Raw genomic sequence first — 230686 nt, forward strand, 5'->3', positions numbered from 1 at the left:
CATGAGCACACTTGCTGCATTCAGGGCCCAGTCATCAAACCAAGTCGTTCTAAGAAGCTTGATAACAAAGCCATGTAATAAATACACATATAACGTTCTTGTGCCCCATTTTGTAAAGAAGAAACGGCGTGTTGGCACTAAAGCAAAGAAGCTGAATGTAGCGCCGAATGCAAGCAGATACCATGCCATTCGTTTCATTGCCGCAATCACTCCCTCATCACCAAGAGAAGCATATGACTGTGATCCAAATAAGAAGGAATAATCAAATTCATAGAAATAGCAAAACAAGAATACAGCCATTAATACAAGGAGTGCTGCCAGCTTTCCTTTGCTTGTACGGATGAATTCAAAATGCTGCTTTTTTAAATAGAAGCCAGCTAAAAACATCGGCAAAAAGACAAACGTACGTGATAAGCTCAGCGTATTGCTAATAGTGTCCACGTAACCGACAAGTAACGCAATCGACAAACTGACGATCATCGCCCAGTGAAATGGCAGTTTAGAAAAAGGAATGAGCAGCAAATTCCAAAAGAATAAACTAATTAAAAACCATAAAGACCATTGCGGATCAATTGGATTTAAATTGGCCATGCTTTGATCCTGTAAGAGATAATAGTAAACGGAATAGATCACCTGAAAAATGAAATATGGGATGATCAGCTTAACAGCAACTTTTTTCATAAAACCTGGCTTTCTAAACCCTTTTGCAAAGAAGCCGGAAACCAAAATAAAGGCAGGCATGTGAAAAGTATAAATAAACTTGTATAAATAAAGCATCCAATCATTATCATGAATGAATGATCGTAACAAATGACCAAAAACAACTAGAAAAATCAGAAGAAATTTCGCATTATCAAAATAACTATCTCGTGAAGATGCCATAACATCACCTTTCCTGCTTGATTTTAAACATAAATGTTCTAAGTGCACTGTTCCCGTATTTGCCCCATTTTAAAATACATTTTGGCTCATTTCGCTATTTGATGTGAAATTGTAGAACGGTTGTAAAAGAAGCGTAAGAAAAGAGAATCGGGGTTCAATCCTGTCATCCAAATGAAACAAAAGAGACAGTCTTCGTGTAAAAAGTTATCTTTTTTTATGAGTCGAATGAAGGAACAATGAAAATATTGTAGAAATATTGTAGAGGAATGAGGCTGGAAAAGGAGTGTAAGAGAATGACTGAAACGCTCGATGGCGCAGAAGATATCAGAAAATTAGAAAAAGAGAACGAATATTTGCGAACAGAGTTGATGCAGCAAAAAATGCTGTTAAATAAGACGTTAGATGCCATTTTCATATTTGATCAACACCTCAATATTATCCAAGCCAATGAAGCGACATGCAGGCTTGTACAGACATCGAAAGAAGACCTCCTCAATAAATCCGTTCTAGATTTCCTATACGGCATCCCGAAAGACAAAATTGAATGCTCCCTTGATTTATTTTTTCGTAAAGGAACATTAAGAAGAGAAATTTCCATTCAGCTTGAAAACGGCGAAACAAAATACATTGAATTTGTCGCAGAGCATGATGTCTTGAATCAGCAATATATTGTGGTCATGCGAGATATTTCCTCAAAGAAAATATTAGAACGAGAACGATCCATGAATGAGCAGCTGTTCAAAGATTTGTTTGACCGAGCCATTGACGGCATGGTCATTTTTGATCAGGATGGCTGCATAATCGACGCCAATCACTCTTTTTGTCAGAGCTTTGAACTGCAAAAGACGGATTTAACCGATCGTTATTTAAATGAATTTGTCGAAGATGAAAATCTTCCAGCCTTGCAGCACCTTTTAACGTCACTGAAAGAAACAGGGAAAGCCAAGGGAGAACTTCCCGTTACCCTTCAATCTGGCCAGTACAAATTATTCGAGCTCACCATCACATCAAATGTGATGAGCGGTTTTTATATGTCCATCATGCGGGATATTACAGAAAAAAGGTTAATGGAAGAGAAGCTGTTAAAAAGTGAGGAACGCTTTAGAGAAATTTTTGAAAATGCAATGGATGCGATCATCATATGGGCGGATGATGGAGAGATTGTGAGAGCCAATGAATCAGCTTGCCGCATTTTTGAATTGCCTATGCATTCACTGATTGGCAAAAAACTCACAGACTTTCTTGTGAAATCTGATCGGAGATATAGACCGACTAGAAGACGATATATTCGGAATCATGAAATAAGGGAAGAACTTTTGTTCAGAATGGCAAATGGTCAGTTTAAAGAGCTCGAGTTTACATCAAAGCATGCGGTATTAGAAGGACAGCACTTAACCATTTTACGTAATGTGAGTGATCGAAAAAGGATGGAGGAGGAGCTGCGCGAAAGTGAGCTCAAATTCCGTAAAGTATTTAATGGATCAATGGACGGCATTGTTCTTTTTGATAACCAATACCGCATTATCGAAGTCAATCCATCCGCAAGCGAGCTGCTCGGGTTGAAAGATGATCATTTAACGGAAATGAATCTATTCCATATCCTTGCGCCTTATCAAATTGAACATTTGGCACAGCCTGCCCAGGCGATGTCATTAGATGAAATGGACAATGAAGTGCCGTTTGTGCTGAACCATCCAGATCAGCGGATATTGGAATTCTCTTTTAAACGTAACATTATTCATAATATGAATTTGGCGATCTTTAGAGATGTGACAGAGCGGAAGGAATTAGAAGAGCGGGTGAGAAAATCAGATACCCTTCATGTGGTCGGAGAGCTTGCCGCTGGAATTGCGCATGAAATTAGAAACCCGATGACAGCATTAAAAGGCTTTATTCAGCTGTTAAAAGGAAATATAGAAGGGGAGTATTCGCTCTATTTCAATGTCATCACATCAGAGCTGAAAAGAATTGAATCGATCATCACCGAATTTTTGATTTTAGCGAAGCCGCAAGCCATCGTATATGAAGAAAAAAATGTCGTGCAAATTGTGAAAGACACGATGGATCTGCTGCACGCACAGGCGAACCTTGGCAACGTTCAAATGCATCTCAATGTAATGGATGAGATTCCGCTCATTTATTGTGAACAAAACCAATTAAAACAAGTCTTTATTAACATTTTAAAAAATGCAATTGAAGTCATGCCGAGAAAAGGAAATGTCTATGTGAGTATTCAGCGGAAGGGCGAAGAGCATATTGTCATTTCATTGCGGGATGAAGGCTGCGGAATGGCAGAGGACAAGCTGAAGCGTTTAGGGGAACCATTTTATACGACAAAAGAAAGAGGAACTGGACTTGGCTTAATGGTTAGTTATAAAATTATTGAAGAGCATCAAGGAACCATTGAGGTAGAAAGTGAGGAAGGGGTAGGAACCGTCTTCCATCTCACGCTGCCACTGAGGCAGAAGAAACAAGAAGGAGAGCATTAACGTGTACTATACCGTCTATCACGCACCAATTGGGGCATTATACATACTAGAAAAAGACGATGCCATCATCGAGGTGATGTTTGATGATGAGCCGTTTTTAGAAAAAAAGCAGGAAGCCAATCTAAAAGAAGAAGAAACGTCTGTATTACAAGAAGCGAAAAAGCAGCTGGATGAATATTTCAAGGGGGAGCGCCAAGTATTCGATCTCCCGCTCAAGCAAAAGGGAACTTCGTTTCAAGAGCAAGTGTGGGAAGCACTTTCGACTATTCCGTATGGTGAATCAAAAAGCTATGCAGACATTGCAGAAGCGATTGGTAACCCAAAGGCAGTGAGAGCGATTGGACAAGCCAACAGACGCAATGCATTACCTATTTTTATTCCCTGTCACAGAGTGATTGGAAAAGACCGTTCTCTAACGGGCTATGCAGGAACGAAGACAGACATGAAAGCGGTTCTGCTTGAATTAGAAGGTATCCCATTTGTTCAAAAATAAATCGATTGACCTGTTCCAAATGTTTTCCAAGCGACATATCCTTTTATTAAGCTAAAAAAGTTGGTTGAGGGAAAAAGGAGGGCGCTACGGAATGTTTTGGGACAAAAAGAATAAAATGTATGCCATCACATCACTATGTGTCAAAATGAACGTTTTGACAGAAGAACAGAAAAAAGAAATCTTAGCAAAAACGAATGAAATAAAAAAGCGCGGTGCTCTTAAATAATAAGTACACGGCGCTTTTTTTATGATCAGAGTGAGATGCTTCCAGCAAACAGAGCATCAATCTCTTCTGTATAGTTCGACGTGATAATCCCTTTCTCTGTAATAATCCCTGAAATGAGATGGTGAGGAGTGACATCAAAGGCGGGATTGAATACCTGAACATCAGGCGGTGCAATTTGGACGCCGTTAAATTCCTTTACTTCCAGAGGATCGCGCTCTTCTATTGGAATATCTGCCCCGTCTTTGGTTGAGACATCAAAGGTAGAAAGCGGTGCAGCTATAAAAAACGGAATTTGAAAATGCTTGGCTAAAATAGCAAGACTTAACGTGCCAATCTTATTCGCCGCATCTCCATTACGGGCAATACGATCAGCTCCAACAATAACTGCAGAAATTTGCTTTTCTTTCATCGTATGGGCTGCCATGTTATCTGTGATGAGCGTCACATCTACGCCGCCTTGCATGAGCTCCCAAGTTGTCAGCCTAGCCCCTTGAAGAACAGGGCGTGTTTCACAGGCATAAATGTGAAGATCGAGATTTTTCTTTTTGGCTAAATAGAATGGAGCAAGGGCTGTTCCGTAACGGCTCGTGGCGATAGAGCCTGCATTGCATATTGTCATAATCCGATCACCCGATTTAAAGAGCTGAAGTGCATTTTGACCGATTTGTCTGCATGTTTCTTCATCTTCAATTTGAATTTGAATGGCTTCATGGACAAGGTCTGTTTTGGCTGCATTGACCGAGGCTGCACGCTCAATGCGCTGCAATAATCGCTCTAATGCCCAGGCTAGATTCACAGCGGTTGGACGAGCGCTGTTTAAATATTCTTTGATCTGAATGACTTCTTGTTTAAACACATCAATATCTTCTGTCTCAATGTCTTGGGCACTGAGCGCCAGTCCAAAAGCTGCTGTGATGCCAATGGCAGGTGCTCCCCGCACTTTTAACGTGACAATGGCATCATACACGTCTTCTTTTGTATAGAGATGTTCAAATACGGTTTCTGCCGGTAATTTTTGCTGATTCAAAATGTTAATATGGTTTTCTTCCCATTCGACAGAACGGGGGATTTCAAATTCTTTAGACAAAACCCGTCACTCCTTTACAGATTGATGGAATAATGCGACGAGGTCAGACGCTGTTTCCACTGCATGATATTGTTTGATGAATGTTTTTCCGAGCGTAAGTGCTGCTTTTTTCTGCTGAATCCGTCTAGATGGTGATGGAATTGCATCGAGATCAGCGGCATGGGCAAGACCGATCGTTCGGCGGACAAGCTCACAGCCCGCAAATCCTGTCGCTTCTTTTAAAATACGGTCAAAGGTTGTTTCTAAAAAGCTGTCAGATACACTAAATGCTTCAATGCTGTCTTCTTTCCAAGCTTTTGCGAACACTTCTTTGAAGGTCGCCCATATATTGACGACATGGTCAAAAAGGTGCTGCTGATCATGTTCATTCTCACGAGACAAAGCATTTAGGAACAGGTTAGCGATAAAGTGACCGATATCGAATCCGAAGGGACCATAAAAAGCGAATTCTGGATCAATGATTTTTGTTTCCGTCTCACTTGCAAAAATACTGCCTGTATGAAGATCTCCATGAACTAATGTTTCGGCAGATGTCAGGAAAATACGCTTCAATTCAGCTGCTTTTGCCTGCACTTCAAGATCTGCCCAAAGCGCTTCGGCAGCTTCTCTTAATTCTTCTTCGAAATCATTTGTGCCGCTATCAAAGAAAGGATCTGTGAAGACGAGCTTTTCGGTAATGTCACAAAGGTCCGGATTCGTAAATTGCTTTACAAATTGTTTTTTGATTTTAGGATTTGTGGCAAAGTCAGAAGTGTAAAATAACGTTTTTCCTAAAAATTCTCCGACATGGTCAGATAAATGCGGATATTGTTTTCCGGCAATTAGCCCTTTTCTGACGATTTCTAGGTGTGATAGATCCTCCATTGCCGTCACAGCAAGAGCTGTATCTGAATAATAGACTGCTGGTACGAGGTGCGGCGTATATTCTGACTGCTTGATCAGGGCAGCACTTTCGATTCTCGCACGGTCTAATGTAAGCGGCCAGCTCTCTCCGACCACCTTGGCGTAAGGCAGTGCCTGCTTGATGATCAAACCTTTTTCTTGTTTATGATCAAAAATATGAAAGACATAATTTAAATTCCCGTCACCGATTTCCGTACATGTCAAATGACTGCTTTCTTGGATCAAGCCAAGTCTAATTGCGAGTGCAACTGCCGAGCTTTCTGTTAATTCTTCATATGATGCCGTAAGTGTAACCAATTGCTTCCCCTCCAAATCATATAAAAAGCCTCTTTCTCCTGAGAGAAAGAGGCTTGATGTTGTGTATGCTCAAAGCCTCTCTTATCTCTCAGCACATACGTCTGATGGAATTAGCACCGTGCCCTATAAGACAATTGTCTTGGCGCTTACTTGCTGCGCCCCACTTCACAGTGGTATTAACGGTCGGTTGCTGTTGGGGTCAAAAGGCCAAATCCCTCGCCCAACTCTCGATAAGAGAAATCAATATGTAATTGTTTCGTGTTTGTTTGCATTTCTTAATTCAAGATATTATCAGAGCTGCGCTTCACATGTCAATCCTTTTTCGAAATTGCTTTACAATTCGTAAAACAATCCATTACAGTGTTTGTATTGCTATGTAACTTGAATAGAAGGTGAAGAAAAATGGAATTCCAGCATTCAGATGTATTGAAACAATTACCGACACAATTTTTTGCATCCCTTGTCCAAAAGGTGCAGAAAAAAGTGCAGGAGGGCGCAGATATGATTAATTTAGGGCAGGGAAATCCTGACCAGCCAACGCCCACGCACATTGTAAAAGCCATGCAGGAAGCGGTATTAAAACCTGAAAATCATCAATACTCGTCATTCCGCGGAACAGCGAAATTAAAAAAGGCTGCCGCTGCCTTTTATGAAAGAGAATATGGTGTCACGCTTGATCCGATGACGGAAATTGCGATTTTATTTGGCGGGAAAGCGGGACTTGTTGAGCTGCCGCAATGCCTGCTGAATCCGGGTGACACACTTCTTGTTCCAGACCCAGGTTATCCTGATTACTGGTCAGGTGCCGTGCTTGCTGGAGCTCAGATGGTGACGATGCCGCTTCTTGAACAAAATGATTTTTTACCTGACTATGACAGGTTGCCTGAGGATGTTAAGAAAAAGGCAAAGTTGATGTATTTAAATTATCCCAACAACCCGACAGGTGCCACGGCAAGCCTTTCATTTTTTGAAGAAACCGTTACATTCGCAAAAGATCACAAGCTCTGTGTTGTCCATGATTTTGCTTATGGCGGCATTGGGTTTGATGGGGAAAAGCCGATCAGCTTTTTGCAAACGAATGGAGCGAAAGAGACGGGGATTGAAATTTATACATTGTCTAAAACGTATAATATGGCCGGCTGGAGAGTAGGTTTTGCAGCAGGAAATCCGTCTGTTATTGAAGCGATTGAGCTTTATCAGGATCACCTGTTTGTTTCACTGTTCAAAGCCACTCAAGATGCAGCAGCGGAAGCTTTGTTAAGCGACCAAACGTGCGTACAGGTGCAAAATGAACGATATGAGAATCGACGAAATGTGTGGATTGCTGCCTGTAAGGAGATTGGCTGGGAGGTCACTGCACCAAAGGGGTCGTTTTTTGCTTGGCTAAAGGTGCCAGAAGGGTATACATCTGAATCTTTTGCTGGCGTATTATTAGAGAAAGCGCATGTGGTTGTGGCACCGGGAAATGGGTTTGGTACTCACGGTGAAGGATACGTGAGAGTAGGACTTTTAACAAATGAGGAGCGGTTAAAAGAAGCCGCCCGGCGAATCGATGCCTTGAATCTGTTTGAAAATAAGCCATTGACAACATGAATAAACGGTGCGATAATTCAGACAATATTTAAGAAAATTGAATATTCTTATCAAGAGTAGGCAGAGGGACTAGCCCAATGAAGCCCGGCAACCGACTTCCATGAAGCACGGTGCTAATTCTTGCAGCAAGCGCTGAGAGATAAGATTCGGATGAATGACACGAAACAACCTCTTTCAGGCGCTGATAAAGCACTTGAAGAGGTTTTTTTATTGACCATATGCATGACGCAATCGAAAGGGGATTCCTAGTGAGTGAATTACTGGCAACATACGTATTAACACATCGAGAGGATGAACAAGTGAACCGAAAAGCGGAGCAGATCGCGCTTGGTCTAACAGTTGGATCATGGACGGATTTGCCGCAGCTCAAAAAAGAGCAGCTTCAAAAGCATAAAGGCCGGGTAGAAAAGGTATCAGAAAAGTTTGCTCCAGCCGAAAATGGCCTATATCAATCTGAGGTGACCATTGCTTATCCTGAGGCTAACTTTTCAGCGGATATACCGGCCGTTTTGACGACGATCTTTGGAAAGCTTTCACTAGATGGAAAAGTGAAGCTAGTCGACATTCAATTTTCAGATAGATTGAAAAAAAATCTGCCAGGACCGGTATTTGGAATTGATGGCATACGAAAAAAAACAGGCGTGTTTGATCGACCTTTGTTGATGAGCATTTTTAAAGGTGTCATTGGCCGTGATATGGCAGATTTAAAAGAACAGCTCCGTTTACAAGCATTAGGCGGCGTTGACTTTATCAAAGACGATGAAATTTTATTTGAGAGCCCGCTAGCCCCTTTTGAAGAGCGAATCAAAGAAGGAAAAAAGATATTAAAAGAAACATATGAAGAGACAGGGCACCGAACGCTATATGCCGTTAATTTAACAGGCAGAACCTTTGAACTGAGGGATCGAGCAAGAAAGGCTGCTGAGCTTGGAGCGGATGCCCTCTTATTCAATGTCTTTGCCTACGGGCTAGATGTCATGCAAAGCTTAGCTGAGGATCCAGATATTCGATTGCCTATTATGGCCCATCCCGCAGTAAGCGGTGCTTTGACATCATCGCCTGAATATGGATTCTCCCATTCTCTTCTTTTAGGTAAATTAAATCGATATGCTGGCGCTGATTTAAGTCTTTTTCCCTCACCGTATGGGTCGGTCGCACTTCCGAAAAAAGATGCCTTTGGAATCTATGAAGCTTGTGTAAAAGAGGATTCGGTTCAAAAAACGTTCCCAGTCCCGTCAGCAGGGATTCATCCTGGAATGGTTCCAGTATTGATCAAAGATTTTGGACTTGATCATGTGATAAATGCTGGCGGAGGAATTCACGGCCATCCGCGTGGAGCCATTGGCGGAGGGAAAGCATTTCGATCGATCATTGATGCGGTGATACATGGAGAGTCGATCCAAGAGAAGGAAGCTTCTTGCCAAGACTTAAAAGCAGCACTTGAACTATGGGGAAGGGTAGCAGAATAAATGAAAAAACCAATTGTATGTTGTGATTTTGATGGAACCATTACGAAAAATGATAATATCATTCGCATCATGAAACACTTCGCACCAAGTGAATGGACGAAGCTGAAGGACGATGTTCTCACAAAGGAGATCACCATTCAAGAAGGCGTCGGGCAGATGTTTCAATTACTGACGAGTGATCAAAAAGAAGCCATTCAATCGTTTATTTTAGAAGATACAGAGATTCGAGAAGGATTCAAGCAATTTGTTGATCATGTAAAAAAGGCTGATATTCCCTTCTATGTGCTAAGCGGCGGGATGGATTTTTTTGTTTATCCCATACTCGAGGGCATTGTGGATAGAGACGATATTTATTGCAATCATGCCTCATTTGGGGAAAAGTATATTCAGATTGAATGGCCGCATGCCTGCGGTTCGCAGTGTCAAAATGGCTGCGGCTGCTGCAAGCCGTCAATCATTCGGGAGCTGACCAGTGAGAATGACTTCATTATCATGATTGGGGATTCAGTCACCGATGTGGAGGCGGCAAAGCATGCGGATCTCACATTTGCGCGTGACTACTTGCTAAACGAATGTAAAAAGCTCGGGCTTGTTCATGAAGAGTTTGAAACATTTATTGATCTTAAAGCACAATTTGATCAAATAAAGGAAGTGAAGAAATGGCAGACGCAATGAACAAGCGCTGGCAGGAGCTAGCTGACGTCAAACGTGAACTGGCACAAAGAGACTGGTTTTACGGAACAAGCGGCAATTTATCAATCAAGGTGTCGGATGATCCAATCACGTTTTTGGTGACGGCAAGCGGCAAAGATAAACGAAAAGAAACAGATGAAGACTTTGTTTTAGTAAATGCAGCAGGTAAGCCTGTTGATCCTGACGAACCGCTTAGACCATCAGCTGAAACACTGCTTCACACGTACGTGTATGAACGGACGAAAGCAGGCTGCTGTCTGCATGTCCATACAATCGATAATAATGTAATCTCTGAGCTGTATGGGGATAAGGGCGAGGTTCGTTTCAAAGGAAACGAAATCATCAAAGCGCTTGGTTTCTGGGAAGAGGATGCAGAAGTATCATTACCGATTATTGAAAATCCAGCCCATATTCCGCAACTTGCAGCACAATTTGCAAAGCATCTCACTGAAGAGTCGGAATCAGGTGCTGTGCTCATTCGAAATCACGGCATCACAGTCTGGGGAAAAACAGCCTCTGAAGCAAAACGAGTATTAGAGGCGTATGAATTTTTGTTTAGCTACTACTTAAAATTAACGCTTTATCAAAAGCAGCTTGTCACATAAAAAGGAGGAAAAGCACATGGCGACGATTTTGATTCATAATGAAGAGAACACATTACTTGAAAGCGAGCAAGAGGTAGCAGCCTATTTAGAAAATCAAGGGGTCATTTATGAACATTGGGATATTGCAAAGCTGCCAAACCGATTAGCAGAAAAGTATGATTTAACAGATGAGGAAAAGGAAGAGATTTTGACTGTTTTCCAAAAGGAAATCGAGAGTATATCTGAAAAACGAGGATACAAAGCGCAGGATGTGATTTCACTATCTGACGCCACACCAAACCTAGATGACCTGCTCCAAAATTTTCAGCGTGAGCATCACCATACAGATGACGAAGTACGCTTTATCGTAAGTGGTCATGGAATCTTTGCCATTCAGGGGAAGGATGGCGTCTTTTTTGATGTGAGACTGAATCCTGGTGATTTAATTTCTGTTCCGCCGCATATTCGTCACTACTTTACACTTCAAGAGGATCGAAAAGTGGTCGCAGTTCGCATATTTGTCACAACTGAGGGCTGGGTGCCAATTTACGAGGAAGAAACGGTTTAATGACAGGAGCTGATCATTCCGCATGAGGCGGAAGATCAGCTTTTTTTTAGGAAAATAGGTATAAAATGAGAAAGAAAATAGTTGATTTTGAGCTTCTGCATAGGATAAAATTCTGTTTAATCCATGTGTCAGTCCTGCCCAAATTTGAAGTTTACCCCCAAATAAGATTGGGTAAGAGGTCTTTAGGCTGTAAAAAATTAAATAAAATAAGCATATTTAATTTAATTTACAAATAAAGTATAATTTTGGTGTCGGATCATTTTGAGCACAGACAGTCGAATTTATTGCGGGAGCTGAGATCATGAATAGTTATGTAAGAAAAGAACAATTGCTAATGTCAATTGATGAGAAGAGAAAACAGATGGTAGAAGCTGCTCAAGCAGAAGGCTACACTGGTGAGACGACAATTAAATATAGTCAAGAACTGGACAACCTGATGAATGAGTATCAGTATCTTCTTTTTCATGAGAAACAATCTGTTGCAACCTTTCATGATCTTGTCTCTCAAATGAGCCTTCTATCTGTGAACCGTCCCTCTTATTGACATGAAAAAACCGGTCTTGCCTAAGCAAAACCGGCTGAATGTTTCAGCTATGCTGAGTGAGCAGAAGGAAGCATGATCATGACGGTTGTTCCTTTATTCACTTTGCTCTCGATATCAATTGTTCCGCCATACATCGAAATGATTCGTTTACACACGACTAGTCCAAGACCTGTCCCTTTTTCCTTCGACGTAATAAAAGGGAGGAAGATATGTTTTAACATTTCTTCTGGTATGCCCTCGCCTGTATCTTTCACTTTAATAATGACATGTTCTTTTTCAGCCTCAATCAAAATCTTCAAATGACCGCCATTTGGCATCGCTTCTAACGAGTTCTTCGCTACATTTAATACGACTTGTTTAATGTGATCCTTTGTGCAATATACCCCAACATCTTGAATCGTATTAATTTGCAAATCAACCTCAACATTATAAAGGTTCGCCTCAGAGAAAACGATCGGCATGATCTCACTTACAATTTCTTTTACAGAGTTATTCTGCCATTTTTCTGCCGTTGGTTTCCCTAATACAAGAAACTCACTGACGATTTGGTTGATTCGTTTAATTTCTTCTTCAATGACAGAAAAATAGAGCTGATCTTCTTCAGAGTGATACTTCTTTTGCAAAAGCTGTATAAATCCACTAATCCCTGTTAATGGGTTGCGAATTTCGTGTGCCGTACTTGCTGCGAGGGTCCCGATTAATTCAAGCTTTTGCGCTTCATTTTGGTGACGCTCCTGCTGGGTTTGACGCCTTAAAATGATATATTGAACAAGTGTGAATAAAATATTTAATAAAATAAAAGCACTGGATAAGGGGATCAGCATAACAGACAGCACTTCGCCTGTAGAAGCACGCTGCGGATAGACCTCCAGCTTCCAGCTGTTTTCATCTAAATATGTAGACACGGTACTGCCATTTTCTGATGCTGGCTGTGGACCACTTGTAAACACGACATGTCCATTTTGATTCAGCATCTTAAAATGAAGATCAGGGTTCAATACATTCATAATATTTCTTAAATAATCAATTTGAATGGCGGCGACTAGTACATTGGTGACTTCTTCGTTTTCATCCAGCACAGGCACACAAATGGAAAGAATCCGCTGTTTTGTAATTCGGCTCACATAATTATCTGTGATCACCGTCTGCTTGGTCACTTGAATGCGCTTAAAGTAATCTCTGAATGATAGGTTGATTTTTTCCTTTAACGGTGTGGTGCTTACTGTTACATTTCCTTTTTTGTCTAGGAGATACAGACCCGAAAAACGAGGTTCTTGTTTATAGATTTTCTCTAGGATGTTTTGTACTTTTTTCGTCTCGAGAGGCTGGTCAAATCCCATGGCAAGTGAAGTTAATCTCGCTTCTGTTTCACTAATTAAATAATTCATTTGGTTTTTGTGAATATTTAACATAAGTGTAGCAGTTTGTTTGTTTTTTAAGTCGATTTTTTCCGTTTCTTTTTCGTAGATAAAATAACTAATGATTAGGGTTGGAATCATGACCAAAATAAGGTACAGCCTGATCTTCTTCCAAAACCCTTTCAATATACTCATCATTCATCGCTCCAACGTATTACCTAATAGACTTATTATAGCATTGAACCTATCTTTATTACGATGACTTGTGTGATTTTTAAAAAATTAGGTGATTCGTTCTGGTCTCATTTTCATGCTAAAGATAGATCAAGATGTTGACATTTTACTTATTGTTTATTAATGTCACATTAGTGGGTTGCATTTCATAAAGGATGATAAAAAAATGGAAAATCATAATGTTGAAAAATCTTTGAAATTATTTATTGTATTATCACGTGCCTATCGCTCAATTAATCATCACATGAACAAACATATTGTGAAGCACGGGCTGAATCCGACTGAATTTGCAGTATTAGAATTACTGTATCATAAAGGGGATCAGCCGCTTCAGCAAATCGGTGATAAGATTTTACTTGCAAGCGGCAGCATCACGTATGTGGTCGATAAATTGGAGAAGAAAGAACTCCTCAGTCGTAAGGCCTGTGCAGAAGACCGGAGGGTCACATTTGCACATATTACCGAGCAGGGACGAGCTTTGCTTGATGATATCTTCCCAGATCATGCGAAAGAAATTCATGAGATGATCAGTGTCCTGAGCGAAGAAGAGAAGGATGCCTGCATTGACATGCTTAAACATGTGGGACTGCGTGCAAAACATTTATATGATCATAAAGAATAAATAAAAAAGGAAGCCGAGGGCTTCCTTTTTTATTTTGCTTTTTTCTCGATCGGTAAAATAAGTACTTCTACGCGCCGGTTTTTACTTCTGCCTTCTGCTGTATCATTTGAAGCGATGGGCTTAAATTCACCGAAACCTTTTGTACTAAAGTTCTCTTGGTTTAAATTGCTGTTCTCAAGAAGAATACTCAAAAAGTTCACAGCACGTATGGCACTTAAATACCAGTTGGATTCAAAATCTGAATTTCTGATCGGTACATTATCAGTATGTCCGCTAATGACGATGTCACGAGCGGGGTTAATGACGAGTAGTTTAGAGATTTCTTTTGCTAACGGGACATCTTGAGGACGAATAACCGCCCGGCCAGAATCAAAGAAGATACTGTCTTCTATCGTAATGAGCAAACCTTCGTCCGTGAGCTTTGTTTCGAGCTTAGCTCCAAGTTTCTTATTGGCAATGAAGGAATCCACTTGCTTTTTGACCTTTGTGAGAACGGCATGATCTCGAGCTTTCGCTTTCGCTTCTTCATCTTCTTCTTCAGCTGCTTTTTTGGTCTGGTTGCTATTTTCAGTTTCTTCAGTACTTTGCATGCTGGTTTGATCCATGACACCAGTACCGCCAGTAAAGACGACATTAAAAGACTTGGCCATCTGTTCATACTTTGCCGCATCAATCGAACTAGATGCAAAAAGCACAATGAAGAGAGCGAGCAGAAGCGTCAGAAGATCGGCATAAGGGATCAGCCAAGATTCATCTACATGGTCATCGTGATCATGTTTTTTACGTTTCCTAGCCATTTTGTTTTTCTCCTTCTTCAATGACAAGATTTGCACGTTCTTTCGCTGGTAAGTACATGAGAAGTTTTTGTTCAATCACTTTTGGAGATTGACCTTCAAGAACAGAAAGAATCCCTTCGATCATAATCAGACGAAGTTTTACTTCTTCCTTTGATTTACGCTTTAGCTTGTTGGCAAATGGATGCCATAACACATACCCAGTAAAAATCCCAAGAAGTGTGGCAACGAAGGCTGCACTGATTGCATGTCCAAGTGCTTCAATATCTCCCATGTTAGCAAGTGCAGCAATAAGTCCGACAACGGCGCCAAGTACACCAAGCGTCGGAGCGTATGTACCAGCTTGTGTAAAGATTAATGCACCTGACTGATGTCTTTCTGACATGGCGTCAACTTCTTCTGTTAAGACGTCGCGAATAAATTCTGCACTTTGACCGTCAACCGCCATGCTTAAGCCGTTCTTAAGAAAATCGTCATCTACTTCCTCAATGCTAGCTTCTAATGCCAAAAGACCTTCACGACGCGCAATTTGTGCCCAGTTTGAAAAAAGAGGGATCATTTCTTGAATCGTTGGAAGCTTGTTGTCTTTGAAAATTTTGCCGAACAATTTTGGTGTTTTCTTAATTTCACTAGATGGGAATGCGATGACAACAGCTGCAATCGTCCCAACCACAATGATCAATATAGCCGCTGGGTTGATAAGAGCGGTTAGACTTACACCTTTCAAAACCATACCGACACTCAGTGCAATAAATGCTAAAATAATACCAATTAACGATGTTTTATCCATTATCTCACCAAATCCTTTAACTATCTTTTTCTATAGTTAATATCGGTGTCTTCTAGAAGGGTTTTAGTCTGAATATCAAATTAAGGCAGTTTCTGTGAAGAAATTTTGACGAAAGCGCTTTCTATTACCTTAAAAAAGAAACTCCCTCTGATATAAAGGGAGTTTCTTTTTTAATTTCTTTGAGCAGTTTCAATTAAAAGCAGCTCTTTTAATTTTTCCTCATACATGATTTTGACAAGATCATAGCTACAATTCATCATGTGATCCACCTCTTTTTCTTTTATCTTAAAGGAAAAGAGGCGGGGGAGCGTCGGCGTGCGGATGGAACTTAGACACCGCAACATGATGGAGCTGTAGACCCTTCTTAAGATGTACTTATCCTTTTTTTACAACAATTTCGTTATCTTCAACTTCTACAGTAAATCCTGAAAGTTGTTCTTCTTCAAGCAATATTTCCGTCATTTGATCTTCAACGTGCTCTTGAATGGTTCTTCGCAGTGGACGAGCACCAAATGCAGGATGGTATCCAAGTTCTGCAATTTTTTCTTTCGCTTCATTTGTCACATGGACTGTTAAATTTTGTTCTTTTAATTGTTCTGACAGCTCATTGAGCAGAAGGTCCACAATCTTCACTAAATCATCTCGATCTAATGAGTCAAACTGAATGATGCTGTCAAAACGGTTCAAGAATTCTGGCTTGAAATAAGCGCTGAGTGAATCAATGAGTGATTGCTCCTCAATTGCTTCTTCCTGATCAGACTGGAAGCCGACTTTGACCGTTTTATCTGTGCTGCCTGCGTTACTTGTCATGATGATGACCGTATCTTTAAAGCTGACGGTTCTGCCTTGGCTGTCTGTTAACCGGCCATCTTCCATGATTTGCAGGAACATGTGCTGCACATCAGGGTGTGCTTTTTCGATTTCATCCAGCAAAATGATGCTGTATGGTTTTCTGCGCACTTTTTCCGTTAGTTGACCCGCTTCATCATGTCCAACATAACCAGGAGGAGAACCGATGAGCTTAGATACTGAGTGTTTCTCCATGTACTCACTCATATCTAAACGGATAATCGCATCTCTTGAACCAAATAATTCTTCAGCTAGCGTTTTTGACAATTCGGTTTTTCCGACACCTGTTGGCCCAACGAATAGGAAGGAGCCAGTTGGTCTATGTTTCGATTTTAAGCCGGCTCTGCTTCTTTTCACAGCTTTCGCTACTTTTTCAACCGCATGTTCCTGGCCGATCACTCGTGCTTTTAAGCGGACGCCAATTTCTTTCATTTTGGTTTGTTCGTCTGCTTGCAGTTTGCCAACAGGAATGCCTGTTTTTTGTTCGACTATGACCTGAATGTCTTCTGCTGTGACGACATGTTCTTTGTCATTTGTTTTATTTTGAAGTCTAGCTTCAATGGCCTCTTCTTCATCTCGAAGCTTCGCTGCTTTTTCGTACTGTTCTTCTTTTAAAGCGGCTTGTTTTTCAGCAGCAATTTCTCTCAGACGATTTGTTAGTTCATCTTCACTTGCGGCATCAATGGAGAGGTTCGCTTTTGAACCTGCTTCATCCATTAAATCAATCGCTTTATCCGGCAAATGACGGTCCTGGATATATCGTGAAGATAATTGAACACATGCTTGAATGGCTTCGTCTGAATAGGTGATGCCATGGTAGCTTTCGTACTTATCTTGAATGCCTTTTAAAATTTCAATCGCTTCAGCTTGTGTTGGCTCATCTACAATAACGGGCTGAAAGCGTCGTTCAAGTGCGGCATCTTTTTCAATTTGACGATATTCTTTTAATGTTGTCGCACCTACTAGCTGGAGCTCGCCTCGTGCAAGGGCTGGTTTTAAGATGTTTCCAGCATCCATTGACCCTTCGGCAGATCCTGCGCCAACAAGAAGATGGATTTCATCTACAAATAAGATAATATTTTTACGGCTTTGCAGTTCTTTGATTAACTGCTTCATTCTTTCCTCAAATTGACCACGTATCCCTGTATTCGCTACAAGGGAGGAGACATCTAATAAATAGATTTGTTTGTTCTTTAATTTATTTGGTACATCGCCACTTGCAATTTTCAGTGCAAGTCCTTCAGCGATCGCTGTTTTCCCAACACCTGGTTCACCAATGAGGACAGGATTATTTTTATTTCTTCTATTTAAAATCTCAATGACTCTTGCGACTTCTTCATCACGGCCGATGACTGGATCAATTAAACCAGCATTTGCGCCATCTGTTAAATTGCGGCCAAGTTCATCGAGTAAGCCTTTTTGTTTTGGCTGCTCTACGTTTTGCGTATGTCCTGCTTGCTCAGAGAAGAATGAGCTTCCTCCGAACAATTGAGGTCCCATTTTCATTTTTGATTGCTCCATCAAAGAGGTGTAGCAGTCTTCACATAAAACCATTTGGCTCCGGGATGAATTCACTTGCATATTCAGGCGAATAGTTGCTTCATTTACTTGACAATGTTGACAACGCATTTGCCATGACCTCCTTATGATAAAAGTTTGACTTTATTTGACCAATGAATGTTAAAGAAAATGGTCTGTTGTTTGACCATCTTTGACTATAGTATACTCTGACCTATTTTGACTTTCAACTGTTTTGCTCAAAGGCGGGTAAAATCCTTTTTTTGCATTTAATCATGGTTTGTCCTTCTTTTCAAGGAACTTGTCTCATAGGATAAAAAAAGACAATCGAAAGTGATGGGTGCGGAGGGGTCACATGAAACGTTCAAATGAATCCGCTTTTCAGCTTGCCTTTGTATATGTAGGAACAGTGGTTGGAGCTGGGTTTGCGACAGGGAAAGAAATCGTAGAATTTTTTGTTCGTTTTGGCTGGATTGGACTATTCGGAATCTTGATTAGCGGCGCTATTTTTACTGGACTTGGAGCAAAAATGATGCTCATTTCTAAACGAATTGAAGCAGAGTCATATCAAGATATGAACCGTTTTCTATTTGGCGCAGCTGCCAGTCGATATATTAATGTTGTCATGTTTTTTATTTTACTAGGCGTCACTTCAGTGATGATTTCTGGCGCAGGTGCTATATTTGAAGAGCAGCTTGGCATATCGAAGGAATATGGGATTTTTTTAACGATCATTCTGAGCGTTATTGTGCTTTTGAAAGGATCAAAAGGATTATTTGGTGTCAATGTTCTCGTCGTCCCAATGCTTATTTTCTTTTCATTGATTGTGTTTCTTGATTCATTCGTTTTTAGCAGTAGTGAAAGTTTTGTTCTTGCACTGCAAATGGGTGAGGGAGAGTGGATTTTATCAGCTATCTCATATGGTGCTTTTAATTTGGCACTTTCTCAAGCGGTATTAGTGCCTGTCGCAAATGAAATGACCTCTGAAGCGGTGATCAAAAAGGGAGCTGTGATTGGGGGCGTCATGCTGACAATTATTTTATTTGTATGCTTTTTATCTCTTTCTTCATTAGATATGCTGGAGGCGTTTGATATTCCAATGGCTCAGGTCGTGTATCAAGTAGCAAATTCCATTCATCTCATTTATTTATTTGTGATCTTCGGAGAAGTCTTTACATCCGTCATAGGCAATTTATATGGACTCGAGAGACAAGTGAGGGCGTATATTCGAATGAACAGTATCTTGACAATATCCCTTATTCTCTTATGCTGCTATGTGATTAGTAAAATTGGTTACGGCACATTGATATCAACGGTTTATCCTATTTTTGGCTATGTGAGCATCTTTTTTATCCTCTTTCTTTTTCTAAAAAAAGTGCCTGCATCACTTGATAAGTAAAGAAGGGATAGCCTGCATGAAAAATATATGGTACACTATCTTCTGTGAAAATTGAACAAAAATCCGTTTAAACGGGAGAGGTTCTAGCAAAACCCTCTATAAAAAACTAAGGACTTGCCGTATCCTTGGATGTGGCATTTTTTATTTTTTATGGCTGGGACACCTCATACACATGTAAAGGTGTCTTTTCTTTTGAGAAAAACAGGGGTTTTCAAGAACCTTTCAGATGCAGCTTTGTACGAGGGTATAGATCTGCAAAAGGAGGAGAACAGAAATTGAAAAATGAAAAAGCAGTCGTTGTCTTTAGCGGGGGGCAAGACAGTACGACATGTTTATTATGGGCACTTCAACAATTCGAAGAGGTAGAAACCGTGACCTTTCATTATAATCAGCGTCATCAAGAAGAAATTGATGTCGCCAAAAGAATTGCTGACAAGTTAGGTGTGAAGAACCATCTATTAGATATGTCTCTTTTGAATCAGCTGGCACCAAATGCTTTAACAAGAGATGACATTGATATTGAGGAAAAAGAAGGAGAGCTGCCTTCCACATTTGTACCAGGAAGAAACTTAGTGTTCTTATCCTTTGCTTCTATTCTTGCGTATCAAATCGGAGCAAGACATATTATCACAGGTGTATGTGAAACAGACTTTAGCGGCTATCCAGATTGCCGTGACGATTTTGTAAAGTCTTGTAATGTCACAGTGAATTTGGCGATGGAAAAACCATTTGTCATCCATACACCGCTCATGTGGCTCAATAAAGCAGAAACATGGAAGCTAGCAGACGAGCTGAATGCATTAGATTTTGTGAAAAATGAAACGCTCACTTGCTATAATGGCATCATTTCTGATGGCTGCGGGGAATGCCCTGCGTGTAAGCTTCGGAAAAATGGCTATGACACGTATATGGAAATGAAGGAGGCAAAATAAATGCTTTCTCAGATCTATCCACAAACGAATCATCCATACTCATTTGAATTGAACAAAGATATGCATATATCAGCTGCCCATTTTATCCCGAGAGAAGATGCAGGTGCTTGCAGCCGTGTACATGGTCACACGTACACCATCAATATAACCATTGCTGGAGATGACCTAGATGAATCGGGCTTCCTTGTCAATTTTAGTACATTGAAAAAACTTATTCATGGTAAATATGATCACACGCTGCTCAATGATCATGAGGAATTCTCATCAACCGATCCATACGCGATGCCTACTACAGAGGTTGTGGCAAAGACAGTCCATGACAAAGTCGCAGCATATTTATCGACTTTAGCAAATGAACCAGTATGTGTTCAGGTCTTTGTTAGGGAGACACCAACAAGCTACTGCATTTACCGGCCGAAACGAGTTGAACACAATGGCTAAGGCGATTCCTGTATTAGAAATCTTTGGTCCGACCATTCAAGGAGAAGGGATGGTGATTGGACAAAAAACCATGTTTGTCAGAACGGCTGGCTGTGACTACTCTTGTAGCTGGTGTGATTCCGCCTTTACTTGGGATGGCTCAGCAAAGCATGACATTCAGTGGCTTCACGCAGAGGACATTGTGAAAGAATTAAAAAGAATAGGTGGACAGGCTTTTTCTCATGTCACTATTTCAGGGGGAAACCCTGCGCTTTTAAAACAAATGGGATCACTTATTGATTTGCTACACGAAGAAGGAATTGATACAGCGCTTGAAACACAAGGGACGATGTATCAGGACTGGTTTTTGAAAATTGATGATTTAACCATTTCTCCGAAGCCGCCAAGCTCAAATATGAAAACAGATTTCGCGAAACTCACACGTATCATAGATGAGCTAAAAAACGGAAATAGATTAGAGCATGCAAGCCTGAAGGTCGTGATTTTTGACGATCATGATCTAGCCTATGCAAAGGATGTTCATGCAAAATATCCAGAGCTTCCTTTTTATTTACAGGTAGGAAATGATGACACGACAACAGGTGATGATGCGTACTTATTGACGCATTTATTAAAGAAATATGAAGCGCTTGTTGATCAAGTAGCGCAAGACCCAGACTTAAATCGTGTAAGAGTGCTGCCGCAGCTGCACACATTATTGTGGGGAAATAAACGAGGCGTATAGAAAGGAAGAGAAGACATGACGACAAGAAAACCAGAAGAATTAGAAGGTGTCACTTTACTAGGAAATCAAGGCACCAATTATTTGTTTGATTATGCACCACAAGTGCTTGAAACATTTCCGAATAAACATACAAATAGAGATTATTTTGTGAAATTCAACTGCCCAGAATTCACGTCACTTTGTCCGCAAACAGGTCAGCCGGATTTTGCGACAGTTTATATCAGCTATATCCCAAATGACATCATGGTCGAAAGTAAATCATTAAAATTGTATTTGTTCAGCTTCCGTAACCATGGTGATTTCCATGAGGATTGTATGAACATTATTATGAATGATCTTATTGAATTGATGGACCCAAGATACATTGAAGTATGGGGCAAATTTACACCAAGAGGCGGTATTTCAATTGACCCGTACACGAACTACGGAAAACCTGGTACCAAATATGAAGAAATGGCATCGTATCGTATGATGAACCATGATATGTATCCAGAAACGATTGATAATCGCTAATAAAGGAAAAGACATGCCTAATGACATGTCTTTTTTTATGGGTTTGAAAGAGATGATTCAGACTGAAGTGATAAAAAAAGAGAAGAGTCATGTCGCTCTCCTCATACAAATGGGAATAGAACTTGCTAGGACGGCTGGGGGCTACCAGCTCGTAAAATTATTATACATGACAGAACGTATGTTTGTAAAGAGGAATTGTGTTTTTTGCTTATCTTATTTGCTTTAAGATAAAATAGAGGCAATGAACGACTAATGGAGGCGTTTGAGTTGGTAAACAAAGAAGAAAAGACAGAGAAGCTGCTGAGGGAGCTAAAAGAAGAACTTCAAATGCTTGAACATCAAAACAAAGAACGATATAAATGGAGTGCCTCTACATTGCTTGGAGTGATTGCACTTTTGATTGATAAAGGCGTTATCACCCCCGAGGAAGTGGACATGTACAAAACGAAAGCAGAAATGCAAACCTTTCATACGCAAAAAGACTGACACTTCTTCATATGGTGTCAGTCCTTTTCATATGTGATTGTCAAAGAGAGCTAAACTGTCAGAAAGCAGCTTTGCTTCGTATTTACGTATGTATCGATAATCTGAATTGAGGATTGCAAATTAATGTACGGAGTCTTTGATGATTTTATAGTTTTTATGATTAACGACTGTTAGTGAATCCAGTTCTAAATCTCTATAGTTGTCCATAATGGTGACATCCACAATGACAGAGTTTTCATTCACTTTTTCAACTACACCTGTTAAACCATTTCTAAATTCGATCACATTTCCAATTTTTGCAATCTTCAACCGATCCCTCTCCTTTAAAAACAGATTTCATTCCCTATTAAAAAGTATTTTGCAATATTTTCATACCAATGTAAAGGATAAAGACGTTTTTGTTTTGTTTTCGTTGTATGCTTTCCTAACGGATGGTATATTTAATATTTGATAATGGCTGTAAAGGAGCGGTTTTTTTGACGGAAGAACAAATCCTCACAATACTTGAATCGTTACGAAATGGGACAGAAAAGCAAGTAACCATCAAGAAAGATGATTTCTTAACGTTTCGTTCGATCTTGGTAAATCAAGATGATTTTAAGCATTTTCGCGGGATTGCGAAACATGGTGGAGATGTTATTTTTGAATATCTTACAGAAGCAAGAAGCTAAAGCTTTTTCTCATGAATGAGAGAAAGCTTTTTTATTTTAGTTCTTTTGTCACACTTCAAACGAGCTTGATACATCTGAAAAGAAAATGTAATAACCCATAATCAGGAGCATAAGGATGATTATAGGCGGAAAAGGGACCTTTTTAAGCGCTAACAATTCCAGTTGATACTCAAATCAACTAGGACATGCCAATTAATGACGGAATTTGGACAGGCATGCAAATCTTTGTGCGTGAAAATAGAAGGAGCTCTTGTTAGAGTGGACAAGTATCTTACCGCCTACTTTAATTAAAGGAGGAATGAGGCGAATGATGAAAATTCATACCGCTCTTTTTGTCATCCTTATGCTGATTGCAGCCATGAAGATGGACAACATACAAGAGCAGCAAGGGACATTAAGTCACGAACTTTCACAAGCACCTGTTAAGCATGAGCTTTCATATATAGATCGAGATGATCACGATCAAGTCATCCCAGCATTTTCAGAGGAAAAGCGTCAGCCGAAAGTCAAAATGCTAAGTACGTCTACAGAAGAGAAGTCTTCAAAACCGAAGCAAAAGAAAAGAGTAAAATCAGAAACAACGAATGAGGAAAGCGCCAAACGCTATTCTAATGAAGAAATGGAACTGCTCTCACGATTGGTGCATGCTGAAGCAAAAGGAGAATCTTACGCAGGTAAAAAAGCTGTGGCAAGCGTCGTCTTAAACAGGGTGGAACATCGCTCTTTTCCTAACAGTGTCAAAGGTGTTATTTATCAGCGAAATGCTTTCCAGCCAGTATCAAATGGAAGTATTCATGATAAAGCAGATCAAGATTCTGTTAAAGCTGTGAAGCAAGTAGTGAAAGAACATGACAGAACAACAAAGGCCATTTATTTTTATAATCCCAAAACGGCAACAGATAACTGGATTCGTTCTCGCAAAATTGTAGAACGTATTGGTCGTCACGTATTTGCCGTATAAAGAATTGAAGCGATCAATCAGATCGCTTCAGCGTGTAGACAAACCCTCGCATTCTTTGTCAGGACTGTGCTCCGGTGCTCACGAATAATCAATTCGCTCCGCTCCTGTGCTCGCCCTTCCTAGACTGCAAAGGTTTTCTATCGCGCTGAAAGGAAGACAAAGAACTAAAATAAAAACATTTTTAGCCCTTTGTCAATGTTCTAAAGCGATCAATCAGATCGCTCTTTTTTTTGTCTTCATTTATCAAAATATTTTCAGGACTTGTCTCATAGAATGTGAAAAGAATTTGCTTTAGATAAAGGGGAGGCTACATGAATCGATTTGTAAAAGGGGTCATTCTGCTATCTGTCGCAGCTTTCATTGCGGAGTGTATAGAGTTTTTAGTCAATATGATTTTAGCGAGAGAGCTTGGAGAGCATGGAATGGGTCTATATATGAGTATCCTTCCAATCATCATGCTTGTCCTTGTGATTGCCAGCTTAGAGCTGCCAGTCTCCATTTCTAAATTCATTGCAGAATCGCATGAGCGGCTCCATAAAAGTATGCTCCGCCATGCGTTTAAAATGACGCTTGTGGTGACGAGTACAACAACGGGGATCGCTGCGATTGTTCTGCCGTTCATTCCTGTATTTCAGTCGTATCATCCGCTCATGAAAGGGCTTGTGCTGTCTCTTATTCCAATTATTGCGTTTACCTCGATTGCACGCGGCTATTTTATGGGAAAGCAGCAAATGGGAAGGATCGCTCTTGCCAATATGCTGAAGAAAACGATCCAGCTTATTTGCTTGTTTTTGTTCTTTCATTGGTATTCGTTTGATATTGAAACAGCAGTACTCATTGCCATCGGTGTCATTGTCGCGAGTGATCTTGTCGTCTTTATTTATTTATACTCCCAATACGTCATGGCAAAAAATGCTGTCCATGTCAGGTCTGTTGAATTAAGAGGGATTGACGTGAGAAAGCGACTATTAGCCGTCTCTATTCCAACAACGGGCATGCGGATTTTTCATGCAATCGCAAATGCCATAGAACCATTTTTAATCAAAGGGGCACTTATTGCTGCAGGCATCTCTGGCACACTTGCTGTTGATCATTACGGCATGCTGGCTGGTGTCGCGATGTCGATTGGTTTTTTCCCAGCGTTTATCGCTCATTCCATCATGATTGTGATGATTCCCAATGTATCTGAAGCCTATGCTTTAGGTCAGTATGATCTTGTGAAAAAACGTGTCAGGCAGGCGATTCTCATTACATTTGGGTACGGGGTACCGGCAGTGATGGTGATGTATTATTTTGCTTATCCGCTCACACAGCTCTTTTTTGATTCACCGCAAGCTGCTGTCTACTTACAGCTGCTTTGGCCGTACTTTTTATGCCACCTGTTTGTGATGCCGTTTCAAGCGTGCTTAATCGGTATGGGGCTCATTAAAGATGTGTTCCTACATAATATATGGGTGCATGTCGTCTCGTTTTCAATGGTGTATTTTCTCGGATCAATTGAAAGCTTAAATATGATGGGGGTTATATTAGGGATGAATACGGGCATGCTCCTCTTGACTGCACTGCATTATGCGACGATTTGTAAGGAGCTCGGTGTTTCCATGTTTCTTAGAATGAAAAAAGCATGAATGCCCTCTTCGGCGAGCGGGCAAGCTATAAGAAAACTGGGAAGGAAGATCCTGATGAAAATTAAATATCTACCCGCCAGTCTTCTTATGATGACCATGCTTCTATTACTCATAGGCAGCGAGGCTGAAGCGAAAGAGCCCGTTATGGCGCCAAAAATAGAGGCTCCTACATTAACTGGTGAGACGCAGATGATTCCGATGAAAGGAAAAAAGACCATTTTGCATTTTTGGACAACATGGTGCCCGTCCTGCAAAATGGAGCTGCCTGTATTTGACCAGATCGTGAAAGAAAATCAGAGTGATGTAGATATCTTAACGGTGAATTTACTAGGTGCTGAACAAAGTAAACATGCGGTTGCCCAATTTGTGAAAGATAGAAAGTTTACATTCCCGGTCATACTAGATGAGGGAGGGCACATGATGAAGAAATACCAAATCATCACCATTCCAACCAGCTTTTTGATAAATGAAAAAGGGGAAATAGTGAAAAATCATGTAGGTCCACTGACGAAAAAACAAATCAAAGAGTGGACGAATTTTTAGAACGAAACCTTATTTCAAGAACCAAGGGTCATTCCTTTGGTTCTTTTTTGTGTTCAATTTCTTTTCATCTGAATAAACTGTGCTCAGAAGATGGAATGGTTCCTATCATCAATAATGATAATTATTATCAAAAAGAAATTATAATAATTATTAATTGAAAATTGTTCAGAACCTGTTATAATGAGTTACAGACCAATAAAAAGCTTGAAATAGCAGAAAATATAGATGGAAAAAGGAAACGGGCAACAATTGATGATGTGAAAACCATTATCAATTAGAGAGGAGAAAACAATCATGAATGAGAATACAGCACTTTATCAAACAACAAATCAAAAGGAATCGAAATGGTCCCTTCATCAATGGGCACAGCACGGAGAATTAATAGCAGCAGGTATCTCGGGGATTCTCATTTTAATTGGATGGATTTTAAAGGATCAGAGCATGTGGAGCATTCCTCTTTTCATCCTAGCATTTGTCATTGGAGGTTTTGCAAAGGCGAAGGAAGGAATTGAAGAAACCATTTCGTCTAAAAGCTTGAATGTTGAACTTTTAATGATTTTCGCAGCCATTGGCTCAGCGATCATTGGATATTGGGCAGAGGGCGCGATCTTAATTTTTATTTTCTCGCTTAGTGGTGCGCTTGAAACGTATACATCAAATAAAAGCAAGAAGGATTTAACAGCTTTAATGAGCATCGCGCCAAATGAAGCGATTTTAATTGAAGAAGATGGCACGACCATTCAAGTCGCTGCTTCATCATTAATACCAGGTGACCGTATCATGATCAAAGCTGGGGAACGTATTGCAGCAGATGGTGTGATTTTAAGCGGAAGAACAAGTGTAGATGAATCTGCGCTCACGGGCGAGTCTGTGCCTCAGGAAAAAGGGCAAGGTGAAGACGTGTTTGCAGGCACAGTGAACTTAAATGGTTCCTTAACAGTAGAAGTGACCAAACATAATGAAGAAACGCTTTTCCATAAAATTATTAAACTTGTCGAATCGGCTCAAGAAAGTGTGTCGCCAAGCCAGGCATTTATTGAAAAATTCGAAGGTGCTTATGTAAAAGGTGTACTGATCACCGTCGCGATTTTAATGGTTCTGCCTCATTTTGTACTAGGCTGGAGTATGAGTGAAACCTTCTACCGGGCTATGGTGTTTATGGTTGTAGCATCACCTTGTGCGCTTGTTGCATCCATTATGCCAGCTGCTTTGTCACTGATCTCAAACGGCGCAAGAAACGGAATGCTTGTCAAAGGGAGCGTCTTTTTAGAAAAGCTAGGCACTAGCAGTATGATTGCTTTTGACAAAACGGGGACAATTACAAGCGGAAAGCCAGCTGTAGAGCAGGTGGTGATCGCTAAAGGACAAGAGGAAGCGGCCTTTTATCAGGCGCTTTATCAAATTGAAAGTCAATCAAACCATCCATTAGCGAAAGCGATCTCTGATATGGCACAAGAGCAACAAATAGAAAGATCAGCTCATGTCACCATTGAAGAAACCTCTGGTTTTGGTGTAAAGGCACAATTGAATGGAGAAACGTGGCGGATTGGGAAGAAAGACTTTGCTGGCAAGGCTTCAATGGACCGTGAGATTGAAGAGACAGGAGAGTATCTTTCTGAAAAAGGATATACAGTGGTGTATGTTCAAAAGGATCAAGTAGTCGTTGGGTGCCTTGGCCTTAAAGATCAAATGAGACCTGAAGCGAAGAAAATGATTCAAGAGCTGAATGATTTAGGCATCCAAACGGTCATGCTGACAGGAGATCAGCAAAAAACGGCTGAAGCCATTGCACAGGAAGCTGGCATCCAAACGGTTGTCGCTGAGTGTCTGCCAGATGAAAAGGTCCATGAGGTCAATCAACTAAAAAAACAAGGAAACTCAATCATCATGGTAGGTGACGGAATCAATGATGCACCTGCACTCGCCACAGCAGATGTGGGGGTTGCGATGGGCGGAGGAACAGACGTAGCCTTAGAAACAGCAGATTTGATCTTAATGAAAAACAATTTAAATAACTTAACAAAGATGATCCGTCTTTCAAGAAAGATGAATCGAATCATTAAGCAAAATATTATTTTCTCATTAACGGTGATTTGCTTGTTAATTTGTGCGAATTTCTTACAAGTGCTTGATTTGCCTTTTGGCGTAATCGGGCATGAAGGAAGTACGATTTTGGTCATTTTAAATGGACTGCGTCTGCTTCGTGCATCTTAAGCAAATCATCATAGCGCACTTGGCTTCTGCCAGTGCGTTTTTGTGCGAAATATAACAAAAACTGATACAATAGATCAGTAGTAAAACGTGTGAGGAGGATCACGATGAACCGAATGAAAAGCTTGTCTTCTTGGCTAAAGGAAAAAGACATTCAAGGTGCATTTATACATACAAAGGAAAATGTGTTTTATCTATCTGGATACTTCACAGAGCCGCATGAAAGAGTAATGGGGCTGTTTGTGTTTCAAGAGGCAGATCCATTTTTTATTTTGCCTAAAATGGAAGTCGAGCAGGCGAAAAATGCTGGGTGGTCAGGCGATATTATTGGTTATGAAGACCATGAGAATCCATTTGATTTCATTCAGTCAGCAGTAGAAAAACGCGGTGTAAGAGCAACTCGGCTTGCAATTGAAAAAGAGTCAATTCCGCTTCAAAGAGCAGAACAGCTTCAAGCTGCTACTGGGGCAGAAACTTTTGTCCGGGCAGAAGAAGAGCTCAATCAGCTAAGACTCATTAAAGATGAATCTGAAATTGCTACACTGAAAAAAGCCGCTCAATTGGCAGATGAAGGGGTAAAAATTGGGGTGAACGCCTTAGAAGAAGGAGTCACCGAAACAGAAGTGCTCGCTGTCATTGAATATGAGCTAAAGAAAAAAGGCATTCAAGGCATGTCCTTTTCGACGATGGTTCTCTTTGGCGAAAAATCAGGAGAGCCTCACGGAAATCCAGGACAGGCAGTCTTAAAAAAAGGCGACTTTGTGTTATTTGACCTTGGTGTCATTGTTGATGGATATTGCTCAGACATTACAAGAACATTTATTTATCAGGAAGCTTCTGATCAGCAAAAGGACATCTATCAAACCGTCCTAAACGCAGAAATGGCGGCACTTGAAATGAGTAAACCGGGCGTGAGAATTGGGGACCTGGACTTAAAAGCACGCGGGCTGATCGCTGATGCTGGATATGGAGACTATTTCCCTCACCGCCTTGGACACGGTCTAGGGGTGTCTGTTCATGAGTTTCCTTCGATGAGCCAGGCAAATGATGATCTTCTCCAAGAGGGCATGGTGTATACGATCGAACCGGGAATCTATGTTCCAGGAGTCGGCGGCGTCAGAATTGAAGATGATGTACTAATCACAGCGGATGGTCCAGTTACTTTAACCAATTATCCGAAAGAGCTGACGATCATCAAGTAATAAAAAAATCACGATGAACGCCCATGTCCTGGAAGTGTCATCGTGATTTTTTGTCACTCTTTTCGATCCTTATCAACAAAAAAATCATCAATTGATTGAAACGGTTTGATTTTATGTTCTTTTCCTAAAGGATGTAGTGCAAAACGAGCAGAAAACAAAACAGTCATACATAATATAATCCATATGATGAAACCCATCTTGAATTCCCCTTTCCACCCAGTGATTTGTTCAGCTCACATACATCTTAAAGTATGAAACGCTTACCATATCAAGAGAAAGTAGGAGAAAAATTGGCAAACATAAGGGAGATTGCAAAAAGAGCGGGCGTATCTGTGACAACTGTATCACGTGTGTTGAATCATCATCCTTATGTCAAAGAAGATAAACGAGATCGTGTTCTTGGTGCGATGAAAGAGCTCAAATATACGAGAAACATTCAGGCTGTCCATTTAGCCAAGGGTTATTCAAATATGCTTGGCATCGTTCTTCCAACAATTGATCATTCTTATTTCAGCAGACTTGTCACAGGGATTGCAGAAAAAGCACAGGCGCACGGCATGCATTTTGCTTTGTTTCAAACAGGATATGATCCTTTAAAAGAAAAAGAAGCCTTGATGAGCTTAAAAGAGCGCCGCGTGGATGGATTAATCTTTTGCTCAAATGCGTTAAGTGATCGAGACATTTTAAGGTGGCAGGAATCTGGGCCTATCATTTTTTGCCATCCGGCGCCAATTGAAGACTGTTCAACGGTGTCGATTGCTCATGATCAAGCTTTTAAAGAAGGGCTGCATCATTTAGCAGCATGCGGGCATCAGCGAATCGCAATTGTTCTAGCCAGAATAGAAGGCGCAAACAGCCAGTCACGCCTTCAAGCTTATCAAGATATGATGAAAGCGCTTGGGCAGGAGATTGATGAAGAATGGGTCATCGAAGGGAAGCTAACACTTTTTGATGGAAAACAATTATTTACAGAGTGGCAAGAAATGAAGAATCGCCCCACAGCATTATTCATCACAAATGATGACGTATCAGCAGGCTTTTTATTAGAGGCGCAGCGTCACGATATAAAAGTAGGAGAATCTCCAGCCATACTCGGCTTTCAAAATGATCAATTAAGTGAGGCCTTGGGGATTTCCAGCATTGATATTCCGCTGAAACGAATGGGGCAGGAAGCGTTTGACTTGTTCGACCGAGCTATAAAAGGAGAGGTGCCAGAGAAAAGAATGCTGCCATTTCGCCTGATCGAGCGATCGACCACCGTTTTCAAAAACAATCGTTGACGCACGTTTCATCTGTTTTGTACGATAAGAGGGATTGAATAAGAAGGAGGTGGGGATGTTCATGGAATCCTTCACCGTTGATAAAGCGTTAAATAATAATGTCATCATCGCAAGACACCCTTCTTTGGGCGAAGTAGTTCTGATTGGGAAAGGAATCGGCTTCGGGAAAAAATCGGGTGATGTTCTCGATCAAGATACATTTGAAAAAATGTTTGTTCTTAAAAATACAAAGGAACAAACAGAATATAAACAGCTGCTTCACCACATTGATGAGAACATGATCGAGCTTGCCAATGACGTCATTTATCATATACGAGAAAAAATGGGACACCGTTTGAATGAGCATATTCATATTGCCCTGACTGACCATATTGCGTTTAGTTTTAAGCGGGTGCAGCAAGGATACGATATCACCAATCCCTTTATGCTTGAGACAAAATCGCTGTATCCGAAAGAATACGAGGTCGCAAAGGAAGTCGTTGAGCTCATTAACGAGCGTCCTGATGTCGAAACAAAGCTGCCAGAAGGAGAGATTGGTTTTATTGCGCTCCATATTCACTCAGCTTTAACGAATCGGCCATTATCTGAGGTGAACCGTCATTCGCAGCTCATCACGCAAATGGTCCAAGTCATAGAAGATTCATTTCATATGAAAGTCGACAGAGAAAGTATTCATTATTTACGCTTATTACGCCATATTACGTTTTCGATTGAGCGTATTAAACGGGAAGAATCTTTAGAGGAGCCAGAAAAATTGCTTCATCTATTGAAAAATGAATATCCTTTATGCTACAATACTGCTTGGAAAATGATCAAAATATTACAACATGCATTGAAAAAGCCTGTACAGGATGCCGAGGCTGTCTACCTGACACTTCATCTGTACAGATTGACAAATAAAATTTCATAGTTTCCTAGAAACGTGTAACTGATTCGATCAGGCATGAGTGACTTAAGGTAAATACAGGATAAGATCCTGTTATTTGCGCAACCTTATATCACCATGCCTTTTTTTGTGTTTGAAAGTGAAATGTAAACGGTTAACTATGAAATGGATGTCAGGGAGCGTCCCGCATGTGCGTTGTAAGCGAAAATAAAAGGAGGTTCAACTAGTGTTTAAATCACTTTTTGGTGTGTTGCAAAAAATTGGACGAGCACTTATGCTTCCAGTTGCGATCCTTCCTGCTGCTGGTATTTTACTAGCACTTGGGAATGCGATGCAAAATCCGCAGCTGATTGATGTAGCTCAATTTTTAAGCAATGATACAATTCAGCTTGTTGCAAGCGTCATGGAAAATGCAGGGAACATTGTCTTCTCGAATCTTCCGCTCTTATTTGCTGTAGGGGTTGCCATCGGTCTAGCTAATGGAGACGGTGTGGCAGGGATTGCCGCAATTATCGGTTATCTTGTCATGAACGTGACAATGAGCGCCGTATTAATGGCCAATGGATCAATTCCATCTGATTCCATCAAATTGGCTAAGTTCTTTAAGGAAAGCCATCCAGCGTATATTAATATGCTTGGCATTCCGACCTTGTCTACCGGCGTCTTTGGCGGGATAATTGTCGGGGTATTAGCAGCTTATATGTATAATAAATTTTATAAAATTGAGCTTCCGCAATATCTCGGCTTCTTTGCTGGAAAACGCTTTGTTCCAATTGTTACATCTATTTCAGCACTTATTTTAGGGCTTTTGATGCTAGTCATTTGGCCGCCAATCCAAGGTGCACTGAACTCGTTCTCAACAGGACTGCTCGCAGCGAATGAGCCGCTTGCTGCCTTTGTATTCGGTGTTATTGAACGCTCATTAATTCCGTTTGGTCTGCACCACATTTTCTACTCGCCATTCTGGTATGAGTTCTTTAGTTATAAGAGCTTATCAGGTGAGCTTGTCCGTGGTGATCAGCGTATCTTCATGGCACAAATCAAAGATGGTGTTCAGCTGACAGCTGGTACATTCATGACAGGAAAATATCCGTTCATGATGTTTGGACTCCCAGCAGCAGCACTTGCGATTTACCATGAAGCAAAACCAAAGAATAAAAAGCTTGTCGCTGGAATTATGGGATCAGCAGCCCTGACTTCTTTCCTAACAGGGATTACTGAACCGCTTGAATTCTCATTCTTATTTGTTGCACCAGTGTTATTTGCAATCCACTGTGTATTTGCTGGATTATCCTTTATGATAATGGATATTCTAAACGTGAAAATCGGTATGACCTTCTCAGGAGGATTAATCGACTTCTTCTTATTCGGAATCTTGCCAAACAGAACTGCTTGGTGGCTTGTGATTCCAGTTGGTCTTGTACTTGCCGTTATTTATTACTTCGGATTTAGATTCGCTATTCGCAAATTTAATCTGAAAACGCCAGGCCGTGAGGATGAAGCAGCTGACGGTGCAAGTAGTGCTAAGTCTGAAAAGGGTAATGACTTGCCTTATGAAATTCTTGAAGCAATGGGTGACCAAGAAAACATTAAACACCTTGATGCTTGTATTACGCGTTTACGTGTTACTGTGAATGATCAGAAGAAAGTGGACAAAGACCGCTTGAAAAAGCTTGGTGCTTCAGGAGTTCTTGAAGTAGGAAACAACATTCAGGCTATCTTCGGACCACGCTCTGATAATTTAAAAACACAAATGCAGGACATCATTGCAGGCCGCACGCCTCGTCCAGCGAAAGACCCTTCTGCAAAAGAAGAAGTCAGCCAGCAGGTCGAAGAAGTCATTGCAAAACCACTTCAAAACGAGCAAGGTGAAGAAATCTTTGCTTCACCAATTACAGGGGAGCTTCATCCGATTACAGATGTACCAGATCAAGTATTCTCAGGGAAAATGATGGGTGACGGTTTCGCCATCTTGCCAACAGATGGAACGGTGGTTTCACCGGTGAAAGGGAAGATCTTAAATGTATTCCCAACGAAACACGCAATTGGCCTGCAATCTGATGGTGGACTTGAAATTTTAATCCACTTCGGTATTGATACGGTCAGCCTCAAAGGAGAAGGATTTGAAGCATTTGTACAAGAGGGAGATCAAGTAGAAATCGGTCAAAAACTCTTAGAGGTTGATATTGATAAAATTAAGTCTGAAGTACCATCTTTAATGACACCAATTGTATTTACCAACTTAAGTGAAGGACAATTTATTGACCTTCAAAAATCCGGTGAAATCAACGCTGGTCAAGAAAACATCATGAAAATTTCAAAATAATTTTCATAACTGCCGTTCTTGTTAGATGACAAGCTCGGCAGTATGATATAATATTGTGGATGTATTAATTGTATAAAAAGGAGATTGATAAAAATGGCTCAACAAACATTCAAAGTAACTGCAGATTCTGGAATTCACGCACGTCCTGCAACAGTTCTTGTACAAACTGCTAGTAAATATGATGCTGATATCAACTTAGAATATAATGGTAAAACAGTGAACCTGAAATCTATTATGGGTGTAATGTCTCTAGGAATTGCGAAAGGTGCTACAATCACTATCTCTGCTTCTGGTTCTGATGAAAATGATGCACTTGCTGCACTTAAAGACACAATGAAAAGTGAAGGCCTAGGCGAGTAATGCAACAACTGAAAGGAATCGGTGCTTCAGCAGGCGTTGCGATTGCAAAAGCATATCGTCTGGAAGAACCAGATTTAACAGTTCACCAAAAAGACATCAACGATCCAGAGACAGAAGTGAAGCGTTTTGAAGAAGCAATTCATGTTTCTAAACAAGAACTTGAAGCAATTAAAGAACATGCGCTAAAAGAGCTTGGCCAAGACAAAGCAGATATCTTTTCTGCACACCTTCTTGTGTTAAGTGATCCAGAGCTGCTAAACCCAGTAAAGGATAAAATCAACTCTGATAAAGTAAATGCTGAATTTGCTTTAAAAGAAACAGCGACAATGTTTGTCACAATGTTCGAAGCAATGGACAATGAATACATGAAGGAACGTGCAGCGGATATTCGCGACGTAACAAAACGTGTAACTGGACATTTGCTAGGCGTTGACATTCCGAATCCAAGCATGATTTCTGAAGAAGTCATCATCATTGCTGAAGATTTGACTCCTTCCGATACAGCTCAGCTGAACAGACAATTTGTCAAAGGTTTTGCGACAGATATCGGCGGTCGTACTTCTCACTCAGCGATTATGGCAAGATCAATGGAGATTCCAGCTGTTGTTGGAACAAAAGAAGCAACAAAAACGGTGAAAAATAATGATCTGATCATTGTTGATGGTATTAGCGGAGACGTCATCATTCAGCCTTCTGAAGATGAAGTGAAAGCGTATCAAAAAAAGCATGAAGACTACTTAGCTCAAAAAGCGGAATGGGCGAAACTTGTTGATCAGCCAACGGTCACAAAAGACGGCGTTCACGTAGAGCTAGCTGCAAATATCGGAACACCTGAAGATGTAAAAGGTGTACTTGAAAATGGCGGCGAAGCAGTCGGATTGTACCGTACTGAATTTTTATACATGGGCAGAGATCAGCTTCCTACAGAAGAAGAGCAGTTCGATGCATATAAAACTGTTTTAGAGAGAATGGAAGGCAAAGCAGTGGTTGTCCGCACACTAGATATTGGTGGCGATAAAGAACTTCCTTACTTGCAGCTTCCAAAAGAAATGAACCCGTTTCTTGGCTTTAGAGCGATCCGCCTTTGCCTCGAAGAACAGGAGATTTTCAGAACACAACTACGCGCCTTACTTCGTGCAAGTACATATGGAAACTTGAAAATCATGTTCCCTATGATCGCGACGTTATCAGAATTTAGAGAAGCAAAAGCCATTTTACTTGAAGAAAAAGAAGCATTGGTTGCCGCTGGTACAGACGTATCCGATTCCATTGAAATCGGTATAATGGTAGAAATTCCATCAACAGCTGTCATCGCAGACCAATTTGCAAAAGAGGTTGATTTCTTCAGTATTGGAACGAATGACTTGATTCAATACACAATGGCTGCTGATCGAATGAACGAACGAGTGTCTTATCTTTACCAGCCTTACAATCCAGCGATTTTACGTCTGATTACGCTTGTTATTGAAGCAGCGCATAAAGAAGGTAAATGGGTTGGCATGTGCGGTGAGATGGCAGGAGATGAAATCGCCATTCCTCTTCTACTTGGATTAGGATTAGATGAATTCTCAATGAGTGCAACATCTATTCTTCCAGCAAGAACTCAGCTAAGCAAGCTTTCTAAGGAAGAAGCTGCATCATTTAAAGAGCATATTTTATCACTTAGCACTACAGAAGAAGTAGTTGATTTCGTGAAGAAAACGTTTCAACATAACTAAGTGAATTCAAACCAGACAGTCACCCTGTCTGGTTTTTTTGTCGAATTTTATCATATTGGGTCATATCCGTCAGAGAGAAGGGCATTCTATAAGAAAAATGGAGGTGACCAGATTGCCTTTCTCAGACTATCAACCGGGTGATCAAGTCTATGTGATTTATCGAAATCCACATGCAGCAAACGTAGCACAAATCAAAGAAGCAGAAATTGTTTCACATCCATACAACGAAGAGGAGCTTGCCCTATTTTTACTTGAAACGTACCATCCTTTAGCTCCAGATGATGCGGTCTTTTCGACATATGAAGAAGCAGAAGCTCTTTATCAAGATTTGTTTGAATAAGGGAGATTTTAGAAAGGATAAAAGCCATCTTGCACGGTTAAAGTAACGGTAGAAAACCTATAAGGTAAGGATGTGCTAAATATGATCAAACCTTTTGTGCCCCAGCTTGTGTACATTGAACCACGGGCGTTAGAGTACCCGTTAGGACGAGAACTGAAGGAAAAGTTCGAGGGTATGGGGATTGAAATAAGGGAAACGACTTCACATAACCAAGTAAGAAATATTCCGGGTAAAAATGACTTGCAAAAGTATCGTAATGCGAAATCAACGCTTGTCATTGGTGTGAGGAAAACGTTGAAGTTCGATACGTCTAAACCATCTGCAGAGTATGCGATCCCATTTGCGACAGGCTGTATGGGGCATTGCCATTATTGCTATCTGCAAACGACGATGGGAAGTAAGCCATACATTCGAACATATGTGAATGTTGAAGAAATATTAGATCAGGCGGAGCAGTACATGAACGAACGTGCGCCAGAAATCACGAGATTTGAAGCTTCTTGTACGTCAGATATTGTAGGAATTGACCATCTGACACATACACTAAAGACAGCAATTGAATACTTCGGCCAGACTGATCTTGGCAAGCTTCGCTTTGTGACCAAATTTCATCATGTCGATCATTTACTTGATGCAAAGCATAATGGCCGGACAAGATTTCGCTTTAGTATCAATGCAGATTATGTCATTAAATATTTCGAACCCGGTACATCACCGTTAGATCAGCGGATTGAAGCGGCTGTCAAGGTTGCGAAAGCAGGTTATCCCCTTGGCTTTATTATTGCCCCAATCTACATTCACGAAGGCTGGCAGGAAGGATATAAAGTTCTTTTTGAAAAGCTCGATGCAGCTCTACCTGAAGATGTGAGGCACGATATCACCTTTGAAATGATCCAGCATCGTTTTACAAAACCAGCGAAGCGTGTGATCCAAAAAAACTATCCGAAATCAAAATTAGAATTAGATGAAGAAAAAAGACGTTACAAGTGGGGTAGATATGGAATTGGGAAATATATCTATCAAAAAGATGAGGAACAAGAACTAAGACAGACGTTAGAATCATATATCGATCAGTACTTTCCGAATGCAAAAATTGAATATTTTACTTAAAGCAAGCCTTTATGGCTTGTTTTTTCTATTTAAATTTTCTCGCAACTATTGAATGCGGTATCAATTTTGCCGATATATAAAACAAGGTATGAAAGTAGGATATAGGGGTGTGAGGAGATGTTTAAGAAACTTCAAGTGAGAATAGCTGTTTTCATCTCAGTTATTTTAATTTTAACCGTTGTGGCAGTTCAAGTGGGTTCCAACATGGTATTAACACCACTCATTGAACGGGATGCAAAAACGACCACAGTAGCAACAGCAGAAAGCATGAGAGATATTATTGCTCAAAAGCTTGATAATTACGGGGATACAATAAACAAACTGGCAACAAGTACACTGACAGAAGATTTTGCTCAAAAGCAAACAAAACAAATATTAGCCTTTGAAAATGATGAACTAAAAGGCTTGCAGGAGCAGGATGAACTGATTTCACTTGCCTATATAGGAACAAGTGACGCCAAAATGTTTGCCTTCCCTGAATCTGATTTTGGTGAAGGATATGATCCAACAAAGAGAGATTGGTTTATCAATTCTGCTGAAAAGCCTGATGAAGTCATCTGGACAGATCCGTACATTGATAAAGCAACGAATGAAATGGTTGTCTCAGCCACCAAGGCAATTGTGCGAAATGGAAAAGTTGTTGGAGTCGCAGGACTTGATTTGAAGCTATCTTCCATTCAATCGTATATTAAGGAACAAAAGATTCCTTATATGGGAACTGCTTTCTTAGTTGATGGCAAAGGAACGATTTTGGCACATCCAACTGAGCAAGGAAAAAACATATCAAAAGTCGCTTCTGTAAAAAAAGCGGTCGACAATTCCGGTATTGATGATAAAAAAGAACTGACGGTTATTTCTAAAATCAAAGAAGCAGACTGGACAATAGGTGTCAGCTTTGAGAAAAAGAAACTGCTTTGGATCACAGAACAAATGAATCAGACAAGCATCATTATTTCAGTGATTGCCATTATTATTGCGATCATTCTCAGTTTCTTATTAGCAAAAAGCATTACAACGCCAATCAAGCGTCTGATTGAGCATGTGCGTAAGGTATCTGAAGGTGATTTAACCAGCCCACTTGAAACGAAATCTCAAGATGAGATTGGTTTCCTCACAAAGAGCTTTAATCAAATGACCGAGGGGATCAGAGAGTTAATTGAAAAAGTAAAAGGGGCTTCAGATCAAGTAGTAAAATCAACGGATGAAGTCACACAAATTTCAAATGAAACCTTGCTGTCGAGCGAGCAGATTGCAACGGCCATTCAAGAGGTGGCAACAGGGGCGTCTAAGCAGGCTTCAGATGCAGAAACGATTAATGAGAAATCAGAGCATTTGTATGAGAAAGTGCGCCATATGGGTGAGCTTGCCTCACAAATGCAAACCAACTCAAAATCATCAGAAGACGCAAGCTATAAAGGGCTAGATGCACTTGGGGTGCTCGTTCAAAAATCAACAAAAGCGAGCGAAGAATCGAAAAAGGTAGAGCAAATGCTGCTAGACCTGGAGCATAAAACAAAAAATATTGAAAATGTAGTGACAGCCATTTCTCAAATCTCGGATCAAACGAATTTACTTGCACTGAATGCAAGCATTGAAGCAGCGAGAGCTGGAGAAAGCGGACGAGGCTTTGCTGTTGTTGCAGAAGAAGTCAGAAAGCTTGCTGAACAATCTGCGGAATCAACAAAACACATTAGTGAAACCGTTAAACTCATTCAAGATGAATCGAAGAAGGCGGCTGAAGCGATGACAGTAGCAAGTAAGATGAATGAGGAACAAGGTGACGCCATTAATGCAACAGGCGAGGCACTCAGCAGCATCACAATGGAAATGCAGGCACTTGTCGGATCAATCGACAGCATTCATACACAGATCAATGAAATGACAGAAGAACAGCAGAAGATGAGTGATTCCATTCAAAGCATTGCTGCAATTTCTGAAGAATCTGCGGCTTCAGCTGAGGAAGTACATGCGTCTACAGATGAACAAGTCCAAGCGTTAGAAAGAACGAAAACTTCGACTGAAATGCTGAACGAATCAAGCCAGGCGTTACGTCAGGCGGTTGACAGATTTAAGGTGTAATCAAGCAGAAAGGAACCTTGCGGCGTGAGCAAGGTTCTTTTTGTATGATAAAATAAAGCAGAGGAGGTGTTGACATGAATGTCAATTTATCTGGAAAAAAAGCATTGGTCGCTGCAAGCAGTCAAGGTATTGGAAAAGCCATTGCCTTTGCTCTAGCAAAAGAGGGAGCTGATGTCATGCTTTCAGGAAGGCATGAGCACACGCTGAAAGAAACGTTAAAAGAATTATCTCCGCTTGTAAAAGGAAAGCTGACTTATCAAGTATGTGATGTGTCTGACGCGCAGCAAATCAAGGCGCTAGTTCAAGCGGCAGCTGGTGATGAGAAGTATCTAGACATTCTTGTGAACAATACAGGCGGGCCTAAAACAGGGACGCTTGAAACCTTAACAGATGAAGACTGGATGGAATCATTTCAGCTTCATTTACTCAGCTATATTCGATTATTAAAAGAGGCCTTGCCTTACTTGAAAAAACGCGGTGCACGCGTGTTAAACATTGCGTCTATGTCAGTAAAAGAACCGATCCCAGGCTTGATGCTGTCAAATACTTTTAGACCGTCTATTGTGGGCTGGACAAAAACAGCCGCTCAGGAGCTTGCCAAGGATGGGATTTTGATTAATACGTTAGCCCCAGGAAAAATTGAAACAGACCGAGTCAAACAGCTGGACAAGCACCGCGCGCAGGCAGAGCACCAAACGGTTGAAGAAATCAAAGCACAGGCTGAACATGCGATTCCGCTTGGCCGTTATGGACAGCCAGAGGAATTTGCAGCATATGCAGCTTTTCTTTTATCTGAAGCAAGTACATATATGACAGGTCAAACACTTATCATTGATGGTGGATTGACAAAGTCTCTTTGAGGAGGAATAAGTGATGACAATCAAAACAGTTGGTTTTATTGGAATTGGTGTAATGGGACGCAGTATGGCAGAACATTTAATGGATGCAGGTTATGAAGTTCTCGTTTATACAAGAACAAAAGCAAAAGCAGATGCACTCATTCAAAAAGGCGCATCATGGAAGCCGGCAGTGAAGGAAATTGCAGAACATGCAGATGCTGTCATCACAATGGTAGGATATCCATCAGATGTAGAAGAAATCTATTTAGGTGAAGAGGGGCTTGTGGCATATGCTACGCCTGGTACTTATCTAATTGATATGACTACATCGAAGCCTCAGCTGGCAAAAGACATTGAAGTGAAAGCGAAAGAAAAAGGGCTGTTTGCCTTAGATGCACCAGTTTCTGGCGGAGACGTAGGCGCAAAAAATGGAACGCTTGCGATCATGATTGGCGGAGAAAAATCAGCCTATGAAGCGTGTCTGCCCTTATTTGAAAAAATGGGCGAAAACATTCAATATCAAGGACCTGCAGGAAGCGGCCAGCATACCAAAATGTGTAACCAAATTGCGATTGCAGCAGGCATGGTAGGTGTCGCAGAGGCTATGGCCTATGCCGAAAAATCAGGACTTGATCCAGAGCACGTGCTCAAAAGTATTACAACGGGCGCGGCAGGAAGCTGGTCCTTGTCAAACCTTGCACCAAGAATGCTGAAAGGTGATTTCGAGCCAGGGTTCTACGTGAAGCATTTTATTAAAGATATGGGCATAGCACTTGAAGAAGCAGAGCTGATGGGAGAAGAAATGCCAGGACTCTCACTTGCAAAGTCACTATATGAAAAGCTGAGTGAGCAGGGAGAAGAAAACAGCGGCACACAGAGTATATATAAATTATGGGTGAAATAAAAAAGCCTGTCCCATATAGGGGACAGGTTTTTTGCTCTTATTTTCCGATGAATTGCTGCGTCCAGTAGTTGCCAGATTTCACATAACCAACACCAATATGTGTATAGTTTTTGTTTAAGATATTGGCTCTGTGACCTTCACTGTTCATCCAAGCAGTCACCACTTCTTGAGGAGATCTTTGACCTTGGGCAATGTTTTCACCTGCTGATTTGTAAGTGATCCCGAATTGCTTCATTTGATCAAATGGAGATCCGTAAGTTGGGCTTGTATGAGAGAAGTAGTTTTTATCTTTCATATCTTGAGATTTTGCGCGAGCAGATTTGCTTAGCTTTGAATCAACAGAAAGTGCTTTTAATCCTTGCTTTGCACGCTCTTTGTTTGTAAGCTCAACGACTTCTTTTTCAAATGCATTCAAGCTGCTGTCTGCTTTTGCTGCTGTTGTGTCTTTTTGGTCAGCTTTTGTATTGTTATTGTTGTTTGTGTTTTGTTTTGCTGGCGTACTTGGTTTAGAAGCAGTAGGTTTTTTCACTGATTCTTGTTTTTGTTCATTTTTTGCTTTGTTTACTTCTTTCACCACTTTTGTGCCAGTAACAGGTTGACCGCTTTTGATTAGCTTGTTTAAAAGAGCTTCGATCTCTTTTTGATTCGACTTGCTTAGCTTGTTTACATCTGAAGAGATATGTAATTTTGCAGCTAATGTATGAAGATCAATAGTTTGATGCTGTACTTGTATCACTTGTTTCAGGTTAAGCTCCTTCGCATCAGCTGAATGTCCCCCAGTGAACGTGATGAGTGCAGCAGCCGTTAGCGCTGAAAAAAAGAATGATTTCTTCTTCATATTGTAACTCCTCCTAAAATCTTTGTTTTGTTTTCTCACAGAAAATCATAACATGGACTTTTTGTTATAAACGTACCAGCATCCTCCATTGACAAGGCCTTTTTGTCATTTTTGTTAAAGTCATAAAAAAATCCGCCTCATATCAATGGATAGGGGATTCTTCCATTTAATGAAAACGACATAAACATACCAATATTTTAAAGTGTTAGTATATTTTTTTTCATAATAGGGATTGACAGCTTTTTTTCACTTGTTTCGCTGTAACAACTATTACAAAAGTGTTACAATAATGAGTGGTAATTGTAAAAGATTGAAAGGATGAGAGGAGCTACATAAGTGGGAGAGAAACAGCATCAAGGTGGTGCCGAGCAGAAAAAATTCAAGCGCCGGAACGCCTGGAGGATTAATCTCTTTTTCTTCGCTGTCTTTAGTTTATTTGCTGTACTTGTGATCAAGCTTGGTGTGCTGCAGATCGTCAATGGTGAGGATTATAAAAAGCAAGCAAACCGAACAGAGGTCAAAACAGCATCATACCCGTCCCCAAGAGGAAAAATGTATGACGCGAGAGGAAGAGTCGTCGTTGATAACGAAAGTGTACCTGCCATCGTTTATACATCAGAAAGCGGTGTGAAAGCGAAGGATAAGATTAAAGTAGCAAGAAAACTTGCGACTTATATAAAAATGGATACTGATTTTTTGAGAGAGCGTGACATTCGAGATTTTTGGCTGGCAAGCCATCCGAAAGAAGCGGATAAGCTCATTTCAAAAGCAGAGCAAAAGAAACTTAAAGCAAAAGATGTCTATCCGCTTCAAGTAGAGCGTGTGCCTAAGGAAGAGGTCAAGGCGATCGAAAAAAATGCAGAGGAAAAAGCAGTTGCAGCGATCTATCGTAGATTTACAGGCGGATATGCCTTTGAGCCTCAAATCGTGAAAGCAATGGACCCAAATGAAGAGAAAAAAGGGGACGAAAAAGTTGCTTTACTCGATGAAACAAAAGAGTCAAAGCAGACATCATCTGTGAGTTTGACCTATGAAGAGATTTCACTTGTGTCAGAACATCTTGATGAACTGCCTGGCGTGAATGTCATCAACGATTGGACAAGAAAATATCCGTATGAGAAGACCCTTTATAATGTACTTGGCGGTGTGACTACACCAGAGCAGGGGATTATAAAAGAGCGTGAAGATTACTATATGGCAAGAGGCTACTCACGTAATGACCGAGTAGGGAAGAGCTATTTAGAGTATCAATACGAAGATTTTCTGAACCCGGAGAAAGCGACCGTTCAATATACTCAGGTTGGCGGGAAGCTGCTCGATGAAATCAAGCGGACAGAGGGACGAAGAGGACTTGACCTTGCACTGACATTTGATATGGAGCTGCAAAAGGAAGTCGACAAGATTGTCGAATCAGAGCTTAGATCCGCTAGTGCGAGAAACTATATGATGGACCGCGCATTTGTCGTGATGATGGACCCGAACACTGGGGATGTTCTTGCGATGTCTGGAAAGAAAATGGACGGCAGAGACGTCACTGATTATGCCATCGGAACATTTACGACCCAGTACGAAATGGGCTCTGTAGTCAAAGGAGCCACAGTACTTGGCGGTTATCAGGACGGAATGTCGCACAACCAATCCTATATGGATACACCGCTCTTTTTTGCAGGAAGTGGTGGAAAGCCGAAACAGTCATACAAAGTTCTTGGATGGGTCAATGACCTTCAGGCTCTCCAAAAAAGTTCCAACGTCTACATGTTCCAAGTAGCGATGAGAATGGCAGGCATTACTTATCAAAAGGATGGTCCGTTACCAGCAAGACCTGAGCACCTGCAAAAAATGAGAAACTACTATGCGCAATTCGGTCTTGGCGTGAAAACAGGGATCGATTTGCCGCAGGAATCAAGCGGGATGCAGACACATCCGAAGACGGTCGGCGGACTTTTGCTCGATGAAGCAATTGGCCAGTATGACACGTATACACCGCTTCAAGTTGCCCAGTATATGTCAACGATCGCTAATGGTGGAAATCGCGTTCAGCCAAGAGTGGTGAAAAGCGTTCATCTTCCAACGAAGAAGGATGAAGTAGGTCCAGTCGTGAAAAAATATGAGCCGAAGGTATTGAACACGATTAACAACTCGAAAGCAGATATTGATCGTGTCAAAATGGGACTGAAAATGGTCACATCGACCGGCGGTACTGCCGCAGGCCGCTTTGGTCAGCATGATGTCTCAGGAAAAACAGGGACTGCCCAAACCTTTTACTATGGTGCCAACCGCAGCTGGTGGGGCAATCCAACATACAATTTAACCTTTGGAGGATACTATCCATCGTCCAATCCAAAAGTGGCTTTTAGTGTCGTGACACCTTATGTCTCAGACAAAGATCCTGTCATTAAAACCATTCCAAGTAAAATTATTGATAAGTATGTTGAATTACAAAAGAAATACGAAAAGCAGTAAACAGCAGAGAGCACAGCAAGAGAATGTGCTCTTTTTTGCTGAAAATATGGACGTTTCCCTCGATGACGGAAGGAAAATACGGGTTTTCTAGCGAATCTTTTTTATACATCAATCTAAGGACAACCCTAAAAAATGAAAAGGAGGGTCGGACGACGATGGAACAAAAAATGAAAGATTCGAATCAGCTTTATTCGAATATCGATTTACATGCCGTTCTTTCTTCTAATGGCCGCTTTCTCTACATTTCTTCTAACTGTAAGCAGCTTTTGCTCTATGAACAAAAGGATTTACTAGGGTGTTTTTTGAAAGACTTTGTTCATACCGAAGATCAATTTCTCGTCGAGAGTTATTTCTACAATCAGCACATGCTGGAGATTTGCCACTTTAGGCTGCTGAGAAGTGACCTAACAGCTGTATGGATTGAAGCTAGTATTGATTTTGTTGATTGTGATGAGTTAGACAGTGAATTAAGTAGAGAAATGATCCTAAAAATGAGGGTGCTGGACGCTGAACCGCAAAAAGCAGCATTTCAAACAACATCAGAAGTGTCAGAACAGTCGTTAGGCAGTCTGCCGGCTTTCCAACATGTCAGTGAAGCTGAACAATTGATTGCCATGCTGCCAAATCCGTTATGTATTACGATTTTAGGGGAAATTGTTTATGCGAATGATGCGATGCTTCAATTAATGGGGGTCAGTACAAGAGATGACATGATCGGCAAAACTGCATTTGACTTTATTGCTGAGGAGTACCATGACATTGTGAGAAGCCGAATTACGAGGCTGCAGCAAGGTCTTCCAGTCGGAATGATTGAACAGATATGGAAGCGGAAAGATGGGAGCAGCATTCATATCGAAGTGAAGTCATCACCAACGATCTATCAAAATCAGCGAGCAGAGCTTTTGCTGTTAGTAGACATCTCATCCCGTAAGAAATTCCAAACCGTTCTGCAAAAAAGCCGGGAGCGGTATCAGCTTCTCATCCAAAACTCCATTGATACGATTGCGGTCATTCACGATCACAAATGGGTGTTTATGAATGAATCAGGCATTAAATTATTTGAAGCCGAGCATTACGATAAATTAATAGGAAAAGATATTTTCCATCAAATCCATTCCTGTGACCAGCCAAAAGTGAAAAAGAGCATATCACGTATTATTGAAAGAGCATCAGATTCTGAAATTGTCACGATGAGCTGTCATACATTTAAGCACAAGCTGATCTATACAGAAATGGTGTGTATCCCAACTACATTTTTTGGAGAAACAGCCGTTCAAATTATTTTAAGAGATATATCCGAACGTAAGCAGACAGAAGAGCTCATGCTCCGATCTGAAAAATTATCGATCGCAGGTCAATTGGCTGCTGGCATTGCACATGAAATCAGGAACCCATTGACTGCCATCAAAGGCTTTTTGCAGCTCATTAAACCGAAAACAAAAGATCGGGATCAATATTTCGAGATTGTTTTCTCTGAGCTGAGCCGGATAGAAATTATTTTAAGCGAGCTGCTCATGCTGGCAAAACCGCAGCAAACGGCATCAATGCAGACACTAGATTTGAAAAAAATCATCAGCGAAGTCACGGCTTTATTAGAAACACAAGCGAACTTAAATGGCATTTTAATGAACACAAGTGAGATAGAAGAGGGCCTCCTGATAAACGGGGATCAAAATCAGCTCAAGCAGGTGTTTATCAATTTAATCAAAAATGCCGTAGAATCCATGCCGGACGGAGGGAAGGTTGACATTACGGCCAAAGCAGAAAGAGATGGAATCCATGTCACCATTCGTGATGAAGGGGTCGGTATTCCTGAATCGGTCATGAAGCGAATAGGAGAGCCCTTTTTAACGACAAAGGAAAAAGGGACTGGACTTGGCCTTATGGTCACATTTAATATTTTAGAAAATCACAACGGGACGATCCGTGTAGATAGTCATCCCGAAAAGGGCACCGTATTTCACATCATGTTTCCTGCAAAATAAAAACAACGGCAGGAGAGCCGTTGTTTCAGTCTGTTAAATGAATGGAACGTTTTTCAAGAACGAAATGTTCTAGGCGGTCAAGTCCTTCTTTCAGTGTTTCAAGTGAATAAGCATAGGATAGACGCACATACCCCTCGCCGAGTGGAGAGAAAGCAGACCCTGGTACGACAGCAAGTCTTGTGCTTTCTAACAGCTCCATACAAAAATCAAAGGAACTCATCCCAAACGATTCAATGGATGGAAAAATATAAAAAGCGCCAGAAGGCTTAATGACCGGAAGCCCCATAGAAATGAGCCGATCGTATACATAATCGAGCCTTTTCTTATATTGCTCTCTCATGATAAGTGCATCATCCACACCATTTGTCACAGCTTCAAGTGCCGCCTTTTGTGAGACAGCCGAGGCACAAGACACGTTATATTGATGTACTTTTAATACATGTTTAGCAATTGGAGCTGAAGCAAATAAAAAGCCAATTCTCCAACCAGTCATGCTATGAGACTTAGACAGTCCGTTAATCACAATGGTCTGTTCCTTTAAGAAAGAAGCGATTGAATGATGCGGCCGGTCAAATGTCAGCTCGCTATAGATCTCATCGGATAAAATAAAGATGTCTTTTCCTTCAAGTAGCTGGGCAATCTCTTTCAATTCTTCTTCTGAAAGCGTGACACCAGTTGGGTTCGAAGGATACGGAAGCACAACACACTTTGTCTTTTCCGTTAATGCATCCTCAATCAGCTTGGCATTTAATTTAAAGCCAGCATTCGTTGTGTCGATATGTACGGGCTTCCCGCCACACATTCGAATGATCGGTTCATAGCCAGGGTAGACAGGTCCAGGTAAAATCACTTCGTCACCCTCTGACAAAATGGTTCGAAACGCAGCATCAATCGCTTGACTTGCACCTGTCGTCACAATGATCTCTGACTCAGCTTCATAATCAAGATTGACTTTCTTCTTGATGTAATGCTGGATCGCTTGTCTTAGCTCTAGAAAACCAGCATTATGTGTGTACGAGGTGAAATTCTCATCAATGGCTGCTTTGGCAGCTGTCTTGACATGATGCGGCGTATAAAAATCGGGCTGGCCTATCGTCAAAGAAACGACATTCTCATATGACGATACGAGATTTGAAAATGTTCGAATGCCTGAAATTTCAATATCCTTTACTCTTGGATTCAGCAAATGCTCCATTTCTCATCACCTTAAAAATTTATGTTTTTATCCTATTTTACCATTCACTGCATAAATGTCACCTGCGAAAGGCACTGGATATCATTATCTGTAGTCTATTCTCCTATTCATCACAGCATGAGTGATATATTGAAGAAAGAGCAACATTTATTATAGCGTAACCTCACGAGAAAATACAGGCTGCGATGAACATGATTAGAAAGCAGCAAAACTGTGTAAACTGAAAGAACGAGCGAATCAAGTCATGGGAAGTGCTTTCATAGACATACGATCTCCTAAAGGAGGACGATAAATGGAACAATCAGCGAAGACATCGAAAATAGCGTTTCTATCCGTGATGAGCAACACATTTGTTGTCATCTTAAAAATCATTGTAGGTCTGCTCACTGGATCTGTTGCGGTGTTATCAGAAGCCATTCATTCTTTTCTCGATTTAATGGCATCATTTATTGCATTTATCTCTGTTCGTATTTCAAGAAAGCCAGCAGATTCGAAACATCCTTATGGACATGGAAAAGTCGAAAATATTTCTGGAACGATTGAAACTCTGTTGATTTTTGTTGCAGGCATTTGGATCATCTACGAATGTGTTCACAAATTAATGCATCCAGAGCCAGTCAAGCTGCCTGTACTTGGCATTGTGGTCATGCTAATAGGTGCGATCATCAATTTTATCGTATCGAAGGTTGTGAACAAAGAGGCGGAAAGGGTCCATTCTGTCGCCATGAAATCGAATGCATTTCATCTGTTAACAGATGTGTATACGTCATTAGGGGTGGCAGTCAGTTTATTTCTTGTCGCATTAACTGACTGGTATTTCCTAGATCCGATCATTGGAATGATACTTGCTCTTTTTATTATGCGCGAAGCATTTAAACTCATGAAAGAAGCTTTCCCGCCGCTCGTAGATGCCCGGCTAACGCCTGAGGAAGAACAATCGATCGAAGCAATCATTCAAGGGTTCAGTCAGGAGTTCATCGAATATCATGACTTTCGAACAAGACGATCCGGTGCAGAGGAATATATTGATTTCCATTTGATTGTAGATGGCAAGACAACGATTGAAGATGTTCATCAATTGTGTGATCGAATTGAAGAGAAGATTCAGCAAAAATTTCCGCATGCACAAATCTTTATTCATGTAGAACCTGAAAGTGAAAGAAGCACACAAATGTAAAAAAGGCGATCAACCAACTTAGGTTGTATCGCCTTTTTTTACGCTTCATCTATGAAATGAAATCAATATCCATAAGCAGTATCGTAATCTTCATACCAAGAGATATAAGCTGCGTCATCATTTGACAAATCATGCTTCATGTCTAAAAAATCGGCCTCGCAAATATCTTCAATCACAGTCATTTCATTGTTCTTTAATAGTACGACAGTTCCCATCATGAACACCTTTCTTTAAAAAATCCTTGACTATTGTACCATGTGAAGAATGATTGTCAACAGCAGAATGGAAACAAGACGAAAATATCACAAAATGTTAAAAAATCAGGAGGTAAAAGAACTAGAAGTGCCATGATTTTCACAAATTTTCAGTATTTATTCACATAAATCATTGAGGATGAACTAATCTGAAATATATGTAAAAGTGTAAAGTTACATTGATCTTGCGATATTCATAAGATATAATAACGAATGATTATAAGAAATTTATAGAAAACATACATAATAAAGGAGAAATAGGATGGAAACAAACATAACAGAACCACACATTCTAGAAAAGAAGCATCCTGAACTAGCAGGCGTAGGCTATCGTTTTCTTGCACATCTTTTAGATGGTATTATCATCGGCGTACCATATTCTTTTGTCATGTTTATTTTGGCAACACTCTTTTTTGTCTCAAGTCCTGAGGCAGCAATGATGATGGATGACGACAGCTATTACTATTCAACAACTGTTATGACAGATGAGGACTGGGCAGTGATTATGGGACTTATCTTTTTCTACATAGGAGCGATCTTGGTCGGTATCGTGGTGACATGGCTTTATTACGCCATCATGGAATCATCAAAACTGCAAGGAACGCTTGGTAAAATGGCTCTTGGGATTAAAGTAACAAGAGTAACGGGTGAAAAAGTGACATTCGGCCGTGCAACAGGCCGCTTTTTTGCAAAAGGCTTTTTGTCTCCAATCTTATACATTGGCTACATCATTGCCTTTTTCACAGAGAAAAAACAAGCACTTCACGATTTAATTGCAAGTACCATTGTTGTGAAGAAATAATGAAAAAAAGCACCTCTGCTCAATCGTAAGAGGTGCTTTTTCTATAGATTGCTTGTATGGAAGAGGGACGTATGACATAAAATAGAATGATAGTGGAAAATTAGGCAGGGAAGGGAGACGAACGATTGAAAACAGGGAAAAAGACCATGCAGAAAAAAGGGGCAGGCTTCGGGCTGTTTTTGACAGCACCCATTTTGGCCTGGGCATTGTATGACTTTGCAAATACGATATTTTCATCGAATATGATCACCATTTTCTTCCCGTTCTACTTGCAGGAAACGATCGGAGACAGTGCAAGAATGGATCAGATCGCTAGTACTTTTATATCTTATGCAAATGCACTAGCTAGTTTTTTTCTCGTCATTTTCACACCATTATACGGAGTCCTGATCGATCGTACAGGAAAAAAGAAGCGCTACATCACAGTGTTTACTCTCATATGTATAGTTTGTACGTTTTTGATGGGGATCTTTGCTGGAATTGATATCTCAAGCGAATGGTTTGGGCTGCCTGTCTCTTTATTAGTCGTTGTCACCTTATTTGTGATCGCAAAATTCTTCTATCACTCGAGCCTAGTGTTTTATGACACCATCCTGCCCGATCTTGGGACAAAGGATGAAATACCGCTTATTTCTGGATTTGGCATTGCCGTTGGTTATTTAGGGACACTCGTCGGTCTCTCAGTTTATTTACTTGTTGGCAATGACCAATTTCATGAAGCATTTATTCCGACAGCACTTTTATTCTTTCTCTTTTTCCTGCCATTTCTCTTTTTTGTAAAAGACCCTCATCCACTGCCGCAACAAGAGAAAAAGGCGTCATTTTTCAGCGGGTATAAAGAAATTATTCGCACGTTTAAAGAGATGAAGCATTACAAGCCGGCTTTTATCTTTATGATCGCTTTCTTTTTTATGAATGATGCCCTGCAGACAGCGATTGCGATGATGGCTGTGTATGCCAAAATCATCATTGGCTTTACCGCTGGGCAATTTATACTCCTTTATCTTGTGTCGACTATTTCAAGTATCATTGGCTCCTTTTTATTTGGATATATCACAAAAGCGATTGGGGCAAAGCGCTCGATTACAGTCGTGTATGTGATTTTGATCGTTGCTCTGATTCTGGCTGTGACAGCCGCAACAGAATGGGTCTTCTGGGTGGCTGGCAGTTTATTTGGAATTTCACTCGGTGCAAGCTGGGGAGCATCACGAATATTGATTATTGAGCTGACACCAAAGGAAAAGAGAGGACAGTTTTTTGGTCTCTTCGCATTCTCAGGGAAGGTGTCGTCTATTATTGGACCCATCATTTATGGGTCAGTCACTCTGCTGTTTGCTGAGCACGGAAATCTCGCAAGCCGCCTTGCACTAGGGTCTTTACTCATTCTTGCAGCGATAGGACTCGTGATTCATCAATTCGTACGAGAGAAAGCGTAAAGAAACGTCAACTTTTTACCTATGCTGCCGATATAAAAAGTACAATCTTATATTGAAGAATAGAGGGATTTCCGTGGCTTTAAACAAACAAGAAATTTTACTTGACTCTGGTACCAATGAATTGGAAATTGTGAAGTTTGAAATTGGTTCAAATCAATTCGGCATTAACGTCATGAAAGTAAGAGAAATCATTCAGCCGGTTGAGGTGACGGTAGTACCGCACTCTCACCAAGATGTAGAAGGGATGATTAGTTTACGAGGCGAGATTTTACCAGTCATCAATCTATTTTCCTTTTTTAATGTCGAGTCAGATCAGTCAGAACAAGAGAAATATATTGTGACTGAATTCAACCAACGGAAATTTGTGTTCCATACAGGAACGGTATCACAAATTCACCGCGTCAGCTGGGAAGAGATTGAAAAGCCAACTGCACTCAATCAAGGGATGGACCGTCATTTAACCGGTATCATTAAGCTTGATGAGAAAATGATTTTCCTTCCAGATTACGAGAAAATCATTTATGATATTGAATCCGCTTCTGGCGTAGAAACGTATCATATGTTTGACGGTGAGAAAGACGAGAGAAGAACAGGGAAGAAGCTTTATGTCGTTGAAGACTCTCCGCTTCTCATGCGTTTATTAACAAATGAATTAACCGAAGCAGGCTATAAAAACATTGTGACCTTTGAAGACGGGAAACAGGCATATGACCACGTGATGGACCTTGTGAGCAAAGGAATTACTGTGACAGAAGAAATTGATATGATTATTACAGATATTGAAATGCCTAAAATGGATGGTCACCGATTAACGAAACTGTTGAAGGAAAATCCTTTAACGAGTTCTATACCGATTCTCATCTTCTCTTCGTTAATTACTGAAGATTTGCGCCATAAAGGGGAAACAATCGGTGCAGATGATCAAATTAGTAAACCAGAAATTCATCAGCTGATTGAAAAAGTCGATCACTTTATTATCTAAAGGAAAAACCACTCGTCATGAGTGGTTTTTTTGTTTAAAAATAACTTTCCCCGAGTCGTTTGAAGACGGGCTTTGTATAATGTGATTTTTGTTTTGTGGCGGTAGGTTTTTCTTTTAAACCGACATACGTTTGAAGCAGCTGCTTTGCTCGGTTTAATGACATATTCGCTTTCGGATTGCGATATGATTGATTTAAATTTCCTAAGTGTGGCAAAAATTCGAAGTCTTCTTTAGTTGGTGGCAGGTGAAAATAATAATCTCCAATTTCAATCAGCACGTCGGACTGTTGTTGACTATATTTGGGATTGTTAGAGAAATGTAGGCCCACTTTTCTTCCTTTACCTTCTTGCAATAGTTTTTGCAGCGCACGTTTTTTCAAAAGATAAAGAAACTTGGGATTTGGTGCGGTTTTAGCATGGCGGTTAACAGTATAAATGGCTTTTGCGATGTTTTCTGCTGTAGGTTCTATGTCTTTAGTATGAGCATAATCGTCCATTTTTTCTCTCCTTTGTCTTTCGTCTTTCTGTGCTTAGTATAAATTATACGTTTTTATTAGTAAATTGCAAATAGACTTATTGTAAAAAGCGATAGGATTCCTATCTCTCTTATGTACAATAGCCATTCAGGGAGGTTCTAAAACGTAGGTGAAGATAAAAATGGCAGAAAGGTCAGCAAAAACACTAGCATCTATCCAATATGATTTTTCTTCTATCTGCTTCAGGTGGAAAGAAAGCGGCATATTTAAATTTATATATGCTAAAGGTGTCGTATATTCATCACATACCTTGTGATGGTGCCATTGGTGTTAATGGACAAAGAAGAGGAGACGTTCATTGCAAGAAGCGCAGAATAATTGACTGAATCAAATATATATGAAGTGAACTATTAGTTCATGATAACTACCTATTTAAATAAATGGGTAGTTTCTCAATTGTATTCATTTTGTATCTGAAACTTTACCATATGCCAGACAACATGTCGAACATATGGTTTCATCACATAGTCTATTTCTTATGACTTGAATAAGCGCAATAGAAGCAACCATTAAAATCAGTTTCATTCGTCATTTTTTTAGCTTCATCAATGGCGCTCTCGCCACTCATGTGCAGACCAATCAATTTACGGCTTGCAGCATCACCTAAAAATGCACAATCTTCTGTATGTACAACATACTGACCTTGATCATCTTTTGTATGAATAAAATAATAACTTTTTAGCATACCTCTCACCTCCAACCTGACTATACTACTATAAAATTCCCAAAGATGTAAAGATTTTTAATTAAAAATACTGCGATTTTATACACGTTCCTTTTATGTCATAAAAAGAAAAATATGTTATAAAATAAGAAGATCAAATTCTATGAGAACAGAAAGGATTGTTAAGATTGAAAGCTATTTTAACTCCTTTATTGGTCGCATTTGTCGTTGGATGCATTGTGTACGTGATAGATGACCAGCCGATTCATCCTTTGCTTCTATTCCTCATCCTATTTATTAGCATTTATGCAGTTGAAAGAATTATTCATTTTGCTTCCAATCATTTCGATGAACAAAAAAAATAAGCGCCGTTGTGTTTCAGAGCCATACAAAAAGGACTTTCTATAGAAGAAAGTCCTTTTTGCTTCATTTATTGTGCTCCCTGACCTTTAAGTTCACGCTGCACGTCTAAGTCGTCAGCTTCTCTGCTGAACTTTGGCAGTGTAAAGAAGTAAAAAAGGAAAACGAGTAAAATAATAACGCCCATTCCGTAATAAATATAAGAAACGTTTGTAATGAGTTTTGGAAATAGTACCGCAATCAAACCTAATGTCATGGATTGAGCAAACATGGTAAGTGGATCAACCCAGCCTGACACACGTCCCATCAGACGAGGGTGGACGATTCTCGGCAGCCAGCCGCCAATGACAATGTTGACCGGTCCAATGCATGTACCAATGACAAATGATGTGACATAAAACAACCATAGTGTATGGGTGGAACCAAGTACAAAAATCAGAATGCCTGCAACCAAAATTGGAAGTGACATGAGATATTGCATCTTTACTTTCTTAGCGAGAACAGAGCCCATTAAGCTGCCAACAAGCAGGCCTGCACCGATCGCGATTGTAAAGAAGGATGTATGCAGTTCAAAATGATCCGGTGAAAGGCCATATTTCATTGTAAACATCGGAAGTACAGCAAATGCGCCATTGACTAGACCAAAAACAAAAAAGCCGAAAATTAAAGAAGCCAATAATTTATTTTTTATAATGTAAAGAATGCCTTCTTTAAAATCTTTTAGAGACGTTTTAATGGTCATACCTCTCCAGCCTGCTTGTCCATTTGGCTGACGTGCTTCAATTGGAATGTTACATGAACGAATCAAGATGCCTGACACAATAAAACTGATCAAATCAATGGTAATGGCTCCGTGAAGTCCAATTGTCTTATACATAATCGCACCGATTCCAACACCAAATACCATGAATAAACTAAACAGCATTTGATTTAAACCAGCGGCTTTTGCATATTGATCTTTATTTAAAATCGCCTGAACGAGAGAGGCTTCAGCTGGATAGAAGAACTTCGTAATGGCACTTCGTATAAATAAGATCAAGAAAATAAGTGGAAGTGAATTGAAATAAATAACGATGAATAAAACAATCGTCAGCCCAGCTCGTATCCAATCACAATTCTCTGCGACTTTTTTACGATCAAAACGATCTGCTACGACACCGACCATAAAAAAGACAAAGATCGTTGGAAGTGAATACATGAGCTCTGCTAATGTGGCATAGGCGGGCTGATGACTAAAATGATCGAGCAAATAAAAGGCAAACGCCATATTGCCGACTGTTGTCCCCATTTGCGAAGCAAGTGCTGCAAAAAAGAGACGAACAAAATTTCTGTTTTTAAAAATATCCATAAATACGCTCCTTAACCTGAAGATCCCACTTTATATCATATAAAATTTTAAGCATTCATACAATTGATTTCTCCTACTGGCTAATGGTCACAGGTGTTCCATTTGGAACGAGTGAAGCAAGTTCGATGACATTCTGATTATACATACGAATGCACCCTCTAGACACAGCTTTACCAATTGAAGAGGGGTTATTCGTACCGTGGATGCCGTAATGAACTTTCGAGAGGCTCAGCCAATAGGCGCCAAAGGGACCTCCTGGGTTTGGCTGTCTGTTCACAATATAATAAGAACCTGTCGGCGTCATATTTAAAATTCTTCCTGTTGCAATCGGATACGACCGAATCAGCTCTGATCCAGAAAACAAGACGAGACGTTTCCTAGAAATTGAAACAGAGATGCGGTAAGGGATCGTATTAGGATCGGGCAGACCAGGAATGATGATGACCTCATTTTGTACCGGTTCTTGACCTTGAAGTGAAGGGTTTGCAGCCTTTAAGGCATCTGTTGTTGTTCGAAAATCAAGCGCTATAGAAGCAAGCGTTTCTCCGCGTTTTACCGTATATCGCAGCACCAAAGGACACTCCTTTTGCTCAAATAAAAGCAGCCATGATGCCCGTCACTTGCTATATATATGGACGGAATCAGGCTAAGGAAGGTTTCTCCTAACATTTGTCATGAGAAAGATCTTTGATTATCTATATGCAAAAAGAAGCGTTTTGGCCTCTGTCTAAATGCGAGAAGAGAGGGTGAAAAAGGTTAATTCAGGTTTGGCTAAAAATCGAAGCGGCAGTCTTGTTGTCCCAAGGCCGCGGTTGACATAGATGCGGTGCTGATAACTTCCGTATAAACCTTCCACATATGTATGGCCGAAAGGTGCTGTGAGAATGGGTCCATAGAAAGGAAGCTGCACCTGTCCGCCATGGGTATGTCCAGAAAGCTGCAAGTTAATGGGGGTTGAATTCAGCTCCAATGCTGCATCAGGCTCATGTACGAGCAGCAAGGTAAATAAATCAGATGATACTTCCCGCTTCATTAGGTCATAATCCGGCACACTCATCATCAAGTCATCCATTGTCGCAATCTGAATATGTGCCCCTTCTTTTTCTAATGGAAACACATCATTTTTACATATTGTAAAGCCGCATTCTTTCATCGTTTTCTCATAAAGTTCAATGCCAAATGGTCCGTAGTCATGATTACCGCATATCGCGAGCTTACCAAACGGGGCATGGAGCTTAGTCAAATAGGCTTTCGCTTTTTCATGCTCTTCAATCGATGCTTGAAAATCAACGAGATCCCCTGTGAATACAATGAGGTCTGGAGACTCAGCGTTGATTTGCTGGACGACGGATTCTAATTCCTTCGCAGGAAATGTATCACTTAAATGAACATCACTAAATTGAGCGATTTTAAACTGGTCAAATGAAGCTGGAAGCTGAGCATCCCGAATGGTCATTGACACGGTATCGATCATGCGTGGTTCGATGTATCTGGCATATCCGTACCCACATGTTGTAGCTAAAAAACCGAGAATGCTCGCGCCGGCTGCTCCTTTTAAAAACTGTCTCCGAGAAAGTTGCTTCATATAAGACTCCTTTATAAATAAAATTAAGTATAGCATCATATTTAAAGAATCTCCCATATGGTGCATCTAGGGTCAATCATGATATGATAGAAAATAATGAATGAATAGTCATTCAAAACCACAGAGGGGGAGAACAAATGACGAAACAAACAGTGATTGTCACAGGAGGATCAAGCGGAATGGGGAAGGCGATGGCTGTCCATTTGGCACATGAAGGCTGGAATGTTGTGATTACTGGAAGAACAGAAGAAACGTTAGAAAAAGCGGCAAATGAAATAAAACAAAATGGCGGCTCGATCGCTTACTTCCAAATGGATGTGCGAAACCCAGAAGATGCTGATCAAATGGTCAAGTTTGCCGTAGATACATTTGGCGATGTGGATGCTCTCATTAACAATGCTGCAGGAAACTTTTTAGTTCCAGCAGAAAAACTATCTCCTAACGGCTGGAAGGCTGTCATTGATATTGTATTAAATGGAACATTTTTTTGCAGTCATGCAGTGGGCAATTACTGGATTCGTCAAAAGAAAAGCGGAAGTATGGTCAATATGGTGGCGACCTATGCATGGGGTGCTGGTGTAGGTGTGGCGCATTCAGCGGCAGCAAAGGCAGGTGTTTTATCTCTCACTCGAACGCTTGCAGTGGAATGGGGAAAGCAATATCGAATTCGCGTCAATGCCATCGCGCCAGGTCCAATTGAGAGAACAGGCGGTGCGGATAAACTATGGGAATCGGAAGAGGCAGCGCAAAGAACATTAGATAGTGTTCCTCTTGGCAGACTGGGCACACCAGAGGAAATTGCAGAGCTTGCAAGCTTTTTATTATCTGAACAAGCGTCTTATATAAATGGAGATTGTATCACAATGGATGGGGGACAATGGCTCAATCAATCCCCATTTTGAATGACGATGTAAGACCTGCTTTTGATGTGTTATAATCACACAAAGAGAGAAGCAGGTGATGAAAATGGTCGATCCATTGGATATTTTAACGAATATTGAAGATGTTTTCCCGCACTATCAAGCGATATTCAGTGCGGAAGAGCAAAAAGTGATAGGCTATGAGATTTTAGGAAGAATGAAGCTCGAGTCTGAAACAGTTAGCCTAGGCTCCTTCTTTACGGATTCATCTATTCCTGACGAATATAAAGTGGAAGTAGATCATAAAGTACTGACGCAAGCACTTGATCTTTTCACAACAGCAGATGATGATTTGCTCATTTTTATTAATCATGATGCCAATATCCTGATGCTTGATCATGGTGAAAGCTTTTTAGAACTCTTGAAGCAATATGAAGCAAGGGGCATTCAGCTTAATCGGTTTGTTATCGAATTTACAGAGCATACGTTTAGCGGCGATATTGAACAGCTTTACCATACGTTAACGTATTTTCGTACATATGGTATTAAAATCGCCATCTCGAATATTGGAAAAGAAAGCAGCAATCTTGACCGGATTGCCTTGCTCTCACCCGATCTATTAAAAATAGATTTACACGCATTAAGGGCATCGGCTCCTTCACCTTCCTATGAATATGTCTTGTACAGCATTTCATTGCTTGCGAGAAAAATAGGGGCGGCTTTAATTTATGAAGACATTGAAGCAAATTTTCAGTTGCAATATGCTTGGAGAAATGGCGGCAGATACTTTCAAGGATTCTATCTTCACGAGCCGGCGGCGGAATTAATCGACCGTAATAAACGAAAAGATCAGCTGAGAGAAGAATTCCAGCAATTTATTGCTCATGAGAAAAAGAAACTACAAACTGTCTACGAACATTCTGAAACATTTTATAAACGAATTCACCAAGCTGTCACGACCTTAAAAAAATCATGCAGTACAAATGATGAACTCATCCAAAAGCTGGCATTAGAATTAACGGATTGCAGCTTTCGGATATATATGTGTAATGAAGAGGGATTTCAAATCACTGGAAATGTGTTTAAAAAAGAAAAAGAATGGCTGTTTCAGCCTGAATATATTGAGAAAAACTGGAGCTGGCGTCCTTATTTCCTAGCGAATATTCTCCAAATGAGAATGAGCGGGAAAGGATTTTTCAGTGATATATATAGCGATTTAGAAACTGGTGAGAGGATACGTACGTTTTCTTACCCGTTAGAGGGAGATATGTATTTATTTATAGATCTTCCGTATGCCTATTTATATGAGCAAGATGGATTAATTTAAACGCACAGAGTGAAGATTATATTAGCCATTTATTAACAATCAAAGCAGCCTTTTAGGCTGCTTTTTTTGATTGAAAAAAAGAAATAAAAAATGGTTGACAATGAAACTGATAATCATTATCATTTAGTTATAGAGAGAAGCTACTCTCTGTTCCCCAACCCCTCTATCAGATCAAGATCCAAAAAACTTGGCGCTACCCCCGCCAAGTTTTTTTTGTGCTTTTCATCTTCGCCTCATGCATAGGACAGCCCAATCACTCCATACATCTTAAGTGATGACAGTTAGACGGTAGGAGGGAACGTCATGATCAAACGTGACAAGCGGCTGCTGATTGATTTGCCAAGGCCAGATCACCCAGATGCAAATGGTGCTGCTGCTGTGCAAGAATTACTCGGCGGAAAATTCGGTGAAATGTCCACATTAAATAATTACATGTTTCAATCCTTTAACTTTAGAGGAAAACGAAAACTCAAACCGTTTTATGACCTCGTATCCAGTATTACGGCTGAAGAATTCGGTCATGTAGAACTTGTGACAACAGCAGTGAATCTCATGATTACAGGGACCACCCATGGCGGAGATCCAGATACGACACCGATGAAAGCGGCTGTCGATAAACGAAATACACAGCATTTTATTCAAACGGCTCAAACAGGCTATCCGTTTGATTCCATGGCAAAACCTTGGACCGGAGAGAATGTGTTCTCAAGCGGAAACCTGATTCTTGACCTCCTTCATAATTTCTTCCTTGAATGCGGGGCTCGTACGCACAAAATGCGCGTATATGAAATGACAGATCATCCTACAGCAAGAGAGATGATCGGTTATTTACTTGTGCGAGGCGGTGTGCATGTTGTGGCATATGCAAAGGCGCTTGAGGTAGCTACAGGAGTAGATGTAGGGAAAATGCTCCCGATCCCAAACCTCGACAACAAATACTTTGATTCAGCAAGGAAATTTGAAGACCAAAATATTCATACAAAACTGTACACATTTAGTGATACGGATTACAAGGATATCAATAAGATTTGGAAAGGCAGCCATCCGATTGATGGAAAACCGCTCACAGTGATTGAGGGAACCCCGCAAGGAGCACCTGTGCCAGATTATAGAGAATTACCGGAAGAGTTTGCCCCAGGCATTTCCAAAGAGGATTTTGACGAAATTGCCAAACGGCTGATGAGATCTGCGGGTTTATAAAAACATGGTGCATGAGATCAGAAAAAAGACTCAAACTAAAAAAACAGATTCTTTTTCTTTTTTTGAATTCAAGAGGAAAAATATCATCTGAGAACACTTTATGGTATGATGCTTTGTAGGACTTGTGTATAATCAATACGGGTTCATCTTGAGTTGTTTTTTTGAAAGGAGTCTTTTTTTAGAATGTCACAATTAATGGGTATCATTACAAGGCTGCAAAGTCTTCAAGAGACAGCAGAAGCTGCAAACGAACCGGCACAGCGTTATTTCGAAGTGAACGGTGAGAAAATCTGTAGTGTTAAGTATTTCGAAAAGAATCAAACGTTTGAATTGACTGTTTTTCAACAAGGGGATAAGCCAAATACTTTCCCATTTGACAACATTGATATGATTTCGATTGAGATTTTTGAGCTTCTACAATCCTAAGCTGAATCGTATGAAATGTTTTTTCTAAGAATTCCTTCGTTGATTGCGGAAGCATACACTTCATAGGTGATAAGCAAAAGGAAGATGATCATTCAGCGCAATATTCGGATAAGAGACCATTAAAAAGGAGTTCCTTTCTGTGAGTGATTCTTTTTACTACAATCTTTCTGAAGATCATTTAGCGTTTTCTGATGTCGTCATGAGAATGAAAGACTTTATTCGAAAAGACCCTAGATCCGCCTATGTGTTATCAATTGGTACGGACTCGCAGGTCAATCAAAATGTCACAAAATTTATGACTGCAATTCATCTCCACCGGATTGGCAAAGGGGCTTGGGGCTGTCTTACGCAACAAGTGATCAGCAGGCCTGTGCAAAGCCTTAGAGAAAAAATTTCATTAGAGACAGCGTTTAGCCAAAAGGTATGTGCAGACATCCTTGAGGGGCCTTTAACAGAACTGATGGATTTGCTTCTTCCCTTTGCTGAGGAAGGGGCAGACCTCCGTTTTGAAGCTCATCTAGATATTGGCAAAAAAGGAAGTACAAAAGAGCTGATTCAGGAAATGACCGGAATGATCACAGCTATGGGAATTGAAGCTAAAATAAAACCCGACTCATACGCAGCATTTTGCTATGCCAATCGATACACAAAATAAATTCCGTCATTTTTCTCCAAACCTTGTCGAAACGTGCGGTTGACGATTCGATTCTAGTTCCTTATTCTAGCTGTATAGAGAGGAAGCAGACATTCAAAAGCCTGCTAATCAATATAAAAGCATATATGAAACAGGGGGCCTGATGTTGGATGAGCGTCATCGAAAATCGTTTTAATGAAGAAGAGAAAAAGCTATTATTAAACGTATTGCTGAATCAGGAATATGCTGTCGAATTACTAAGCAGTGAGATCAATGATATAGAATGTGGAACAAAAAATGTCGATGACAATACGTATAAGCAATTGATCACATTGTATGACAGAGTAAGGTTTGAGAATTAATATTGATTGAACATTCTATTAGATACTCGGGAGCTGAGTATCTTTTTTATGCAGAAAAAATCTTTCGACAAATTTCGTTTTAGTTTATGCTTAATGGTAAAGGGGAATGTATGATTGATGATTGAGAGAAAAGGGGTCGAAGAAACATGATAGAGATAGAACCAACTCAATTGCTTGAGTCCACAGTAGCTGAGCATATGATTGATGCAGATAAAGTGGCACATGTTCAAATTGGAAATAATCTTGAGCATGCCCTATTGGTCCTTACAAAAACAGGATATACAGCCATTCCAGTATTAGATCCTTCGTATCACCTGCATGGGTTAATTGGAACGAATATGATTATGGATAAGATCTTTGGTTTAGAACGAATTGAATTCGAAAAGCTGGACCAACTGAAGGTAGAAGAAGTTATGCTCACTGATATCCCAAGGCTTAAAACAACGGATCCTGTGCTAAAAGGCGTTCACGCTGTAACGAATAATGGATTTGTTTGTGTCGTAAATGAGGAGCAAGTCTTTGAAGGAATATTTACACGACGTGTTGTATTAAAGCGCTTAAATGAAGTGATTCATGCCGCGAAAAAAATGAGCTGAAGTCCAGCTTATTTTTTTTGCCTTCATAAGCTATAATTTATATAATGACCATATGGAATAAGAAAAACTTATAGAGAGAAAGGGGACGCCCATGCAGCTTCAAGAGTTACATATGCTTGTTGTGCTAAGTGAAGAATTGAATATGAGAAAGGCTTCGGAGCGGCTCTTTGTCTCTCAGCCTGCTTTATCCCAAAGATTGCAGACGATCGAAAAAGAGTGGGGTACCAAAATCTTTTTTCGTTCTCAGAAAGGGCTCACCGTAACTTCGGCAGGTGAACAGATCATTCAATTTGCAAAAGAGGTGACGGTTGAGCAAGATCGAGTGAGAGAGAGAATCGATGAACTTGAAGGGGAAATTCACGGTACACTAAAGCTTGCGGTGGCCTCCATTATTGGACAGCACTGGCTGCCGAAAGTGTTAAAGCGGTATGTCGAAAAGTACCCAAATGCGAAGGTATCACTTGTGACCGGCTGGAGTAGTGAAATGCTCAAAAGCTTATATGAGGACCATGTGCACATTGGGATCATTCGCGGAAACCCTGATTGGAAGGGAACAAAGGAATATTTGATGACAGATCATTTATATTTAGTCGATTCTGTTATCAAGGACGTGGACGAGTTAATCGAGACAGAACGCCCGTTTATTCAATTTAAAAGCGACAGCACGTATTATCAGGAAATCCAGCACTGGTGGCATCAAAAATTCAAAGTGTCTCCAAAGCAGACGATTCTAGTGGACCAGATTGAGACGTGTAAACAGATGGCCTACCACGGCATCGGCTACGCCATTTTGCCTTCGGTCACCTTATACGACCACGAAAAAAGTGTTCATAAAACACCGCTTGTTGACGTGAATGGAGAACAAATCGGACGTGACACATGGCTGCTAGGCTATGAAGCTTCTTTTCAATTAAAACAAGTGCAAGCATTTGTTGGTGTGGTCAAAGAAATGCTTGAAAGTGATGCGGTGTAAGCACCTTCTTGGAAGAGGAAGGTGCTTTTTTTAGGTAAATAATCAGCTTGATTCAATTTACTTATTGTACGCATATCAAAGCAATAGATAGATGGAGCGAATCATAGAGGAGACCTCGATTTTATGAAAAACAATCAATTAATCAAAATGAACAAACCTGAATGGGGAGATCATTTGCGCGCCAGGTGGCGTGAACGTTTTGCTAGTCATCTTTCAGTTAAAGAACAAAACGATATATCAGTAGATGATTTTTTATGGCATTTATGCAGTTTTGGAATGGTTACATGCCTTGAAAAGGCTGAGGCGATAGACGCATTTCTTCAACAATCAAAGGATAAGTGTACTGTTTTTTATCAATTTGTTGACGAGGCGTATCTTTTCGAAAATGCTAGCTCTCTTTTAATCAATGATTTACCATATCAGTCTAATAATATGGATTATAACGATATGTATGTGATGGATTGGAATGAAAAATGGACATTTGTGATGACGCACGAAACGGATTATGGTCCATATTTTATTCGAATAGATGAAACGAACGAATGAGGAACCGATGATCTCTTCGATACGAAAAACCCGCCTTCCAATTGGATTGAGCGGGTTTTTCATTGGGTTAGAGTATTGATTGGTCAAAGCTTTTTTATGAAATCATTTGACAATGAAAATCATTATCATTTAAAGTGTACATATAATAATTGAAAATGATTATCATTTAGATGAGGTGACCGATAGATGAAAGCACTAATTGCATTTGCGAGTATGTCTGGTAATACAGAAGATATGGCAGCGATTATAAAGCAAACACTAGAAGGAAAAGGGATCGATACTGAGATGATGGAATTTGATGATACAAGCGCAGAGGATCTTTCTTCATACGATTATGTGTTCATCGGTTCTTATACATGGGGTGATGGCGATTTACCTTATGAAGCAGAGGATTTTTATGAAGAGGTTTCTGCGCTTGAACTAAGTGACATCAAAGCAGCTGTGTTCGGATCAGGAGATTACAGTTACCCGAAGTTTTGTGAGGCTGTCCATACATTTCATGACATGCTCAAATCAACCGGTGCATCTGTGTTTCCTGAAACATTGAAAATGGAACTTGCGCCTGATACAGATGAGGATGTGGCGTGCTGTCAGGAATTTGCGACAAGCTTTTTAACATGGGCTGCGCTATCTGTGAAACGAGTTGAAAACCATGTTTCATAAAGGAGCGACGGCCGTTGCTGCCTCTAAAAACGGTGGATACTTTGTTGCTGTAAAACGTGAAGGTATTTTTCACTACAGTGTGGAGAGCGGATGGCAGCAACTGTTTAAGCTCAAGCATAAAATTCATGCCATCAGCTATATTGGACCTTATTTATTCGGTGTTGGTGAAAATGGCACAGTGATTAGATCAGGAGATGAAGGTCATACATGGGCGCTATCATCATTTCCAACAAATGCAGTCGTTTGGTCGATTACAGGACGCGAAGACGGGTTTGTGTGTGCACATGGAAAACATAGTATATATGTGTCAAATGATTTCGGGATTTCCTGGGAAATTATGAAGCCGTTTGCTCATGTGAACCATCCGCCTGTCATTCGTTCCTTATGTGCTGCAGGTGATCACCTTTATATTGGAACACAGATTCATGAGGTTCACGGAGGAGTATGGGTGTATGACTTGGAGAGTGAACAGGTTTTCCTTCTAAACAGAGAGGAGCACCGGATGACAGCTTCTATGCTGCTCTGTCAAGAGCATCTGCTTGTTTGCGCATTGGGATCAAAAAAAGGCAAAAAGGGATCTGTTCAAATTTTAGATTTACATACCAATATGCTGCATGATATTCAATCACAAGCCTTTGCTAGAGAAGAATCATTTTTGGATGTGTCAGAGGATAATGGCATTGTGTATGTGACTACTTCACAAGACGAATACGGGTTTTCTAAAGTGTATCAGCTTGATATAGAGCAAAAAGAGCTCAAATGGTTTGATACGATCAAAGGACACGGTTTTCGTGTAGCCAATCAAAATGAAAACTTTTTCTGTGCTGGTTTATATGAAAGCAAGTTTGTAAGGCCATATGAGGAGCCGGCATTGATTCATTGATAAGGAGGAAGAAAAAGTGACAGAAAAGGTTTTACTGGTGTATGCCACGATGTCTGGGAATACAGAAGCGATGGCGGATCTAATTGAAAAAGGAATAACAGAAGCAGGAGCTGGCGTGGACCGTCATGAAGCGATGGATATTGATGCAGAACTTCTCAATGATTACACGCACATTATGTTAGGTGCGTACACATGGGGAGATGGTGACCTTCCTGATGATTTTATTGATTTATATGAAGAAATGGAAGAGCTTGATTTAACGGGAAAAGCATTTGCTGTATTCGGTTCCGGGGATACATCTTATGAGCATTTTTGCGGAGCTGTTGATCTAATCGAAGAAAAAGTGAAGGAACTTGGCGGGGACATTGTCCTGCCATCAGTCAAGATCGAGCTAAATCCAGAAGGAGAAGAAGAAGAGAAATTGATTTCTTTTGGTAAACAATTTGTTCATCTTCACCAGCAGGAAGCGGGGTAATCAGTCCCGCTTGTTTTATTTTCCATTGAAGAGTCAACTCTTTCACTTGTCATTAAAACTCTCCTTTGGTACAGTAATGAAGTATAAATTAAGAGGAGGACATACATACATGAAACAAATGGACGCTAATGAAATTATTTCATTTATTCAAAATAGTACAAAATCAACACCTGTCAAAGTCTACATCAAAGGTGATCTAGAAGGCATTGAGTTTGGTGAACATGCAAAAACGTTCATCACAGGAAACACTGGAGTTGTTTTCGGTGAGTGGAGCGACATTCAAAAAGCGTTAGAAACGAACAAAGACAAAATTGAAGATGTTGTCGTGGAAAATGACCGCCGCAACTCTGCAATTCCAATGTTAGATTTAAAGAACATTAAAGCACGTATTGAGCCAGGTGCGATCATTCGTGACCAAGTTGAAATCGGTGATAATGCAGTCATCATGATGGGGGCTTCTATTAATATCGGTTCTGTGATCGGCGAAGGTACGATGATTGACATGAACGTGGTGCTTGGCGGCCGTGCGACAGTAGGTAAGAACTGTCATATCGGTGCTGGATCTGTTCTTGCAGGTGTCATTGAGCCGCCATCTGCTAAACCAGTTGTCGTAGAAGATGATGTTGTCATCGGTGCGAACGCTGTTGTTCTAGAAGGTGTGACAATTGGTAAAGGTGCAGTTGTAGCTGCAGGTGCGATCGTTGTGAACGATGTAGAGCCTTACACAGTTGTAGCAGGTACACCTGCAAAGAAAATTAAAGACATTGATGAAAAAACAAAAGGTAAAACAGAAATCAAACAAGAACTGCGTCAGCTTTAATTCATATAATTCGCAGCTGAAGACATAGACGTGGATATATATCCACGTCTTATTCGTATAGAGGAAAGGAAGCGAATTCACTTGTTAAATCGTGAGCAATTGATATCCATTCGAAGAGATTTACATCAAATCCCTGAGCTTGGTTTTAAGGAATTCAAAACACAAGCATACCTCATCCAGCATCTTGGTGCTTATTCAAAAGATCGAGTTGAGATAGAAACATGGCGAACTGGACTTTTTGTCAAAGTAAAGGGAACAAATCCTGAGCGCGTATTTGCGTATCGTGCAGATATGGACGGCCTGTCTATTCCTGAGGACACAGGGTATCCATTTCAATCAGTACATGAAGGGAAGATGCATGCGTGTGGACATGACCTTCATATGACCATCGCACTTGGGGTCATTGATCATTTCGTTCATGAGCCAATCAAAGAAGATCTATTATTTATGTTCCAGCCGGCAGAAGAAGGTCCAGGCGGAGCTGAACCGATGCTTACAAGTGATGTGCTGAAAAAGTGGACGCCAGATTTTATTACAGCACTGCATATTGCACCTGAATATCCTGTCGGAACGATAGCCACAAAGCCAGGGCTGCTTTTTGCCAATACGAGTGAGCTTGTGATAGATCTTGAAGGAAAAGGCGGACACGCTGCTTACCCTCATTTAGCGAATGATATGGTTGTGGCTGCGAGTGCACTTGTAGGTCAACTGCAATCGGTTATTTCTCGTAATGTCGATCCTCTTGATAGTGCGGTCATTACGATTGGCACGATTACCGGGGGAACGGCTCAAAATATCATTGCGCAGCATGCAAAGCTTGATGGCACCATTCGTACACTTTCACCAGAGTCTATGGAAAAAGTGAGAAAGCGAATTGAAGCACTAGCAAAAGGGATTGAAATTGGCTACGAATGCAAGGTAACCGTGCGATACCCTTCATCTTATTACGAAGTGGATAATTCAAAGGAACTGACAGAGGAATTTATGTCATATGTTTCTGGAGAAGGGCTTGCGAATGTGGTTGAATGCAGAGAGGCCATGACAGGAGAAGATTTTGGCTACATGCTGAAAAAGTACCCTGGATTTATGTTTTGGTTAGGGGTCGATTCAGAATATGGCCTGCATCATTCAAAACTCATGCCTGATGAAAAAGCGATAGAAACAGCTGTAAACGTTATGACGGCTTATTTCAAAAAGCAAGCAGGTGAATGAATAATCAAGCTGCCTCCTGTACACCTTATGAACAGGAGGTGTTCTTGATTATGACAAGAATTGGTGTAGAACCATCTTTATCCGATGTAGAAGAACTACTGAAGCAAAAAGGGTATGACGTCGTACGTATTCAAAATGAACAGCAAATGGATCAGTGTGACTGCTATGTTGTCACAGGACTAGATTCAAATGTTCTTGGCATTTCAGACACAACGACAAAGGCATCTGTGATTACCGCGTCTGGTATGACGGCTGATGAAATTTGTCAAGAAGTAGAACAGCGTGTTCAATAAAACAAACAAGAAAAAGAACCGGTAGCTTATCATCCCGGTTCTTTTTGCTCTTTTTCTATATCGAGTACTTCTTTCATTTTTTTGCGCAAAATACGTTCTACCCGCCATTGCTCCATTGTTTCAGTTTTTGCAATGATGCGCAGTACAAGGGAAGAGGATCCGAACGCCTCCACCCCGACAACTTGAGGTCCTTCGATAATTTGAGGAATGTCCTCTCGTACCTCATCACACGCCGCTTGAAGGGCTGTAATCATTTGATCCACATTCTCTTCTGGAGACAGCTCGATATCAACGAGTGCCTGCATAGTCCCTCTTGAATGGTTGCTCACGTTCAATATGCTTCGATTTGGAATAAAATGAAGGGTGCCGTCAAAACTTCGAAGCTGCGTGGTCCTAAGTCCAATTTGTTCTACGATCCCATCAAAACCAGCAACTGTTATATATTCTCCCACATCGAATTGTTTCTCTAATAGGATAAAGAATCCTGTCACAATATCACTCACTAGTCCTTGAGCGCCAAAGCCGATCGCAAGCCCCACGACGCCTGCACCAGCTAACAATGCGGTCGGGTTATAATGAAATAAGTCGAGGATCATGACGACTAGAATAAAAATCAATAAGTAGGCGAAAATATTTAACGTAAGACTTTGCAGCGTTTGAGCTCTTGATAAAGAGACATCATGCTTTTCAGAGAATGTAGAATAAGCACGCTTAATCATCTTATTTCCGATGGCTCTGATGATAAAATAAATCGCGAAAATAGCGATGAGCTTTAGCAAAATCATACTGCTATTCAGGATAATGGAAACCCAATCTACTTGTTCAAATGCTTTCATGATCTTCAAAACCTTTCTATGTATGCTCTAATAGAGAAGCTAATCATTTGTTCCCTTCTGCAAGACATGTTAAACTTTCGTTAAGTGGAGTAAGAGATTGTGACAAATCGTTAATTAAATTTATTATTAATTAATATTGACTAAAAACCGCTTAAGTATTATAATTGTAATTGTGAAGTTATTAACTAAATGAGAATTTCAACTTTTGATTCTCATTTTATATACAGCTTAGAAGTCTGTATAAAGATATTATTTTTGGAGGGATTTACATATGGCAGAGCGTTTTGTAGGAAAACAAGCTCCACGTTTTGAAATGGAAGCAGTACTTGCTAACAAGGAATTTGGTAAAGTGAGTCTAGAAGAAAACATGAAGAATGACAAATGGACAGTTCTTTTCTTCTACCCAATGGATTTCACATTTGTTTGCCCAACTGAAATTACAGCAATGAGCGATCGTTATGATGAGTTCGAAGATTTAGATGCTGAAATCATTGGTGTATCTACTGATACAATCCATACGCATCTTGCTTGGATCAACACAGACCGTAAAGACAATGGTCTAGGTGAATTGAAATATCCGCTAGCTGCTGACACAAACCACACAGTATCTAGAGAATACGGCGTTTTAATTGAAGAAGAAGGAATTGCACTTCGCGGTCTATTCATTATCAACCCAGAAGGCGAACTTCAATATCAAACAGTATTCCACAACAATATCGGTCGTGATGTAGATGAGACATTACGTGTTCTTCAAGCATTACAAACTGGTGGACTTTGCCCAGCGAACTGGAAGCCTGGTCAAAAAACACTTTAATTGATAACTGAAGAAACAGGAGGGTCTAACTGATGTTAGACCTTTTTGTTTCGACACATACAATGGATGGAGGCGCTTCATAATGAAATTACGTCAACCAATGCCAGAACTAACTGGTGCAAAAGAATGGTTAAATGGAGAAGTAACAAAAGAAGATCTAATTGGTGACAAACCAACATTGATTCATTTCTGGTCAGTCAGCTGTCATCTTTGTAAAGAGGCAATGCCTCAAGTCAATCAATTCCGTGATGAATACAAGGATCAACTAAACGTGATAGCCGTTCATATGCCGCGTTCAGAGGATGACCTAGATCTGGATAAGATCAAGGAAGTTGCGAAAGAGCATGAAATCACCCAGCCAATTTTTGTGGATAGCGATCATAAACTAACAGAAGCCTTTGAAAATGAATATGTACCAGCATATTATGTGTTTGATAAAACAGGTGCTCTACGCCACTTCCAAGCTGGCGGAAGCGGAATGAAAATGCTTGAGAAACGTGTCAATCGAGTGCTTTCTGAGTCTGAAAAGGCTGCAGAATAGGCTTTCCCCCATAATTGGGGGTTTTTTCATGGACAAAAATAGGCGACCTATTGCACGGAATGGACTTGTCCTTCTTAAGAAAAGAGAAATTGAGGGAGTTTATTAAAAAATATTCCTGAAACAAAAAGGTATAACGACCTATTTACATTTTTGTTTTGAAATGAAAATGTAAAGATTTTAACTTTTTACTATTCAGAACGTTTTTGCACAAAAGAAATTTCAGTTTGGTAAATAACGATGTAAATCAAGTAGTATAAGTGTTTATTCAAATTTTTTACAATATTTTAAGGTTTGTCAAAAGCCTTTAGTGGCAATGAAATGGATGCCGATTGTTCCTCTTTGGCAAAATTTTAGTTGAAAATACCTATCTGATAACAAACTGTAAAATGATAAAAAAATAGTTGATAAAATTAGTTTTCTAATCTAATATTTACTATAGAATATTTTTTATATGATGAGGGGGAAATCCATTGTTTAATGAGAGGGAAGCGTTACGATTACGATTGGAACAATTAAACGAAGCAGAAGTAAAGGTCATCCGTGAATATCAAATTGAGCGAGATGCGATTTATGCAAAATTAAGAGAATTAGACCGTCAAGGAACAGGTCTAGTGTCAGATACAAAAAAAGAAGTGCGTGCAGAAAGAAAAACGGATTCACTGCCTGTATTAGCTGAACTGGCTGCACAAGAAATGAGAAGCTACCAGCCGCCTGCACAATCACAATCAAATTCTGCATCAACTTTAGGAACAGGACAGCTAAACGGTGCACCTGTAGGTATTCCTGAAGGATCTACAAGACGCAGAAGAGGCACAGCTCGCCCTGGTTCAAAGGCAGCTAAGCTTCGTGAAGCTGCGATTAAAACGTTAAAGCGTCATAATGCAGCGATTAAAAGCTCTGAACTTCAAAAAGAAATTGAAAAAGAGAGCGGTCTTGAAATTCCAAATATGACAACGTTTATGCAAAGCTTAATTAAAATGTATCCTGAAGTGAAAAAGCCATATCGCGGACAGTATATTTTAGAAGGCGATATTCAAACAGAAGACGAATAAATAAAAAAGAAACTGCTGACGTCATGCCAGCAGTTTTTTTTATTGCGATAATTACTTTTTTTGATCAACTGTATAGACAATTTTTCGTTCCTTTGACAGGCGATCACGCTGTTTTTTGAAGCCATCAATCTTCACTGTCATGACATCTCCATTTTGGTGCACCGCATCGACTTGTGCTTGTAGCGTTTGAACTTGTTCGTTCAGCTTTTTCAAGATGGGTTCGATTTCTTCCGTTGTTTCCAGGATGCTGTCTCGTGAGAATGGCTGTGAATTTGTTTGGGCTGACTGGTCAATATCAGCAAAATGAGATGCGATCCATTCCTCGCTTTCGGCTAACTGCTTTTGATAGCTTATGAGCGTTTCATAAAAAATCGCTTCCTTTGCTTTTTCGATTTGCAGTAATTTCTCTTGTGTTTCATAAAACCGCTCTTGTAGGTGTCTAACGCCTTCCTGTAATAGATTGAGCTCTGCGTTTTTATGACTTAATGTTTGCTGCAGTTTCTCAATCACAGCGGATAAAGTATTTCCTTTTTTCTCCTCTTTTGCAAGCCGTTTATCTTGATCCTGCATCCGTTCATTTAATTGTTGAGAGATTTCTTTATATTTGATGACTTTTAAATGCAGCCGGTGTTTGTCTTCCGTTTCTTTCCTTCTATGAAAGGTTTCTTTTTGGAGCATTTCATGAAGAAGGACTATTTTATGTAATAATTCAGATTTGCTGTAGGAAAGATCCTGTATTTTTGAGGCTGCATGATCTTGATCAATGGTCAATTCATCCAATTGTTGCTTTAATTGCGTGTAATCCTTTTTCATCTCGTGATATTCTTGAGTTAACTTCTTGTTTTTAGAATACGTATATGAGGACTGTAACTCAGAGATCATTTGTTGATATTTGGCTGTTTCTGCTTTTAAGTATAAATTCTCTTGAGATAGATCATGGAATAGGGGAGAAGCATGGCGCCTGTTCATCGATAGACCCTCCTTATTCATGTTACCAATAAAGTATGCGAGATGAGAGTGATTAGAACAACCATATCAAAGGAGGGTGAGCGGATGGACGTAGTCAATGTCATTTTAGCTGGAGGAGCATCGAGACGTTTTGGAGAGCCAAAGGCAAGTTATATGTATCAAGGAAAACCACTATATGAGCATGTGAAAAAGCAGCTTTTGAAAGGACAGATGGTGATCATCAGCCATTCAACACTTCTGACCTTTTTTAAAGAAAGAGGTGAACGAGATGTATGGTTGGATGATGAACAGGTGCGCGGATGCGGGCCGCTTGCCGGCATCTATACGGCGATGCAAAAGAAAGAATCAGCATGGTATTTAGTGACGGCATGTGACATGCCTTTCATCCGGAGAGAGACCGCCGAAGCATTATCGTCCTATTGCAGCGAGCACGTAGATGCAATTATCCCACTTGTTCAGGGAAGGTTACAGCCTTTATTTGCACTTTATCACCGCCGCTGTCTGCCGTCCATTGATGCGTGTTTAAAAGAGAATCAATTAGCCATGAAAGAGTTACTTCAAAGGCTTAAGGTGCGTATCGTTCCAGAGGAGGAACTGAACGTAACACCAAACGAATTTCGAAATATCAATAAAAGAAGCGATTTACCTGAAAACGGTATGATATGATACATAAAAATGGTGAGGAGAGAGCAGCATTGAATGACCGATATTCAAGACAAATTTTGTTCCCTCCGGTTGGGGAAAAGGGTCAGCGTGCGCTTGCTGACAGTCATGTGTTAATTGTTGGAGCGGGTGCACTTGGAACGGCCTCTGCGGAAGGGCTTGTCCGGTCTGGGATCGGCACGTTGACGATTGTCGATCGTGATTATGTAGAATTTTCAAATTTACAGCGGCAGCAGCTGTACACAGAACATGATGCAAAGGCACATGTGCCAAAAGCAGCTGCGGCAAAAAAACGTCTCCAAGAGATCAATCATGAAGTGACCATACACGCCCTGATTGAAGATGCAGGGGTTGAGCTGTTAAGACCGTTATTTCACAGTGCAAATATTGTCATTGATGCGACGGATAATTTTGAGACGAGAATGGTTATGAATGATTTATCGCAGGAAACGAAGACGCCGTGGATATATGGTGCTTGTGTGAGCAGTCAGGGGATGTATATGACCATTTTGCCGGATAAAACGCCGTGTTTATCGTGTGTCTTTACAGAACTGCCTGTTGGCGGCTTGACGTGTGATACAGCGGGGATTATTTCTCCAGCAGTTCAGATGGTTTCTGCTTATCAGCAAACAGAGGCGCTAAAATATTTAACAGGACATGAAGATCAAATCGAACGGAAATTTGTCACATTTGATCTTTGGCAGGCGACATCGTTTAAAATGGATTTGTCTCTTACTAAGCAGAAGGACTGTCCATCTTGCGGCAAAGATAGAACCTATCCTTATTTACACGAGCAACGTAAAAAAACGACGATTCTTTGCGGGCGAGATACAGTTCAAGTCGTATCTAAGGATTTAGCTAATCTATCATTTCAGCATGTGAAAGAGCGGCTGTCATCTATTTGTGAGGTGGAAGTGAATGACTTCTTAATCCATGTCCGCTATGAATCTTATCGCATTGTCTTTTTCAAAGGTGGACGTGCATTAATTCATGGGACAAATGATGAAAAAGCAGCCAATTCATTACTAGCAAAACTGCTAGGGATATAGGAGTGAAGTGTGATGGAAAGACGTCAGCCAATTCCAGTACAAGAAGCCATTCAGAAAGTCCATCAATATGAAAAGCATGGAGAACAAGAATGGGTGCCCTTAAGAAATAGCCTTGAAAGGTTCATTGCAGAAGACATTTTGGCAGACCATGATGTGCCTGCATTTGATCGGTCCCCGTATGATGGTTTTGCACTTCGGGCAGAAGATACAATAGAAGCGTCAAGTGAGCATCCGATTGAATTTGAGGTCATTGATCACATTGGGGCAGGAGTGGTCTCAGCAAAAACCATCGGTCCCTTTCAAGCCATCCGTATCATGACAGGAGCAAAAATCCCGGATGGAGCAAATGTCGTCATCATGCTTGAGCTCACTAAGTCCTACGAAAAAGAGGGCAAATTATATATGTCACTTAAAAGATCGCTGAAAAAAGGGGACAATATTTCTCGTCAAGGAGAAGAGGTATTTGAAGGGAATGTGATGCTTAAAAAAGGAACCAAAGTAACTCCGGGCGTTACGGCCCTATTGGCGACATTTGGATATGCGGTAGTCCCAGTTGTCAAAAAGCCAGTGATCGGCATCATCTCAACAGGTACAGAGCTTCTTCAAGTGAGTGATGCGATGATGGACGGGAAGATTAGAAACAGTAACCTTAGTATGGTTTATGCCCAGATCCTTAAGGCTGGGGGAGAGCCGCTTGATTTAGGCGGTGTGTCCGATGATTTTGACAATAGCTTTCATGCAGTCAAAGCAGCTTTAAGCAAGGTAGACTACTTAATCACAACAGGCGGAGTTTCAGTAGGTGATTTTGACTTTCTCCCCGCGATTTATGAGAAGCTTGGAGCTCAGGTGCTATTTAATAAAGTGGCTATGAGACCTGGAAGTGTGACAACGGTTGCTGCAATGCCAAATGGTCAACTGCTCTTTGGTCTGTCAGGAAATCCTGCTGCCTGTTTTGTTGGCTTTGAATTATTTGTGAAACCGATGATCTATAAATGGTCTTTGAAGAAACAGCCGTTCCCCGATTTTGCTGAGGCGAAGCTGACACACGATTTTCCAAAAGCCAATCCGTTCACTCGATTTGTCAGAGCAGCACTTCAATTCACGGGGAGTCAGCTCAGTGTAACCCCAACAGGTCTTGATAAATCAAGTGCCGTAACCTCAATTGCAGAGGCTAACTGTTTCATCGTGCTGCCAGGTGGAACAAGAGGTTTTAAGGCCGGTGATCAGGTGCATGTTCTGCTGTTTCAGCCCGAAGGCGAGGGTTCCCCATGCTGGATGACACATTAAGTATATTACAGGTGGTCGGCTATCAAAACAGCGGCAAGACGTCGTTGATTGAAAAGCTCTGTCAGCTGGCTGTACTTGATGGGCTGAAGCTGGGCTGCTTTAAACACCATGGACATGGCGGTAAACCAGATCGTCTTTTGAAAGAAAAAGACACTGATCGATATGTAGGGGCGGGTGCATTTGCCGCTGGCGTAGAAGGAGAGGGTGAATTTCACTTTTCAATGCAGCACATTACGTTAGAGCAATTGCTCAATATGTGTGAGCATCTTCCATTAGACGCGGTCTTGATAGAAGGGTATAAACAGGCACCATACCGCAAAATCGTTTGTGCAAAGAATGAAGAGGAGCTCATTGATCTTTCAACACTTTCCAATATACAAGCAGCTATTTATTTTTCTCAAGAGTTTCAGTTAGCCGAAAATTATTCTTTTCCAGTGTTTTCAGCCTTTGAAAAGGATGCGAACTCATTTTGTTATAACTTATTGAAGGGAGGCGGCTCTATTTGAGTGAACTTTTTAAAATAACAAAAATGCCGATTGATGTGAATGAATTGATTCAGCATGTGACAAAGCGGAAGGCAGGGGCCATTACGACGTTTATCGGGACGGTCAGAGAGTGGACAAACGGTAAGAAAACGCTGCGCTTAACTTATGAAGCTTACATACCAATGGCAGAAAGCATGCTAAGTCAAATTGGACAAGAAATCAAAAAACGGTGGCCTGATACTGAAGCTGCCATTGTGCATAGGATCGGGACACTTGATATAACGGATATTGCTGTTGCGATAGCCGTTTCATCTCCTCATAGGAAGGCTGCATACGAAGCGAACGAATATGCCATTGAGCGAATTAAGGAAATTGTGCCGATTTGGAAAAAAGAATATTGGGAAGACGGGGAAGCCTGGATAGGTGATCAGCTTGAAACAGTTTCATATCCAGAGGGGAAACCTAGTGATCTTCAACTTGCAAAGAAAGAAGGTGATCAGGTTGATTAGTGTATTATTGTTCGCCGGCCTTGCTGAGAAGGCCGGTAAACAACAAATCATCATTCAAAAAGATCGAACAACGGTTGATGAGATTAAATTAGAATTACAGGAGGTATATGGTGTTGATGCTGCACAAAATGTGATGGTTGCAGTCAACGAACGATATACGAGGGGAAACGCTGAAGTGTGTAGCGGGGACACTGTTGCATTCATTCCTCCTGTAAGCGGTGGATAATAGATATTAGAGGATTTGGTTATGGCCAGCGGCTGTAACCAATTTTTTATGTGTGAAAAGATTGTAGAGGTATTTGGGTGTGATCTTCGTAAATAAAACATCCCCTTCGTGCTTTAGAAATGTGAGGATCGAGCTGCTGTATTAGATCATACAATTCGCTAATTCGTCTCACATTGAAATCTGTCTGGGCTTGAAGTTGTTCTTTTAATTCTTTTGTGCTCACAATGCTTCCCTTTTTCTCTTTAATAATATCTACACATCTAGCAGCGTAGTATATTTTGTCATTTGAGGGTCTGCTTTCTTTCATATCAAGTAATTTGAGCTCATGATAAATCAGTTCTCTTTCCTTTCGAAAGTATTGCCATGCTTCTTGTTCCTTTTCATAAAGTAAAATCAATTGCGTTTTCAATTTTTCTCTTAACATTCACTTGACTCCATTTCCACTATCATTTAACCTACCTCTATTTTACATTATATGAAAAAATAACTTTTGATCAAGTAAAATCATTATATTTTTAATTTTTTAATATGAAAGTATTGTTACTAAAGGCTCATTTGTTCTATAAAAGAAACCAATCGTAGTCCTATAAAGCCGGGATTTGTTGAAATTACTAGGATTATTTTAACAAAAAATTGTTGTGTCTCTCAAAGACCATCCGAATTCAAAGGAAAAGGATATTTATTCCGAAAGACATGTGTTTTTTTGATAAAATGTTTTTAGGTCAGAAAAACCTTTATTTATTGATATGAATATGGTCTAGTCATGGTGTCATTTGGAGGATTTCATCCATGATAATAGAATAATAGATAATTTTTCCCTCAATGAAAATAAGAAAATCAAATCATCCATCACTTATTGGCAATCTTTTGATAAAATAGAAAGAATAAGAGAGAGCATGTGCGTTTGCATACTTGCATGACATAGAGAGGATGACATTTGATGAAAGAAAATATGCAAAAGCCTACGATCATTGGAGTGAGCACAAGGCCTTCGGAGCACCTGAAAAGAGTATGGGAAAATCCGGTGGTTTGGTGGCCTTTATCCTGCGTACTTCTTTTAACAGTGATTGTGACTTATTTGTCAGAGCTGGTGAATGAAGGAATGTGGGCAGATTTAAGCTTGCCGGTATCGGTCGTTTATGTGGTGACGCTAATTGGTCTACTTCTCGGGCTTGTGGTTAATGCTGCAATCTATAAGTTCATCGTTTTTTTAGCAAAGGGTGATGCATCGTTTCAGCAGCTGTTTTCAGCGGTCCTGTTTATTACACCAGTTACGATCGTTGGTACGATTATTTCTCATCTGTCCATCATTCTGTTCCATGTACCAAAAAACATCACAATCACCTCATTAAATGCACTCATTCAAACGTCTGGTCCATGGCATGCTGTGCTTGCCAATATTGATCTATTTGTGATCTGGAACCTTGTTTTAACAGGCTTTTTATTGATGAAAGTTGGCCATATATCGCCAAGAATAGCTTGGACCATTATAGGAGTCTTTTATCTCTTATCTATCATTTTTCAATATGTAGGAACTGCAATCACCATATCAGTAAGCTGGGGGTAGAATGTCTTTATGAGAAAGAAAATCATCATCGGATCCATTTTTATTATTGTTATCGGTCTATTTATTGGCTTTAACATTGCGAAAAATCAAGCAAAGCCTGCTTCAACAGCAGCGATCAAAACAGTAAAACCCTCGCAAAAAGAAATCACCACTAAGGTGATGACGCCAGGGATACTTTCATTCTTTGAAGAACAGTTTATTTATGCAGAAGAGGAAAAGGGACACTTGAAGGGAATTTCTGTAAAAGAAGGAGAAAAGGTAAAGCCTGGAACGCCGCTTCTTACATATGAAAATAGAGAGCTGGAGCTTGAAGAAGAGCAGCAAGCTCTTGCGGCTGAATCCAGTACTTTAAAACGCGAACAATTACAAAATAGATTGAGCGAATTAGACAAAAAACAAGAAGGCGAATCCGCCACCAATTCTAGAAACGAGCGAGACCAGCTTGAATTAGAGCTGAAAGCGGCTGAATTAGAACAAAAACAAGCAGAGATCAGCCAAGAAAAAGTAAAAGCACAAATAGAAGATTTAATCGTACATAGTAAAATTGATGGTACAGTGATTTCCATTGAGCAAGAAGAAGGGGCAGGAAAGCCGGAAGAGAGGCAGCCGATCATTCATATTGGCAATGAGAAAAAAATGGTTGTGCGAGGATTGATTTCTGAGTATGACGCCATAAAAGTGAAAAAGAAACAAAAAGTAAAGATAACGTCTGATGTCATTCGCGGAGAGAGCTGGCAAGGAGTCGTGAAAAAAGTGGGGGTTGTACCTGCTCAGGCAGCATCCGAAACACCTGCAGGTGATCAAACGGTGCAATATCCAGTTGAAATCGAAATAAAGGGAAAAAAACCTGAAGCAAAACCTGGTTTTAAAATGATCATGGAAATTGAAACAGATAAGCGTCAAGCCCTAACGATTCCTGAATCAGCTGTAAAAAAAGAGGATGATGGACAATACGTTTATGTTGTCAAAAAGAATGTACTTAAAAAAGTAAAAGTGGTGCTAGGGGAAACGTCAGGTCATGATCTTGAGGTGACAAAAGGTGTCGTAGCAGAGGATCAAATCATTTCTCATCCATCAGATGACATGTATGACGGAATGGAAGTGAATGCTGAATGATTCAGCTTTCAAACGTGACAAAAAGCTATGAGGTTGCCGAGGAATCATTTGATGTATTAAGTGAGATCGATCTTGTCATTGAAAAAGGCGAGTATATGTCCATTATGGGCCCCTCCGGCTCTGGAAAATCGACGTTAATGAATATCATTGGCTGTTTAGACCGGCCAACTACAGGACAATATCATTTTCAAGAAAGAGAGTTGTCAGCAGCAAAGGATCAAGACCTCGCAGTGATTCGAAATCAATTCATTGGATTTGTCTTTCAGCAATTTCATCTGCTGCCGAGGTTAAATGCAAGGCGTAATGTTGAGCTTCCGATGATTTACGCTGGTATCAGTCAAAAGGAAAGAAAAGAACGTGCAGAGATGGCACTTGAAAAGGTTGGTTTGTCAGACCGAATGAAACACATGCCAAGCGAGTTGTCGGGAGGGCAAAAGCAAAGGGTGGCAATTGCCCGTGCAATTGTCAATAAGCCGCAGCTTATCTTAGCAGATGAACCGACAGGCGCTCTTGACTCAAAAACAAGCTTCTCAATCATGGAACAGTTTACGAAGCTGAATGAGGAAGGAACAACGATTGTGCTTGTTACCCATGAAGAAGAAATAGCTGCGTATACAAATCGGACGGTCGTTGTAAGAGATGGGCGACTCGTTGAAGATAGATTGACACAAGGGGACGCTATGAATGAAACTCTTTGAAAATATCAAAATAGCGATGAATTCTGTTTTAGCTCATAAATTACGTTCTATTTTAACGATGCTTGGGATTATTATTGGTGTTGGATCAGTCATTGCGGTCGTGGCTATCGGTCAAGGCGGCGAGCAAATGCTAAAAGGGTCGATTTCAGGTCCAAACAATACCGTTGATATGATGTATACGCCCTCTGACGAAGAGTTAAATGCAAATCCCAACGCTTTATTCGACGCCGCATTTACTGAGGAAGACATCAAAAGCATTAAGACAATCAATGGGGTGAATCAGGTTGCATCTTCGACTGCGCAAGGAATGCAGCTGAGATTTCAAGATACGACAGTGGATGCGACAGTTAACGGTATAAATGAAGGGTATACGAATGTACATTCATTACAAATAGCCGAAGGACAGAATTTAAGAGATATTGACTTTAGAAGCGGCAGAAGAGCCGCCCTTATCTCTGAAGGCTTACAAAAAGAATTATTTAATGGACAGAAGGCATTGGGCGAAATGATTTGGATGAACGGACAGCCGGTTGAAGTCATCGGTGTTTTAGCCAAACAAAAAGGGATGCTTTCATTCGATATGAATGAAATATATGTCCCATTCGCCATGCTCACCTCCACATTTGGGATCAGTGAATACGATAAGTTGTCAATTCAAGTCGCACATGCTGATCAAATGAAGGAAGTAGGAAAGAATGCGGCTGCATTATTAAATGAGAATCATCATACAGAAGATGCTTATGAAATGATCAACATGGAAGAAATCGCAGAAGGCATCGGTCAAATCACGTCTGTCATGACAACAATCATTGGCTCAATAGCTGGAATTTCCTTACTTGTCGGAGGTATCGGCGTGATGAATATTATGCTTGTTTCTGTGACAGAGAGGACAAGGGAAATCGGTATCCGAAAAGCGATTGGAGCAACGAGGGCTCAAATACTCGTTCAATTTTTAATTGAGTCTGTCGTCTTAACCTTGATCGGCGGGTTGATGGGGATTGCACTAGGTATAGGCGGTGCCTCGTTAGTATCACTCATTGCCGGCTGGCCGTCCTTAGTATCTTGGCAAATCATCTGTGTAGGTGTTCTGTTTAGTATGCTAATTGGGATTGTTTTTGGGTTAATTCCTGCGAATAAAGCAGCAAGACTAGATCCTATTGATTCTCTTAGATATGAATAATTTCGAGAAGAACCAAAAGCATACAAACAGTGTGAATTCCGCTGTAATCAAGGATTAAAAGCTTTTATGCACATTGCATAAAAGCTTTTTTTAGTTCTATTGAATGAAATGAAAAATGATAGAAATGCTAAGATCATGACTTTCATCTTAATGTCACATATTTTTCAGTTTACAAATGGTACATATAAAGGTAAGATGACCATGGTGAAAGATTTTGATAGTTATTGAATGTATTTGATTGTTTTATATTGATAATGTTGAAAAAAGCGATTACAATAAAGGTGCGCGCAAAATGAATACGTTTTCAAAAGGGGGTGTTTCCATGTTAACACCGGAAAGACATCAACTCATTATTGACTGTTTAGAAGAAAATGATGTCATCAAAATACAGGACTTAACGATTATGACGGATGCGTCTGAATCTACTATTAGAAGGGATTTATCAGCCCTTGAAGAAAAAGGATTTCTAAAAAGGGTCCATGGGGGAGCAGCCAAGATATCAAGTATCCGTCTTGAACCAGATGTATTTGAGAAATCTGCCAAAAACCTTCAAGAAAAGTCATTGATTGCGGAGGCAGCTGCTTCACTTTTAAAACAGGGAGATTGTATTTATTTAGACGCTGGTACGACCACACAGCAAATGATTGAATATATCGATCCAGATCAAGATATAGTTGTGGTGACAAACGGTGTTATGCACATTGAAGCACTCATGAGAAAAGGCATTTCTTTTTACCTGATAGGCGGATCAGTGAAACATCGAACAGGAGCCATGGTCGGTGCCGCAGCTTTGACGGCGATGGAAAATTACCGTTTTGACAAAAGCTTTGTTGGGACGAATGGCATTCATCCCGAGGCAGGATTTACAACACCTGATCCAGAGGAAGCGCTCATGAAAAAAAGAGCCATGAAGCAGGCAAAAAAAACCTATATCTTAACAGATGCCTCCAAGTTTGGCGAAATATCGTTTTCAACCTTTGCTAGTTTACAGGAAGCCACCATTATCACAAACGACGCAAAAGAAGATTCATTCGATAATTACCATGAAAAAACGGTTATAAAGGTAGTGAAAACATGATTTATACAGTTACTTTAAACCCATCAGTTGATTACATCGTACACGTGGAGGATTTCGCAGTCGGCGGTTTGAATCGTTCAACCTATGACAAAAAATATCCGGGCGGAAAAGGGATCAATGTCTCAAGGCTTTTAAAACGTCACGGTGTGGAATCAAAAGCGCTTGGATTTATAGGCGGATTTACAGGCAAATATATTCAAGACTTTTTACAAAACGAACAATTACAAACAGCCTTTCACGAGGTGTCAGAAGATACACGAATTAATGTGAAACTAAAAACAGGTGAAGAAACCGAAATCAACGGACTCGGCCCATCCATTACTGAAGCACAATTTGAGTCGTTTCTGTCTCAATTTACTTCATTGATTGAAGGAGATGTCGTTGTGTTAGCTGGCAGCATTCCTTCTTCATTGCCTCATAACACATATGAACGTATTGCTGAGGTATGTGAAAAGCAAGGCGTTAGAGTTGTCCTTGATATTTCTGGAGAAGCCCTAAAAAAAGCAGCAGGCTTGAAACCGTTCTTAATGAAGCCAAACCATCATGAACTAGGTGAAATGTTTGAGACGAGCATCTCTACTGCAGAAGAAGCTATTCCTTATGGAAAGAAGCTGTTAGAACAAGGTGCTGAACATGTTATTGTATCCATGGCTGGTAATGGCGCTCTCTTATTCAGTAAGGAAGGGATTTATCAGTCCAATGTTCCAAAGGGTACACTTGTTAATTCGGTTGGTGCAGGGGATTCAGTCGTTGCAGGATTTTTAGCCGGCGTTTCGAAAGGCCTTTCGATTGAAGAATCATTTAAGCTTGGCGTCACATCAGGCAGTGCTACAGCATTTTCTGAGGAGCTTGGGACAAAAGAGCTTGTTGACACACTATTACCACAAGTAAAAGTCACACGCATTTAAAGGAGGAGTCACCATGAAAATAACAGAACTACTCACAAAGCAGACCATTAAGCTTCAATTAGACAGCCAGCAGAAAGAAGCAGTCATTGAAGAACTAGTCACTGTTTTAGATACAGCTGGCAAGTTAAATGATAAAGAGGGCTACAAAGAAGCGGTGATCAACCGTGAAAAACAAAGCTCTACTGGTATTGGAGAAGGCATTGCGATTCCTCACGCTAAAACAGCAAGTGTCAAAGAGCCTGCTATTGCATTTGGCCGCTCGACAGCTGGTGTAGATTATGAATCACTGGATGCGCAGCCGAGTCATCTTGTCTTTATGATTGCAGCAACTGAAGGCGCAAACAACACGCATTTAGAAGCCCTTTCTCGTTTATCAACACTTCTGATGCGTGAAGAAATCAGAAAGCAGCTTCTTGAAGCGGCTACTGAAGATGAAATCATCGATATCATCAATACGCATGACAAGGACGATGAAGAAGAAGAGGAAGTTCAAGAGGAACCAGCTCCAGCAGGTAAACCTGCTAAGATTTTAGCAGTAACAGCTTGCCCAACGGGTATTGCACATACATTTATGGCAGCAGATGCTTTGAAAGAAAAAGCGAAAGAAATGGGCGTTGACATTAAAGTCGAAACAAACGGCTCTGGTGGTATTAAACACGCTCTTACCGCAAAAGAAATTGAAGAAGCACCAGCCATCATTGTGGCAGCGGACAAGCAAGTTGAAATGGAACGCTTTAAAGGCAAACATGTCATTGAAGTGCCTGTGACAGCAGGAATCCGTCGTCCGCAGGAATTGATTGAAAAAGCAGTCAATCAAGATGCACCGATCTATAAAGGCTCTGGCGGCAGTTCTTCAAAAGACGAACATGAGTCATCTGGCAAAGGTAGAAGTGGTTTCTACAAGCACTTAATGAGCGGTGTAAGCAACATGCTTCCATTTGTTGTCGGAGGCGGTATCCTTGTTGCAATTTCATTCTTCTGGGGAATTAACTCAGCAGATCCTAAAGACCCTTCATTTAATTCATTTGCAGCTGTATTAAAAGGAATTGGCGGAGATAATGCGCTTGCCTTAATCGTCGCTGTATTAGCCGGATTTATTGCGATGAGTATTGCAGATCGTCCAGGTTTTGCGCCAGGTATGGTCGGTGGATTTATGGCGTCAGCAGCAGGTGCAGGATTCCTAGGTGGACTCATTGCCGGTTTCCTTGCTGGTTATGTCGTTGTGTTACTTAAAAAAGTATTCACATTTGTACCGCAGTCACTCGACGGGATTAAGCCGGTTCTGCTGTATCCATTGTTCGGTATTTTCTTCACAGGTATCATCATGCATTACATTGTGAACACACCAGTAAAAATGGTGATGGACGGATTAACTCATTGGCTTGAAACTTTAGGTACTGGAAACCTTGTCTTAATGGGCATTATTTTGGCAGGTATGATGGCGATTGATATGGGTGGTCCAATTAACAAAGCGGCTTACACATTTGGTCTTGCGATGATTGCTGCTGGAAACTATGCACCGCACGCTGCCATTATGGCAGGCGGAATGGTACCACCACTAGGTATTGCACTTGCGACAACAATCTTTAGAAATAAGTTCTCAAAACGTGATCGAGAAGCAGGGATTACATGCTACTTCATGGGAGCTGCCTTCATTACTGAAGGGGCAATCCCGTTTGCAGCGGCTGACCCTCTACGCGTGATTCCTTCAGCTGTCATTGGAGCAGCTGTGGCTGGCGGATTAACGGAATTCTTTAGAGTCACGCTTCCTGCACCGCACGGCGGACTATTCGTTTTCTGGGTAACAAATCATCCAATTCTTTATATCATCAGCATCTTAATCGGTGCCGTTGTAACAGCGATTTTACTTGGTATTTTGAAAAAACCAGTGAAACTAGAAGCGTAATTCAGAGGAGAAGCATCGTGAAAAGCGGTGTTTCTTTTTGTTTAATTACGAACAAATTAGGAAAAAATATCTAATTGAATGGTTGTCTTGTGAATTTTTAAATGACATGTGATAAAGTAAAGTTATTCAATTCACGTTTCAAGTCTTTTAGCAGAAAGTCTTAGGAGGAAGCAGTATTTTGAACGAAGAAAACAAACAAAACGAAAATGATATTCAATCTGATGCAAAGCAAGCCAAAACAGAGAAGAAAAGTTCACTGTTTGAATGGATCAAAGCCATTTTAATTGCACTTGCGCTCGTCTTGCTCATCCGTACGTTTATATTTGAGCCGTATGTGGTGGAAGGAGAGTCGATGGAACCGACCCTTCATGATGGGGAAAAGCTGTTCGTCAACAAAACCATTAACTACCTAGGTGGTGTCAAACGAGGTGACATCGTGATTATTAATGGAAAAGACGGCCAGAAAATTCATTATGTAAAACGATTGATCGGTCTTCCGGGAGACACGATTGAAATGAAGGATGATACGCTTTACATTAATGGTAAAAAAGTAGATGAGCCTTATTTAAAAGAGAACAAGGCACATGCGAAAGAGTATGAAGTGCATTTGACAGGGGATTTTGGTCCAGTGAAAGTACCGAAAAACGATTACTTTGTGATGGGGGACAACAGGCTCAACTCCATGGACAGCAGAAATGGACTTGGACTCATTGAAAAGGATCGGGTTGTCGGGACATCAGAATTTGTTTTCTTCCCATTTGGCGACATTCGGCAAACAAAATAAAAGCACCCTTCTCAGATGCATGAGAAAAGTGCTTAAATGGGCGGCCCTTAAAAATAGGGTCGTTTTTAATTTGGCGTGAGCACTGTAACAATGAGCACAATGGCCAGCACAGAAGCGAAGACAGAGCCAGTTATAGCTAAAACGGACCGAAACAATCCGATCTTATGATTTTCTTTCCCTCGCTTTTGTAAAAAGCGTTTCGAAAAGATGTGTACCAGTGTGTAAATAAGCACAAGCCCAATATAAAGGCCGAAATCCCTCGCATTAAATCCTGTTGCAGATAAATAAATACCCATAAAGAAAATCAATAAACAGTATTCCATCAGTGTAAGTAATCTCAAATCGCACGAACTCCTTCAATAAATCATTCCCACTTATTATACCATATTGGACAATTTGCCTTCGTTCTTAGTGAGAGACGTTTCTATCAAACGTTATTCATGTTATACTTCATAATGATGAATGAGTGATGGAGGATTAATAAATGATTGCAGTAAATAATGTTAGTTTACGTTTTGCTGATCGTAAACTATTTGAAGAAGTAAACATTAAATTCACTCCTGGCAACTGCTACGGTTTAATTGGTGCCAATGGAGCTGGGAAATCAACGTTTCTAAAGATTCTTTCAGGTGAAATTGAGGCTCAGACGGGCGATGTTCATATGAGCCCTGGTGAGCGTTTAGCGATCTTAAAACAGAACCACTTTGAATACGAAGAATTTGAAGTATTAAAAGTCGTCATGATGGGTCATAAACGTTTATATGATGTGATGCAGGAGAAAGATGCGATCTATATGAAACCTGATTTCTCAGATGAAGACGGGATTCGTGCAGCAGAGCTTGAAGGTGAGTTCGCTGAGTTAAACGGCTGGGAAGCAGAAAGTGAAGCAGCGATCTTACTAAAAGGTCTTGGCATTCCAGAGAGCCTTCAATCGAAGAAAATGTCTGAGCTTGGTGGTTCTGAAAAGGTTAAAGTACTACTAGCCCAAGCTTTATTTGGTAAGCCTGACGTCCTTCTTCTGGATGAGCCAACAAACCACTTGGACTTACAAGCCATCCAGTGGCTGGAAGAGTTCCTTATTCATTTTGAAAATACCGTCATCGTCGTTTCGCATGACCGTCACTTCTTAAACAAAGTATGTACACATATTGCGGACCTAGACTTCGGAAAAATTCAAGTATATGTCGGAAACTATGATTTCTGGTATGAGTCCAGCCAGCTAGCGCTGAAACTCAGCCAAGATGCAAATAAGAAAAAAGAAGAGCAAATTAAGCAGCTTCAAGAGTTCGTTGCCCGGTTCAGTGCGAATGCTTCTAAATCGAAGCAAGCGACGTCAAGAAAGAAATTGCTTGATAAAATCTCTTTAGACGATATTAAGCCATCTTCACGTAAATATCCGTATGTCCATTTTGCGCCAGAGCGCGAAATCGGGAATGATGTCCTTCAAGTAGAAGGTCTATCGAAAACAATTGACGGTGTGAAAGTACTTGATAACGTCAGCTTTATTATGAATCGCGAGGATAAAATTGCGTTCCTAAGCCGTAATGAGCTTGCTGTGTCTACTTTATTTAAAATTCTTGCTGGTGAGATGGAGCCAGACAGCGGGACATATAAATGGGGCGTCACAACATCTCAAGCCTTTTTCCCGAAAGACAATAGTGAATACTTTGAAGGAAACGATGTCGATCTAGTGGATTGGCTTCGCCAGTATTCTCCTAATGATCAAAGCGAAAGCTTCTTACGCGGATTCTTAGGACGTATGCTTTTCTCTGGGGAAGAAGTAAAGAAAAAAGCAAGCGTCTTATCAGGAGGAGAAAAGGTTCGTTGTATGTTATCAAAAATGATGCTGTCAGGAGCGAATGTACTGCTTCTAGATGAGCCGACGAACCACTTAGACCTAGAATCCATTACGGCGCTGAATAACGGTTTAATGAGCTTTAAAGGAGCGATGCTCTTCTCATCTCATGACCATCAGTTTGTTGAAACAGTGGCAAACCGTATCATCGAAGTGACGCCAAATGGCATCGTCGATAAACAAACAACATATGATGAGTTCTTATCAGATCAAGAGATTCAAAAGAGACTCGTTGAGCTTTATGCGTAAATAAGAAAAGACATCCACTTGTGGATGTCTTTTTTTGGTTAAATCGCCCAGTTTCCATTACGGAAGATCGGTTCGCGTTTCCCGTCTTTAGTAATACCGTCAATATTCATTTCCTTTGAACCAATCATGAAATCGACGTGTGTAATACTGTTGTTTACACCAGCTGCATCCAATTCTTCACGATTCATCTCTTTTCCGCCTTCGATATTGAACGCATATCCGCTGCCGATGGCAAGGTGGTTCGATGCGTTTTCATCATAAAGGGTATTGTAATAGAGAATATTCGAGTTTGAGATTGGTGAATCATCTGGTACGAGAGCAACTTCACCTAGATAATGAGAGCCTTCATCTGTTTCAACGAGCGAAGTTAAAATGTCTTCGCCTTCCTTCGCTTTCACATCGACAATTCGGCCATTTTCAAATGTTAAAGTAAACTCATCAATGATATTTCCTGCATAGCTGAGCGGTTTTGTGCTTGAGACTGTCCCATTTACACCATCTTTTTTAGGTACGGTAAAGACTTCTTCTGTTGGCATGTTAGCCATGAAAGAGACGCCGCGCTCACTCACGCTGCCGGCACCTACCCAAATGTGCTTTTCAGGGAGCTCAATCGTTAAATCAGTGCCAGGAGCATCATAATGAAGCTTGTGGTAGTGGCGCTCATTTAGGATTTTGACCTTTTCATTTAGCGACTCATCGTGCTTTTTCCAAGCCTCCACAGGATCCGCTTGATCAGCGCGAGCGACTTTAAAGATTTGTTCCCATAATAAAGCGACAGCTTCTTCATCTGTATGGTCAGGGAAAATCTTTTTCGCCCAATCTTTTGATGCAGCGCCTACAACCGTCCAAGCCACTTTGTCTGATTGAACGTATTGGCGATATGTATGAAGGGCAGATCCAGCGGCTTTTTGCTGTGCAGCGATTTTTTTCGAATCAATGCCTCGCAGAAGGTCAGGGCTTTCTGACAAGATCGTGATAAAAGCGCCGCCGCGTTTTGCGATGGTTTCCATCATCTGTGCTTCCCATTCTGGGAATTGCTCAAACACATCCTGCGGTGCGTGCTCATATTTTAAACGAGCAAGAACACCGTCAGCCCAGCGGATATGTACGTTTTTCGCCCCGCGCTCATATGCATGTTTCGCGACAAGACGAACAAGGTCTGCAGAATCAGTAGATGCAGATACGACGACTTCTTGTTCTTTTTGAACATTCACACCTACTTCAACGATGGTCTTCGCATATTGATCTAGTTGTTTTTCAAATGAACTCATAAAAAAACCCTCCTTTAGTCATGTTCATCATATCAGATTTAAGACCGAAAAGGAAAATGGGGAGCACGCGAAAAGCCAAAATAAAAAAGCCGCTTTCATGCGGCTTTTTTAGCGGTTCAGTTGTTTCACAGGCTGTGCGTTAGAAGGGGGCATATGTGAAAATGACAGGCTCATTCCTCCTAAGATAATACCCGTTAAAATGACTGTGACAACAACCCGTTTACCTAAATCAAGCAACATGTTCTTCCTCCTTCACGTTTATCCATTCCTCACGATATGATCGAAATGATAAAAAAAGAAGTAGAACAAGAAGATTATTTTAATGTTTTTTGCAATTTATGAATGACTTCTAGTGAACGACCTGTTCCGATTGCGACAGATTCAAGTGGATTTGCTGCAATATGAACTGGAACGACAATTTCCTGTGAGAGCCATTCTTGAATCCCGTTTAACAAAGCGCCACCACCAGTTAAGATCACGCCGCGGTCTACGATGTCACCACTAAGCTCTGGAGGGCTGTCCTCTAATGTTGCACGAATCGCCTCTAAAATATGAAGAAGTGACTCTCGCATGGCTCCTTGAATTTCATGAGATTCAAGTGTGATTGTTTTTGGAAGACCTGTCACTAGATCACGTCCACGTACTTCTAATGACTCTGGCTCATGCTCAATGAGACCATAACCAATTTCCATTTTCACCTGCTCAGCTGTCCGTTCGCCGATTAATAGGTTATATTTCTTTCGCACAAACGTAATGATATCTTCATCCAGCTGATCTCCGCCAATTCGAATGGAATGACAAGAGACAACGCCGCCAAACGAAATGATAGCAACTTCCGTTGTTCCTCCGCCAATATCAACTACGACGTTTGCAACAGGCTCATCTACTGGAAGATCAGCGCCGATTGCGGCTGCAACAGGTTCTTCGATTAAATGCACGTGCTTTGCTCCGCAGTTTTTCACAGCATCACTGATGGCACGGCGCTCAACAGCTGTGGAACCAGAAGGTGTACATACGACGACCGTTGGTTTTCTGAAGGTAAATCCGATATTTTTTCCTGCTTTTTTCATGATTTGTTTGAGTAAATCTGTTGTCATATCATAATCAGCGATGACACCGTCTTTCATCGGACGGATCGCCACAATTTTCCCAGGTGTTTTCCCAATCATTTCTTTTGCTTCTGTTCCGACGGCAAGTACAGTTTTTGTTTCTGTATCGACTGCCACGACGGACGGTTCATTCAAAATAATCCCCTTATTTTTACTATAAACCAATATGTTAGCTGTTCCTAAATCAATTCCAATTTCGGCATTTTGAAACATGTTTTCACCCAATCTCTATTTTTGCTGTTTTAAACAATTTTACATTTAAAAGTTCAGGGGGGTGAGGTCATTTGTGGGGGTTTGTGATGACCTTGAAATGAACTTGTAAAATTCGAGTATCATTTTGACAATCACAATAAATTTTCCCTTTGTTTTTTCTTTTGTGAAAAAAATTTTTATAGAAGAGAAACCTTTTGAGAATCTCTTACGTCTACGATATATCAATTGGTGAAAAACAGATTGATCTTGAGCTAATGAAAGAAAGAGGGAACGAATTTGAAATCTATCGGAGTCGTAAGAAAAGTAGACGAACTAGGGCGTATTGTGATGCCAATCGAATTAAGAAGAGCACTTGATATTGCTATTAAGGACAGTATGGAATTTTTTATAGATGGGGATAAAATCGTCTTGAAAAAATATCAGCCAGAGGGAGTTTGCCTCATGACTGGTGAGATTACATCAGAGAACCATGATTATGGAAATGGTCAAATTACATTAAGCGCTGAAGGCGCAGAATTACTGTTAAAAGAACTTCAAGAAGCTCTTCAGCAGTAATGAAAAAAGCCTGTTCTCTTCCTTTGTGCTGAGAACAGGCTTTTTTTCTGAAAAAGTTCCTTAAAAATGCCCCATCTCCCTCAAAAAACAAGTGGAAAATGGTACAATTGACAAAGAATCTCAGGGCGGCAGGTGGAATCATTTGAACAAAACATATCAAGTGCGGATCGTGTTATCTGTTCTTGCATTTATTTTAATTTTAAGCTGGGATTTCTTTTATTATTTAGGTGGCTATCAAATTAATTGGCCACTCGATCTAGCCTTTACAGTCCTGGTTCTAACAGGAATCTGGGTTGTCTCAGGCTATGTAGACCGCCTAAATCTACTTGTGTCAGACTTAAATACGAGAGAGAAAGAAGCACACGAACTGACAGAGCGGCTGAATCGAATCACAGATAACTTGCAAGAAATCGTCTTTGAAACAAACGAAAAAGGTGAAATTATTTTCTTAAATCAAGCATGGACACAAATGACGGGCTATGACATCGATGAATGTCTAGGCACCATGTACAATCAGTACTTTGATCAAGAGGAACGCGTGGTCCAGCATTTATTGTCTGTGATCAAGGAGCATAAGGATGCGGGGCGTGTAGAACTGCAGCTTCTCCATAAAGAGGGAAAGAAGGTGTGGGGAGATGTTCATTACAAGCTTTATTTTGATGAGCACCACCAGTTTACCGGAGGAATTGGAACGGTAGCTGATATTACGAAACAAAAGCAGGCAAAGCTTGAGCTTGAAAGATCCAATCAGCAATTGCAAATGCAGGCGCAAAAGCTGGCCGTCGCTGGACAAATAGCCGCTGGAATCGCCCATGAAGTCAGAAATCCACTGACATCAGTTAATGGTTTTTTGCAGCTGATGAAGACTCAATATCCTGAAAGAACCGATTATTTTGACATTATCTTTTCTGAAATTAAACGGATTGATTTTGTTTTAAGTGAGCTGCTTGTATTGGCTAAGCCTCAATCGGTCCATTTTCAAGAGGTCCAGCTTCATGAGCTTCTAGAACAAGTGATTACTTTATTAAAAACAAATGCCGTTCTTTCAAATATTGATCTCAAGCAGCCATTTAAAAGGCAGGATGCCGGCGCAATCCTAGCAGACGCTAACCAAATGAAGCAGCTGTTCATTAATTTAATCAAAAATGCGATTGAGGCAATGCCTGAAGGTGGCAGCATATACATATCTACAGAAAAAGTATTGAATGAATGGAAGATTACCATTCAAGATGAAGGAAAAGGGATGTCTGAAGAAGATATTCAAAAAATATATGATCCTTTCTTTTCCACGAAAAAAGAAGGGACAGGGCTTGGTCTGACCATCTGTGCGACAATTTTAAAAGATCATCAAGGAAGAATGGACGTGTCAAGTGAGCTTGGAAAAGGCACAGCTTTTCATATTTATTTGCCTGTGTGTCAAAAAAGCAGACAGCAGCAAGTTGAGAGGACGTGAAGTCATGACGGTAAAAGCTTTATTTGTATATGGGACGCTATTGCAGCATGAAGAGCATCACGAAACGTACATGAAGGAAAACAAACTATTAGCTAAATCCGCTTGGATGAGTGGAAGGATCTACGATACAGGTCAAGGATATCCAGCGTGTGTTCCTGCAGAAAAAGGCACTGTATTCGGGGAATTGTACGAGGTAACCGCTGACACGTTGAATAAGATAGACGTACTAGAGGAAGGGTATGACAAGCAGGAAATCAATATCATGACGGATCAAGGTCAGGTAGCAGCCGTGACATACACTTTGCCAGAGCAGAAGGCATCAGCGCTGAAAGAAATAAAGAGAGGGTGCTGGAAAGCTTATCAACTTTGGCAGCAGAAGCCATCAACCTTCTATTATTTTGCCTATGGCTCCTGCATGGATAATGCTAGGTTTAAGCTCGCAGAAGTCGATCATCACTTTAAACAAATCATCGGCGGTGGTGTACTAAATGGTTTTACTACGAGATTTACATTGGTGAGGCCAGATGGATCAAGAGCTGATATGGTAGAAGATGGCGGCGAAACAGAGGGTGTTTTATATGAAGTTCCTTTTGATGCCATTCGTTATTTGTATAAACGAGAAGGAGTATATGAAGGTACATATCGTCCAGCATTTGTCGATGTCAAAATAGGTGATCAAATTTACGAGGACTGTTTAACCTTTCTTGTGCTTCAAAAAAGAGAAGAAATCGCTCCGCCAGCTCATTATCGCAGTGAAATCGAAAAAGGAGCAGATCTTTACTTAAGTGAAGCGTTCCGCAAAAAAATTCGTTCACATATGGATTCATTAATCAAACCGTAGTAAAATGCATGGTAAGTGAGATAAAAGGAGTCTGAACATGAAAAAGGAATATGCAGTCATTGGTCTTGGACGCTTTGGTGGAAGTATTTGCAAGGCGCTGAGTGAAGAAGGACTTGAAGTCATGGCAATGGATATGAATGAAGATCGAGTAAACGAGTATGCGAAAATCGCCTCACATGCGGTGATTGGTGATTCGACGGACGAAAACGTTTTAAAAAATCTTGGTATTCGCAATTTTGATCATGTCATCGTTGCAATTGGCGAAAACATTCAGGCAAGTATTTTAACAACGATTATGCTGAAAGAGCTTGGCGTCAAAATGGTCACTGTGAAAGCGCAAAATGATTATCATGAAAAGGTACTCAACAAAATTGGAGCGGATCGCGTCGTTCATCCAGAGCGAGATATGGGGAGACGGATTGCACATAAAATCATTTCAAATAACGTGCTTGATTACCTTGAGCTGTCAGATGAGTACAGCCTGATTGAGATTGTTGCAAACAACAGGCTTGCAGGGCATTCCCTTTTAGATCTTGATATTAGGGCAAGATACGGTATCAATATTGTTGCGATTAAGCGCGGTAAGGAAGTCATTGTTTCCCCGCTGGCTGATGAAATGATTCAAAAAGAAGATATCCTCATTGTCATTGGGGCAGTAGCCGATATAGGACGCTTTGAAAAACGAGAAATGCAGAACGATTATTAAACACTCCGATGACGGGGTGTTTTTTTACATGAATGTGTTCATGACAGGTGGACATTGAGATGAAAATAGACATTGAAAAGGGCTGCGTTGTTCTGTATAACCGCAAAAATAAGTCGTGATATTTTTCATGCAATTATCACTATTCAGAAATAAAAATCAGTGTTTTGATATGGTTGATTTTCTCTAAATGTCATTGACTGGGCAAACAGATTCGTTTACGATAAGAAACATTATATTGTTTACTTGGAGGAGGCAGTGTCGTTGGATAAGGAGCTTTTCAGACATCAAATTGAGGTAGCAGCAAAGAGAAAAAAAGCAGCCCTCGTGATTAAACATGCGAAAGTCATGGATGTGTTTAACCAGGAATGGATAGACGCAGATGTCGCTGTTGAAAATGGACAAATCGTTGGGATAGGAGAGTACGAGGGAGAACAGGAGCTAGATGCATCAGGTCAAATGCTTGTGCCTGGTTTTATTGATGGCCACGTTCATATCGAGTCTTCTATGGTGACCCCTGCTGAATTCTCCAAAGCTGTCGTTCCTCACGGCGTGACAACTGTTGTAACAGATCCGCATGAAATCGCCAATGTGTCAGGTATAACAGGCATCCGTTTTATGCTGGAAGAAGCGAGGAAAGCTGCCTTACATATTTATTTCATGCTGCCATCTTGTGTACCGGCAGTCAGTTTTGAACGATCAGGTGCTACGTTAAAAGCGCAAGATTTAAAACCTCTTTATCAAGAAAAGGAAGTGCTTGGTCTTGCTGAGGTGATGGACTATGTTGGTGTGGAGCAGGCAGAAGAAGATATGCTTCAAAAGCTGCTTGATGCTCAAAACGAGAATAAACTGATTGATGGCCATCTAGCAGGCTTAACAGATCGATTAATCAACGTCTACCGGACAGCGAGTGTCCAAACAGACCATGAGGTGACAACAGCACAGGAAGCCCTTGAGCGTGTGAAAAGAGGCATCTATGTGATGCTGAGAGAAGGATCTGTTGCCAAAAACGTGAAAAATGTTTTACCAGCAGTGAATGAGAAGAATGCGAGACGCTTTTTCTTTTGTACAGATGATAAACATTTGGATGATTTAATGGCACAGGGAAGTATTGACGAGCAAGTACGGATGTCCATAAAAGAAGGCTTAGATCCATTTTTAGCCTATCAAATGGGAAGCTTAAATGCCGCAGAGTGTTTTGGTCTTAAAACAAAGGGAGCCATTGCACCAGGCTATGATGCTGATTTTATGCTTGTCTCAGACTTTCATCATGTAGATATTACAAGTGTATTTATCGCAGGTCGATTGGTTGCACAGAACGGAGAGTATAAGCCGAGTGTCGAAAAGATTGCACCGAGCCCGGCATTATTACAATCTGTTCATGCCGTAGATGTTCAAAAGGAAGACATTGCACTACCTATCACAGGCGATCAACATATGAATGTCATCCGTATTATTCCGAATCAGCTTGAAACAAAGTTAGAACAAGTCTCTCCTTCAGAAATGAACGGACAATTTACAAGTGATACAGGCAGAGATGTATTGAAAATGGTGCTTGTTGAACGTCATCAAGGTTTATCTGAAATGGGCGTAGGGATTGTCAGCGGCTTCGGCATCAAACAGGGCGCGATTGCAACAACAGTTGCACATGATTCACATAACTTAATTGCAGTTGGTACAAATGATGCTGATATCATCAAAGCGATTGAGGCGTTAAAAGAAGCAGGCGGCGGTTTGACTGTTGTGAAAGAAGGGCAGTCACTTCATACGCTGCCATTACCAATCTCTGGTTTGTTGTCAGATCAGCCGGCACATCTCGTCAATGAAAGCCTTCATACACTTCATGAAGCGCTAAAAGAAACTGGTTTTTCCTTAGACTTTAATCCGTTTTTGACGCTGTCCTTCTTGGCACTTCCAGTCATTCCTGATGTGAAAATGACGACAAAGGGCTTGTTTGATGTCAGAAGCTTTCAGCACCTCCCAATTCAATCATAAAAAGTGAGAAACCGCATGTGTACGATGTATATATGCGGCTTTTTTTAATACTTGATGAAAAAAAGAGACACAGCCAGTCGGCCTTGTGTCTCTTTTTTGATTACACTTCCATAATAATCGGTAAGATCATTGGGCGGCGTCTTGTTTTTTCGTAAAGGAAAGGAGCAAGTGTGTCCGTAATTTCGTTCTTAATTTCAGACCACTGAGTTGTCTTACGTTCCATTACTTTTTCAAGATGCTTTGAAATGAGATCTTGTGCGTCGTTAATGAGGTCGCCAGATTCTCTCATGTAGACAAAGCCTCTTGAGATGAGATCAGGACCAGCAGAGATTTTGAATTCTTTCATGTCCATGCTGACGACTACAATGACAAGACCTTCTTCTGAAAGAATGCGGCGGTCTCTTAAGACGATATTCCCGATATCGCCAATTCCGCTTCCGTCGATATACACGTTACCTGATGGAATTTTGCCAGCGACACTTGCTTCGTCACCTTTTAGTGCAAGAACTTCACCATTATCCATGATAAAGCAGTTTTCCTCAGGAATTCCGCAATCATTCGCCAGTTTAATATGCGTTTTTTGCATGCGGTATTCACCGTGAATCGGCATAAAGAATTTTGGTTTAATTAAACGGAGCATCAGCTTTTGTTCTTCTTGTCCGCCGTGACCAGATGTATGAATATTATTAAGTGAGCCATGAATGACCTCAGCGCCAGCACGGTACAGCTGGTTAATGGTGCGGCTTACACTAATATTGTTACCCGGAATCGGTGAAGATGAGAAGACAACAGTGTCTCCAGGATTAATCGAAATCTGGCGGTGAGTGCCGTTTGCAATACGAGAAAGAGCAGCCATCGGCTCACCTTGGCTCCCAGTACAAAGAATCGTCACTTTGTTTGCTGGTAGACGGTTGATTTCATTGTGTTCAATGAACGTGTTTTTTGGACATTTAATGTAGCCAAGATCTTGTCCAATATCAATAGCAGACTCCATACTTCGTCCAAACACCGCAACTTTTCGGCCATTGGCAACAGCGGACTCGATCACTTGCTGAAGTCTGTGAATGTTTGAAGCAAACGTAGCAAAGATGATACGGCCGTCGACTTTTCTAAAAATGTCATCAATGCTTTCACCTACGCGTCTTTCAGACATCGTAAATTCTGGAATTTCACTGTTTGTACTATCGGATAAAAGACATAGAACGCCTTCTTTCCCGATTTCAGCCATTTTTGTTAAGTTGGCAGGCTCGCCAACAGGCGTAAAGTCAAACTTGAAATCACCTGTATGTACGATGTTACCAGGAGGTGTCTTCACGACAATTCCATAAGAATCTGGAATACTGTGTGTTGTTCTAAAGAAAGACACAGCTGTTTTTCTAAATTTAATGGTATCTTCTTCTTCAAAAATGTGAAGTTTTGTCTGTCTCAAGAGACCGTGCTCTTCCAATTTATTACGAAGTAGGCCGATTGCGAGTTTGCCGCCGTAAACTGGAATATTCACTTGCTTGAGAAGGTAAGGGATACCGCCGATGTGGTCTTCATGTCCGTGAGTGATGAAAAGACCTTTGATTTTATCTTCGTTTTTAACTAAGTACGTATAGTCAGGGATGACGTAGTCAATTCCAAGAAGCTCATCTTCAGGGAACTTAATACCAGCATCAATTAAAATGATTTCATCTTGAAATTGAACGCCATACGTGTTTTTACCGATCTCGCCTAAACCGCCGAGCGCAAAAACTGCCGCCTGATCGTTTTTTACAAATTTCATTCCTCTCATAGCTCCAATACTTTAAAATTTTCACTTTCTCGTTCATAGTCTAAAAAAGCACCGTCTACAGGCTGAATGAATTCAATGTTGTAGCTATGTTTTTTCAACTTATCGCGTACGTCTCTTTCAGAAACCGCTTCAACGTATAGTGAATCTGTGTGTTCTCTTACAGGTACCTCAGTAGTAGTTGCCTGAAAAAATACCTTATATATCATCCAAATCTCTCCTTAAATACCGTATGTTACACTCGCTATTTCTATTATATTAAAAAAACGCGCATAAGAAAAGTCTCTGAGAAAAAAGGACCCTCAGCAAATGTGCGGAAGATCCTTTTAAGCGATCGATTTTTTACGAAGCATGTCCTTCCATTGTCTTCTAATTTTCTTGCGCAGACGACGAAGCATCGCAGGTCGCCTCCTTTCGAATTGAAGTGAGATTAGACCTTGTATTCCGTTCTCTCTTTATACTTGTATTATATGACGTTTCCATTGAATGTTACATGGTTATATGTGGGAAATGGGCGTTTTCATAGGAATTGGTTTCGAAAGCAGAAATCTTTCTGTATGATGAAAGGGAGTGAGTATACATAACAAGAGACAGGAGACGGGATATGAATAAAAAAGTCATCTTCTTTGATATCGACGGTACTTTATATGATCATGATAAAAAAATACCTGAATCAACGAAGAGAGCAGTTCGTTTATTAAAAGAAAAAGGCCATCATCTCTTCATTGCATCTGGGCGTTCGCCTTTTTTAATTAAGCCTATCTTAGAGGAATTAGGGCTTGACTCCTTTATTGCTTATAACGGTCAGTATGTCATGTATGAGGGAGAAGTCATTTACGGCAATCCGCTTAAACTGGAGCTGATGGAGAAAATTTATGAAACGGCAGATCGTCATGATCATCCGCTTGTTTTCATGGGGGAAAAAGCGATGAAGGCTTCTGTGCCAAATCATCCGTTTATCCATGAGGGGATTGGGACTTTAAAAACAGCGCATCCTGAACATGATTTGTCTTACTTTAAAGAAAACGAGATTTTTCAAATGCTGTTATTCTGTAAGGCAGAAGAGGAAGTCCAATACGAGGCGTTTCGCGAAGAAATTGATCTTGTCAGGTGGCACGAGCTGTCAACAGATGTCTTGCCAAAGGGCGGTTCGAAAGCTGAAGGCATTAAACGAGTTATCGAAAGACTGCCTTACGAGCAAAAGGATACCGTTGCCTTTGGAGACGGTCTGAACGATCGAGAGATGATTTCGTTTGCTGGTACAGGTGTCGCCATGGGAAATGCTGTGAATGAACTAAAAGATTTGGCTGATTTTGTGACAAAGCCGGTAGATGAAGACGGCATATTCTATGCAGTAACCCATCTAGGCTTGATTGATGAATAAAAAAAGAAGACCCTGAGGTTATTGGGTCTTCTTTTTAATTTATGATCTGCCGATCGCAACAGAGTTGTCTGGCTCAGCGAATGGCTGATCCTTTTGAATATGATCATAAAACATAATGCCGTTTAAATGGTCGATTTCATGCTGAAATACAATGGCTGGAAACCCTTTTAGGCGAATATCAATGTCTTCTCCTTCAAGCGTTGTGGCCTTCACCCTGATCTTTTGATATCGCGGGACAAATCCAGGAATGGCTTCATCAACAGATAAGCAGCCTTCACCTGTCGTTAAATAAGCTCTTTTGACGGAATGACTGACAATGCGCGGGTTGAAAAGGGCATAGCTGTATTCCTCTCCATCTTCATCCTCACAGTGAACAGCGATCATTCGCTTACTGACATTAATTTGCGGAGCCGCGAGTCCAACGCCAGGTCTGAGTCCATACTTTTCAGCCAAGTCAGCATCTTGACTATTTTTGACGAACTCAATCATGTCAGCTAATTGCTGTTTTTCCTCTTCTGTCGGCGGGAGCTCGACCGCTTCAGCTGTTTGTCTTAAGACGGGATGTCCGTCCCGTACGATATCTTCCATGGTAATCACAAATCTTCACTCCTATTTCCTTTGTATGTAAAGTATATAAAATGTTACACAACATATGCAATGAAATAAAGAAGACCGGTCTATGAGACCGGTCAGAGGCTTAAACAGCCATTAGCAGCAGCCACCGCCGCCTAAGAATGCTGCGCCAACGATGATTAATAGGATGAAAAGGACAACGATTAAAGCGAATGTGCGTCCTCCGCCGTATCCGTAACCACCGCCATAACTTGGGTAACAACAGCCACCACCATATCCGCCACCGTATCCATACCCGTAACCGCCGTATCCACCATACATACTTCCATGACTATAATTAGACATACTTTTGACCTCCTTTGGAAATACACTCGGCCTCTCATAAGTGAAGGCGAAGCGTGTAATATAAACTATGTATGAATGCACTATTTGTATAGTCATGCGCCTATCACTTGAAAAAAATCTTCTTCGGCTCATCAGAATGACCTCTTTCCTTGTCACAAACGCCTATAAAAATTATAGTTGTATGTGGAGATATAAAGGGGGAACCTTGTGATGAAACAAATAAGAAGAAGCATGAAAGCAGGTGCTGCTTTAGCGGGGATATGTACCCTTTTGCTGACGGGATGCGGAGGTCAAAGTTCATTTCATGACATGCAAGATGCGATGACGAAAATGAGCGAAAAAGAGGCGTCTTTTGAAAAAGAGCAAGGCACACTGCAAAGCTATGAGAAAAAAGAACAGCAGCTCTATAAAAAAATGATACAAACCACAAAGGATCACACAAAAACAGTGTCAAGCCTTTCTGATCAGGCGTTAGCATCTGCAGCGAAACGAGAAGAACATTTGAAAACAGAAAAAGACAGTATGGATGAATCGAAAAAAGAATTGAAAACGGTCAAAGAATCTGCGGGACGTATACAAGATACGGTTTTAAAAGAAAAAGCAGATGAAACGGTCAAATCGCTCGAGAAAAGATATGCGTCGTATGACCAGCTTTACAAGGAATATCAAAAGGCGCTGAAACAAGATCAGCATTTGTATCAATCTTTAAAAAAGAAGGACTTAGGATATAAAGAGCTGAAATCCAAGTTGAAGACAGTGAACCGTTCTTATAGCAAAGTCAGAAAAGAAGGTAAAAAGTTCAATCAATATACAAAGCAATTGAATGAGCATAAACAGGCTTTGTCTGAAGCGGCAGATCAAGAGTTGAAAAGGAGGTGAAAAAACAGCTCTTTTTTTATTTTTCGACAAAAACAAACATTTTCTATTGTAGTACAGTAGTACACTCTATACTAGTACAGTTAGAGTTGTTTGTTAAACAGATTGATACAGCTCACCATAAAAAGTAAAGCGAATACATTTATTTAAATAAAGCCGTTAAATCAATTGACGGACTATTTTTCTTGTTGTAAACTAGTCCTTGTTAACAGAAGTTGTATTAGTTATTTGTGAACTATCGTTAATACAGTTAGAAGAACTCAAAAACGAGTGATCATTCAATGTTTCGACAACGATCCCAGTGGCTATTATATACAGGAGTCATATGCGTATTTTGGGTTATCCTATATCTGTATGTATAAATGGATTCACGACAAATTGACTGTTAAAAGAAAGGAAGAGGTGACTTTAGAATGGCTGCAAAAACAAAAAAAGCAATTGTTGATAGCAAAAAGCAATTTGATGCCATCAAAAAGCAGTTTGAAACGTTTCAAATTTTAAACGAAAAAGGCGAAGTCGTAAACGAAGCGGCAATGCCGGATCTCTCAGATGACCAATTAAAAGAATTAATGCGCCGTATGGTGTTTACACGAGTATTAGATCAACGTTCAATTTCATTGAACCGTCAAGGACGTCTTGGCTTCTATGCGCCAACAGCTGGACAAGAGGCTTCTCAGCTTGCAACTCACTTTGCACTTGAGAAAGAAGATTTCATTCTTCCAGGATATCGTGATGTACCACAATTAATCTGGCATGGCCTTCCATTAACAAAAGCGTTCTTGTTCTCTCGTGGACACTTTGTTGGTAACCAAATGCCTGAAGATGTGAATGCACTTTCACCACAAATCATTATCGGTGCACAAATCATTCAAGCTGCTGGTGTAGCTCTTGGTTTGAAAAAGCGCGGTAAAAATGCTGTTGCAATCACTTACACTGGTGATGGCGGAGCTTCACAAGGTGATTTCTACGAAGGTATTAACTTTGCAGGGGCTTACAAAGCGCCAGCGATTTTTGTTGTCCAAAACAACAGATATGCGATCTCTACTCCTGTTGAGAAGCAATCTGCTGCGCAAACAATTGCACAAAAAGCGGCTGCAGCTGGTATCGTAGGCGTACAAGTTGACGGTATGGATGCATTAGCTGTATATGCAGCAACTGCTGAAGCTCGTGAGCGTGCTGTTAATGGCGAAGGTCCAACATTAATCGAAACTCTTACATTCCGTTACGGCCCACATACAATGGCTGGTGACGATCCAACAAGATATCGTACAAAAGAAGATGAAAACGAGTGGGAGCAAAAAGATCCATTGGTACGCTACCGCAAATTCTTGGAAAACAAAGGCCTATGGTCTGAAGAAGAAGAGAATAAAGTCATTGAAGATGCAAAAGAACAAATCAAACAAGCGATCAAAGAAGCTGACGAACAGCCTAAGCAAAAAGTCACTGACTTGATTGAAAACATGTACGATGTAAAACCATTCAACTTAGTTGAACAGCTTGAAATTTACAAACAGAAGGAGTCGAAGTAAGCCATGGCGCAAATGACAATGATTCAAGCGATCACTGATGCGTTACGCACAGAACTGAAAAATGACGAAAACGTTCTCGTTTTCGGAGAAGACGTTGGTAAAAACGGCGGCGTATTCCGTGCGACTGAAGGATTGCAAAAAGAGTTTGGTGAGGATCGTGTATTCGATACACCACTTGCTGAATCTGGTATTGGCGGTCTTGCAATTGGCCTTGGACTACAAGAATTCCGCCCAGTAATGGAAATTCAATTCTTCGGATTCGTTTACGAAGTATTAGATTCTGTTTCTGGACAAATGGCTCGTATGCGTTACCGTTCTGGCGGACGCTGGCATTCTCCAGTGACAATCCGTTCTCCATTCGGTGGGGGAGTTCACACACCTGAGCTTCACGCTGACAGCTTAGAAGGTCTTATCGCACAACAGCCTGGTATCAAGGTGGTTATTCCTTCAACACCTTACGATGCAAAAGGACTATTAATTTCTGCAATCCGCGACAATGATCCGGTTGTATTCCTTGAGCATATGAAACTTTATCGCTCTTTCCGTCAGGAAGTTCCTGAAGAAGAGTACACAATTGAAATCGGTAAAGCTGACGTGAAACGTGAAGGTTCTGACCTTTCAATCATCACTTACGGTGCAATGGTTCACGAATCACTTAAAGCTGCTGAAGAGCTTGAAAAAGAAGGCGTTTCTGCTGAAGTAATCGACCTTCGTACAGTAAGCCCGCTTGATATTGAAACAATCATCGCTTCTGTTGAAAAAACAGGTCGTGCGATCGTTGTTCAAGAAGCACAAAAACAAGCTGGTATTGCTGCAAACGTAGTAGCTGAAATCAATGACAGAGCAATCCTTAGCCTAGAAGCACCAGTACTTCGTGTAGCTGCACCTGATACTGTATTTGCTTTCTCTCAAGCTGAGAGCGTATGGCTTCCAAACCATAAAGACGTGCTTGAAACAGCTAAGAAAGTTCTTGAATTTTAATTAAATGACTGAGGGGAAAAGAATTTATTTCTCTTCCCCTTTATCAATTACAAGACCGTGTAAACATACACAACAAGGATTCAACAAAATCTAGGAGGCGAAAAACAGTGGCATTTGAATTTAAACTTCCGGACATCGGAGAAGGTATCCACGAAGGTGAGATCGTTAAGTGGTTTGTAAAACCAAACGACGAAATTAATGAAGATGACGTTTTAGCAGAGGTACAAAACGATAAAGCAGTTGTAGAAATTCCTTCACCTGTTAAAGGAAAAGTATTAGAATTAAAAGTTGAAGAGGGAACAGTTGCAACTGTAGGACAAACAATCATTACGTTTGATGCACCTGGTTACGAAAATCTTCAATTTAAAGGCAGCGAAGAAGAAGGCGAAGCAAAAACTGAAGCTCAAGTACAAGGTACTGCTGAGGCTGGTAACGAGCCAGAGAAGAAAGAAGTGGCACAAGAAGAAGCGGCAGCAGCAACTGGTGCAGGCGCACAAGAGCAAGTAGATGCTGATCCAAACAAACGCGTTATCGCTATGCCATCTGTACGTAAATATGCTCGCGAAAAAGGCATTGAAATTTACAAAGTTGCAGGTTCTGGTAAAAACGGACGTGTGTTAAAAGAAGATATCGACAGCTTCGTTAATGGTGGTTCTGCAGCTCAAGAAGCAGCGCCTCAAGCAGCTGAAAGTGCGAAAGAAGAAGCAGCTCCTAAAGCGGCAGCAGCAGCTACAGTTCTTGAAGGAGAATTCCCAGAAACTCGCGAGAAAATGAGCGGAATCCGCAAAGCGATCGCGAAAGCAATGGTGAACTCTAAGCATACAGCTCCTCACGTAACATTAATGGATGAAGTTGATGTAACGAACCTTGTTGCTCATCGTAAACAATTCAAACAAGTTGCAGCTGATCAAGGAATCAAGTTAACTTACTTGCCTTACGTTGTAAAAGCTCTTACTTCTGCTTTGAAAAAGTACCCAGTACTTAACACTTCTATCGATGATAAAACAGATGAAGTTGTTCAAAAGCATTACTACAACATCGGAATTGCAGCTGATACTGAAAAAGGCTTGCTCGTTCCAGTTGTGAAAAATGCAGATCGCAAAGCAATTTTCGAAGTGTCTAACGAAATCAACGAGCTTGCAACAAAAGCACGTGATGGTAAATTGGCTCCAGCTGAAATGAAAGGTGCATCTTGCACAATCACAAACATCGGTTCTGCTGGTGGACAATGGTTTACTCCAGTCATCAACCACCCAGAAGTAGCGATCCTTGGTATTGGCCGTATCGCTGAAAAAGCGGTTGTTCGTGATGGCGAAATCGTTGCAGCTCCAGTCTTAGCTCTTTCCCTAAGCTTTGACCACCGTATGATTGACGGAGCTACTGCGCAAAATGCCCTTAACCACATCAAGCGTTTATTGAATGATCCACAATTAATTTTAATGGAGGCGTAATGTCATGGTAGTAGGAGATTTCCCAATCGAAACAGATACTCTTGTCATCGGTGCAGGTCCTGGTGGATATGTAGCTGCTATTCGTGCTGCACAGCTTGGACAAAAAGTAACAATCGTTGAAAAAGGAACACTTGGCGGTGTATGTCTAAACGTTGGTTGTATTCCTTCAAAAGCATTAATCAATGCTGGCCATCGTTTTGAAAATGCTAAGCATTCTGAAGACATGGGTATCAAAGCTGAAAACGTAACAGTTGATTTCACAAAAGTTCAAGAGTGGAAAGCTTCTGTTGTAAACAAATTAACAGGTGGAGTTCAAGGTCTTCTTAAAGGAAATAAAGTAGACATCGTTAAAGGTGAAGCTTATTTCGTAGACAGCAACTCTGTACGTGTAATGGATGAAAATTCAGCACAGACTTACACTTTCAAAAATGCAATTCTTGCAACTGGATCTCGTCCAATTGAATTGCCTACTTTTAAATACACAGACCGCGTGATCAACTCAACTGGTGCTTTAGCGCTTAAAGAAGTACCTAAGAAGTTAGTTGTTATCGGTGGTGGATATATCGGTACTGAGCTTGGTACTGCTTATGCAAACTTTGGAACAGAAGTTGTCATCCTTGAAGGTGGAGACGAAATCCTTCCAGGTTTCGAAAAGCAAATGAGCTCATTGGTTAAACGTAACCTGAAGAAAAAAGGAAACGTTGAAATTCATACAAACGCTCTTGCAAAAGGCGTTGAAGAAAAATCTGATGGTGTCACTGTTACGTTCGAAGTAAAAGGTGAAGAAAAAACAGTTGATGCTGATTACGTACTTGTTACTGTTGGTCGTCGTCCAAACACAGATGAGCTTGGTCTTGAGCAAGTTGGTGTTGAATTGACTGACCGCGGAGTTGTCAAAACAGACAAACAATGCCGTACAAGCGTTTCAAACATCTATGCAATTGGTGACATCGTTGATGGACCACCACTAGCACACAAAGCTTCTTACGAAGGTAAAATTGCAGCTGAAGCAATCGCTGGAGAGCCAGCTGAAATTGATTACCTTGGTATTCCTGCTGTTGTATTCTCTGAGCCAGAACTTGCAACAGTTGGATACACTGAAGCAGAAGCAAAAGAAGAAGGAATCGACATCGTTGCAGCGAAATTCCCATTCGCAGCAAACGGACGTGCACTTTCTCTTGACGCAACTGATGGCTTCATGAAGATGATCACTCGTAAAGAGGATGGTCTTGTGATTGGCGCACAAATCGCAGGTGTTGGCGCTTCTGATATGATTTCAGAGCTAAGCCTTGCAATCGAAGCTGGAGTGACTGCTGAAGATATCGCAATGACAATTCATGCTCACCCAACTTTAGGTGAAATTACAATGGAAACGGCTGAAGTAGCAATTGGAAGCCCAATCCATATCGTAAAATAATGAACTTATTAAAACCCTTTCCATCAAGGAGAGGGTTTTTTTGAGCGCTGCATGAGAAAAACCCCTCATTTCATGAGGGGCTTTTTCATATGGATTATATAAGTGCAAGGTGAGACCATTAATTTGTATTCACGCGGTCTAAAGCGTGGCATAAGGGCGATAAAATATCCTCTTTGCTGCTGACATTTCCTTCAACCTTCACTATGACTTTTTCATTATTTACAAGTAAAATAGCCGGCAATTCGTCTACTTCATTTTTCCAGCCTTTACGATCTTCTTTCACAATCATCTTTGACATTTCCTTCGGGTATTCATTCTTTAAATCGAGGACTGCATCATAATAAGGACTTTCTTTATCAAGATTTTCTGCGTCTGTAAAAAAGAGAATTCTTGGTTTTTGAATATGACTGACTTGGTCTGTCTGATTCGGTATGATATACGCAAATGAGCATGAACTAAGTACAAAGAGCATGGGGAATATAATGAGAAGTGTCCTCATAAAATTCAATCTATTCACCTCAAAATCTTTTGGGGTTGTCCCAACATTTTTAGGAGCTGGTTACCTGTTAGTCACTCTAGTGTATCATGTCCTTTTTGACAATTTTCGATTGTTACTCAATTGTTACAGAATTGATATGAAGCAAAATACAATTGAAACGTTGCCTCAATATGATAAGAAAAGAGCACATATTCATAAAAAATAATTAAATGTGCCATACAATTAACCGTTGACAACTTAAATGTGACATCATATTATAGAAGTATGAAATAGATTAAACGCTTTAAAATCATGAATGAAGAAAAGGGGAATGTACGTGGGTACAATTATTTGTCAAGATTGCAATGAGACCATTGATCAATTTGAAAATGAAAAAGTGACAACACTATACGGAACGTGTGGTCACTGTCATTGCTGTGATGAAGCCTCTGAATAAATAAAAAAAGCATGCAGCTCCATTTGGGGCTGCATGCTTTTTTTTATAAAATTGGTTTCTGTTCTTTAATGACACGGATCATTTCCAGCGTTGAATCTTCTGGTCCTTGGACAGGGAGCCCAATTTCAATGTTTTTAAAGATATAGGAGATATTTTCTTCTGTGATAATCTCTCCTGGTATAAAAATAGGTATGCCTGGCGGGTACACCATGACAAACTCTGCGATGATGCGGCCCGCTGCTTCTTTAAACGGAACCACTTCAGTTGTGGCATAAAAGGCATCACGCGGCGTCATGGCAAGCGATGGAATCTCAGGTAGCATGACTTCAGTTACCGCTTGTGTGCCGCTCTCACTTTTAGAGGCTGCAGCAATGTCTTTCATAGCCATTATAAGCGTATCGATTGTTTCATCAGAATCACCAGGGGTCACAATACATAAAATGTTGTAAAGGTCAGAAAGCTCCACTTCAATCCGGTAGCTTTCTCTCAGCCATTTTTCCACATCATGGCCATTGAGACCAAGGTCTTTAATTGAAATAATTAATTTCGTTGGATCATAATCGTACGTAGAAGCTGAACCGAGTATTTCCTTACCAATACACGTAATGCCATCAATTTGATTCAAACGGTTTCTCGCTGATTCAGCTAATCGGATGGCTTCATCTGCAAGTGCCTTTCCTTCAGTGGCTAATCGCTTTCGAGCGACATCAAGTGACGCCAAGAGCAAATAAGAAGTAGAGGTTGTTGTCAGCATGCTCAAAATCGATTGCACGCGATCTTTTGAGATAAGCCCTTCCTTCATATTTAAAATAGAGCTCTGGGTCAGGGAACCGCCGAGTTTATGAACACTTGTTGCTGCCATGTCGGCACCTGCCTGCATGGCTGATAGCGGGAGCTTATCATGAAAATGAATATGCACGCCGTGTGCTTCATCAACAAGGACAGGCACATGAAATGAATGGGCAATGTCTACAATCGATTTTAAGTCTGCTGAAACGCCAAAATACGTCGGATTAATCACAAGCAGACCTTTTGCATCTGGATGCTCTGTGAGTGCTTTTTTCGCTGATTCTGGTGTAATGCCGTGAGAGATGCCAAGCTCTTTGTCTATTTCTGGATGAATAAAAACAGGAACTGCGCCAGAAAATACAATCGCGGACATAATCGATTTATGGACGTTACGCGGAACGATGATTTTATCTCCAGGTCCGCATACGGTCATCACCATTGTCATGATGGCGCCGCTTGTTCCTTGAATACAGAAAAATGTATGGTCAGCACCGAAGGCTTCAGCAGCTAAATCTTGTGCTTCTTTTATCATTCCTCGAGGTGAGTGTAAATCATCAAGAGGTTCTATATTAATGAGATCAATGCTTAATGCATTGTCGCCAATGAATGCTCTAAATTCAGGGTCCATTCCAGCTCCTTTTTTATGGCCAGGAATGTGAAATTGAACTGGATTGGTTGCTGCGTGTTTTTTTAGTCCAGTATATAAGGGTGTATCATGTTGTGACAATTGCTTTCCCACCTTCGTCGAAATACCTGCTATTATTGTGCCAATAACGACAGATTTCATTGCATAAAACAAAAGAATTATATTATGAACTGATCGGAATGTAAAGCATAAAATCAATCGGTTTCTGATCGAACAGATGCTATAATAAAAGTTCAAATAAGAAATGAGTGTTAAAGTGAGGGACAAGTAAATGGAATATCAATATCCAATGGACGTCGACTGGACGACAGAGGAAAAGATTGCGGTTATTTCGTTTTTTCAAGCTGTTGAAAAAGCCTATGAAAAAGGAATAGCGAAGCAGGAGTTATTAAATACTTATAAACGCTTTAAAGAGATTGTGCCATCAAAAGCAGAAGAAAAGACGCATTGTGCAGCGTTTGAAAAGGAAAGCGGGTATTCTCCTTATCGTGCAGTGAAAACGGCAAGAGAGGCAGAAGAGTCCGCCATGATACGTATGTAAGAAAAAACGAGCCTAGATGGGCTCGTTTTTTTTATACAGATTGTTTTTGTGTAAAGCGGTATAGATAAGTCACCGTGCGGAAGGCATCTTCGATTTTTGATAAGAATTCTTCATTATTCATTTGAACGACTTCTTCTCTAGGCAGCTGAATACCGCAAAGGAGCTCGGCTTTTTTCACCGTTTGGACACGTTCAAACAGCGTTTTCAGCTGTTCTGCATCGAGTTCGCTGTGACGCATGACATCTGGTTTCATATGATCTTTAGACCAAACAAAATCTTGCGGTATTTTCTTTTGAATGGTATCTAGTTCTTTTTCGAATAACTGACCATATTCGCCTTTCACAGGAGATTCATAAATAAGAGCAAACCATACAAAGACATGTGTTTTCCAAAGCCCAATTTGAAAATGAGGGAGTTTTTTATACCCACGCTTGCTGTTTGCAAAAGCAACCCACGTATCATTTGGCGGATTGACTGATCTTCTAGCATGCTTTGCGACGTGTACAAACATTTCGTCACCTGTAATAGAAGAAAGAAGTGGTGCAAAGTGTTCTCCAAGTGCTTCAAGCTTTGGACGGACTCTTTCTTTTAATACGGTCATTCGTTCATCTAAACCGTCAACTGTAAATGTCTCAAAATCTTCATCTCTAAAACGCATTTCACTCATAGTATGCCTCCTGTATTCTTTCGCTGATCATATTTTATCATAGCTTGGGTTAAGCTCAAAAAAAGATGCACCGTCAGATCAAAGATTGTAGAGGAAGTAGGGCAGCGTTTAAAAACAACGATTTTGTGGTACATAACAAATAGGTAAAGACACAATTTTCAGAATGTCGTTGCGGTTATGCGATCGCTTCATACGATATAAGCAAGAACCAATTCTCTTATCAATTGAATTTTTTATCAATGAAAACTGACAAGGAATGAATCATTCTCTGGAAGGGGCGTTGACCAAATGAAGCAAATCGTGAAGCAGGGGTATAGACAGGAGAAGAAGAATCGCATCGCTGTGTGGAGATTAGAGGTGGACTATGAGCTTTCTACGCTTCATGAAGCCATCGAGCAAAAAGATGACATCCAAATCGAACGCAGCAAACGAAAGCTTGAGCGCCTAAGAAAAGAATGGGAGCAGCTTAAAGGGTAAAACAAGGTGAGGTAAAAACGAACCAATTCATCGGTTCGTTTTTGTATGAAGCTGCTTTTTTCTTGCTTTTACGTACATAATATCAGTATGCTATTACAAATAGGTATTACATAGAAAAGAGGTTTACAGTCTGATGACAAACTGGGTGGAAATTGACCGTCTTGCAAAGCTTTGGGTAAAAGAAGCAGGAAGCCGTATTAAAGCGTCCATGCAGGAAGGTCTATCAATTGAAACAAAATCAAATCCAAATGATCTTGTCACAAATATCGATAAAGAAACAGAACGTTTTTTCATTGAAAAGATACAAACGACATTTTCAGATCATCATATTTTAGGTGAAGAGGGACAAGGGGAAGAAGTGACCTCACTGGATGGAGTCGTGTGGATCATTGATCCAATCGATGGCACAATGAACTTTGTCCATCAAAAACGCAACTTTGCCATTTCAATCGGGATATTTGAAAATGGCATTGGGAAAATCGGTCTCATTTATGACGTCATTCATGACGAGCTTTACCATGCGATCAAAGGAGAAGGGGCTTATATGAATGATACCCTGCTTCCTCCATTAAAAGATGTAGCGATTGAAAAAGCCATTGTTGGCATTAACCCGACCTGGGCGATCGAAAGCCCTTATTTTGATGCTAAACCGTTCGCCCGCCTTGTGCGAGATGTGAGAGGGACGAGAACGATTGGATCAGCTGCACTTGAGCTCGCTTATATCGCAAGCGGCAGAAGTGACGCATATGTCACGTTAAGGCTTGCGCCGTGGGATTATGCAGCAGGCTGTGTGCTTTTGGATGAAGTAGGGGCAGTCTACTCAAATATACACGGAGAACGCCTAACGTTTCTAGACAAAAACAGTATCGTCGCCGGAAATCGATCCGTTTGTGAAAAAATCTTGCATGATTACATAAAAGGCAGTGAAAATAAAAAATAAACCAAATCACTTCATGAGAATGAAGTGATTTTTTGTGTTTAATGAAACTTTTTGGAAAGAGAAATGTCTATACGAACGAGGCCTTAATTTGATGTAAAGGATTGTGTTTTAATGTTAGATTTGTTTAGTGATTTATCCCTCCATTTTGAAAGGTATTTTATTTTAAACGAGTACAGTATCCGTATTATTCAATGGTGTGTACTTGGACTATTTGTCCTTTTTATGACACTTCCTATATGGAAAGAAAAGAAAAGTGGTTATGTATTTTATGCTGGGCTTGTATTAAGAGTAGTCCTGCTAGGCGGAATGACACTTGAAATGAGCCACCAAGTGCTAGCTAGACAGTATACGATCCAAACATTTGAAGTGCTGACAGATTTCATGCAATTTCTGATCTATGGGTATGTCTTGCTTGCATCACTGTACTATGTTATTACTCTTCCTTATTTAAAAAATAAAGGTATGTTTTTTGCTTTTGATTTATCTGTATTACTTCTGCCTTTATGTCAAACAGTGTTTATTGTGTTTGCTGAAAACAAAAAGTTCTTTCTTAGCGGTGATACGGGGCTAGTATGGAGAGATATGATACCCATTTTGGCTATGGCTTGCTTTGCCGCTTTGTTGCTACACCTTTTCTTTCGCTTGTTTTGGCACTGGAAGTGGAAGGAATTGATTTTATTCTATGGTTTGATTTTTGCAGCCTTGCTTTATATATTTTATCCTTCTATCACGAAGTATGAGCTTCAATCTTCATTTAAATCAATTGTGATTTTAGCTGCGGCAGCAGGAAGCTTTATGACGATTTATTTGTTATGTGCTTTACTACGGGACAAGGTGAGGTTAAGGAAGTGGGGCGCTGGTTGTATAGCTGGCTTTTTTCTACTATTACTCAACCCAATCGTTAATATCCCTCATACTATGTTCCAATTCACCAAAACGGAATTGGTCGATACTTTCTCAGAAGAATATCGCCCTTTATCTGCAATAAGTGCAAAAGAATTCGCTTCAAAATTTGTACCAGCGGATCAGACGTTATATTTAAATGCTAGTCATCAGCCTATCCCTTATTATTACGTGTTTGCAGATGATCAGTATGAAGTGAATATTTCTGCGTTTACAGGTGAATTAAGCGGATATTCTTATCAAGGTCGTGTAGAGGGAAAGGAACTGACCGATAAAGAATATAGGGAAAAAACCATTGAATTTTTCGAAAGAAGCGGACGGTCAATAGATCTACATCGCATTCAATTGGCTGTACAAAAAGAGGACGGAGAGACGAACGTTCTTCTTCTGCCAAAAATGTCTCAGAATGAAGAGGACAGTTTAGCGTTTGCCACCTGGGAAAAAGGGACGCTTCGACAAGCGCAATACGGAAACGCCATCTTTCAATTAAAGGATATAGACGGAATCCGATTAACAGAAACGGAGATAAAAAACAGGATAAACAGCATGTATAAAAATTTAAATCTAAAGCGTCCAGCTTATCAATTCACAGGCATCGATGATTTTTATTTTGATTGGCAGCATGAAGTGACGGTGACAACAAAAGATCAATCGGAGTTTGTGTTTAATGGCTCAACAAAAGATATCATCAGCTTCAAGTTGTCAAAAACGCTTCTGCAACAGAAAAAAGGGAAAGTCAGCGATGAGGATTTGTTAAAGATCATAGGGAAAAAGCCAGAAGACGTGAGGAAAGAAACGGGCACTAATGAAAGCAAGCAGTATACATTTAACCGAACCTCTCAATTACTGAATGTGTTTAGAGATCATGATGGTATTAAGCTGAGGCTGCAATCAGTGTCGTCTATATCAAATTCAATATCGAATAAAGATCGTGATGAAGTCTATCAGCAAGTATTAAAAAGTGAAAAAGCCTCTAAGATTTATAAAAAACAAATAAAACCAGTAAGAATGATTAACAAAGAAGGGGACATGGACATTTCATGGCTTGTCATCATTCAAACCTTCGGATCAAATGAGCGTAAAATTTATGAAGTAAATGGACGAACAAAAGAGGTGCACCGTTTTGACAGATAAAGAAAAACAAGCCATCTTTCAAGACTTATATGAACTGTATCAAGAAGGGGAGCTGGGTGACGAAGCATATAGCTGGATGAAGTCACATGAGCAGCAATTTCAGCATGTTGTTATAGAGAATGAACAGGGTTCAGCGCTGATTGAAGATCAGAATGACTATAATGAGTTAAAGCGCATGAAGGGGTTTATTTACTCGTTATACTTCTTTTTCATTGTCTTATCGATTTGGATGACTGTGTGGTTTTATTTCTAATGTCCAGACCAGCTGATCAAATTGAAAAAATCTATGAAGAATATTTTCAGGAAATCACCAAATATTTATATCGGCGGACAGGAAATATGGAAACAGCCAAGGATCTTGCGCAAGATGTATTTATGAAGGCTCTACATGGATTATCCTCTTTTAAAGGACATTCTAGTATGAAAACATGGCTTTATACCATTGCTTATCATACATTTGTGAATGACTATCGCCGCAAAATCAAATGGACATTTACGAATGTAGAAGAGGTTGATTACTTAGAGCAGCAGTCCTTTTTGACACCAGAGGACCACGTCGAAACACAAGCTGACATTCAAAGGCTGTGGCATCATATCAATCAGCTGAAGGATTCATATAGAGAGGTCCTTATTTTAAGAGATATTCAGGAATTATCATATGACGAAGTAGCTGAAATTTTGAATTGGACTTTATCCAAAGTCAAAACAACCCTTCATCGAGCGAGATTAGAGCTGAAGCGAATGCTACATTGTGAGGAGTTCAATACATGAGCTGTTATTTGATCGAAGAATTGTTACCCCTTTATATAGAGGGAGACACAAGTACGGGTACCAATAATATAATAGCCGAGCATCTACAAACCTGCGAGAGCTGCCGGCAACTTTATCAAGAAATGAAAGAACCAATCACTCTTATACAGACACCTGATCTCATGCCATATATAGATGAAATGGAAGAAAAAAGAAAGTTCGAGAAGCGCTATTATGGCAAGTTAATATACCGAGCAAGCATCGTGTTTGGTTTAGGATATGTCATGATGATCATTCTTTATTGGCTGAAATAAAAGACCCCCATCTGGTCGATCCAGATGGGGGTTTTCATGCTTAGCTTAATTTTTCTTTAGCAATTTGGATTGCATCATAGACTGATTTTAATTGCTCTTGAGGAATTTTCTTCAGCATTTGGTTGAAAACAAGTAATTCAGTAGAGCTGAATCCAATACCTTTTGCGATTTTTGAATCAATGACAACATTACCTTTTTTGTCTAAAACAAGTGCATCACCAGCAAGATCAGCAATTCTGATCACTGATTTAAACAGCTTTTCAAATTTAGCTGCTTCTTCTTTTGTAAGACCAAGTTCAACAGCTTTCGCTGCATCAAAAACCAATTTTCCTTTTTCGTTTTTAGTGACGCTCTCACTGAAAACGATTGTCAGAACAGCTGCGCGATCTAAGAATTTCTCAGCAGTCGCCGCTTCTTCTTCAGTTAGTCCGAGCTCAACAGCTTTTTTCACATCAAATGTGTAGTTGTTGTCTTCCTCAACAAATGAGTTGATGAGAATGTTGATGACACGCTCGTTTTTCTCCAATAATTCTTTAATGACTTGCTGCTGCTCAAAAGGAATCCCTTTGAAAGTTGCAGCACTTGCTTGCCCAGGAGCTACTGTTGTGAAAGTAAGAATAATAGCTAAAGCGAAAAATACAACAGAGCTGAGCGATTTGCTCAAAATCTTCTTCATGCTTCTTTTCTCTCCCTTTTCTGTTAAATTTTGTTGCAAGAACAGCATACCACGAGAAACTTTGTGTAAGAATAGGAAAATTGTAACTTTATGTTTGAATTTGGAGAACTATAAACGTTATTGTCGAAAAATGGAGAGGTTCAGATGGCTTACTTTTGCCAAGTCTAAATGATATGTTCTGTCTTATACACGACCTTTCATAGGTGGTTGGTCTTGTTTTTACCTAAAATAAAAGCCTTCTACATATAGAATGTAAAAGGCTTTTGAGAAATTTTATGATTGCACGTTTAATTTTCTTTTTAATGTAAATCCTGTACCCATGAAAATCATGGCAAACACAATACTTAGACAAATACCCAGCACGTTTTTTTCTGCAAGAGTTACCCCAATAAACGCCATACTGACAACCGCAAGTAATGCACATAATAATAGAAGCCATTTGATTTGTTTCATTTGTCTCCATCCCTTTTTTTTAGAGTTAATATAAGTTTACAGAAAAACGATCGGCATTTAAAGGGGATTGTGATATAATATGAAAGTTATCTAATTATTTTAGGAGATGAAAATGTGAAACTTCGAAAAGATCTTCGCAACATCGCAATTATTGCCCACGTTGACCATGGTAAAACGACGCTTGTTGACCAATTGCTCCATCAAGCTGGTACTTTCCGTGCGAATGAAAATATCGCTGAGAGAGCCATGGATTCAAATGATTTAGAGCGAGAGCGCGGTATTACGATTTTAGCTAAAAATACTGCGATCCATTATAAAGATACACGCATTAATATTTTAGATACACCAGGACACGCCGATTTCGGTGGTGAGGTTGAGCGTATCATGAAAATGGTAGATGGTGTACTTCTCGTTGTGGATGCTTATGAAGGCTGTATGCCTCAAACACGCTTTGTGCTGAAAAAAGCACTTGAGCAAAACTTAACACCAATCGTAGTTGTCAACAAAATTGACCGCGACTTTGCTCGTCCGGCTGAAGTAGTCGATGAAGTAATTGACTTGTTCATTGAATTGGATGCAACAGAAGAACAACTTGAATTCCCAGTTGTCTATGCATCAGCAATCAATGGTACAGCAAGTAACGATGCGAGCAAGCAAGATGAAAACATGGAATCTTTGTTTGAAGCCATTGTTAACCATATCCCTTGCCCAGTTGATAACCATGAAGAGCCGCTTCAATTCCAAGTGGCACTACTTGATTACAATGATTATGTTGGAAGAATTGGGATCGGTCGTGTATTTAGAGGAACAATGCAAGTAGGACAGCAAGTAGCCTTAATGAAAGTTGACGGCAGTGTGAAACAATTCCGTGTGACAAAGATCTTTGGTTTCCAAGGGTTAAAACGAGTGGAAATCAACGAAGCAAAAGCAGGAGATCTTGTCGCTGTATCTGGAATGGAAGACATTAACGTAGGTGAAACGGTTTGTCCGGTTGAACACCAAGAGGCTTTGCCAATCCTTCGTATTGATGAGCCGACACTTCAAATGACGTTTGTTGTGAACAACAGCCCATTTGCAGGCCGTGAAGGAAAATACGTAACATCACGTAAAATTGAAGAGCGCTTAGAGCAGCAGCTTCAAACAGACGTTAGTCTTCGTGTTGATCCAACTGATTCACCTGATGCTTGGGTTGTATCTGGACGCGGAGAGCTTCACTTATCCATTCTTATTGAGAATATGAGACGTGAAGGATTTGAATTACAAGTATCGAAGCCAGAAGTTATTGTAAAAGAAGTTGACGGTGTTCGATGTGAGCCTGTTGAACGCGTTCAAATTGATGTACCAGAAGAGCACACTGGCTCTATCATGGAATCAATGGGCGCACGAAAAGGTGAAATGATTGACATGATCAATAACGGTAATGGTCAAGTTCGCCTGATCTTTACAGTGCCATCACGTGGTTTAATCGGATATACAACTGAATTTCTTTCATTAACTCGTGGTTTTGGTATTTTAAACCATACATTTGACAGCTACCAGCCAATGCAGTCTGGTCAAGTCGGCGGACGCCGTCAAGGAGTACTTGTTTCAATGGAAACAGGTAAAGCAACTGCTTACGGAATCCAAGGCGTTGAAGAGCGCGGTGTGATCTTCGTTGAGCCGGGTGTTGAAGTATACCAAGGAATGATTGTTGGTGAGCATAACCGTGAGAACGATCTTGTTGTCAACGTAAGCCGTATGAAACAACAAACAAACGTGCGTTCAGCGACGAAAGATCAAACGGTGAGCATGAAAAAACCACGTATTATGTCACTTGAGGAATCTCTTGAGTACTTGAATGAGGACGAATACTGTGAGGTTACGCCTGAATCAATTCGTTTAAGAAAGAAAATTCTAGATAAAAACGAACGTGAGAAAGCAGCGAAGAAGAAAAAGCTAGCAGGATTATCGTAATTCCATGAAGAATTAAAAAGATAGAACCCTGAAAGGTAAGGGGAGGGAATCTTTTTGAATGATCAGGAAGTAAGTGAAAATCTATCCTTTTTCGCGATGCTGTTTCGTGTCGATGAAAATCCGCAAACAGGGATGTGGCTCCTATATGGCACCATCCTTGTTTTAGCAATTATTGTTTTTAAGCTCGGCTTTGCTAGACGTTTACCGATTTTAAAAGCACTCGTGATTTACTTGTTTTTGATTTTTGGCTGCACGTTTCTCACATTTCTAGGTATCTTCCTGCCAGTAGCGGAAGGTCTAGTCGTGGCAGCTGCCATTTTGATTATTTATAAAATCAGGTTGCATCGTGCGAAAAAAGAAGGAACAGTGAATACGTAAAAAAAGACCTGAACTTGTGTCAGGTCTTTTTTTATGTCTTTTGTTCTTTTTTTCCTTTTTTCTTCTTTTTCTCTTTCGTCGCAGGATCTTGATAAAGAGAGAATCTGCCAGTCTTGATGCGTGCTTCTGTCTTTACTTTAATACGTTCCTGACAGTCATCGCACATATATGTATGAATCGGTCGATTTCTTAACCGCTTAGCAACGAGTGTATCATCATCAATGGTTTCAAGCTTCTCACATAATGAGCACTTCACTCTCATCCTTTTCACCTCACTTATTGCATTTATTATAGCATGTTTTCCAGCTACTTAAAATCAGCGTAGAAAACGGCTTATATCACAGGAGATATAAGCCGTTCTCTTTATTTCTTCTGATTCATATGATGGTTTGATTGATCGTTTTGCTGTTCGTCTAACTGCTTTTGATCGTTTTGTTTGAGCTGATCATTCGGCTCATTTGTTGGATCTGTTTCGTGGCGATCAATTTCATTTCTCGGCATCTCTGGCATCACGCGGCCGACAATGGCGGCTAGTTCATCCATAATCCCACTGACAGGACGGCCTGCTTGTATTTCTTTACCCATCTCTTTTAATCGGCTGACTGTATCTGGATCAGCGACCACAACAGCATTCGCACCTTCTGGATCATTTTTCAGTGCTTTTGCAACTGAATATTTAATGTTTTCTACCTTGCTTCTATCTAAATCATCTTTTACATCAATACCAACAACAGCATAACGGCCGATAACGATCGCCGTTGCATCATTGACATCTGCTACGTGCTCTGTCACTTTGACAAGATGCTGCGCAACATCTGTAGATGACCGGGCTTGATTGGTCTTTTTCTTAGTCGAGTCTGACACCCGTACTACGTGCTGGCGTCCATCTTGCTGCTTGTCAAGTGCCTCTGGCTTTTCCTGCTGCTGGCAAGCGCCCAACAGAATGATGGCTTGAATCATGAATAATGTCAAAAATAGTCGCACCTGTATACCCTCCTTCACAAACTGCATGATTTATTTTATTGTTGAATTAACCTTCTAACTTTATTCATGAAAACATATATTTTAACAATCGTTTTGGGAAAGACAGGATGAATGAAACCCCGATCAGGAGGCGAAGGACCTGAGTAAAATTTATGTATTAGACACAAACGTGTTATTACAGGATCCGAATTCAATCTTTTCATTTGAAGACAACGAGGTCGTCATACCCGCCGTTGTGTTAGAAGAAGTAGACTCAAAAAAGAGATATATGGACGAGGTTGGGCAAAATGCCCGGCGCGTCTCACGCCTAATTGACGGTTTAAGATCGAAAGGGAAACTGCATGAAAAAATTACACTAGAGTCAAAAGGGACGCTGCGCATTGAACTGAATCACCGCTCTTTTCATGAGCTTCAAGAAATTTTTATTGAAAAAACAAACGATAATCGAATTTTGGCAGTCGCGAAAAATTTAAGCTTAGAGGAAGAAACAAAACCTCATGGCAGGCCTGTTATCTTGGTCAGCAAGGATGTGTTAGTGCGGGTAAAGGCGGATGCTATAGGGCTTCAAGCAGAAGACTTCTTAAGTGACCGTGTTTTGCAAAATGAAGACATCGATAATGGCTATCATGAGCTCTACATTCCAACTGAGCAATTGAATACATTTTATAAGCAAAATCAATTACCAATAAAAGAGGTCACAAGTGCACCATTCAACCCTCATCAATTTGTCATCATGAAGGGAAATGAAGGTGGTTCTGCTTTAGGAATGCTTGATCAAAAGGCAGAGCATGTAAAGCGTCTCGTTTATGATCAAGAGCATATTTGGGGAATTCGTCCAAAAAACGTCCAACAGACGATGGCGCTCGAGCTGCTTTTGCGACGTGACATTCCGCTCGTGACACTGATTGGAAAAGCGGGGACTGGTAAAACATTGCTTGCACTTGCTGCCGGATTAATGCAGACAGAGGACCTCGGTATGTTTAAAAAGTTGATCGTGGCGCGCTCCATCGTGCCTGTTGGGAAAGATATCGGATATTTGCCAGGAGAAAAGGAAGAAAAGCTAAGACCATGGATGCAGCCGATCTATGACAACCTAGAGTTTTTATTTAATACAAAAAAGCCAGGTGAGCTTGATGCGATTTTGGCGGGAATTGGATCTATTCAAGTCGAAGCATTGACGTACATTCGGGGGAGAAGTATACCTGATCAATTTATTATCATTGATGAGGCGCAGAATTTAACAAAGCACGAGGTGAAAACATTATTAACGCGAGTCGGAGAGGGAAGTAAAATTGTGCTGATGGGAGATCCAGAGCAGATTGATCATCCTTATTTAGACAGCTTAAATAATGGGCTTACGTATGTGATCGAACGGTTCAAAGGGCAGCAAATATCTGGACATGTCAAGCTTGTCAAAGGAGAAAGGTCTGGACTTGCACAGCTTGCCGCTGATTTGCTATAGTCCAGACCCCTTGTCTTATGTAATGTTTAGCTCTTTGACACCTTTTATCGGCTGAGTGAGGTTGGACTGATCCGCGAAATAGACATGGATCGGTCCTTCTTCTGTGATTGGCTTACCATGCTGGCTGAAATGAGCAATGCTTTCCATTGCCTGAGAAAGTGGTACAGCAATAGTACCTGTTTCTGTGACAAATTCGCATGTATCCGCATGTTCAAGCGGCTCAGCATTTTTTAGCATATCGCCAAGCTTCATCCCGAAGCTGCCTGTGACGAGTCTTTCCTTTTCGTACTTCTTCTCTGTTTTTAACGTGGGTGGAAGAGTTTGACCTTCTCTTATCACCCGCTCTTGGTCAAGCTCCTGATCTAGCTGATTCTCTTCACTTGCTGCATTTTTTTTAAAAAATGAATCCATTAAAAATTTGCGGTCATCAAAAATCCATACACTTGGATCAATGGTGATCTTGTACTGTACGTTCCCCTTGATTTGAATGATGCTCATGTTCAAGACAACCCCTTTCCAACATAAATTATAGAAGTTTTCGTCCGCTTTGTCACTTTCATAAACATGCTGCACCTTGTACACACTAATCATACATGAAAGATAGGGAGTGTATGAGGCATGGCATGTCGCGACAATGAAGAGCTTCAACGATTTGTAGAAGAAGCAAAAAAAGTGGCCAAAGATGGTCAAGTAGCATCCTATATTCCCGCTCTCGGCAAAGCGGATCAGACGGATTTATCTGTGGCAGTGTATCATGTGAGTAATACGTGCCACTCAGCGGGAGATGTAGATAAACGATTTACCCTTCAAAGTATTTCAAAAGTATTAGCACTGGCGCTTGTGCTCTCAGAAGAAGGGCCAAAAAAAGTCTTTCAATTTGTTGGACAAGAACCAACAGGTGACCCGTTTAATTCAATGATTAAACTGGAAACAGCGAGTCCGAATAAACCGCTGAATCCAATGATTAATGCAGGGGCGCTCGCAGTCACGAGTTTAATCAGAGGAGCGACTCCGCAAGATCAGCTGAGCCGGTTGCTCAGCTTCATTAGAGAGCTTGCAAATGACAAAAGCATTACATACTGCAAGGAAACAGCTGCCTCCGAATTTGAGACATCCATGATTAACCGGGCGATGTGCTATTATATGAAGCAATATCATATTATTAGAGGGAACGTAGAGGAAGTCATGGACGTCTATACGAAACAATGTGCCATCATGATGAATAGTTTGGATTTGGCAAAAATTGCTTGTGTTTTTTCATTAGACGGCAGACATCCAGAAACGGGGAAGCAGATTCTTTCAAAAGATGTCGCTAGAATTTGTAAAACTTTTATGGTGACGTGCGGCATGTACAATGCGAGCGGAGAATTTGCCATTAACATCGGAATTCCTGCAAAAAGCGGTGTCTCAGGCGGAATTATGGGAGCTGCACCATATGATTTTGGGATCGGTATCTTCGGTCCTGCTCTGGATGAAAAAGGGAATAGTATTGCTGGAATTAAGCTGCTTGAGCTGATGAGTGAAAAATACGAGATGAGTATCTTTTAATGGAGGAAGGCTTCTTTTTATTTTTACAAGCGAACTGTACAAATCTGCTTGCAATTTTGGGCGTTTCGCTTTATGATAAATAGAAGAATTAGGTACTCGCCTGGGGAACGGAGGGATACTTTTGGCGTCAGAAATTTTAGTCGATCATCGGCAAAAAGCACTGGCTTTATTAAAATTGGATGCAGATAAAATTTTAAAATTGATCCAAGTGCAAATGGACAACTTAACGATGCCGCAATGTCCTCTTTATGAAGAGGTTTTAGATACTCAAATGTTCGGATTATCGAGAGAAATTGATTTTGCTGTCCGGCTTGGATTAGTTGATCAACATGAAGGTAAGAAACTACTCGATAAACTTGAGAGAGAGCTTTCCGCACTTCATGATGCGTTCACAAAAAAATAGTGATTGAAAACTCAAACTTCCTTAACATAAGTTTGAGTTTTTTTGTCCTCTATTTTTTTCATTGATTCATGTCAAACGGACTTGATTCTTTCATGAATGACGAACAATATAAAAGAGGTAAAACGAGATCAAACGGAGAAAATGTAGTAGAATAAAAACAGCTAAGAGGATATCAAGCAGTAGAAACAGACGTTAGGAAGAGGATTATATGTTAAAGAGAATGCTAAAATCGTATGACTACTCATTATTGTTCGCCATTATTTTAATTAGCGCATTCGGTTTGGTCATGGTGTATAGCTCAAGTATGATTACATCTGTGATTAGATACGATGCCGCGCCAGATAATTTTTTTAAGAAACAGCTTTTATTTATGATCGTTGGAGCGGTCATCTTGCTCTTTACGGCACTCGTTCCATATCAGCTGTTTTCAAATAAGAAATTTCAGATCGGTATGCTGCTGCTATCCGTATTCTCCCTCATCTATGTGTACTTTGGCGGTCATATTGCAGGGAACGCTAGAAGCTGGATTAAAGTAGGCCCATTCAGCCTTCAGCCAGCTGAATTTGTAAAGATTGTCGTCATTATTTATCTTGCTGCTGTGTATGCGAAAAAGCAGCATTATATTGATCATATTTTACGAGGAGTCACACCTCCAATTGTGGTTGTTTCGATCTTATGCGGATTTATCATTTTGCAGCCAGACTATGGGACAGCCTTTATCATTGGGATGATTGCTCTTGCGATGATTTTATGCTCAGGGTTTAGCGGGAAAACACTTGCGAAGCTGCTGGCCTTATTTAGTGCCGTGATGGTCGTCGTGACCCCATTTATTATTCTGTTCTGGGATAAAATTTTCACGCAAAATCGTCTCGGGCGTTTTGAGAGTTTCCAAGATCCCTTTAAAGATGCAGGAGCTACTGGACATCAATTGATTAATTCTTATTATGCCATTGGATCAGGCGGCTTTTTTGGACTGGGTCTAGGAGAAAGCGTTCAAAAGTACGGGTATCTTCCAGAGCCGCACACCGATTTTATCATGGCAATCATTTCAGAAGAGCTTGGCTTTTTCGGAGTATTTTTTGTACTCGCTCTTCTTGGCTTCATCGTCGTGAAAGGATTTTATATTGCAAGAAAGTGTGAAGATCCATTTGGAAGTTTGCTTGCAATAGGAATTTCCTCCATGATTGCGATCCAAACATGCATTAATTTAGGCGGTGTTTCAGGTTTGATTCCGATTACTGGGGTCACACTTCCGTTTATTAGCTACGGGGGATCATCTATCATTTTACTAAGCGGTTGTATGGGAATATTGCTGAATATCAGCATGTTTACTGAATATAAAGAGCGTTACAAAAAGAAAAAATCAATGAGCAAACCACCAGTTCAAAAAAATGGATTGCAGAAAACTTTGAATCTTTAGAAAACAAAAGTGTACAGTTTTCATTTCTTCCTTTATTATAGAGTACATATAAAATTTTAAGGGATATGGAGGAGTGAGAAATGTCACAGAGAACAATTCAAAAGGTTCTAGTTGCAAACAGAGGGGAAATTGCTATCAGAGTCTTCAGGGCCTGTACGGAGCTCAATTTACGTACAGTAGCCATTTATTCCAAAGAAGACTCAGGCTCTTATCATCGCTATAAAGCAGATGAAGCATATCTAGTTGGAGAAGGAAAAAAACCGATTGATGCCTACCTTGATATCGAGGGGATCATCGAAATTGCAAAACGAAATGACGTGGATGCAATCCATCCAGGTTACGGATTTTTATCTGAAAATATTCATTTTGCAAGACGATGCGAAGAGGAAGGCATTCAATTTATCGGTCCAACTTCTCAGCATTTAGATATGTTTGGAGATAAAGTAAAGGCAAGAGAAGAAGCGAAAAAAGCCGGAATACCAGTCATTCCAGGAAGTGACGGACCAGTTGATTCGGTCAAAGAAGTCGAAAAATTCGGTGAAGAATACGGTTACCCGTTTATTATTAAAGCTTCACTAGGCGGCGGCGGCCGGGGTATGCGGATTGTCAGAACGAAAGAGGAGCTGAAGGAAGCCTATGACCGTGCGAAGTCAGAGGCAAAAGCGGCTTTTGGAAATGACGAAGTATACGTTGAAAAACTGATTGAAAATCCGAAACACATTGAGGTGCAGGTGATTGGTGACAATCACGGCAATATCATTCATTTATATGAGCGTGACTGCTCTGTTCAAAGGCGGCATCAAAAGGTCATTGAAGTGGCGCCAAGTGTGTCTCTTACAGATCAACTGCGTGAAGACATTTGCGAAGCGGCTGTTCAGCTGGCTCGGAATGTATCATATATCAATGCAGGCACTGTAGAATTCCTTGTTGCAAATGGAGAGTTTTATTTTATTGAAGTCAATCCAAGGGTACAGGTAGAACACACGATCACTGAAATGATCACAGGTGTCGATATCGTCCAAACCCAAATTCTTGTCGCGAAAGGTCATGACCTTCACAGCAAGGAAGTCGGTATACCAAAGCAAGAAGATATTTTCACACATGGTTTTGCCATTCAATCAAGGGTTACAACAGAAGATCCTTTAAATGATTTTATGCCAGACACAGGGAAAATTATGGCCTACCGTTCAGGCGGAGGATTTGGTGTACGACTTGATACAGGGAACAGCTTTCAAGGTGCAGTCATTACACCTTATTACGATTCTCTATTGGTCAAGCTGTCCACATGGGCGCTCACATTTGACCAAGCTGCTGCTAAAATGGTTCGAAATTTACAGGAATTCAGAATCCGCGGGATTAAAACAAACATTCCGTTTCTTGAAAACGTGGCAAAGCATGAGAAGTTTCTAAAAGGGGAATACGATACGTCATTTATCGATTCAACGCCAGAGCTATTTAATTTCCCTAAACAAAAAGACCGTGGAACGAAGATGCTGACTTATATTGGTAACGTGACCATTAATGGATTCCCTGGTATTGCGGAGAAAAAGAAGCCTCATTTTGACAAGCCTGTTGTACCGAAGCTTCCTCTCAAGCAAGAGATTCCATCTGGGACTAAACAATTATTAGATGCGCATGGACCTGAGGGTCTTGCCAATTGGGTGAAAGAACAAAAGAGCGTCCTTTTAACAGATACAACCTTTAGGGACGCGCATCAGTCTCTGCTTGCGACCCGCTTCAGAACTCATGATTTAAAGAAAGTAGCCCAGCCAACAGCAGGTTTATGGCCAGAGCTGTTTAGTATGGAAATGTGGGGCGGTGCTACATTTGATGTTGCGTACCGATTCTTAAAAGAAGATCCTTGGCAGCGATTAAAAGAGCTTCGCCAAGAAGTGCCAAACACGTTGTTCCAAATGCTTTTAAGATCATCAAACGCTGTCGGATATACAAACTATGCGGATAATGTGATTAAAGCATTTGTAAAGGAATCGGCCGAAGCAGGCATTGACGTGTTCCGTATTTTCGATAGCTTAAACTGGGTGAAAGGCATGACACTTGCCATTGATTCTGTTCGTGAATCAGGCAAAGTGGCAGAGGCAGCGATTTGTTATACGGGGGACATTCTCGATCCATCGCGTCCGAAATATGATCTTAAGTACTATGTATCTCTTGCGAAAGAGCTTGAATCTGCCGGTGCGCATATTTTAGGTATTAAAGATATGGCGGGATTATTAAAGCCGCAGGCAGCTTATGAGTTAGTCACTGCTTTAAAAAATGAGCTCACAATCCCTATTCATCTTCATACGCATGATACGAGTGGAAATGGACTGTTCACCTATGCAAGGGCAATTGATGCAGGTGTTGACATTGTCGATGTGGCCGTCAGCTCTATGGCGGGACTCACATCGCAGCCAAGCGCAAGCTCACTGTACTATGCTTTAGATGGGCATGAAAGAAAGCCAGACATGAACGTCCAATCGGTCGAACACCTTTCTCAATACTGGGATTCTGTTAGAAAATACTACAGTGAATTCGAAAGCGGCATGAATTCACCTCATACAGAAATTTATGAGCATGAAATGCCTGGCGGACAGTATAGTAACTTGCAGCAGCAGGCGAAAGGTGTCGGGCTTGGCGACCGCTGGAACGAAGTAAAAGAAATGTACAGACGTGTGAATGACATGTTTGGTGATATTGTGAAGGTGACTCCTTCCTCTAAAGTAGTCGGAGACATGGCACTTTATATGGTGCAAAATGATTTAACAGAGGAAGATGTCTATGAAAAAGGAGCAACTTTAGACTTCCCTGATTCTGTTGTGGAACTATTTAAAGGCTATTTAGGCCAGCCGCATGGTGGATTCCCTGAAAAATTGCAAAAGCTGATTTTAAAAGGAGAAGAGCCGCTCACTGTTAGACCTGGTGAAAAGCTGAAGCCAGTTGACTTTGAAGCTATTCAGCAGCAGTTTAAAGAATCTCATGATCTGACGCTGACAGAGAAAGACGCAATTGCGTATGCCTTATATCCGAAAGTCTTTTCTGAATTTGTCCAAACAGCAGAAAGTTACGGAGACATCTCTGTTCTTGACACACCAACGTTTTTCTACGGGATGAGGCTTGGTGAAGAGATTGAGGTAGAAATCGAAAAAGGAAAAACCCTCATTGTTAAACTCGTGTCAATTGGAGAACCGAATCCAAATGCCACAAGAGTTCTTTACTTTGAGCTAAATGGACAGCCTCGTGAAGTCGTCATTAAGGATGAAAGCATCAAATCATCCGTTCAAGAAAAAATGAAGGCGGACCGTTCAAATCCAAATCACATTGCCGCATCAATGCCAGGCACTGTCATCAAAGTGCTCGTGGAAAAAGGACAGAAAATCTCGCAAGGTGAGCATTTGATGATCAATGAAGCCATGAAAATGGAGACGACTGTGCAAGCTCCATTCACTGCGGTCGTAGATGAAATACATGTGACAAATGGAGAACCGATTCAAACGGGAGATCTGCTCATTGTTTTAAAGCCTGAATAATAATTGAGACACATCCATCGTGATGTGTCTTTTTTTGAGCGCATTAAAATGTGCAGCAGCCTGCGAGAGTGATTACACTATAGAGTGAGGTGAAGAAAGTTGGAAATTGTCGTGATTTGGTTTCGCCGAGATCTGCGATTGGATGATCATATCGCCTTGTCAAAAGCGATCACATATGCAAAAAAACATGAGTACAAATTATTGGCTCTTTATCATCTAGATCCATTTTTTACTGAAATGGAAATGGATATAAATAACGAACATTTCTTTCAAAGCTTGGCGCATTTCGTCAAGGAAGCGAGAGAATCTCAAGTGTATGTCCACCTTCTCCATGATGATGTCCTGCGCGCCTTTCAGCAGGTCATGGATGTGTATGACATCAAAGCCGTCTTTTTTAATGAAGATGAAGTGGGTATCGGCCAAAGGCGTGACAAGCAAGTAACCGATTTTTTAGGTAAGAAGGGCATTCATGTGTCAATGTGGCAAGATACACATCTTCACGGGGCGCTAGATATTTTAAAAGCAGATGGGTCACATTATCAAGTGTTTACCCCATACTATCAATCATGGCGTAAGCAAGAGAAGCAGCCTGTGATAAAAGTTGACAAATCATTTTTTAGCAGTGGGCATACGATTTGTGATGAGTCACTTTCACAAAAAGGAAATGATAAACTGCGAGAATTGATAAAGGGCTGCTCAAGGAAGTTTGATCAAATTGGCTCAGACAAAGCGATGAGCACGCTGCATCACTTTATCCAAAAAAGATTAACACGTTACCATGAGAAACGTGATATTCCGTCTGTTTTTGGAACGAGCAAGCTGTCGCGGTTCTTAAAAACAGGTACTATTTCAATTCGAACGATCTTTCATTCGATATATGAAGAAGCACTCTATGAAGATGAGGGCAGAGAGACCTTTATTAAAGAGCTGGCTTGGCGTGATTTTTATCATATGATTTATGCGCATTATCCCGAGATGAAAGAAAAAGAAATCAATTTGAAGTTCCAAGGGATGAAATGGAATGAAGATGAGACGCTGTTTGAAGCTTGGTGTAAAGGAGAAACAGGCTTTCCACTCGTTGATGCAGGGATGAGACAGTTAAATGAGGAAGGCTGGATGCATAACCGTTTGCGAATGGTCACAGCCTCATTTTTAACAAAGGATTATTTGATTGATTGGAGAAAGGGCGAATCGTATTTTGCAAAAAAACTTGTAGATTATGATGAGGCGTCAAATATCGGAGGATTTCAGTGGGCAGCCTCAGTCGGAACTGATGCGGTGCCGTACTTCCGTATTTTCAACCCGACCACTCAGTCAAAGCGATTTGATCCGAGCGGAGAATATATTAGAAAATATGTACCAGAGCTAGAGTATGTCGATGAAAAATGGATTCATGAACCAAGTAAAATGCCGATTGATGAGCAATTGAAATCGGGATGTGTGCTAGGTGATACATATCCGCTGCCGACGGTAGACCACCAGGAAAGACGCAAAAAAGCCATTTCGCTATTTGAAGAAGCAAAACAACAATAAAACAAATCCCCATTCCATATGGAAGGGGGATACAAATTCTTATTTGAATGGTTCTTTGCTTTCATATTTAAACCGGGCAATAAGTAAGCAGAAGTAACAGAGTACGCCAAACAAACCGGAAATAAATAATGAATGAGCTAGCGCGTAACCAAGTGCGAGATGAGAATACACAGACATCACACCTGAAATCGCTTGAAGTGTAATAAGAATGGCTGAAATAATCCATCCATAATACAGCTGCTTCTGTTCTTTATAATGTTTCATGGCATGAAACATCGCAACAAATATCCAGACGAATAAAAGAAGTGCTGCTGCTCTGTGAGACATTTGCACCCACTGATTAAAGTACGCTGGAAGTGCACCGTCTTTTGAACAAAACGGGAAGACAGAGCAAGCAAGACTTGACTTTGTATGCCTCACATAAGCACCCGTGTACACCACGATATACGTATAGGTGATCAAACCATAAATATGAAACTGCATTTTTTTGCCGATATGAAGCGGCTTCACAAGCTTTGTTTCAGATCGGGTTGCCTCGAATACAAGTAGCGCAAGCAATAACACTGAAGCAAAAGAAATGAGTGAAATACCGAAGTGCAGAGCCATGACAAGTGCGTTGGAACCAAACACGACGGCAAGAGCCCCTAACAGCGCTTGTAGCAGTAAGAATATAATCGACATGATGACCAAAAATTTGGTTTCACGGAATACTGGACTAATCTTTTTCCAGCATAAGACCGCCAGTGCCAAGACAAGAATGGTTGAAACCCCTGTTGACATGCGGTGACTCCATTCGATGATGGAAGCAGGGTTCATTTCAGGGAAGAAACGACCGTGGCAAAGGGGCCACTGCCTGCCGCAGCCAAGACCCGAGCCGGTTTTCGTCACAAGCGCACCGCCAATCAAAACGATCAGCATCACAAACGTTGTGATCACGCTCAATAACCTTAAAGCAAATTTCATCAAATTATTTCACCTTCTCTAAAAAACTTCTGATTTAAATGAAAAACCTCACATGCTCTCAAGTTTAAGCCAAATGCGTGTTCTGTTGCAATTCATAATGACCAAAGTTCACAAAAAAATGATATGTTAGTTCACAAAGTTTACAGATTTAGAGTGCTTGATCTTTCTTTCACAGTCTGATAGAAATAGAGGAGAGAATATTTCATTTTGCACCGCCTTCTGAAACACAGATAAATCCTAATAAATTCACGAAAAGTTCACAAATAACTTCGAGATTGTCGTTTATTATTTAATAGGATGTTTTTTTACAGCTGTTTATCTTGTATGATAGAGTTGTAACGAATTTACGTTTCATAGTTCGTTTGAAGGTTTGGGTAAGGGAGGTTATACACATTGGCAAATTCCAAAACAGCCGCGGAAGCAGCTATTCATGGACAAATAGAAGAAACAACAGCTTGGAAAGATTTTCTTGCTCTGATTAAAATGGGCATCGTCAATTCCAATTTCATTACGACATTTACTGGAATGTGGCTTGCTTTTTATTTTACAGGGATGAGTTTCCTTGGGAATCTAGATATTGTGCTGTTAACAATGATTGGTTCTTCTCTTATTATTGCCGGTTCATGCGCCATTAATAATGCGTTTGACCGTGATATTGATATATTAATGGAAAGAACAAAAACAAGACCGACGGTTACAGGTAAGATTCAGCCGGGGCAAGCGTATGCATTTGGTATTTTGCTTGTTGTACTTGGACTCATCATGCTTCTGATGACAACCATAACATCAGCAGTGATTGGATTTATTGGAGTCTTTACTTATGCGGTTCTTTACACCATGTGGTCTAAACGTCATTACACCATCAATACCGTTATTGGAAGTGTGTCTGGTGCAGTGCCGCCATTAATCGGCTGGACAGCTGTCACAGGTACAATCGACACAACGGCTTGGGTTTTGTTTATGATTATGTTCATTTGGCAGATCCCGCACTTCCTGTCACTTGCGATTAAGAAAACGGAAGATTACCGTAAGGCAGGTATTCCAATGCTGCCAGTCGTTTATGGCTTTGAAGTCACGAAACGCCAAATCATCATTTGGACAGCATGTCTTCTCCCGCTTCCATTTTTCTTAGGTGGATTAGGATGGCCGATTGTCGCACTTGGCACATTGCTGAATATTGGATGGCTTGTCATTGGCCTTATGGGCTTTAAAATGAAAGACGTCATGAAGTGGTCAACGCTCATGTTCGTTTATTCATTAAATTACTTAACCATCTTTTTCGTTGCGATGATTATTATTACACTATTCTAGAGTAAAATACACTTTGATCACATCAAAACAAGGCTATATCTTATAACACAACATTTTCTAACAACTATGAAAGCCGCCTGATATTCAGTTCTATTTAGGCGGCTTTCTGTTTATACATAGATGGTATTTTGAGTAAAAACATCATTTTTTTATGAAAAGAGGAAATGTAAGTGCTTTTATAAGAGGCGGGGGTTATGGATGGGTGAAAAGTGATTTTATAAATAAGAGGTAAAAAGCGAAAGGCAAAGGAGATCAAGCAAAAGGGGTTGGGACAAATTATGATAAGAAAATGGCGTGTTTATTCACTGTTTCTCTTATTGACGCTCGTTTTGGCGGGCTGTGGTGAACCATACTTATCAACACTCAAACCAGTTGGGGAAGTAGCAGATAAACAATTCTTCCTAACGGTACTGAGTACACTCATTATGGTTCTTGTCGTCATTGTTGTATCGATCATTTTCTTTTACGTCATCATTAAATTCAAACGTTCTAAAGTGGGAGAAGATACGATTCCAAAGCAGGTGGAAGGAAACCGTAATCTAGAAATTACGTGGACAGCGATTCCGATTCTTCTCCTCATTATTCTCGTTGTGCCTGTTGTGGCATACACGCTTGAGCTTGGGGATACAAGCGCTATGGATAAGAAAAAACGAGATCCTGAAAAGACACTTGTTGTCAATGTAAGAGCCAGTTTATATTGGTGGGAATTCGAATACCCTGATTATGGGATTGTCACAAGTCAGGAATTGATTGTACCAACAGATCAAAAGGTCTACTTTAAATTGAAAGCATCTGATGTGAAACACTCTTTCTGGGTTCCATCGGCTGGCGGTAAAATTGATACAAACACAGACAACGAAAACAAGTTTTATTTAACCTTTGATTCAAAACGAACGAAAGATGCAGGGGAATATTTCTACGGGAAATGTGCGGAGCTTTGCGGTCCTTCACATGCTTTAATGGACTTTAAAGTTAAAACGCTTTCTCAAGATGAGTTTTTAGGATGGACGAAAAAAATGGCTGATTACAAGAAGCCTACATCCACAAAAGATCTCGCCCTTGAAGGTGAAAAATTATTTAAAGAGAAAAACTGCTTGAGCTGTCACGCAGTAGAGCCTGGGGACGAACGGCCGGAAGCGGCAAGGACAGCACCAAACCTTGCAACCTTCGGAGAGCGAACAAAAGTAGCTGGAATTAAAGACATGAACAAAGAAAACGTGAAAGCATGGCTGAAAGATCCAGAGAGCTTTAAACCAGGAAATAAAATGACAGGGACGTACCCTAAATTAAATGACTCAGAAGCAGATGCACTTTATGAGTATTTAAAAGAACTTAAAATCCAGTAAATTCGAATGCAAATGGGCAAGAGGGTATGTAATCGATGTGAAGTTTTTGTTAAGAGCTCCCGAATATGTCTCTACAACCAAGAAGTAGCCATCTGTCAGACACAGTCTGTGTAAAGTTAAAATAGACATCTATATGAAAAGGGGCAAATGGGAGATAAGAGGGGGATTTCATGGTGAGTACAATAGCTAAAAAGCGGGGGTTTGGCGCTGTCTTATGGGATTACTTGACGACGGTTGACCACAAAAAAATTGCCGTACTATATTTAGTGGCAGGGGGATTTTTCTTTTTAATTGGCGGCCTGGAAGCGATGATAATCCGTATTCAGCTAGCCATCCCTGAAAATGATTTTGTAAGTGCAGGGTTTTACAATGAAGTCATGACGATGCACGGAACAACGATGATTTTCCTTGCAGCGATGCCGCTTTTATTTGCATTAATGAATGCGGTTGTACCTATTCAAATTGGTGCACGTGACGTAGCATTTCCGTTTGTGAATTCACTTGGTTTTTGGCTGTTCTTTTTCGGAGGAATTTTCTTAAACCTTGGATGGTTTATGGGCGGGGCACCTGATGCAGGTTGGACTGCATACGCTTCACTCACGCTGAATTCAGAAGGACACGGCATGGATTTCTATATTTTAGGGTTGCAGATAGCGGGTATTGGTACGCTAATTGCCGGAATCAACTTTCTTGCAACGATTATTAATATGAGAACGCCTGGTATGACGTATATGAGAATGCCGCTCTTTACTTGGACGACATTTGTCGCTTCAGCACTGATTTTATTCGCATTCCCGCCGCTTACAGCAGGGCTTGCAATGCTGATGCTTGATAGAATGTTTGATACGAGCTTTTTCAATCCAGAGCTCGGCGGTAATACAATCATCTGGGAGCATTTGTTCTGGATTTTCGGACACCCAGAAGTTTATATCTTAATCCTGCCAGCATTCGGAATATTTTCTGAAATCATTCCAGTGTTTGCAAGAAAAAGGCTGTTTGGCTATTCGTCGATGGTGTTTGCGACTGTATTGATTGGTTTCCTTGGATTCATGGTGTGGGCGCATCACATGTTCACAACAGGACTTGGTCCGATTGCCAATGCAATCTTTGCTGTAGCCACAATGGCGATTGCGGTGCCGACAGGAATTAAAGTATTTAACTGGCTGCTCACCATATGGGGCGGTAATGTGAAGTTTACAACGCCGATGTTGTATTCCGTTGCCTTTATACCGTCATTTTTACTTGGCGGGGTAACCGGCGTCATGCTTGCAGCAGCTGCAGCAGATTATCAGTTCCATGATACGTACTTTGTTGTGGCGCATTTCCACTACGTCATTATCGGCGGGGTGGTATTCGGTATTTTAGCTGGTGTGCATTACTGGTGGCCGAAGATGTTTGGAAAAATACTAAATGAGAAGCTTGGGAAAATTAGCTTTGTGCTATTTTTCATCGGTTTCCATTTAACCTTCTTTATTCAGCATTTCCTCGGTCTTTGGGGCATGCCGCGCCGAGTCTTTACATTCCTGCCAGGTCAGGGGTTAGACCTTGGGAACTTGGTCAGTACGATTGGGGCGCTGTTTATGTTTGTAGCTGTTGTCATCCTGCTGATTAACGTCATCTGGACGACAGCGAAAGGGGAGCGTGTATCGGGCGATCCTTGGGGAGACGGAAGAACGCTTGAATGGGCAGTGTCTTCACCTCCGCCAGAATATAACTTTAAACAGTTGCCACTTGTCAGAGGACTAGATCCATTATGGATTGAAAAAATGGATGGTAAAAAAGGAATGACAGCATCTGAACCGCTCGATGATATTCACATGCCGAATAATTCCATCTTACCTGTCATTATCTCATTCGGTCTATTTGTGTCAGCGTTTGGCTTCATGTATCGTCAAGAGCACAGCTGGGGACTTCCAGTGATTCTCATTGGTCTGGGCATTACATTTGCAACCATGCTGGTTCGCTCTCTTAAAGACGATCATGGGTACCATATTCACAAAGAAGATCTGACCGATGACGATGATAAAGGGGTGAAAGCATAATGGAACCACAAAAAATGACAGCAGAAACTTTTCCGGCTTCTCCTGAGAAAGCCACTTTAGAAGGAAAGAATAAGTTCGTCGGGTTCTGGTTGTTTCTTGGGGGAGAAACTGTTCTGTTTGCATCGCTCTTTGCCACATATTTGGCGCTGAAAAACTCTAATGCAGGCGGAGCAAAAACAACTGATATGTTTGATCTCACACTTGTCTTTATTGCCACGATGCTTCTACTGACGAGCAGTTTAACGAGTGTGTATGCAATGTATCATATGAAAAACTTTGCCTTTAAAAAGATGCAGCTTTGGCTTGGTGTGACTGTGCTATTAGGTGCTTCATTTCTAGGGGTTGAGATTTATGAGTTCTATCATTATGTGCATGCGTATGATTTTACCATTACCAGCTCAGCTCTTGGTTCCTCCTTCTATACTCTTGTAGGAACTCACGGGGCTCACGTCGCCTTCGGACTTTGCTGGATTACCGCTCTTATGATTCGAAATATGAGACGCGGACTCGATTTATACAATGCGCCAAAATATTATGTGGCAAGTCTGTATTGGCACTTCATTGATGTTGTGTGGGTCTTCATCTTTACCGTTGTATATTTAATGGGAATGGTGGGATAAGAATGGGAAATAAAAACACAAATCAGTCTAAAGTCGATCTTGTATACCGTAAAAAGAAAAATGCCGAAGAAATGAAGCATCAGCTCATTTCTTTCGGCTTGATGATTGGATTAACCTTTGTTGCCTTTTTAACAATCGCTTCCGAAGATGTTGGAAACTGGTTCGCAGTACCATTTATTTTACTGCTTGCCGTTATTCAGGTGGCTTTTCAGCTTTATTATTTTATGCACATGAACCAAAAAGGGCATGAAACACCCGCATTGTTTCTTTACTCAGGTGTGTTTGTCGCGTTTATTACCGTATTAGCCTTTTTGACCATTATATGGTGGTAGGCCCGCTTTGCCCTTGAAGGAGGCGCAGCAATGGAGAACTTAGAGATATTCGGATTTCGGGCATTATGGAGCCCTTACTATTTGACTAGTATTGTCATAGCAGCTGCTCTTTATCTGCTTCTTGTGACAAAGGGGAAGCATCGTGCGACGGTAAAAGAGAAAACGTTGTTTCTGACGGGGCTTGTTCTGTTATACGCCGTAAAAGGAAGCCCAATTGATTTAATGGGGCATATTATGTTTAGTGCACATATGGCGCAAATGGCGGTGCTCTATTTAGTCATTCCGCCTCTCCTTATTACAGGATTACCTGCGGCCATTTGGGAGCGGATCATCCAAACACCAGGCATTCAGCAGATGTTTCGTTTGTTTACCAAGCCTTTAATTGCATTGCTCGGGTTTAACGGTTTGTTTTCGATGTACCATATCCCGCTTGTGTTTGATTTTGTGAAAACAGATCCGTTTTATCATGCGCTGATGACAGTGGTCATTTTTATTGCTGCCTTTTTCATGTGGTGGCCGCTCGTTCATAAAGTCCAAAGTCAGCCTCAGATTACAGGCATTTTAAAGCTTGGTTATATTATGGCAGACGGGATATTAATGACTCCTGCATGTGCACTCATTATGTTTAGTGAGACACCGATCTATGCAACCTATTCTGATGCTGGTGCTTGGATACAGGCGCTGCATCTCTGCGTACCAAGTGATACGCTGGCAGGTCTTGCGCTCACAGGTCCTGAAATGTTCCATACCTTGCCGCTGCTAGAAGACCAGCAGCTAGGCGCGATTTTGATGAAAATTATTCAGGAGATTGTGTACGGCTCAATCCTTGCTGTTGTCTTCTTTGACTGGGCAAGAAAAGAAAGAGCGAAAGATGCCGTACCAGATGCGCTGATTCCGAAATATGAATGAAAAAAGCACAGCCATATGGCTGTGCTTTCGTTTATGCTTCTGCTGTCATTGCTTCTAGTTTTTCTTTCAGCTGTTCAAGCGTTTTTTTGCTTGATTGAATGAGAGACTTAGGGAAATCTTCGCCTTCGCCATATTCAACACCGTGCGGATAATAATGTTTTCCGAGTAAAGGTGTGAGAAGCTGTATGTGTGCTCTTTTTGAACCAACATCTCCTTCGGTGGCGTAGCCGGAAATCCGTAAATAAAAGGTTCCCTCTACCATGTTATACTTTCTGTCGTACGTCACACGCTCATAATCCCATTGATCGGCTCGTACAAATCCTTCACTTTCCATGATGAAATCTAATTTATTTAAGTCAGCTGCTACCTTTTCAATCCCCGTACCTTCAAACTTCACCCAAAACCCCTCCTTATAAAAATTCCCTTTACTGACAATCATAGTATGAAAGCGTTAAACTTTCAACTGTGAAAGGTATGTTCTTTTATAACCTGGTTACAGTAATAAAGAAAATAACAGATGGAGGAATCAACGTGAAAACGAAAAAAATAAAAGATATTATGACAAAAAAAGTAGTGACATGTCAGCAAGATGACAATACGTATGAAGCGGCAGTCAAAATGAGAGACGCAGACATTGGGGCCATTCCGGTGGTGAACGGAGATCAGCTCGTTGGTATCGTGACAGACCGTGACCTTGTACTCAGAGGTATTGCAGAAAAAAAGCCAAACTCACAGGAAGTAGGCTCGCTGATGACGAAGGAAGTACTGACAGCAGAAGAAGATGCAACGCTTGAAGAAATTGTCCGGCTGATGTCAGAGCACCAGCTCCGCCGCATTCCTGTTGTGAAAAACGGTGCATTAACTGGGATTGTCGCTCTTGGAGATTTATCCGTCGAAGATTTATCGAATGATCGCGCAGGAGATGCACTGACAGAAATCTCTCAACAGGATCAAGATCATGGGCAAGGATTTCTTCATTAAGAGGGGCATATTTTAAATTCGTGTTAAATAGGCTGTATTGTCGTTGATAAATGAAGCGAGTTTTGTTTAAATGACAGTAGAAGGTACTTTTTTTGTACCTTGCCAATTTAACGGAGGTGTTTATTTGAAAACTGTGCTCAAAACACTCCTCATCCTCCTGATTATATCTGGAACGTACGTTCTGTTTATTCAATATGGATCTTCACCAGAAAAAGAAAACAGCAATGAACCGAAGGTGTCTAATGAAGAAACATCTAGCGATAAGCCGATCAACATCCCGAAAAAGGGGCTCATGTCCTTTATGGGAAAATCTTCAAACGAAGTGCTTAAACAGCTGGGAGAACCAGATCGCATTGATCCTTCCGCATATGATTATGACTGGTGGATATACAATCAATCGAAGAAGCACTATATTCAAGTAGGGGTAAAGGATAGTAAAGTGGTGACATTATTTGCAACAGGAGACGGACTCAATGTTGAACCATTTAAAATCGGTCAAGCCACCAGTGAGGTATTTAAAAAAACACAAATTGCACCTTACATTCATGTAGAGGATGAACAAAATTCATACCGCTTTGAATTCTCAGAAGATGATATGAATACAAGGCCCACCGTGAAAGTGGACGATGATGTATATGTTCAGCTTTACATGGATAAGTTTGAAAGCACCCTTTCAAGTATCAGGGCGTTTAACGCAGATACATTTGTGAAACAAAAGCCATACGAAGTCGTCTATCGTGGTCAATTGATAGAACCAGAGGCAATATCGGGTGAAAAATGGAAAGAGATCGAAGCTTCCAGTCAAAAACAAATTTTTGATATGACCAATATTATTCGTCATAAGTACAAACTGCCGACCTTAAAGTGGGATGATGAAACCTCTGAAGTGGCATTCATGCATAGTGAGGACATGAAAGAGAATCATTATTTCTCCCATGAATCTAAAAAGTACGGTACGCTGAAAGACCGATTAGAAAGAGGCGAGGTGGCATTTCAACTCGCAGGTGAAAACATTGCCTATAATTATGTAGATGGACCTGCAGCTGTAGAAGGCTGGCTCAATAGTGAAGGTCATAGAAAGGCGTTGTTAAATAAAGATTACTCACACCTTGGCGTCGGTGTGAAAGAAAAATACTACACCCAAAACTTCATCAAAAAAACATCTTAAACGAAAACAGCTGCATCATCGCAGCTGTTTTTTTGTTTCAAAAAAGAGGCTCACCAAAATAACTGCTGGTGTATATAGTATAGTAGGCATTTGTATGGGGGGTGAGGATATGACAAACAAGCAAAAACAAACATCCATTGATGAATTTAAACAATTCGTCAGACGCCATCCGAAGTTAATTCAAGAAGTGCAAACGCAAGAAAAAAGCTGGCAAAGTGTATACGAAAATTGGGTCATGTTTGGTGAGGAAGATGAGATGTGGTCTCCTTACCGGCAAACGCAATCTGAGGACGTGAAAGAAGAAAAAGCTTCAAAGCCAAGTGAATCTGGAAAAGCAGATTTTATGTCTAAAATGGTTTCTGCTGTGAAAAAAATGGACGCTGAACAAATGAATGAACAAATCAACAAAATGAGCCAGTCTATTTCCTCTTTACAAAGCTTACTCGGACAATTTTCATCAAATGGCTCGAAGAAAGGTTCATCTGGAGGCAGTCAGCACCCATTCTCCTTCAGGAAAGATTAATTGAAAGGGGATGCTTTTGGTGAGGAAAGAAGTACAGGAGTTTGTCATGGCCGAAGAGGAACGAATCAAATTCATCAGACAGCGTCCTCTCTGGTACAGACAGCTGACTCGACATCCTGATAAGCTATCGTCCTTTGAATTAGATAAAATGAATTTTTACGAAAAAACCATTCCTCATCGTGTGAGTCAGTTGAGTAACAGTGTCCAAATGGCTGAAATGATGATTCAAATGTTCCAAGCAATGCGCAATCAAAATGGAGCCGGGTGAGGCTTTTTTGAGTTGATTAAGATGTCTATTTCCTGAGCATCCTATAAAAGTAGATGAAAGGAGAATCAGATGATGAAATGGATGCTGTCAATGTGCGCATTGCTTTTTCTTGTCACCGGGTGTCAAAGTCAACATGAAGAGAAGCAAATCACGAAGCAAGATCCAGCTGTACCAGTGATGCAGCAAGCCGAAAGTGAAATGAAGCAGCAAGGCTTTTTTAAATACAAAGTGCAGGGGTCTTCAGTCTATATAGAAAGTACACTTCAAGATTTTCATCTTGAGTCTACGCGACTAAAAAAAGATGAGAAGGCGGGATATTTTACAGTGTATGTAGACGGAAAACGTGCAGGCAATGAGTATACTGCTGCATTTGTGGTCAAGCATCTTTCAAAAGGAAAACATAAAATCACCGTTGTGCTCAATTCTCGTCATCCAGAATATAGGCAGAAAAGAGAGACATGGGATGTATTTGTGACGTAAAAGCATTTTCTGATCCATAGGTTTCGTGGTAAACTATGAATTGGAGGTGCAACATTTATGTATGCGACAATCGAATCTGTGGAGCTCCAAGAGGAAGCAAATCAATTGGCTGCCATGATTCTTCAGTCGGAGGAGGCTGAACATTACCGCAACTGCTTTAAGCGTCTCCAGCAAGACGAAGAAGCCCAACAAATTATTGCCCATTTTACAAAAGTAAAAGAGCAATATGAGGATGTGCAGCGGTTCGGCAAATACCATCCGGACTATAGAACGATCTCAAAGGAAATGCGTGAGGTCAAAAGAAAGTTAGATCTTCACGATACAGTGGTTGATTTCAAAAAAGCAGAAACAGCGATTCAATCCATCTTAGATGAGATTAGTATTGAAATCGGTCAAGCTGTATCAGCATATATCAAAGTTCCAACAGGGAACCCATATTTTGATGGTCTATCATCATGCGGCGGTGGCTGTGGATCTGGTGGCAGCTGTGGCTGTAAAGTATCTTGACGAGACTTGAATGTCTCGTCTTTTACATAATAACTGAAAAGAATTGAAAAAGCGGCAGGTGAAAAGATGGAAACCAAACGTCAAGGGATGGTCGTTTGGCTGCATTCGTTAAAGCAGTCAAAGGCGCTAAGAAAATTTGGAAATGTTCACTATATTTCAAGGAAAATGAAATATGCAGTGATCTATTGTGATATGAATGATCTCGAGCGCCATATGGCTAAGCTCAGCTCATTGCCATTTGTGAAGCGTGTTGAACCTTCATATAAACCTTTTATTAAACTAGAGTACGAATCCAAATTGGACAAAGCAAAAGAGTATGATTATAAAGTGGGCTTTTAAAGACACAAAAAAACCCCCGCGGCATCACCCGCGGGGTCCTTCTATTCTTAATGATTCATTAAGGAGAAGGCAAAGGGAGAGGAGAAACCGGAGGAAGAACTTATGGGGAAACGTAAGTCTTCTCCGCGGTTGGCAACAGCACCACATCAGATGCTGTTATAAGTAGTATGACCCCGCTTTCCTTGATCTATACATAGAAAATGAATGAAAGTCCGCGCATTGTCCCTTGCGGAGTGTTGTGGTAAGATAATGTTGGATTTTTTGTCTTACACAATAACCAATAGAAGCAAGCAGAAAAAGTGGTGGAAAAATGAGAGTCATCTCTGGAACGAGAAAAGGCCGCACACTTAAAGCGGTACCAGGTCAATCAACAAGACCGACGACAGATAAAGTGAAAGAATCGATATTTAATATGATCGGCCCGTATTTTGATGGCGGATGGGCGCTTGATTTATTTGCGGGAAGCGGTGGTTTAGGGATTGAAGGGCTTTCTAGAGGATTCGATCACTGCATATTCGTTGATCGAGATATGAAGGCGATTCAAACGATAAAAGGAAACCTCAATCAATTGGAGCTGATTGATCAAAGTGAAGTGTTTCGAAATGAGGCAAAGCGTGCACTCGCTGCCGTTGTGAAACGAGAGGAATCCTTTCAAGCGATCTTTCTTGATCCGCCTTATAAAGATCAACAGCTGAAAGCACTTCTTGACATGATTGACGAGCATGCCTTATTAACAGATGACGGAGTGATCGTGTGTGAGCATGATAAGGATGTCACACTGCCAGAGGAAGCTGGACAGCTTTACATATCAAGACAGGAACTGTACGGGTTGACTGGTATTACGATCTATAGAAAGCGGGGAAATTAAAGCATGGGGAACATAGCCGTTTGTCCGGGTAGCTTCGATCCAGTCACATTGGGCCATTTGGATATCATCAAAAGAGGTGCAAAGATCTTTGATGAAGTGTATGTATGTGTACTAAATAACTCATCCAAGAAACCGTTATTTACCGTTGAAGAACGGTGTGAGCTTATTCGCCAAGCGACGAAGGATCTGCCAAATATCAAAGTTGAATCCTTTCACGGTCTGCTTGTTGATTATGCGAAACAAAAAGAAGCCAAAGTCATTTTACGCGGATTAAGAGCTGTGACAGACTTTGAATATGAAATGCAAGGCACATCAATGAATAAAGTGTTAAACGATGACATTGAAACATTTTTCATGATGACCAACAATCAATATTCCTTCTTAAGCTCAAGCATTGTCAAAGAAGTAGCGAAATATGATGGTTCAGTCAAAGACCTTGTGCCAAAAGAGGTAGAAGAAGCGCTGATAGAAAAATTTAAAGGATGAGTGCACCGTGCACTCATCCTTTTTTTAATTTCTGATAGTATAGCGCCGTGTACAAGATCAAGCTGCATAGCGTGATCAAAGGGCCAGCTGTCACAAGCTGATTCCAAAGCACACTGCTGTACATGACGACCTGCTGGCTTGCTTCAAAGGCACCTGCTGGAAGAGCTATGTCAGATCGAGAGATATAAAGAGGCTTGAACAATAAAAAGGCAAAAATAGCTGCATAAATCCCGTGGAGCAAACGAGCGAAGAAGAATGGTTTAAAGCGTATATCTGTTGCCGCCAGAATGCCGGCGACCTGAGCTTGAACAGAAAACCCGCTGAATCCTAATATAAAGCTGACGACAATCGTTTTAGCAAGAAGGGTGACTTCCTGTGACCCTGTCAGCTGACTTCCTAACGTGATTTCAAATAAACCGGCAATCATCGCAAGATCTAATTCTGGCGGAAGATGCATCGTTTGCAGCATATATCCGATCCCTATGGATAAGAGATCCGTCACATGAACAACTGATAACATTTTGCTAAAAACAGAAAATAAGATAATAAAGCCGCCAATCATAAAGAGTGTTTGGACTGATGACATGACCGCATCACTTAAAATTTGGCCGAGCGGCCTTTTCTCTGCGAGTCTTGCTGTATGAAGAGCACTGAATGCCTCTTGAAACGGTGGGAATAAAAATCGCTTACCGCTTCTCAGATGTGCATCTTGCCGCGCTTTATATCCCCGCATCGTCACACCAACAGCGAGATTCCCTAAATAATGTGCGCAGGCCAAAACAATTCCTAATGCTGGATGATGAAAAAAACCAACAGCCACCGCACCGAAAATAAACAATGGGTTCGATGAATTTGTAAAAGAAACGAGGCGCTCTGCTTCGATTTGTGTCAGTTGTCCTTCCTGTCTGAGCCTTGTGGTCAATTTCGCACCAGAAGGAAAGCCTGATGCCATTCCCATCGCTAGGACAAACCCGCCTACACCAGGCACTCGAAAGATGGGACGCATAAATGGCTCTAATAATACCCCGACAAATCTGACAATCCCGAAACTAATTAATAGCTCGGACAAAATAAAAAAAGGAAGCAATGATGGAAATACAACCTCCCACCACATTGCAAGTCCATTTTTAGATGCTTGCAAAGAGGCTTGTGGATGTGTAATCACAGTGGCTGTTAAAAAGATAAAAAAAGCAGCGATGAACAGAGTGTTCCATTTTTTCATGGAGATTTCGCCCCTTGCCGTTATGATCTATTGGCGAGCTCGTGATCAAAAAAGAAAGAAACTAGCCGAGCCTGTCTTCTATTACTATACGAGCATAAGGGGCATGTTTAGACCAATAGATTCGTATATATGCATAGAAAAGAGGAGGGTGGATTTTCATGAAGCGACCAGTCATCGGGCTTGCGTTAGGCTCTGGGGGTGCGAGGGGAATGGCACATATCGGAGTTTTATCTAGTCTTGAGAAACAAGGTATTCAGGTAGATATGATCGCTGGCAGCAGTATTGGCGCACTTGTTGGGAGCTTTTATGCGGCAGGACAAGACGTAGAAAAAATGAAAAAACTTGCACTTGTCTTCAGAAGAAAGTATTATGCTGACTATACACTGCCAAAAATCGGTCTTTTAAAAGGAAATCGAATTTTGCAGCTGATTCACACGTTTACATATGGGAAAAAATTCGAAGAATTAAGAATGCCCCTTTCGGTGGTTGCTTGTGACCTCGAGACAGGGGAGAAGGTCGTGTTTAAAAAAGGGTCTGTCTCACAAGCAGTCAGAGCAAGCATCAGCATTCCGGGCGTGTTTGTTCCTCATGAAATGGGCGGCAGACAGCTAGTGGATGGAGCGGTTGTGGACCGCATTCCTGTGTCTGTTTTAAAAGATATGGGTGCAGACCTCATTATCGCCTCTGATGTATCAAGGGTGAAAAAAACAGAAAAGGCGACGAGATTATCGGATGTCATTATGCAAAGTTTGGACATCCTTCAAAATGAATTGGTCCGTCATCAAACCATTCACGCTGATGTCATGATTCGGCCGAGGCTTGAAACATTTAGCTCGAGTGCGTTCACGCAGGTGCAGGAGATGATTGAAGCAGGTGAGCTCGCCGCAGATCAACTAACAGGTAAACTGAAAGATGTCATTGATAAATGGGAGTGTTAATCGAATGAAAAAATTGAATATTCGCTGGCTCAGCTTTTTTGTCGTTATCCTTGTATTATGTGGTTTAACCTTTGTCAAACTGCCATATTACGTGACAAAGCCGGGTGATGCAACCGAGATTGCTCCCCACATTCAAGTAGACGGCGGATATGACGAGAAGGGCAGCTTCTCTCTTATGACAATTAAAGTAGGTCCAGCCAATCCGTATACGTATTTGCTTGCGAAAATGAATAAATATGACGAAATCGTCCCAGAAGAAAATATGAAAGCGGACGGGGAGTCGGATCAAGATTATATGAAAAGGCAGCTTCAGCTGATGAAAAGCTCTCAAGAAAATGCCATGATTGCAGCATATACAAAAGCAGGAAAAAAAGTAGATTATACGTTTAACGGCGTATATGCAAGCTACGTGATGAAAGGAATGCCTGCTTACGGCAAAATTGAGGTAGGCGACCGAATCAAAAGCGTTGATGGCAAGACCTATGATTCTGCTGATAAAATGGTTTCGTATATCAGCAGCAAAAAAGCAGGTACACCTGTCCGTTTTATCCTTGAACGAAATGGCAAAGACATTACGGAGAAAGTGACGTTAAAACCATTTAAAGAAGAGCCGAATCGAGTTGGAATTGGCGTATCATTATTTACAGACCGAAATGTGAAAGTCTCACCGTCCATTAAGGTGGATATTGAAAATATCGGCGGACCGTCAGCGGGTCTTATGATGTCACTTGAAATTTATAACCAGCTGACAAAAGAAGACGAAACACATGGCTACGCGATTGCAGGAACGGGAACGATTGATGCCGATGGAACGGTCGGTCCAATTGGCGGAATCGATCAAAAGGTCGTGGCGGCAGATAAAGCCGGAAAAGATATATTCTTTGCACCGAACGATAAAGGTGATCCAAACTCAGACTACCGAAATGCTGTCAAAACAGCAAAAGATATTAAAAGTGATATGAAAATTGTGCCTGTAGATACAATGCAAGATGCGCTGAACTATTTAAATAAATTAAAAGAGAAAGCATCTTAATCAAAAAAGAGCAGCCTTCATAAAGGCTGCTCTCAGCATGTAGACAAACCCTTGCATTCTTTGTCAGGACTGCGTGCCGGTGCTCGCGAATGTCAAATTCGCTCCGCTCCGGTACTCGTCCTTCCTAGACTTCAAAGGTTTTCTATCATGCTGAAAAGAAGACAAAGGACTAAAATAAAGATCATTTTAGCCCTTTGTCAACGATATGGAGCAGCCTTCGTAAAGGCTGCTCTTTTTGTTAAGACTGGAAGAGACCAGTCTCTTCATCATATCGGATCGGTGAGGTTTTAAATTCCGCTTCCGTTAAGTTCGTTTGCATTGGTTCACTAACGGGCAGGCTGAAAACGCGGGATGCGCGTATATCAAGATCAAGAGCGGGATGTGAAAAGGCAGACAGTTTACTGACGAGCGGCACGTCCAATTCTTTTTTCACAAGAGATAAGTATTGCTGCCCTTTCTTTGACATACCAAGTAACCGAATATAAGGTGCTTTTTTCTCTTTCAGCAGCTCATGCATGGCATTCTTTTTCACCCTCATTAAGAGATGTGTATTCATCCGCTGCAGCCTTGTCCACGTATAGCGTTTTGTTTTCACAAGTGATAGATATTCCTCGTAGGAGGACGCATGTGTAATCGCTTTTTGCATGCGGTGTTCGATGCCTTCTTCAATTTCATAGATGCCTTCTAGTTCTGCCGTATCCATTGTGTGAAAGACGTGTTTTAAGAAGCTAAAGTAGGCTTCTTGAGTATGTAGAAGACCATATGAAGAATGATAGTCATGTAATTGCTTGAGCGTAGCATTTGGGAGATAAGGGGCGACTGTTTCAAATGCACCATGATCTTTTAAGGCTTTTCGTATACTTGTTGCGCTTGCGATTTTCTGATTTTCAGGTAGTTCTTCATCATGATAACCAGATGAAATCCTTTGAGAGGTAAAGGGCTGCATGTGAGGGGATCGCTCCATGATGGCTTTGACATAATGGAAACCTAAAATGTTATTGGGCCGAGACAGATCCAGTAAGTGCTTAGGATCAATCACCTCTTGAAACGCAGCAGCAGCAGCTGCTGGATAACTAAGGCCTTCTTTCACCTTTTCTTTTGTGAAAAAGTCAATTTCTTCTTTTTTCTCATGCCAAGCACGAGCTGTTCGCTCAAATGCTTTGATGTCACCATCCTCGCTGCCGAAAAAAAGGGAGCGGCATTTTAAAGCATCTAGAATCGCCACAGCACCGTTTGCAAAGGTTTCTGCCTTTTGCACTGCGTATATGTATGGAAGCTCACACACAATGTCTACACCGTTTTGCAGTGCCATTTTTGTCCGCGCCCATTTTGAGACGATGGCAGGCTCACCGCGCTGGAGGAAGGGACCGCTCATAACGGCAATGGCAACATCTGAGGAGGTATGTGTTTTCGCCTGACGAACATGATAGGCATGTCCATAATGAAATGGATTATACTCGACAACGACTCCTGTTGCTTTCAATAGATGTTCCGCCTTTCTTGCTATGGTTAAATGGTCTATGCTACAGTAGCATAAGGGAAAAATGAAGCCCATTTTTTTCAGTGTAGGCATTCCGAGAACTGATGTCAAACAACGCTCTGACATCACAAAGGACTGTAAAGAAAAAATATTGACAAATAACATGATGAAAGCTATAATCATGTTTGTTGCTCTTAGAGGTGATACAATTGAAATGGACAGTTTATCAGTTACATCAAAAAGCTAAAAACAGCTTCGATTTTCATGAGACGGTTGACTTAAATGAACTTACTAGCCTTCATTCAGATATACGTCGCATTTCACCGGTAGAGGTGAAAGGGACTGGAGTGATCGAATCAAAGCAAGTCGCATTTGATTTAACCATCACAGGTGAAATGACATTGCCTTGTTCAAGAACGCTTGTTGATGTAAATTATCCATTTGCGATTTCAACGAAAGAACTATTTGTACTTCATAAGACAGACGACATAGAAGATGAAGACGTTTCTATTGTAGAAGACGACATCATCGACTTAACGCCTTTAGTCAAGGAAGAAATTCTTCTTGAAGTGCCGATGCAAATCTTTTGCGACCAAACTGACGTAAAAGGTGCTGCACCACAAGAAGGGAATGACTGGGCAGTCATTTCGGAAGATGCACATCAAAACCGAATTGATCCGCGTCTGGAAGGCTTGAAGAAGCTCTTAGAAGAAAATAATGAATCTTAACTCTTTAAGGAGGTGGGAATAATGGCTGTACCTTTTAGAAGAACTTCTAAAATGAAAAAAAGATTGCGTCGTACGCATTTCAAACTACAAGTACCTGGTATGGTAGCTTGCCCAGAATGCGGTGAAATGAAAATTTCTCATCGTGTCTGCAAATCTTGCGGAACATACAAAGGCAAAGACGTAAAAAGCAACTAATGCTTAATAAAAAAACGTGAGGGAACCTTCCCTTACGTTTTTTTATTTGTCTATTTTTTAGGTTTCTCCCCTGCAAATAGTCTATCTACTCTAGTAGGCGCATATGATGTGGTATTCAGATTCAGGGGGGATGATCAATTGACGATTACAAGGCAGGACGCATGGACACAGGATGAAGATTTACTTTTAGCAGAAGTCGTTTTAAGGCACATTCGAGATGGAGGAACGCAGCTTTCCGCATTTGAGGAAGTCGGGAAAGCATTGTCAAGAACAGCGGCAGCATGTGGTTTCAGGTGGAACTCATACGTTAGAAAACAATATCAGGCAGGCATAGAGCTGGCAAAAAAACAGCGGAAAGAATTGCGTAAAAAAATAGGTATTCATTCCTCTGGTTTACCACAGCAAGCGTTAATCATAGAAGAAAAGACTTCTTCAAACCAGGCTGAATTGACCCTTCGAGAAGTGATTCAGTTTTTAGAGCAGCTTGAAAAAGAACCTGATGGACCCGCTCATTTACGCGAAGAACTGGCAGATGCACAGTATCAATTGAAGTCACTTACAGAAGAAAATGAACACTTAAAGCGGCAATTAAAAATGACAGAAGAAGATTACCGGGCACTCATAAGTATTGTTGAAAGAGTCAAACAGAATATTAGCTTAAAAGAATATGCTAAATAAAGAGACGCCCCTCACAGAGAAAGGAGGGGCGTTTTGTGATCAGCCTTTAAGCGGATTCACCTGTATTTTTTTGAATATGTGCGGGCTCCCAGATAAGTGGATTTTCACCCTTATCGCGCTCCATATCATATTTGACTGCTTCAAAGCCCATTTTATCCCAAAAACCGGCAGATTTGACACGCGGATTGGTCCGAATTGGCAATCCGAATGATTTAGCGAATTCAACAAGTGCTTCGCCGTACCCTTTGCGCTGATATCCAGGAAGCACTTCCAGCTTCCACAGCTCTAAATAATCATGGTTGTGGTTAAAATACGTAGTTGTTGAGCCGTCCACTTGATAAAGACTCATACGTGCCACTAGCTTATCTCCAAAATAAATCCCGTAAAATGGAGAGTTGCTGTCATTTTCAATCATATTGCTTTCAAGGTCTTCAAGCATGGATAGTTCTTGTATGCCATATTCCTTAAATTGTTTAAATTCCTCTAAAGTTTTGTAATTAATTAGAAGTCGTTTTACTTGTGCCATATGATCTTCCCCCTTACACACATAATGTCGACAGTGATGTCATTGAAGGCGTTTTCATCCCATCCGCCTCAAAAAGTTTTTACACTTATTATTATAGTTTTTAAATTAAAAAAATTCAATCATAGCGCGCCATCTGCTTTTTGCATCACGACATGAACCTGTTAAAATAGTTGATATCATGAAGTAAACGAAAAAGGGATGTGCGGAAGTTGAACATTGGAATCATTGGTGGCGGTGCGATTGGTCTGCTTTGTGCTAGTTATTTAACGCAGCATCATGACGTCACAGTCTTTACAAGAAGAAACGAACAGGCAGAAGAGATTCGAGCATTCGGCATTGAGCGAACAGGAAAAGGAGATACATGTCAGGCGACTGTTCATGCACAGACAGGAATAACAGGAGAATTTGATTTGCTCATCGTGACAGTGAAATATCATCATTTGCAAGATGTGCTGCGTGAACTATCGACATTACCTCCTCATCGTATCTTATTTTTACAGAACGGAATGGCTCACTTATTAGATTTGGAGAATTGGAAAACAGGACACTCATTATACATAGGTGTGGTAGAGCACGGAGCTATGAAGATGTCAGATCATGAAGTGAACCATACAGGTATCGGTGTCATCAAGTGGGGGGCATATCAGCATGAAGAAGCAGCAGATATAAAAAATGCATTGAATGAGACATCATCTCATTTTCAGATGATCTATACGGATGAATGGATAAAGGTGCTGGAGGAAAAACTGCTTGTCAATGTCTGTATCAATCCGCTCACGGCTTTGCTGCATGTGAGGAACGGGGAATTAATCGCAAACTCCTCATATGAACACATGATGAAATGTGCATTTGAAGAAGCAGTTTCCATCTTGAGCTTGTCTGAAAAAGAGCGGCTCTGGCCATATGTAGTTTCTATTTGTGAGAAAACCGCTGAGAATCAGTCCTCGATGCTTCAAGATATAGTGAAAGGCCGCCAAACCGAAAGAAAAGCCATCCTTGGTTATCTTTTAAAAAAGGCTCAAGCTCACGGCGTTGCGGCGCCACATCTCACTTTCTTTGATCGAAGCTTGGAAGTATTGGAAAAAAAGCAAACAAAATCTTTTGAGTGAGCTCGTTTACATGCTATACTTTTTTCGGGAAACTAACTATTTATTGAAGAAAGGAAGTTCTAAACATGCAATTGACTGAACTTTCCATCCGAAGTCAGAATTTATTCATACGTGATTATATAGAAGAAAAAAAAGAGATGACGACTTTTTTTGATTATGATATACATTCTGAGCACACATGGAAAAAGAGATACGACGATCTCATGGAAATGAGCTTCCCGCGCGAGGCTTTAGCGGATTATATGAGCGCATACCACGCAAAGTTTGAATCGGCAGCGATGCGCCAGAACATTGAAAAGATCCGTGATGAACGGAGTGTCATGGTGGTCGGAGGACAGCAGGCTGGTCTATTAACAGGACCGCTTTATACCATACATAAAATCATATCCATCATTCAGTTTGCAAAAGAAAAAGAAACAGAGCTTGGCGTCCCAGTGATTCCGGTCTTTTGGGTAGCCGGTGAGGATCATGACGTAGATGAAATTAATTTTGTGTACACATCTGGCGAAAAAGGGCCAGTGAAACAAAAGCTGTCATTACATAACGTCAAAAAAGCGGCTGCGAAAAGAATCCCGCTTGATCAAGAAAAAACCGAGACATGGCTCCGTGATGTGTTTTCAACGTATGAAGAATCTGCATACACCAATGACTTGCTTGATCAGCTTCTTCGATGTTTACGCAAATCACAAACGTTTACTGATTTCTTTGAATGGATTGTATGTGACCTCTTTGAAGAGGATGGACTGCTTTTACTTAATTCAGGTGACTTAGGTGTTAAACCACTCGAACGTGCGTTATTCAAGCACATTGTCGAGACAAATGATGCGGTTACTACTCGCTTAAATGAATCACAGGCTGCTATGAAACGAGCAGGATATCAGCCGATTATTGAAGCTGGTGACAATCAGGCGAATCTGTTTTACGAATATGATGAGGAACGTTTCCTGATTGAAAAAGAGAACGGCCGGTTTTCTATATCAGAAGTGGGGCTTACATGGACGAAGGAAGAGCTTTTGCAGGAAGTGGAGGAGCACCCAGAACGGTTTAGCAACAATGTGGTGACGCGTCCCTTGATGCAGGAAACCCTTCTCCCGACACTTGCCTTTATGGCAGGACACGGTGAGGTTAACTATTGGGGAGAGCTGAAAGGAATCTTTGAGCATTTTAAATTAAAGATGGCGCCTGTTCTTCCGAGGTTGCATGTGACCATTCTTGAAAGGCATATCGACAAGAAACTGCCAGTTAGAGAACTGTCGGTAGAAGAAGTGCTGACAAATGGAGTAAAAGAAAAGAAAGAAGCGCACTTTCAGCAAAGTCTTCCAGACAGCTTTGTTCAAGCGGTTCAACACGCCAAACGTGAATTAGCAAATGCTCATGGCGTGATGAGACAAGAAGCACTGGAGATTGAACCAAACTTCGAGCAGCTGCTAGATAAAAATGCCAAATTTATTGAAGACCAGCTTCAATTTGTTTATCAAAAGGTGGCGCAGCGTGTGGAAGAGAAGGAAGGGTATATCCTTCGGGACTTTGAACGAATTGAAAATAGTTTAAAACCACTAGATGCCCCGCAGGAAAGAATTTGGAATATCATGTACTTTTTAAACAAATATGGTCCAGAATTCTTCAAAACGTTCAAAAATCTGCCATTTTCATTTCAAAACAAGCAACAAATTGTCAAACTTTGAAATAAAGTTTTAATGAACCCTGACTAGTTCAGGGTTTTTTTTTATGTAGAAACAGTGTAGAATAAGTTTTGTGGAGAGAAGTGGTGGATAGTGGAGAGTATGGGTGAGAAAGTGGGGCTCTGATTATCATGTTCATGGGTGAATACCAACATACGATTGATACAAAAGGGCGCATGATCATCCCTGCTAAATTTAGAGACGGTCTCGGAGAACAATTTGTGCTGACGAGAGGGCTTGATCAATGTTTATTTGGCTACCCTATGAGTGAGTGGAAATTAATCGAAGAGAAACTCAAAGCACTACCGCTAACGAAAAAAGATGCACGTGCGTTTACACGGTTCTTCTTCTCTGGCGCAGTAGAATGCGATCTGGACAAGCAGGGGCGTATTAACATCGCATCAAACCTACTCCAATATGCAAAACTCGAAAAAGAATGTGTGGTCATCGGCGTTTCAAATCGAATTGAGTTGTGGAGTAAGTCGATCTGGGAACAATATACAGAAGAGCAAGAAGATTCTTTTGCTGAAATTGCTGAAAACATGATTGGATTTGATATATAATAATCCCTTGTGCAGCAAGCTTTCTACACATTCATTTCTATTTGAAAAAGGTGGGACCATAACATCATGTTTCAACATGAGACAGTATTATTAAAAGAAACAGTTGACGGTTTAAACGTAAAAGAAGACGGTACATATGTGGACTGCACGCTAGGCGGAGCAGGTCATAGCTCATATTTACTATCTCATTTATCAGAAAAAGGAACATTGATTGGATTTGACCAAGACGATGCTGCACTGGATCATGCACGAGAGAAGCTCGCAGATTTTAAAGCGAACATTCTTTTCATAAAAAGCAACTTCCGATATTTAAAAGAACGTCTGAATGAACAAGGTATTACGAGCGTAGACGGTGTGATTTTTGACCTTGGGGTATCATCTCCTCAGCTCGACACACCAGAGAGAGGCTTTAGTTATCACCATGATGCACCTCTTGACATGCGAATGGATCAATCAGCCGCATTGTCGGCAAAAAAAGTGGTGAATGAATGGCCATTTGAAGATCTAGTTCGGATTTTCTACAAATATGGGGAAGAAAAGTTCAGCAAGCAAATCGCACGCAAAATTGAAGAAGCAAGAAAAAAAGCGCCAATTGAAACAACGGGTGAGCTTGTCGACATTATCAAAGAAGGAATTCCGGCACCTGCAAGACGAACTGGCGGACATCCAGCGAAAAGAGTGTTTCAAGCGATCCGAATTGCCGTAAATGATGAATTGAAAGTATTTGAAGAAGCGCTAGAACAAGCAATAGAGTTACTCAATCCGAAGGGGAGAATTTCTGTCATTACATTCCATTCACTTGAAGACCGGATTTGTAAAAGTACATTTAGAGAAATGTCTTCTCTTCCAGAACTTCCGCACGGACTACCAGTGATTCCAGAAGGACTTGAACCAAAACTCAAGCTGATCACGAGAAAACCGATCGTTGCATCAGAACAAGAGCTGGAACATAACAACCGTGCCCGTTCAGCGAAGCTCCGAATTGCAGAAAAAAAGTAAAACGACACCATAGATGATGATAAAAAGGAGGTTTCTTATGAGTAATTTGGCTTATCAAAGAGAAGTGAAGCAACATCAAACAGAGCAGCAAGGCCAATCGGTTGTCATTAAAAGAAGAGGGTCTATCACGCTTGGTGAAAAAATCTTACTTGTCATGTTTGTTATGGCTCTTATGTGCAGCTCGATTCTCATCATTTCTAAAGCTTTTGCTGTCTATCATGCCAATATCGAAGTGCAGAAGCTAGAACAGCAAGTATCTTTAGAATCGAAGAAGATCACTGAGCTACAAAAGGAAAAAGACTTGCTGAGTGAACCAGAAAGAATCATTGAAGCTGCGAAAAAAGCAGGCTTAAGCATATCGAAAGATGTTAAGAAGGTCGATTAACATGGCGATGCCTAAAAAGAATAAAATGATGAACAGAGGCGCGGCAATTGCAAGTATTTGCTTCGCCCTGTTTTTCTTTATCATCCTAGCACGTTTTATTTATATTCAAATTACTGGAACAGTTGATGGACAAGTATTAGCTGCCAAGGCAAATGAACAATATCAATCGAAGAAAACACTTGAAGCCAAAAGAGGATCTATTTTAGACCGGAATGGAAATGTGATCGCTGAGGATACATCTGTGTATAAGCTCATTGCGGTCATGAGCAAGAAAATGACAGTGGACCCTAAGCATCCAATGCATGTCGTCGATAAAGAAAAGACGGCAAAAGAGCTCTCAAAAGTCATCGATATGAGTGAAAGCGAAATTTTAAAGCGTCTCAATACAAAAGATGCATTCCAAGTGGAGTTTGGGAAAGCGGGGAAGGATATCAGTTTTTCAACGAAGGAAAAAATTGAAAAGCTAAAGCTTCCAGGGATTGCATTTGAAAAAGACACGAAGCGATATTATCCAAACGGCATGTTTGCTTCTAACCTCATCGGTTATGCCAGGTTAAATGAAGCGACAAAGGACATGTCGGGTGCAATGGGACTTGAGAAGGCACTGAACAAATTTTTAAAAGAAAAAGACGGCTATGTGACATATAACAGTGACAGAAGCGGATGGGCTTTGCCGAATAGCAAAGAAGACATCGTCGCCCCGAAAGACGGGAAAAATGTCACGCTGACCATCGATCAGAAAATTCAAGCGTTTCTTGAAGAAAGTATGACGCAGGTTGCCAAAAAGTATAAGCCGAAGAAAATCATTGCCACAGTCGTTGATCCGAAGACTGGAAAGGTTCTCGCGATGGGGCAGCGGCCAAGCTTTAATTTAAATGAACTAGACATTACGAATTATAACAATGATGTGATTTCATATGCGTTTGAACCAGGTTCAACGATGAAGATTTTCACCCTTGCTGCGGCGATCCAAGAAGGAGTCTACCAAGGCAGTGAAAAATATCAATCTGGTACTTATAAAGTAGGCGGCGGCCTTGTGCGAGACCACAACAACGGAAACGGCTGGGGGAAAATTGACTTTCACCAAGGGGTTCTTCGCTCGTCAAATGTGGCCTTTGCAAAGCTGGCAAAAGAAAAGCTAGGCTTCACACGCTACGAACAATATTTGCAGAAGTTCCATTTCTATGACAAAACGGGGATTGACTTGCCGAACGAAGCGTCTAGCAAAATCAATTATAGATATGAATATGACAAAGCATCGACAGCTTATGGTCAAGCATCGGCCATCACACCGATTCAACAAATCGAAGCAGCCACAGCGATAGCAAACGGCGGAACGATGATGAAACCATATGTCATTGATCATATTACAGACCCGAACACAAACAAAACGATTTTGCAGCATGAACCAACAGCAGCAGGCAAACCGATTTCATCTGATACAGCGAAGCAAGTCCGCGACATTTTAGGTGAGGTTGTTTCCTCGAAAATTGGAACAGGCCAGCCTTATCAAATCAAAGGCTTTGACGTTGCTGGGAAAACAGGAACGGGACAAATTGGCGGTGCCGGCGGTTACCTCCAGGGAAGAAACGATTATGTCTTTTCATTTATGGGAATGGCGCCAAAAGATGATCCGAAGCTGCTTGTGTATGTGGCTGTTCAGCAGCCGCAGCTGTCTGAAACAGAAACGGGGTCAGCCCCGGTTTCTCAAATCTTTAACCCTGTCATGAAAAATAGTTTGCTATATTTAAATATTGCACCAACAAAAACAGACGATAAAAAATCAGGCGAACAAAAAGTGAAACAAGAAACGATGCCTTCATTCTTGGATTTAGAAGTGAAGCAGGCAGAAACAGAAGCCAAAAATAAACACTTAACGCCTGTTGTCATCGGCGACGGCCTCTCCATTAAACGCCAGTGGCCGAGTGCGGGCTCTGAATTCTCTGAAAGCCAGAAAGTCTTCTTAAAAACAGCAGGAAAAACCATTAAGATGCCTGATATGACAGGCTGGTCCAGAAGGGAAGTTCTTCAATATGCTTCGATTGCCGGTGTGCATATAGAAACAAATGGACAAGGATATGCTGTGAAACAAAGTGTCAAAAGTGGAGCGGAGATTTCAGACAAAGTCGTTACCGTGACATTTAAAAGCCCAAATTAACTTTAAACCTAGCAAATCACTTGCTAGGTTTTTTCTTTTGCTCCAGCAGAATATCACGGTGCGTTCTACAAAAGGACGGGCCTGCATATGATGAAAATAAGCCATATGTAAGGAGTGAACCGGGCGTGCGAGTGTCGAGTGTAACAGTGAGAAAACGATTGCTTTTCGTGCTGCTGTTTGGGGTGATCATTTTTTTCATCATAGATACTAGATTAGGATATGTGCAGTTTATTATGGGCGAGAAGCTAACAAGCTTAGCTAAAGATTCATGGAGCCGAAACCTTCCATTCGAACCGGAACGAGGAGATATTTTGGACCGGAATGGAGTAGAGCTTGCGACGAACAAAAGTGCTCCATCTATTTTGGTTGTACCTCGGCAAATTAAAGACCCTGCAGAAACAAGTAAGAAGTTGGCAGCAGTGTTGAATATGTCTGAAGAGAAAGCGTACAAGCACGTCACGAAGAAAACATCAATTGAACGAATTTCTCCTGAGGGCAGAAAGGTATCACATGAAAAAGCAAAAGAAGTAAGAGAGCTTGATTTAGAAGGTGTGTATGTAGCAGAAGACAGCATCAGACATTATCCGTTTGGCAGCTTTCTTTCACATGTACTGGGCTTCGCTGGAATCGATAATCAAGGCTTACTTGGACTTGAAGCCTACTATGACGATGACCTAAAAGGCGAAAAAGGCTCTGTGAAATTTTATTCTGATGCCAAGGGACAGAAAATGCCAGATGAAGCAGATGATTATACACCGCCTAAAGATGGTCTTGATATGAAGTTAACAGTTGATGCAAAAGTACAAACTATTATAGAGCGGGAATTAGACAACGCGCAGGCAAAGTATCATCCAGATGGTATGATTGCGATTGCGATGAATCCGAAAAATGGTGAAGTGCTGGGAATGTCAAGCAGACCAGATTTTGATCCAGCTGACTATCAATCAGTTGATCCAAAAGTGTTCAACCGAAATCTACCGGTGTGGAGCACATATGAGCCAGGTTCGACATTTAAAATTATTACACTTGCAGCAGCATTAGAAGAGAAGAAAGTTAATTTAAAACGCGATTCATTTTTTGACAGCGGATCTGTGACAGTTGATGGTGCAAGACTCAGGTGCTGGAAAAAAGGCGGACACGGATCACAGTCATTCTTGGAAGTAGTTCAAAATTCCTGTAACCCCGGCTTTGTAGAGCTAGGAGACCGTCTTGGTAAAGAAAAATTATTTTCCTATATCAAAAATTTCGGATTTGGCCAAAAAACTGGGATTGACCTTCAGGGGGAGGGGCGGGGAATTTTGTTCCCGCTTGATCGTGTAGGCCCTGTAGAGCAGGCGACCACCGCCTTTGGTCAAGGTGTTTCTGTTACACCGATTCAGCAAGTAGCTGCAGTAGCAGCTGCAGTAAATGGCGGGACACTTTACACGCCTTATATTGCAAAAGAATGGATAGATCCAATCACAAAAGAGGTCGTGAAAAAGCAATCGCCGATTGCCAAAAAGAAAGTGATATCAGCAGAAACATCTAAAGAAATCAGGTATGCACTTGAAAGTGTAGTCGCCCAAGGAACTGGCCGAAATGCATTTGTTGAAGGGTATCGGGTTGGCGGAAAAACAGGAACAGCACAGAAGGTAAAGGACGGAAAGTATATGGAGAATAACCACATTGTGTCGTTTATCGGATTTGCGCCTGCAGATGACCCGAGCATTGTAGTCTATGTAGCTGTGGATAACCCAAAAGGCACCATTCAATTTGGTGGTACCGTTGCCGCACCAATTGTTGGTCATATTATGCGGGATAGCCTGCCTGAGATGGGTGTGAAAAAAAGAAAAGGCCAAATTGAAAAGAAGTATCAGTGGCTGGACACAAAAACCATTGAAGTACCGAATCTTGTAGGAGGATCTGTTTCAGATCTTGAATCCCTCTTGATCAACCTAAAGATCGATGCCTCAGGAACTGGCAGTAAAGTAGTGAAGCAATCACCTGCTGCTGGGACAAAAGTCAAAGAAGGTTCCACGATCAGATTATACTTAAACGATGAATAATAAAGAATGAACAGAGGGTAGCCGCACTCATTTGGCTGCCTCTTTTTGTTGAAAGAGAAGGACAGTTTGAAAAAAAGAGTCCAAAGTGTGTTTTTTCCAACAGAAACTTAAGGAATACGCTGGATGTATCCTTTTTTTTACGATAAAATATAGACTGTGTGTTTTTTTCACAAGACATGCACGTGAACGAATTTGAGAGGTTTGATATGAAAATGAAATTACAAGAACTGCTTACATACTTTAAAAGTGAAAACAACGAATTGATAAACGAAAATCCTGATATCACTTCCATTGAAATGGATTCAAGAGAGGTGAAAGAGGGAAGCCTTTTTGTCTGTATAAAAGGCTATACAGTAGATGGACACGATTACGCAGAAAAAGCGGTGAAAAGCGGGGCTGCAGCCATTGTAGCAGAACACCCTCTTAACATAACAAATGTACCAGTCATTATTGTGAAACACTCTCAAAGAGCACTAGCAAGAATAGCTGATGCGTTTTATGAACAGCCCACTCATAAGCTGAATCTCATAGGGATCACAGGCACAAATGGAAAAACCTCAACAACACACATGATCGAACAAATGATGAGAAAAGCCGAGAAGAAAACAGGCTTAATCGGTACGATGTATATGAAGGTGAATGATGACATTCTCGACGTGAAAAACACCACACCTGAAAGTGTCACACTTCAGAAAACGTTTAAACAGATGCTTGATCAAGATGTAGACACAGCCATCATGGAAGTATCATCACATGCACTCCATCTTGGCAGAGTACATGGATGTGATTATGATATTGCGGTTTTCACAAACCTTACGCAGGACCATCTTGACTACCACAACACAATGGAAGAATATAAACATGCGAAAAGCTTGCTGTTTTCTCAGCTTGGAAGTGCCTTTCATCACAATAAACCGAAGCATGCGATTTTAAATGCAGATGATGAGGCTTCGAGTTATTTTGAAAAAGTCACAGCTGCTGAAGTCATGACGTATGCCTTAGAGCAAAAAGCGGATGTCATGGCAAAAAATATTCAAATCATGCCGAAGGGAACTCAGTTTGATCTGGTCACTCCAATCGGCACCAAAAAAGTGACGGTTGCCCTCGTCGGAAAGTTCAATGTGTATAATATCCTTGCAGCTGTATCAGTTGGCATCGTATCTGGCTTAACATTTGAGACGATCGTGAGTGCGATTGAAGAGCTGGAAGGAGTCAAAGGCAGATTTGAACTTGTAAACTGCGATCAAGACTTCCCTGTCATCGTCGATTACGCGCATACACCTGACAGCTTAGAAAATGTCCTCACAACATGTAGAGAATTAACAGAGGGGAAAATTTTCTGTGTAATTGGCTGCGGCGGCGACCGTGATAAAACAAAGCGTCCTCAGATGGCTCAAATCGCTGTGAAATATGCAGATGAACCTGTATTTACATCAGACAACCCAAGAAGCGAAGATCCTTCAGCCATTTTAAAAGATATGGAAAACGGGGTACCAGACGCATATTATCATAGCTTTGTGAATCGGAAACAAGCGATCTTCTTTGCCATTGCCAATGCGAAAAAAGGCGATACAGTCTTAATAGCGGGTAAAGGTCATGAGACCTATCAAATTATTGGCGATCAAGTCTATGACTTTGATGATGCAAAGGTTGCTGTTGACGCTATTTTAGATCTAAACAAATCTTAAAATGATGAAAAGAGTGTAATGAAATGAAGCATTTTGTACAAAAACAACATATGAAGAACGAGAATGAATACCATAATAATGAATGCAATTTTTTGATGGAAAACGGCTTTGGAAATTCGGAAGGAGTAAAGAACGATGCTTGAACAGGTGATATTGTTTACAATCATAATGGGATTTTTAATCAGTGTTCTTTTATCCCCGATTTTTATACCGTTTTTAAGAAGACTTAAATTTGGTCAAAGTATTAGAGAAGAAGGTCCGCAGTCTCACCAAAAGAAATCTGGGACGCCGACAATGGGCGGCATCATGATTATCTTTTCTATTACTATTACAACGATTGTGATGATCAACAAATTTTCTGAGATTAGTCCAGAAATGTTTTTACTGTTATTTGTCACACTTGGTTACGGCCTATTAGGATTTTTAGATGATTATATTAAAGTAGCGATGAAACGAAATCTTGGTTTAACATCGAAACAGAAATTAATCGGTCAAATTGTGATCGCTGTGATCTTTTATGCAGTTTTTCATTATTATCAGTTTGCAACGACGATTCGCATTCCAGGAACAGACGTCAGTTTTGATTTAGGATGGGCTTACTTTATCCTTGTTGTTTTCATGCTTGTCGGAGGTTCTAATGCTGTGAATTTAACGGATGGACTGGATGGTCTCTTATCTGGAACCGCTGCTATTGCTTTCGGAGCATTTGCTATACTGGCTTGGAATCAATCTCAGTATGATGTAGCGATCTTTTCAGTAGCTGTTGCAGGAGCCGTCCTTGGCTTCCTTGTGTTTAACGCACATCCTGCAAAAGTATTTATGGGGGATACAGGTTCTCTAGCATTAGGCGGAGCCATTGTAGCAATTGCGATTTTAACGAAGCTTGAAATTTTACTTGTCATTATTGGTGGAGTATTTGTTGTTGAGACGTTATCCGTTATTCTTCAAGTCATCTCCTTTAAAACAACCGGCAAAAGAATCTTTAAGATGAGTCCGCTTCACCACCACTATGAGTTAGTTGGCTGGTCAGAGTGGAGAGTAGTTGTCACCTTCTGGACAGCTGGTTTATTACTTGCTGTTTTAGGAATTTACATCGAGGTGTGGTTATAATTGAATAAGATGCAAATGTTAAAAAACGAACATGTACTAGTATTAGGTCTTGCTAAAAGCGGATATGCGGCGGCTTCAATTCTTCATGAACATGGAGTAAATGTGACGGTAAATGATCAAAAACCGTTTGAAGAAAATGAACCTGCTCAGCTACTTTCTGAAAAGGGGATTGATGTCATTTGTGGCAGTCATCCTCTTCGTATATTCGAAGATAAAGACATTACAATTTTAATTAAAAATCCAGGCATTCCATATGAAAATGTGATGGTTCAAGAAGCGCTTCGCCGCCAAATTCCAGTTTGGACGGAAATAGAATTAGCGTATCATTTAACCTTCTCTCCTTTTATTGGGATTACTGGATCGAATGGAAAAACCACTACCACGACATTGATTTATGAAATGCTGAAACAAGACAGCCAAAAAACATTAGTGGCGGGTAATATTGGAACAGTTGCCTGTGAAGTCGCTGCAAATGCAGCTGGCGATGAGTGGATCGTAACAGAACTCTCTTCTTTTCAGTTAATGGGAACAGTTGAATTTAGACCTAAAATCAGCTTAATATTAAATATTTTTGATGCGCATTTAGATTATCACCACACTCGTGATGAATATGAAAAAGCAAAGCAGAAAGTATTCGCACATCAACAGGAAGATGACATCGCTGTAATTAACCTAGATGATCCTTCCGTTGTAAAATTAGCAGAAGGTTCAAAAGCAAAAAAAGTGTTTTTCTCAGTGAAAGAACGAGTAAAACATGGTGCGTTTATTCAACATGGTGCAATTTACTACATGAATGAACATATCATTGATGTAAAGGATGTTGTCCTTCCTGGTGAGCATAATCAAGAAAACATCCTGGCAGCTATTTGTGTTGTAAAAAATGCAGGCTGCTCAAATGAAGCAATCGTTCACGTTCTCACGACATTTGGTGGAGTGAAGCATCGTCTTCAATTTGTAGATACAATTCAGAGTCGTAAATTTTATAACGATAGTAAAGCAACTAATATTTTGGCAACAAGTAAAGCATTGTCAGCCTTCGAACAACCGACTATTTTATTAGCAGGTGGACTTGATCGAGGTAATGAATTTGATGAGTTGAAACCTTTTATGAAACATGTAAAAGGAATTATCACATTTGGTGAGACTGCACCTAAGTTTGTGAAGCTTGGTGAAGAGCTTGGAATACATCACGTAAAACATGTCGATAATGTTGAACAAGCAGTACCTGCGGCGTTTAACATATCTGAAGAAGAAGACGTGATTTTATTATCTCCAGCTTGTGCAAGCTGGGATCAACATAAAACATTTGAAGAACGTGGAGACATGTTTGTAAACGCCGTGCATATGCTTAAATAAGGGCTTGTCTCTCGTATGACTGACAGCCCAAATGAAATTATGCTTGGGGTGTCGGTCTCTTGACGAATAAGAAAACTTCTCCGGATTTTTTGCTTGTTGTCATTACGTTACTTTTATTGACGATTGGTTTAATTATGGTGTACAGCGCTAGTGCTGTGTGGGCATCGTATAAATTTGATGATTCGTTTTATTTTGCAAAAAGACAGCTTTTGTTTGCCGGAATCGGAGTTATCGCAATGTTTTTCATTATGCGAGTCGATTATTGGACGTGGCGGACTTGGTCAAAGATATTGATTGCTGTTTGTTTTCTCCTTTTGCTGCTTGTACTTATTCCTGGCATCGGGATGGAGAGAAATGGATCAAGAAGCTGGATCGGTGTCGGTGCGTTTAGTATTCAGCCCTCTGAATTTATGAAGCTTGCGATGATTGCGTTTCTTGCAAAATTCTTATCTGAAAAACAAAAAAATATCACATCCTTTCGCAAAGGTTTTGCCCCAGCTTTAGGCATTGTATTTTCTGCATTTGCCATCATTATGCTTCAACCGGATCTGGGAACAGGAACGGTGATGGTTGGAACCTGTATTATTATGATATTTGTTTCAGGTGCGAGAATTGCACACTTTATGTTTCTCGGTCTTATAGGGCTCAGCGGGTTTGCTGCACTTGTCTTATCAGCACCCTACCGAATAAAACGAATTACATCTTATTTAAATCCTTGGGAAGATCCACTAGGCAGTGGGTTTCAAATTATTCAATCCTTATACGCTGTTGGTCCAGGTGGTCTGTTCGGAATGGGACTTGGTCAAAGTAGACAAAAATTCTTCTATTTACCTGAGCCCCAAACGGACTTTATCTTTGCGATATTGTCTGAAGAGCTTGGCTTTATAGGGGGGTCACTCATTTTGCTCCTCTTTAGTGTTCTATTATGGAGAGGCATACGAATAGCACTTGGAGCTCCAGACTTATATGGGAGTTTCCTAGCAGTTGGTATTATTTCAATGGTTGCCATTCAAGTAATGATTAACATCGCAGTTGTCACTGGACTTATTCCTGTGACAGGTATCACGCTCCCATTCCTTAGTTATGGCGGCTCATCATTGACATTAATGCTGATGGCGATTGGTGTACTTCTGAATGTAAGCAGGTACGCAAGATATTAGCGTGCTGAAGCTAATGAAACCATGTTGACGTTTATTTTGCAAAAGTATAAAAAAATGATTTGAAGAGTGAAAATGACAGTTTTTGTTTAGAAAACGTGTATTTTGACTCTTCTTTACAGGTTTTAATGGAGCCCTGTTGTTTAAAACAGGGTTTATACTTTGTTCAGAGCAGAAAAAAATTGAGGGGAAATGGTATAATGCGTATAGTAATCAGTGGAGGCGGAACAGGCGGTCATATTTATCCGGCCTTAGCCTTTATTAAAGAAGTGAAAAGACTACATCCTGATGTGGAATTTTTATATATCGGTACTGAAAATGGACTTGAAAAGAAAATTGTAGAAAGAGAAAATATCCCTTTCAAGGCGATAGAAATTTCAGGTTTTAAACGAAAGCTTTCCTTTGATAACGTCAAAACGGTGATGAGATTTTTAAAAGGCGTTCAAAAAAGCAAATCTTACTTAAAAGAATTCAAGCCTGATGCGGTTATTGGAACAGGCGGTTATGTGTGTGGGCCTGTGGTTTATGCGGCTTCTAAGCTGAAGATCCCAACTATTATACACGAACAAAACAGCCTGCCTGGTATTACAAATAAGTTCCTAGCGAGATATGTTAATAGGGTAGCCATATGCTTTGATGAAGCAAAGGCACATTTTCCTTCTGAAAAGGTTGTATTTACGGGAAACCCTAGAGCCTCTGAAGTCGTCTCTATAAAAGAGGGGAAATCTCTTAAAGAATTCGGGCTGGATGAAAAGAAAAAAACGGTTCTTATTTTCGGGGGGAGTCGAGGTGCTGCTCCTATCAATAGAGCAGTGATCGAAATGCAAGATGATTTAAAGGCTAAAAACTACCAGCTTTTATATATCACAGGTGAGGTTCATTATGAAAAAGTGTTGAATGAACTAATGGAAAAAGGTGCAGCACCTAACATGATCACAAAACCTTTCTTGCATCAAATGCCAGAGTACCTGAAATCGATCGATGTGATTGTTGCAAGAGCAGGAGCTACAACAATTGCTGAAGTAACGGCTCTTGGAATCCCAACCATTTTTATTCCGAGCCCATACGTGACGGCAAATCATCAGGAAATCAATGCAAGATCACTTGAAAAACATGAGGCTGCGATTGTTTTAAGAGAATCAGAGCTTTCAGGGGATCGTCTGCTTCATGCCATTGATAAAATTGCTGGTAATGAAGAAAAACTCAATCAAATGAGCCGTTTAACGAAAGAACTAGGAGTACCAGATGCGGCTACACGTTTATATAATGTGTTAAAAGAAATTACGACTACATGATGGAATGATATTAGGTAAGGCGGAGGGTAATATGGAGAACTTGAAGAATGAATTATTAGAAGCGCAAGTTGGTAAAGTACTTGAAAATGAGCCGCTTGCGAATCATACAACAATGAAAATAGGCGGACCAGCAGATCTTTTGATCATCCCAAAAGATATCGGTGCAGTGAAAACGATCATGGATCATGTGAAAAAACACCATACGAATTGGACGGTTATTGGAAGAGGGTCGAATTTACTTGTACTCGATAAAGGAATTCGAGGAGTTGTCCTAAAGCTGGGTGCTGGACTGGATCACCTAACTGTAAATGATGAAGAAATTACAGTCGGCGGCGGCTACTCTGTCGTAAGGCTCGCAACATCACTTAGTAAACAAGGTCTTTCAGGACTGGAATTCGCAGCTGGTATTCCGGGATCTATTGGCGGAGCTGTTTATATGAACGCAGGTGCACATGGATCTGATATCAGTAAGATTCTTGTGAAAGCTAGAATCTTATTTGAAGATGGAAGCATCGAGTGGCTTACAAATGAACAAATGAATTTTAGCTATCGGACGTCAGTCCTACAAAAGGAACGACCTGGCATTGTTCTAGAAGCTGTGTTTAAGCTCAAGCAGGATGACCGCGAGAAAATCACAAAGAAGATGCAGCAAAATAAAGATTATCGCAAAGAAACCCAGCCTTATAATCGGCCATGTGCTGGCAGTATTTTTCGAAATCCGCTGCCTGAATATGCAGGACAGCTTGTAGAAAAAGCGAATTTAAAAGGATACCAAATCGGCGGAGCTAGAATTTCTGATATGCACGGCAACTTTATTGTCAATGCTGGTGGAGCCACTGCTCAAGACGTGCTGGACTTAATTCAGTTCATCCAAAAGAAAATTAAAGAAGACTACAACGTAGAGATGCATACAGAAGTAGAAATTATCGGTGAAGAAAATTAACAGGTAGTTTTTATGAATGATGACATCAGAGGAAAACAAACGGCATTCTTTCATGCCGTTTGTTTTCTCATCAAAATGATGACCCAAAGGTGTCGACAAGCAGCTTTGAATGAGGTGAAGAGTATATATGCGGCCTGATCATGAAAATGAAAAGATCGTCAATATAGAAGAGCGAATTCCTAAAATTAAAGAACAAAGGAAGCAAAAAGCGAATCGGAGACTGATCTCTTTTATACTACTGTTTTTTATCATGGTTTTAATTATTGTTTATTTACAGACACCTATCAGCAAGATATCTTCTTTAACCATCACAGGTAACGAACATGTCTCAACAAAACAGCTTGTTAAACTTTCACAAATTAAAGAAGGCGAAACAGAGTTTTGGAATTTAAATAAAGATTTAACAGCAGATCATATGAAGCAAAATAAATTGATTAAAAGTGTCAGTATCAAAAAGCATTTCCCGAATAAAGTGAGTATTGCTGTCAAAGAATATGCAAATATTGCGTATCTTCAAAAGGGAAATCTATATTATGAGCTTCTTGAAAATGGGACCGCTTTACCAGAAGAAGTGACACCGAGTCATGCAGGACCTATTTTTGTTGATTGGGACAATAAGGAGAAGCTGAAGCAAACCGTTAAATCTTTAAATCAGCTGCCAGCCTCTATTCAGGAACTCATCTCAGAAGTATATTATGTGCCGACCAATTCAAACAAGTGGCTAGTTAAATTTTATATGAATGACGGAAACACTGTGATTGCTTCAATTAAAACATTCGGTGATAAAATGAAAACCTATCCAGCCATTGTAAAAGAGCTTTCGTCAACTGAAAAAGGCACAATTCATATGGAAGTCGCTACGTATTTCGAAGCGTTTAAATCTAAGAAAAAGGAAGATGAGCGTTGAGGGGCAAAACAGTTATATTCTCACTTGTCATGCTTGTTCTTGGTTTTCTGATATCTTTTTCATACCAATATACAAAGCAGCATCAGGCAGATGTCATTCGGACAGAGCAATGGAAAAAAGAATACTCCCTGAAAAGTCAGCTCACAACGCAAGAAAAGGCGAATCAGAAACTCGAAAAAGAATTATATAGTCTTCAATCAAAGGTACAAGCAACAGAGTCCAATTTGAAAAATGAAAAAGAGCAGTATTTTAATGTACTGGAAGATGTTGAGAAATACAGAATGTTTACAGGAGAGATCGGGGTAAAAGGAAAAGGGGTAAAAGTGTCTCTTGAAGATGCATCTTATATCCCGAGTGGACAAAATGTCAATAATTACATTGTGCATGAGAGCCATATTTTTCATGTGATAAACGAACTATTTATATCAGGTGCTTCTGCTGTATCTATTAATGGACAAAGAATCACACACCAATCATACATACATTGTAACGGTCCAGTTGTCACAGTAGATGGTGTTCAGCATCCAGCACCATTTGTCATATCTGCTATTGGTGATCCAGCTGTGTTAATACCTGCTTTAAATATTGCAGGGGGAGTGGTCGATCAGCTGACAAGTGATCACATTTCAATGACGATTGAGAAAACGGATATTCGTATGAACCCTCTTTTAAGAAACAAAGATTAAAAGTGAAAAGGTGAGTGGTGTTGAGGAAAAAGAAGCCTTTACTTAGTTTAACAGCTTTAATGATCATATTTGGCATCATGGTCTCCATCCAATTTAATTCCTTACAAAAGCCCAAAGTTCGAGATACTCGTGATGTGTGGGAACTGAGAGAGGATTTATCCGCATCTAAAAGTAAGGAATTAGATTTGCTGAAAGAAATTGATAAATATGACGAGATGCTAAAAAAATATGGTCATCAAGGAGATCGATCAAAAGAAGCACAATTAACAAAAACGTTAAAGGATTTAAAAGAAAAGGCTGGTTTTACAGAAGTGGAAGGGGAGGGGATTGAAATTGAAATATCTCAGCTTTTTTCCAAGGACCTTACCGGAGAAGAAGTGAAAAATATCCCACCTGATCTTCTGAAAAAATTAATTAATGAAGCCAATATGTTTGGGGCAAAACATATTTCCATCAATGATCGCCGAGTCATTAATACAAGTGTCATTCGAGATATTAATGGCACGACAAAAATGGATGGCTACAGCTTAGATAGTGATGAAGTCATCATTAAAATGATTAGTGAGCAGGCCGACAAATTATACAGCCGTTTAAATGTATCGGATATTGGTGATTTGTTTGCTCAGGAAAACTTCAGCTTGAGAATGAGCCAGCCGAAGAAAAAAATCCACTTAAAAGCATATGACGGTGCAATTCAAGTAAACGAATTGAAGCCTCTTGACGATGTAAAGGAGGGAAAATCTTAATGTGGCTACCTGTACTTGGCTTAATCATAGGAGTTGCGATCGGTTTCTTAACTAATTTTACGATACCGAATGAGTATTCTAATTATCTTTCCCTCGCTGTACTTGCTGCGCTTGATACATTGATTGGTGGAATCCGGGCACATCTGCAAGGGGCATACGATGAACTAGTGTTTGTATCAGGCTTCTTCTTTAATATTATACTGGCAATAAGTTTAGCTTTTCTGGGCGTCCATCTTGGTGTAGACTTGTACTTAGTCGGAATGTTTGCATTCGGCGTTAGATTGTTTCAAAATATAGCAGTTATCAGAAGAATTCTACTAACAAAATGGACAATCTCTAGAGAAAAAAAGAAAAAAAGTGAGTCATAAAAAAGGATATACATATGATGTAACGAATATTTTCAGTAATCCTAATAAAAAATGTTGATTTTTTAAGTTTTGTTACACACTTGTAAAAACACATTCATTGTATTGTTGTTCAGCAAATAATAGAATAGAAAGTATTGATATGTGAGGAGGTGCCATAGAATGAACAACAATGAAATTTACGTCAGCCTTGACATCGGTACATCCAATATAAAAGTCATCGTCGGAGAAATGGCGGATGATTCGCTTAACATTATAGGTGTTGGAAATGTCCCTTCAGAGGGGTTAAAAAAAGGATCGATTGTTGATATAGATGAGACAGTTCATTCTATTAGACAAGCATTTGAACAGGCTGAGAGAATGGTAGGTTTTCCTTTACAAAAGGCGATTGTCGGAATTAACGGAAACCACATTCATATTCAGAATACGAGCGGCGTAGTCGCAGTATCTAGTGAAAACAAAGAAATACATGCTGAAGATGTGAGACGTGTCTTAGATGCTGCACAAGTAGTATCTATTCCTCAAGAACATCTCGTCGTAGACGTGATTCCGAGACAATTTATCGTCGACGGAAGAGATGAGATCACAGATCCGAAAAAAATGCTTGGTGTTCGGCTAGAAGTGGAAGGATCGTTAATTACAGGTTCTAAAACGATTCTACATAACTGGCTCCGATGTGTAGAAAGAGCTGGAATTGAAATAATGGATATATGCTTGCAGCCACTCGCATCGGGCTCAGCAGCATTATCGAAAGATGAAAAAAATCTCGGAGTAGCTCTTGTCGATATTGGCGGCGGTTCTACAACGATTTCCGTATTTGAAAACGGGCATCTCTATTCTACTCACAGTATCCCTTTGGGCGGAGAGAACATAACAAAAGATTTGTCTATAGGACTTAGAACTTCCACTGAAGAAGCTGAACGAATCAAAAAACAATTTGGGCATGCGTTTTATGATGAGGCATCGACTGAGGAGACATTTGAAGTTTCTGTGATCGGTACCGATCAAAAACAAACGTATACACAGCTTGATGCGGCTAACATAATTGAAGCGCGGCTGGAGGAAATCTTGCTCTTTGTGGCAGAGGAATTAAGAAATATGGGTGTCCATGATTTGCCTGGTGGATTCGTTCTAACAGGTGGACAAGCAGCCATTCCAGGTATTCTTTCTCTTGCACAGACGGTTTTGCAAAACAATGTTAGGATTGCAAGTCCGAATTATATCGGGGTGAGAGAGCCTCAATATATGACAGGAGTAGGTCTGATCCACTTTGCTTATCGCAATGCAAAGATTCAGGGCAGACAGGTTGGATTCCAAATGCCAGATGAGGCGTTTCATGAAGTAGGCGCATCCATGGAGCCGGTTTCTTCTGCACCACAAGTGAAAGAAGCGCAGCCAAGACCGAAAGTAAAACAAAAAGCACAACAAGAGACAAATAAAAAACCGGGCAAAATGAAAAAACTATTTAATATGTTCTGGGAATAGAATTAGATTTTCGACGGATTAGGAGGATTCAGCATGTTGGAGTTTGAAACAAATATAGACGGCCTAGCATCAATTAAAGTAATCGGAGTAGGTGGCGGCGGGAATAACGCTGTCAACCGAATGATTGAAAATGACGTACAAGGTGTCGATTTTATTGCAGTCAATACTGATGCACAGGCATTAAATCTATCAAAAGCAGAAACTAAAATGCAAATCGGTGCTAAGCTGACAAGAGGGCTTGGAGCAGGTGCGAATCCTGAAGTCGGTAAAAAAGCTGCTGAGGAAAGCAAAGAGCAGATTGAAGAAGTATTAAAAGGCGCAGACATGGTCTTCGTTACAGCTGGTATGGGTGGTGGAACTGGTACGGGTGCTGCACCTGTCATTGCAAAAATCGCAAAAGATTCTGGTGCATTGACAGTTGGAGTTGTGACTCGTCCTTTCACATTTGAAGGAAGAAAACGTCAGCTTCAAGCAGTTGAAGGAATTGCTTCTATGAAAGAAGCAGTTGACACATTAATTGTGATTCCTAACGATCGCTTGCTTGAAATTGTTGATAAAAACACGCCAATGCTGGAAGCATTCCGCGCGGCAGATAACGTTCTTAGACAAGGTGTTCAAGGGATTTCCGATTTAATTGCAACACCAGGTCTGATTAACCTTGACTTTGCTGACGTGAAAACCATCATGTCCAATAAAGGTTCGGCTCTAATGGGCATTGGCGTCGCAACAGGCGAAAATCGTGCTGCGGAAGCCGCGAAGAAAGCCATTTCTTCACCACTTCTAGAAACAGCGATCGATGGTGCTCAAGGTGTCATCATGAACATTACGGGTGGTACAAACCTAAGTCTTTATGAAGTGCAAGAAGCAGCGGATATTGTGGCTTCTGCATCTGACGAAGATGTAAACATGATTTTCGGGTCTGTCATCAATGATAACTTGAAGGATGAAATTGTGGTGACTGTGATCGCTACTGGATTCATTGAGCAAGAACCAGAAGTGACAAAATCACAAAGAAACCCACTAGGCCAAGGATTAAAGCAAAATCAATCCATTCCTCAAAAACGTGAAGTGAAACGTGAGGAACATCAACAGCCATCATCTCAGCCAAGACAAAATACTCAATCAAGTGACGATACGCTAGACATTCCAACGTTCTTACGCAACCGTAATAAACGCTAATCGAGTATCGCAAAACCCCTTCCAATGGAAGGGGTTTTTTCATGTTTCAACGTATAAGAGGATATAATCAAAAAGTCTTAAATGAGTGAAAGTCACTTCAATTCCCATGTGTAATTTGACTTATGGCATTTAAGAAAAAAGAATCATTTTTACTCGCTCTTACAAAAAACGACAAAATGATGAACTTTATTTGACTACATTAAATAGAACACCATGAATCTTGTCATGAACAACAGAAGGAAAGGAGTGAGACCTATACTCTGTTTGGCCATTTGAGGAGGAGGGATTTGATTGAAATTGAAGTTTCGCAAGACCGCCGGCTATCGTTTGATGAGTCTTTTGGTGATTGGTACTTTAACGATGACAAGCTTTGGGATGGTTCAAGCAAAATCGACTTCTACCTCATATCAGGAGGAAGCTGTCTCCTCTAAGACAACAAAAGCAAAGATCTCATCTAGATTAATGAAACAGTTTCAGCAGGATGATCAGGTGACATTTTTAATCAAAATGAAAGAGCAAACAAATACGCAAAAAGTGGCGAAGGAAGCGGTATCCAAAGCCAAAAAACAGAAATTAACAGCGGCTAAAACGCAATACGCAAAAAGATCAGCTGTCGTATCCGAATTAAGAGCAACGTCTGAGGAGACGCAGCAAGCGCTTCTTACGTATTTACAAAAAGGACAAAAGAAAAAGCAAGTGAAGGAGATTCATTCGTACTATATTGTGAATGGTTTAGCGGTGACGGGAACGAAAGAAGTCATGGAACAGGTGGCTGCCTTCCCAGAAGTAGATCAAGTACTGCCAAACGAAACCCGTCAAATTCACCGGCCGGTTGATTTGAAGACGAAGCAGAAAAAACAAAAGAAAGCAGTAGATGGGGTCGAGTGGAACATTTCTCAAGTTCATGCTCCAGAAGCGTGGGCTTTAGGTTATGACGGTACTGGTACAGTTGTGGCAAGTATTGATACAGGAGTGGAATGGGATCATCCTGCTTTAAAGGAAAAATACCGCGGATTTGATCCAGCACATCCGAATGAACCAACTCATGAATTCAATTGGTACGATGCTACGACAGGATCTGAAGCGCCATATGATGATTTAGAGCATGGTACACATGTAACGGGAACGATGGTTGGCTCTGAGCCAGATGGAAAGAATCAAATCGGAGTCGCACCGGGAGCAAAATGGATTGCGGTGAAAGCTTTCTCAGAAGATGGTGGTACAGATGCTGATCTGCTTGATGCAGGTGAGTGGATTTTAGCACCAAAAGATGACGCGGGAAACCCGCATCCAGAAAAGGCACCTGATGTCGTCAATAACTCTTGGGGCGGTGGGCCTGGTATTGATGATTGGTATAAAGATGTCGTCAATGCTTGGAGAGCGGCGGACATCTTCCCAGAGTTTTCAGCTGGCAATACCGATTTATTCAACCCTGGCGGTGAAGGCTCCATTGCGAATCCTGCGAACTATCAAGAGGCCTTTTCAACGGGTGCTACGGATCAAAATAACAAATTGGGGTCTTTCTCACTGCAAGGTCCGTCTCCATATGGCGTCATGAAACCAGACATTGCGGCCCCAGGGGTAAACATTCGTTCATCCGTTCCTGGGAAAGGGTATGAGGATGGCTGGAATGGGACGTCGATGGCTGGTCCGCATGTTTCAGCTGTTGTGGCTCTTCTTCGCCAAGTACAGTCAGATCTTTCTGTTGAACAGATTGAACAAATACTGATTGATACTGCGAAGCCGTTAACTGATCAGCAATTCCCGGAGTCTCCAAACAATGGCTATGGGGCAGGTTTAGTTGATGCAAGAGCAGCAATTACGGCATTAACAGATGGAATTGGCATGATTGAAGGACAGGTGACAAACGAAGATGTTCATTTAGATGAGATGAAAATACCAGATCAAGCCATGCCTAAAAAAGATAAGGCTGTACATCCACATAAGAAGCCTGCGAACATAAAAGAAAAGAAAAAGGAAAAAAATTTAGCTTCTCCGTCCATCAAAGCTCTTCCTATGAAAGCGGAAATCAGTGTTCTTGAAAGCGGCAAGTCAACGTACACAGATGAAGCAACAGGGAGATATCAGCTTCCTCACAGTGCAGGTGAATTCACAGTGAAAGCCGAAGCTTACGGATTTGAATCACGCACACAAACCGTCCATATTTCTTCAAAAGAAACAGTAGAGGCGAATTTCGCCTTACAGCCACTAAAGAAACGAACGATATCTGGCACAATTGCCAATGAAACAACGGGTGAAAAAGTAAAGGATGCCACGGTTTACCTTGTAGAGGATGCGAAAATTAAGCCGGTGAAAACAAATGAATCTGGTGAATTTTCTCTAGAGGCATTAAGCGGTGTCTATACCGTCAAAGTATTTGCCAAAGGGTTTAAAGGATATTCTTTTACAGCAGATGTGACAGAAAAGCCGGTGGAAAAAGCCATTCAGCTAGAACCATTCATCGGCTTTGCTGGGGAAATTGGCTACGATGACGGGACAGCTGAAAATGCGAGGGCTTTCTATGATCCTGGCAATGGCTGGGCTGTGAAGTTTTCATTAGAAAAGGGGAAGAAACAAGCGCAACTCACAGGAGGGCTTTTCCGTTTCTGGTCATCAGAGTGGCCAGCTCCTGGAGGGAATGACTTTGCGGTTGAAGTGTATGACGCTTCTGGGAAGAACGGAGCTCCAGGGGAGAAAATTGCAGGACCGCTCAAAGCGAATGCGCTGCGTAATGGGGAATGGACAAAAGTAGATTTAGAAGATCAAGCCATTACAGTGGATGGAGATTTCTATCTTGTCTATATTCAAACGAAAAAGAATACGGAATCTCCAGGCCTTGCAACTGATGAGGATGGACCAAATGCTGAAAGAAGCTGGCAGCTGACAAGCGGTGCTTTTTCTCCTTCTCCAAAAGAAGAGGGGAATTATATGATTCGTGCGCTTGTTGACTATGAAGCAGATGTGCCAGAGATTACATCTCCAAAGGCAGGAATCATTACGAACAAAGATGAACTAGAAATTGAAGGCAAATCCTCTCCTGGGCTTGATGTAGCGATCTATCAAAACGATGAAGAGATTGCCAAAGTGAAAGCAGATCAGTCTGGGGCTTTCAAAGAAAAGGTCACAGTATCAAGTGGAGAGCATGTATTCACCGCTGCAACTGTTACGGATAAAGGCGCAACAAAACGATCCAAACCAGTAAAGGTGATCATTGATCAAACAGCTCCACTGCTCACTATCGATACACCGAAAAAAGGGGAAAAGACAAATAAAGAATCGTTCACTGTAGAAGGAAAGGTCATAGATGATCATCTTGATCAAGTCACTGTAAATGGAAAAAAGGCAACCATAAAAGAAGGGAAGTATTCCGCAAGAATACTGCTTGAGAACGGGGAAAATGCGATCAAAGTCACAGCGAAAGATGCAGCAGGAAACAAAACGACTAAAAAAATCAATATCGATGTTCAATACGATGCACCTGAGATTTCTAAGCTGACTCCAGCAGATAATGTCCATCTGGCATCAGGGGAGTCTGTTAAGATTTCATTTCATAGTAGAGAAAAGCTAGACGCAACGTTTGTCATTCACATGCCGCTGACAAACGCGAGATCAAAGCTTCAAAATACTACAGAGCTGCCGCTTCGCGAAGTATCGAGCGGAACGTATGAAGGTTATTGGACTGCTACTTCTACCGCTAAAGCAAAAGGTGCGGTCGTAGAAGTCATTGTGCGAGATGATTATGGAAATGTCACAAGACAAAAAGCTTCAGGTACGTTAAACATCAATGAAAAGTAATATAAACAAAAGACACGATTTCTAGGAGCGTGTCTTTTTTCTTTTAAACAATTGTTGATGGCTTGTCCAGAAGAATACTCACTCTCATTCCTCGACAAAAACAATAACAATCCACCAAAAGTTCTCTATCATCACCAACAAGAATTGACAGACTTCCAACTCATGACTGTTTTATACTGGTACAAACAAGTGCAAGTACTGCTTTTGATTCTTTGTTTCAGATGAAAGGAGCAGAAGGTGGTCATTTATTTAGATGTGATTTGGCTGTTAAACTTTTGTTTTGATCTATTGCTTCTCTTACTCACTGCATTTATTCTCAAACGACAAGTAAAAAAAAGGCGATATATGTTAGGAGCGCTCATTGGATCGAGCATTGTTCTCTTGCTCTTTACACCATTTGCAATGGTTGTGTCACACCCTTTAGGCAAACTACTATTTTCTATCTTCATCGTTCTTGCAACCTTTGGTTTTCAAAGATTTCGTTCCTTTTTTCAAAATCTGTTTGCTTTTTACTTTGTAACTTTTTTGATGGGAGGAGGCATGATCGGGGTTCATTCATTTTTGCAAACCAATACAGTGATTCAAAATGGTCTGCTGATTTCACAAAATGATGGCTTTGGTGATCCGATTAGCTGGCTTTTTGTTTTAACTGGATTTCCTGCGATTTGGCTGTTTTCAAAGAAAAGATTAGGAGAGGTTGGTACGAAAAAAAGACAGTATGATGAACAAGTGCTTGTGGAACTACACATTCATGGAGAAACCATTCGTTTAAAGGGACTCGTCGATTCTGGCAACCAGCTGTATGATCCTATGACAAAAACACCGGTCATGATTGTTCAGGCTGACCAGCTAACAGCCATTTGCGGAGAGCCATTTATAGAGCTCATGAAACAGTCTCATCCTGTTGAAGTCATGCAAAAGATCGATGATCAATTTCCTCTTCTTGATCGATTAAGACTTGTTCCATATCGAGCAGTCGGTCATGATCACGGCTTTCTGCTATGCCTAAAACCAGATACAGTCTTCATTTATTCAAAGACGCATATGATTCAGCCTGCTAAGTGTTTTGTAGGGTTGAGTCTGAGCGGTTTATCGGCAGATCAGGAATTTCAATCCATCATTCATCCAGATATGTTAGACGGGAAAATCATCCAAGGGGTGTCGTAGTTTTTGGTGATGTCTTTTATCTTACGAGGTCAACTTGACATTTAGAAGGGAGAAGAAGATGAAAAAATTAAAATTTAAACTCACTTACTACTGGTATAAACTCCTCATGAAGCTAGGTCTAAAGAGTGATGAAATTTATTATATTGGTGGAAGTGAAGCGCTGCCGCCTCCATTATCAAAGGATGAAGAGCAGGAGCTGCTTGTCAAATTACCAAAGGGAGATCAAACCGCAAGAGCGATTCTGATTGAAAGAAATTTGCGTTTAGTCGTTTACATCGCAAGAAAATTTGAAAACACTGGTATTAATATTGAGGATTTAATTAGTATCGGAACCATTGGTCTGATCAAAGCAGTCAATACATTTAACCCAGAAAAAAAGATCAAGCTGGCAACATATGCTTCGAGATGTATTGAAAATGAGATTTTGATGTACTTGCGCCGAAATAATAAAATCCGGTCAGAAGTTTCGTTTGATGAGCCGCTCAACATTGATTGGGACGGAAATGAACTGCTTTTATCAGACGTACTTGGAACAGATGATGATATTATCACGCGGGATATCGAAGCAAATGTAGATAAAAAATTGCTGAAAAAAGCGCTAGAGCAATTAAATGACCGCGAAAAGCAGATCATGGAACTAAGATTTGGCTTAGTTGGCGGCGAGGAAAAAACCCAAAAAGATGTCGCTGACATGCTTGGGATTTCCCAGTCTTATATTTCGAGACTTGAAAAACGAATCATTAAACGATTACAAAAAGAATTTAATAAAATGGTCTAAAAATTTTTTTTAAAAAAGCTCTGTGCCTGCACTGTCAAAGGAAATAACCTTTTTTCTCATGATTCTCGTCATCGCTCGTGCATATTTTTCCATCCCAAGGAGATACTGAACTTTGTACAACAGCTCCTGTAGGGAGGGAAAAAAGTGTCCAGAAATAAAGTGGAAATCTGCGGAGTCGACACCTCCAAGCTGCCTGTTCTGAAAAACGACGAGATGAGAAAATTGTTCAGACAGCTGCAAGATGAGGGTGACGATACAGCAAGAGAAAAGCTAGTCAATGGCAATTTACGGTTGGTTTTAAGTGTGATTCAGCGTTTTAACAACAGAGGCGAATATGTCGACGATCTCTTCCAAGTAGGCTGTATCGGATTAATGAAATCAATTGATAATTTTGATTTAAGCCACAATGTCAGATTTTCAACTTATGCGGTTCCTATGATCATAGGAGAAATCCGTCGATACTTGCGTGATAACAACCCGATTCGGGTGTCTCGCTCACTAAGAGATATTGCCTATAAGGCACTTCAGGTCCGTGAGAGGCTGATTAGTGAGACAAGCAAGGAGCCAACAGCAGAAGACATTGCCAAAGTGCTGGAAGTGCCTCATGAGGAAATTGTTTTTGCCCTAGATGCGATTCAAGATCCTGTCTCTTTGTTTGAACCGATCTATAATGACGGAGGAGATCCGATTTATGTGATGGATCAAATTAGTGATGAACGGAACAAAGACACACAATGGGTGGAAGAATTGGCCTTAAAAGAGGGCATGCGCAGATTGAACGACAGAGAAAAAATGATTCTTCGCAAACGCTTCTTCCAGGGCAAAACGCAAATGGAGGTTGCTGAGGAGATCGGGATTTCTCAAGCACAAGTCTCAAGGCTTGAAAAAGCAGCCATTAAACAAATGAATAAAAACATCTTTTAAAGCCGCCGCTTCATGAGCGGCTTTTTTCATTCTTATGAGAGAACACGCCTCTAGTATTGACTCTGTTATTTTTTTCATTTAATCTGTTTTTAACAAATGTTATTTTAGATATCATTTGTTAGGGAACACTTAAGCGGAAAGAAGGGTTATTATGACATTCCATGATGAAAGAAGGCTGCTCATTAAGGTTGCGCATATGTATTATGAAGAAGGCGCCACTCAATTTAACATCGCAGAAGCGGTTGGGGTTAGTCGTTCGCTCATATCGAAATATTTGGCAAAAGCACGTGAAGCAGGAATCGTGGAAATCATTATTCATGATGAAGTCAACCAACAGTATGGATCGTTAGAAAGAAAAATAGAACGCAAATATGGGCTGCGAGAAGTCGTCTGTGTGGAAACACTCAGCAAAGACACAACGAAAAGCCGAATCGGAGCCGCGGCGGCAAGCTTTTTATTAAAAGTGATGAAAGATGGACAAGTCATCGGGTTTTCCTCAGGGACAACGCTGCATGAAATGGCGAAAGCGCTTACGTCTGTTCAGCACTATCCATCCGTGACATTTGTTCCGCTTGTCGGAGGTGTGGGAAATGAAGATGTCGATATCCACGCCAACTATATTATTGCGAGATGCACAGAGGCACTCAAATCTAAATGTGAGTTTTTACATGTACCCGTCATGCTTGATACAAAAGAAGCGAAAGATGTCCTGATCCGGCAGCCGTCGATCAAAAAAGTGATTGAACTAGGAGAATCATCAAATATCGCGGTTGTCGGAATTGGTGGTGTTCCGCAGCATTCAACGATGGTGAAATCTTATATGACAAGCGGCGAAGAGGACATCCTTCAAGCAAAGGATGTAGCAGGTGACATTTGCTATAACTTTATTGATCATCAAGGGGAAGTATATCCCCACCCATGGAACGACCGGGTGATGGGGATAAGCCCGCAAAAGCTGAAAGAAATTCCGCTTGTCATAGGTGTCGCTGGCGGCGAAGAGAAAATTGAAGCAATTCGGGCGGCATTAGCAGGTGGATTAATTCATGTATTAATTACCGATGAACGAACTGGAGATGCCTTATTAAAGTAACTACCTAATGATATTAGGTAGTTTTTTTTGAGTCTTTAGACTCAAAAAGATTGAAAATTTTATCGATTTTAGCTTGACACAAAGTTGACACATCATATAAACTAAGTTCATAACAAATGATAAATAAAATAACAAATGTTACAAGAAACAGATTTTTGTTAATTTTTATAACATTTGTTAAAAGTTTCAGATTATATTTCTAGCAATCTACCCGAGAAGCAAGAAAACCTGAAAGGATGATTTAGATGTCAATCTATCAACAATTGTTAGCGCGAGAACGTAGTGGAGATCCAATCAAAGTAGGGATTATTGGGGCAGGTCAAATGGGCTTTGGACTCATTTCACAAATTTCTAAAATTCCAGGCATGATTGTTGCTGGTGTTTGTGATATCCACCTTAGTGCAGCAGAGAAGGCAGCGAATTTTTATAAGCAGCATGCAAAGCCGCATCACATGGTTGTCACAAATGATTACAGAGAAGTGATTCAATCAGATTCCGTGGAAGTTGTCGTAGACGCAACAGGTGTCCCAGAGGTCGGAGCAAACATTTCTTTGGAAGCGCTTAATTCAAAAAAACATCTTGTTCTTTTAAATGTAGAAGTTGATATTACCATCGGTTTGGTCATGCATAAGTTGTTCACAAATGCAGGACTTGTTTACTCAGGATCAGCTGGAGATGAACCAGCAGCAACACTAGAATTATATGAATTTGCGAAAACAATGGGGCTTGAAGTACTCGTTGCTGGGAAAGGAAAGAACAACCCATTCTTCCCAGAAGCAAATCCAGATACGTGTAAAGCAGAAGCAGATAGTAAACATATGAGTGCACATATGCTGGCTGCATTCCAAGACGGAACAAAAACAATGGCGGAAATGAACTTATTAAGTAACGCGACAGGGCTTCTGCCAGATAAAGTCGGTATGCATGGAGTCGAAGCGAATTTAGAAAATGTTGCAGATAAATTGAATCAAAAACAGCAAGGCGGCGTGCTCGATAACTTCGGAGTCGTTGAATATGTAAATGGACTTGCACCAGGTGTATTTGTCATCGTGAAGAGTGACCTTGAGCCAGTAGATGAAGAGCTGCGCTACTTAAAAGTTGGAAAAGGCCCACACTACACACTTTACCGTCCTTTCCACTTAGCGAGTCTTGAAACACCTGTTACCATCGCTAAAGCGGTCTTACAGCATGATTCATCTATTCACCCAATTGGAGTACCAGTGTCAGAAACAGTCGCTGTGGCGAAAAGAGATATTAAAGCTGGAGAATCACTTGACGGAATTGGTGGATACTCCGTAAGAGGTGTTCTTGAAACACATCAAGACATGAAAACGAACGGCCACATTCCAATTGGCTTAATTAGCGGAAAAGTCGTAGCGAAAAAAGACATCAAATTAGGACAATTCCTCACTCACGATGATGTAGAGCTTGATTCAAACACAACGGTCTGGAAGCTGCGTTCATTACAAGATCATTTATTTCAATCATAAGGGCGTGAAGCTGTGGAAAAATTAGCGATCGTACTTTGTATCATTCTCATTGTGCAGTATGGGTTATCTTTTATTCAAATCAAGTACTACCGCAAGAGCATGGATTCACTTATTGATGATTACAGAGGAAAGCAGGGCTACCACTTATTTTCAGGGATGGAGCGGCGCAAAGTTGGCCCTGGTGCCATTGCGCTCATCATTGTAGATGAATCGTATATCATTCAAAAATGCCATGTGCTTGGCGGTGTGTCGATCTTATCTAAGTTTAAAGAAGTCCCTTCATATGAAGGAAAGCATGTAGGGGCAGTGTTAGACGAGCACCATATGATGAAGCAGACGTTGAAAAAACGCAAAAAGGGGCCAGCTGTCATGCACGCACTTTCCATGGCGGCTGAACAGGCACTTGTCTCGATTTCGAAAAAAAATATAACAAATGTGAACTAAAGAAAGGGGAGATGAAACATGGAATGGATTCAATGGTTTGGAGAGCACTTTATCGGCATGTTTGAAGCCGGCGGAAAGCAATTCATGGGTCTTGTTACAGGTATCGTTCCAACGCTTGTTGTGTTACTTACTTTCACTTATGCTGTCATGAAGTTTATTGGAGAAGAGCGAGTGAATAGAGCAATTCAGTTTGCTGCGAAATATACCATTTTGCGCTACACGTTAATGCCGATCTTATCCGTTCTTATTTTGACAAACCCAATGGCTTATACGTTTGGCCGATTCTTACCCGAAAAACAAAAACCAGCATTCTATGATTCAGCTGTTTCATTTGTTCATCCGGTGACATCACTGTTCCCATATGCCAATGCAGGAGAACTGTTTGTCTACTTAGGAATTGCGAACGGGATTAAAGAAGCAGGGTACTCAATGTCAGAGCTTGCTGTTCGGTACTTCTTAGTCGGGATCGTCGTCATTTTACTTCGCGGTATTATTACTGAATGGATTACAAAGTACTTAGCAGGAAAAATGAAAGCGAATTCACAATAGGGGAGGGTTAGACATGACAAACCACAAAGTATTTGTAGCAAAAGGTGCTGGCGGATGGGGACAAGGCTTGGAGCTTGAACCAACCGGTAAAAAAAGAAAGGTTGTTTCCATTACAGGGGGAGGCATTCACCCAGTTGCACGTAAAATTGCAGAAATGACAGGGACAGAAGCATGTGATGGCTTTAAAAACTCGATACCAGAAGATGAAATGATGTGTGTTGTCATTGACTGCGGAGGAACCGCGCGAATCGGACTTTATCCAATGAAGCGCATTCCAACTGTAGACGTTTTGGCATCCTCTCCTTCTGGACCGCTTGCAAAACATATTACAGAGGATATCTTCGTATCAGGCGTCACAGAAAAAGATATTTCCTTTGCGGATGCATCAAGTGGTGAGGCAACAGTAGAAGGTCAGGATAACAGTAAGCCGATTGACAAAGAGAATTTCAAAGAAACCTATTCAAAACTGAAAGAGGAAAATCTCGAGCGTCAGGAAAAAGGTAATTTCCTGATGAGGTTCTCAAGAGGAATTGGGAAAGTCACCGGTACGTTCTATCAGGCTGGTCGTGATTCCGTTGATATGCTTTTGAAAAACATTATTCCATTCATGGCATTTGTCAGTATGTTAATTGGAATTATCAATTATACAAAAATTGGTGACTTGATTGCCCATTTTCTATCACCACTGGCAGGATCTATATGGGGACTCTTACTCCTCGTTGTGGTTTGTACATTGCCATTCCTATCACCTGTCTTAGGACCTGGTGCAGTCATTGCACAAGTAATTGGTGTTCTCATTGGTAGTCAAATTGCACTAGGGAATATCCCGCCTCAATTTGCACTTCCTGCACTATTTGCCATCAACGGTCAAGTAGGGTGTGATTTCATTCCAGTTGGGCTATCACTTGGTGAAGCGAAGCCGGAAACGGTACAATATGGAGTACCAGCTGTTTTGTATAGCCGTCTCATTACAGGGGTTCTATCTGTTGTGATCGCATACGCTGCCAGCTTTGGTATGTATTAAACGTATTAAAGGAGGAATCGAGATACATGGTCACACAATCTGTCGTAAAAGAAATCGGGATTTTAGTCCCGCAATTTAAAGAAGATAAGCTGATTGTTTTATTTGGACCCGCAGCGCCGCAGGAATTAAGAGATATGTCCGTCATTCATGAGTTCGAACATTTAGAAGAAGAGCCGTTGAAACTGGGCGGTACCATTCAAGTGGGTGATCAAACGTACACGATTACAGCCCTCGGCAATAAAGCAAATGACAACTTTAAAGAGCTCGGCCATATTTCGATTTACTTCCAAGAGCCGTTTGATGATGTATTACCGGGAGCTGTCTTTGCATCTCCGCACACGTTTCCTGATATAAAAGAAGGCGTAAGAATTGAAATTTCGTAACGTTAAAGAAAAGCTGTTCCTCAAAAGGAGCAGCTTTTTTATATGAGGTTTACCAGAAAGAGCAATTGCGATATGCTATAAACATTCATTATTTGTTTATTCAGAATTTTTACTCAGGAGGAAACGATGGTGTCACTTGAATTAAAGAATGTTTCTTTAAAACGAAATGGAAAATGGTTGCTTCAGTCTGTTGACTGGCAGGTGACCAAAGAGGAGCACTGGGTGCTTTATGGTTTAAATGGTGCGGGGAAAACCGCTTTATTAAATATGCTCTGCTCATATTATTTCCCTACATCAGGTGAGATGACGGTGCTGGGACATGTCTTTGGCAAGGAGGCTCTTGGCGAAAAGCTCAGGAAGAAAATTGGCCTCATTTCTGCGGGACTTGAAAAGAAACTGCACAGAGACGACAATGCATTTGAAATTGTTCTCAGCGGGGCATTTGCCTCCATCGGGCTTTATGAAACCCCGACAGATGAGATAAGAGAGAAAGCCATTGATCTATTAAAAGCATTTGGTTCGTTCAAATATGCGAACCGGACATATGAAACACTCTCACAAGGAGAAAAGCAGAAAGTCCTGATTGCGAGGGCTTTAATGAATGATCCTAAGCTCCTGATTTTAGATGAGCCTGTGACGGGTCTTGATTTTTTAGCAAGAGAACAGGTGCTAGAGACCATCTCATTCATTGCTTCAAAGCCTGATGCGCCTACTTTGCTTTACACGACCCATCATGCAGAAGAGATTTTGCCTGTTTTTCAGCACACCCTATTATTAAAAGAGGGGTCTGTTTTTGATCAAGGGAAAACAAAAGAGATGATGACAAGCAACTTGCTTTCTTCCTTCTTTGAATGCCCGGTAGATGTGATGTGGAGAAATGGGCGTCCTCACTTAAGTAAATTGTAGATAAAAGAAACTATTGGTATGCGTCCCTGCTTTTCCATCATACATATTATAGTAGAAAACGAAAGGCGGGGAAGGACAGATGATCAGTATTTCTGAATTCCAAATCAAGGATGTTGTCGATGTGTCAAGCGGAAAAAAACTAGGCACCATTGGGGACATTGATATCAATGTTACGAGCGGTAAAATACAAGCAATCATTATCGGCGGCACAGGTAAAATGATGGGATTTTTCGGAAAAGAAGAGGAAATGATTGTGCCGTGGCGAAATATAGTAAAAATTGGCGAAGATGTGATACTTGTCCGATTGTCTTCTTAAAATTCGTATAACTCCTCAATGAATCATTCAATGATCCTTAACATAAGCTCTCCATTCTCAGCAAACAATGTCTTTTTCGGGTAAAAAGATTACGTTTTCATATCAATTTGCAAAAAAACCTGTAGAAAGGGCACATTTGAGTGTAATATTTAATGAATCCCACTAACTGTCTACGCATGTCTTGTGGTAAAATAGGAGCGATATAAAGAGAGATGAATGAAAGGTGGTAGGCAGCTTTGACACACAATTATGACCCCTTTCAGCAGAAATCACCTGATGCAATGATGATTCATGATTGGACGAACATGACATGTTCTGGTAAAGAGGTATTGGCCGGATTTACGACAAAAAATGGCGGCTTCAGCCTTTCTCCATATCAATCATTGAACACTGGACTCCATGTAGGAGATGATGCTTCTAGTGTCCAAATGAATCGTCAAGTCATAGCAGATGCTACTGCTGTGCCGCTCTCTGATTGGGTGTTTGCAGATCAAACACACGAGGACCGCATCAAGAAAGTCACCAAGGAGCAAAGAGGAAGAGGAAGTCTTCATTATCATGAGGCACTGCCTGGAACAGACGGCTTATATACGTCTGAAGCGAACATCATGCTCGCTCTTTGTTTCGCCGATTGTGTTCCGCTTTATTTTCTAGCTCCGCAACATGGACTCATCGGAACAGCCCATGCCGGATGGAAAGGAACCGTTAAGCAAATTGGTGCAAAGATGGTAGATCTATGGGTCAATCAAGAAGGTGCTAAGACCGATCAAATACAAGTCGTCATTGGACCATCCATTGGCAGCTGCTGCTACATAGTTGATGATGTGGTCTTGAATCAAGTGAAACAGCTTCCCTTTTCTACAGTGGATGTGTATTCCGAGATATCACAAGGACAATATAAATTAGACTTAAAAACATTAAACAAAAACGTATTGCTTCATGCAGGGATGATAGAAGAAAACATACATGTCAGTTCGATGTGCACAAGCTGCAATGATCAGCTATTCTTCTCACACCGGCGTGATCAAGGGAAAACAGGACGTATGATGTCTTTTGTCGGGTTTAAGGAGGCATAAGAGCAATTGAATGTAAGAGAGAATCTCAGACAATTAAATGAACAAATAAACGAAGCATGTAAAAGAGCCGGTCGAAACCCAGACGATGTATCAGTCGTCGCTGTCACAAAATATGTCTCAATTGAACGAGCACAAGAAGCCAAGGAAGCAGGAATTTTGCATTTTGGTGAAAATCGTGACCAAGGGTTACTTGAAAAACAAGCGGCTATAACCGATGAAAGCATTAGCTGGCACTTCATCGGCAGTTTACAAACACGAAAAGTAAAATCTGTCATTCAGACCATTGACTACTTACATTCGCTCGACAGGATTTCTCTTGCGAATGAAATTGAAAAAAGAGCGGATCACACGGTTCGCTGTTTTGTACAAGTGAATACATCACTGGAGGAGTCAAAGCGCGGCCTGCAAAGTGAAGACGTGATTCCATTTGTCAAGCAGCTCGCTGATTTCAAAAAGATTGAAATTGCTGGACTGATGACGATGGCTCCATTTACAGACGATCACACTGTGATACGAAACTGCTTTAAAACATTAAAAAACCTTCAAGAAGAAGTAAAACATCTTAACCAAGTAAATGCACCTTGTCAGCATTTATCGATGGGCATGTCAAATGATTTTGAAATCGCAATTGAAGAAGGTGCGACATTCGTTCGGATTGGCTCTTCACTTGTTGGAAATGAAACAGGAGGTGCGTGACATGAGCATAAAAAATAAGTTTAAAAGCTTTTTCACTCTCGACGATGAAGAGTATGAGTACGAATATATTGATGAAGAAAGAGAACCAGTCCAAGAAGAAAAAGGAACGAAGGACAAAGCGGCATTTCAAGAGCGTCCGCAGACTGGGAAACAAAATGTCGTCAGCTTGCAAAGCGTGCAGAAATCCTCTAAAGTGGTGTTAAGTGAGCCGCGTGTTTATGCAGAAGCGCAGGAGATTGCAGACCATATTAAAAACAGACGTGCAGTCGTCGTCAATTTGCAGCGCATTCAGCACGATCAAGCAAAGCGAATCATCGACTTCTTAAGCGGAACTGTATATGCAATCGGTGGAGACATCCAGCGTATTGGCTCGAATATATTCCTCTGCACACCTGATAATGTAGATGTATCTGGCACAATATCAGAACTTTTGACAGAGGAAGAACCTCAGAGGTGGTAAATCATAGTGATTCTAAATTTGATTTTTAATTTTTTAGGAACGGTATTAACGATTTACTCATTCGCGATTATTATTTACATCTTTATGTCATGGGTGCCATCTGCAAGAGAAACTGCAATTGGGCGTTTTCTGACAAATATTTGCGAACCGTATTTAGAACCATTTCGTAAAATTATTCCGCCAATTGGCATGATTGACATTTCGCCAATTGTGGCATTGCTTGTGATTCGTTTTGCATCATCATATGGACTAACTGGTCTTTACAATATGATTGTACGCTTCATGTAGACAGGCTGCCGGGCTTGGCGCTGCCAGGCTCTTTTACATAAGAGGGGAACAAAATGAGCGATATTTATCAACATTTTAGAAAAGACGAACAGCCATTTGTCGACCAAGTGTTAGGCTGGAAAAAAATCGCACTCGACCAGTATCGAATGAAATTAACAGACTTTCTTGATCCGCGTGAGCAGTTTATTACCCAGTCCGTCATCCAGCATGCGGATGAGCTTGGGATCATGTTTTTTGGCGGGTATGAAGGAGCGGAGCGCAAAAGAGCGCTCATTTATCCTGAATATTTAGAACCGGCTACTCAGGATGCTGAACTGTCTTATTTTCAGGTGAACTATGCGAAAAAGTTTATTTCGCTAGAACACCCGAAGCTCCTTGGTTCACTGATTGGGACAGGCTTGAAGCGTCAAAAATTTGGAGATCTGTTATTTTCAGAGGAAGATGTGCAGTTTATTTGTACGAGTGATGTCGCCGATTTTGTTCGTGCGCAGCTGACGCATGTCGGCAGAGCCTCCGTTTCATTAGAGGAAATCACGCAGGCAGATTTAAAGCCGGTTAAGAGCAAGACTGACATCAAAGAAGATACGATTTCTTCACTGCGGCTTGATGCGGTATGTGCTGCAATCAGCCGTCAGTCTCGGCAAAAGGCACAGCTGTTGGTCAAAAATGGGCTTGTTAAAGTTAACTGGAAAGTCACTGAGGACCCTTCTTTTACAATCGGTGAAGGCGATCAGCTCTCTGTCAGGGGATTTGGCCGCTTTAGCCTCAAAACGATTGATGGGAAGACCAAAAAAGATAAATTTAAAGTAACATTTGAGCTTCTGACATAACGAACTTGAATCTGGAGGTGGCGAGGTTGCCATTAACACCTAATGATATTCATAATAAAACGTTCACAAAAAGCTTTCGCGGCTATGACGAAGATGAAGTAAACGAGTTTTTAAGCCAAGTACGTAAAGATTACGAAATCGTGCTTCGCAAAAAGAATGAACTCGAAGAAAAAGTAAACGAGCTTGATGAAAGATTAGGCCATTTTGCGACAATTGAAGAAACGTTAAACAAATCAATTCTTGTGGCGCAGGAAGCAGCAGAAGACGTCAAACGTCATTCTGATAAAGAAGCGAAATTGATTATTCGTGAAGCGGAGAAAAATGCCGATCGTATTATCAACGAAGCGCTATCTAAATCAAGAAAGATTGCGATGGAAATCGAAGAGCTCAAGAAGCAGTCGAAAGTCTTTAGAACTCGCTTCCAAATGCTCATCGAAGCTCAGCTTGATCTTCTAAAAAATGACGATTGGGATCATTTACTGGAATATGAAGTTGACGCTGTCTTTGACGAAAAAGAATAAGCGCATCACCTTGACATGACGTGTACAAGTTGCATATAATACCATCATAAATTAACAAGAGATAAACGTTTGAAAGGGACACTCGCAGTTGTCATATGCGTAATAAAGCGAATCGGGGATGGTGGAAGCCTGACATTACGAGACGCTGCAATGAGATCACCCCTTTAGTTCCTTTTCTGAAAAGAAATGAGTAAGAAAAGGCGTCTGATCACGTTACGATTTTAGAGTGGATAAGCGTCTGATTAAATAGCGCTTGTCTAAAAGGGTGGTACCGCGAGACAAGCCTTCTCGTCCCTTATGGGATGAGAGGGCTTTTTTTATTGTTTTTTAATCAGAATTTGCATATGGAGGAATGGGTATATGAACTACAAAGACACCTTATTAATGCCGAAAACAGAATTCCCAATGAGAGGGAACTTGCCGAACAAAGAGCCTGAAATCCAAGAGGAGTGGGCAGAAAAAGACATCTATCAAATGGTTTTAGAGCGGACAAAAGGACGTCCGACCTTTATTTTGCATGATGGACCTCCATATGCGAATGGTGACATTCATATGGGGCACGCCCTCAATAAAATCCTTAAAGATTTTATTGTCCGTTTTAAATCAATGAATGGATTCCATGCACCGTACGTACCGGGCTGGGATACACACGGGCTGCCAATTGAAACAGCACTCACTAAAAATAAAAAAGTCAAACGTAAAGAAATGTCGACAGCTGAATTCCGCAAACTATGCGAGGAGTATGCTTGGAAACAAATCGAAGGTCAGCGCAATCAGTTTAAGCGATTAGGCGTCAGAGCAGATTGGGACAATCCTTATGTCACGTTAAAGCCTGAGTACGAAGCGCAGCAAATTCTTGTCTTCGGAGAAATGGCGAAGAGAGGCTACATTTACAAAGGACTAAAGCCTGTTAACTGGTCTCCTTCAAGTGAGTCAGCTCTTGCAGAAGCGGAAATTGAATATAAAGACAAACGTTCACCATCCATTTACGTTTCATTTAAAGTGAAAGATGGAAAAGGCGTACTTGAAAATGGCGAACAATTCATCATCTGGACAACAACACCTTGGACACTTCCTGCAAACCTTGGGATTTGTGTTCATCCAAACCTAGAGTACAGTGTTCTTCAAGTGGGTGCTGAGCGATATGTTGTCGCATCTGAGCTTGTTGAACAAGTGGCAAAAACGCTTGGTTTTGAAGAGTATGAAGTCGTGAAAACATTAAAAGGAAAAGAATTAGATAACGTCGTTGCAGAGCATCCGATCTATGGCAGAGATTCACTTGTGATGCTTGGTGACCACGTGACAACGGATGCAGGAACAGGCTGTGTTCATACAGCACCAGGTCACGGGGAAGATGACTTTATTGTCAGCATGAAGTACGGTCTTGACGTACTATGTCCAGTAGACGAAAAAGGTGTCATGACAGAAGAAGCGCCTGGTTTTGAAGGTCTATTTTACGAGGATGCCAATAAAGCCATCACAGAACAGCTTGAAGCAAAAGGCGCGCTGAAAAAGCTCGACTTTATCACGCACTCCTACCCGCATGACTGGAGAACGAAAAAGCCAACGATTTATCGTGCAACCGCTCAGTGGTTTGCTTCGATTAAAGACTTCAGAGAAGCGCTATTAGACAATATTAAAGAAACGAAATGGGTGCCAGCATGGGGCGAAACGCGCCTATTCAATATGGTGCGTGACAGAGGCGACTGGTGCATTTCAAGACAGCGTGTATGGGGCGTTCCAATTCCGGTCTTTTATGCAGAAAATGGTGAGCCGATCATCACAGATGAAACCATTCAGCACGTCTCTCAATTATTTAGAGAACATGGCTCTAATATTTGGTTTGAAAAAGAAGCGAAAGAACTATTGCCAGAAGGCTTTACACATCCAGGCAGTCCAAACGGTGAATTCACAAAAGAGCAGGACATCATGGATGTATGGTTTGATTCTGGTTCTTCTCACCAAGCTGTTTTAGAAGAAAGAGATGATCTTGTTCGTCCGGCAGACCTTTACCTTGAAGGCTCTGACCAATATCGCGGCTGGTTTAACTCTTCCTTATCAACAGCAGTTGCGGTCACTGGAAAAGCACCGTATAAAGGTGTTCTCAGCCACGGCTTTACGCTTGATAAAGAAGGACGCAAGATGAGTAAATCATTAGGCAATACAATTGACCCAACAAAGGTAGCGAAGCAGCTTGGGGCGGAGATTCTAAGACTTTGGGTATCTTCTGTCAACTATCAAGCCGATCACCCGGTGTCTGATGATATCTTAAAACAAGTGGCAGAGGTCTACCGTAAAATTCGTAACACGTTCCGCTTCCTGCATGGTAACCTATTTGACTTTGATCCAGCAGTCAATGCAGTACCTGTAGAAGAGCTTCGCGAAGTGGATCAATATATCTTGATCAAATTAAACAAATTGATTGATAAAGTGAAAAAGGCTTATGATGATTACGAATTTGCGGTCGTGTATCATGCGATTCACAATTTCTGTACAATTGAGCTCAGCTCTTTCTATCTCGACTTTGCAAAGGATGTCGTGTATATCGAGCATGCGGATCATCCTGACCGCCGCAGCATGCAGACGGTCTTCTACGAAACATTAATGGCGTTAGTGAAGCTGACTGCACCAATTCTTCCGCATACAGCAGATGAATTATGGAGCCATTTAAGCTTTGTTGAAGAGCCAAGTGTTCAGTTAACAGATATGCCAGAAGGTGTGGCTGTTTCTCAAGCGGAAGCGACAGAAGCGAAGTTTGACCGCTTTATGGAAGTGCGTGACGATGTGCTAAAAGCGCTCGAAATTGCACGTAATGAGAAAGTTATCGGACGTTCTCTTGAAGCAAGTGTGACCCTTTATGCGACAGAAGAAGTGAAAAACCTTCTTGCATCCATTAAAGAAGATGTGAAGCAGCTCTTTATCATCTCTGAATTAACGGTAGAAGATGCGCAAAATGCTGACACATCAGCACCTGAATACACTTCAGGGCGAATTGTGGTTCAAAAAGCAGAAGGAGAACTGTGCGAACGTTCTCGTATTATTTCAAAAGATGTTGGTGCAAATCCGAAATACCCAACATTGTCACTGAAAAATGCTGAAATCGTGGAAAAATATTACCAGAATTAACAGTGTGATATGACCAACTAGCGCCCCGCCATATGCGGGGCGTTTTCTTGTTTGCAGAAATGACAGCGTTTAGAACGAAAGGAAAAATCTTATGGCTTTAAAGTGGACAGCCGGGGCAACAATATGATTATCACGACAGGGCAGGAGTTGAAATAGCGACATGAATGGCGATCTAGAGACGATTTACACGGAACTCCTTCAAATGAAAGAAGAGCTTCAAGCTAAACTGTTTGAATACGCATCATTTCGTTCATCCGCTGAGCATGTCTCAATGAACGAGGTCCAAACGGCCACGCTTCTTTATCACATCAAAGAAGAACTTCAAGATGTGTCTCTCGCTATTGCAAAAATAGAGCAAGGAACCTATGGTATATGTGAGGCAACAGGTGATATCATTCCGCTTGAACAAATGAGTATTCTTCCTACCGCCCGCACGGCTGACGACTTTTTATATCATAAGCAATACGAGAAAAAAGCATTCACTCCTTATCCTCATGAATCAGATGATTCTCATTTTGAAGCCTTCCATATGTAGGGAGGTTTTTGTCTGTCAACTAAAGTTTCTTTACTCCTCCCTGTTTTCTTGATAAAATGCTTAAAGATCAAAGTATGAAAGTGGAGGAACGTGTGTGTTCTATTACATAATCGCATTCGTGATGATTTGTTTAGATCAATTAACAAAATGGCTCATTGTCAAAAATATGATGCTCGGAGATTCTTATCCAGTGATTGATGGCTTCTTTTATATCACGTCACACCGAAATTCAGGCGCGGCATGGGGAATTCTTCAAGGACAAATGTGGTTTTTCTATGTGATCACACTCGTTGTTATTGCGGGAATTGTTTATTATTTGCAAAAGCATGGACAAAAGGACAAGCTGCTTGGAGTTGCGCTGGCCTTAATGCTTGGCGGAGCGATTGGAAACTTTATCGACCGCATTTTCCGTCAGGAAGTGGTAGATTTTGCTCATTTCGTCTTTGGGAATTATCACTACCCAATTTTTAATATTGCAGATTCTTCTCTATGTGTAGGGGTTATTCTGCTCTTCATTCAAATGCTGTTAGATGGAAAGAAAACGAAGGAGTCAACTACATGAATCAAGTAAATATTGCCGTTTCAGAAGAACAAACAAGTGAACGGCTTGATAAATTTCTAAGCACGACAGAACCAGAATGGTCAAGAACCCAGGTCCAGCAGTGGGTAAAAGATGGGCTGATCGAAGTAAATGGGAAGCAAGTGAAAGCCAATTACAAAGTACAAGCTGGTGATCAGATTAAAGTCGAGATTCCAGAACCAGAAGCACTAGATGTAGAAGCAGAAGCAATGGATCTTGATATTTATTATGAAGATGCAGATGTGCTAGTTGTGAATAAACCACGAGGAATGGTCGTTCATCCAGCGCCAGGTCATGTGTCAGGAACACTAGTAAATGGTCTAATGGCCCATTGCACAGATTTATCAGGGATTAATGGAGTGATGCGTCCTGGTATTGTCCACCGAATTGATAAAGATACATCTGGGCTGTTAATGGTCGCAAAAAACGATATGGCGCATGAATCACTCGTCAATCAGCTTGTGGCTAAGACGGTCACAAGGAAATATACAGCCGTTGTTCATGGCATTATCCAGCATGATACAGGTACAATTGATGCCCCAATTGGCAGAGACAAAAAAGACCGCCAAAGCATGACAGTAACAAAAGAAAGTTCAAAACAAGCCGTCACTCACTTTGATGTGATTGAACGCTTTGAGGATTTCACGGTGGTGGAGTGCCGACTTGAAACAGGAAGGACACACCAGATTCGTGTTCATATGAAATATATCGGTTATCCGCTTGCAGGAGATCCGAAATATGGTCCGAGAAAAACAGTCGATTTCAATGGTCAGCTGCTGCATGCAGGTGTTTTAGGATTTGATCATCCAAGAACTGGCGAATATATCGAGTTCACAGCACCAGTTCCTGCCGATATGCAAGCTTTTATCGATTCATTAAGAAATAACGATTGACAGGCCGTTCTTTTTTTGAAATAATGAACGAAGAAATGAAGATTCTTTAAAACAGTCCAGAGAGGCTGAGAAGGATAACGGATCAATTTGTGCACGAATATGCACAAATGAACGCCCCTCTCTGCCCTTTGCAGAAGGGGCTTTTTATTTGTCAAAAAGAGGTGTAAAAGATGGAACAAAAAGCAGTCATTCTTGATGAACAAGCGATTAGACGAGCGCTGACCCGAATTGCACATGAAATGATTGAGCGCAACAAAGGGATGAAAGATGTCATCCTTGCGGGGATCAAGACAAGAGGCATTCATCTTGCAAAGCGCCTTGCAGAGCGCATTGAGCAAATTGAAGGAAATCCAGTCATAGTGGGTGAACTTGATATTACGCTATACCGTGATGACCTGACAAAAAAGACAGACAATCAAGACCCGCTTGTAAAGGGTGCAGACATTCCAGCTGACATTAATGACAAAACACTAATCGTCGTTGATGATGTCCTGTTTACAGGCAGAACTGTCAGAGCAGCCATGGATGCCCTAGTGGATGTAGGAAGACCATCTTCCATTCAGCTTGCTGTTCTCGTCGACCGGGGACACCGAGAGCTGCCGATTCGAGCGGATTATATCGGGAAGAACATTCCGACATCAAAAGCAGAGACAGTGATGGTTCAACTGAATGAAGTAGATCAAAACGACCTTGTCGCTATATATGAAAAATAACCTTTTTAAATGCATTCCAGAGAGTTTGCAAAGAGGGCAATAACAGAGACACTGAGCACGGCTAACATGACGTGTACGGTTTTTCTAAGCCTCTTTGCGCATACTCGCAAAGAGGCTTTTTTAATGAAGAAGGACACATCTAGGAGGAAAAATCATGAGTCAGCAAAAAGCCAATTTAGGCATTCGAGATATCCCAAAACCATTTACATGGCTGTCACTTAGCCTTCAGCATTTGTTTGCCATGTTTGGTGCGACCATTCTAGTACCAAAAATCATCGATATGAGTCCAGCCGTCGCGCTCATCTCAAGTGGTGTTGGAACCATTGTTTACTTAATTATCACAAGAGGCCAAATTCCGGCGTATCTTGGATCGTCCTTTGCCTTTATCGCCCCCATACTGAATGTCAAAGCAACAGGCGGCCCTGGAGCCGCAATGGTTGGTGCCTTCATGGCGGGTGTCGCTTATGCACTCATTGCACTATTTATTAAATGGCTCGGAACAGGCTGGCTGATGAAGCTTCTGCCGCCAGTCGTCGTAGGACCGGTCATTATGGTCATTGGGCTCGGACTCGCTGGAACAGCTGTTAACATGGCGATGTATGTTGATCCGAATGCAACCGAGCTTGTATACAGCCTTAAGCACTTAACGGTCGCGGGTTTCACACTGGCAGTCACGATTATCAGCATGATTTTCCTAAGAGGTTTCCTAAGCTTAATTCCAGTATTAATCGGCATTATAAGCGGCTATCTCTTTGCCTTAACACAAGGTATTGTGAACTTTCAGCCGGTCATTGATGCAAAATGGTTTGCTGTACCAGACTTCGTCGTACCATTTGTCAATTACACACCTGTTGTGACATTAAGCATTCTCACGGTGATGGTGCCGGTTGCCTTTGTGACAATGTCTGAGCATATCGGCCACCAAGTGGTGTTAAGTAAAGTTGTAGGGCAAGATTTCATTAAAAAACCTGGTCTTCACCGCTCCATTTTAGGAGACAGTGCGGCGACAATCTTCGCTTCACTCATTGGCGGACCACCAACAACAACGTATGGAGAGAACATCGGCGTCCTCGCCATCACAAGAGTGTTCAGTATCTTCGTCATCGGCGGAGCAGCAGTATTTGCAATCTGCTTCGGCTTTGTCGGAAAAATCTCAGCATTAATCAGTACAGTACCGTCTGCGGTCATGGGAGGCGTTTCGTTCCTGCTCTTTGGGATCATTGCCTCAAGCGGTCTGAGAATCCTGATTGATCATAAAGTGAATTTTGAAGAAAAGCGTAATCTCATTATCGCATCAGTCATCTTAGTCATCGGAATTGGCGGGGCATTCATTGAGGTGAAACAAATCAACCTCACACTATCTGGAATGGCACTTGCTGCCATCACGGGTGTCCTGTTGAATCTGATCCTGCCGCAGCAAAAAGCGGCCGATGACGAGTCAAATGAATCGAATACAGAAAACCTTTTAAAAGAAGTCCAGTGAGGCTGACAAGGGTTCTAAAATGAGCAGAATGCACGAATGTGCCGCTGCTTCTTTTGGAGAACCCTAAGCTGCCGAGGCTTAGGGTTTTTTTGAACCTGAAAGTGATGAAAAACTAGAGGGGGCAGAAAAAATGAATAATCTATCGACAATGAGCAGCTTATCTAAAGAAGAGATTTTACAGCTGATTGAAGAAGCAACGGCTCTCAAAAAAGGGAAGCAAGAGCTTGGCTTAGCGGGAGAATTTGTAGCAAACCTCTTCTTTGAACCAAGCACAAGAACACGATTTAGCTTCGAAGTCGCTGAAAAGAAACTGGGGATGAATGTACTGAACTTAGATGCGGCAAGCACCTCCGTCCAAAAAGGCGAAACACTATACGATACGGTAAAAACGCTCGAATCCATTGGCGTGAAAGCATGTGTGATCAGAGACAGCACTGATGAATACTACAACGAGCTAATCGGGAAGGTTGGGATTCCCATCATCAATGCTGGAGATGGCTGCGGGCAGCACCCGACCCAATCACTGCTTGATTTAATGACCATCTATGAAGAGTTTGGCTGCTTTGAGGGCTTAACGATTTCGATTCATGGAGACATCAAGCACAGCAGAGTGGCAAGGTCGAATGCTGAAGTACTCTCAAGGCTCGGAGCGACAGTCCTTTTCTCAGGGCCTGCTTCCTTCCAAGATGAGCAAAATCCTCACGGAACGTATGTCCAAGTAGACGAAGCCATTAGACAATCTGATGTGGTGATGCTGCTTAGAATCCAGCATGAACGGCACGCTGAAAAAACGGGCAATGAAGATTACTTATCGACTTATGGATTAACGGTAAACAGGGCAAACAACATGAAAGAACGAGCCATTATCATGCATCCAGCGCCAGTAAATAGAGGTGTGGAGATAGATGATTCTTTAGTGGAATCAAAGCAGTCACGAATTTTCAAGCAAATGGAAAATGGCGTTTATGTCCGAATGGCGGTATTAAAAAGAGCTTTTCAAAATAGCAGACTACATCAAAAAGGGAGAGATTCTGTCTATGTCGTATCTCATTAAAAACGGTTTTATCTTAACAAGCACAGGTGAAAAAGTGCAGCAGGATATTAGGGTAGAAGGAGAAGTGATTCAAGCGATTGGTCACTTAGAAAGAGAAGACGGAGAAGAGGTCATTGATGCTAATGGGCTATTTGTTTCACCAGGCTTAATTGATCTGCATGTACATTTAAGAGAGCCAGGCGGAGAGAAAAAGGAAACGATTGAAACAGGCTCTAAAGCAGCAGCAAGAGGCGGCTATACAACGATCGCAGCGATGCCGAATACACGTCCAGTTCCAGATACAAAAGAGCAAATGGAATGGCTCATGAATCGAATCGAAGAGACTTCTTCTGTCAGAGTACTGCCATATGCCTCCATCACAACTAGACAAATTGGGGAAGAGATGACAGACTTTGCAGCACTAAAAGAAGCAGGCGCCTTCGCTTTCACAGATGACGGGGTAGGCATCCAAACAGCAGGCATGATGTACGAAGCGATGAAAAAGGCGGCAAGCCTTGATCAAGCAATTGTGGCACACTGTGAAGATAACTCGCTTATTTACGGCGGATGCGTTCATGAAGGAGAATTTTCAAAAGCAAATGAATTAAACGGAATACCGTCCATTTGTGAATCGGTGCATATTGCAAGAGATGTTCTTTTAGCAGAAGCAGCGAACTGTCATTATCATGTATGTCATATCAGTACAAAAGAATCTGTGCGAGTCGTTCGCGATGCAAAAAAAGCAGGCATCCGTGTGACGGCAGAGGTGTCACCGCATCACTTGCTCTTATGTGATGCAGACATCCCAGGGCTTGATACGAACTATAAAATGAACCCGCCGCTCAGAGGAAAAGAGGATCGCGAGGCACTAATCGAGGGACTGTTAGATGGAACGATTGATTTCATCGCAACAGACCATGCGCCGCATACAGAAGAAGAAAAGAACGAAACGATGCAGCGCGCACCTTTTGGAATAGTCGGGCTTGAAACAGCGTTCCCGCTTCTGTATACACGATTTGTCAAAACGGGCGAATGGACATTAAAAGAACTCGTTGATTATATGACGATCAAGCCAGCAGAAGCTTTCTCCCTTCCTTATGGAAAGCTGGAAGAAGGACAAACAGCTGATATGACACTCATTGATTTAAACAAAGAAATGGCAATCGATAAAAAGAGCTTCTTATCTAAAGGACAAAATACACCGTTTGACAAATTGACTGTATCAGGATGGCCGGTCATGACGCTTGCATCTGGGAAAGTCGTGTATGAAGAGGGGAGACTAGTAAAATGAAGAGACGCTTAGTGCTAGAAAACGGAACAGTATTCGAAGGAACAGGCTTTGGCAGCTTAGAATCATCAGTCGGAGAAGTTGTCTTTAATACAGGGATGACAGGCTATCAAGAAATTTTGTCTGATCCATCATACTGCGGACAAATTGTCACACTCACTTATCCGCTTATCGGCAACTACGGCATTAACCGTGATGATTTTGAATCGATCACACCGTTTGTAAAAGGGCTGATTGTGAAGGAGCTTTGCGAAAAGCCCTCAAACTGGCGCTCTTCATACTCGCTCGATGAGTATTTGAAAATGAAAAACATTCCAGGGCTTAGCGGAATCGATACACGAAAGCTGACGAGAATGATTCGAAGTGCAGGAACTTTAAAAGGAGCATTTGCGGGACCTGATGAACAAGTGGAAGACGTGATTAGCCGCCTTCAAACAATGCAGCTTCCGACTGATCAAGTAAGTCAAGTTTCTGTGAAAAATGCGTACCCAAGCCCAGGAAGAGGAAAAAGAATTGTCCTTGTCGATTTCGGCATGAAGCACGGCATTTTGCGTGAGCTCAATAAAAGGGACTGTGATGTCATCGTGGTGCCGTACAATATCACGGCAGATGAAGTACTGCAGTTAAAGCCTGATGGAATCATGCTTTCAAACGGTCCTGGGGATCCTGTTGATGTACCAGAAGCAGTCGAGATGATTCAGCAATTGATTGGAAAGGTCCCGCTCTTTGGCATTTGCCTTGGACATCAATTATTCGCGCTTGCATGCGGCGCAAGTACTGAAAAAATGAAATTCGGTCACAGAGGATCGAATCACCCAGTGAAAGAACTAGCAACTGGCAAGGTGACACTGACATCTCAAAACCACGGCTACACAGTTAGTGCCATTAACGAGGATGTGCTCGAAGTCACACATATCGCCCTAAACGACAATACAATTGAAGGATTAAAACATAAAGAAGCACCAGCATTCACTGTCCAGTACCACCCAGAAGCATCACCAGGTCCAGAAGATGCCAACTACTTATTCGACCAGTTCATGGACATGATTCATACAACTGAGAAAGAAGGGGAAGAAGTATGCCAAAACGCGTAGACATCAAAAAGATTTTAGTCATCGGATCAGGTCCAATCATCATCGGTCAGGCAGCAGAGTTTGACTATGCAGGCACACAGGCTTGCTTAGCACTAAAAGAAGAAGGCTATGAAGTCGTACTTGTGAATTCCAATCCAGCGACCATCATGACAGATACAGAAATGGCCGATAAGGTATACATCGAACCACTGACACCAGAATTCTTAACACGAATCATTCGAAAAGAACGTCCTGATGCGATTTTGCCAACACTTGGCGGACAAACTGGATTGAACCTTGCTGTTGAATTATCAGACCTTGGCGTATTAGCTGAATGCGGCGTTGAAGTACTCGGTACAAAGCTGTCAGCTATTCAAAAAGCAGAAGACAGAGATCTATTCCGTAATTTGATGAATGAACTAAATGAGCCTGTACCAGAAAGTGAAATCATCCATAACCTCGAAGAAGCGATGGCGTTTACGAACCAAATCGGTTTCCCTGTCATTGTGAGACCAGCTTATACATTAGGCGGAACAGGCGGCGGAATTTGTACAAACGAGCAAGAGCTGAAGGAAATCGTCGAAAATGGTTTGAAGCTAAGCCCAGTCACACAATGCTTACTTGAAAAAAGTATTGCAGGCTTTAAAGAAATTGAATATGAAGTCATGCGTGATAGCGGTGATCATGCGATCGTTGTTTGTAACATGGAAAACTTTGATCCAGTCGGTATCCACACAGGTGACAGTATCGTTGTGGCGCCAAGCCAAACGTTAAGTGACCGTGAATATCAGCTGCTTCGCAATGTGTCGCTCAAGCTGATCCGGGCACTTGGTATTGAAGGGGGATGTAACGTACAGCTGGCAATTGATCCAGACAGCTTTCAATACTATATCATCGAAGTAAACCCGCGCGTGAGTCGTTCTTCTGCACTTGCGTCGAAAGCAACTGGTTATCCAATTGCCAAACTTGCAGCGAAAATTGCTGTCGGCTTAACGCTCGATGAAATGATGAACCCTGTCACAGGTAAAACCTATGCCGCCTTCGAACCGGCACTTGACTATATTGTGTCTAAAATTCCGCGCTGGCCGTTTGATAAATTCGAATCTGCCAACAGACGTCTTGGCACGCAAATGAAAGCAACGGGTGAAGTAATGGCGATCGGCCGTACATTAGAAGAGTCTCTTCTAAAGGCTGTCCGTTCACTTGAAGCTGATGTGCATCACATTGAATTAAAAGATGAAGCAGATATCACAAACGAAGTGCTTGAAAAGCGGATTATCAAGGCGGGAGACGAACGATTATTCTATATCGCCGAGGCGCTTAGAAGAGGCTATACGGTTGAACAGATACATGAATTCTCAAAAATTGATTACTTCTTCCTTCATAAGCTGGAAGGCATCATCGCTTTTGAAAAGACATTAAAAGAAAACAAAGGCAATACAGACGTATTAAAAGAAGCGAAAGAAAAAGGCTTCTCAGACATCTATATTAGCCGCGAGTGGAATATGGATGAAGCGGATGTCTACACGCTAAGACAAGAAGCAGGCATCGTACCTGTTTACAAAATGGTAGATACTTGTGCAGCTGAATTTGAATCAGAGACGCCATATTTCTACAGCACATATGAAGATGAAAATGAATCAGAACGTACAGACAAGAAAAGCGTCATCGTATTAGGCTCAGGTCCTATCAGAATCGGTCAAGGAGTAGAATTTGATTATGCGACCGTTCATTCTGTGTGGGCAATTAAACAAGCAGGGTATGAAGCAATTATTATTAACAACAACCCTGAAACGGTCTCAACAGACTTTAGTATTTCAGACAAGCTCTACTTTGAACCACTTACTGTAGAAGATGTGATGCACATCATCGACCTTGAAAAACCAGAAGGTGTTGTCGTTCAGTTTGGCGGACAAACAGCAATTAACTTAGCCGACGAATTATCAAATAGAGGGGTTAAGATTCTTGGAACTTCCCTTGAAGATCTTGATCGCGCGGAAAACCGAGACAAGTTTGAACAAACATTAGAAGCACTTGGCGTGCCGCAGCCTAAAGGGAAAACAGCTACATCTGTGCCAGAAGCTGTAGCGATTGCCAATCAGATCGGCTACCCAGTCCTTGTCCGCCCTTCCTATGTATTAGGCGGTCGCGCAATGGAAATCGTTTATCAAGAAGCCGAGCTTCTTCACTACATGGAGAATGCAGTGAAAGTCAATCCGCAGCACCCAGTGCTCATTGACAAATATTTGACAGGAAAAGAAATCGAAGTAGATGCTGTGTCTGATGGCGAAACTGTCGTGATCCCAGGCATTATGGAACACATTGAAAGAGCTGGGGTTCACTCTGGTGACTCGATTGCGGTTTACCCGCCGCAAACATTGTCTGAAGAGATCAAAGCGAAGATCGCAGAATACACGATCAAGCTTGCAAAAGGACTCAACATTATTGGGCTGCTCAACATTCAATTTGTTCTCTCAAAAGGTGAAGTGTTCGTACTTGAAGTGAACCCGCGTTCAAGCCGGACAGTTCCTTTCTTAAGCAAAATCACAGGCATCCCGATGGCAAACCTGGCGACAAAGGTCATTTTAGGAGAAAAACTGAAAAACTATGGCTACGAAGAAGGACTTCACACAGAGCAAGAAGGGGTGTACGTCAAAGTGCCAGTCTTCTCTTTTGCGAAACTAAGAAGAGTCGATATTACACTCGGACCTGAAATGAAATCAACAGGTGAAGTCATGGGGAAAGATGTCACAATCGAAAAAGCTCTTTACAAAGGATTAATTGCATCAGGCATTCAAATTCCTAAAGATGGGACAGTTCTTCTGACAGTTGCTGATAAGGATAAAGAAGAAGGACTTGAGATTGCGAGAAGATTCCATTCAATCGGCTACCATATATTAGCGACAGAAGGAACGGCGAATTACTTAAAACAAGCCTCCATCCCATCAAGTGTTGTCGGCAAAATAGGAGAAGAAGGCAAAAATCTTCTCGATGTCATTCGAAACGGGGAAGCCCAATTTGTCATCAACACTCTGACAAAAGGAAAACAGCCGGCAAGAGACGGCTTTAGAATCAGACGTGAAGCTGTTGAAAATGGCGTAGCTTGCTTAACGTCGCTAGATACAGCAGAAGCGATTTTAAGAGTACTAGAAAGCATGACATTTAGAGCGGACGAAATGCCAGAAGTGAAAACGAATGCTGAGGTGACAGTAACGATATGAAAAAAGCATACTTGACGGTCGTCTCAAATCGAGAGATCGCTGATCATATTTACGAAATGACATTAAAAGGTGACCTTGTGGACTCCTTTCAAACGGCTGGACAATTTCTTCATATCAAGGTCAGCGAGTCCATGACACCGCTGCTGAGAAGACCGATCAGTATTGCCAATATTCATGCCGAGAAACAAGAAGCAACCATCATCTATCGCGCAGAGGGAGAGGGCACAAAGCTCCTTTCCCAAAAGCGGGATGGGGAATCCATCGATGTATTAGGGCCGCTTGGCAACGGCTATGATCCTTCAGTTGTTCAGCCAGGTCAGACAGCGTTACTAGTCGGCGGCGGGATTGGAGTACCGCCTTTATATGAGCTGTCCAAGCGTTTAACGAAAAAAGGCGTCATCGTCAAGCATGTCCTTGGCTTTCAATCGAAAAAGGATATATTTTACGAGGAGAAATTCCAAGCACTCGGAGATACATTTATTGCAACAGTTGATGGGACATATGGCGCAAAGGGCTTCGTGACAAGTGTTATTGAAGAGAATGATTTGAGTTTTGATGTCATGCTTTCTTGCGGGCCGACCCCTATGTTAAAGGCACTAAAAGACTCTTACCCCGATAAGCCTGTCTACATTTCAATGGAAGAGCGAATGGGCTGCGGCATTGGTGCTTGCTTTGCATGTGTTTGTCATACAGACCAGCACGAAAAAGCTTACGTCAAAGTCTGTCTGGACGGACCTGTATTTAAAGCAGAGGAGGTGGCATTGTCATGCTAAACGTTGAGTTACCCGGCTTATCATTAAAGAATCCAATTATTCCGGCGTCAGGCTGCTTTGGATTCGGAAGAGAATTTGCTTCATTATACGACTTATCCGTGCTTGGCGGTATCATGATCAAAGCCACAACCTTAGAACCGAGATTTGGCAACCCGACACCAAGGGTAGCGGAGACAGGTGCTGGTATGCTCAATGCCATCGGTCTTCAAAATCCTGGCCTAAAAGGCGTGCTTGAAAATGAATTACCTTGGCTTGAGCAGTTTGATACGCCTATTATTGCAAACGTCGCTGGCTCACAGGTCGATGATTATGTTGAAGTAGCGAAGCAGATCAGCCAAGCAAAAAATGTCCATGCCCTTGAACTGAATATCTCGTGTCCAAATGTCAAAACAGGCGGAATTGCCTTTGGTACAGATCCTCAAATGGCAGCAGCATTGACAAAAGCGGTGAAGGACGTGTCCTCCGTTCCTGTCTATGTCAAACTGTCTCCTAACGTAGCCAATATTGTGGAGATTGCTCAAGCGATTGAATCTGCTGGAGCGGATGGACTCACGATGATTAACACGTTAATCGGTATGCGTTTAGATTTAAAAACGGGGAAACCGATTCTTGCCAATAAAACAGGCGGATTATCAGGCCCTGCGGTCAAACCTGTTGCTGTGCGCATGGTACATGAAGTCAGTCAAGCAGTGTCTATCCCGATTATCGGAATGGGCGGGGTGCAAAATGCTGAAGACGTACTTGAATTTTTACTAGCAGGAGCGAGTGCAGTAGCTGTTGGCACAGCCAATTTTGTGAACCCATTTATTTGCCCAGAAATCATTGAAGAACTGCCAAAAGTATTATCAGCCTATGGGTATTCATCTGTAGAGGAATGTATCGGAAGGAGCTGGAAACATGAAGCACTTGCCCATCATCGCGCTTGATTTTCCATCAGGGCAGGAGGCGCTCGCCTTTTTAGAACCCTTTGAAGGGACACCGTTATTTGTGAAGGTCGGCATGGAGCTGTTTTACCAAGAAGGACCTGTCATCCTTGAGGCGCTTAAAGAAAAAAATTGCCGCATTTTCCTCGATCTCAAATTACATGACATTCCAACAACGGTGAAAAAAGCAATGAACCGGCTTGCCGCACTTGGCGTTGATCTAGTTAATGTACATGCTGCTGGCGGGAAACAGATGATGCAAGCTGCGTTAGAAGGGCTTGAAAGCGGAACGCCTGCTGGACAAAAACGTCCGGGCATTATTGCTGTGACTCAGCTGACGAGTACATCTGAAGACATGATGAGAAGCGAATTACTCATAGACCGTTCGCTGCAAGAGACTGTTATTCGGTACGGTCAATTGGCATATGAAAGTGGACTAGACGGTGTTGTTTGCTCTGTTCATGAATCCAAAGCCCTTCATGAGCACATCTCACCTGACTTCCTCACTGTTACACCAGGGATTCGTTTACTAAATGATCAAACCGATGATCAAAAGCGTGTGGCAACCCCTGCTTATGCAAAAGAGCAAGGTGTTTCACAAATTGTTGTCGGAAGGTCAATCACAAAAGCTGAAAAACCATTGGAAGCCTATCATCAAATTTTGAAAGAGTGGGAGTGACTGCCAGATGAAAACAAAAATCGCTAAACACCTATTACAAATCAAAGCGGTCTCATTGAAACCAGACGAACCGTTTACATGGGCAAGCGGTATCAAATCACCGATCTATTGTGACAATCGTCTCACCTTGTCCTATCCAGAAGTCAGACACGACATTGCTGAAGGTCTTAAAGAGTTGATTCTCACTCATTTTGAGGGAGCAGAGGTGATTGCTGGTACTGCAACAGCAGGCATCCCGCATGCGGCATTAGCGGCAGACCGTCTGAACGTCCCGATGTGTTATGTCAGAAGTAAACCAAAAGCACATGGAAAAGGGAATCAAATTGAAGGTGCCGTATCAAAAGGTCAAAAGGTGGTTGTCGTAGAAGATCTGATTTCAACAGGAGGCAGTGTGCTTGAAGTGGTCGCTGCTCTTCAAGAAGCGGGCTGTGACGTACTAGGCGTTGCTGCAATCTTCACATACGGTCTGCCAAAAGCTGCGGCAGCCTTCCAAGAGAAAAACATTCCATATGTCACCTTAACAGACTATGACACCCTGACAGACGTGGCACTTGAGCTGAAAGCGATTGAGCCTTCTGCTATGAATAAATTGAAACGCTGGAGACAAGATCCTTCCTCTGAATCTTGGATGGAAGAAACCGTCTAAAAAGCTGCGCCTCCCCGCACAGCTTTCAGCGTGTAGACAAACCCTCGCATTCTTTGTCAGGACTGCGTGCCAGTGCTCACGAATGTTCAATTCGCTCCGCTCTGGTACTCGTCTTTCCTAGACTGCAATGGTTTTCTATCACGCTGAATACAATCTGAAGCTGCGCGAACCCGCACAGCTTTTTTATTTGGTGAAAATAGTAAAATAGACTCAAATTTAAATAAAAACTAATCCTATCAATAAAGTCGGGTTGACTTTTGTTTGAATTGTGTTAATATTTAAGACAAATTAAAACACTTATCCAGAGAGGTGGAGGGACTGGCCCGATGAAGCCCGGCAACCTGCGATTTGCAAGGTGCTACATCCTGCAAAATGATTCTATTTTGAAAGATAAGGAAATCGTGAGCTTCCTCATCTTTCTTTCGGACTGAAAGGGAGTTTTTTTATTTTAACGGTGAGGAGGAAGTGAGAGCAAAAGCAGGGTGAAGACTTAATTGAAGCCTATGCAGAAACTGGTTGGGGATATGATTCAGTTTAGTTACACTGATTGTTCAGGACGGTCAAGTGATTCAAGTGGAAGTAGACAGAAAAAATTCAGTTGACGTAGTGCGGAGAGTAGTGATACTCCGGAAGGGGAGAAACAATGTTAACTTATGAGAATTGGCAAGAGCCGTCCATTACATTTCAAGAAGACGATTTGTATAAAGGGGCCTTATCTGTGCTGAAATGGGCATACGGTCATTATGGTGGTGATCAGCTCGTTTATGCATGTAGTTTTGGTATTGAAGGCATCGTCCTCATTGATTTGATTGCGAAAGTAAAAAAGGATGCAAGAATTGTCTTTTTAGATACAGGTCTGCATTTTAAGGAAACGTATGACACAATTGATGCGGTAAAGGAAAGATACCCAGGTTTAGATATTGTGCTGAAAACCCCTGAGCTGACGGTTGAGGAGCAAAACGAGCAGCATGGTGATCAACTATGGAAAACGGACCCTCAAAGCTGCTGCCATATGCGTAAGGTCATTCCTTTGCAAGAAGCATTATCAGGCTATCCGGCATGGCTTTCTGGCTTAAGAAGAGAGCAGTCACCTAAGCGAGCAGGGACGAACTTTTTAAATAAGGATGAAAAATTCAAATCAGTGAAAGTATGTCCGCTTATCCACTGGACGTGGAAGGACATATGGAGATATGCATCTAGAGAGGAACTTACTTATAATCCGCTGCATGATCAAGGATATCCAAGTATCGGCTGTGCGCCGTGTACACAGCCAGCATTTACTGCCGAGGATCTGCGGTCTGGCAGATGGTCAGGCACAGCTAAGACTGAGTGCGGATTACATGAGTAAGGGAGCCTAATGTATGGAAATTGCCGCAATTTTATTTAGTTTATTTTTCGCGCTAAACATTGGCGCTAGTGGTGCAGCTGCTTCAATGGGCATCGCATACGGATCAGGTGCGATTCGAAAGCCGATCTATGCACTCAGTGTATGTGCAGTTGGGATTTTAGCAGGTTCAGTCATTGGCGGCGGTGAGGTCGTCAAAACCATCAGCTCTGGCATTATGCCTGAATCTGTCATTACACTTGAAATTGTATGTATTATTATTGGTTCTGCTGCTTTATCGCTCTTTATAGCGAATTTGATGGCTATCCCTTTATCAACGAGTGAGGTGACAGTAGGTGCTGTCGTTGGAGTGGCGGTCGCTTATAAAGTATTGTATGTGAAATCCATTTTAGTCATCGTGTCCTTTTGGGTCATCATTCCTATTGTTGCTTTTCTTTTTACATTCATTGTAGTCAAAATCATCAGAATGTTCCCGAAACGAACCTTTTCAAAAAAAGGCACTTTGATTTTATCGATTATTTTGATCATCAGTGGATTTCTAGAAGCATTTTCTGCTGGGATGAACAATGTCGCAAATGCTGTAGGCCCCCTTGTTGCTTCAGGCATTTTATCCGTTGGGCAAGGAACGCTTTACGGCGGACTTTTCGTTGCACTGGGTGCTCTTTTATTAGGAAGAAGGGTGCTGGAAACAAACGGAAAGAAAATCACCCGCTATCAAACGGGCGAAGGGATATTGCTTTCCGGTACCGGTGCTGGACTTGTCATCGTCAGCTCTATTTTTGGGCTGCCAGTTCCACTTACCCAAATCACCTCCTCGTCTATCATTGGACTTGGCATGGCAAAAGGTGGACCTAATATTTTTCATAAACATGTGGTGAAAAAAATGCTGAAAGTGTGGGTAGTATCACCCTTTTTATCACTTAGTCTATCGTATTTGCTAGTGAGCCTTTTCTTAAAAGGTGACTATTACTCTATTTTTATCATGATGAGTGTACTGCTTGCCTCACTTGGTGCGCTAAGTTTGATGAAGGCAGTCAAAAATGAAAGCAGCTCGATTCATGAACAGGGCGGCGGGATTTAATGTTAAATCCGACTATTAACATCTACTAAATATGAACATTGAGAGGAAGATACAAATGAGTTTAACACCACATGGTGGCGTATTAATTAATCGAGTAAATGAAGAATATGATCTCAGCACGGCTGCAAAGGAAATTGAACTAGATGCTATCTCTTTTGCAGACCTTGAACTCATAGCAATTGGTGGGTATAGTCCAATTGAAGGGTTTTTAACAAAAGCTGATTATGAATCTGTTGTGAGCAGTATGCGGCTAGCAAGTGGTGTCGTTTGGTCTCTTCCTATTACATTGCCAGTGACAAAGGAAAAGGCAGGGGAAATCCATCAAGGCGATATTGTGCGTCTATCGTATAATGGAACTGTATATGGCGTGATTGAAGTAGAGGATCAATACACACCAGATAAGGAAAAAGAAGCGGTGAATGTGTATAAAACTGATGACCGCAATCATCCAGGTGTGAAAAAATTATTTGAACGCGGTGACACATACATTGGTGGTAAAATCACACTGACGAAACGCAGCGAAAAACCATTCCCTCAATTTACGTATGAGCCGGAAGAAACAAGACGTCATTTTAAAGAGAACGGCTGGAAAACGATTGTTGGTTTCCAAACGAGAAACCCTGTTCACCGTGCCCATGAATATATTCAAAAGACAGCACTTGAAACCGTCGATGGTTTGTTTTTAAATCCACTTGTCGGTGAAACAAAATCAGACGATATTCCGGCAGACGTGAGAATGAAAAGCTACCAAGTGTTATTGAACGGTTATTACCCTAAGGATCGCGTCTTTTTAGGTGTTTTTCCTGCAGCAATGCGTTATGCTGGACCAAAGGAAGCAATCTTTCACGCGCTTGTCCGTAAAAATTACGGATGTACTCACTTTATTGTCGGAAGAGATCATGCAGGTGTTGGTGATTATTACGGCACATATGAGGCGCAGGAGTTATTTGAACAATTTACAAGCGAAGAAATTGGTATTACCCCGTTAAAATTTGAACATAGCTTCTACTGTAATACATGTGAAGCAATGGCAACGCCAAAAACATGTCCTCACGATAAAAGCGAGCATGTCATTCTTTCAGGTACAAAGGTTCGAACGATGCTCAGAAACGGAGAATTACCGCCAAGCACGTTCAGCCGAAAAGAGGTCATTGAAACATTAATCGAAGGATTAAAAACGACGGTATCTTAATGGGAGGGTATGACATGAGCAACGAACATATCGTGTGGCATGATTCATCTATTACAAAAAAAGAATATCAACAGAAAAACAATCATAAAAGCGGCATTATTTGGCTCACAGGTCTAAGTGGGTCAGGTAAATCAACAATCGCAAATGCAGCGGCTAGAGAGCTGTTTGAACAAGGTTATCAAGTCACTGTTCTTGATGGCGATAATGTGCGGCATGGTCTGAATAAAGATTTAGGGTTTTCAGATGATGACAGAAAAGAGAACATCCGCCGTATTGGAGAAGTGGCGAAATTATTTGTTGAGCAAGGAACGATTGTCATCACGGCTTTTATTTCACCATTTCAAGAAGACCGCCGCATTGTCAGACAGTTAGTTGAAGCGGGAGAGTTTCACGAAGTGTTTGTGAAATGTGATCTGAATGTATGCGAAGAGCGTGACCCAAAGGGGTTATATAAAAAAGCTAGAAATGGAGAAATTCCATTTTTTACCGGAATTGATTCGCCATATGAAGAGCCGGCAGCACCTGAGCTTGTTCTAGATACAGGTGAATTATCGCGTGAAGAGTCCAAACAGCGTCTTGTTGATTATGTAAAAGGAAAAGCGAAATAATCGCCTGATGGCAGGGGGAGAAAAGCACGATGGGGAAAGTATACATTGTGGGGGCTGGACCTGGAGATCCAGACTTAATCACATTAAAAGCCCATAAGGCAATACAGCAGGCAGATGTCATTTTATATGATCGTCTTGTCAATCAAGAAATTCTCGCCCACGCCAAACCCGAGGCGGAATTAATTTATTGCGGCAAGCTCCCGAATCATCATACGATGAGACAGGAAGCCATCAATGAAGCTCTTGTCACCCATGCAAAGGAAGGGAATGTGGTCGTCCGGCTGAAAGGCGGCGACCCCTTTGTATTTGGACGCGGCGGTGAAGAAATCGAATGCTTAGCTGAGCACGGAATTCCATATGAAGTTGTCCCGGGAATTACCTCTGGTATTGCAGCAGCTGCTTATGCAGGCATTCCCGTGACGCACCGTGAATTCAGCTCGAATGTTGCGTTTGTCACAGGTCATTATCAAAAGGATGAGCATTTTGAAGAAAAGTGGGAGGCACTAGCTACGGGGATTGATACCCTTGTGATTTACATGGGCGTCAAAAACGTAGAAAGAGTGCAGCAGCTTCTGATAAAAAATGGACGCGATCCTGAAACGCCAGCAGCGTTTATACACTGGGGAACCACGACAAGGCAAAAGACGACTTGCTGCACTGTGGCGACACTGTCTGAAACCGTTGAAAAAGAAGGTATCGAGCATCCAAGCTTAATAGTTGTTGGAGATGTCGTTCATTTTCACCAAAAGCTGAACTGGTTTGAACCGGCTCTCATTGAGAATTGAGAATGTTAGAGAAAAGACACGTGCATTGATCGTGTCTTTTCGTCTGAACAAAACAAGTAAGAAGGAGGAGTCACATGAAACAAGCTGTACTTTATGTTGGGCATGGAAGCAGGGTAAAAGAAGCACAAGATAAAGCCATTTCTTTTATGAAAAGCTGTATGCCGTTAGTAGAAGCCGAAATACAAGAAATTTGTTTTTTAGAACTGACAGCCCCTTCTATAGAGGAAGGTTTTGAAGCCTGTGTGAAAAAAGGAGCTACACACATTGCGATCATCCCGCTCCTCCTTTTAACTGCAATGCATGCTAAGTCGGATATTCCAGTTGAGATTGAGAAAGTACAAAAACGATACCCGCAAGTGAAGGTCACCTACGGGAAACCAATTGGGGTCAATCAAGAAGTGACAAAAGCAGTTGCTGCAAGAATTGAAGAAGCAGGATATCAAGGCGGGAAAGCACGGATTCTTTTAATTGGCCGTGGAAGCTCTGATCCAGATGTGAAGCGAGATGTGTTTGGCATTGCGGACGATGTCCGGCGGCTGCTTCCTCTCGCAGAGGTCTTACCATGTTTTATTACGGCATGTGAGCCAAATTACCGAGATGTTCTTGCGAAATTAACAGCAAATGATGATACACCTGTTTATCTCGTTCCCTACTTGTTGTTTACGGGTATTTTAATGAAAGAGATTGAAAATGAAGCCGCTCAGGCGAGAGAGAGGCTGAAAGATGTCCGGGTATGCCGGTATATTGGCTTTCATCCGCATGTAAAAGCAGCTTATATTGAACGCGTTAAAGAAACCATTTTAAACAAAGATGATGTGTTTCATTTCCAAGGAGTAAGCCATGCTTCCAGTCCATCTTGATTTAACCAATCAACAAGTGCTCATCGCCGGCGGTGGAAAAATAGCTGCAAGAAGGGCAGAGGCGCTATGCATAGAGCCTTGCCATATCACCATCGTGAGTCCTGACATTTCTAAAGAGATGGCACGTCTCATTGATACATACAACCTGCATTGGAAAGAAAAGAAAGTGGAGGCTGAAGATGTAGAGGATGCATTTTTCATTGTCGCTGCTACAAACGATCCAGCGGTAAATGAATGGATTGCCCAAACAGCACGACCTCATCAGCTTGTGAATTGTGTGAGCCAATCAGAGCTTGGCAATGTGATCGTGCCAAAGGTGGTCAAAGCAGGAAAAGTGACGATTTCAGTCTCTACAAGCGGTGCGAGCCCAGCCCGGACAAAACAACTGGCTGCGGAAATTGAGACATTGCTTGAACAAGAAGATGTAGATGCACTTGATGCTCTCTATATCGAAAGAAAAAAACAACAAAGAAAAAGCCGATAAAATCTCTTTAAAAGATTTTATCGGCTTTTATTATTTTCGCAGCTTTAGAACGACATCTTCGTCAGGCGTGACAAATAATGTTTGCTGTTGATCATACGTCACAAATCCGGGCTTGGCTCCATTTGGTTTTTTCACATGCCGGATTTTCGTGTAATCGACAGGAACGGAGCTCGACTCTTTTGCTTTCGAGAAGTAGGCAGCGATTTGAGCCGCTTCAAGCAGCGTCTGTTCATCAGGCGTTTGATGACGGATGACGACATGTGATCCAGGAATATCTTTCGTGTGCAGCCAAATGTCGTCACGGGCGGCTGCCTTTGTGGTTAAATACTCGTTTTGTTTGTTGTTTTTTCCGACTAAAATCGGAATACCTTGAGACGATTCATACGTTTCAAGCTGAATGGCCGACGTTTTTTTCTTTTTGGCGTTGCGCTTTTGTTTGGCGCGTAAATATTTCCCCTCAACAAGCTCTTCTCTCATTTCCTCTAAATCCTTCGGTGAGGCAGAGGACAGCTGCTGAATCAACTCATCAAAATAAGCAATCTCTTCATGTGTCCGTTCAATTTGTTCATTGACCGCTTCTATTGCATTTTTTGCCTTTTGATATTTTGTGAAATATGCTTGCGCATTTTCAGAAGGGGTTTTGTTTGTTTTCAGCGGTATCGTAACCTCTCCGCCATCTTCATCGTAATAATTGATGACAGTTGCTTCTTTATCCCCTTTTTTGATGGCATATAAATTGGCTGTTAGCAATTCGCCATAGAGCTGGTATTTATGAGCATTTTGAGATTCTTCAAGGGTTCTGTTCAGTTTTTTGAGTTTGTTTTCATTTTTCTTTTTTTCATTTACGACAAACCGTTCAAGGTCAGACGCTTGTTGTTTCACTCTGTCTCTTTCAGCTTTGCCGAAATAAAAGCGGTCAAGCAGCTTGCTGAGAGAGTCGAATGTTTTCATTTCACCATCGACATGATGCAGTTCTAATAAATAGAAATATTCTTTTCCGTCTTTTCTTGTGAGCTGCGGGGTAAAGGAATGCATGCGAATAAGCTGGAACATGTCGAGCAGTGTATTTGGAATTGTTTCCTGATTGGCTAGACCGGCCCTGTATACAGCTTCCTTTGCAAACAGCGGAGAAACCCCAGAGAATGTATCGACAATTTGCTTTGCGATCATTCCTTCTTGAAAGCGTAAATGCTTTAAAATATCGTCCTTCGTTACTGCAAACGGATTTAATTTTTGCTGCGCAGGTGGCAAAAGATATTCGTGACCAGGAAGCACTGTTCGATAGCTATTTACAGATGGAGAAAGATGCTTCAGGCCATCGATGATCTGCTGCGTGTCATCTTCGACAAGAATCAAATTACTATGCCTTCCCATAATTTCAATGTAGAGCTTTCGAGTCTGTTCGTCGCCAATTTCATTGCGGCTTCGTACATGAAGTACGATCACCCGGTCAAATCCAATTTGTTCAAAACGCTCAATAAATCCGCCCTCAAGATGCTTTCTAAGGAGCATACAAAACATTGGAGGTTCGCTTGGATTGTCATATTGCTGCTCTGTGAGCTGCACTCTAGCGTAGCTCGGGTGAGCGGATAAAAGAAGCTTATGATTCTTTCCGTTTGCCCGGATATGAAAAATTAACTCGTGTTTATATGGCTGATGAATTTTTGAAATTCTACCGCCAGTTAATGTCTCTTGCAATTCATTTGTCATACCATATGTAAAAATGCCGTCAAATGACATGTTGGATACACCCTCTTCTTTCACACAAATCTACTGAAAGAACCTTCCATTTCTCGTTCTTTAGGCAGTCTTATTATTATAGCATGATTTAGGACGAGTCTGAATAAACTGGCTTATAGAACACTGCATATGAGAGAGAACAAAAGAGGAGTGGACGAGGTCAAATGAATTGGCATGAACTGAACCAAACCGATTTATTAAAAACAATGAATACATCGATAGGTGACGGACTGTCAGAAAAAGATGTACAAAAACGGCTTGAAAAACACGGGCCAAACGAATTGCAGGAAGGGAAAAAGGCATCGGCTCTGATTATTTTTTTAGCGCAATTTAAAGACTTTATGGTGTTAATCTTGCTTGCAGCAACGATCATTTCTGCTTTTCTGGGCGAATACATTGATGCAGTAGCCATTGTAGCGATTGTTCTCATTAATGGAGTGCTTGGCTTTTATCAAGAACGACGGGCGGAAAAATCCCTTCAAGCGCTAAAGGAATTATCAACCCCGCACGTGTATGCAAGGAGAAATAATGAATGGATCAAGATCCCGTCTAAACATCTCGTGCCAGGGGATATTGTGAAATTTTCAAGCGGAGACCGGATTGGGGCAGATATTAGATTACTAGAAACAAAGAGCCTGGAAATCGAGGAGTCTGCTCTCACTGGCGAATCCATCCCAGCAGTCAAACACGCAAGTCCTCTTTCTAGCAATCATGTCTCGCTTGGAGATTTGACGAACATGGCCTTTATGGGGACGCTTGTCACTAGAGGAAGCGGCGTGGGCGTTGTCATTGGGACAGGAATGAATACAGCGATGGGACAAATTGCCGGCATGCTGGATGCAGCAGGGAATATGGAAACACCGCTGCAAAGACGTCTCGAACAGCTGGGGAAAATCCTCATTGTGGCTGCTTTATTTTTAACGGTGCTTGTTGTGGTTCTTGGTGTTGTGCAAGGACATGATTTGTATCATATGTTCCTCGCGGGAGTATCACTTGCGGTTGCTGCCATTCCTGAAGGCCTGCCGGCGATTGTCACCGTCGCACTTTCCTTAGGAGTGCAGCGGATGATCAAACAAAAATCGATTGTCAGAAAGCTCCCGGCGGTGGAGACACTTGGCTGCGCGTCGATCATTTGTTCAGATAAAACAGGAACGATGACGCAAAATAAAATGACTGTGACCCATGTATGGGCAGAGGGCAAAACGTGGAATATTTCTGGTACGGGCTATGAGCCATCTGGTGATTTCACCTTGAACGGAGAACTTGTCCATGTAGACAAACATCCAAGCTTGCAAAAGGTGTTATTATACGGGGCGCTTTGTAATACATCGACCATCGTTGAAAAAGATGGCGAAATGAGGCTTGATGGTGATCCGACAGAGGGGGCACTTCTCACCGCAGCACGTAAAGCGGGTTTTACAGAGCAATTCATCGAAGCAGGATTTCACGTAGTAGAAGAGTTTCCTTTTGATTCAGAAAGAAAGATGATGTCAGTCGTCGTCGAAACGAATCAAAAAGAGCGGTACGTCATTGCAAAAGGTGCGCCGGATGTCCTGATGAACCGTTCAAGCCATATCATGCACGGCGGCCGCACAGCTTCATTTTCAACCACTCACAGGCAAGAAACAGAGGCTGCGATTCAAGGTTTAGCAAGGCAGGCGCTGAGAACGATTGCCATTGCGTATAAAAAAGTTGGGCTGACCGAAACAATCAACACTGTCCAGCAGGCTGAAACTGATTTAACATTTATTGGGTTAGAGGGCATGATCGATCCGCCTCGTCCTGAAGTGAGGCGAGCGATTAAAGAGTGCAGGGATGCGGGCATAAAAACAGTCATGATTACAGGGGATCACGTGGAAACAGCCAAAGCGATTGCGAAAGACTTGAGTCTTTTACCAAAGCAAGGAAAGGTGCTCGACGGAAAAGCGCTAGATCACATGAGTGACAAAGAGCTTGAGCAAACGGCTGAAAATGTATACGTTTTTGCACGGGTATCACCGGAACATAAGCTGAGAATTGTGAAGGCCTATCAAAAAAATGGACATATTGTAGCGATGACAGGTGACGGGGTTAATGATGCGCCTGCAATTAAGCAAGCAGATATCGGTATCTCTATGGGTATCACTGGAACAGATGTCGCCAAGGAAGCTTCCTCTCTTATTTTACTTGATGACAACTTTGCAACCATTAAATCGGCCATTAAAGAAGGCCGGAATATTTATGAAAACATTCGTAAATTTGTCCGTTATTTGCTGGCATCAAATGTGGGGGAAATTTTGGTTATGCTGTTTGCGATGCTTCTAGCGCTTCCGCTTCCACTCGTTCCTATTCAAATTTTATGGGTCAACCTTGTCACAGATGGTCTCCCGGCGATGGCGCTTGGCATGGATAAGCCAGAAGGCGATGTCATGAAAAGAAAGCCGAGGAATATGAAAGAGGGGATTTTTGCTAGAGGACTTGGATGGAAGGTTGTATCTAGGGGGTTCCTCATTGGACTTGCGACCCTTTTAGCATTTATGTTTGTGTATCACCGTGATCCAAACAACCTGCCATATGCGCAGACTGTTGCATTTAGTACGCTTGTGTTGGCGCAGCTCATTCATGTATTTGACTGCCGCAGTGAACGATCCATCTTTGAGCGCAATCCATTCGGTAATCTCTACTTGATCGGCGCGGTTTTGTCATCACTTTTATTGATGTTTGTGGTCATTTATTATCCGCCGCTTCAGCCAATTTTCAAAACGGTGGCGATTGCACCAATTGATTGGCTGCTGATCATCGGTATGTCTGCACTGCCAACTTTTTTACTGGCAGGATCACTTTTGACAAGAAAAAAATAATTCGTTATGGTATAATTTTGAGGTAATAGTGTCTGCTATTACCTTTTTCATTTTATTAATATGAAAGAATTGGGTGTTTTGACATGATACGCAGTATGACGGGATTCGGCCAAGCGAGTAAAACGGATGGAGAACTGACAGTGTCAGTTGAGCTAAAATCGGTCAATCACCGTTTTAAAGAGGTTCATGCCCGTTTGCCGAGGCCGCTTTTATATTTCGAAGACACATTGAAAAAAATCATTCTTCGTCACGTGCAGCGCGGTAGAATTGAGCTGTTTGTTACGATTGAAGGCGGTAAACTAGCAAGCCGGTCCTTGCAGATTGACTGGCCGCTGCTCGATGAATACATGAAAGCCGCAAAAGATCTCGAGAAACGCTATCACATTTCAGGCATTCAGCATGCACATGACTTACTGGGGCTGGAGCATGCCGTTCAAGTAGAAGAATCGTCCAGCCGAAATGAGCAATTAGAGCAATTGCTGATGGAAGCTTGTGAAACGGCTGTCAAAGAGCTTTGCTTCATGAGAGAGCAGGAGGGAACATCACTTCAAAAAGACTGTGAGCTGAGGCTTTCTGAATTAGAGGTTTACACAGAAGAAATCAAAGTCTTTGCACCAGAGGTTGTGAGTCAGTATAAAGACAGGCTCAATCAGCGATTGCAAGAATGGATCGGAGAGGCGCTTGACGAAAGCAGATTGACAACAGAGGCTGCGATCTTTGCTGACCGCTGTGACATTACAGAAGAGATTACAAGATTGAAAAGTCACTTTCAGCAATTCCAGCAAATCTTGATGCAAGGCGGTGCTGCTGGCAGAAAACTTGATTTTCTTGTACAGGAGCTCAACCGTGAAGTGAACACCATTGGCTCAAAAGCGAACCATCATCATTTAACTAAGCTGGTGGTTGAAATGAAAAGTGCTATTGAAAAAATAAAAGAACAAGTGCAAAATATAGAATAGTCATTGTGTATGCTGTTTACAGTACGTCTCTTTCGGCGAGACTAGAGACGTTTATAATACAGGGGGACGTTAGAAGATGACCATAAAGTTGATCAATATCGGATTTGGAAACATCATTTCAGCGAATCGGATGATTTCGATCGTCAGTCCGGAATCAGCACCGATTAAACGAATGATACAAGACGCAAGAGATCGAGGCATGCTCATAGATGCTACATACGGAAGAAGAACCCGTGCTGTTGTCATTATGGACAGTGACCATGTCATCTTATCTGCCGTTCAGCCTGAGACTGTCGCGCAAAGACTTTCTGTAAAAGAAGAAATCATAGATGAAGGGCAGGGGTAATACGCCATTATGAAAGAAAGAGGACTTTTAATCGTTCTCTCTGGACCTTCGGGAGTTGGAAAAGGAACGGTCAGACAAGCCATTTTCTCCCAGGAAGATACGAAATTTGAATACTCTATTTCTGTGACAACACGCAAACCGCGTGAAGGTGAAAAAAATGGTGTCGATTATTTCTTTAAATCCAGGGAAGAATTTGAACATATGATTGAAAATAAAAAGCTGTTAGAATGGGCAGAGTATGTCGGGAATTACTACGGCACGCCTGTTGACTATGTAGAACAGACATTAAGCGAAGGAAAAGATGTTTTCCTTGAAATCGAAGTGCAAGGTGCACTTCAAGTAAGAGAAGCATTCCCAGAAGGTCTTTTTATTTTCCTTGCACCGCCTAGTCTTTCAGAACTTCAGAACCGCATCATTACGCGTGGTACAGAGTCTGAGGAGCTTATTCGAAATCGAATGGCTGCTGCAAAAGAAGAGATTGAAATGATGGATGCTTACGACTATGTCGTGGAAAACGATGATGTCGAGCTTGCTTGTGAAAGAATCAAAGCGATCGTCCTTGCAGAACACCTGCGCAGAGACAGAGTCGCACCAAGATATAAAAAAATGCTGGGGGTAGAATAAATTATGTTAGATCCTTCAATTGACTCATTGATGAATAAACTTGATTCAAAATACACACTTGTGACAGTGTCTGCACGCCGTGCACGTGAAATGCAGATCCATCAAGATCAGCAAATCGAAAATACGAAGTCTTACAAATTTGTAGGCAAAGCACTTGAAGAAATTGATGCCGGTCTTTTGACATTTGAAAAAGAGGATCAAGAATAACACATCGCTTCTGCTATGCAGATACGATACGTTCAAAAAAGTCAAAACTATGATTGGTTTTGACTTTTTTGAATTGTAGACGAATTTGTGAAAAGGCCGTTAAGGGGGACAAACTAATGTTACAGTCAAAAAATATTTTGCTCGGCGTCAGCGGAGGAATCGCCGTATATAAAGCAGCTGCACTTACTAGTAAACTCGTACAGGCAGGCGCAAATGTAAGAGTCATTATGACGGAATCTGCTCGTGAGTTTGTGTCTCCGCTTACCTTCCAAGCTCTGTCTCGACATGAGGTGTATGTGGATACATTTAAAGAAAACAATCCAAAAGTCATAGCGCATATTGATGTAGCTGACTGGGCCGATCTCATTCTAGTTGCCCCTGCAACAGCACATACGATTGGTAAAATGGCCGCTGGGCTTGCAGATGATATGCTCACGACGACCTTACTTGCTTCAACGGCTCCTGTATGGATCGCACCAGCTATGAATGTGCATATGTATGATCACCCGGCTGTAAAGCGGAACATCCGCACATTATATGAGGACGGCTACCGGTTTATTGAGCCGAGTGAAGGTTATTTAGCCTGTGGCTACATTGGAAAAGGACGATTAGAGGAGCCTGAAAAAATTGTTGAGCACATCCGTGCATTTTTTGAAGAGCCAAAAAGCTTACCGCTTTCAGGCAAAAAAGTTGTGGTGACAGCAGGTCCTACACGAGAAGTCATCGATCCTGTGCGTTTCTTTACAAATCGATCGTCAGGAAAAATGGGCTATGCGATTGCAGAGGCTGCGCAGCAGATGGGGGCAGATGTCACGCTTATTTCAGGACCTGTTTCTTTAAATGCACCTGATCATGTACATGTGGTGCACGTTGAATCGGCAGAGGACATGTATCAAGCCGCATTAGCTGTGTACGAGGAAGCGGACCTTGTCATTAAATCAGCAGCAGTCGCCGACTATACCCCTGTGACCTCATATTCTCATAAAATGAAAAAACAGGACGGCGCCTTAGAGATTGAATTCACCCGGACAAAAGATATTTTAAAAGAGCTGGGGAAAAGAAAAGAGCATCAAGTCCTTGTCGGTTTTGCAGCTGAAACGCAGGATGTAGAATATTATGCGAAAAAGAAAATCGAATCCAAGCATTTAGATATGATTGTGGCAAACAATGTCACAAAAGAAGGTGCAGGCTTTGGCACAGACACAAATGTAGCAGCCATCATCAAAGCAGATGGTACAACAACAGAATTGCCGATGATGAGCAAAAAAGACCTCGCTTTTGAAATCTTAAAGGAGGCAAAACAGCTGTTGCCAAAAGAGTGTGATCGAGAATGATTGCTGAAGTCATCGTAGATGTCACAACGAAAGCCATTGACCGGCCATTCGATTACCGTGTACCAGATCGCTTCAAAGATCTCGTCAAAGCGGGAATGAGGGTGGTCGTTCCCTTTGGCCCGAGGAAGATTCAAGGGTTTGTGACAAAAGTCAAAGAAGAAACAGACGTAAAAACAGGAAGCATAAAGGACATTGTCGATTTATTTGACTTGTCACCTGTTCTGACAGATGAGCTATTGGAGCTTTCCCACTGGCTGACGGAAAAAACGTTGTCCTATCACATTACGGCACTTCAATCGATGCTCCCTGCAGCCATGAAGGCGAAATATGAAAAAGAAATTCAAGTGCTGTCAGATGAAGAACTTCCGCAGTCATTGAAAGAGCTTTTCGGTCAGCGAGATAGCATTCTTTATGCTGACATCCCAGCCGAACAACTAAAACAGATTCAAAAGCATGTCCAAAAAGGTTATTTAGAGGTAAGGTATCACGTCTCGCAAAAATCTGGAAAGAAAAAAGTGCGCACGCTCCAACTAGCTGTATCCAAAGATAAGCTTGAAGAAAAACAGCAGCAGCTGAAGAAAAATGCGGTGAAACAAAAGGCATTGCTCTCCTTTTTGCTTCAAGCGAGTGAGACAACCTTTTTAGCGAAAGACTTGCAGCAGCAAACAGGCGCGAGTTCTCAAACGCTTAAAACCTTTATTCAAGAAGGGCTGCTAACAGAAAGCTATGAAGAGGTCTACCGGGATCCTTATCGTGACCGGGCGTTTACACCTTCTGCTTCACTTGACCTCATGCCAGAACAAAGAGAAGCGGCAAAACATATTCATCAAGCAGTCAGTGATGACCGTCATGAAACTTTTCTGCTGCACGGGGTAACAGGAAGCGGTAAAACGGAAATATACTTGCAGACGATTGATCATGCCCTGCAAAAAGGAAAAGAAGCGATCGTCCTCGTTCCAGAAATCTCGTTAACCCCTCAAATGGTTCAGCGGTTTAAAGAACGGTTCGGTTCAAATGTGGCTGTACTTCACAGCGGCTTATCGACAGGGGAAAAATATGATGAATGGCGGAAAATTCACCGCAAGGAAGTCAAGCTTGTCGTGGGTGCGAGATCGGCTGTTTTCGCACCATTTGAAAATCTAGGCATGATTATCATAGATGAAGAGCATGAATCTTCTTATAAACAAGAGGAAATGCCTCGTTATCATGCCAAGGACGTCGCTATTGAACGAGCCAGAAGGCATCGATGCCCAGTCGTTTTAGGCAGTGCTACCCCTTCACTTGAAACCTACGCGCGTGCCAAAAAAGGCGTGTTTACATTGCTGACGCTCAAAAACCGAGTCAACCAGCAGCAGCTGCCGCACGTTTCGTTAATTGATATGAGAGAAGAATTGAGAAATGGCAACAGGTCCATGTTTTCAGAAGAATTAATGATCAGATTAAAGGAAGTGCTTGAAAGAAAAGAACAAGCCGTCTTATTTCTGAATAAAAGGGGCTATTCATCCTTTGTGATGTGCCGTGATTGCGGATATGTCGAGCAATGTCCTCATTGCGAAATTTCTCTCACCTATCACCGCTATCAAAAACGGCTGAAATGCCATTATTGCGGGCACGAGGCACCGGTGCCAGCTGAATGTCCAGAATGCCATAGTGAGCATATTCGCTATTTTGGTACGGGTACGCAGCGTGTAGAAGAAGAGCTGACTAAAGTACTGCCAGAGGCAAGAGTCATCCGAATGGATGTGGATACAACGTCTCGTAAAGGTGCTCACGAAAAGCTCCTCACATCTTTTGGCAATAAAGAAGCAGATATTTTGCTCGGGACGCAGATGATTGCAAAAGGGCTGGATTTCCCCGATGTCACACTTGTTGGTGTTCTAAGTGCCGATACGTCTCTTCATATCCCTGATTTCCGTTCAAGTGAAAAAACATTTCAGCTTCTCACGCAGGTCAGCGGCAGGGCAGGACGACATGAAAAAGCAGGCTCTGTGATCATTCAATCGTATACGCCTTCTCATTATAGTATTGAATTAACGAAGCAGCATGACTATGAAGCCTTTTATGAACAGGAGATGCTGCATCGCCGTCACCAGTCCTATCCGCCGTATTACTTTTTGGCGATGGTGACAGTATCACATGAGGAAGTGACGAAGGCAGCGCATGTTACGGATCAAATTGTTCAGTTCCTAAAAATGAACTGTGCACCGAATACAAGGATCCTTGGTCCGGCTGCATCACCAATCGCTAAGATCAAAGATAGATATCGATATCAATGCGTGATAAAATACAAAAGGGAAAATGAACTGGCAAGTTTACTACGGAAAATACAAGATCATTATCAAAAGGAAATGGAACAAAAACAATTGATGATTTCAATAGATATGAATCCATATATGATGATGTAAAACGGAGGGCTTTAAGTGGCAGTAAAACCAATAGTCATACATCCGGCAGACGTACTTGAACAAAAGGCAGAGCCTGTCGATACGTTCGATAAAAAGCTTAAAAAACTGCTTGATGATATGTATGATACAATGCTTGAGCTAGATGGAGTCGGACTAGCAGCACCACAAATTGGCATTTCTCAAAGAATTGCTGTTGTCGATATCGGAGTAGAACCTGGCAGAATTGATTTAGTGAATCCCGAGGTTCTTGAAGTAAAAGGAAGTCAAACTGATATTGAAGGCTGCCTGAGCTTTCCATCTTTATACGGCACAGTAGAAAGACCGAGCTATGTGAAGGTAAAAGCCTTTGATAAGAAAGGCAAACCATTTACAATAGAAGCAGAAGGATTTTTAGCAAGAGCCTTATTGCACGAAATTGATCATTTAGACGGCATATTATTTACGTCGAAAATCATTCAAACTTATACAGAAAAAGAACTTGCGGAAATGGAAGGGTGAAGAAAATGGCACGTATTGTATTTATGGGAACCCCTGATTTCTCAGTACCTGTGCTACAAACACTCATAACAGAAGGATACGAAGTTGTCGGGGTCGTCACGCAGCCAGATCGCCCGAAAGGCAGAAAACGAGTACTCACTCCGCCTCCTGTGAAAGTGGAAGCCTTAAAGCATGGCATTCCGGTCTTGCAGCCTGAAAAGGTACGCCTTGATGAAGAAATTGATAAAGTGCTTGCCTTAAAACCAGATTTAATTGTGACAGCGGCTTTTGGACAAATCCTCCCAAAACGACTACTGGATGAACCTCAGTTTGGCTGTATCAATGTGCATGCCTCGCTGCTGCCAGAACTAAGAGGGGGCGCGCCGATCCATTATGCGATCCTTCAAGGTAAAAAGAAAACAGGCGTTACGATCATGTACATGGTGGAACGACTTGATGCAGGAGACATGATCAGTAAAGTAGAAGTGGAAATCGACGAATTAGACAATGTCGGTACATTGCATGACAAATTAAGTGTAGCAGGCGCTGCACTATTGAAAGATACTGTGCCGAATGTTCTGAGTGGATCTATTTCACCAATTCCGCAAAATGAAGAAGCGGCAACGTATGCACCTAATATAAAGCGAGAGCAGGAAAGGTTAGACTGGACAAAGACCGGAGAAGAGCTTTACAACCAAGTTCGCGGCTTAAATCCGTGGCCAGTTGCCTATACTGAATGGAACGGGGCTCATCTAAAAGTATGGGAAGCGAAAAAAGTGCCACTCGAAGCGCAAGAAGAACCTGGGAAAGTGATTGAGCTTCAAAAAGAAGGTCCAGTCATTGGAACTGGGAATAACCAAGGCCTTTTATTAACAGGTGTACAGCCAGCTGGTAAGAAAAAGATGAGCGGCGAAGACTTCCTAAGAGGCGCAAATATCGAAATTGGACAGAAATTAGGGTTAATGAATGAAGAAAAGTAATGTGAGAGAAGTAGCGCTAGACGCTTTAATCAAACTCGAACAAAACCAAGCATACAGTAATTTGCTTTTGCAGTCAGTCATGAAAGACAAAGACTTGGCAGATCAGGACAAACCGCTCTTAACAGAGCTTGTGTACGGTACTCTGCAAAACAAGCTGGCATTAGATTATATGCTGGCACCGTTTGTGAAAAAACCGCAAAAGGTGGCTCCTTGGGTCATGCAGCTTTTGCGGATGTCTCTTTATCAAATGGTCTACCTTGAAAAAATTCCAGATCGTGCAGCCATCCATGAAGCAGTTGAGCTAACGAAAAAGAGAGGGCACAAGGGCATTTCTTCACTTGTGAACGGTGTTCTTCGTTCCGTGCAAAGAGAAGGCGTTCCGGCTTTTGATGCCATCGAAGATCCGGTCAAGCGGCTTTCGATTGAGACAAGCCACCCATTATGGCTCGTGCAGGAGTGGGTTCAGTCATACGGATTTGAAGCAGCAGAAAGCATGTGCCGTATTCATTTAGTACCGCCAAAGCAAACCCTTCGTGTCAATCGAATGAAAACGGACCGCGCTGCACTGCAGCAAGAGCTGCTGGAGGCCGGGATTGAAACGGAGCTTGGTGACTTATCTGAAGATGCACTTAAGCTGATGAAAGGGTCCATCGTTTCAACCTCTTCTTTCCAAGAAGGCTATGTGACCATTCAAGATGAAAGCTCAATGCTTGTCGCAAGAGCACTAGACCCTCAGCCGGGAGAAATTGTGCTTGACGCCTGTGCGGCTCCAGGCGGAAAATCAACACATATCGCAGAGCGTATGAACGACGAAGGACAAATTGTTTCACTTGATTTGCACGAACATAAAGTGAAACTCATCAAACAAGCAGCAAAACGTCTGAACCTTACTCAGATTGAAGCAAAAGCGCTTGATGCAAGGAAAGCAAAGGGTGATTACAGCGAAGCTTCATTTGACCGGATTCTGATTGATGCGCCGTGTTCTGGTTTTGGCGTCATTAGACGGAAACCAGATATGAAATATACAAAGTCTCCAGAAGACTCAGCAAGGCTTGCTGCAATTCAGCAGGCAATCTTAAAAGAAACAGCTCCGCTTTTAAAGCCTGGCGGAACCCTTGTATATAGTACATGTACAATGGACCCAACAGAAAATCAACAAGTGATTCATGCGTTTTTACAAGAACACCAAGACTTCGAACCCGATCTATCTCTTAATGAACGGCTGCCTGAGCAGGTTGCTCCGTTTGTTCAAAACGGAAGTGTGCAAATTCTTCCTCATTATTTCGGAACAGATGGTTTCTTTATTTGCAGCATGAGAAAGAAGGGATAAAAAATGACAGAACAAAAAGTAAGAAAAGAACTGAAAACAGATATGCCATCGATCTATTCATTTGAGCTTCACGAAATGAAAGAATGGTTAAAAGAACAAGACGAAAAACCTTTCCGCGCAGCTCAAATTTTTGAGTGGCTCTATGAGAAACGTGTGACATCATTTGATGAAATGTCTAACCTCTCCAAAGAATTAAGAGAAAAGTTAAAAGATCAATTTACAATCACAACTTTAAAAACTGTGATCAAACAAACGTCTCAGGACGGAACGATCAAGTTTTTATTTGAACTGCATGATGGTTATACAATTGAAACAGTGCTTATGCGTCACGAATATGGAAACTCTGTCTGTGTGACAACACAGGTTGGCTGTCGAATTGGCTGTACATTCTGTGCATCTACACTGGGTGGTTTAAAACGAAACCTTGAAGCCGGAGAAATCGTTGCACAAGTATTAAAAGTGCAGCAGGCACTTGACGAAACAGACGAGAGAGTCAGCTCTGTTGTCATCATGGGAATTGGCGAACCGTTTGATAACTTTGAAGAAATGCTTGCCTTCCTTAAAATCATCAACCATGATAATGGCTTAAATATTGGTGCACGCCATATTACGGTTTCGACAAGCGGAATCATTCCAAAGATCTATCAATTCGCTGATGAGCAAATGCAAATCAACTTTGCTGTGTCATTGCACGCACCGAACACAGAGATCAGAAGCCGCCTAATGCCGATCAATAAGGCATATAAGCTGCCAAAATTAATGGAAGCCATCGAATACTACATTCAAAAGACGGGTAGACGTGTCAGCTTTGAATACGGCCTGTTTGGCGGAGTAAATGATCAAGTTCACCATGCAGAAGAACTGGCAGACCTATTAAAAGGAATCAAGTGCCACGTGAACCTTATTCCGGTGAACTATGTACCAGAGAGAGATTATGTGAGAACACCTAGAGAACAAATCTTCCTATTTGAAAAAACGCTGAAAGAACGCGGCGTAAACGTAACGATTAGACGAGAGCAAGGCCATGACATTGATGCTGCTTGCGGTCAGCTAAGAGCGAAGGAGCGTCAGGAAGAGACGAGGTGACGAATGTTGATAAGGGCAGCCTTTCTTACCGATACAGGAAAAGTCCGTCAGCATAATGAAGATGATGCAGGTATTTTTGAAGCAAAAGAAGATTCACTTCTCGCTGTTGTAGCAGACGGCATGGGAGGTCATCTTGCTGGTGATGTCGCCAGCAAGATGGCAGTCTCTTCTTTAAAAGAATACTGGGAAGAAATATCTTCAATTCCAGAAAAGCCAGCCGATCAAGAAAGCTGGTTAATCTCAAAAATCAGTGACATTAATGACCAAGTTTATGAACATGCGCAAAACAATGAGGAGTGCCAAGGAATGGGGACGACCATTGTATGTGCGCTCGTTCATTTGCAAACGGTCACAATTGCGCATATTGGAGACAGCCGCTGCTACCTGCTAAGAGAAGGAGCGCTGACCCAATTAACAGATGATCATTCACTCGTGAATGAGCTTGTGAAAACAGGTGAAATTTCAAAAGCGGATGCAGAATATCATCCAAGAAAAAATGTGCTCACGAAAGCATTAGGAACAGATAAGCGTGTTCAGATTGATGCGCGCACCTTTGAAGTGGACCCAGGAGATCAAATTCTGCTTTGCTCAGATGGTCTATCGAATAAAATAGAAGAAGAGCATTTGATTCATATTTTAACGCAAACAACCGCACCAGAGGAAAAAGTAACAGAGTTAATACAAACAGCGAATGACAACGGCGGTGAAGATAACATTACAGCAGTACTGTTAGAAATCTCCTCCCAGCCAGAGGAGGGTGACAGCAAGTGTTGATCGGAAAAAGGATCAGCGGCCGTTATCAGATTCTTCGCGTCATAGGCGGAGGCGGAATGGCAAACGTCTATTTGGCGGAAGATATGATTTTAGATCGCGAAGTAGCGATTAAAATTTTGCGGTTTGACTTTGCGAGCGATGATGATTTTATTAGACGTTTCCGAAGGGAAGCGCAGTCAGCTGCAAGCTTAGATCATTCGAATATTGTCAGCATCTACGATGTCGGGGAAGAAGATGACATTTATTATATTGTCATGGAATATGTCGAGGGAATGACGCTGAAGGAATACATACACGCCAATGGTCCGCTTCATCCGAAAGAAGCCGTTCGCATCATGGAACAAGTCGTTGCGGCGATGGAAGAAGCCCATGCGAAACAGCTCGTCCACCGTGACATTAAGCCTCACAATATATTAATAGACAATATGGGGAACATCAAAGTCACGGATTTTGGGATTGCCATGGCACTCAGCTCAGCGACCATTACCCATACAAATTCTGTCCTAGGCTCCGTGCACTACTTGTCTCCAGAACAAGCACGCGGGGGTCTTGCAACGAAAAAGTCAGACATCTATTCGCTTGGGATTGTGCTCTATGAACTCATCTCAGGACGCATGCCATTTGAAGGGGAATCGGCTGTCAGTGTTGCACTGAAGCATTTGCAATCAGAGCCGCCATCTGTGAGAAGGTGGAATCCTTCTGTTCCACAAAGCGTGGAAAACATCATTTTAAAGGCGATGGCCAAAGATCCATTTTATCGATATGAAGATGCATCTGAAATGCAAAAAGACTTAAAAACCGCTTTCGATCCAGCCAGATTAAAAGAAAAACGCTTTGTCATTGAAGAAGACCATGAAGCAACGAAAGCGATCCCAATTATTCAAGATCATCAAATCGATCAAGACAATGAAAAAACAGCCGTCCATCCAGCTCAAAAACCGAAGAAAAAAGAGAAACAAAAGCCGAAAAGGAAACGGAAAAAATGGCCATGGATTGTGGCATCCACCTTATTTATATTGACTGCTGCGACAATTTTAGCCATCACTGTGTTTCCAGGGCTGCTTTTTCCAAAAGATGTGGAAGTCACAGATGTATCTGGCATGACAGTTGAAAAAGCAGAAGATACCTTAAAGAAAGCTGGGTTCACCGTCGCTTCGGAGTCAATAGAGATCGCTGATGAGAAAATTGAAAAAGGTCTCGTCGTCAAAACAGATCCGAAAATCGGCACAAAGGTCAAAGAAGGAACAGAGATTCAGCTTTACGAAAGTACTGGCAAGGAAAAGACCGAATTACCTGATGTGACAGGCGAAAAGGTCGATAAAGCAAAAGAAATCTTAGAGAAAAAAGGGTTTAAACAGGTCGTTGTGGAGGAAGTGAATGACAATGACACCGAATCTGGGATTGTCATGGAACAGAGTCCTTCCGCGAATACTGAACTTGTAGCAGCAGATGAAGAAGTCACCTTGACTGTCAGTATAGGTCCTGCCGATATTACATTACGTGATTTAACGACGTATAGTAAGCAAGCGGCATCGAATTATTTAGAGGATAACGGCTTAAAGCTTGATGAAAAAGAAGCGTATTCTGATGATGTGCCAAAAGGCGAGGTCATGAAGCAGGAACCAGGAGCAGGAACGGCTGTTAAACCAGGTGACACGGTCAAGATTACATTCTCTCTTGGACCGAAGGAAAAACCAGCCAAAACGGTGACCGAAAAGATTGCGATCCCTTATGAACCAGAAGCGGAAGGACAGGAGATGAATGTCCAAATTTCCATTGATGATGCGGAGCATAGCATCTCTGATTCATACGAAAGCTTTAAAATCACTGCGCCGACTGAAAGGACCATTAAATTTAAGATTGAACCAGGTCAAAAAGGATATTATCAAGTGACGGTTGATGATAAAGTCGTCAGCTCGAAAACGATCGAATACCCTGATGATGAATAAAGGAGGGACTTTATGCCTGAGGGCAAAATTATTAAAGCATTAAGCGGATTCTACTATGTACTGGATGAGTCACAAGAGAGTGGAAAAGTGGTTCAGTGCAGAGCGAGAGGCATTTTTCGAAAAAACAAAATTACACCTCTTGTTGGCGATTACGTCGTGTATCAAGCAGACAACGATAAAGAAGGCTACTTATTAGAAGTAAAAGAACGGACAAACGAACTTGTTCGTCCGCCTATCAGTAACGTTGATCAAGCGGTACTTGTTTTCTCAGCGGCAGAACCAGCCTTTAGCACCTCACTCTTAGACAGATTTTTAGTGCTTGTTGAAGCCAATCATATTGAGCCGATTATCTGTATCACTAAAATGGACTTATTGAAAACAGACGAAGAGCGTGAAACGATCATGGCATATGCAGACGACTATCAGCAAATTGGCTATGAGGTTCATTTAACCTCTACGATTGAAGGAGACGGCATTGAGAAGCTGACTCCGCACTTTCACCATAAAATCACGGTATTTGCCGGTCAGTCTGGTGTAGGCAAATCTTCACTTTTAAATGCGATGAGTCCTGAATTGGCGCTGAAAACAGATCATATCTCATCCCATCTCGGACGAGGAAAGCATACGACAAGACATGTCGAACTCATTCGAACAGCAGACGGGCTCATTGCAGATACTCCGGGCTTTAGCTCGCTCGAATTTACTGGCATTGAAGCAGAAGATCTTGGTCTATACTTTTTAGACATTAGAGACCGAAGTGCAGATTGTAAATTTCGAGGCTGCCTGCACGTGAAAGAGCCTGGGTGTGCAATAAAAGATGCGGTCGAGCATGATCAAATCAAAGAGTATCGCTATCAGCATTATTTAGAGTTTTTAACAGAAATCAAAGATAGAAAGCCGAGGTACTAAATCATGGTTTATATTGCACCTTCCATTTTATCAGCAGATTTTGCCAATTTGGAGAAAGATATCCGTGATGTGGAACAAGGCGGTGCAGATTACATTCATATTGATGTCATGGATGGTCATTTTGTTCCGAATATGACATTTGGGCCAAATGTCGTCGAAGCGATCAGACCGCATACGCGTCTTCCGCTTGATGTTCACCTAATGATTGAGCAGCCAGATCGGTATATTCCTGCATTCGCAAAAGCTGGCGCTGATATTATTTCTGTACATGTGGAAGCTTGTCCGCACTTACATCGAACAATACAACATATGAAAGAACAAGGTGTAAAAGCAGGGGTCGTCTTGAATCCGCACACACCCGTTTCTCACATTGAGCATGTATTAGAAGATGTGGACCTTGTGTTATTCATGACAGTGAACCCTGGTTTCGGGGGACAGGCATTTATTCCATCTGTCCTCACGAAAGTAAAAGAAGTAAAAGCACTGAGTGAACAAAAGGGCTTAACCGATTTACTGATAGAAATAGACGGCGGTGTCAATGTAGAGACTGCAAAAAGCTGCAAAGAGGCAGGCGCTAATTTACTTGTAGCGGGCTCTGCGGTATACGGTAAAGACAACCGCGCAGCAGCGATCCAGGCAATTCGAGAAGCGTAAAGGAAGGAACCAAAGTCATTGTGATCTTTGGTTCTTTTTACATGGAGAGGAGCGTATATCATGCACATACATATCGTAGCCGGCGGTCCTTTTGAATACATCCCGCCACTTGAACGTGAAGCATCACAAGAGGATGTTCTCTGGATTGGCGTAGACCGTGGAACCCTCTTCTTACTAGAGCACGGCATTACCCCTGCCAAAGCCTTTGGTGATTTTGACAGTGTGACAGAAGAAGAGCTTCGGGAGCTGAAAGAAAAATTGCCTGCCCTGAATGTCTTTCAAGCTGAAAAGGATGAAACTGATTTAGAGCTTGCACTGAACTGGGCACTCAGTCAGCACCCAGCACATATTTACATCTACGGTATTACAGGAGGAAGGGCGGATCATTTTCTAGGAAATATCCATCTTCTTTACAAAGGGATTGAGCACAAGCAGAATATCACCCTTGTAGACAAACAAAATATCATTCAAATGTTTGAACCTGGTACATACGAAATAAAAGAAGATCATGATAAACAATATGTGTCGTTTCTGCCCTTTGGAATACCGGTTGAAAAGCTGACATTAAAAGGTTTCAAATATCCTCTGAAAAATTGTCATATTGAGCCTGGTTCCACACTATGTATTAGTAACGAACTCATCCACTCAAATGGTACTTTTTCTTTTCATGAAGGCATATTAATAATGGTAAGAAGCAAAGATTGACCAACCTATCAATGTGGATGGCTGATTAAGCTCAATTGTGCTGCAAGCGGTACTTTTAGGAGGGGGACAAAATGAAATTTTATACAATCAAACTGCCTAGATTTCTTGGCGGCATTGTCCGTGCGATGCTTGGTTCATTTAAGAAAGATTAATGAGTAATCTCCTTTATTTCCACATAAAAACGCCTGCTACAATTTATTGTAGCAGGCGTTTACTCTTGCTTATACACGCTCAACTTTACCAGATTTCAAAGCTCGAGCTGATACATATACTCTTTTAGGCTTACCGTCCACTAGAATACGAACTTTTTGAAGGTTCGCGCCCCATGTACGTTTTGTAGAGTTCATTGCGTGAGAACGATTGTTCCCAGCTTTTGTTTTTCTGCCTGTGATA

General features: G+C 41.3%; 237 protein-coding genes and 4 riboswitches (2 of these 241 only partly in view). Of the genes, 194 read left to right on the top strand and 43 right to left on the bottom strand.

The genetic code is table 11. From position 1 onward, the window contains the following. Positions 1 to 882, bottom strand: partial view of an acyltransferase family protein gene (locus tag MHH68_RS06540; protein ID WP_339165627.1) — the 5' portion only. The gene continues 138 nt to the left of window position 1, outside the view; only the first 882 of its 1020 coding nucleotides appear in the window; the start codon lies at positions 880 to 882; its stop codon lies beyond the left edge, outside the window. Between the two features lie 293 nt (positions 883 to 1175). On the opposite strand from MHH68_RS06540, the gene MHH68_RS06545 reads away from it, so the two are divergent. From MHH68_RS06545 to MHH68_RS06555, 3 genes are all read left to right on the top strand, one after another. Further along, complete coding sequence (locus MHH68_RS06545) at positions 1176 to 3371, top strand: PAS domain-containing sensor histidine kinase (protein WP_169056386.1); 2196 nt, start codon at positions 1176 to 1178, stop codon at positions 3369 to 3371. Position 3372: 1 nt separating this feature from the next. After that, on the top strand, positions 3373 to 3864 hold the full coding sequence (locus tag MHH68_RS06550; RefSeq protein ID WP_144462200.1) for a methylated-DNA--[protein]-cysteine S-methyltransferase: 492 nt from the start codon (positions 3373 to 3375) through the stop codon (positions 3862 to 3864). 91 nt (positions 3865 to 3955) lie between these two features. After that, positions 3956 to 4090 (top strand): hypothetical protein, encoded by a 135-nt coding sequence (locus MHH68_RS06555; protein WP_257474522.1) that lies wholly within the window; start codon positions 3956 to 3958, stop codon positions 4088 to 4090. Positions 4091 to 4115: 25 nt separating this feature from the next. Here the strand turns inward: MHH68_RS06555 and mtnA are convergent, their stop codons facing one another. Then, a complete protein-coding gene (mtnA, locus tag MHH68_RS06560) occupies positions 4116 to 5177 on the bottom strand; it encodes an S-methyl-5-thioribose-1-phosphate isomerase (RefSeq protein WP_339165628.1) in 1062 nt (353 codons plus the stop codon). 6 nt (positions 5178 to 5183) lie between these two features. Next, complete coding sequence (gene mtnK, locus MHH68_RS06565) at positions 5184 to 6377, bottom strand: S-methyl-5-thioribose kinase (RefSeq protein WP_339165630.1); 1194 nt, start codon at positions 6375 to 6377, stop codon at positions 5184 to 5186. 78 nt (positions 6378 to 6455) lie between these two features. Continuing rightward, positions 6456 to 6614: riboswitch (SAM riboswitch) on the bottom strand. Positions 6615 to 6779: 165 nt separating this feature from the next. Here mtnK and MHH68_RS06570 point away from each other — a divergent pair. The 6 genes from MHH68_RS06570 (at position 6780) to MHH68_RS06595 (ending at position 11828) form a co-directional block, all read left to right on the top strand. Continuing rightward, a complete protein-coding gene (locus tag MHH68_RS06570) occupies positions 6780 to 7970 on the top strand; it encodes a pyridoxal phosphate-dependent aminotransferase (protein ID WP_339165632.1) in 1191 nt (396 codons plus the stop codon). Positions 7971 to 8014: 44 nt separating this feature from the next. Further along, a riboswitch (SAM riboswitch) is annotated at positions 8015 to 8116 on the top strand. A gap of 102 nt (positions 8117 to 8218) precedes the next feature. Further along, a complete protein-coding gene (mtnW, locus tag MHH68_RS06575; RefSeq protein ID WP_339165634.1) occupies positions 8219 to 9439 on the top strand; it encodes a 2,3-diketo-5-methylthiopentyl-1-phosphate enolase in 1221 nt (406 codons plus the stop codon). Continuing rightward, entirely contained in the window at positions 9440 to 10114 is a 675-nt protein-coding gene (locus tag MHH68_RS06580) for a 2-hydroxy-3-keto-5-methylthiopentenyl-1-phosphate phosphatase (RefSeq protein WP_339165636.1), read from the top strand. Continuing rightward, entirely contained in the window at positions 10099 to 10737 is a 639-nt protein-coding gene (locus tag MHH68_RS06585; RefSeq protein WP_339165638.1) for a methylthioribulose 1-phosphate dehydratase, read from the top strand. Before MHH68_RS06580 ends, MHH68_RS06585 begins: the two co-directional genes overlap by 16 nt. A 16-nt stretch (positions 10738 to 10753) precedes the next feature. After that, positions 10754 to 11284, top strand: coding sequence for a cupin domain-containing protein (locus MHH68_RS06590; protein WP_061407554.1), 531 nt, complete (start codon positions 10754 to 10756; stop codon positions 11282 to 11284). 301 nt (positions 11285 to 11585) lie between these two features. Further along, entirely contained in the window at positions 11586 to 11828 is a 243-nt protein-coding gene (locus tag MHH68_RS06595; protein ID WP_058014153.1) for an aspartyl-phosphate phosphatase Spo0E family protein, read from the top strand. Positions 11829 to 11875: 47 nt separating this feature from the next. Here the strand turns inward: MHH68_RS06595 and MHH68_RS06600 are convergent, their stop codons facing one another. Continuing rightward, positions 11876 to 13381 carry an ATP-binding protein gene (locus MHH68_RS06600; protein ID WP_339165641.1) on the bottom strand — a complete coding sequence of 502 codons (1506 nt, stop codon included), beginning with the start codon at positions 13379 to 13381 and terminating at the stop codon, positions 11876 to 11878. A gap of 205 nt (positions 13382 to 13586) precedes the next feature. On the opposite strand from MHH68_RS06600, the gene MHH68_RS06605 reads away from it, so the two are divergent. Continuing rightward, positions 13587 to 14042, top strand: a complete 456-nt coding sequence (locus tag MHH68_RS06605) for a MarR family transcriptional regulator (protein ID WP_003211701.1) — start codon at positions 13587 to 13589, stop codon at positions 14040 to 14042. 29 nt (positions 14043 to 14071) lie between these two features. On the opposite strand, the gene motB is transcribed toward MHH68_RS06605, so the two are convergent. The 3 genes from motB to MHH68_RS06620 all read right to left on the bottom strand — a co-directional run bounded on the left by motB (position 14072) and on the right by MHH68_RS06620 (position 18104). Further along, the gene (gene motB, locus MHH68_RS06610; RefSeq protein ID WP_058014151.1) at positions 14072 to 14839 is read right to left on the bottom strand and encodes a flagellar motor protein MotB; all 768 of its coding nucleotides are present in this window, start codon (positions 14837 to 14839) and stop codon (positions 14072 to 14074) included. After that, the gene (gene motA, locus MHH68_RS06615; RefSeq protein WP_003212085.1) at positions 14832 to 15626 is read right to left on the bottom strand and encodes a flagellar motor stator protein MotA; all 795 of its coding nucleotides are present in this window, start codon (positions 15624 to 15626) and stop codon (positions 14832 to 14834) included. The genes motB and motA overlap by 8 nt, the downstream gene beginning before the upstream one ends. 375 nt (positions 15627 to 16001) lie before the next feature. After that, positions 16002 to 18104 carry an ATP-dependent Clp protease ATP-binding subunit gene (locus MHH68_RS06620; RefSeq protein WP_339165644.1) on the bottom strand — a complete coding sequence of 701 codons (2103 nt, stop codon included), beginning with the start codon at positions 18102 to 18104 and terminating at the stop codon, positions 16002 to 16004. Between the two features lie 244 nt (positions 18105 to 18348). Between MHH68_RS06620 and MHH68_RS06625 the strand changes: the two genes are divergently transcribed. The 6 genes from MHH68_RS06625 to MHH68_RS06650 all read left to right on the top strand — a co-directional run bounded on the left by MHH68_RS06625 (position 18349) and on the right by MHH68_RS06650 (position 22488). Next, positions 18349 to 19392 carry a hypothetical protein gene (locus MHH68_RS06625; RefSeq protein WP_339165645.1) on the top strand — a complete coding sequence of 348 codons (1044 nt, stop codon included), beginning with the start codon at positions 18349 to 18351 and terminating at the stop codon, positions 19390 to 19392. Positions 19393 to 19463: 71 nt separating this feature from the next. Continuing rightward, positions 19464 to 19508, top strand: a riboswitch (PreQ1 riboswitch). Between the two features lie 159 nt (positions 19509 to 19667). Further along, positions 19668 to 20324 (top strand): 7-cyano-7-deazaguanine synthase QueC, encoded by a 657-nt coding sequence (queC, locus tag MHH68_RS06630; protein ID WP_339165647.1) that lies wholly within the window; start codon positions 19668 to 19670, stop codon positions 20322 to 20324. After that, on the top strand, positions 20325 to 20765 hold the full coding sequence (gene queD, locus MHH68_RS06635) for a 6-carboxytetrahydropterin synthase QueD (protein WP_058014147.1): 441 nt from the start codon (positions 20325 to 20327) through the stop codon (positions 20763 to 20765). It abuts the gene before it with no gap. Next, positions 20758 to 21489 (top strand): 7-carboxy-7-deazaguanine synthase QueE, encoded by a 732-nt coding sequence (gene queE / locus MHH68_RS06640; RefSeq protein WP_339165650.1) that lies wholly within the window; start codon positions 20758 to 20760, stop codon positions 21487 to 21489. The genes queD and queE overlap by 8 nt, the downstream gene beginning before the upstream one ends. 15 nt (positions 21490 to 21504) lie before the next feature. Continuing rightward, complete coding sequence (queF, locus tag MHH68_RS06645) at positions 21505 to 22002, top strand: preQ(1) synthase (protein WP_058014145.1); 498 nt, start codon at positions 21505 to 21507, stop codon at positions 22000 to 22002. Between the two features lie 267 nt (positions 22003 to 22269). Then, the gene (locus MHH68_RS06650; RefSeq protein WP_003211069.1) at positions 22270 to 22488 is read left to right on the top strand and encodes a hypothetical protein; all 219 of its coding nucleotides are present in this window, start codon (positions 22270 to 22272) and stop codon (positions 22486 to 22488) included. A gap of 120 nt (positions 22489 to 22608) precedes the next feature. Here MHH68_RS06650 and MHH68_RS06655 read toward each other — a convergent pair whose 3' ends face one another. After that, positions 22609 to 22797 carry a DUF2187 family protein gene (locus MHH68_RS06655; protein WP_003211747.1) on the bottom strand — a complete coding sequence of 63 codons (189 nt, stop codon included), beginning with the start codon at positions 22795 to 22797 and terminating at the stop codon, positions 22609 to 22611. A 167-nt stretch (positions 22798 to 22964) separates the two neighbouring features. On the opposite strand from MHH68_RS06655, the gene MHH68_RS06660 reads away from it, so the two are divergent. The 6 genes from MHH68_RS06660 (at position 22965) to MHH68_RS06685 (ending at position 29704) form a co-directional block, all read left to right on the top strand. After that, on the top strand, positions 22965 to 23159 hold the full coding sequence (locus MHH68_RS06660) for a hypothetical protein (RefSeq protein ID WP_061407562.1): 195 nt from the start codon (positions 22965 to 22967) through the stop codon (positions 23157 to 23159). A 307-nt stretch (positions 23160 to 23466) separates the two neighbouring features. Next, the gene (locus MHH68_RS06665; protein ID WP_058014142.1) at positions 23467 to 24120 is read left to right on the top strand and encodes a cell wall hydrolase; all 654 of its coding nucleotides are present in this window, start codon (positions 23467 to 23469) and stop codon (positions 24118 to 24120) included. 311 nt (positions 24121 to 24431) lie between these two features. After that, a complete protein-coding gene (locus tag MHH68_RS06670) occupies positions 24432 to 25748 on the top strand; it encodes a polysaccharide biosynthesis protein (protein ID WP_323640296.1) in 1317 nt (438 codons plus the stop codon). A gap of 54 nt (positions 25749 to 25802) precedes the next feature. Further along, on the top strand, positions 25803 to 26291 hold the full coding sequence (stoA, locus tag MHH68_RS06675; RefSeq protein ID WP_339165653.1) for an endospore biogenesis thiol-disulfide oxidoreductase StoA: 489 nt from the start codon (positions 25803 to 25805) through the stop codon (positions 26289 to 26291). Between the two features lie 294 nt (positions 26292 to 26585). After that, positions 26586 to 28505, top strand: coding sequence for a heavy metal translocating P-type ATPase (locus MHH68_RS06680; protein ID WP_339165654.1), 1920 nt, complete (start codon positions 26586 to 26588; stop codon positions 28503 to 28505). Between the two features lie 104 nt (positions 28506 to 28609). Then, positions 28610 to 29704 carry a Xaa-Pro peptidase family protein gene (locus MHH68_RS06685; RefSeq protein WP_061407574.1) on the top strand — a complete coding sequence of 365 codons (1095 nt, stop codon included), beginning with the start codon at positions 28610 to 28612 and terminating at the stop codon, positions 29702 to 29704. Positions 29705 to 29757: 53 nt separating this feature from the next. Here the strand turns inward: MHH68_RS06685 and MHH68_RS06690 are convergent, their stop codons facing one another. Continuing rightward, positions 29758 to 29901: a hypothetical protein gene (locus tag MHH68_RS06690; protein ID WP_162900848.1), complete on the bottom strand. Its 144-nt coding sequence runs from the start codon at positions 29899 to 29901 to the stop codon at positions 29758 to 29760. A 93-nt stretch (positions 29902 to 29994) separates the two neighbouring features. Here MHH68_RS06690 and MHH68_RS06695 point away from each other — a divergent pair, with 93 nt between their 5' ends. The 10 genes from MHH68_RS06695 to MHH68_RS06740 all read left to right on the top strand — a co-directional run bounded on the left by MHH68_RS06695 (position 29995) and on the right by MHH68_RS06740 (position 41546). Further along, positions 29995 to 30984 (top strand): LacI family DNA-binding transcriptional regulator, encoded by a 990-nt coding sequence (locus tag MHH68_RS06695; protein ID WP_339165655.1) that lies wholly within the window; start codon positions 29995 to 29997, stop codon positions 30982 to 30984. Between the two features lie 55 nt (positions 30985 to 31039). Further along, positions 31040 to 31894 carry a transcription antiterminator gene (locus MHH68_RS06700; RefSeq protein ID WP_003212366.1) on the top strand — a complete coding sequence of 285 codons (855 nt, stop codon included), beginning with the start codon at positions 31040 to 31042 and terminating at the stop codon, positions 31892 to 31894. 202 nt (positions 31895 to 32096) lie between these two features. Beyond that, complete coding sequence (gene ptsG / locus MHH68_RS06705) at positions 32097 to 34196, top strand: glucose-specific PTS transporter subunit IIBC (RefSeq protein WP_058014136.1); 2100 nt, start codon at positions 32097 to 32099, stop codon at positions 34194 to 34196. Between the two features lie 93 nt (positions 34197 to 34289). Beyond that, a complete protein-coding gene (locus tag MHH68_RS06710; protein ID WP_003211078.1) occupies positions 34290 to 34556 on the top strand; it encodes a phosphocarrier protein HPr in 267 nt (88 codons plus the stop codon). Continuing rightward, a complete protein-coding gene (gene ptsP / locus MHH68_RS06715) occupies positions 34556 to 36274 on the top strand; it encodes a phosphoenolpyruvate--protein phosphotransferase (protein ID WP_058014135.1) in 1719 nt (572 codons plus the stop codon). The genes MHH68_RS06710 and ptsP overlap by 1 nt, the downstream gene beginning before the upstream one ends. A 97-nt stretch (positions 36275 to 36371) precedes the next feature. Continuing rightward, positions 36372 to 36614 carry a transcriptional regulator SplA domain-containing protein gene (locus MHH68_RS06720; RefSeq protein ID WP_058014134.1) on the top strand — a complete coding sequence of 81 codons (243 nt, stop codon included), beginning with the start codon at positions 36372 to 36374 and terminating at the stop codon, positions 36612 to 36614. Positions 36615 to 36695: 81 nt separating this feature from the next. After that, complete coding sequence (splB, locus tag MHH68_RS06725; RefSeq protein WP_058014133.1) at positions 36696 to 37724, top strand: spore photoproduct lyase; 1029 nt, start codon at positions 36696 to 36698, stop codon at positions 37722 to 37724. Between the two features lie 117 nt (positions 37725 to 37841). Then, positions 37842 to 39803 (top strand): methyl-accepting chemotaxis protein, encoded by a 1962-nt coding sequence (locus tag MHH68_RS06730; protein ID WP_339165656.1) that lies wholly within the window; start codon positions 37842 to 37844, stop codon positions 39801 to 39803. Between the two features lie 74 nt (positions 39804 to 39877). Beyond that, entirely contained in the window at positions 39878 to 40663 is a 786-nt protein-coding gene (locus MHH68_RS06735) for an SDR family oxidoreductase (protein ID WP_339165657.1), read from the top strand. Between the two features lie 13 nt (positions 40664 to 40676). Continuing rightward, on the top strand, positions 40677 to 41546 hold the full coding sequence (locus MHH68_RS06740) for an NAD(P)-dependent oxidoreductase (protein WP_339165658.1): 870 nt from the start codon (positions 40677 to 40679) through the stop codon (positions 41544 to 41546). A gap of 37 nt (positions 41547 to 41583) precedes the next feature. On the opposite strand, the gene MHH68_RS06745 is transcribed toward MHH68_RS06740, so the two are convergent. Further along, positions 41584 to 42384 (bottom strand): CAP domain-containing protein, encoded by an 801-nt coding sequence (locus tag MHH68_RS06745; protein ID WP_058014129.1) that lies wholly within the window; start codon positions 42382 to 42384, stop codon positions 41584 to 41586. 336 nt (positions 42385 to 42720) lie between these two features. On the opposite strand from MHH68_RS06745, the gene MHH68_RS06750 reads away from it, so the two are divergent. Both MHH68_RS06750 and MHH68_RS06755 read left to right on the top strand, forming a co-directional pair. Beyond that, on the top strand, positions 42721 to 44847 hold the full coding sequence (locus tag MHH68_RS06750; RefSeq protein WP_339165659.1) for a penicillin-binding protein 2: 2127 nt from the start codon (positions 42721 to 42723) through the stop codon (positions 44845 to 44847). A gap of 155 nt (positions 44848 to 45002) precedes the next feature. After that, positions 45003 to 46832 carry a PAS domain-containing protein gene (locus MHH68_RS06755; RefSeq protein WP_339165660.1) on the top strand — a complete coding sequence of 610 codons (1830 nt, stop codon included), beginning with the start codon at positions 45003 to 45005 and terminating at the stop codon, positions 46830 to 46832. 25 nt (positions 46833 to 46857) lie between these two features. Here the strand turns inward: MHH68_RS06755 and MHH68_RS06760 are convergent, their stop codons facing one another. Then, positions 46858 to 48027, bottom strand: a complete 1170-nt coding sequence (locus MHH68_RS06760) for an aminotransferase A (protein WP_339165661.1) — start codon at positions 48025 to 48027, stop codon at positions 46858 to 46860. A 292-nt stretch (positions 48028 to 48319) separates the two neighbouring features. On the opposite strand from MHH68_RS06760, the gene MHH68_RS06765 reads away from it, so the two are divergent. Continuing rightward, on the top strand, positions 48320 to 49204 hold the full coding sequence (locus tag MHH68_RS06765) for a cation diffusion facilitator family transporter (RefSeq protein ID WP_339165662.1): 885 nt from the start codon (positions 48320 to 48322) through the stop codon (positions 49202 to 49204). A gap of 62 nt (positions 49205 to 49266) precedes the next feature. Here MHH68_RS06765 and MHH68_RS06770 read toward each other — a convergent pair whose 3' ends face one another. Then, on the bottom strand, positions 49267 to 49419 hold the full coding sequence (locus MHH68_RS06770) for a hypothetical protein (protein WP_162839369.1): 153 nt from the start codon (positions 49417 to 49419) through the stop codon (positions 49267 to 49269). A 301-nt stretch (positions 49420 to 49720) separates the two neighbouring features. Between MHH68_RS06770 and MHH68_RS06775 the strand changes: the two genes are divergently transcribed. From MHH68_RS06775 to MHH68_RS06785, 3 genes are all read left to right on the top strand, one after another. After that, positions 49721 to 50260, top strand: coding sequence for an RDD family protein (locus tag MHH68_RS06775; protein WP_058014124.1), 540 nt, complete (start codon positions 49721 to 49723; stop codon positions 50258 to 50260). 125 nt (positions 50261 to 50385) lie between these two features. Next, positions 50386 to 51696 (top strand): MFS transporter, encoded by a 1311-nt coding sequence (locus MHH68_RS06780; RefSeq protein WP_061407596.1) that lies wholly within the window; start codon positions 50386 to 50388, stop codon positions 51694 to 51696. A gap of 73 nt (positions 51697 to 51769) precedes the next feature. Next, a complete protein-coding gene (locus MHH68_RS06785) occupies positions 51770 to 52678 on the top strand; it encodes a chemotaxis protein (RefSeq protein ID WP_012009773.1) in 909 nt (302 codons plus the stop codon). A 34-nt stretch (positions 52679 to 52712) separates the two neighbouring features. On the opposite strand, the gene MHH68_RS06790 is transcribed toward MHH68_RS06785, so the two are convergent. Beyond that, positions 52713 to 53174, bottom strand: a complete 462-nt coding sequence (locus MHH68_RS06790) for a YkyB family protein (protein ID WP_012009774.1) — start codon at positions 53172 to 53174, stop codon at positions 52713 to 52715. A gap of 508 nt (positions 53175 to 53682) precedes the next feature. Then, positions 53683 to 53898 (bottom strand): hypothetical protein, encoded by a 216-nt coding sequence (locus tag MHH68_RS06795; RefSeq protein ID WP_012009775.1) that lies wholly within the window; start codon positions 53896 to 53898, stop codon positions 53683 to 53685. Between the two features lie 167 nt (positions 53899 to 54065). Here MHH68_RS06795 and MHH68_RS06800 point away from each other — a divergent pair, with 167 nt between their 5' ends. After that, positions 54066 to 54242, top strand: a complete 177-nt coding sequence (locus MHH68_RS06800; protein ID WP_186306815.1) for a hypothetical protein — start codon at positions 54066 to 54068, stop codon at positions 54240 to 54242. A 65-nt stretch (positions 54243 to 54307) separates the two neighbouring features. Here MHH68_RS06800 and MHH68_RS06805 read toward each other — a convergent pair whose 3' ends face one another. The 3 genes from MHH68_RS06805 to MHH68_RS06815 all read right to left on the bottom strand — a co-directional run bounded on the left by MHH68_RS06805 (position 54308) and on the right by MHH68_RS06815 (position 57170). Beyond that, on the bottom strand, positions 54308 to 55585 hold the full coding sequence (locus tag MHH68_RS06805) for an MFS transporter (protein ID WP_058014121.1): 1278 nt from the start codon (positions 55583 to 55585) through the stop codon (positions 54308 to 54310). A 73-nt stretch (positions 55586 to 55658) separates the two neighbouring features. Beyond that, complete coding sequence (locus MHH68_RS06810; protein WP_339165663.1) at positions 55659 to 56156, bottom strand: L,D-transpeptidase family protein; 498 nt, start codon at positions 56154 to 56156, stop codon at positions 55659 to 55661. A gap of 156 nt (positions 56157 to 56312) precedes the next feature. Beyond that, on the bottom strand, positions 56313 to 57170 hold the full coding sequence (locus MHH68_RS06815; RefSeq protein WP_339165664.1) for a metallophosphoesterase: 858 nt from the start codon (positions 57168 to 57170) through the stop codon (positions 56313 to 56315). A 137-nt stretch (positions 57171 to 57307) separates the two neighbouring features. On the opposite strand from MHH68_RS06815, the gene fadH reads away from it, so the two are divergent. The 15 genes from fadH to MHH68_RS06890 all read left to right on the top strand — a co-directional run bounded on the left by fadH (position 57308) and on the right by MHH68_RS06890 (position 68440). Continuing rightward, positions 57308 to 58072 carry a 2,4-dienoyl-CoA reductase gene (gene fadH / locus MHH68_RS06820; protein WP_180309083.1) on the top strand — a complete coding sequence of 255 codons (765 nt, stop codon included), beginning with the start codon at positions 57308 to 57310 and terminating at the stop codon, positions 58070 to 58072. 64 nt (positions 58073 to 58136) lie between these two features. Further along, complete coding sequence (locus MHH68_RS06825; protein ID WP_058014488.1) at positions 58137 to 59357, top strand: EAL-associated domain-containing protein; 1221 nt, start codon at positions 58137 to 58139, stop codon at positions 59355 to 59357. Positions 59358 to 59660: 303 nt separating this feature from the next. Next, on the top strand, positions 59661 to 60557 hold the full coding sequence (locus MHH68_RS06830) for a manganese catalase family protein (RefSeq protein ID WP_012009782.1): 897 nt from the start codon (positions 59661 to 59663) through the stop codon (positions 60555 to 60557). Between the two features lie 183 nt (positions 60558 to 60740). Next, positions 60741 to 60983: a DUF1797 family protein gene (locus MHH68_RS06835; RefSeq protein ID WP_003212254.1), complete on the top strand. Its 243-nt coding sequence runs from the start codon at positions 60741 to 60743 to the stop codon at positions 60981 to 60983. A gap of 139 nt (positions 60984 to 61122) precedes the next feature. After that, the gene (locus MHH68_RS06840) at positions 61123 to 61638 is read left to right on the top strand and encodes a ribonuclease H-like YkuK family protein (protein WP_144474336.1); all 516 of its coding nucleotides are present in this window, start codon (positions 61123 to 61125) and stop codon (positions 61636 to 61638) included. Between the two features lie 149 nt (positions 61639 to 61787). Further along, complete coding sequence (gene abbA, locus MHH68_RS06845; RefSeq protein WP_003210802.1) at positions 61788 to 61979, top strand: antirepressor AbbA; 192 nt, start codon at positions 61788 to 61790, stop codon at positions 61977 to 61979. A gap of 146 nt (positions 61980 to 62125) precedes the next feature. Next, positions 62126 to 62575 carry a cyclic-di-AMP-binding protein CbpB gene (gene cbpB / locus MHH68_RS06850; protein ID WP_339165665.1) on the top strand — a complete coding sequence of 150 codons (450 nt, stop codon included), beginning with the start codon at positions 62126 to 62128 and terminating at the stop codon, positions 62573 to 62575. A gap of 91 nt (positions 62576 to 62666) precedes the next feature. Next, complete coding sequence (locus MHH68_RS06855; RefSeq protein ID WP_003211236.1) at positions 62667 to 63548, top strand: LysR family transcriptional regulator; 882 nt, start codon at positions 62667 to 62669, stop codon at positions 63546 to 63548. Positions 63549 to 63671: 123 nt separating this feature from the next. Next, positions 63672 to 64094 carry a DUF4275 family protein gene (locus MHH68_RS06860; RefSeq protein WP_058014115.1) on the top strand — a complete coding sequence of 141 codons (423 nt, stop codon included), beginning with the start codon at positions 63672 to 63674 and terminating at the stop codon, positions 64092 to 64094. A 186-nt stretch (positions 64095 to 64280) separates the two neighbouring features. After that, complete coding sequence (locus MHH68_RS06865; RefSeq protein WP_180309081.1) at positions 64281 to 64757, top strand: flavodoxin; 477 nt, start codon at positions 64281 to 64283, stop codon at positions 64755 to 64757. Then, positions 64747 to 65640 (top strand): hypothetical protein, encoded by an 894-nt coding sequence (locus tag MHH68_RS06870; RefSeq protein ID WP_058014113.1) that lies wholly within the window; start codon positions 64747 to 64749, stop codon positions 65638 to 65640. Before MHH68_RS06865 ends, MHH68_RS06870 begins: the two co-directional genes overlap by 11 nt. A 49-nt stretch (positions 65641 to 65689) precedes the next feature. After that, positions 65690 to 66115 (top strand): flavodoxin, encoded by a 426-nt coding sequence (locus MHH68_RS06875; protein ID WP_050782665.1) that lies wholly within the window; start codon positions 65690 to 65692, stop codon positions 66113 to 66115. A 109-nt stretch (positions 66116 to 66224) separates the two neighbouring features. Next, positions 66225 to 66935, top strand: coding sequence for a 2,3,4,5-tetrahydropyridine-2,6-dicarboxylate N-acetyltransferase (gene dapD / locus MHH68_RS06880; RefSeq protein ID WP_058014112.1), 711 nt, complete (start codon positions 66225 to 66227; stop codon positions 66933 to 66935). Between the two features lie 81 nt (positions 66936 to 67016). Continuing rightward, positions 67017 to 68147 carry an N-acetyldiaminopimelate deacetylase gene (locus MHH68_RS06885; RefSeq protein WP_339165666.1) on the top strand — a complete coding sequence of 377 codons (1131 nt, stop codon included), beginning with the start codon at positions 67017 to 67019 and terminating at the stop codon, positions 68145 to 68147. Positions 68148 to 68197: 50 nt separating this feature from the next. Further along, the gene (locus tag MHH68_RS06890; RefSeq protein ID WP_003211408.1) at positions 68198 to 68440 is read left to right on the top strand and encodes a YkuS family protein; all 243 of its coding nucleotides are present in this window, start codon (positions 68198 to 68200) and stop codon (positions 68438 to 68440) included. A gap of 29 nt (positions 68441 to 68469) precedes the next feature. Here MHH68_RS06890 and MHH68_RS06895 read toward each other — a convergent pair whose 3' ends face one another. Further along, on the bottom strand, positions 68470 to 69276 hold the full coding sequence (locus MHH68_RS06895; RefSeq protein WP_058014109.1) for a mechanosensitive ion channel family protein: 807 nt from the start codon (positions 69274 to 69276) through the stop codon (positions 68470 to 68472). A 271-nt stretch (positions 69277 to 69547) separates the two neighbouring features. On the opposite strand from MHH68_RS06895, the gene ahpA reads away from it, so the two are divergent. From ahpA to rok, 3 genes are all read left to right on the top strand, one after another. Then, positions 69548 to 70090, top strand: coding sequence for a biofilm-specific peroxidase AhpA (gene ahpA / locus MHH68_RS06900; RefSeq protein WP_003211758.1), 543 nt, complete (start codon positions 69548 to 69550; stop codon positions 70088 to 70090). A gap of 82 nt (positions 70091 to 70172) precedes the next feature. Beyond that, positions 70173 to 70631, top strand: coding sequence for a TlpA disulfide reductase family protein (locus MHH68_RS06905; RefSeq protein ID WP_003211884.1), 459 nt, complete (start codon positions 70173 to 70175; stop codon positions 70629 to 70631). 470 nt (positions 70632 to 71101) lie between these two features. Then, complete coding sequence (gene rok, locus MHH68_RS06910) at positions 71102 to 71683, top strand: transcriptional regulator Rok (RefSeq protein ID WP_058014107.1); 582 nt, start codon at positions 71102 to 71104, stop codon at positions 71681 to 71683. A gap of 51 nt (positions 71684 to 71734) precedes the next feature. Here rok and MHH68_RS06915 read toward each other — a convergent pair whose 3' ends face one another. Further along, positions 71735 to 72652, bottom strand: coding sequence for a hypothetical protein (locus tag MHH68_RS06915; protein ID WP_058014106.1), 918 nt, complete (start codon positions 72650 to 72652; stop codon positions 71735 to 71737). Between the two features lie 84 nt (positions 72653 to 72736). Between MHH68_RS06915 and MHH68_RS06920 the strand changes: the two genes are divergently transcribed. The 6 genes from MHH68_RS06920 to moaD are packed head-to-tail and all read left to right on the top strand — an operon-like array spanning position 72737 to position 76871. After that, a complete protein-coding gene (locus tag MHH68_RS06920; RefSeq protein ID WP_058014105.1) occupies positions 72737 to 73318 on the top strand; it encodes a molybdenum cofactor guanylyltransferase in 582 nt (193 codons plus the stop codon). Positions 73319 to 73347: 29 nt separating this feature from the next. Beyond that, positions 73348 to 74364, top strand: coding sequence for a thiazole biosynthesis adenylyltransferase ThiF (locus MHH68_RS06925; protein ID WP_144462146.1), 1017 nt, complete (start codon positions 73348 to 73350; stop codon positions 74362 to 74364). 9 nt (positions 74365 to 74373) lie between these two features. Then, a complete protein-coding gene (gene glp / locus MHH68_RS06930; protein WP_260850288.1) occupies positions 74374 to 75651 on the top strand; it encodes a gephyrin-like molybdotransferase Glp in 1278 nt (425 codons plus the stop codon). After that, positions 75633 to 76157: a molybdopterin-guanine dinucleotide biosynthesis protein B gene (mobB, locus tag MHH68_RS06935; protein WP_180309074.1), complete on the top strand. Its 525-nt coding sequence runs from the start codon at positions 75633 to 75635 to the stop codon at positions 76155 to 76157. The genes glp and mobB overlap by 19 nt, the downstream gene beginning before the upstream one ends. A 23-nt stretch (positions 76158 to 76180) precedes the next feature. Continuing rightward, positions 76181 to 76645, top strand: coding sequence for a molybdenum cofactor biosynthesis protein MoaE (locus MHH68_RS06940; protein ID WP_180310807.1), 465 nt, complete (start codon positions 76181 to 76183; stop codon positions 76643 to 76645). Then, positions 76638 to 76871 (top strand): molybdopterin converting factor subunit 1, encoded by a 234-nt coding sequence (moaD, locus tag MHH68_RS06945; RefSeq protein WP_061407631.1) that lies wholly within the window; start codon positions 76638 to 76640, stop codon positions 76869 to 76871. The genes MHH68_RS06940 and moaD overlap by 8 nt, the downstream gene beginning before the upstream one ends. A gap of 46 nt (positions 76872 to 76917) precedes the next feature. Here moaD and MHH68_RS06950 read toward each other — a convergent pair whose 3' ends face one another. Continuing rightward, positions 76918 to 77295, bottom strand: a complete 378-nt coding sequence (locus tag MHH68_RS06950; protein ID WP_003211488.1) for a hypothetical protein — start codon at positions 77293 to 77295, stop codon at positions 76918 to 76920. A gap of 516 nt (positions 77296 to 77811) precedes the next feature. On the opposite strand from MHH68_RS06950, the gene MHH68_RS06955 reads away from it, so the two are divergent. From MHH68_RS06955 to lepB, 8 genes are all read left to right on the top strand, one after another. Next, entirely contained in the window at positions 77812 to 78438 is a 627-nt protein-coding gene (locus MHH68_RS06955) for a YIP1 family protein (RefSeq protein ID WP_058014100.1), read from the top strand. Positions 78439 to 78447: 9 nt separating this feature from the next. Next, positions 78448 to 79554: an efflux RND transporter periplasmic adaptor subunit gene (locus tag MHH68_RS06960; RefSeq protein WP_268497782.1), complete on the top strand. Its 1107-nt coding sequence runs from the start codon at positions 78448 to 78450 to the stop codon at positions 79552 to 79554. Then, positions 79551 to 80252 (top strand): ABC transporter ATP-binding protein, encoded by a 702-nt coding sequence (locus MHH68_RS06965; protein WP_061407637.1) that lies wholly within the window; start codon positions 79551 to 79553, stop codon positions 80250 to 80252. The genes MHH68_RS06960 and MHH68_RS06965 overlap by 4 nt, the downstream gene beginning before the upstream one ends. Next, a complete protein-coding gene (locus MHH68_RS06970) occupies positions 80239 to 81432 on the top strand; it encodes an ABC transporter permease (RefSeq protein WP_058014097.1) in 1194 nt (397 codons plus the stop codon). Before MHH68_RS06965 ends, MHH68_RS06970 begins: the two co-directional genes overlap by 14 nt. 322 nt (positions 81433 to 81754) lie before the next feature. After that, positions 81755 to 82510 (top strand): DeoR/GlpR family DNA-binding transcription regulator, encoded by a 756-nt coding sequence (locus tag MHH68_RS06975; RefSeq protein ID WP_058014096.1) that lies wholly within the window; start codon positions 81755 to 81757, stop codon positions 82508 to 82510. Beyond that, positions 82507 to 83418 (top strand): 1-phosphofructokinase, encoded by a 912-nt coding sequence (gene pfkB, locus MHH68_RS06980; protein WP_061407646.1) that lies wholly within the window; start codon positions 82507 to 82509, stop codon positions 83416 to 83418. Before MHH68_RS06975 ends, pfkB begins: the two co-directional genes overlap by 4 nt. A gap of 13 nt (positions 83419 to 83431) precedes the next feature. Continuing rightward, the gene (locus MHH68_RS06985; protein ID WP_058014094.1) at positions 83432 to 85324 is read left to right on the top strand and encodes a PTS fructose transporter subunit IIABC; all 1893 of its coding nucleotides are present in this window, start codon (positions 83432 to 83434) and stop codon (positions 85322 to 85324) included. A 211-nt stretch (positions 85325 to 85535) separates the two neighbouring features. Then, on the top strand, positions 85536 to 86108 hold the full coding sequence (gene lepB, locus MHH68_RS06990) for a signal peptidase I (protein WP_029706712.1): 573 nt from the start codon (positions 85536 to 85538) through the stop codon (positions 86106 to 86108). A gap of 65 nt (positions 86109 to 86173) precedes the next feature. Here lepB and MHH68_RS06995 read toward each other — a convergent pair whose 3' ends face one another. Beyond that, a complete protein-coding gene (locus tag MHH68_RS06995) occupies positions 86174 to 86449 on the bottom strand; it encodes a hypothetical protein (protein ID WP_034619939.1) in 276 nt (91 codons plus the stop codon). A 143-nt stretch (positions 86450 to 86592) separates the two neighbouring features. Between MHH68_RS06995 and MHH68_RS07000 the strand changes: the two genes are divergently transcribed. Further along, entirely contained in the window at positions 86593 to 88212 is a 1620-nt protein-coding gene (locus MHH68_RS07000) for an ATP-binding cassette domain-containing protein (protein WP_003212114.1), read from the top strand. 38 nt (positions 88213 to 88250) lie between these two features. Here the strand turns inward: MHH68_RS07000 and MHH68_RS07005 are convergent, their stop codons facing one another. The 3 genes from MHH68_RS07005 to mreBH form a co-directional block, all read right to left on the bottom strand. Continuing rightward, the gene (locus tag MHH68_RS07005; protein ID WP_306012091.1) at positions 88251 to 89483 is read right to left on the bottom strand and encodes an aminopeptidase; all 1233 of its coding nucleotides are present in this window, start codon (positions 89481 to 89483) and stop codon (positions 88251 to 88253) included. A 108-nt stretch (positions 89484 to 89591) separates the two neighbouring features. Beyond that, complete coding sequence (locus MHH68_RS07010) at positions 89592 to 89723, bottom strand: protein YkpC (protein WP_003210922.1); 132 nt, start codon at positions 89721 to 89723, stop codon at positions 89592 to 89594. A gap of 74 nt (positions 89724 to 89797) precedes the next feature. Continuing rightward, positions 89798 to 90805, bottom strand: a complete 1008-nt coding sequence (gene mreBH / locus MHH68_RS07015) for a rod-share determining protein MreBH (RefSeq protein WP_012009812.1) — start codon at positions 90803 to 90805, stop codon at positions 89798 to 89800. A 276-nt stretch (positions 90806 to 91081) separates the two neighbouring features. Here mreBH and MHH68_RS07020 point away from each other — a divergent pair, with 276 nt between their 5' ends. The 5 genes from MHH68_RS07020 (at position 91082) to ade (ending at position 96352) form a co-directional block, all read left to right on the top strand. Beyond that, positions 91082 to 91360 (top strand): AbrB/MazE/SpoVT family DNA-binding domain-containing protein, encoded by a 279-nt coding sequence (locus MHH68_RS07020; protein ID WP_012009813.1) that lies wholly within the window; start codon positions 91082 to 91084, stop codon positions 91358 to 91360. 142 nt (positions 91361 to 91502) lie between these two features. Next, positions 91503 to 92813, top strand: a complete 1311-nt coding sequence (locus MHH68_RS07025) for an ATP-binding protein (protein WP_061407655.1) — start codon at positions 91503 to 91505, stop codon at positions 92811 to 92813. Positions 92814 to 92817: 4 nt separating this feature from the next. Further along, positions 92818 to 93654 carry a gamma-glutamylcyclotransferase gene (locus MHH68_RS07030; protein WP_339165667.1) on the top strand — a complete coding sequence of 279 codons (837 nt, stop codon included), beginning with the start codon at positions 92818 to 92820 and terminating at the stop codon, positions 93652 to 93654. 37 nt (positions 93655 to 93691) lie between these two features. Continuing rightward, positions 93692 to 94360 carry a TrkA family potassium uptake protein gene (locus tag MHH68_RS07035; protein WP_012009816.1) on the top strand — a complete coding sequence of 223 codons (669 nt, stop codon included), beginning with the start codon at positions 93692 to 93694 and terminating at the stop codon, positions 94358 to 94360. Positions 94361 to 94621: 261 nt separating this feature from the next. After that, complete coding sequence (gene ade / locus MHH68_RS07040; RefSeq protein ID WP_339165668.1) at positions 94622 to 96352, top strand: adenine deaminase; 1731 nt, start codon at positions 94622 to 94624, stop codon at positions 96350 to 96352. A gap of 100 nt (positions 96353 to 96452) precedes the next feature. Here ade and rnjA read toward each other — a convergent pair whose 3' ends face one another. Both rnjA and MHH68_RS07050 read right to left on the bottom strand, forming a co-directional pair. Beyond that, positions 96453 to 98120: a ribonuclease J1 gene (gene rnjA, locus MHH68_RS07045; protein WP_012009818.1), complete on the bottom strand. Its 1668-nt coding sequence runs from the start codon at positions 98118 to 98120 to the stop codon at positions 96453 to 96455. A gap of 5 nt (positions 98121 to 98125) precedes the next feature. Next, positions 98126 to 98335, bottom strand: a complete 210-nt coding sequence (locus MHH68_RS07050; protein WP_058014087.1) for a DNA-directed RNA polymerase subunit epsilon — start codon at positions 98333 to 98335, stop codon at positions 98126 to 98128. A 395-nt stretch (positions 98336 to 98730) separates the two neighbouring features. On the opposite strand from MHH68_RS07050, the gene MHH68_RS07055 reads away from it, so the two are divergent. Beyond that, a complete protein-coding gene (locus MHH68_RS07055; RefSeq protein ID WP_339165669.1) occupies positions 98731 to 99510 on the top strand; it encodes a Cof-type HAD-IIB family hydrolase in 780 nt (259 codons plus the stop codon). Positions 99511 to 99549: 39 nt separating this feature from the next. Here MHH68_RS07055 and def (MHH68_RS07060) read toward each other — a convergent pair whose 3' ends face one another. Beyond that, positions 99550 to 100107, bottom strand: a complete 558-nt coding sequence (def, locus tag MHH68_RS07060) for a peptide deformylase (protein ID WP_044142028.1) — start codon at positions 100105 to 100107, stop codon at positions 99550 to 99552. 111 nt (positions 100108 to 100218) lie between these two features. Next, on the bottom strand, positions 100219 to 100404 hold the full coding sequence (locus tag MHH68_RS07065; protein ID WP_151282361.1) for a YjcZ family sporulation protein: 186 nt from the start codon (positions 100402 to 100404) through the stop codon (positions 100219 to 100221). A 234-nt stretch (positions 100405 to 100638) separates the two neighbouring features. Here MHH68_RS07065 and MHH68_RS07070 point away from each other — a divergent pair, with 234 nt between their 5' ends. The 5 genes from MHH68_RS07070 to lpdA all read left to right on the top strand — a co-directional run bounded on the left by MHH68_RS07070 (position 100639) and on the right by lpdA (position 106682). Beyond that, positions 100639 to 101307 carry a YkyA family protein gene (locus tag MHH68_RS07070; protein WP_339165670.1) on the top strand — a complete coding sequence of 223 codons (669 nt, stop codon included), beginning with the start codon at positions 100639 to 100641 and terminating at the stop codon, positions 101305 to 101307. A 410-nt stretch (positions 101308 to 101717) separates the two neighbouring features. After that, positions 101718 to 102833, top strand: coding sequence for a pyruvate dehydrogenase (acetyl-transferring) E1 component subunit alpha (pdhA, locus tag MHH68_RS07075; protein WP_007498599.1), 1116 nt, complete (start codon positions 101718 to 101720; stop codon positions 102831 to 102833). 3 nt (positions 102834 to 102836) lie between these two features. Then, complete coding sequence (pdhB, locus tag MHH68_RS07080; RefSeq protein ID WP_012009824.1) at positions 102837 to 103814, top strand: pyruvate dehydrogenase complex E1 component subunit beta; 978 nt, start codon at positions 102837 to 102839, stop codon at positions 103812 to 103814. A gap of 107 nt (positions 103815 to 103921) precedes the next feature. Beyond that, positions 103922 to 105265, top strand: a complete 1344-nt coding sequence (locus MHH68_RS07085) for a dihydrolipoamide acetyltransferase family protein (protein ID WP_339165671.1) — start codon at positions 103922 to 103924, stop codon at positions 105263 to 105265. Between the two features lie 4 nt (positions 105266 to 105269). Then, positions 105270 to 106682, top strand: coding sequence for a dihydrolipoyl dehydrogenase (gene lpdA / locus MHH68_RS07090; RefSeq protein WP_003211097.1), 1413 nt, complete (start codon positions 105270 to 105272; stop codon positions 106680 to 106682). 118 nt (positions 106683 to 106800) lie between these two features. Here the strand turns inward: lpdA and MHH68_RS07095 are convergent, their stop codons facing one another. After that, positions 106801 to 107181, bottom strand: a complete 381-nt coding sequence (locus MHH68_RS07095; protein WP_223250645.1) for a hypothetical protein — start codon at positions 107179 to 107181, stop codon at positions 106801 to 106803. A gap of 316 nt (positions 107182 to 107497) precedes the next feature. Between MHH68_RS07095 and MHH68_RS07100 the strand changes: the two genes are divergently transcribed. After that, complete coding sequence (locus MHH68_RS07100; RefSeq protein WP_003212464.1) at positions 107498 to 107617, top strand: GapA-binding peptide SR1P; 120 nt, start codon at positions 107498 to 107500, stop codon at positions 107615 to 107617. A gap of 43 nt (positions 107618 to 107660) precedes the next feature. On the opposite strand, the gene MHH68_RS07105 is transcribed toward MHH68_RS07100, so the two are convergent. Next, positions 107661 to 109133, bottom strand: coding sequence for an aminotransferase class I/II-fold pyridoxal phosphate-dependent enzyme (locus MHH68_RS07105; RefSeq protein WP_339165672.1), 1473 nt, complete (start codon positions 109131 to 109133; stop codon positions 107661 to 107663). 190 nt (positions 109134 to 109323) lie between these two features. Between MHH68_RS07105 and MHH68_RS07110 the strand changes: the two genes are divergently transcribed. Continuing rightward, positions 109324 to 109593, top strand: a complete 270-nt coding sequence (locus MHH68_RS07110; protein ID WP_339165673.1) for a UPF0223 family protein — start codon at positions 109324 to 109326, stop codon at positions 109591 to 109593. Between the two features lie 31 nt (positions 109594 to 109624). Here the strand turns inward: MHH68_RS07110 and MHH68_RS07115 are convergent, their stop codons facing one another. Then, the gene (locus MHH68_RS07115; protein ID WP_012009830.1) at positions 109625 to 110260 is read right to left on the bottom strand and encodes a DUF1054 domain-containing protein; all 636 of its coding nucleotides are present in this window, start codon (positions 110258 to 110260) and stop codon (positions 109625 to 109627) included. Between the two features lie 288 nt (positions 110261 to 110548). On the opposite strand from MHH68_RS07115, the gene MHH68_RS07120 reads away from it, so the two are divergent. From MHH68_RS07120 to MHH68_RS07145, 6 genes are all read left to right on the top strand, one after another. After that, positions 110549 to 110737, top strand: a complete 189-nt coding sequence (locus MHH68_RS07120; RefSeq protein WP_003211901.1) for a hypothetical protein — start codon at positions 110549 to 110551, stop codon at positions 110735 to 110737. Between the two features lie 133 nt (positions 110738 to 110870). Continuing rightward, positions 110871 to 111677 carry an inositol monophosphatase family protein gene (locus tag MHH68_RS07125; RefSeq protein ID WP_061407676.1) on the top strand — a complete coding sequence of 269 codons (807 nt, stop codon included), beginning with the start codon at positions 110871 to 110873 and terminating at the stop codon, positions 111675 to 111677. A 111-nt stretch (positions 111678 to 111788) separates the two neighbouring features. Further along, positions 111789 to 113714 carry a hypothetical protein gene (locus MHH68_RS07130; protein ID WP_061407680.1) on the top strand — a complete coding sequence of 642 codons (1926 nt, stop codon included), beginning with the start codon at positions 111789 to 111791 and terminating at the stop codon, positions 113712 to 113714. Then, entirely contained in the window at positions 113704 to 113967 is a 264-nt protein-coding gene (locus MHH68_RS07135; RefSeq protein WP_061407681.1) for a hypothetical protein, read from the top strand. Before MHH68_RS07130 ends, MHH68_RS07135 begins: the two co-directional genes overlap by 11 nt. Continuing rightward, positions 113967 to 114485, top strand: a complete 519-nt coding sequence (locus tag MHH68_RS07140; protein ID WP_061407684.1) for a sigma-70 family RNA polymerase sigma factor — start codon at positions 113967 to 113969, stop codon at positions 114483 to 114485. Before MHH68_RS07135 ends, MHH68_RS07140 begins: the two co-directional genes overlap by 1 nt. Beyond that, on the top strand, positions 114482 to 114778 hold the full coding sequence (locus MHH68_RS07145) for a zf-HC2 domain-containing protein (RefSeq protein WP_061407687.1): 297 nt from the start codon (positions 114482 to 114484) through the stop codon (positions 114776 to 114778). The genes MHH68_RS07140 and MHH68_RS07145 overlap by 4 nt, the downstream gene beginning before the upstream one ends. A 40-nt stretch (positions 114779 to 114818) precedes the next feature. On the opposite strand, the gene MHH68_RS07150 is transcribed toward MHH68_RS07145, so the two are convergent. Continuing rightward, positions 114819 to 115454 (bottom strand): hypothetical protein, encoded by a 636-nt coding sequence (locus MHH68_RS07150; RefSeq protein WP_012009832.1) that lies wholly within the window; start codon positions 115452 to 115454, stop codon positions 114819 to 114821. A 273-nt stretch (positions 115455 to 115727) separates the two neighbouring features. After that, positions 115728 to 115907 carry a DUF5325 family protein gene (locus MHH68_RS07155; RefSeq protein ID WP_003211596.1) on the bottom strand — a complete coding sequence of 60 codons (180 nt, stop codon included), beginning with the start codon at positions 115905 to 115907 and terminating at the stop codon, positions 115728 to 115730. A 114-nt stretch (positions 115908 to 116021) separates the two neighbouring features. On the opposite strand from MHH68_RS07155, the gene typA reads away from it, so the two are divergent. Together typA and MHH68_RS07165 are read left to right on the top strand one after the other, a co-directional pair. Beyond that, positions 116022 to 117860, top strand: a complete 1839-nt coding sequence (gene typA / locus MHH68_RS07160) for a translational GTPase TypA (RefSeq protein ID WP_012009833.1) — start codon at positions 116022 to 116024, stop codon at positions 117858 to 117860. Between the two features lie 54 nt (positions 117861 to 117914). Next, positions 117915 to 118238, top strand: coding sequence for a YlaH-like family protein (locus tag MHH68_RS07165; RefSeq protein WP_003210819.1), 324 nt, complete (start codon positions 117915 to 117917; stop codon positions 118236 to 118238). 31 nt (positions 118239 to 118269) lie between these two features. Here MHH68_RS07165 and MHH68_RS07170 read toward each other — a convergent pair whose 3' ends face one another. After that, complete coding sequence (locus MHH68_RS07170; RefSeq protein ID WP_012009835.1) at positions 118270 to 118500, bottom strand: YlaI family protein; 231 nt, start codon at positions 118498 to 118500, stop codon at positions 118270 to 118272. A gap of 101 nt (positions 118501 to 118601) precedes the next feature. Further along, positions 118602 to 119222, bottom strand: a complete 621-nt coding sequence (locus MHH68_RS07175; protein WP_058014078.1) for a YhcN/YlaJ family sporulation lipoprotein — start codon at positions 119220 to 119222, stop codon at positions 118602 to 118604. Positions 119223 to 119361: 139 nt separating this feature from the next. Between MHH68_RS07175 and MHH68_RS07180 the strand changes: the two genes are divergently transcribed. Further along, complete coding sequence (locus tag MHH68_RS07180; protein ID WP_034619937.1) at positions 119362 to 120684, top strand: PhoH family protein; 1323 nt, start codon at positions 119362 to 119364, stop codon at positions 120682 to 120684. Between the two features lie 15 nt (positions 120685 to 120699). On the opposite strand, the gene MHH68_RS07185 is transcribed toward MHH68_RS07180, so the two are convergent. Then, positions 120700 to 121182, bottom strand: coding sequence for a peptidyl-prolyl cis-trans isomerase (locus tag MHH68_RS07185; RefSeq protein ID WP_339165674.1), 483 nt, complete (start codon positions 121180 to 121182; stop codon positions 120700 to 120702). A gap of 120 nt (positions 121183 to 121302) precedes the next feature. Here MHH68_RS07185 and glsA point away from each other — a divergent pair, with 120 nt between their 5' ends. From glsA to MHH68_RS07210, 5 genes are all read left to right on the top strand, one after another. Then, entirely contained in the window at positions 121303 to 122232 is a 930-nt protein-coding gene (glsA, locus tag MHH68_RS07190) for a glutaminase A (protein ID WP_180309061.1), read from the top strand. Positions 122233 to 122353: 121 nt separating this feature from the next. Beyond that, on the top strand, positions 122354 to 122635 hold the full coding sequence (locus MHH68_RS07195) for a YlaN family protein (protein ID WP_003212509.1): 282 nt from the start codon (positions 122354 to 122356) through the stop codon (positions 122633 to 122635). A gap of 208 nt (positions 122636 to 122843) precedes the next feature. Continuing rightward, entirely contained in the window at positions 122844 to 124055 is a 1212-nt protein-coding gene (ftsW, locus tag MHH68_RS07200) for a putative lipid II flippase FtsW (protein ID WP_169056450.1), read from the top strand. 80 nt (positions 124056 to 124135) lie between these two features. Further along, the gene (gene pyc / locus MHH68_RS07205; protein ID WP_058014075.1) at positions 124136 to 127582 is read left to right on the top strand and encodes a pyruvate carboxylase; all 3447 of its coding nucleotides are present in this window, start codon (positions 124136 to 124138) and stop codon (positions 127580 to 127582) included. A gap of 99 nt (positions 127583 to 127681) precedes the next feature. After that, on the top strand, positions 127682 to 129115 hold the full coding sequence (locus MHH68_RS07210; RefSeq protein ID WP_339165675.1) for a deoxyribodipyrimidine photo-lyase: 1434 nt from the start codon (positions 127682 to 127684) through the stop codon (positions 129113 to 129115). Positions 129116 to 129154: 39 nt separating this feature from the next. Here MHH68_RS07210 and MHH68_RS07215 read toward each other — a convergent pair whose 3' ends face one another. Then, positions 129155 to 130078, bottom strand: a complete 924-nt coding sequence (locus MHH68_RS07215) for a heme A synthase (RefSeq protein ID WP_058014073.1) — start codon at positions 130076 to 130078, stop codon at positions 129155 to 129157. 393 nt (positions 130079 to 130471) lie between these two features. Here MHH68_RS07215 and cyoE point away from each other — a divergent pair, with 393 nt between their 5' ends. From cyoE to ctaG, 6 genes are all read left to right on the top strand, one after another. Next, the gene (gene cyoE, locus MHH68_RS07220; RefSeq protein ID WP_003211774.1) at positions 130472 to 131389 is read left to right on the top strand and encodes a heme o synthase; all 918 of its coding nucleotides are present in this window, start codon (positions 130472 to 130474) and stop codon (positions 131387 to 131389) included. Positions 131390 to 131667: 278 nt separating this feature from the next. After that, positions 131668 to 132735 (top strand): cytochrome c oxidase subunit II, encoded by a 1068-nt coding sequence (coxB, locus tag MHH68_RS07225; RefSeq protein ID WP_058014072.1) that lies wholly within the window; start codon positions 131668 to 131670, stop codon positions 132733 to 132735. Positions 132736 to 132905: 170 nt separating this feature from the next. Beyond that, a complete protein-coding gene (gene ctaD / locus MHH68_RS07230; protein WP_044142010.1) occupies positions 132906 to 134777 on the top strand; it encodes a cytochrome c oxidase subunit I in 1872 nt (623 codons plus the stop codon). Then, complete coding sequence (ctaE, locus tag MHH68_RS07235) at positions 134774 to 135397, top strand: cytochrome c oxidase subunit III (RefSeq protein ID WP_088001578.1); 624 nt, start codon at positions 134774 to 134776, stop codon at positions 135395 to 135397. Before ctaD ends, ctaE begins: the two co-directional genes overlap by 4 nt. Before the next feature lie 2 nt (positions 135398 to 135399). After that, positions 135400 to 135729, top strand: a complete 330-nt coding sequence (gene ctaF / locus MHH68_RS07240; RefSeq protein ID WP_003211520.1) for a cytochrome c oxidase subunit IVB — start codon at positions 135400 to 135402, stop codon at positions 135727 to 135729. A gap of 30 nt (positions 135730 to 135759) precedes the next feature. Continuing rightward, a complete protein-coding gene (gene ctaG / locus MHH68_RS07245) occupies positions 135760 to 136638 on the top strand; it encodes a cytochrome c oxidase assembly factor CtaG (RefSeq protein ID WP_061407707.1) in 879 nt (292 codons plus the stop codon). A gap of 31 nt (positions 136639 to 136669) precedes the next feature. Here ctaG and MHH68_RS07250 read toward each other — a convergent pair whose 3' ends face one another. Beyond that, on the bottom strand, positions 136670 to 137035 hold the full coding sequence (locus MHH68_RS07250; protein ID WP_106029745.1) for a YugN family protein: 366 nt from the start codon (positions 137033 to 137035) through the stop codon (positions 136670 to 136672). A gap of 161 nt (positions 137036 to 137196) precedes the next feature. On the opposite strand from MHH68_RS07250, the gene MHH68_RS07255 reads away from it, so the two are divergent. The 9 genes from MHH68_RS07255 to coaD all read left to right on the top strand — a co-directional run bounded on the left by MHH68_RS07255 (position 137197) and on the right by coaD (position 142258). Next, on the top strand, positions 137197 to 137619 hold the full coding sequence (locus MHH68_RS07255) for a CBS domain-containing protein (protein WP_044142103.1): 423 nt from the start codon (positions 137197 to 137199) through the stop codon (positions 137617 to 137619). A gap of 124 nt (positions 137620 to 137743) precedes the next feature. Then, positions 137744 to 138787: a CAP domain-containing protein gene (locus tag MHH68_RS07260; protein ID WP_058014069.1), complete on the top strand. Its 1044-nt coding sequence runs from the start codon at positions 137744 to 137746 to the stop codon at positions 138785 to 138787. Between the two features lie 109 nt (positions 138788 to 138896). Beyond that, entirely contained in the window at positions 138897 to 139310 is a 414-nt protein-coding gene (locus tag MHH68_RS07265) for a YlbD family protein (protein WP_058014068.1), read from the top strand. Between the two features lie 19 nt (positions 139311 to 139329). After that, a complete protein-coding gene (locus tag MHH68_RS07270; protein WP_058014067.1) occupies positions 139330 to 139578 on the top strand; it encodes a YlbE-like family protein in 249 nt (82 codons plus the stop codon). Between the two features lie 72 nt (positions 139579 to 139650). Further along, entirely contained in the window at positions 139651 to 140058 is a 408-nt protein-coding gene (locus tag MHH68_RS07275; RefSeq protein WP_306012104.1) for a hypothetical protein, read from the top strand. A gap of 57 nt (positions 140059 to 140115) precedes the next feature. Next, on the top strand, positions 140116 to 140565 hold the full coding sequence (locus tag MHH68_RS07280; protein ID WP_007499807.1) for a YlbF family regulator: 450 nt from the start codon (positions 140116 to 140118) through the stop codon (positions 140563 to 140565). Between the two features lie 66 nt (positions 140566 to 140631). Next, positions 140632 to 140904, top strand: a complete 273-nt coding sequence (locus tag MHH68_RS07285; RefSeq protein WP_003212137.1) for a YlbG family protein — start codon at positions 140632 to 140634, stop codon at positions 140902 to 140904. 280 nt (positions 140905 to 141184) lie between these two features. Next, positions 141185 to 141772: a 16S rRNA (guanine(966)-N(2))-methyltransferase RsmD gene (gene rsmD, locus MHH68_RS07290; RefSeq protein ID WP_339165782.1), complete on the top strand. Its 588-nt coding sequence runs from the start codon at positions 141185 to 141187 to the stop codon at positions 141770 to 141772. Positions 141773 to 141775: 3 nt separating this feature from the next. Continuing rightward, entirely contained in the window at positions 141776 to 142258 is a 483-nt protein-coding gene (gene coaD / locus MHH68_RS07295) for a pantetheine-phosphate adenylyltransferase (protein WP_044142001.1), read from the top strand. Positions 142259 to 142271: 13 nt separating this feature from the next. Here coaD and ylbJ read toward each other — a convergent pair whose 3' ends face one another. Further along, positions 142272 to 143480 carry a sporulation integral membrane protein YlbJ gene (gene ylbJ / locus MHH68_RS07300; protein ID WP_339165676.1) on the bottom strand — a complete coding sequence of 403 codons (1209 nt, stop codon included), beginning with the start codon at positions 143478 to 143480 and terminating at the stop codon, positions 142272 to 142274. 158 nt (positions 143481 to 143638) lie between these two features. Here ylbJ and MHH68_RS07305 point away from each other — a divergent pair, with 158 nt between their 5' ends. Then, positions 143639 to 144418 (top strand): patatin-like phospholipase family protein, encoded by a 780-nt coding sequence (locus MHH68_RS07305; protein WP_268497798.1) that lies wholly within the window; start codon positions 143639 to 143641, stop codon positions 144416 to 144418. 4 nt (positions 144419 to 144422) lie between these two features. Next, positions 144423 to 145451 (top strand): SepM family pheromone-processing serine protease, encoded by a 1029-nt coding sequence (locus MHH68_RS07310; protein ID WP_058014061.1) that lies wholly within the window; start codon positions 144423 to 144425, stop codon positions 145449 to 145451. Between the two features lie 238 nt (positions 145452 to 145689). Here MHH68_RS07310 and MHH68_RS07315 read toward each other — a convergent pair whose 3' ends face one another. Then, positions 145690 to 146934, bottom strand: coding sequence for a nucleotidyltransferase (locus MHH68_RS07315; protein ID WP_058014060.1), 1245 nt, complete (start codon positions 146932 to 146934; stop codon positions 145690 to 145692). Between the two features lie 206 nt (positions 146935 to 147140). Between MHH68_RS07315 and MHH68_RS07320 the strand changes: the two genes are divergently transcribed. From MHH68_RS07320 to gerR, 3 genes are all read left to right on the top strand, one after another. Further along, complete coding sequence (locus MHH68_RS07320; protein WP_003210956.1) at positions 147141 to 147659, top strand: DUF177 domain-containing protein; 519 nt, start codon at positions 147141 to 147143, stop codon at positions 147657 to 147659. 21 nt (positions 147660 to 147680) lie between these two features. Continuing rightward, positions 147681 to 147854 carry a 50S ribosomal protein L32 gene (gene rpmF, locus MHH68_RS07325; RefSeq protein ID WP_008354700.1) on the top strand — a complete coding sequence of 58 codons (174 nt, stop codon included), beginning with the start codon at positions 147681 to 147683 and terminating at the stop codon, positions 147852 to 147854. A gap of 138 nt (positions 147855 to 147992) precedes the next feature. Continuing rightward, positions 147993 to 148532, top strand: coding sequence for a sporulation-specific transcriptional regulator GerR (gerR, locus tag MHH68_RS07330; protein ID WP_058014059.1), 540 nt, complete (start codon positions 147993 to 147995; stop codon positions 148530 to 148532). A gap of 46 nt (positions 148533 to 148578) precedes the next feature. Here gerR and MHH68_RS07335 read toward each other — a convergent pair whose 3' ends face one another. After that, positions 148579 to 149058 (bottom strand): N-acetyltransferase, encoded by a 480-nt coding sequence (locus MHH68_RS07335; protein WP_003211702.1) that lies wholly within the window; start codon positions 149056 to 149058, stop codon positions 148579 to 148581. Between the two features lie 209 nt (positions 149059 to 149267). On the opposite strand from MHH68_RS07335, the gene MHH68_RS07340 reads away from it, so the two are divergent. The 58 genes from MHH68_RS07340 (at position 149268) to MHH68_RS07625 (ending at position 210974) form a co-directional block, all read left to right on the top strand. Further along, positions 149268 to 150167, top strand: coding sequence for a 2-dehydropantoate 2-reductase (locus tag MHH68_RS07340; protein ID WP_058014058.1), 900 nt, complete (start codon positions 149268 to 149270; stop codon positions 150165 to 150167). Positions 150168 to 150232: 65 nt separating this feature from the next. Then, positions 150233 to 151852, top strand: coding sequence for a bacillithiol biosynthesis cysteine-adding enzyme BshC (gene bshC, locus MHH68_RS07345; RefSeq protein WP_339165677.1), 1620 nt, complete (start codon positions 150233 to 150235; stop codon positions 151850 to 151852). A gap of 128 nt (positions 151853 to 151980) precedes the next feature. Beyond that, on the top strand, positions 151981 to 152412 hold the full coding sequence (gene mraZ / locus MHH68_RS07350; RefSeq protein WP_003211163.1) for a division/cell wall cluster transcriptional repressor MraZ: 432 nt from the start codon (positions 151981 to 151983) through the stop codon (positions 152410 to 152412). Positions 152413 to 152478: 66 nt separating this feature from the next. Beyond that, entirely contained in the window at positions 152479 to 153411 is a 933-nt protein-coding gene (gene rsmH / locus MHH68_RS07355) for a 16S rRNA (cytosine(1402)-N(4))-methyltransferase RsmH (RefSeq protein WP_058014055.1), read from the top strand. Positions 153412 to 153448: 37 nt separating this feature from the next. Beyond that, positions 153449 to 153796 (top strand): cell division protein FtsL, encoded by a 348-nt coding sequence (ftsL, locus tag MHH68_RS07360; RefSeq protein ID WP_012009864.1) that lies wholly within the window; start codon positions 153449 to 153451, stop codon positions 153794 to 153796. A 7-nt stretch (positions 153797 to 153803) separates the two neighbouring features. Beyond that, on the top strand, positions 153804 to 155954 hold the full coding sequence (locus MHH68_RS07365) for a penicillin-binding protein (RefSeq protein ID WP_058014486.1): 2151 nt from the start codon (positions 153804 to 153806) through the stop codon (positions 155952 to 155954). 125 nt (positions 155955 to 156079) lie between these two features. Then, positions 156080 to 157999 (top strand): stage V sporulation protein D, encoded by a 1920-nt coding sequence (locus tag MHH68_RS07370; protein ID WP_058014054.1) that lies wholly within the window; start codon positions 156080 to 156082, stop codon positions 157997 to 157999. 212 nt (positions 158000 to 158211) lie between these two features. Further along, entirely contained in the window at positions 158212 to 159687 is a 1476-nt protein-coding gene (locus tag MHH68_RS07375; protein WP_339165783.1) for a UDP-N-acetylmuramoyl-L-alanyl-D-glutamate--2,6-diaminopimelate ligase, read from the top strand. Between the two features lie 135 nt (positions 159688 to 159822). Next, a complete protein-coding gene (mraY, locus tag MHH68_RS07380; protein ID WP_003211854.1) occupies positions 159823 to 160797 on the top strand; it encodes a phospho-N-acetylmuramoyl-pentapeptide-transferase in 975 nt (324 codons plus the stop codon). Beyond that, the gene (gene murD / locus MHH68_RS07385) at positions 160798 to 162153 is read left to right on the top strand and encodes a UDP-N-acetylmuramoyl-L-alanine--D-glutamate ligase (protein WP_339165678.1); all 1356 of its coding nucleotides are present in this window, start codon (positions 160798 to 160800) and stop codon (positions 162151 to 162153) included. A gap of 59 nt (positions 162154 to 162212) precedes the next feature. Beyond that, a complete protein-coding gene (spoVE, locus tag MHH68_RS07390) occupies positions 162213 to 163313 on the top strand; it encodes a stage V sporulation protein E (RefSeq protein ID WP_339165679.1) in 1101 nt (366 codons plus the stop codon). Positions 163314 to 163510: 197 nt separating this feature from the next. Continuing rightward, entirely contained in the window at positions 163511 to 164605 is a 1095-nt protein-coding gene (gene murG, locus MHH68_RS07395) for an undecaprenyldiphospho-muramoylpentapeptide beta-N-acetylglucosaminyltransferase (protein WP_339165680.1), read from the top strand. A 31-nt stretch (positions 164606 to 164636) separates the two neighbouring features. Next, positions 164637 to 165548: a UDP-N-acetylmuramate dehydrogenase gene (gene murB / locus MHH68_RS07400; protein WP_339165681.1), complete on the top strand. Its 912-nt coding sequence runs from the start codon at positions 164637 to 164639 to the stop codon at positions 165546 to 165548. A 127-nt stretch (positions 165549 to 165675) separates the two neighbouring features. Further along, positions 165676 to 166455, top strand: a complete 780-nt coding sequence (locus MHH68_RS07405) for a cell division protein FtsQ/DivIB (protein ID WP_339165682.1) — start codon at positions 165676 to 165678, stop codon at positions 166453 to 166455. Next, positions 166452 to 167141: a DUF881 domain-containing protein gene (locus MHH68_RS07410; protein WP_169056472.1), complete on the top strand. Its 690-nt coding sequence runs from the start codon at positions 166452 to 166454 to the stop codon at positions 167139 to 167141. The genes MHH68_RS07405 and MHH68_RS07410 overlap by 4 nt, the downstream gene beginning before the upstream one ends. A 20-nt stretch (positions 167142 to 167161) precedes the next feature. Next, on the top strand, positions 167162 to 167887 hold the full coding sequence (locus tag MHH68_RS07415; protein WP_058014051.1) for a DUF881 domain-containing protein: 726 nt from the start codon (positions 167162 to 167164) through the stop codon (positions 167885 to 167887). Next, complete coding sequence (locus MHH68_RS07420; protein ID WP_003210988.1) at positions 167887 to 168255, top strand: small basic family protein; 369 nt, start codon at positions 167887 to 167889, stop codon at positions 168253 to 168255. Before MHH68_RS07415 ends, MHH68_RS07420 begins: the two co-directional genes overlap by 1 nt. 159 nt (positions 168256 to 168414) lie before the next feature. After that, positions 168415 to 169737, top strand: a complete 1323-nt coding sequence (ftsA, locus tag MHH68_RS07425; protein ID WP_012009874.1) for a cell division protein FtsA — start codon at positions 168415 to 168417, stop codon at positions 169735 to 169737. Between the two features lie 33 nt (positions 169738 to 169770). Next, positions 169771 to 170916: a cell division protein FtsZ gene (ftsZ, locus tag MHH68_RS07430; protein WP_003211613.1), complete on the top strand. Its 1146-nt coding sequence runs from the start codon at positions 169771 to 169773 to the stop codon at positions 170914 to 170916. Positions 170917 to 171207: 291 nt separating this feature from the next. Beyond that, a complete protein-coding gene (locus MHH68_RS07435; protein WP_339165683.1) occupies positions 171208 to 174711 on the top strand; it encodes a S8 family serine peptidase in 3504 nt (1167 codons plus the stop codon). Positions 174712 to 174948: 237 nt separating this feature from the next. Next, positions 174949 to 175878, top strand: a complete 930-nt coding sequence (gene spoIIGA, locus MHH68_RS07440; protein ID WP_061407730.1) for a sigma-E processing peptidase SpoIIGA — start codon at positions 174949 to 174951, stop codon at positions 175876 to 175878. 58 nt (positions 175879 to 175936) lie between these two features. After that, positions 175937 to 176656 carry an RNA polymerase sporulation sigma factor SigE gene (gene sigE, locus MHH68_RS07445; RefSeq protein ID WP_007499746.1) on the top strand — a complete coding sequence of 240 codons (720 nt, stop codon included), beginning with the start codon at positions 175937 to 175939 and terminating at the stop codon, positions 176654 to 176656. 144 nt (positions 176657 to 176800) lie between these two features. Beyond that, positions 176801 to 177580: an RNA polymerase sporulation sigma factor SigG gene (sigG, locus tag MHH68_RS07450; protein ID WP_003211879.1), complete on the top strand. Its 780-nt coding sequence runs from the start codon at positions 176801 to 176803 to the stop codon at positions 177578 to 177580. A gap of 151 nt (positions 177581 to 177731) precedes the next feature. After that, positions 177732 to 178670: a sugar-binding transcriptional regulator gene (locus MHH68_RS07455; RefSeq protein WP_339165684.1), complete on the top strand. Its 939-nt coding sequence runs from the start codon at positions 177732 to 177734 to the stop codon at positions 178668 to 178670. 245 nt (positions 178671 to 178915) lie between these two features. Further along, positions 178916 to 180160, top strand: a complete 1245-nt coding sequence (locus MHH68_RS07460; protein ID WP_061407736.1) for an SAF domain-containing protein — start codon at positions 178916 to 178918, stop codon at positions 180158 to 180160. A gap of 12 nt (positions 180161 to 180172) precedes the next feature. After that, entirely contained in the window at positions 180173 to 180604 is a 432-nt protein-coding gene (locus MHH68_RS07465; protein ID WP_003212289.1) for a transcriptional regulator GutM, read from the top strand. An 18-nt stretch (positions 180605 to 180622) separates the two neighbouring features. Continuing rightward, positions 180623 to 181153 (top strand): PTS glucitol/sorbitol transporter subunit IIC, encoded by a 531-nt coding sequence (locus MHH68_RS07470; protein ID WP_003210918.1) that lies wholly within the window; start codon positions 180623 to 180625, stop codon positions 181151 to 181153. Positions 181154 to 181166: 13 nt separating this feature from the next. Continuing rightward, complete coding sequence (locus MHH68_RS07475; protein WP_339165685.1) at positions 181167 to 182177, top strand: PTS glucitol/sorbitol transporter subunit IIB; 1011 nt, start codon at positions 181167 to 181169, stop codon at positions 182175 to 182177. 26 nt (positions 182178 to 182203) lie between these two features. Continuing rightward, entirely contained in the window at positions 182204 to 182560 is a 357-nt protein-coding gene (locus MHH68_RS07480) for a PTS glucitol/sorbitol transporter subunit IIA (protein ID WP_007499733.1), read from the top strand. A 129-nt stretch (positions 182561 to 182689) separates the two neighbouring features. After that, the gene (locus MHH68_RS07485; RefSeq protein WP_339165686.1) at positions 182690 to 183466 is read left to right on the top strand and encodes an ABC transporter ATP-binding protein; all 777 of its coding nucleotides are present in this window, start codon (positions 182690 to 182692) and stop codon (positions 183464 to 183466) included. 79 nt (positions 183467 to 183545) lie between these two features. Then, the gene (locus MHH68_RS07490; protein ID WP_008344958.1) at positions 183546 to 183782 is read left to right on the top strand and encodes a YlmC/YmxH family sporulation protein; all 237 of its coding nucleotides are present in this window, start codon (positions 183546 to 183548) and stop codon (positions 183780 to 183782) included. 236 nt (positions 183783 to 184018) lie between these two features. After that, the gene (pgeF, locus tag MHH68_RS07495; protein WP_339165687.1) at positions 184019 to 184858 is read left to right on the top strand and encodes a peptidoglycan editing factor PgeF; all 840 of its coding nucleotides are present in this window, start codon (positions 184019 to 184021) and stop codon (positions 184856 to 184858) included. 6 nt (positions 184859 to 184864) lie between these two features. Next, positions 184865 to 185554 (top strand): YggS family pyridoxal phosphate-dependent enzyme, encoded by a 690-nt coding sequence (locus tag MHH68_RS07500; protein ID WP_339165688.1) that lies wholly within the window; start codon positions 184865 to 184867, stop codon positions 185552 to 185554. Between the two features lies 1 nt (position 185555). Beyond that, complete coding sequence (gene sepF, locus MHH68_RS07505; RefSeq protein WP_003212271.1) at positions 185556 to 186014, top strand: cell division protein SepF; 459 nt, start codon at positions 185556 to 185558, stop codon at positions 186012 to 186014. 6 nt (positions 186015 to 186020) lie between these two features. Beyond that, positions 186021 to 186302, top strand: a complete 282-nt coding sequence (locus tag MHH68_RS07510; RefSeq protein WP_058014045.1) for a YggT family protein — start codon at positions 186021 to 186023, stop codon at positions 186300 to 186302. Positions 186303 to 186355: 53 nt separating this feature from the next. Then, positions 186356 to 187132, top strand: a complete 777-nt coding sequence (locus tag MHH68_RS07515; protein WP_169056480.1) for an RNA-binding protein — start codon at positions 186356 to 186358, stop codon at positions 187130 to 187132. Positions 187133 to 187158: 26 nt separating this feature from the next. Continuing rightward, positions 187159 to 187653 carry a DivIVA domain-containing protein gene (locus MHH68_RS07520; RefSeq protein ID WP_003211323.1) on the top strand — a complete coding sequence of 165 codons (495 nt, stop codon included), beginning with the start codon at positions 187159 to 187161 and terminating at the stop codon, positions 187651 to 187653. Positions 187654 to 188013: 360 nt separating this feature from the next. Continuing rightward, the gene (gene ileS / locus MHH68_RS07525) at positions 188014 to 190779 is read left to right on the top strand and encodes an isoleucine--tRNA ligase (RefSeq protein WP_058014043.1); all 2766 of its coding nucleotides are present in this window, start codon (positions 188014 to 188016) and stop codon (positions 190777 to 190779) included. Positions 190780 to 190939: 160 nt separating this feature from the next. After that, positions 190940 to 191314 carry a TraR/DksA family transcriptional regulator gene (locus MHH68_RS07530; RefSeq protein ID WP_339165689.1) on the top strand — a complete coding sequence of 125 codons (375 nt, stop codon included), beginning with the start codon at positions 190940 to 190942 and terminating at the stop codon, positions 191312 to 191314. A gap of 94 nt (positions 191315 to 191408) precedes the next feature. Next, the gene (lspA, locus tag MHH68_RS07535; RefSeq protein ID WP_058014041.1) at positions 191409 to 191876 is read left to right on the top strand and encodes a signal peptidase II; all 468 of its coding nucleotides are present in this window, start codon (positions 191409 to 191411) and stop codon (positions 191874 to 191876) included. After that, on the top strand, positions 191873 to 192787 hold the full coding sequence (locus MHH68_RS07540; protein ID WP_144462091.1) for an RluA family pseudouridine synthase: 915 nt from the start codon (positions 191873 to 191875) through the stop codon (positions 192785 to 192787). Before lspA ends, MHH68_RS07540 begins: the two co-directional genes overlap by 4 nt. A gap of 170 nt (positions 192788 to 192957) precedes the next feature. Beyond that, positions 192958 to 193500 carry a bifunctional pyr operon transcriptional regulator/uracil phosphoribosyltransferase PyrR gene (pyrR, locus tag MHH68_RS07545; RefSeq protein ID WP_012009892.1) on the top strand — a complete coding sequence of 181 codons (543 nt, stop codon included), beginning with the start codon at positions 192958 to 192960 and terminating at the stop codon, positions 193498 to 193500. Between the two features lie 154 nt (positions 193501 to 193654). Then, positions 193655 to 194983, top strand: coding sequence for a solute carrier family 23 protein (locus tag MHH68_RS07550; RefSeq protein WP_339165690.1), 1329 nt, complete (start codon positions 193655 to 193657; stop codon positions 194981 to 194983). A 130-nt stretch (positions 194984 to 195113) separates the two neighbouring features. Beyond that, positions 195114 to 196037, top strand: coding sequence for an aspartate carbamoyltransferase catalytic subunit (locus tag MHH68_RS07555; RefSeq protein ID WP_144462087.1), 924 nt, complete (start codon positions 195114 to 195116; stop codon positions 196035 to 196037). After that, positions 196021 to 197307: a dihydroorotase gene (locus tag MHH68_RS07560; protein ID WP_268497813.1), complete on the top strand. Its 1287-nt coding sequence runs from the start codon at positions 196021 to 196023 to the stop codon at positions 197305 to 197307. Before MHH68_RS07555 ends, MHH68_RS07560 begins: the two co-directional genes overlap by 17 nt. Further along, a complete protein-coding gene (locus MHH68_RS07565; protein WP_058014036.1) occupies positions 197304 to 198398 on the top strand; it encodes a carbamoyl phosphate synthase small subunit in 1095 nt (364 codons plus the stop codon). The genes MHH68_RS07560 and MHH68_RS07565 overlap by 4 nt, the downstream gene beginning before the upstream one ends. Further along, positions 198383 to 201598: a carbamoyl-phosphate synthase (glutamine-hydrolyzing) large subunit gene (gene carB, locus MHH68_RS07570; RefSeq protein WP_268497815.1), complete on the top strand. Its 3216-nt coding sequence runs from the start codon at positions 198383 to 198385 to the stop codon at positions 201596 to 201598. The genes MHH68_RS07565 and carB overlap by 16 nt, the downstream gene beginning before the upstream one ends. Next, complete coding sequence (locus tag MHH68_RS07575) at positions 201595 to 202371, top strand: dihydroorotate dehydrogenase electron transfer subunit (protein ID WP_058014034.1); 777 nt, start codon at positions 201595 to 201597, stop codon at positions 202369 to 202371. Before carB ends, MHH68_RS07575 begins: the two co-directional genes overlap by 4 nt. Further along, positions 202365 to 203297, top strand: a complete 933-nt coding sequence (locus MHH68_RS07580) for a dihydroorotate dehydrogenase (RefSeq protein ID WP_058014033.1) — start codon at positions 202365 to 202367, stop codon at positions 203295 to 203297. The genes MHH68_RS07575 and MHH68_RS07580 overlap by 7 nt, the downstream gene beginning before the upstream one ends. Next, positions 203269 to 203973, top strand: a complete 705-nt coding sequence (gene pyrF / locus MHH68_RS07585) for an orotidine-5'-phosphate decarboxylase (protein ID WP_061407762.1) — start codon at positions 203269 to 203271, stop codon at positions 203971 to 203973. The genes MHH68_RS07580 and pyrF overlap by 29 nt, the downstream gene beginning before the upstream one ends. A gap of 7 nt (positions 203974 to 203980) precedes the next feature. Then, positions 203981 to 204619 (top strand): orotate phosphoribosyltransferase, encoded by a 639-nt coding sequence (pyrE, locus tag MHH68_RS07590; protein WP_044141967.1) that lies wholly within the window; start codon positions 203981 to 203983, stop codon positions 204617 to 204619. A gap of 294 nt (positions 204620 to 204913) precedes the next feature. Continuing rightward, a riboswitch (SAM riboswitch) is annotated at positions 204914 to 205016 on the top strand. Positions 205017 to 205262: 246 nt separating this feature from the next. Continuing rightward, on the top strand, positions 205263 to 205967 hold the full coding sequence (locus MHH68_RS07595) for a phosphoadenylyl-sulfate reductase (RefSeq protein WP_339165691.1): 705 nt from the start codon (positions 205263 to 205265) through the stop codon (positions 205965 to 205967). Between the two features lie 13 nt (positions 205968 to 205980). Then, positions 205981 to 207045: an inorganic phosphate transporter gene (locus MHH68_RS07600; protein WP_058014031.1), complete on the top strand. Its 1065-nt coding sequence runs from the start codon at positions 205981 to 205983 to the stop codon at positions 207043 to 207045. A 55-nt stretch (positions 207046 to 207100) separates the two neighbouring features. Further along, complete coding sequence (sat, locus tag MHH68_RS07605) at positions 207101 to 208237, top strand: sulfate adenylyltransferase (protein WP_058014030.1); 1137 nt, start codon at positions 207101 to 207103, stop codon at positions 208235 to 208237. Between the two features lie 14 nt (positions 208238 to 208251). Continuing rightward, positions 208252 to 208845: an adenylyl-sulfate kinase gene (gene cysC, locus MHH68_RS07610; protein WP_003212173.1), complete on the top strand. Its 594-nt coding sequence runs from the start codon at positions 208252 to 208254 to the stop codon at positions 208843 to 208845. Positions 208846 to 208874: 29 nt separating this feature from the next. Beyond that, positions 208875 to 209630: a uroporphyrinogen-III C-methyltransferase gene (cobA, locus tag MHH68_RS07615; RefSeq protein WP_058014029.1), complete on the top strand. Its 756-nt coding sequence runs from the start codon at positions 208875 to 208877 to the stop codon at positions 209628 to 209630. 74 nt (positions 209631 to 209704) lie between these two features. Further along, positions 209705 to 210490 (top strand): sirohydrochlorin chelatase, encoded by a 786-nt coding sequence (locus tag MHH68_RS07620; RefSeq protein ID WP_339165692.1) that lies wholly within the window; start codon positions 209705 to 209707, stop codon positions 210488 to 210490. Next, the gene (locus MHH68_RS07625; protein ID WP_144462075.1) at positions 210471 to 210974 is read left to right on the top strand and encodes a bifunctional precorrin-2 dehydrogenase/sirohydrochlorin ferrochelatase; all 504 of its coding nucleotides are present in this window, start codon (positions 210471 to 210473) and stop codon (positions 210972 to 210974) included. Before MHH68_RS07620 ends, MHH68_RS07625 begins: the two co-directional genes overlap by 20 nt. A gap of 30 nt (positions 210975 to 211004) precedes the next feature. On the opposite strand, the gene MHH68_RS07630 is transcribed toward MHH68_RS07625, so the two are convergent. Continuing rightward, positions 211005 to 212714 (bottom strand): NFACT RNA binding domain-containing protein, encoded by a 1710-nt coding sequence (locus tag MHH68_RS07630; protein WP_339165693.1) that lies wholly within the window; start codon positions 212712 to 212714, stop codon positions 211005 to 211007. Positions 212715 to 212878: 164 nt separating this feature from the next. On the opposite strand from MHH68_RS07630, the gene MHH68_RS07635 reads away from it, so the two are divergent. From MHH68_RS07635 to spoVM, 17 genes are all read left to right on the top strand, one after another. Next, the gene (locus MHH68_RS07635; RefSeq protein WP_058014025.1) at positions 212879 to 215554 is read left to right on the top strand and encodes a calcium-translocating P-type ATPase, SERCA-type; all 2676 of its coding nucleotides are present in this window, start codon (positions 212879 to 212881) and stop codon (positions 215552 to 215554) included. An 83-nt stretch (positions 215555 to 215637) separates the two neighbouring features. Next, on the top strand, positions 215638 to 216513 hold the full coding sequence (locus MHH68_RS07640) for a YicC/YloC family endoribonuclease (protein ID WP_339165694.1): 876 nt from the start codon (positions 215638 to 215640) through the stop codon (positions 216511 to 216513). 76 nt (positions 216514 to 216589) lie between these two features. Beyond that, on the top strand, positions 216590 to 216859 hold the full coding sequence (gene remA / locus MHH68_RS07645; protein WP_008344898.1) for an extracellular matrix/biofilm regulator RemA: 270 nt from the start codon (positions 216590 to 216592) through the stop codon (positions 216857 to 216859). 9 nt (positions 216860 to 216868) lie between these two features. After that, positions 216869 to 217483 (top strand): guanylate kinase, encoded by a 615-nt coding sequence (gene gmk / locus MHH68_RS07650; protein ID WP_061407779.1) that lies wholly within the window; start codon positions 216869 to 216871, stop codon positions 217481 to 217483. 3 nt (positions 217484 to 217486) lie between these two features. Further along, positions 217487 to 217690, top strand: a complete 204-nt coding sequence (rpoZ, locus tag MHH68_RS07655) for a DNA-directed RNA polymerase subunit omega (RefSeq protein WP_003211647.1) — start codon at positions 217487 to 217489, stop codon at positions 217688 to 217690. Positions 217691 to 217806: 116 nt separating this feature from the next. After that, complete coding sequence (coaBC, locus tag MHH68_RS07660; RefSeq protein WP_339165695.1) at positions 217807 to 219024, top strand: bifunctional phosphopantothenoylcysteine decarboxylase/phosphopantothenate--cysteine ligase CoaBC; 1218 nt, start codon at positions 217807 to 217809, stop codon at positions 219022 to 219024. Continuing rightward, positions 219021 to 221429, top strand: coding sequence for a primosomal protein N' (priA, locus tag MHH68_RS07665; RefSeq protein ID WP_339165696.1), 2409 nt, complete (start codon positions 219021 to 219023; stop codon positions 221427 to 221429). Before coaBC ends, priA begins: the two co-directional genes overlap by 4 nt. Positions 221430 to 221444: 15 nt before the next feature. Beyond that, the gene (def, locus tag MHH68_RS07670) at positions 221445 to 221927 is read left to right on the top strand and encodes a peptide deformylase (RefSeq protein ID WP_339165697.1); all 483 of its coding nucleotides are present in this window, start codon (positions 221445 to 221447) and stop codon (positions 221925 to 221927) included. Between the two features lie 5 nt (positions 221928 to 221932). Further along, positions 221933 to 222886 (top strand): methionyl-tRNA formyltransferase, encoded by a 954-nt coding sequence (gene fmt / locus MHH68_RS07675; protein WP_339165698.1) that lies wholly within the window; start codon positions 221933 to 221935, stop codon positions 222884 to 222886. Further along, positions 222873 to 224216 (top strand): 16S rRNA (cytosine(967)-C(5))-methyltransferase RsmB, encoded by a 1344-nt coding sequence (rsmB, locus tag MHH68_RS07680; RefSeq protein ID WP_058014020.1) that lies wholly within the window; start codon positions 222873 to 222875, stop codon positions 224214 to 224216. Before fmt ends, rsmB begins: the two co-directional genes overlap by 14 nt. Before the next feature lie 3 nt (positions 224217 to 224219). Then, complete coding sequence (rlmN, locus tag MHH68_RS07685; protein WP_058014019.1) at positions 224220 to 225302, top strand: 23S rRNA (adenine(2503)-C(2))-methyltransferase RlmN; 1083 nt, start codon at positions 224220 to 224222, stop codon at positions 225300 to 225302. Positions 225303 to 225305: 3 nt separating this feature from the next. Beyond that, positions 225306 to 226076, top strand: coding sequence for a Stp1/IreP family PP2C-type Ser/Thr phosphatase (locus tag MHH68_RS07690; protein WP_058014018.1), 771 nt, complete (start codon positions 225306 to 225308; stop codon positions 226074 to 226076). Next, entirely contained in the window at positions 226070 to 228025 is a 1956-nt protein-coding gene (pknB, locus tag MHH68_RS07695) for a Stk1 family PASTA domain-containing Ser/Thr kinase (RefSeq protein ID WP_339165699.1), read from the top strand. The genes MHH68_RS07690 and pknB overlap by 7 nt, the downstream gene beginning before the upstream one ends. A gap of 12 nt (positions 228026 to 228037) precedes the next feature. After that, positions 228038 to 228934 carry a ribosome small subunit-dependent GTPase A gene (gene rsgA, locus MHH68_RS07700; RefSeq protein WP_339165700.1) on the top strand — a complete coding sequence of 299 codons (897 nt, stop codon included), beginning with the start codon at positions 228038 to 228040 and terminating at the stop codon, positions 228932 to 228934. Positions 228935 to 228937: 3 nt separating this feature from the next. Continuing rightward, positions 228938 to 229588: a ribulose-phosphate 3-epimerase gene (gene rpe / locus MHH68_RS07705; protein ID WP_058014015.1), complete on the top strand. Its 651-nt coding sequence runs from the start codon at positions 228938 to 228940 to the stop codon at positions 229586 to 229588. 60 nt (positions 229589 to 229648) lie between these two features. Beyond that, positions 229649 to 230293: a thiamine diphosphokinase gene (locus MHH68_RS07710; RefSeq protein ID WP_339165701.1), complete on the top strand. Its 645-nt coding sequence runs from the start codon at positions 229649 to 229651 to the stop codon at positions 230291 to 230293. Between the two features lie 71 nt (positions 230294 to 230364). Continuing rightward, positions 230365 to 230445 carry a stage V sporulation protein SpoVM gene (gene spoVM / locus MHH68_RS07715; protein WP_008354550.1) on the top strand — a complete coding sequence of 27 codons (81 nt, stop codon included), beginning with the start codon at positions 230365 to 230367 and terminating at the stop codon, positions 230443 to 230445. A gap of 69 nt (positions 230446 to 230514) precedes the next feature. Here the strand turns inward: spoVM and rpmB are convergent, their stop codons facing one another. Beyond that, positions 230515 to 230686: the 3' portion of a 50S ribosomal protein L28 gene (rpmB, locus tag MHH68_RS07720; protein ID WP_003212514.1), read on the bottom strand. 17 nt of this gene lie beyond the right edge of the window; the window shows 172 of its 189 coding nt (coding positions 18-189); the start codon falls outside the window, past its right edge; the stop codon is at positions 230515 to 230517.

This window comes from Bacillus sp. FSL K6-2841, from assembly GCF_037976435.1.
GTDB classification, from domain to species: Bacteria; Bacillota; Bacilli; order Bacillales; family Bacillaceae; genus Bacillus; species Bacillus pumilus.

Excerpts from the sequence above, each read along its gene's own strand:
- rsgA (WP_339165700.1), top strand. The coding sequence starts at position 228,038 with ATGCCTGAGGGCAAAATTATTAAAGCATTAAGCGGATTCTACTATGTA.
- MHH68_RS06570 (WP_339165632.1), top strand. The coding sequence starts at position 6,780 with ATGGAATTCCAGCATTCAGATGTATTGAAACAATTACCGACACAATTT.
- motA (WP_003212085.1), bottom strand. The coding sequence starts at position 15,626 with ATGGATAAAACATCGTTAATTGGTATTATTTTAGCATTTATTGCACTG.
- rpoZ (WP_003211647.1), top strand. The coding sequence starts at position 217,487 with ATGTTAGATCCTTCAATTGACTCATTGATGAATAAACTTGATTCAAAA.
- mraZ (WP_003211163.1), top strand. The coding sequence starts at position 151,981 with ATGTTCATGGGTGAATACCAACATACGATTGATACAAAAGGGCGCATG.
- ftsZ (WP_003211613.1), top strand. The coding sequence starts at position 169,771 with ATGTTGGAGTTTGAAACAAATATAGACGGCCTAGCATCAATTAAAGTA.
- MHH68_RS06600 (WP_339165641.1), bottom strand. The coding sequence starts at position 13,381 with ATGAGTATATTGAAAGGGTTTTGGAAGAAGATCAGGCTGTACCTTATT.
- MHH68_RS06975 (WP_058014096.1), top strand. The coding sequence starts at position 81,755 with ATGTTAACACCGGAAAGACATCAACTCATTATTGACTGTTTAGAAGAA.
- MHH68_RS06865 (WP_180309081.1), top strand. The coding sequence starts at position 64,281 with ATGAAAGCACTAATTGCATTTGCGAGTATGTCTGGTAATACAGAAGAT.
- MHH68_RS07460 (WP_061407736.1), top strand. The coding sequence starts at position 178,916 with ATGTCAATCTATCAACAATTGTTAGCGCGAGAACGTAGTGGAGATCCA.
- MHH68_RS07560 (WP_268497813.1), top strand. The coding sequence starts at position 196,021 with ATGTCGTATCTCATTAAAAACGGTTTTATCTTAACAAGCACAGGTGAA.
- MHH68_RS07050 (WP_058014087.1), bottom strand. The coding sequence starts at position 98,335 with ATGATATATAAGGTATTTTTTCAGGCAACTACTACTGAGGTACCTGTA.
- pfkB (WP_061407646.1), top strand. The coding sequence starts at position 82,507 with ATGATTTATACAGTTACTTTAAACCCATCAGTTGATTACATCGTACAC.
- ptsP (WP_058014135.1), top strand. The coding sequence starts at position 34,556 with ATGCAACAACTGAAAGGAATCGGTGCTTCAGCAGGCGTTGCGATTGCA.
- MHH68_RS07540 (WP_144462091.1), top strand. The coding sequence starts at position 191,873 with ATGAATCAAGTAAATATTGCCGTTTCAGAAGAACAAACAAGTGAACGG.
- MHH68_RS06825 (WP_058014488.1), top strand. The coding sequence starts at position 58,137 with ATGGTCGATCCATTGGATATTTTAACGAATATTGAAGATGTTTTCCCG.
- MHH68_RS07140 (WP_061407684.1), top strand. The coding sequence starts at position 113,967 with ATGTCCAGACCAGCTGATCAAATTGAAAAAATCTATGAAGAATATTTT.
- ftsL (WP_012009864.1), top strand. The coding sequence starts at position 153,449 with ATGAGTAATTTGGCTTATCAAAGAGAAGTGAAGCAACATCAAACAGAG.
- MHH68_RS06775 (WP_058014124.1), top strand. The coding sequence starts at position 49,721 with ATGGAAACAAACATAACAGAACCACACATTCTAGAAAAGAAGCATCCT.
- ctaD (WP_044142010.1), top strand. The coding sequence starts at position 132,906 with ATGGTGAGTACAATAGCTAAAAAGCGGGGGTTTGGCGCTGTCTTATGG.
- MHH68_RS06720 (WP_058014134.1), top strand. The coding sequence starts at position 36,372 with ATGGAGGTGACCAGATTGCCTTTCTCAGACTATCAACCGGGTGATCAA.
- MHH68_RS06795 (WP_012009775.1), bottom strand. The coding sequence starts at position 53,898 with ATGCTAAAAAGTTATTATTTTATTCATACAAAAGATGATCAAGGTCAG.
- MHH68_RS07490 (WP_008344958.1), top strand. The coding sequence starts at position 183,546 with ATGATCAGTATTTCTGAATTCCAAATCAAGGATGTTGTCGATGTGTCA.
- MHH68_RS06890 (WP_003211408.1), top strand. The coding sequence starts at position 68,198 with ATGACAAGAATTGGTGTAGAACCATCTTTATCCGATGTAGAAGAACTA.
- MHH68_RS07275 (WP_306012104.1), top strand. The coding sequence starts at position 139,651 with ATGAAATGGATGCTGTCAATGTGCGCATTGCTTTTTCTTGTCACCGGG.
- rlmN (WP_058014019.1), top strand. The coding sequence starts at position 224,220 with ATGACAGAACAAAAAGTAAGAAAAGAACTGAAAACAGATATGCCATCG.
- fadH (WP_180309083.1), top strand. The coding sequence starts at position 57,308 with ATGACGAAACAAACAGTGATTGTCACAGGAGGATCAAGCGGAATGGGG.
- MHH68_RS06670 (WP_323640296.1), top strand. The coding sequence starts at position 24,432 with ATGAATCGATTTGTAAAAGGGGTCATTCTGCTATCTGTCGCAGCTTTC.
- sat (WP_058014030.1), top strand. The coding sequence starts at position 207,101 with ATGAGTTTAACACCACATGGTGGCGTATTAATTAATCGAGTAAATGAA.
- pdhA (WP_007498599.1), top strand. The coding sequence starts at position 101,718 with ATGGCTGCAAAAACAAAAAAAGCAATTGTTGATAGCAAAAAGCAATTT.
- MHH68_RS06940 (WP_180310807.1), top strand. The coding sequence starts at position 76,181 with ATGCCGATTGATGTGAATGAATTGATTCAGCATGTGACAAAGCGGAAG.
- ftsW (WP_169056450.1), top strand. The coding sequence starts at position 122,844 with ATGTTAAAGAGAATGCTAAAATCGTATGACTACTCATTATTGTTCGCC.
- MHH68_RS06680 (WP_339165654.1), top strand. The coding sequence starts at position 26,586 with ATGAATGAGAATACAGCACTTTATCAAACAACAAATCAAAAGGAATCG.
- cysC (WP_003212173.1), top strand. The coding sequence starts at position 208,252 with ATGAGCAACGAACATATCGTGTGGCATGATTCATCTATTACAAAAAAA.
- MHH68_RS06920 (WP_058014105.1), top strand. The coding sequence starts at position 72,737 with ATGGACGTAGTCAATGTCATTTTAGCTGGAGGAGCATCGAGACGTTTT.
- rsmB (WP_058014020.1), top strand. The coding sequence starts at position 222,873 with ATGAAGAAAAGTAATGTGAGAGAAGTAGCGCTAGACGCTTTAATCAAA.
- priA (WP_339165696.1), top strand. The coding sequence starts at position 219,021 with ATGATTGCTGAAGTCATCGTAGATGTCACAACGAAAGCCATTGACCGG.
- MHH68_RS06595 (WP_058014153.1), top strand. The coding sequence starts at position 11,586 with ATGAATAGTTATGTAAGAAAAGAACAATTGCTAATGTCAATTGATGAG.
- MHH68_RS07375 (WP_339165783.1), top strand. The coding sequence starts at position 158,212 with ATGAAATTACAAGAACTGCTTACATACTTTAAAAGTGAAAACAACGAA.
- MHH68_RS07480 (WP_007499733.1), top strand. The coding sequence starts at position 182,204 with ATGGTCACACAATCTGTCGTAAAAGAAATCGGGATTTTAGTCCCGCAA.
- MHH68_RS06895 (WP_058014109.1), bottom strand. The coding sequence starts at position 69,276 with ATGAAAGCATTTGAACAAGTAGATTGGGTTTCCATTATCCTGAATAGC.
- sepF (WP_003212271.1), top strand. The coding sequence starts at position 185,556 with ATGAGCATAAAAAATAAGTTTAAAAGCTTTTTCACTCTCGACGATGAA.
- mobB (WP_180309074.1), top strand. The coding sequence starts at position 75,633 with ATGCTGGATGACACATTAAGTATATTACAGGTGGTCGGCTATCAAAAC.
- MHH68_RS07710 (WP_339165701.1), top strand. The coding sequence starts at position 229,649 with ATGCACATACATATCGTAGCCGGCGGTCCTTTTGAATACATCCCGCCA.
- ctaF (WP_003211520.1), top strand. The coding sequence starts at position 135,400 with ATGGGAAATAAAAACACAAATCAGTCTAAAGTCGATCTTGTATACCGT.
- rpe (WP_058014015.1), top strand. The coding sequence starts at position 228,938 with ATGGTTTATATTGCACCTTCCATTTTATCAGCAGATTTTGCCAATTTG.
- coxB (WP_058014072.1), top strand. The coding sequence starts at position 131,668 with ATGATAAGAAAATGGCGTGTTTATTCACTGTTTCTCTTATTGACGCTC.
- MHH68_RS06745 (WP_058014129.1), bottom strand. The coding sequence starts at position 42,384 with ATGAAGAAGAAATCATTCTTTTTTTCAGCGCTAACGGCTGCTGCACTC.
- murB (WP_339165681.1), top strand. The coding sequence starts at position 164,637 with ATGGAGAACTTGAAGAATGAATTATTAGAAGCGCAAGTTGGTAAAGTA.
- MHH68_RS07455 (WP_339165684.1), top strand. The coding sequence starts at position 177,732 with ATGACATTCCATGATGAAAGAAGGCTGCTCATTAAGGTTGCGCATATG.
- rsmH (WP_058014055.1), top strand. The coding sequence starts at position 152,479 with ATGTTTCAACATGAGACAGTATTATTAAAAGAAACAGTTGACGGTTTA.
- pyrF (WP_061407762.1), top strand. The coding sequence starts at position 203,269 with ATGAAGCACTTGCCCATCATCGCGCTTGATTTTCCATCAGGGCAGGAG.
- splB (WP_058014133.1), top strand. The coding sequence starts at position 36,696 with ATGATCAAACCTTTTGTGCCCCAGCTTGTGTACATTGAACCACGGGCG.
- mreBH (WP_012009812.1), bottom strand. The coding sequence starts at position 90,805 with ATGTTTCAAAATGCCGAAATTGGAATTGATTTAGGAACAGCTAACATA.
- MHH68_RS06625 (WP_339165645.1), top strand. The coding sequence starts at position 18,349 with ATGAAACGTTCAAATGAATCCGCTTTTCAGCTTGCCTTTGTATATGTA.
- MHH68_RS06585 (WP_339165638.1), top strand. The coding sequence starts at position 10,099 with ATGGCAGACGCAATGAACAAGCGCTGGCAGGAGCTAGCTGACGTCAAA.
- MHH68_RS06760 (WP_339165661.1), bottom strand. The coding sequence starts at position 48,027 with ATGGAGCATTTGCTGAATCCAAGAGTAAAGGATATTGAAATTTCAGGC.
- MHH68_RS07595 (WP_339165691.1), top strand. The coding sequence starts at position 205,263 with ATGTTAACTTATGAGAATTGGCAAGAGCCGTCCATTACATTTCAAGAA.
- MHH68_RS07150 (WP_012009832.1), bottom strand. The coding sequence starts at position 115,454 with ATGAAGAAGATTTTGAGCAAATCGCTCAGCTCTGTTGTATTTTTCGCT.
- lpdA (WP_003211097.1), top strand. The coding sequence starts at position 105,270 with ATGGTAGTAGGAGATTTCCCAATCGAAACAGATACTCTTGTCATCGGT.
- MHH68_RS07010 (WP_003210922.1), bottom strand. The coding sequence starts at position 89,723 with ATGTTGCTTGATTTAGGTAAACGGGTTGTTGTCACAGTCATTTTAACG.
- pyc (WP_058014075.1), top strand. The coding sequence starts at position 124,136 with ATGTCACAGAGAACAATTCAAAAGGTTCTAGTTGCAAACAGAGGGGAA.
- MHH68_RS07065 (WP_151282361.1), bottom strand. The coding sequence starts at position 100,404 with ATGTATGGTGGATACGGCGGTTACGGGTATGGATACGGTGGCGGATAT.
- MHH68_RS06740 (WP_339165658.1), top strand. The coding sequence starts at position 40,677 with ATGACAATCAAAACAGTTGGTTTTATTGGAATTGGTGTAATGGGACGC.
- gmk (WP_061407779.1), top strand. The coding sequence starts at position 216,869 with ATGAAAGAAAGAGGACTTTTAATCGTTCTCTCTGGACCTTCGGGAGTT.
- MHH68_RS06905 (WP_003211884.1), top strand. The coding sequence starts at position 70,173 with ATGAAATTACGTCAACCAATGCCAGAACTAACTGGTGCAAAAGAATGG.
- sigE (WP_007499746.1), top strand. The coding sequence starts at position 175,937 with ATGAAAAAATTAAAATTTAAACTCACTTACTACTGGTATAAACTCCTC.
- MHH68_RS07470 (WP_003210918.1), top strand. The coding sequence starts at position 180,623 with ATGGAATGGATTCAATGGTTTGGAGAGCACTTTATCGGCATGTTTGAA.
- MHH68_RS07515 (WP_169056480.1), top strand. The coding sequence starts at position 186,356 with ATGAGCGATATTTATCAACATTTTAGAAAAGACGAACAGCCATTTGTC.
- stoA (WP_339165653.1), top strand. The coding sequence starts at position 25,803 with ATGAAAATTAAATATCTACCCGCCAGTCTTCTTATGATGACCATGCTT.
- MHH68_RS06770 (WP_162839369.1), bottom strand. The coding sequence starts at position 49,419 with ATGGGAACTGTCGTACTATTAAAGAACAATGAAATGACTGTGATTGAA.
- MHH68_RS06970 (WP_058014097.1), top strand. The coding sequence starts at position 80,239 with ATGAAACTCTTTGAAAATATCAAAATAGCGATGAATTCTGTTTTAGCT.
- queE (WP_339165650.1), top strand. The coding sequence starts at position 20,758 with ATGGCTAAGGCGATTCCTGTATTAGAAATCTTTGGTCCGACCATTCAA.
- MHH68_RS06860 (WP_058014115.1), top strand. The coding sequence starts at position 63,672 with ATGAAAAACAATCAATTAATCAAAATGAACAAACCTGAATGGGGAGAT.
- MHH68_RS06685 (WP_061407574.1), top strand. The coding sequence starts at position 28,610 with ATGAACCGAATGAAAAGCTTGTCTTCTTGGCTAAAGGAAAAAGACATT.
- MHH68_RS06605 (WP_003211701.1), top strand. The coding sequence starts at position 13,587 with ATGGAAAATCATAATGTTGAAAAATCTTTGAAATTATTTATTGTATTA.
- pdhB (WP_012009824.1), top strand. The coding sequence starts at position 102,837 with ATGGCGCAAATGACAATGATTCAAGCGATCACTGATGCGTTACGCACA.
- MHH68_RS06960 (WP_268497782.1), top strand. The coding sequence starts at position 78,448 with ATGAGAAAGAAAATCATCATCGGATCCATTTTTATTATTGTTATCGGT.
- MHH68_RS07555 (WP_144462087.1), top strand. The coding sequence starts at position 195,114 with ATGAATAATCTATCGACAATGAGCAGCTTATCTAAAGAAGAGATTTTA.
- pyrR (WP_012009892.1), top strand. The coding sequence starts at position 192,958 with ATGGAACAAAAAGCAGTCATTCTTGATGAACAAGCGATTAGACGAGCG.
- MHH68_RS07635 (WP_058014025.1), top strand. The coding sequence starts at position 212,879 with ATGAATTGGCATGAACTGAACCAAACCGATTTATTAAAAACAATGAAT.
- MHH68_RS06735 (WP_339165657.1), top strand. The coding sequence starts at position 39,878 with ATGAATGTCAATTTATCTGGAAAAAAAGCATTGGTCGCTGCAAGCAGT.
- MHH68_RS06950 (WP_003211488.1), bottom strand. The coding sequence starts at position 77,295 with ATGTTAAGAGAAAAATTGAAAACGCAATTGATTTTACTTTATGAAAAG.
- mraY (WP_003211854.1), top strand. The coding sequence starts at position 159,823 with ATGCTTGAACAGGTGATATTGTTTACAATCATAATGGGATTTTTAATC.
- MHH68_RS06805 (WP_058014121.1), bottom strand. The coding sequence starts at position 55,585 with ATGGATATTTTTAAAAACAGAAATTTTGTTCGTCTCTTTTTTGCAGCA.
- MHH68_RS07305 (WP_268497798.1), top strand. The coding sequence starts at position 143,639 with ATGAAGCGACCAGTCATCGGGCTTGCGTTAGGCTCTGGGGGTGCGAGG.
- MHH68_RS06690 (WP_162900848.1), bottom strand. The coding sequence starts at position 29,901 with ATGGGTTTCATCATATGGATTATATTATGTATGACTGTTTTGTTTTCT.
- MHH68_RS07185 (WP_339165674.1), bottom strand. The coding sequence starts at position 121,182 with ATGAGCATCATTCAAATCAAGGGGAACGTACAGTACAAGATCACCATT.
- MHH68_RS06620 (WP_339165644.1), bottom strand. The coding sequence starts at position 18,104 with ATGCGTTGTCAACATTGTCAAGTAAATGAAGCAACTATTCGCCTGAAT.
- MHH68_RS07000 (WP_003212114.1), top strand. The coding sequence starts at position 86,593 with ATGATTGCAGTAAATAATGTTAGTTTACGTTTTGCTGATCGTAAACTA.
- pyrE (WP_044141967.1), top strand. The coding sequence starts at position 203,981 with ATGAAAACAAAAATCGCTAAACACCTATTACAAATCAAAGCGGTCTCA.
- MHH68_RS06700 (WP_003212366.1), top strand. The coding sequence starts at position 31,040 with ATGTTCATGGAATCCTTCACCGTTGATAAAGCGTTAAATAATAATGTC.
- MHH68_RS07625 (WP_144462075.1), top strand. The coding sequence starts at position 210,471 with ATGCTTCCAGTCCATCTTGATTTAACCAATCAACAAGTGCTCATCGCC.
- MHH68_RS06830 (WP_012009782.1), top strand. The coding sequence starts at position 59,661 with ATGATCAAACGTGACAAGCGGCTGCTGATTGATTTGCCAAGGCCAGAT.
- MHH68_RS06790 (WP_012009774.1), bottom strand. The coding sequence starts at position 53,174 with ATGGACGATTATGCTCATACTAAAGACATAGAACCTACAGCAGAAAAC.
- MHH68_RS06875 (WP_050782665.1), top strand. The coding sequence starts at position 65,690 with ATGTCTGGGAATACAGAAGCGATGGCGGATCTAATTGAAAAAGGAATA.
- rnjA (WP_012009818.1), bottom strand. The coding sequence starts at position 98,120 with ATGAAATTTGTAAAAAACGATCAGGCGGCAGTTTTTGCGCTCGGCGGT.
- MHH68_RS06555 (WP_257474522.1), top strand. The coding sequence starts at position 3,956 with ATGTTTTGGGACAAAAAGAATAAAATGTATGCCATCACATCACTATGT.
- MHH68_RS07280 (WP_007499807.1), top strand. The coding sequence starts at position 140,116 with ATGTATGCGACAATCGAATCTGTGGAGCTCCAAGAGGAAGCAAATCAA.
- MHH68_RS06580 (WP_339165636.1), top strand. The coding sequence starts at position 9,440 with ATGAAAAAACCAATTGTATGTTGTGATTTTGATGGAACCATTACGAAA.
- MHH68_RS07120 (WP_003211901.1), top strand. The coding sequence starts at position 110,549 with ATGAAGCAAATCGTGAAGCAGGGGTATAGACAGGAGAAGAAGAATCGC.
- ileS (WP_058014043.1), top strand. The coding sequence starts at position 188,014 with ATGAACTACAAAGACACCTTATTAATGCCGAAAACAGAATTCCCAATG.
- coaD (WP_044142001.1), top strand. The coding sequence starts at position 141,776 with ATGGGGAACATAGCCGTTTGTCCGGGTAGCTTCGATCCAGTCACATTG.
- abbA (WP_003210802.1), top strand. The coding sequence starts at position 61,788 with ATGAGCGTCATCGAAAATCGTTTTAATGAAGAAGAGAAAAAGCTATTA.
- MHH68_RS07565 (WP_058014036.1), top strand. The coding sequence starts at position 197,304 with ATGAAGAGACGCTTAGTGCTAGAAAACGGAACAGTATTCGAAGGAACA.
- rpmF (WP_008354700.1), top strand. The coding sequence starts at position 147,681 with ATGGCTGTACCTTTTAGAAGAACTTCTAAAATGAAAAAAAGATTGCGT.
- MHH68_RS07215 (WP_058014073.1), bottom strand. The coding sequence starts at position 130,078 with ATGAAATTTGCTTTAAGGTTATTGAGCGTGATCACAACGTTTGTGATG.
- MHH68_RS07035 (WP_012009816.1), top strand. The coding sequence starts at position 93,692 with ATGAAAAAGGAATATGCAGTCATTGGTCTTGGACGCTTTGGTGGAAGT.
- bshC (WP_339165677.1), top strand. The coding sequence starts at position 150,233 with ATGCAATTGACTGAACTTTCCATCCGAAGTCAGAATTTATTCATACGT.
- spoVM (WP_008354550.1), top strand. The coding sequence starts at position 230,365 with ATGAAATTTTATACAATCAAACTGCCTAGATTTCTTGGCGGCATTGTC.
- queD (WP_058014147.1), top strand. The coding sequence starts at position 20,325 with ATGCTTTCTCAGATCTATCCACAAACGAATCATCCATACTCATTTGAA.
- MHH68_RS06815 (WP_339165664.1), bottom strand. The coding sequence starts at position 57,170 with ATGAAGCAACTTTCTCGGAGACAGTTTTTAAAAGGAGCAGCCGGCGCG.
- MHH68_RS07110 (WP_339165673.1), top strand. The coding sequence starts at position 109,324 with ATGGAATATCAATATCCAATGGACGTCGACTGGACGACAGAGGAAAAG.
- MHH68_RS07630 (WP_339165693.1), bottom strand. The coding sequence starts at position 212,714 with ATGTCATTTGACGGCATTTTTACATATGGTATGACAAATGAATTGCAA.
- motB (WP_058014151.1), bottom strand. The coding sequence starts at position 14,839 with ATGGCTAGGAAACGTAAAAAACATGATCACGATGACCATGTAGATGAA.
- MHH68_RS07365 (WP_058014486.1), top strand. The coding sequence starts at position 153,804 with ATGCCTAAAAAGAATAAAATGATGAACAGAGGCGCGGCAATTGCAAGT.
- MHH68_RS07405 (WP_339165682.1), top strand. The coding sequence starts at position 165,676 with ATGCGGCCTGATCATGAAAATGAAAAGATCGTCAATATAGAAGAGCGA.
- MHH68_RS06545 (WP_169056386.1), top strand. The coding sequence starts at position 1,176 with ATGACTGAAACGCTCGATGGCGCAGAAGATATCAGAAAATTAGAAAAA.
- cbpB (WP_339165665.1), top strand. The coding sequence starts at position 62,126 with ATGATAGAGATAGAACCAACTCAATTGCTTGAGTCCACAGTAGCTGAG.
- MHH68_RS07310 (WP_058014061.1), top strand. The coding sequence starts at position 144,423 with ATGAAAAAATTGAATATTCGCTGGCTCAGCTTTTTTGTCGTTATCCTT.
- MHH68_RS07335 (WP_003211702.1), bottom strand. The coding sequence starts at position 149,058 with ATGGCACAAGTAAAACGACTTCTAATTAATTACAAAACTTTAGAGGAA.
- murG (WP_339165680.1), top strand. The coding sequence starts at position 163,511 with ATGCGTATAGTAATCAGTGGAGGCGGAACAGGCGGTCATATTTATCCG.
- queF (WP_058014145.1), top strand. The coding sequence starts at position 21,505 with ATGACGACAAGAAAACCAGAAGAATTAGAAGGTGTCACTTTACTAGGA.
- MHH68_RS07170 (WP_012009835.1), bottom strand. The coding sequence starts at position 118,500 with ATGAGAGTGAAGTGCTCATTATGTGAGAAGCTTGAAACCATTGATGAT.
- MHH68_RS06855 (WP_003211236.1), top strand. The coding sequence starts at position 62,667 with ATGCAGCTTCAAGAGTTACATATGCTTGTTGTGCTAAGTGAAGAATTG.
- MHH68_RS06965 (WP_061407637.1), top strand. The coding sequence starts at position 79,551 with ATGATTCAGCTTTCAAACGTGACAAAAAGCTATGAGGTTGCCGAGGAA.
- MHH68_RS06710 (WP_003211078.1), top strand. The coding sequence starts at position 34,290 with ATGGCTCAACAAACATTCAAAGTAACTGCAGATTCTGGAATTCACGCA.
- MHH68_RS07285 (WP_003212137.1), top strand. The coding sequence starts at position 140,632 with ATGGAAACCAAACGTCAAGGGATGGTCGTTTGGCTGCATTCGTTAAAG.
- MHH68_RS07420 (WP_003210988.1), top strand. The coding sequence starts at position 167,887 with ATGTGGCTACCTGTACTTGGCTTAATCATAGGAGTTGCGATCGGTTTC.
- fmt (WP_339165698.1), top strand. The coding sequence starts at position 221,933 with ATGGCACGTATTGTATTTATGGGAACCCCTGATTTCTCAGTACCTGTG.
- ylbJ (WP_339165676.1), bottom strand. The coding sequence starts at position 143,480 with ATGAAAAAATGGAACACTCTGTTCATCGCTGCTTTTTTTATCTTTTTA.
- MHH68_RS06765 (WP_339165662.1), top strand. The coding sequence starts at position 48,320 with ATGGAACAATCAGCGAAGACATCGAAAATAGCGTTTCTATCCGTGATG.
- MHH68_RS07475 (WP_339165685.1), top strand. The coding sequence starts at position 181,167 with ATGACAAACCACAAAGTATTTGTAGCAAAAGGTGCTGGCGGATGGGGA.
- MHH68_RS07125 (WP_061407676.1), top strand. The coding sequence starts at position 110,871 with ATGACAAACTGGGTGGAAATTGACCGTCTTGCAAAGCTTTGGGTAAAA.
- MHH68_RS06590 (WP_061407554.1), top strand. The coding sequence starts at position 10,754 with ATGGCGACGATTTTGATTCATAATGAAGAGAACACATTACTTGAAAGC.
- MHH68_RS07070 (WP_339165670.1), top strand. The coding sequence starts at position 100,639 with ATGAAACAAATAAGAAGAAGCATGAAAGCAGGTGCTGCTTTAGCGGGG.
- ahpA (WP_003211758.1), top strand. The coding sequence starts at position 69,548 with ATGGCAGAGCGTTTTGTAGGAAAACAAGCTCCACGTTTTGAAATGGAA.
- MHH68_RS06870 (WP_058014113.1), top strand. The coding sequence starts at position 64,747 with ATGTTTCATAAAGGAGCGACGGCCGTTGCTGCCTCTAAAAACGGTGGA.
- cobA (WP_058014029.1), top strand. The coding sequence starts at position 208,875 with ATGGGGAAAGTATACATTGTGGGGGCTGGACCTGGAGATCCAGACTTA.
- ftsA (WP_012009874.1), top strand. The coding sequence starts at position 168,415 with ATGAACAACAATGAAATTTACGTCAGCCTTGACATCGGTACATCCAAT.
- MHH68_RS07055 (WP_339165669.1), top strand. The coding sequence starts at position 98,731 with ATGAATAAAAAAGTCATCTTCTTTGATATCGACGGTACTTTATATGAT.
- MHH68_RS07580 (WP_058014033.1), top strand. The coding sequence starts at position 202,365 with ATGCTAAACGTTGAGTTACCCGGCTTATCATTAAAGAATCCAATTATT.
- MHH68_RS07265 (WP_058014068.1), top strand. The coding sequence starts at position 138,897 with ATGACAAACAAGCAAAAACAAACATCCATTGATGAATTTAAACAATTC.
- MHH68_RS07550 (WP_339165690.1), top strand. The coding sequence starts at position 193,655 with ATGAGTCAGCAAAAAGCCAATTTAGGCATTCGAGATATCCCAAAACCA.
- MHH68_RS07640 (WP_339165694.1), top strand. The coding sequence starts at position 215,638 with ATGATACGCAGTATGACGGGATTCGGCCAAGCGAGTAAAACGGATGGA.
- coaBC (WP_339165695.1), top strand. The coding sequence starts at position 217,807 with ATGTTACAGTCAAAAAATATTTTGCTCGGCGTCAGCGGAGGAATCGCC.
- MHH68_RS07600 (WP_058014031.1), top strand. The coding sequence starts at position 205,981 with ATGGAAATTGCCGCAATTTTATTTAGTTTATTTTTCGCGCTAAACATT.
- MHH68_RS06955 (WP_058014100.1), top strand. The coding sequence starts at position 77,812 with ATGAAAGAAAATATGCAAAAGCCTACGATCATTGGAGTGAGCACAAGG.
- MHH68_RS07005 (WP_306012091.1), bottom strand. The coding sequence starts at position 89,483 with ATGAGTTCATTTGAAAAACAACTAGATCAATATGCGAAGACCATCGTT.
- MHH68_RS06730 (WP_339165656.1), top strand. The coding sequence starts at position 37,842 with ATGTTTAAGAAACTTCAAGTGAGAATAGCTGTTTTCATCTCAGTTATT.
- MHH68_RS06915 (WP_058014106.1), bottom strand. The coding sequence starts at position 72,652 with ATGAACAGGCGCCATGCTTCTCCCCTATTCCATGATCTATCTCAAGAG.
- MHH68_RS07095 (WP_223250645.1), bottom strand. The coding sequence starts at position 107,181 with ATGAGGACACTTCTCATTATATTCCCCATGCTCTTTGTACTTAGTTCA.
- MHH68_RS07620 (WP_339165692.1), top strand. The coding sequence starts at position 209,705 with ATGAAACAAGCTGTACTTTATGTTGGGCATGGAAGCAGGGTAAAAGAA.
- MHH68_RS07530 (WP_339165689.1), top strand. The coding sequence starts at position 190,940 with ATGAATGGCGATCTAGAGACGATTTACACGGAACTCCTTCAAATGAAA.
- MHH68_RS06755 (WP_339165660.1), top strand. The coding sequence starts at position 45,003 with ATGGAACAAAAAATGAAAGATTCGAATCAGCTTTATTCGAATATCGAT.
- carB (WP_268497815.1), top strand. The coding sequence starts at position 198,383 with ATGCCAAAACGCGTAGACATCAAAAAGATTTTAGTCATCGGATCAGGT.
- MHH68_RS06985 (WP_058014094.1), top strand. The coding sequence starts at position 83,432 with ATGAAAATAACAGAACTACTCACAAAGCAGACCATTAAGCTTCAATTA.
- glsA (WP_180309061.1), top strand. The coding sequence starts at position 121,303 with ATGGCATGTCGCGACAATGAAGAGCTTCAACGATTTGTAGAAGAAGCA.
- MHH68_RS06665 (WP_058014142.1), top strand. The coding sequence starts at position 23,467 with ATGATGAAAATTCATACCGCTCTTTTTGTCATCCTTATGCTGATTGCA.
- MHH68_RS07155 (WP_003211596.1), bottom strand. The coding sequence starts at position 115,907 with ATGAAACAAATCAAATGGCTTCTATTATTATGTGCATTACTTGCGGTT.
- dapD (WP_058014112.1), top strand. The coding sequence starts at position 66,225 with ATGAAACAAATGGACGCTAATGAAATTATTTCATTTATTCAAAATAGT.
- remA (WP_008344898.1), top strand. The coding sequence starts at position 216,590 with ATGACCATAAAGTTGATCAATATCGGATTTGGAAACATCATTTCAGCG.
- MHH68_RS07690 (WP_058014018.1), top strand. The coding sequence starts at position 225,306 with ATGTTGATAAGGGCAGCCTTTCTTACCGATACAGGAAAAGTCCGTCAG.
- MHH68_RS07030 (WP_339165667.1), top strand. The coding sequence starts at position 92,818 with ATGACGGTAAAAGCTTTATTTGTATATGGGACGCTATTGCAGCATGAA.
- MHH68_RS07255 (WP_044142103.1), top strand. The coding sequence starts at position 137,197 with ATGACAAAAAAAGTAGTGACATGTCAGCAAGATGACAATACGTATGAA.
- MHH68_RS07130 (WP_061407680.1), top strand. The coding sequence starts at position 111,789 with ATGTTAGATTTGTTTAGTGATTTATCCCTCCATTTTGAAAGGTATTTT.
- MHH68_RS07145 (WP_061407687.1), top strand. The coding sequence starts at position 114,482 with ATGAGCTGTTATTTGATCGAAGAATTGTTACCCCTTTATATAGAGGGA.
- MHH68_RS07575 (WP_058014034.1), top strand. The coding sequence starts at position 201,595 with ATGAAAAAAGCATACTTGACGGTCGTCTCAAATCGAGAGATCGCTGAT.
- MHH68_RS07115 (WP_012009830.1), bottom strand. The coding sequence starts at position 110,260 with ATGAGTGAAATGCGTTTTAGAGATGAAGATTTTGAGACATTTACAGTT.
- ctaG (WP_061407707.1), top strand. The coding sequence starts at position 135,760 with ATGGAGAACTTAGAGATATTCGGATTTCGGGCATTATGGAGCCCTTAC.
- MHH68_RS06835 (WP_003212254.1), top strand. The coding sequence starts at position 60,741 with ATGTCACAATTAATGGGTATCATTACAAGGCTGCAAAGTCTTCAAGAG.